At 58.0% G+C, this 225,491-nt stretch carries 218 protein-coding genes, 3 tRNA genes and 9 pseudogenes (2 of these 230 cut by a window edge); 122 read left to right on the top strand and 108 right to left on the bottom strand.

Features of this window, described 5'->3' with window-relative positions:
* The 3 genes from AC0V60_RS02005 to AC0V60_RS02015 all read left to right on the top strand — a co-directional run.
* Positions 1–153, top strand: partial view of a helix-turn-helix transcriptional regulator gene (locus AC0V60_RS02005; RefSeq protein WP_486176882.1) — the 3' portion only. It extends 60 nt beyond the left edge of the window; 153 of the gene's 213 nt are visible here — the last part of the coding sequence; its start codon lies beyond the left edge, outside the window; its stop codon occupies positions 151–153.
* Positions 143–799 carry a hypothetical protein gene (locus AC0V60_RS02010; RefSeq protein ID WP_486176883.1) on the top strand — a complete coding sequence of 219 codons (657 nt, stop codon included), beginning with the start codon at positions 143–145 and terminating at the stop codon, positions 797–799. The genes AC0V60_RS02005 and AC0V60_RS02010 overlap by 11 nt, the downstream gene beginning before the upstream one ends.
* Positions 800–892: 93 nt before the next feature.
* On the top strand, positions 893–1,435 hold the full coding sequence (locus tag AC0V60_RS02015) for a DUF5655 domain-containing protein (RefSeq protein WP_486176884.1): 543 nt from the start codon (positions 893–895) through the stop codon (positions 1,433–1,435).
* Positions 1,436–1,512: 77 nt separating this feature from the next.
* On the opposite strand, the gene glnA is transcribed toward AC0V60_RS02015, so the two are convergent.
* From glnA to AC0V60_RS02040, 5 genes are all read right to left on the bottom strand, one after another.
* Positions 1,513–2,922, bottom strand: a complete 1,410-nt coding sequence (gene glnA / locus AC0V60_RS02020) for a type I glutamate--ammonia ligase (RefSeq protein ID WP_486176885.1) — start codon at positions 2,920–2,922, stop codon at positions 1,513–1,515.
* 87 nt (positions 2,923–3,009) lie between these two features.
* Positions 3,010–3,348: a P-II family nitrogen regulator gene (locus AC0V60_RS02025; protein WP_486176886.1), complete on the bottom strand. Its 339-nt coding sequence runs from the start codon at positions 3,346–3,348 to the stop codon at positions 3,010–3,012.
* Between the two features lie 221 nt (positions 3,349–3,569).
* A complete protein-coding gene (gene argC, locus AC0V60_RS02030; protein WP_486176887.1) occupies positions 3,570–4,499 on the bottom strand; it encodes an N-acetyl-gamma-glutamyl-phosphate reductase in 930 nt (309 codons plus the stop codon).
* A 75-nt stretch (positions 4,500–4,574) separates the two neighbouring features.
* A complete protein-coding gene (locus tag AC0V60_RS02035; protein WP_486176888.1) occupies positions 4,575–4,931 on the bottom strand; it encodes a hypothetical protein in 357 nt (118 codons plus the stop codon).
* Positions 4,932–4,998: 67 nt separating this feature from the next.
* A complete protein-coding gene (locus tag AC0V60_RS02040) occupies positions 4,999–6,384 on the bottom strand; it encodes a leucyl aminopeptidase family protein (protein WP_486176889.1) in 1,386 nt (461 codons plus the stop codon).
* An 80-nt stretch (positions 6,385–6,464) separates the two neighbouring features.
* Between AC0V60_RS02040 and map the strand changes: the two genes are divergently transcribed.
* Complete coding sequence (map, locus tag AC0V60_RS02045) at positions 6,465–7,292, top strand: type I methionyl aminopeptidase (RefSeq protein ID WP_486176890.1); 828 nt, start codon at positions 6,465–6,467, stop codon at positions 7,290–7,292.
* Here the strand turns inward: map and AC0V60_RS02050 are convergent.
* Positions 7,289–7,939, bottom strand: a complete 651-nt coding sequence (locus tag AC0V60_RS02050) for a heme exporter protein CcmB (RefSeq protein ID WP_486176891.1) — start codon at positions 7,937–7,939, stop codon at positions 7,289–7,291. The two genes, map and AC0V60_RS02050, sit on opposite strands and share 4 nt — an antisense overlap.
* Positions 7,936–8,568, bottom strand: a complete 633-nt coding sequence (ccmA, locus tag AC0V60_RS02055) for a heme ABC exporter ATP-binding protein CcmA (protein ID WP_486176892.1) — start codon at positions 8,566–8,568, stop codon at positions 7,936–7,938. Before ccmA ends, AC0V60_RS02050 begins: the two co-directional genes overlap by 4 nt.
* A 60-nt stretch (positions 8,569–8,628) precedes the next feature.
* Here ccmA and AC0V60_RS02060 point away from each other — a divergent pair, with 60 nt between their 5' ends.
* Positions 8,629–8,940 carry a 4a-hydroxytetrahydrobiopterin dehydratase gene (locus AC0V60_RS02060; RefSeq protein ID WP_486176893.1) on the top strand — a complete coding sequence of 104 codons (312 nt, stop codon included), beginning with the start codon at positions 8,629–8,631 and terminating at the stop codon, positions 8,938–8,940.
* 231 nt (positions 8,941–9,171) lie between these two features.
* Positions 9,172–9,585 (top strand): response regulator, encoded by a 414-nt coding sequence (locus tag AC0V60_RS02065; RefSeq protein WP_486176894.1) that lies wholly within the window; start codon positions 9,172–9,174, stop codon positions 9,583–9,585.
* Between the two features lie 20 nt (positions 9,586–9,605).
* Here the strand turns inward: AC0V60_RS02065 and AC0V60_RS02070 are convergent, their stop codons facing one another.
* The 4 genes from AC0V60_RS02070 to AC0V60_RS02085 all read right to left on the bottom strand — a co-directional run bounded on the left by AC0V60_RS02070 (position 9,606) and on the right by AC0V60_RS02085 (position 13,786).
* Positions 9,606–10,439 (bottom strand): SDR family oxidoreductase, encoded by an 834-nt coding sequence (locus AC0V60_RS02070; RefSeq protein ID WP_486176895.1) that lies wholly within the window; start codon positions 10,437–10,439, stop codon positions 9,606–9,608.
* Positions 10,440–10,526: 87 nt separating this feature from the next.
* Positions 10,527–12,617 (bottom strand): S9 family peptidase, encoded by a 2,091-nt coding sequence (locus AC0V60_RS02075; protein WP_486176896.1) that lies wholly within the window; start codon positions 12,615–12,617, stop codon positions 10,527–10,529.
* A 138-nt stretch (positions 12,618–12,755) separates the two neighbouring features.
* Entirely contained in the window at positions 12,756–13,172 is a 417-nt protein-coding gene (locus AC0V60_RS02080) for a TonB family protein (RefSeq protein WP_486176897.1), read from the bottom strand.
* Positions 13,169–13,786, bottom strand: a complete 618-nt coding sequence (locus tag AC0V60_RS02085) for a DNA-3-methyladenine glycosylase family protein (protein WP_486176898.1) — start codon at positions 13,784–13,786, stop codon at positions 13,169–13,171. Before AC0V60_RS02085 ends, AC0V60_RS02080 begins: the two co-directional genes overlap by 4 nt.
* A 122-nt stretch (positions 13,787–13,908) precedes the next feature.
* Here AC0V60_RS02085 and AC0V60_RS02090 point away from each other — a divergent pair, with 122 nt between their 5' ends.
* The 29 genes from AC0V60_RS02090 to AC0V60_RS02230 all read left to right on the top strand — a co-directional run bounded on the left by AC0V60_RS02090 (position 13,909) and on the right by AC0V60_RS02230 (position 45,375).
* On the top strand, positions 13,909–14,223 hold the full coding sequence (locus AC0V60_RS02090; RefSeq protein ID WP_486176899.1) for a 2Fe-2S iron-sulfur cluster-binding protein: 315 nt from the start codon (positions 13,909–13,911) through the stop codon (positions 14,221–14,223).
* Positions 14,224–14,428: 205 nt separating this feature from the next.
* Positions 14,429–15,439, top strand: coding sequence for a cysteine synthase A (locus AC0V60_RS02095; protein ID WP_486176900.1), 1,011 nt, complete (start codon positions 14,429–14,431; stop codon positions 15,437–15,439).
* 94 nt (positions 15,440–15,533) lie between these two features.
* Positions 15,534–15,935 (top strand): hypothetical protein, encoded by a 402-nt coding sequence (locus tag AC0V60_RS02100; protein ID WP_486176901.1) that lies wholly within the window; start codon positions 15,534–15,536, stop codon positions 15,933–15,935.
* Positions 15,916–16,773, top strand: a complete 858-nt coding sequence (locus AC0V60_RS02105; RefSeq protein ID WP_486176902.1) for a hypothetical protein — start codon at positions 15,916–15,918, stop codon at positions 16,771–16,773. Before AC0V60_RS02100 ends, AC0V60_RS02105 begins: the two co-directional genes overlap by 20 nt.
* Before the next feature lie 457 nt (positions 16,774–17,230).
* Positions 17,231–17,731 (top strand): division/cell wall cluster transcriptional repressor MraZ, encoded by a 501-nt coding sequence (locus tag AC0V60_RS02110; RefSeq protein WP_486176903.1) that lies wholly within the window; start codon positions 17,231–17,233, stop codon positions 17,729–17,731.
* Positions 17,728–18,669: a 16S rRNA (cytosine(1402)-N(4))-methyltransferase RsmH gene (gene rsmH / locus AC0V60_RS02115; RefSeq protein ID WP_486176904.1), complete on the top strand. Its 942-nt coding sequence runs from the start codon at positions 17,728–17,730 to the stop codon at positions 18,667–18,669. Before AC0V60_RS02110 ends, rsmH begins: the two co-directional genes overlap by 4 nt.
* The gene (locus AC0V60_RS02120) at positions 18,666–19,229 is read left to right on the top strand and encodes a hypothetical protein (protein WP_486176905.1); all 564 of its coding nucleotides are present in this window, start codon (positions 18,666–18,668) and stop codon (positions 19,227–19,229) included. The genes rsmH and AC0V60_RS02120 overlap by 4 nt, the downstream gene beginning before the upstream one ends.
* Entirely contained in the window at positions 19,226–21,082 is a 1,857-nt protein-coding gene (locus AC0V60_RS02125; protein WP_486176906.1) for a peptidoglycan D,D-transpeptidase FtsI family protein, read from the top strand. Before AC0V60_RS02120 ends, AC0V60_RS02125 begins: the two co-directional genes overlap by 4 nt.
* Entirely contained in the window at positions 21,082–22,569 is a 1,488-nt protein-coding gene (locus tag AC0V60_RS02130) for a UDP-N-acetylmuramoyl-L-alanyl-D-glutamate--2,6-diaminopimelate ligase (protein ID WP_486176907.1), read from the top strand. The genes AC0V60_RS02125 and AC0V60_RS02130 overlap by 1 nt, the downstream gene beginning before the upstream one ends.
* On the top strand, positions 22,566–24,050 hold the full coding sequence (locus AC0V60_RS02135) for a UDP-N-acetylmuramoyl-tripeptide--D-alanyl-D-alanine ligase (RefSeq protein ID WP_486176908.1): 1,485 nt from the start codon (positions 22,566–22,568) through the stop codon (positions 24,048–24,050). Before AC0V60_RS02130 ends, AC0V60_RS02135 begins: the two co-directional genes overlap by 4 nt.
* A gap of 21 nt (positions 24,051–24,071) precedes the next feature.
* Positions 24,072–25,142: a phospho-N-acetylmuramoyl-pentapeptide-transferase gene (gene mraY, locus AC0V60_RS02140; RefSeq protein WP_486176909.1), complete on the top strand. Its 1,071-nt coding sequence runs from the start codon at positions 24,072–24,074 to the stop codon at positions 25,140–25,142.
* An 11-nt stretch (positions 25,143–25,153) separates the two neighbouring features.
* Positions 25,154–26,563, top strand: a complete 1,410-nt coding sequence (murD, locus tag AC0V60_RS02145) for a UDP-N-acetylmuramoyl-L-alanine--D-glutamate ligase (RefSeq protein WP_486176910.1) — start codon at positions 25,154–25,156, stop codon at positions 26,561–26,563.
* The gene (locus AC0V60_RS02150) at positions 26,560–27,801 is read left to right on the top strand and encodes an FtsW/RodA/SpoVE family cell cycle protein (RefSeq protein ID WP_486176911.1); all 1,242 of its coding nucleotides are present in this window, start codon (positions 26,560–26,562) and stop codon (positions 27,799–27,801) included. Before murD ends, AC0V60_RS02150 begins: the two co-directional genes overlap by 4 nt.
* The gene (murG, locus tag AC0V60_RS02155) at positions 27,798–29,018 is read left to right on the top strand and encodes an undecaprenyldiphospho-muramoylpentapeptide beta-N-acetylglucosaminyltransferase (RefSeq protein WP_486176912.1); all 1,221 of its coding nucleotides are present in this window, start codon (positions 27,798–27,800) and stop codon (positions 29,016–29,018) included. Before AC0V60_RS02150 ends, murG begins: the two co-directional genes overlap by 4 nt.
* Entirely contained in the window at positions 29,015–30,451 is a 1,437-nt protein-coding gene (gene murC, locus AC0V60_RS02160) for a UDP-N-acetylmuramate--L-alanine ligase (protein ID WP_486176913.1), read from the top strand. Before murG ends, murC begins: the two co-directional genes overlap by 4 nt.
* 8 nt (positions 30,452–30,459) lie before the next feature.
* Positions 30,460–31,443, top strand: coding sequence for a UDP-N-acetylmuramate dehydrogenase (gene murB, locus AC0V60_RS02165; protein ID WP_486176914.1), 984 nt, complete (start codon positions 30,460–30,462; stop codon positions 31,441–31,443).
* Positions 31,440–32,426, top strand: coding sequence for a D-alanine--D-alanine ligase (locus tag AC0V60_RS02170; protein ID WP_486176915.1), 987 nt, complete (start codon positions 31,440–31,442; stop codon positions 32,424–32,426). The genes murB and AC0V60_RS02170 overlap by 4 nt, the downstream gene beginning before the upstream one ends.
* Positions 32,419–33,321 carry a cell division protein FtsQ/DivIB gene (locus AC0V60_RS02175; protein ID WP_486176916.1) on the top strand — a complete coding sequence of 301 codons (903 nt, stop codon included), beginning with the start codon at positions 32,419–32,421 and terminating at the stop codon, positions 33,319–33,321. The genes AC0V60_RS02170 and AC0V60_RS02175 overlap by 8 nt, the downstream gene beginning before the upstream one ends.
* A gap of 12 nt (positions 33,322–33,333) precedes the next feature.
* Positions 33,334–34,683, top strand: a complete 1,350-nt coding sequence (ftsA, locus tag AC0V60_RS02180; protein WP_486176917.1) for a cell division protein FtsA — start codon at positions 33,334–33,336, stop codon at positions 34,681–34,683.
* A gap of 181 nt (positions 34,684–34,864) precedes the next feature.
* Positions 34,865–36,709 carry a cell division protein FtsZ gene (gene ftsZ / locus AC0V60_RS02185; protein ID WP_486176918.1) on the top strand — a complete coding sequence of 615 codons (1,845 nt, stop codon included), beginning with the start codon at positions 34,865–34,867 and terminating at the stop codon, positions 36,707–36,709.
* 92 nt (positions 36,710–36,801) lie between these two features.
* Positions 36,802–37,110, top strand: coding sequence for a hypothetical protein (locus AC0V60_RS02190; protein WP_486176919.1), 309 nt, complete (start codon positions 36,802–36,804; stop codon positions 37,108–37,110).
* 52 nt (positions 37,111–37,162) lie between these two features.
* Positions 37,163–38,446: an SPOR domain-containing protein gene (locus AC0V60_RS02195; RefSeq protein WP_486176920.1), complete on the top strand. Its 1,284-nt coding sequence runs from the start codon at positions 37,163–37,165 to the stop codon at positions 38,444–38,446.
* 196 nt (positions 38,447–38,642) lie between these two features.
* The gene (locus AC0V60_RS02200) at positions 38,643–39,149 is read left to right on the top strand and encodes a type III secretion system chaperone family protein (RefSeq protein ID WP_486176921.1); all 507 of its coding nucleotides are present in this window, start codon (positions 38,643–38,645) and stop codon (positions 39,147–39,149) included.
* Positions 39,150–39,205: 56 nt separating this feature from the next.
* Complete coding sequence (locus tag AC0V60_RS02205; RefSeq protein WP_486176922.1) at positions 39,206–40,018, top strand: pyrroline-5-carboxylate reductase family protein; 813 nt, start codon at positions 39,206–39,208, stop codon at positions 40,016–40,018.
* A gap of 147 nt (positions 40,019–40,165) precedes the next feature.
* The gene (locus AC0V60_RS02210; RefSeq protein WP_486176923.1) at positions 40,166–40,897 is read left to right on the top strand and encodes a Bax inhibitor-1/YccA family protein; all 732 of its coding nucleotides are present in this window, start codon (positions 40,166–40,168) and stop codon (positions 40,895–40,897) included.
* A 214-nt stretch (positions 40,898–41,111) separates the two neighbouring features.
* Entirely contained in the window at positions 41,112–42,059 is a 948-nt protein-coding gene (locus AC0V60_RS02215; protein ID WP_486176924.1) for a hypothetical protein, read from the top strand.
* A 205-nt stretch (positions 42,060–42,264) separates the two neighbouring features.
* Positions 42,265–43,323 carry a GTPase ObgE gene (obgE, locus tag AC0V60_RS02220; RefSeq protein ID WP_486176925.1) on the top strand — a complete coding sequence of 353 codons (1,059 nt, stop codon included), beginning with the start codon at positions 42,265–42,267 and terminating at the stop codon, positions 43,321–43,323.
* Positions 43,308–44,450 carry a glutamate 5-kinase gene (gene proB / locus AC0V60_RS02225; RefSeq protein WP_486176926.1) on the top strand — a complete coding sequence of 381 codons (1,143 nt, stop codon included), beginning with the start codon at positions 43,308–43,310 and terminating at the stop codon, positions 44,448–44,450. The genes obgE and proB overlap by 16 nt, the downstream gene beginning before the upstream one ends.
* Before the next feature lie 10 nt (positions 44,451–44,460).
* Positions 44,461–45,375, top strand: a complete 915-nt coding sequence (locus AC0V60_RS02230) for an NAD-dependent epimerase/dehydratase family protein (RefSeq protein ID WP_486176927.1) — start codon at positions 44,461–44,463, stop codon at positions 45,373–45,375.
* Between the two features lie 25 nt (positions 45,376–45,400).
* On the opposite strand, the gene AC0V60_RS02235 is transcribed toward AC0V60_RS02230, so the two are convergent.
* From AC0V60_RS02235 to AC0V60_RS02275, 9 genes are all read right to left on the bottom strand, one after another.
* Positions 45,401–46,183 carry a phosphoadenylyl-sulfate reductase gene (locus AC0V60_RS02235; protein ID WP_486176928.1) on the bottom strand — a complete coding sequence of 261 codons (783 nt, stop codon included), beginning with the start codon at positions 46,181–46,183 and terminating at the stop codon, positions 45,401–45,403.
* 1 nt (position 46,184) lies between these two features.
* Positions 46,185–46,640 carry a DUF934 domain-containing protein gene (locus AC0V60_RS02240; protein ID WP_486176929.1) on the bottom strand — a complete coding sequence of 152 codons (456 nt, stop codon included), beginning with the start codon at positions 46,638–46,640 and terminating at the stop codon, positions 46,185–46,187.
* The gene (locus AC0V60_RS02245) at positions 46,633–48,264 is read right to left on the bottom strand and encodes a nitrite/sulfite reductase (RefSeq protein WP_486176930.1); all 1,632 of its coding nucleotides are present in this window, start codon (positions 48,262–48,264) and stop codon (positions 46,633–46,635) included. Before AC0V60_RS02245 ends, AC0V60_RS02240 begins: the two co-directional genes overlap by 8 nt.
* Positions 48,265–48,532: 268 nt before the next feature.
* Positions 48,533–48,832 (bottom strand): DUF2849 domain-containing protein, encoded by a 300-nt coding sequence (locus tag AC0V60_RS02250; protein WP_486176931.1) that lies wholly within the window; start codon positions 48,830–48,832, stop codon positions 48,533–48,535.
* Positions 48,833–48,846: 14 nt separating this feature from the next.
* Positions 48,847–49,602 (bottom strand): uroporphyrinogen-III C-methyltransferase, encoded by a 756-nt coding sequence (gene cobA / locus AC0V60_RS02255; protein ID WP_486176932.1) that lies wholly within the window; start codon positions 49,600–49,602, stop codon positions 48,847–48,849.
* Positions 49,603–49,713: 111 nt separating this feature from the next.
* Positions 49,714–50,772, bottom strand: coding sequence for a mechanosensitive ion channel family protein (locus tag AC0V60_RS02260; RefSeq protein ID WP_486176933.1), 1,059 nt, complete (start codon positions 50,770–50,772; stop codon positions 49,714–49,716).
* Positions 50,772–51,989, bottom strand: coding sequence for a cystathionine beta-lyase (gene metC / locus AC0V60_RS02265; RefSeq protein WP_486176934.1), 1,218 nt, complete (start codon positions 51,987–51,989; stop codon positions 50,772–50,774). The genes AC0V60_RS02260 and metC overlap by 1 nt, the downstream gene beginning before the upstream one ends.
* On the bottom strand, positions 51,986–52,837 hold the full coding sequence (locus AC0V60_RS02270) for a sulfurtransferase (protein ID WP_486176935.1): 852 nt from the start codon (positions 52,835–52,837) through the stop codon (positions 51,986–51,988). The genes metC and AC0V60_RS02270 overlap by 4 nt, the downstream gene beginning before the upstream one ends.
* A 64-nt stretch (positions 52,838–52,901) precedes the next feature.
* Entirely contained in the window at positions 52,902–54,191 is a 1,290-nt protein-coding gene (locus tag AC0V60_RS02275; RefSeq protein ID WP_486176936.1) for an LPXTG cell wall anchor domain-containing protein, read from the bottom strand.
* 405 nt (positions 54,192–54,596) lie between these two features.
* Between AC0V60_RS02275 and queF the strand changes: the two genes are divergently transcribed.
* Positions 54,597–55,070, top strand: a complete 474-nt coding sequence (gene queF / locus AC0V60_RS02280; protein ID WP_486176937.1) for a preQ(1) synthase — start codon at positions 54,597–54,599, stop codon at positions 55,068–55,070.
* Between the two features lie 20 nt (positions 55,071–55,090).
* Here the strand turns inward: queF and AC0V60_RS02285 are convergent, their stop codons facing one another.
* Together AC0V60_RS02285 and rnd are read right to left on the bottom strand one after the other, a co-directional pair.
* Positions 55,091–55,987, bottom strand: a complete 897-nt coding sequence (locus tag AC0V60_RS02285) for a LysR substrate-binding domain-containing protein (RefSeq protein WP_486176938.1) — start codon at positions 55,985–55,987, stop codon at positions 55,091–55,093.
* On the bottom strand, positions 55,984–57,252 hold the full coding sequence (gene rnd / locus AC0V60_RS02290; RefSeq protein WP_486176939.1) for a ribonuclease D: 1,269 nt from the start codon (positions 57,250–57,252) through the stop codon (positions 55,984–55,986). Before rnd ends, AC0V60_RS02285 begins: the two co-directional genes overlap by 4 nt.
* Positions 57,253–57,445: 193 nt before the next feature.
* On the opposite strand from rnd, the gene aspS reads away from it, so the two are divergent.
* Positions 57,446–59,236, top strand: coding sequence for an aspartate--tRNA ligase (aspS, locus tag AC0V60_RS02295; RefSeq protein WP_486176940.1), 1,791 nt, complete (start codon positions 57,446–57,448; stop codon positions 59,234–59,236).
* Between the two features lie 178 nt (positions 59,237–59,414).
* Here the strand turns inward: aspS and AC0V60_RS02300 are convergent, their stop codons facing one another.
* On the bottom strand, positions 59,415–59,849 hold the full coding sequence (locus AC0V60_RS02300) for a PA2169 family four-helix-bundle protein (RefSeq protein ID WP_486176941.1): 435 nt from the start codon (positions 59,847–59,849) through the stop codon (positions 59,415–59,417).
* A 142-nt stretch (positions 59,850–59,991) separates the two neighbouring features.
* Positions 59,992–61,002, bottom strand: a complete 1,011-nt coding sequence (locus tag AC0V60_RS02305) for a histone deacetylase family protein (protein WP_486176942.1) — start codon at positions 61,000–61,002, stop codon at positions 59,992–59,994.
* 45 nt (positions 61,003–61,047) lie between these two features.
* On the opposite strand from AC0V60_RS02305, the gene AC0V60_RS02310 reads away from it, so the two are divergent.
* From AC0V60_RS02310 to AC0V60_RS02340, 7 genes are all read left to right on the top strand, one after another.
* Complete coding sequence (locus AC0V60_RS02310; protein WP_486176943.1) at positions 61,048–61,830, top strand: hypothetical protein; 783 nt, start codon at positions 61,048–61,050, stop codon at positions 61,828–61,830.
* A 97-nt stretch (positions 61,831–61,927) separates the two neighbouring features.
* The gene (locus AC0V60_RS02315) at positions 61,928–62,164 is read left to right on the top strand and encodes an acyl carrier protein (RefSeq protein ID WP_486176944.1); all 237 of its coding nucleotides are present in this window, start codon (positions 61,928–61,930) and stop codon (positions 62,162–62,164) included.
* 157 nt (positions 62,165–62,321) lie between these two features.
* The gene (gene fabF, locus AC0V60_RS02320; protein WP_486176945.1) at positions 62,322–63,581 is read left to right on the top strand and encodes a beta-ketoacyl-ACP synthase II; all 1,260 of its coding nucleotides are present in this window, start codon (positions 62,322–62,324) and stop codon (positions 63,579–63,581) included.
* Between the two features lie 4 nt (positions 63,582–63,585).
* Positions 63,586–64,554, top strand: coding sequence for an endolytic transglycosylase MltG (gene mltG, locus AC0V60_RS02325; RefSeq protein WP_486176946.1), 969 nt, complete (start codon positions 63,586–63,588; stop codon positions 64,552–64,554).
* A gap of 6 nt (positions 64,555–64,560) precedes the next feature.
* The gene (locus AC0V60_RS02330) at positions 64,561–65,082 is read left to right on the top strand and encodes a 2'-5' RNA ligase family protein (protein WP_486176947.1); all 522 of its coding nucleotides are present in this window, start codon (positions 64,561–64,563) and stop codon (positions 65,080–65,082) included.
* 30 nt (positions 65,083–65,112) lie between these two features.
* The gene (locus AC0V60_RS02335) at positions 65,113–65,808 is read left to right on the top strand and encodes a cyclic nucleotide-binding domain-containing protein (RefSeq protein ID WP_486176948.1); all 696 of its coding nucleotides are present in this window, start codon (positions 65,113–65,115) and stop codon (positions 65,806–65,808) included.
* Between the two features lie 85 nt (positions 65,809–65,893).
* Positions 65,894–65,970: transfer RNA gene (locus AC0V60_RS02340), tRNA-Met, on the top strand.
* 631 nt (positions 65,971–66,601) lie between these two features.
* Here the strand turns inward: AC0V60_RS02340 and AC0V60_RS02345 are convergent.
* The 14 genes from AC0V60_RS02345 to AC0V60_RS02410 all read right to left on the bottom strand — a co-directional run bounded on the left by AC0V60_RS02345 (position 66,602) and on the right by AC0V60_RS02410 (position 81,670).
* Positions 66,602–66,874: an NTP transferase domain-containing protein gene (locus tag AC0V60_RS02345; protein ID WP_486179413.1), complete on the bottom strand. Its 273-nt coding sequence runs from the start codon at positions 66,872–66,874 to the stop codon at positions 66,602–66,604.
* Positions 66,763–66,996: a molybdenum cofactor guanylyltransferase gene (gene mobA, locus AC0V60_RS02350; protein WP_486176949.1), complete on the bottom strand. Its 234-nt coding sequence runs from the start codon at positions 66,994–66,996 to the stop codon at positions 66,763–66,765. Before mobA (AC0V60_RS02350) ends, AC0V60_RS02345 begins: the two co-directional genes overlap by 112 nt.
* A 37-nt stretch (positions 66,997–67,033) precedes the next feature.
* Complete coding sequence (gene cobA / locus AC0V60_RS02355; protein ID WP_486176950.1) at positions 67,034–67,837, bottom strand: uroporphyrinogen-III C-methyltransferase; 804 nt, start codon at positions 67,835–67,837, stop codon at positions 67,034–67,036.
* Complete coding sequence (locus AC0V60_RS02360; protein WP_486176951.1) at positions 67,834–70,407, bottom strand: nitrate reductase; 2,574 nt, start codon at positions 70,405–70,407, stop codon at positions 67,834–67,836. Before AC0V60_RS02360 ends, cobA (AC0V60_RS02355) begins: the two co-directional genes overlap by 4 nt.
* Before the next feature lie 10 nt (positions 70,408–70,417).
* The gene (gene nirD / locus AC0V60_RS02365; protein WP_486176952.1) at positions 70,418–70,762 is read right to left on the bottom strand and encodes a nitrite reductase small subunit NirD; all 345 of its coding nucleotides are present in this window, start codon (positions 70,760–70,762) and stop codon (positions 70,418–70,420) included.
* A complete protein-coding gene (gene nirB / locus AC0V60_RS02370; RefSeq protein WP_486176953.1) occupies positions 70,759–73,278 on the bottom strand; it encodes a nitrite reductase large subunit NirB in 2,520 nt (839 codons plus the stop codon). The genes nirD and nirB overlap by 4 nt, the downstream gene beginning before the upstream one ends.
* Positions 73,279–73,317: 39 nt before the next feature.
* Positions 73,318–74,529, bottom strand: a complete 1,212-nt coding sequence (locus AC0V60_RS02375) for an alginate export family protein (RefSeq protein ID WP_486176954.1) — start codon at positions 74,527–74,529, stop codon at positions 73,318–73,320.
* 160 nt (positions 74,530–74,689) lie between these two features.
* Complete coding sequence (locus AC0V60_RS02380) at positions 74,690–75,907, bottom strand: nitrate ABC transporter ATP-binding protein (RefSeq protein WP_486176955.1); 1,218 nt, start codon at positions 75,905–75,907, stop codon at positions 74,690–74,692.
* Complete coding sequence (locus tag AC0V60_RS02385) at positions 75,825–76,376, bottom strand: ABC transporter ATP-binding protein (RefSeq protein WP_486176956.1); 552 nt, start codon at positions 76,374–76,376, stop codon at positions 75,825–75,827. Before AC0V60_RS02385 ends, AC0V60_RS02380 begins: the two co-directional genes overlap by 83 nt.
* A gap of 11 nt (positions 76,377–76,387) precedes the next feature.
* A complete protein-coding gene (locus AC0V60_RS02390; protein WP_486176957.1) occupies positions 76,388–77,452 on the bottom strand; it encodes an ABC transporter permease in 1,065 nt (354 codons plus the stop codon).
* Positions 77,453–77,474: 22 nt separating this feature from the next.
* Entirely contained in the window at positions 77,475–78,905 is a 1,431-nt protein-coding gene (locus tag AC0V60_RS02395) for a CmpA/NrtA family ABC transporter substrate-binding protein (protein ID WP_486176958.1), read from the bottom strand.
* Positions 78,906–79,113: 208 nt separating this feature from the next.
* Positions 79,114–80,322, bottom strand: coding sequence for an ABC transporter substrate-binding protein (locus AC0V60_RS02400; RefSeq protein WP_486176959.1), 1,209 nt, complete (start codon positions 80,320–80,322; stop codon positions 79,114–79,116).
* Complete coding sequence (locus AC0V60_RS02405; RefSeq protein ID WP_486176960.1) at positions 80,319–80,900, bottom strand: ANTAR domain-containing response regulator; 582 nt, start codon at positions 80,898–80,900, stop codon at positions 80,319–80,321. Before AC0V60_RS02405 ends, AC0V60_RS02400 begins: the two co-directional genes overlap by 4 nt.
* 170 nt (positions 80,901–81,070) lie before the next feature.
* Positions 81,071–81,670 carry a DUF6118 family protein gene (locus AC0V60_RS02410; protein ID WP_486176961.1) on the bottom strand — a complete coding sequence of 200 codons (600 nt, stop codon included), beginning with the start codon at positions 81,668–81,670 and terminating at the stop codon, positions 81,071–81,073.
* A gap of 69 nt (positions 81,671–81,739) precedes the next feature.
* Between AC0V60_RS02410 and AC0V60_RS02415 the strand changes: the two genes are divergently transcribed.
* From AC0V60_RS02415 to AC0V60_RS02470, 12 genes are all read left to right on the top strand, one after another.
* The gene (locus tag AC0V60_RS02415) at positions 81,740–81,922 is read left to right on the top strand and encodes an imm11 family protein (RefSeq protein WP_486179414.1); all 183 of its coding nucleotides are present in this window, start codon (positions 81,740–81,742) and stop codon (positions 81,920–81,922) included.
* A gap of 697 nt (positions 81,923–82,619) precedes the next feature.
* On the top strand, positions 82,620–83,834 hold the full coding sequence (locus AC0V60_RS02420) for a class I SAM-dependent methyltransferase (protein WP_486176962.1): 1,215 nt from the start codon (positions 82,620–82,622) through the stop codon (positions 83,832–83,834).
* Complete coding sequence (locus AC0V60_RS02425; protein ID WP_486176963.1) at positions 83,831–84,190, top strand: hypothetical protein; 360 nt, start codon at positions 83,831–83,833, stop codon at positions 84,188–84,190. The genes AC0V60_RS02420 and AC0V60_RS02425 overlap by 4 nt, the downstream gene beginning before the upstream one ends.
* A 55-nt stretch (positions 84,191–84,245) precedes the next feature.
* On the top strand, positions 84,246–84,479 hold the full coding sequence (locus tag AC0V60_RS02430) for a hypothetical protein (RefSeq protein WP_486176964.1): 234 nt from the start codon (positions 84,246–84,248) through the stop codon (positions 84,477–84,479).
* Positions 84,400–85,407 carry a nitrilase-related carbon-nitrogen hydrolase gene (locus AC0V60_RS02435; protein ID WP_486176965.1) on the top strand — a complete coding sequence of 336 codons (1,008 nt, stop codon included), beginning with the start codon at positions 84,400–84,402 and terminating at the stop codon, positions 85,405–85,407. The genes AC0V60_RS02430 and AC0V60_RS02435 overlap by 80 nt, the downstream gene beginning before the upstream one ends.
* On the top strand, positions 85,401–86,102 hold the full coding sequence (locus AC0V60_RS02440) for a chromophore lyase CpcT/CpeT (RefSeq protein ID WP_486176966.1): 702 nt from the start codon (positions 85,401–85,403) through the stop codon (positions 86,100–86,102). The genes AC0V60_RS02435 and AC0V60_RS02440 overlap by 7 nt, the downstream gene beginning before the upstream one ends.
* A 20-nt stretch (positions 86,103–86,122) precedes the next feature.
* A complete protein-coding gene (locus tag AC0V60_RS02445; protein WP_486176967.1) occupies positions 86,123–86,440 on the top strand; it encodes a DUF1330 domain-containing protein in 318 nt (105 codons plus the stop codon).
* Positions 86,433–86,927 carry a VOC family protein gene (locus AC0V60_RS02450; RefSeq protein ID WP_486176968.1) on the top strand — a complete coding sequence of 165 codons (495 nt, stop codon included), beginning with the start codon at positions 86,433–86,435 and terminating at the stop codon, positions 86,925–86,927. Before AC0V60_RS02445 ends, AC0V60_RS02450 begins: the two co-directional genes overlap by 8 nt.
* 2 nt (positions 86,928–86,929) lie before the next feature.
* Positions 86,930–88,012 (top strand): NADP-dependent oxidoreductase, encoded by a 1,083-nt coding sequence (locus AC0V60_RS02455; RefSeq protein WP_486176969.1) that lies wholly within the window; start codon positions 86,930–86,932, stop codon positions 88,010–88,012.
* On the top strand, positions 88,009–88,464 hold the full coding sequence (locus tag AC0V60_RS02460) for a VOC family protein (protein ID WP_486176970.1): 456 nt from the start codon (positions 88,009–88,011) through the stop codon (positions 88,462–88,464). The genes AC0V60_RS02455 and AC0V60_RS02460 overlap by 4 nt, the downstream gene beginning before the upstream one ends.
* Entirely contained in the window at positions 88,461–89,795 is a 1,335-nt protein-coding gene (locus tag AC0V60_RS02465) for an MFS transporter (protein ID WP_486176971.1), read from the top strand. Before AC0V60_RS02460 ends, AC0V60_RS02465 begins: the two co-directional genes overlap by 4 nt.
* Positions 89,792–90,589, top strand: a complete 798-nt coding sequence (locus AC0V60_RS02470) for an alpha/beta fold hydrolase (protein ID WP_486176972.1) — start codon at positions 89,792–89,794, stop codon at positions 90,587–90,589. The genes AC0V60_RS02465 and AC0V60_RS02470 overlap by 4 nt, the downstream gene beginning before the upstream one ends.
* Here the strand turns inward: AC0V60_RS02470 and AC0V60_RS02475 are convergent.
* The 7 genes and pseudogenes from AC0V60_RS02475 to AC0V60_RS02505 form a co-directional block, all read right to left on the bottom strand.
* Positions 90,586–91,779 (bottom strand): CaiB/BaiF CoA transferase family protein, encoded by a 1,194-nt coding sequence (locus AC0V60_RS02475; RefSeq protein ID WP_486176973.1) that lies wholly within the window; start codon positions 91,777–91,779, stop codon positions 90,586–90,588. The genes AC0V60_RS02470 and AC0V60_RS02475 overlap by 4 nt on opposite strands.
* Entirely contained in the window at positions 91,776–92,696 is a 921-nt protein-coding gene (locus AC0V60_RS02480) for a hydroxymethylglutaryl-CoA lyase (RefSeq protein ID WP_486176974.1), read from the bottom strand. The genes AC0V60_RS02475 and AC0V60_RS02480 overlap by 4 nt, the downstream gene beginning before the upstream one ends.
* A complete protein-coding gene (gene leuD / locus AC0V60_RS02485; RefSeq protein WP_486176975.1) occupies positions 92,693–93,301 on the bottom strand; it encodes a 3-isopropylmalate dehydratase small subunit in 609 nt (202 codons plus the stop codon). The genes AC0V60_RS02480 and leuD overlap by 4 nt, the downstream gene beginning before the upstream one ends.
* Positions 93,302–93,476: 175 nt before the next feature.
* Positions 93,477–94,851 (bottom strand): annotated as a pseudogene (locus AC0V60_RS02490) (3-isopropylmalate dehydratase large subunit).
* Positions 94,852–94,868: 17 nt separating this feature from the next.
* Entirely contained in the window at positions 94,869–95,426 is a 558-nt protein-coding gene (locus AC0V60_RS02495) for a DUF3598 domain-containing protein (protein WP_486176976.1), read from the bottom strand.
* Positions 95,427–95,429: 3 nt separating this feature from the next.
* Positions 95,430–95,654, bottom strand: a complete 225-nt coding sequence (locus AC0V60_RS02500; protein WP_486176977.1) for a hypothetical protein — start codon at positions 95,652–95,654, stop codon at positions 95,430–95,432.
* Positions 95,651–96,784 carry an alpha/beta fold hydrolase gene (locus tag AC0V60_RS02505; RefSeq protein ID WP_486176978.1) on the bottom strand — a complete coding sequence of 378 codons (1,134 nt, stop codon included), beginning with the start codon at positions 96,782–96,784 and terminating at the stop codon, positions 95,651–95,653. Before AC0V60_RS02505 ends, AC0V60_RS02500 begins: the two co-directional genes overlap by 4 nt.
* 90 nt (positions 96,785–96,874) lie before the next feature.
* On the opposite strand from AC0V60_RS02505, the gene AC0V60_RS02510 reads away from it, so the two are divergent.
* From AC0V60_RS02510 to AC0V60_RS02540, 7 genes are all read left to right on the top strand, one after another.
* The gene (locus AC0V60_RS02510) at positions 96,875–97,561 is read left to right on the top strand and encodes an isochorismatase family protein (protein ID WP_486176979.1); all 687 of its coding nucleotides are present in this window, start codon (positions 96,875–96,877) and stop codon (positions 97,559–97,561) included.
* Between the two features lie 102 nt (positions 97,562–97,663).
* Positions 97,664–98,281 (top strand): polysaccharide deacetylase family protein, encoded by a 618-nt coding sequence (locus tag AC0V60_RS02515; RefSeq protein ID WP_486176980.1) that lies wholly within the window; start codon positions 97,664–97,666, stop codon positions 98,279–98,281.
* Entirely contained in the window at positions 98,241–98,549 is a 309-nt protein-coding gene (locus AC0V60_RS02520; protein WP_486176981.1) for a hypothetical protein, read from the top strand. Before AC0V60_RS02515 ends, AC0V60_RS02520 begins: the two co-directional genes overlap by 41 nt.
* On the top strand, positions 98,546–99,475 hold the full coding sequence (locus AC0V60_RS02525; protein ID WP_486176982.1) for a polysaccharide deacetylase family protein: 930 nt from the start codon (positions 98,546–98,548) through the stop codon (positions 99,473–99,475). The genes AC0V60_RS02520 and AC0V60_RS02525 overlap by 4 nt, the downstream gene beginning before the upstream one ends.
* Positions 99,472–100,887: an aldehyde dehydrogenase family protein gene (locus AC0V60_RS02530; protein ID WP_486176983.1), complete on the top strand. Its 1,416-nt coding sequence runs from the start codon at positions 99,472–99,474 to the stop codon at positions 100,885–100,887. Before AC0V60_RS02525 ends, AC0V60_RS02530 begins: the two co-directional genes overlap by 4 nt.
* Positions 100,887–101,345 (top strand): hypothetical protein, encoded by a 459-nt coding sequence (locus AC0V60_RS02535; RefSeq protein ID WP_486176984.1) that lies wholly within the window; start codon positions 100,887–100,889, stop codon positions 101,343–101,345. The genes AC0V60_RS02530 and AC0V60_RS02535 overlap by 1 nt, the downstream gene beginning before the upstream one ends.
* Entirely contained in the window at positions 101,342–101,839 is a 498-nt protein-coding gene (locus AC0V60_RS02540; protein WP_486176985.1) for a DUF1330 domain-containing protein, read from the top strand. Before AC0V60_RS02535 ends, AC0V60_RS02540 begins: the two co-directional genes overlap by 4 nt.
* Position 101,840: 1 nt before the next feature.
* Here the strand turns inward: AC0V60_RS02540 and AC0V60_RS02545 are convergent, their stop codons facing one another.
* The 7 genes from AC0V60_RS02545 to AC0V60_RS02575 form a co-directional block, all read right to left on the bottom strand.
* Positions 101,841–102,563, bottom strand: a complete 723-nt coding sequence (locus AC0V60_RS02545) for a hypothetical protein (protein ID WP_486176986.1) — start codon at positions 102,561–102,563, stop codon at positions 101,841–101,843.
* A complete protein-coding gene (locus AC0V60_RS02550) occupies positions 102,563–103,624 on the bottom strand; it encodes a nitrilase-related carbon-nitrogen hydrolase (protein WP_486176987.1) in 1,062 nt (353 codons plus the stop codon). The genes AC0V60_RS02545 and AC0V60_RS02550 overlap by 1 nt, the downstream gene beginning before the upstream one ends.
* 123 nt (positions 103,625–103,747) lie before the next feature.
* Positions 103,748–105,091: an FAD-binding oxidoreductase gene (locus AC0V60_RS02555; protein WP_486176988.1), complete on the bottom strand. Its 1,344-nt coding sequence runs from the start codon at positions 105,089–105,091 to the stop codon at positions 103,748–103,750.
* Positions 105,088–105,315, bottom strand: coding sequence for a hypothetical protein (locus AC0V60_RS02560; RefSeq protein WP_486176989.1), 228 nt, complete (start codon positions 105,313–105,315; stop codon positions 105,088–105,090). The genes AC0V60_RS02555 and AC0V60_RS02560 overlap by 4 nt, the downstream gene beginning before the upstream one ends.
* Positions 105,315–106,616 (bottom strand): MFS transporter, encoded by a 1,302-nt coding sequence (locus tag AC0V60_RS02565; RefSeq protein WP_486176990.1) that lies wholly within the window; start codon positions 106,614–106,616, stop codon positions 105,315–105,317. The genes AC0V60_RS02560 and AC0V60_RS02565 overlap by 1 nt, the downstream gene beginning before the upstream one ends.
* Positions 106,603–107,655, bottom strand: coding sequence for a VOC family protein (locus AC0V60_RS02570; RefSeq protein ID WP_486176991.1), 1,053 nt, complete (start codon positions 107,653–107,655; stop codon positions 106,603–106,605). The genes AC0V60_RS02565 and AC0V60_RS02570 overlap by 14 nt, the downstream gene beginning before the upstream one ends.
* Before the next feature lies 1 nt (position 107,656).
* Positions 107,657–109,939: a TonB-dependent receptor gene (locus AC0V60_RS02575; protein WP_486176992.1), complete on the bottom strand. Its 2,283-nt coding sequence runs from the start codon at positions 109,937–109,939 to the stop codon at positions 107,657–107,659.
* Positions 109,940–110,132: 193 nt separating this feature from the next.
* Between AC0V60_RS02575 and AC0V60_RS02580 the strand changes: the two genes are divergently transcribed.
* Together AC0V60_RS02580 and AC0V60_RS02585 are read left to right on the top strand one after the other, a co-directional pair.
* Positions 110,133–110,810 carry a hypothetical protein gene (locus tag AC0V60_RS02580; protein WP_486176993.1) on the top strand — a complete coding sequence of 226 codons (678 nt, stop codon included), beginning with the start codon at positions 110,133–110,135 and terminating at the stop codon, positions 110,808–110,810.
* A 134-nt stretch (positions 110,811–110,944) separates the two neighbouring features.
* On the top strand, positions 110,945–113,425 hold the full coding sequence (locus tag AC0V60_RS02585; RefSeq protein ID WP_486176994.1) for a TonB-dependent receptor: 2,481 nt from the start codon (positions 110,945–110,947) through the stop codon (positions 113,423–113,425).
* A 91-nt stretch (positions 113,426–113,516) separates the two neighbouring features.
* Here AC0V60_RS02585 and AC0V60_RS02590 read toward each other — a convergent pair whose 3' ends face one another.
* The gene (locus AC0V60_RS02590) at positions 113,517–114,923 is read right to left on the bottom strand and encodes a flavin monoamine oxidase family protein (protein ID WP_486176995.1); all 1,407 of its coding nucleotides are present in this window, start codon (positions 114,921–114,923) and stop codon (positions 113,517–113,519) included.
* Positions 114,924–114,936: 13 nt separating this feature from the next.
* Positions 114,937–115,881, bottom strand: coding sequence for a DUF1838 family protein (locus tag AC0V60_RS02595; RefSeq protein WP_486176996.1), 945 nt, complete (start codon positions 115,879–115,881; stop codon positions 114,937–114,939).
* A 149-nt stretch (positions 115,882–116,030) separates the two neighbouring features.
* On the opposite strand from AC0V60_RS02595, the gene AC0V60_RS02600 reads away from it, so the two are divergent.
* Genes AC0V60_RS02600 through AC0V60_RS02620 form a run of 5 tightly spaced genes read left to right on the top strand, consistent with a single transcriptional unit; the run spans position 116,031 to position 120,972 of the window.
* On the top strand, positions 116,031–116,843 hold the full coding sequence (locus AC0V60_RS02600) for an HpcH/HpaI aldolase/citrate lyase family protein (protein WP_486176997.1): 813 nt from the start codon (positions 116,031–116,033) through the stop codon (positions 116,841–116,843).
* A gap of 15 nt (positions 116,844–116,858) precedes the next feature.
* Positions 116,859–117,368 (top strand): MaoC family dehydratase, encoded by a 510-nt coding sequence (locus AC0V60_RS02605; protein ID WP_486155703.1) that lies wholly within the window; start codon positions 116,859–116,861, stop codon positions 117,366–117,368.
* Positions 117,369–117,413: 45 nt separating this feature from the next.
* Positions 117,414–118,601 carry an acyl-CoA dehydrogenase family protein gene (locus AC0V60_RS02610; RefSeq protein WP_486176998.1) on the top strand — a complete coding sequence of 396 codons (1,188 nt, stop codon included), beginning with the start codon at positions 117,414–117,416 and terminating at the stop codon, positions 118,599–118,601.
* 14 nt (positions 118,602–118,615) lie between these two features.
* Positions 118,616–119,836, top strand: a complete 1,221-nt coding sequence (locus AC0V60_RS02615; protein ID WP_486176999.1) for a CaiB/BaiF CoA transferase family protein — start codon at positions 118,616–118,618, stop codon at positions 119,834–119,836.
* Positions 119,837–119,868: 32 nt separating this feature from the next.
* Complete coding sequence (locus AC0V60_RS02620) at positions 119,869–120,972, top strand: CaiB/BaiF CoA transferase family protein (RefSeq protein WP_486177000.1); 1,104 nt, start codon at positions 119,869–119,871, stop codon at positions 120,970–120,972.
* 5 nt (positions 120,973–120,977) lie between these two features.
* On the opposite strand, the gene AC0V60_RS02625 is transcribed toward AC0V60_RS02620, so the two are convergent.
* Positions 120,978–121,733 (bottom strand): GntR family transcriptional regulator, encoded by a 756-nt coding sequence (locus tag AC0V60_RS02625; protein ID WP_486177001.1) that lies wholly within the window; start codon positions 121,731–121,733, stop codon positions 120,978–120,980.
* Positions 121,734–121,774: 41 nt separating this feature from the next.
* On the opposite strand from AC0V60_RS02625, the gene AC0V60_RS02630 reads away from it, so the two are divergent.
* The 11 genes from AC0V60_RS02630 (at position 121,775) to AC0V60_RS02680 (ending at position 131,672) form a co-directional block, all read left to right on the top strand.
* Positions 121,775–123,001, top strand: a complete 1,227-nt coding sequence (locus AC0V60_RS02630; protein ID WP_486177002.1) for an MmgE/PrpD family protein — start codon at positions 121,775–121,777, stop codon at positions 122,999–123,001.
* A complete protein-coding gene (locus AC0V60_RS02635) occupies positions 122,998–124,284 on the top strand; it encodes an MmgE/PrpD family protein (RefSeq protein ID WP_486177003.1) in 1,287 nt (428 codons plus the stop codon). The genes AC0V60_RS02630 and AC0V60_RS02635 overlap by 4 nt, the downstream gene beginning before the upstream one ends.
* Positions 124,281–125,648, top strand: a complete 1,368-nt coding sequence (locus AC0V60_RS02640) for a phenylacetate--CoA ligase family protein (protein WP_486177004.1) — start codon at positions 124,281–124,283, stop codon at positions 125,646–125,648. Before AC0V60_RS02635 ends, AC0V60_RS02640 begins: the two co-directional genes overlap by 4 nt.
* A 126-nt stretch (positions 125,649–125,774) precedes the next feature.
* The gene (locus tag AC0V60_RS02645) at positions 125,775–126,944 is read left to right on the top strand and encodes an amidase (RefSeq protein ID WP_486177005.1); all 1,170 of its coding nucleotides are present in this window, start codon (positions 125,775–125,777) and stop codon (positions 126,942–126,944) included.
* Positions 126,941–127,249: an REDY-like protein HapK gene (locus AC0V60_RS02650; protein WP_486177006.1), complete on the top strand. Its 309-nt coding sequence runs from the start codon at positions 126,941–126,943 to the stop codon at positions 127,247–127,249. Before AC0V60_RS02645 ends, AC0V60_RS02650 begins: the two co-directional genes overlap by 4 nt.
* A 2-nt stretch (positions 127,250–127,251) precedes the next feature.
* On the top strand, positions 127,252–128,052 hold the full coding sequence (locus AC0V60_RS02655; protein WP_486177007.1) for an SDR family NAD(P)-dependent oxidoreductase: 801 nt from the start codon (positions 127,252–127,254) through the stop codon (positions 128,050–128,052).
* Positions 128,052–128,921, top strand: a complete 870-nt coding sequence (locus AC0V60_RS02660) for a polysaccharide deacetylase family protein (protein WP_486177008.1) — start codon at positions 128,052–128,054, stop codon at positions 128,919–128,921. The genes AC0V60_RS02655 and AC0V60_RS02660 overlap by 1 nt, the downstream gene beginning before the upstream one ends.
* Positions 128,918–129,694: an enoyl-CoA hydratase/isomerase family protein gene (locus tag AC0V60_RS02665; RefSeq protein WP_486177009.1), complete on the top strand. Its 777-nt coding sequence runs from the start codon at positions 128,918–128,920 to the stop codon at positions 129,692–129,694. The genes AC0V60_RS02660 and AC0V60_RS02665 overlap by 4 nt, the downstream gene beginning before the upstream one ends.
* A complete protein-coding gene (locus AC0V60_RS02670; RefSeq protein WP_486177010.1) occupies positions 129,691–130,590 on the top strand; it encodes a VOC family protein in 900 nt (299 codons plus the stop codon). Before AC0V60_RS02665 ends, AC0V60_RS02670 begins: the two co-directional genes overlap by 4 nt.
* A complete protein-coding gene (locus AC0V60_RS02675; RefSeq protein WP_486177011.1) occupies positions 130,591–131,370 on the top strand; it encodes a hypothetical protein in 780 nt (259 codons plus the stop codon).
* Complete coding sequence (locus AC0V60_RS02680; protein WP_486177012.1) at positions 131,367–131,672, top strand: YciI family protein; 306 nt, start codon at positions 131,367–131,369, stop codon at positions 131,670–131,672. Before AC0V60_RS02675 ends, AC0V60_RS02680 begins: the two co-directional genes overlap by 4 nt.
* On the opposite strand, the gene AC0V60_RS02685 is transcribed toward AC0V60_RS02680, so the two are convergent.
* The 4 genes from AC0V60_RS02685 to AC0V60_RS02700 are packed head-to-tail and all read right to left on the bottom strand — an operon-like array spanning position 131,669 to position 135,565.
* The gene (locus AC0V60_RS02685; RefSeq protein ID WP_486177013.1) at positions 131,669–132,268 is read right to left on the bottom strand and encodes a carboxymuconolactone decarboxylase family protein; all 600 of its coding nucleotides are present in this window, start codon (positions 132,266–132,268) and stop codon (positions 131,669–131,671) included. The two genes, AC0V60_RS02680 and AC0V60_RS02685, sit on opposite strands and share 4 nt — an antisense overlap.
* Complete coding sequence (locus AC0V60_RS02690) at positions 132,265–133,242, bottom strand: quinone oxidoreductase family protein (protein WP_486177014.1); 978 nt, start codon at positions 133,240–133,242, stop codon at positions 132,265–132,267. The genes AC0V60_RS02685 and AC0V60_RS02690 overlap by 4 nt, the downstream gene beginning before the upstream one ends.
* Positions 133,243–133,245: 3 nt before the next feature.
* Complete coding sequence (locus AC0V60_RS02695; RefSeq protein ID WP_486177015.1) at positions 133,246–134,055, bottom strand: hypothetical protein; 810 nt, start codon at positions 134,053–134,055, stop codon at positions 133,246–133,248.
* On the bottom strand, positions 134,027–135,565 hold the full coding sequence (locus tag AC0V60_RS02700) for a sodium:solute symporter family transporter (RefSeq protein WP_486177016.1): 1,539 nt from the start codon (positions 135,563–135,565) through the stop codon (positions 134,027–134,029). The genes AC0V60_RS02695 and AC0V60_RS02700 overlap by 29 nt, the downstream gene beginning before the upstream one ends.
* On the opposite strand from AC0V60_RS02700, the gene AC0V60_RS02705 reads away from it, so the two are divergent.
* Genes AC0V60_RS02705 through galK form a run of 6 tightly spaced genes read left to right on the top strand, consistent with a single transcriptional unit; the run spans position 135,528 to position 141,949 of the window.
* Positions 135,528–136,043: a hypothetical protein gene (locus AC0V60_RS02705; RefSeq protein ID WP_486177017.1), complete on the top strand. Its 516-nt coding sequence runs from the start codon at positions 135,528–135,530 to the stop codon at positions 136,041–136,043. The two genes, AC0V60_RS02700 and AC0V60_RS02705, sit on opposite strands and share 38 nt — an antisense overlap.
* 30 nt (positions 136,044–136,073) lie before the next feature.
* Positions 136,074–136,562: a hypothetical protein gene (locus AC0V60_RS02710; RefSeq protein ID WP_486177018.1), complete on the top strand. Its 489-nt coding sequence runs from the start codon at positions 136,074–136,076 to the stop codon at positions 136,560–136,562.
* Positions 136,556–138,340: an alpha-galactosidase gene (locus AC0V60_RS02715; protein ID WP_486177019.1), complete on the top strand. Its 1,785-nt coding sequence runs from the start codon at positions 136,556–136,558 to the stop codon at positions 138,338–138,340. Before AC0V60_RS02710 ends, AC0V60_RS02715 begins: the two co-directional genes overlap by 7 nt.
* The gene (gene glpD / locus AC0V60_RS02720) at positions 138,340–139,827 is read left to right on the top strand and encodes a glycerol-3-phosphate dehydrogenase (RefSeq protein WP_486177020.1); all 1,488 of its coding nucleotides are present in this window, start codon (positions 138,340–138,342) and stop codon (positions 139,825–139,827) included. Before AC0V60_RS02715 ends, glpD begins: the two co-directional genes overlap by 1 nt.
* On the top strand, positions 139,827–140,921 hold the full coding sequence (locus AC0V60_RS02725; protein ID WP_486177021.1) for a galactose-1-phosphate uridylyltransferase: 1,095 nt from the start codon (positions 139,827–139,829) through the stop codon (positions 140,919–140,921). Before glpD ends, AC0V60_RS02725 begins: the two co-directional genes overlap by 1 nt.
* On the top strand, positions 140,918–141,949 hold the full coding sequence (gene galK, locus AC0V60_RS02730; protein WP_486177022.1) for a galactokinase: 1,032 nt from the start codon (positions 140,918–140,920) through the stop codon (positions 141,947–141,949). The genes AC0V60_RS02725 and galK overlap by 4 nt, the downstream gene beginning before the upstream one ends.
* On the opposite strand, the gene AC0V60_RS02735 is transcribed toward galK, so the two are convergent.
* The 3 genes from AC0V60_RS02735 to AC0V60_RS02745 are packed head-to-tail and all read right to left on the bottom strand — an operon-like array spanning position 141,946 to position 144,535.
* Positions 141,946–142,743, bottom strand: coding sequence for an SDR family NAD(P)-dependent oxidoreductase (locus AC0V60_RS02735; protein ID WP_486177023.1), 798 nt, complete (start codon positions 142,741–142,743; stop codon positions 141,946–141,948). The two genes, galK and AC0V60_RS02735, sit on opposite strands and share 4 nt — an antisense overlap.
* 33 nt (positions 142,744–142,776) lie before the next feature.
* Positions 142,777–143,706, bottom strand: a complete 930-nt coding sequence (locus AC0V60_RS02740; protein WP_486177024.1) for a hypothetical protein — start codon at positions 143,704–143,706, stop codon at positions 142,777–142,779.
* Between the two features lie 19 nt (positions 143,707–143,725).
* A complete protein-coding gene (locus tag AC0V60_RS02745; protein ID WP_486177025.1) occupies positions 143,726–144,535 on the bottom strand; it encodes a CmcJ/NvfI family oxidoreductase in 810 nt (269 codons plus the stop codon).
* Positions 144,536–144,653: 118 nt separating this feature from the next.
* Here AC0V60_RS02745 and AC0V60_RS02750 point away from each other — a divergent pair.
* Positions 144,654–145,555: pseudogene (locus AC0V60_RS02750) on the top strand (LysR family transcriptional regulator).
* 1 nt (position 145,556) lies between these two features.
* On the opposite strand, the gene mobA (AC0V60_RS02755) reads toward AC0V60_RS02750, so the two are convergent.
* Positions 145,557–146,174 carry a molybdenum cofactor guanylyltransferase gene (gene mobA, locus AC0V60_RS02755; protein WP_486177026.1) on the bottom strand — a complete coding sequence of 206 codons (618 nt, stop codon included), beginning with the start codon at positions 146,172–146,174 and terminating at the stop codon, positions 145,557–145,559.
* A gap of 88 nt (positions 146,175–146,262) precedes the next feature.
* Between mobA (AC0V60_RS02755) and AC0V60_RS02760 the strand changes: the two genes are divergently transcribed.
* The 3 genes from AC0V60_RS02760 to AC0V60_RS02770 all read left to right on the top strand — a co-directional run bounded on the left by AC0V60_RS02760 (position 146,263) and on the right by AC0V60_RS02770 (position 150,911).
* Positions 146,263–147,495, top strand: coding sequence for a saccharopine dehydrogenase family protein (locus AC0V60_RS02760; protein ID WP_486177027.1), 1,233 nt, complete (start codon positions 146,263–146,265; stop codon positions 147,493–147,495).
* 130 nt (positions 147,496–147,625) lie between these two features.
* Positions 147,626–149,482 carry a DUF1800 domain-containing protein gene (locus tag AC0V60_RS02765; RefSeq protein WP_486177028.1) on the top strand — a complete coding sequence of 619 codons (1,857 nt, stop codon included), beginning with the start codon at positions 147,626–147,628 and terminating at the stop codon, positions 149,480–149,482.
* Positions 149,483–149,495: 13 nt separating this feature from the next.
* A complete protein-coding gene (locus AC0V60_RS02770) occupies positions 149,496–150,911 on the top strand; it encodes a DUF1501 domain-containing protein (RefSeq protein WP_486177029.1) in 1,416 nt (471 codons plus the stop codon).
* A gap of 238 nt (positions 150,912–151,149) precedes the next feature.
* Here AC0V60_RS02770 and AC0V60_RS02775 read toward each other — a convergent pair whose 3' ends face one another.
* The gene (locus tag AC0V60_RS02775) at positions 151,150–151,845 is read right to left on the bottom strand and encodes a Crp/Fnr family transcriptional regulator (RefSeq protein WP_486177030.1); all 696 of its coding nucleotides are present in this window, start codon (positions 151,843–151,845) and stop codon (positions 151,150–151,152) included.
* 89 nt (positions 151,846–151,934) lie between these two features.
* Here AC0V60_RS02775 and AC0V60_RS02780 point away from each other — a divergent pair, with 89 nt between their 5' ends.
* From AC0V60_RS02780 to AC0V60_RS02790, 3 genes are read left to right on the top strand one after another with little or no spacing between them, the layout of a single operon-like run.
* Positions 151,935–152,639 carry a hypothetical protein gene (locus tag AC0V60_RS02780; protein ID WP_486177031.1) on the top strand — a complete coding sequence of 235 codons (705 nt, stop codon included), beginning with the start codon at positions 151,935–151,937 and terminating at the stop codon, positions 152,637–152,639.
* Complete coding sequence (locus AC0V60_RS02785) at positions 152,632–153,591, top strand: hypothetical protein (protein ID WP_486177032.1); 960 nt, start codon at positions 152,632–152,634, stop codon at positions 153,589–153,591. The genes AC0V60_RS02780 and AC0V60_RS02785 overlap by 8 nt, the downstream gene beginning before the upstream one ends.
* Complete coding sequence (locus tag AC0V60_RS02790) at positions 153,575–155,221, top strand: Dyp-type peroxidase (protein ID WP_486177033.1); 1,647 nt, start codon at positions 153,575–153,577, stop codon at positions 155,219–155,221. The genes AC0V60_RS02785 and AC0V60_RS02790 overlap by 17 nt, the downstream gene beginning before the upstream one ends.
* Before the next feature lie 7 nt (positions 155,222–155,228).
* Here the strand turns inward: AC0V60_RS02790 and AC0V60_RS02795 are convergent, their stop codons facing one another.
* The 3 genes from AC0V60_RS02795 to AC0V60_RS02805 all read right to left on the bottom strand — a co-directional run bounded on the left by AC0V60_RS02795 (position 155,229) and on the right by AC0V60_RS02805 (position 159,991).
* A complete protein-coding gene (locus tag AC0V60_RS02795) occupies positions 155,229–156,530 on the bottom strand; it encodes a cytochrome P450 (RefSeq protein WP_486177034.1) in 1,302 nt (433 codons plus the stop codon).
* A 42-nt stretch (positions 156,531–156,572) separates the two neighbouring features.
* Positions 156,573–159,662 carry an AAA family ATPase gene (locus AC0V60_RS02800; RefSeq protein WP_486177035.1) on the bottom strand — a complete coding sequence of 1,030 codons (3,090 nt, stop codon included), beginning with the start codon at positions 159,660–159,662 and terminating at the stop codon, positions 156,573–156,575.
* 253 nt (positions 159,663–159,915) lie between these two features.
* Positions 159,916–159,991: transfer RNA gene (locus tag AC0V60_RS02805), tRNA-Thr, on the bottom strand.
* 210 nt (positions 159,992–160,201) lie between these two features.
* Here AC0V60_RS02805 and AC0V60_RS02810 point away from each other — a divergent pair.
* Complete coding sequence (locus AC0V60_RS02810; protein ID WP_486177036.1) at positions 160,202–160,612, top strand: TM2 domain-containing protein; 411 nt, start codon at positions 160,202–160,204, stop codon at positions 160,610–160,612.
* Positions 160,613–160,724: 112 nt separating this feature from the next.
* On the opposite strand, the gene AC0V60_RS02815 is transcribed toward AC0V60_RS02810, so the two are convergent.
* Together AC0V60_RS02815 and AC0V60_RS02820 are read right to left on the bottom strand one after the other, a co-directional pair.
* Positions 160,725–161,627, bottom strand: coding sequence for a hypothetical protein (locus AC0V60_RS02815; RefSeq protein ID WP_486177037.1), 903 nt, complete (start codon positions 161,625–161,627; stop codon positions 160,725–160,727).
* A pseudogene (locus AC0V60_RS02820) lies at positions 161,624–162,996 on the bottom strand (replication-associated recombination protein A). Before AC0V60_RS02820 ends, AC0V60_RS02815 begins: the two are co-directional and overlap by 4 nt.
* A gap of 115 nt (positions 162,997–163,111) precedes the next feature.
* On the opposite strand from AC0V60_RS02820, the gene AC0V60_RS02825 reads away from it, so the two are divergent.
* Entirely contained in the window at positions 163,112–163,786 is a 675-nt protein-coding gene (locus tag AC0V60_RS02825; RefSeq protein ID WP_486177038.1) for a PadR family transcriptional regulator, read from the top strand.
* 91 nt (positions 163,787–163,877) lie between these two features.
* Here AC0V60_RS02825 and AC0V60_RS02830 read toward each other — a convergent pair whose 3' ends face one another.
* Complete coding sequence (locus AC0V60_RS02830; protein WP_486177039.1) at positions 163,878–165,092, bottom strand: glycosyltransferase family 4 protein; 1,215 nt, start codon at positions 165,090–165,092, stop codon at positions 163,878–163,880.
* 150 nt (positions 165,093–165,242) lie between these two features.
* Here AC0V60_RS02830 and AC0V60_RS02835 point away from each other — a divergent pair, with 150 nt between their 5' ends.
* From AC0V60_RS02835 to AC0V60_RS02845, 3 genes are all read left to right on the top strand, one after another.
* Positions 165,243–166,421, top strand: coding sequence for a phosphoserine transaminase (locus AC0V60_RS02835; protein ID WP_486177040.1), 1,179 nt, complete (start codon positions 165,243–165,245; stop codon positions 166,419–166,421).
* 118 nt (positions 166,422–166,539) lie between these two features.
* Entirely contained in the window at positions 166,540–168,123 is a 1,584-nt protein-coding gene (gene serA, locus AC0V60_RS02840) for a phosphoglycerate dehydrogenase (protein ID WP_486177041.1), read from the top strand.
* A gap of 137 nt (positions 168,124–168,260) precedes the next feature.
* Entirely contained in the window at positions 168,261–169,403 is a 1,143-nt protein-coding gene (locus tag AC0V60_RS02845; RefSeq protein WP_486177042.1) for an ATP phosphoribosyltransferase regulatory subunit, read from the top strand.
* Here AC0V60_RS02845 and AC0V60_RS02850 read toward each other — a convergent pair.
* Positions 169,400–170,491: an alpha/beta hydrolase gene (locus tag AC0V60_RS02850; protein WP_486177043.1), complete on the bottom strand. Its 1,092-nt coding sequence runs from the start codon at positions 170,489–170,491 to the stop codon at positions 169,400–169,402. The genes AC0V60_RS02845 and AC0V60_RS02850 overlap by 4 nt on opposite strands.
* A gap of 347 nt (positions 170,492–170,838) precedes the next feature.
* Between AC0V60_RS02850 and AC0V60_RS02855 the strand changes: the two genes are divergently transcribed.
* The 3 genes from AC0V60_RS02855 to AC0V60_RS02865 all read left to right on the top strand — a co-directional run bounded on the left by AC0V60_RS02855 (position 170,839) and on the right by AC0V60_RS02865 (position 174,574).
* Positions 170,839–172,440 (top strand): hypothetical protein, encoded by a 1,602-nt coding sequence (locus tag AC0V60_RS02855; protein WP_486177044.1) that lies wholly within the window; start codon positions 170,839–170,841, stop codon positions 172,438–172,440.
* A 103-nt stretch (positions 172,441–172,543) separates the two neighbouring features.
* The gene (locus tag AC0V60_RS02860) at positions 172,544–173,833 is read left to right on the top strand and encodes an adenylosuccinate synthase (protein WP_486177045.1); all 1,290 of its coding nucleotides are present in this window, start codon (positions 172,544–172,546) and stop codon (positions 173,831–173,833) included.
* A 129-nt stretch (positions 173,834–173,962) separates the two neighbouring features.
* Positions 173,963–174,574, top strand: coding sequence for a L,D-transpeptidase family protein (locus AC0V60_RS02865; RefSeq protein ID WP_486177046.1), 612 nt, complete (start codon positions 173,963–173,965; stop codon positions 174,572–174,574).
* Here AC0V60_RS02865 and AC0V60_RS02870 read toward each other — a convergent pair.
* Both AC0V60_RS02870 and AC0V60_RS02875 read right to left on the bottom strand, forming a co-directional pair.
* The gene (locus tag AC0V60_RS02870) at positions 174,571–174,957 is read right to left on the bottom strand and encodes a DUF6768 family protein (RefSeq protein ID WP_486177047.1); all 387 of its coding nucleotides are present in this window, start codon (positions 174,955–174,957) and stop codon (positions 174,571–174,573) included. The genes AC0V60_RS02865 and AC0V60_RS02870 overlap by 4 nt on opposite strands.
* A gap of 30 nt (positions 174,958–174,987) precedes the next feature.
* Positions 174,988–175,551, bottom strand: coding sequence for an RNA polymerase sigma factor (locus tag AC0V60_RS02875; protein ID WP_486177048.1), 564 nt, complete (start codon positions 175,549–175,551; stop codon positions 174,988–174,990).
* 140 nt (positions 175,552–175,691) lie between these two features.
* Here AC0V60_RS02875 and AC0V60_RS02880 point away from each other — a divergent pair, with 140 nt between their 5' ends.
* Positions 175,692–176,684, top strand: coding sequence for a MarR family transcriptional regulator (locus AC0V60_RS02880; protein ID WP_486177049.1), 993 nt, complete (start codon positions 175,692–175,694; stop codon positions 176,682–176,684).
* A 159-nt stretch (positions 176,685–176,843) separates the two neighbouring features.
* On the opposite strand, the gene AC0V60_RS02885 is transcribed toward AC0V60_RS02880, so the two are convergent.
* From AC0V60_RS02885 to argH, 4 genes are read right to left on the bottom strand one after another with little or no spacing between them, the layout of a single operon-like run.
* Entirely contained in the window at positions 176,844–177,677 is an 834-nt protein-coding gene (locus AC0V60_RS02885) for a precorrin-2 dehydrogenase/sirohydrochlorin ferrochelatase family protein (protein WP_486177050.1), read from the bottom strand.
* Positions 177,678–177,686: 9 nt separating this feature from the next.
* Entirely contained in the window at positions 177,687–178,946 is a 1,260-nt protein-coding gene (gene lysA, locus AC0V60_RS02890; RefSeq protein WP_486177051.1) for a diaminopimelate decarboxylase, read from the bottom strand.
* A 26-nt stretch (positions 178,947–178,972) separates the two neighbouring features.
* Positions 178,973–179,227, bottom strand: a complete 255-nt coding sequence (locus AC0V60_RS02895; protein ID WP_486177052.1) for a hypothetical protein — start codon at positions 179,225–179,227, stop codon at positions 178,973–178,975.
* Positions 179,224–180,603, bottom strand: a complete 1,380-nt coding sequence (argH, locus tag AC0V60_RS02900) for an argininosuccinate lyase (RefSeq protein WP_486179415.1) — start codon at positions 180,601–180,603, stop codon at positions 179,224–179,226. Before argH ends, AC0V60_RS02895 begins: the two co-directional genes overlap by 4 nt.
* Before the next feature lie 34 nt (positions 180,604–180,637).
* On the opposite strand from argH, the gene AC0V60_RS02905 reads away from it, so the two are divergent.
* Positions 180,638–181,255, top strand: coding sequence for a TlpA family protein disulfide reductase (locus AC0V60_RS02905; RefSeq protein WP_486177053.1), 618 nt, complete (start codon positions 180,638–180,640; stop codon positions 181,253–181,255).
* Between the two features lie 78 nt (positions 181,256–181,333).
* Here the strand turns inward: AC0V60_RS02905 and AC0V60_RS02910 are convergent.
* From AC0V60_RS02910 to AC0V60_RS02940, 7 genes and pseudogenes are all read right to left on the bottom strand, one after another.
* Positions 181,334–181,409 (bottom strand) — tRNA-Val (locus AC0V60_RS02910).
* A gap of 91 nt (positions 181,410–181,500) precedes the next feature.
* Positions 181,501–183,697, bottom strand: a pseudogene (locus AC0V60_RS02915) (S46 family peptidase).
* Between the two features lie 138 nt (positions 183,698–183,835).
* Positions 183,836–184,879: an alkaline phosphatase PhoX gene (locus AC0V60_RS02920; RefSeq protein WP_486177054.1), complete on the bottom strand. Its 1,044-nt coding sequence runs from the start codon at positions 184,877–184,879 to the stop codon at positions 183,836–183,838.
* Positions 184,861–185,208: an alkaline phosphatase PhoX gene (locus tag AC0V60_RS02925; RefSeq protein WP_486177055.1), complete on the bottom strand. Its 348-nt coding sequence runs from the start codon at positions 185,206–185,208 to the stop codon at positions 184,861–184,863. Before AC0V60_RS02925 ends, AC0V60_RS02920 begins: the two co-directional genes overlap by 19 nt.
* A gap of 85 nt (positions 185,209–185,293) precedes the next feature.
* Positions 185,294–185,896: a DUF3299 domain-containing protein gene (locus tag AC0V60_RS02930; protein ID WP_486177056.1), complete on the bottom strand. Its 603-nt coding sequence runs from the start codon at positions 185,894–185,896 to the stop codon at positions 185,294–185,296.
* Between the two features lie 20 nt (positions 185,897–185,916).
* Positions 185,917–187,227 carry an ABC transporter permease gene (locus AC0V60_RS02935; RefSeq protein ID WP_486177057.1) on the bottom strand — a complete coding sequence of 437 codons (1,311 nt, stop codon included), beginning with the start codon at positions 187,225–187,227 and terminating at the stop codon, positions 185,917–185,919.
* Entirely contained in the window at positions 187,224–188,000 is a 777-nt protein-coding gene (locus tag AC0V60_RS02940; RefSeq protein ID WP_486177058.1) for an ABC transporter ATP-binding protein, read from the bottom strand. The genes AC0V60_RS02935 and AC0V60_RS02940 overlap by 4 nt, the downstream gene beginning before the upstream one ends.
* A gap of 101 nt (positions 188,001–188,101) precedes the next feature.
* Between AC0V60_RS02940 and AC0V60_RS02945 the strand changes: the two genes are divergently transcribed.
* Both AC0V60_RS02945 and AC0V60_RS02950 read left to right on the top strand, forming a co-directional pair.
* On the top strand, positions 188,102–188,458 hold the full coding sequence (locus tag AC0V60_RS02945; RefSeq protein WP_486177059.1) for a MerC domain-containing protein: 357 nt from the start codon (positions 188,102–188,104) through the stop codon (positions 188,456–188,458).
* Complete coding sequence (locus AC0V60_RS02950; protein WP_486177060.1) at positions 188,455–189,459, top strand: asparaginase; 1,005 nt, start codon at positions 188,455–188,457, stop codon at positions 189,457–189,459. Before AC0V60_RS02945 ends, AC0V60_RS02950 begins: the two co-directional genes overlap by 4 nt.
* A gap of 160 nt (positions 189,460–189,619) precedes the next feature.
* Here the strand turns inward: AC0V60_RS02950 and AC0V60_RS02955 are convergent, their stop codons facing one another.
* From AC0V60_RS02955 to AC0V60_RS02975, 5 genes and pseudogenes are all read right to left on the bottom strand, one after another.
* The gene (locus tag AC0V60_RS02955) at positions 189,620–190,732 is read right to left on the bottom strand and encodes a zinc-binding dehydrogenase (protein WP_486177061.1); all 1,113 of its coding nucleotides are present in this window, start codon (positions 190,730–190,732) and stop codon (positions 189,620–189,622) included.
* A gap of 21 nt (positions 190,733–190,753) precedes the next feature.
* Complete coding sequence (locus AC0V60_RS02960; RefSeq protein WP_486177062.1) at positions 190,754–191,143, bottom strand: hypothetical protein; 390 nt, start codon at positions 191,141–191,143, stop codon at positions 190,754–190,756.
* Positions 191,144–191,145: 2 nt separating this feature from the next.
* The gene (gene truA / locus AC0V60_RS02965) at positions 191,146–191,910 is read right to left on the bottom strand and encodes a tRNA pseudouridine(38-40) synthase TruA (RefSeq protein WP_486177063.1); all 765 of its coding nucleotides are present in this window, start codon (positions 191,908–191,910) and stop codon (positions 191,146–191,148) included.
* Positions 191,907–192,371 carry a methionyl-tRNA formyltransferase gene (locus AC0V60_RS02970; protein WP_486179416.1) on the bottom strand — a complete coding sequence of 155 codons (465 nt, stop codon included), beginning with the start codon at positions 192,369–192,371 and terminating at the stop codon, positions 191,907–191,909. The genes truA and AC0V60_RS02970 overlap by 4 nt, the downstream gene beginning before the upstream one ends.
* A 33-nt stretch (positions 192,372–192,404) precedes the next feature.
* A pseudogene (locus AC0V60_RS02975) lies at positions 192,405–192,877 on the bottom strand (methionyl-tRNA formyltransferase); the annotation flags it as partial.
* A gap of 53 nt (positions 192,878–192,930) precedes the next feature.
* On the opposite strand from AC0V60_RS02975, the gene recR reads away from it, so the two are divergent.
* The 3 genes and pseudogenes from recR to AC0V60_RS02990 all read left to right on the top strand — a co-directional run bounded on the left by recR (position 192,931) and on the right by AC0V60_RS02990 (position 196,083).
* Positions 192,931–193,527, top strand: a complete 597-nt coding sequence (gene recR, locus AC0V60_RS02980) for a recombination mediator RecR (RefSeq protein WP_486177064.1) — start codon at positions 192,931–192,933, stop codon at positions 193,525–193,527.
* A 251-nt stretch (positions 193,528–193,778) separates the two neighbouring features.
* On the top strand, positions 193,779–194,339 hold the full coding sequence (gene def / locus AC0V60_RS02985; RefSeq protein WP_486177065.1) for a peptide deformylase: 561 nt from the start codon (positions 193,779–193,781) through the stop codon (positions 194,337–194,339).
* Positions 194,340–194,614: 275 nt separating this feature from the next.
* Positions 194,615–196,083: pseudogene (locus tag AC0V60_RS02990) on the top strand (DNA recombination protein RmuC).
* A gap of 241 nt (positions 196,084–196,324) precedes the next feature.
* Here the strand turns inward: AC0V60_RS02990 and AC0V60_RS02995 are convergent.
* The 7 genes and pseudogenes from AC0V60_RS02995 to AC0V60_RS03025 form a co-directional block, all read right to left on the bottom strand.
* Positions 196,325–197,114 (bottom strand): annotated as a pseudogene (locus tag AC0V60_RS02995) (TrmH family RNA methyltransferase).
* 12 nt (positions 197,115–197,126) lie between these two features.
* Positions 197,127–197,405 carry an HPr family phosphocarrier protein gene (locus AC0V60_RS03000; RefSeq protein WP_486177066.1) on the bottom strand — a complete coding sequence of 93 codons (279 nt, stop codon included), beginning with the start codon at positions 197,403–197,405 and terminating at the stop codon, positions 197,127–197,129.
* Positions 197,406–197,414: 9 nt separating this feature from the next.
* Positions 197,415–197,873 (bottom strand): PTS sugar transporter subunit IIA, encoded by a 459-nt coding sequence (locus AC0V60_RS03005; RefSeq protein ID WP_486177067.1) that lies wholly within the window; start codon positions 197,871–197,873, stop codon positions 197,415–197,417.
* A 125-nt stretch (positions 197,874–197,998) separates the two neighbouring features.
* Positions 197,999–198,939: pseudogene (gene rapZ / locus AC0V60_RS03010) on the bottom strand (RNase adapter RapZ).
* 23 nt (positions 198,940–198,962) lie between these two features.
* A complete protein-coding gene (locus tag AC0V60_RS03015; protein WP_486177068.1) occupies positions 198,963–199,397 on the bottom strand; it encodes an HPr kinase/phosphorylase in 435 nt (144 codons plus the stop codon).
* A gap of 39 nt (positions 199,398–199,436) precedes the next feature.
* On the bottom strand, positions 199,437–201,053 hold the full coding sequence (locus AC0V60_RS03020; protein ID WP_486177069.1) for an ATP-binding protein: 1,617 nt from the start codon (positions 201,051–201,053) through the stop codon (positions 199,437–199,439).
* Complete coding sequence (locus AC0V60_RS03025; RefSeq protein WP_486177070.1) at positions 201,022–201,837, bottom strand: response regulator; 816 nt, start codon at positions 201,835–201,837, stop codon at positions 201,022–201,024. Before AC0V60_RS03025 ends, AC0V60_RS03020 begins: the two co-directional genes overlap by 32 nt.
* Before the next feature lie 431 nt (positions 201,838–202,268).
* On the opposite strand from AC0V60_RS03025, the gene AC0V60_RS03030 reads away from it, so the two are divergent.
* The 3 genes from AC0V60_RS03030 (at position 202,269) to AC0V60_RS03040 (ending at position 205,022) form a co-directional block, all read left to right on the top strand.
* Positions 202,269–203,897 carry a phosphoenolpyruvate carboxykinase gene (locus tag AC0V60_RS03030; RefSeq protein ID WP_486177071.1) on the top strand — a complete coding sequence of 543 codons (1,629 nt, stop codon included), beginning with the start codon at positions 202,269–202,271 and terminating at the stop codon, positions 203,895–203,897.
* A 181-nt stretch (positions 203,898–204,078) separates the two neighbouring features.
* Complete coding sequence (locus AC0V60_RS03035; protein WP_486177072.1) at positions 204,079–204,441, top strand: hypothetical protein; 363 nt, start codon at positions 204,079–204,081, stop codon at positions 204,439–204,441.
* A 29-nt stretch (positions 204,442–204,470) separates the two neighbouring features.
* A complete protein-coding gene (locus tag AC0V60_RS03040) occupies positions 204,471–205,022 on the top strand; it encodes a DUF937 domain-containing protein (RefSeq protein WP_486177073.1) in 552 nt (183 codons plus the stop codon).
* 85 nt (positions 205,023–205,107) lie between these two features.
* On the opposite strand, the gene AC0V60_RS03045 is transcribed toward AC0V60_RS03040, so the two are convergent.
* Complete coding sequence (locus AC0V60_RS03045) at positions 205,108–205,476, bottom strand: DUF3597 domain-containing protein (protein WP_486177074.1); 369 nt, start codon at positions 205,474–205,476, stop codon at positions 205,108–205,110.
* Positions 205,477–205,573: 97 nt separating this feature from the next.
* Here AC0V60_RS03045 and AC0V60_RS03050 point away from each other — a divergent pair, with 97 nt between their 5' ends.
* Entirely contained in the window at positions 205,574–205,786 is a 213-nt protein-coding gene (locus AC0V60_RS03050; RefSeq protein WP_486177075.1) for a hypothetical protein, read from the top strand.
* A 22-nt stretch (positions 205,787–205,808) separates the two neighbouring features.
* Here the strand turns inward: AC0V60_RS03050 and AC0V60_RS03055 are convergent, their stop codons facing one another.
* Complete coding sequence (locus AC0V60_RS03055) at positions 205,809–206,495, bottom strand: energy transducer TonB (protein ID WP_486177076.1); 687 nt, start codon at positions 206,493–206,495, stop codon at positions 205,809–205,811.
* A 172-nt stretch (positions 206,496–206,667) separates the two neighbouring features.
* Positions 206,668–207,324 carry an alpha/beta hydrolase gene (locus AC0V60_RS03060; RefSeq protein WP_486177077.1) on the bottom strand — a complete coding sequence of 219 codons (657 nt, stop codon included), beginning with the start codon at positions 207,322–207,324 and terminating at the stop codon, positions 206,668–206,670.
* Positions 207,325–207,524: 200 nt separating this feature from the next.
* Here AC0V60_RS03060 and AC0V60_RS03065 point away from each other — a divergent pair, with 200 nt between their 5' ends.
* The 3 genes from AC0V60_RS03065 (at position 207,525) to AC0V60_RS03075 (ending at position 209,991) form a co-directional block, all read left to right on the top strand.
* Positions 207,525–208,448: a cysteine desulfurase family protein gene (locus AC0V60_RS03065; protein WP_486179417.1), complete on the top strand. Its 924-nt coding sequence runs from the start codon at positions 207,525–207,527 to the stop codon at positions 208,446–208,448.
* Positions 208,449–208,564: 116 nt separating this feature from the next.
* A complete protein-coding gene (locus AC0V60_RS03070; RefSeq protein ID WP_486177078.1) occupies positions 208,565–209,665 on the top strand; it encodes a cysteine desulfurase family protein in 1,101 nt (366 codons plus the stop codon).
* The gene (locus AC0V60_RS03075; protein WP_486177079.1) at positions 209,656–209,991 is read left to right on the top strand and encodes a 2Fe-2S iron-sulfur cluster-binding protein; all 336 of its coding nucleotides are present in this window, start codon (positions 209,656–209,658) and stop codon (positions 209,989–209,991) included. The genes AC0V60_RS03070 and AC0V60_RS03075 overlap by 10 nt, the downstream gene beginning before the upstream one ends.
* A gap of 121 nt (positions 209,992–210,112) precedes the next feature.
* Here the strand turns inward: AC0V60_RS03075 and AC0V60_RS03080 are convergent, their stop codons facing one another.
* The gene (locus tag AC0V60_RS03080; protein WP_486177080.1) at positions 210,113–210,661 is read right to left on the bottom strand and encodes a type 1 glutamine amidotransferase domain-containing protein; all 549 of its coding nucleotides are present in this window, start codon (positions 210,659–210,661) and stop codon (positions 210,113–210,115) included.
* 303 nt (positions 210,662–210,964) lie between these two features.
* Here AC0V60_RS03080 and AC0V60_RS03085 point away from each other — a divergent pair, with 303 nt between their 5' ends.
* Positions 210,965–211,072 (top strand): enoyl-CoA hydratase, encoded by a 108-nt coding sequence (locus AC0V60_RS03085; RefSeq protein ID WP_486177081.1) that lies wholly within the window; start codon positions 210,965–210,967, stop codon positions 211,070–211,072.
* Between the two features lie 43 nt (positions 211,073–211,115).
* Positions 211,116–211,223, top strand: a complete 108-nt coding sequence (locus tag AC0V60_RS03090; RefSeq protein WP_486177082.1) for an enoyl-CoA hydratase — start codon at positions 211,116–211,118, stop codon at positions 211,221–211,223.
* A gap of 359 nt (positions 211,224–211,582) precedes the next feature.
* Here AC0V60_RS03090 and AC0V60_RS03095 read toward each other — a convergent pair whose 3' ends face one another.
* On the bottom strand, positions 211,583–212,524 hold the full coding sequence (locus tag AC0V60_RS03095) for a DUF4349 domain-containing protein (protein WP_486177083.1): 942 nt from the start codon (positions 212,522–212,524) through the stop codon (positions 211,583–211,585).
* 209 nt (positions 212,525–212,733) lie between these two features.
* On the opposite strand from AC0V60_RS03095, the gene parC reads away from it, so the two are divergent.
* A complete protein-coding gene (gene parC, locus AC0V60_RS03100; RefSeq protein WP_486177084.1) occupies positions 212,734–215,025 on the top strand; it encodes a DNA topoisomerase IV subunit A in 2,292 nt (763 codons plus the stop codon).
* 126 nt (positions 215,026–215,151) lie between these two features.
* On the opposite strand, the pseudogene AC0V60_RS03105 reads toward parC, so the two are convergent.
* From AC0V60_RS03105 to AC0V60_RS03125, 5 genes and pseudogenes are all read right to left on the bottom strand, one after another.
* A pseudogene (locus AC0V60_RS03105) lies at positions 215,152–216,325 on the bottom strand (CCA tRNA nucleotidyltransferase).
* Positions 216,326–216,404: 79 nt separating this feature from the next.
* On the bottom strand, positions 216,405–216,995 hold the full coding sequence (locus tag AC0V60_RS03110; protein WP_486177085.1) for a CoA pyrophosphatase: 591 nt from the start codon (positions 216,993–216,995) through the stop codon (positions 216,405–216,407).
* 2 nt (positions 216,996–216,997) lie between these two features.
* Positions 216,998–217,546 carry a DUF1285 domain-containing protein gene (locus tag AC0V60_RS03115; protein ID WP_486177086.1) on the bottom strand — a complete coding sequence of 183 codons (549 nt, stop codon included), beginning with the start codon at positions 217,544–217,546 and terminating at the stop codon, positions 216,998–217,000.
* Positions 217,547–217,612: 66 nt separating this feature from the next.
* Positions 217,613–218,152 carry a GNAT family N-acetyltransferase gene (locus AC0V60_RS03120; RefSeq protein ID WP_486177087.1) on the bottom strand — a complete coding sequence of 180 codons (540 nt, stop codon included), beginning with the start codon at positions 218,150–218,152 and terminating at the stop codon, positions 217,613–217,615.
* A gap of 52 nt (positions 218,153–218,204) precedes the next feature.
* Positions 218,205–219,347 carry a PQQ-dependent sugar dehydrogenase gene (locus AC0V60_RS03125; protein ID WP_486177088.1) on the bottom strand — a complete coding sequence of 381 codons (1,143 nt, stop codon included), beginning with the start codon at positions 219,345–219,347 and terminating at the stop codon, positions 218,205–218,207.
* Here AC0V60_RS03125 and AC0V60_RS03130 point away from each other — a divergent pair.
* A complete protein-coding gene (locus tag AC0V60_RS03130; RefSeq protein WP_486177089.1) occupies positions 219,346–219,969 on the top strand; it encodes a ribonuclease HII in 624 nt (207 codons plus the stop codon). The two genes, AC0V60_RS03125 and AC0V60_RS03130, sit on opposite strands and share 2 nt — an antisense overlap.
* A 27-nt stretch (positions 219,970–219,996) precedes the next feature.
* Positions 219,997–220,920 (top strand): calcium/sodium antiporter, encoded by a 924-nt coding sequence (locus tag AC0V60_RS03135; RefSeq protein WP_486177090.1) that lies wholly within the window; start codon positions 219,997–219,999, stop codon positions 220,918–220,920.
* An 82-nt stretch (positions 220,921–221,002) separates the two neighbouring features.
* On the opposite strand, the gene AC0V60_RS03140 is transcribed toward AC0V60_RS03135, so the two are convergent.
* Positions 221,003–222,145: a DNA methyltransferase gene (locus AC0V60_RS03140; protein ID WP_486177091.1), complete on the bottom strand. Its 1,143-nt coding sequence runs from the start codon at positions 222,143–222,145 to the stop codon at positions 221,003–221,005.
* Between the two features lie 239 nt (positions 222,146–222,384).
* Positions 222,385–224,970, bottom strand: a complete 2,586-nt coding sequence (locus AC0V60_RS03145) for an HWE histidine kinase domain-containing protein (RefSeq protein WP_486177092.1) — start codon at positions 224,968–224,970, stop codon at positions 222,385–222,387.
* Between the two features lie 336 nt (positions 224,971–225,306).
* Between AC0V60_RS03145 and folP the strand changes: the two genes are divergently transcribed.
* Positions 225,307–225,491 carry the beginning of a dihydropteroate synthase gene (gene folP / locus AC0V60_RS03150; RefSeq protein ID WP_486177093.1) on the top strand. The gene runs 955 nt beyond the window's last position, so the window shows 185 of its 1,140 coding nt (coding positions 1–185); its start codon is at positions 225,307–225,309; the stop codon falls past the right edge of the window.

Raw genomic sequence — 225,491 nt, forward strand, 5'->3', positions numbered from 1 at the left:
CGCCGGCTGGGTGTTTCGCGTCAAACGATCAACGCCGTTGAAACCGACAAATACGACCCCTCATTGCCGCTTGCCCTTCGTATGGCAAAGCTGTTCGGCGTTTGTGTGCCCGATCTGTTTGTTGATCATTGGGAGCCGAGTGATGATGAGTGAAGCCAAAGACGCGCCGAAAAAGAGCACGCTTAAGAAGATCATCTTACCGGCCGGGGTGGGGGCAGTCACCGGCTTTGCGGTCGTTTTTGGCGTAACGCGGTTTAGCGATGATATCAGCGAGACGGGCCTTTCCACTTCCGCCGAAATCGCGGTTCTAATTGGCGCACTTTACCTAATGTTCGCACTATTCGTAGGGGCAGGGACGCTTAGTCCCAATGCTGGTGCTAAACTCCTCAACGTCGAAGATGCCGATGAACTCAAAGAACAGCGCTCACTGCTACTCTTATCTAGCTATGCGATGGGCCTTTGGGGGCTTGCGCTGGTCGTTTTGTCGTTGAGCGGCGCAGGTGCGCCAATCCCATCCGGCGTAGCATTGCTCATTGCTGGCGCGTTTTATGCGCTTGGGCTGGTGTTTGCGATACGCTCATATGCTTTTTCTGATGAGCTTATGATGGCGGTCAATCGCGAGGCGGCCGTTTGGTCTTATGGTCTTGTTTTCGCCCTGCTTGGCGGGTGGAGTGCCATTGCTCACGCAGGCTATGTGCAAGGACCGGGGCCTTTGGATGTGCTTAGCGCGTTCTATGCCATGGTGCTGCTTGCGGCATTCATTGCTGCGGGCCGGCGCGGAATGCTAAATGTTCGATAGCAACACGCACTCTGACGTCCCACCGCATGCCGGTCGCCCCGCTTGCAAGTTGTTGGCGCTCCTCTAGTCTCATACGCTTACGGGAGGCGCACAATGACGAGCGTAGACAAACAATTGGAAACCATGCTGGCCAATCTGCCTGAGAAGACGGGTAAGTCGCTTAACGATTGGCTTGATCTAATTGCGAGGGAAGGGCCCGAAAAACACGGCCAGATCGTGGCATTCCTGAAAGGAGATCACGGTGTCACTCACGGTTTCGCCAATTTGATCGCGGCAAAGGCGCTCGAAGGTGATGCGCCTCAAGATTTCGTGGCTGAGCAATATTCTGGCGCGAAGCGAGGTCTAATGCCAATCCACGATGCTTTGGTAGATTATGCGAAGAGCCTAGGGGACGATGTCGAGATAGCGCCTAAGAAAGCGAGCGTTAGCCTGCGCCGGAAAAAGCAGTTCGCGCTGATCACACCGGCGACCAAATCCCGTGTTGATTTGGGCCTTGCGCTGAAGGGGGATGAACCGGGCGGACGACTTGAGACGTACAACGCAATGTGCTCGCACCGTGTCCGGCTTGAGAGCTTGGATGACCTTGATGCAGAGGTACGCGGCTGGATTGCAGAGGCATATGAGCGCGCTGGTTGAATACCCGCGCCACCCGAAAGAAAAAAAGCCGCCCGGATTTCTCCGAGCGGCCTTTTTTGTGCGAACTGCCGAAGCGGTTATGAGCTGTAGTACATGTCGTACTCAACTGGGCATGGGGTTGTTTCCATGCGCATAACTTCTTCCCACTTAAGCTCTGCATAGGCTTCAATCTGGTCTTTCGAGAAGACGTCGCCTTTGAGAAGGAAGTCGTGATCGGCTTCAAGAGCCTCAAGCGCCTCGCGAAGCGAACCGCACACTGTTGGAACTTGTGCAAGCTCAGCAGGCGGAAGGTCGTAGAGGTTCTTGTCCATCGCATCGCCCGGGTGGATCTTGTTTTCGATCCCGTCGAGGCCCGCCATCAGCAATGCTGAGAAGGCAAGGTATGGGTTGGCAAGAGCATCCGGGAAACGGAACTCAACACGTTTGGCTTTCTCGCCAGCACCGTAAGGAATACGGCACGATGCCGAACGGTTGCGCGCAGAGTAAGCGAGAAGCACTGGCGCTTCAAAACCCGGGACCAGACGCTTGTAGCTGTTGGTGGTTGGGTTGGTGAAAGCGTTCAATGCCTTCGCGTGCTTGATCACGCCGCCGATGTAATAAAGGCAGGTTTCGGAAAGGCCCGCATACTCATCGCCAGCAAATGTTGGCTTGCCGTCTTTCCAGATCGACATGTGGCTGTGCATGCCTGAACCGTTATCGTCTTTGATCGGCTTTGGCATGAAGGTCGCGGTTTTGCCGTAAGCGTGCGCAACTTGCTGCGTCACATATTTGTACACCTGTACGTGGTCAGCTGATTTGGTCAGCGTCTCATAAGTTATGCCAAGCTCGTGCTGAGCGGCGGCCACTTCGTGGTGGTGCTTGTCCATGGAAAGGCCGATTTCCTGCATGGTCGAAACCATTTCGGCACGGATGTCCATAGCGCTGTCAACGGGTGCCACTGGGAAGTAGCCGCCGGTTGCGCGTGGGCGGTGGCCCATATTGCCCATGTCGTATTCTTTGCCGGTGTTGGTTGGCAGCTCCACATCGTCGATTGCAAAGCCTGAACCTGCATAACCGTCCTCAAAACGCACATCGTCGAACATGAAGAACTCTGGCTCTGGACCCACATAGATGGTGTCACCGATGCCGGTTGATTTAAGATAAGCCTCGGCGCGGGTCGCGGTTGAGCGCGGGTCGCGGTTGTAAAGCTGACCATCGTTAGGCTCAACGATGTTGCAGAAGATACTGATCATCGGGGTCGCGCTGAACGGGTCAACATAGACCGCGTCGAGATCGGGCTTAAGGATCATGTCAGACTCGTTGATGTCTTTCCAACCTGCGATGGAAGACCCATCGAACATAAGGCCATCTTCAAGAGCATCTTCGTCCATGACGACTGCCGACATGGAAAGGTGCTGCCACTTACCCTTTGGGTCGGTGAAGCGAAGATCAACCCATTCGATCTCCTCGTCTTTGATACGTTTTACGATGTCTTTAGCGCTCGCCATTTTCGCATACTCCAGCATTTGTAGTTATTGTTGTGAGAGGTGCGCCGTCCCCCATTGGCGTTAGGCGCAGGTGATTTGGGTTAGTTCTTAAATCGCGTCATCATTGGTCTCGCCAGTGCGGATGCGCAGGGCGGTTGCAATATCGCTGACGAAAATCTTGCCATCGCCGATCCGGCCCGTTTGCGCAGCCGCTGCAACAGCCTCGACCACACGCTCTGCCTGATCATCGGCGACAACGACTTCAAGTTTCACTTTAGGAAGGAAATCGACGACATATTCCGCGCCGCGGTAAAGCTCAGTGTGACCCTTCTGACGGCCAAAGCCGCGTGCCTCAGTGACGGTAATGCCTGAGACGCCAATTTCATGGAGCGCCTCTTTCACCTCGTCGAGCTTAAAGGGTTTGATGATCGCTTCGATCTTTTTCACGTAAGAAGTTCCGTTCTCGCCTGTCGGTGTGCTTATCCATACATGATCAAGAATCATGCCAAGGGCTTGTCACACTTCGGTAGCCGATCCTACGGCCTGCGCAAGGATCATTCCATAGAGCTTCGTTAAACGCAGCATCTTACCAAAGGGCGCACTGTGTGCCCAATGGAAAGGCTGCCATGCCCATAAAACAGGCAGGTGGGTTAAGCGGTTATACGCGGTTAAAGTCGCAGGCCGTTGGTTTCAGGCAGGCCGCACATGATGTTTAGATTTTGAACCGCCGCGCCGCTCGCGCCCTTGGCGAGATTATCAAGCCGGGCAAGCAGTCGCACTTGAGAGCCATCACCGCTCGATGTGACAATCAACTCCATTCCTTCCCAGCTTTGCTCCCCGTCTAACAGCAGCAGTTCAGATGGATTGTCTCCGAACGCTGCAACCGTCATGAGCGGACTGCCAGAATATGTTGCTGATAAATGCTCATGCAACGCTCTTGCCTCAACAGCGTCGGCCATCGCAGCAAGGTTTAGCGGCACATCTATCATCATGCCGCGGTGAGCATTGACAACTGATGGCGAAAAAACGGGTGGATGAGCAAGGTGGGCGTACCGTTGCATTTCAGGCAAATGTTTGTGGGCAAGGTCAAGACCATATGTGCGAAATGCGATGTTGCCCTCGGTCTGGAATCGCTCAATCATGCCATTGCCGCCGCCCGAATATCCGCTGACGGCATTAACGGTATAAGGCCAATCGGCCGGTAGCAGCCCCTCATCGGTAAGCGGAGCAACCAGCGCCAAAAACCCCGAAGGATAGCACCCCGGATTGCTGACGAACTGGGCATTCGCGATCTTGCCGTGTCCAATCAGCTCAGGAAAGCCATACGTCCATCCATCGGCCACCCGGTGCGCAGACGATGCATCAATGATCCGTGTGTCCGATCCTTCCGCCAGTTTGACCGCCTCACGCGCGGCATCATCGGGCAAGCAAAGAATCGCGACATCCGCCTCTTGCAGAGCCTCTCGGCGCGATGACACATCCTTGCGGGCAGCATCGTCGAGAACGATGAGTTCGAACTCATCGCGTCCCGCCAAACGGTCGCGAATTTCTAGGCCGGTGGTTCCGGCGGCTCCATCAATGAAGATGCGGTATGTCATAGCGGACGTGCGCTTAGGCCTCTTGGGCCGCGCATGCAATGGAGAGTGCAAGCGGGCGTGCAATCTGCAGCTGTTTTAGCTGGCAGTGAGGGCGCTTGCCTTCATATAGCCGCTTGGCCCCTCCGGCCCGAGGCAGCCCCAAATCCAGTCGCCAGAGATGTCGATCACTTCGACCTTTGTGCCTGCCTCGAAACGGGTCACAACCGGGCTATCGTCGCGTGTGGTCTCCATCACATCAACGCCTGTCTCGCCCACGGTCCAGATATGCGGGATAACATAATGGGCAGCCAAATGGGTCCCCGCCAATGCGATATGCGCCAAGTCTCCGCGCAAGGGCAAGGTTCCAGGCGCAGGTCGCTTGACCGGGCCTTTTAGACCCAGATCGCCGCTCGGCACGGTATACCTATTTTCGTGGCGGGTCTCACCGCTCATTCAAAATCGCTCTCATTGAAGCCCCGATTGACGAAGCGCTTAGACACACAGACGCTTTGGAGCAAGTTTAGCTCCCAAAGCGCTCTTTGAGCATGTGCCATGAAGCGCGCAGGCCGTAAGCGGTGCCGCCCTTTGAACGGCCCGGTTTGGGGAAGGGACGCCATGCGAAAGTGTCGAAGTGCACCCAATCGAGACCCTCTTCGACAAATCGGTCGAGGAACAGCCCTGCCACGCTTGCGCCTGCGTAAGGGTTCGAATGCGCATTCACCAAATCGGCAATGTCGGAGTTCAAATACTCGCGGTACGCATCGGGCAAGGGCAAGCGCCAAGGTTCATCATCGACCTTGCGGCCTGCTTTGATAAGGCTGTCTGCGGTCTCATCGCGCCGCGCCATCATAGCGGCATAATCCGGGCCAAGCGCCACTCTGGCCGCTCCCGTCAACGTCGCAAAGTCGATCACAAGCTCTGGCTCTTCCTCCGATGCGCGCGTCAAAGCATCGCCAAGGATCAGGCGTCCTTCGGCATCGGTGTTGTGGATCTCGACCGTCAGCCCCTTGCGGCTGGGGAGCACGTCTCCTGGCCGGAATGCAGGACCCGAAATCGCATTTTCAACCGCAGGCACCAGCAGGTGAAGCCGCACTTTGAGGTCTGCACCCATCACGAGCCCTGCAAGAGCAATCGCATGCGCTGCGCCGCCCATGTCTTTTTTCATCAGCCGCATACCGGCAGCCGGCTTGATATCAAGCCCGCCGGAATCGAAACACACGCCCTTGCCGATGATCGCCAAAACCGGCGCATCCTTGTCGCCCCATTCAAGGTGTATTATGCGCGGATCATGCTTGCGAGCCGCCGCGCGGCCCACGGCGTGCACCATGGGATAGCCTTGCTCAAGCTCGTCACCGCGCGTTACCTTGAGGTCTGCGCCGTGCTCTTTGGCCAGCTTCTTGATCTCGGCCTCAAGCGCGGCTGGCCCCATGTCTTCAGCGGGAGTGTTGACCAGATCGCGCACCAGCATCTCAGCAGCGGACTCAGCGATATATCCGGGCAAGCGACCCACTTGCTCAGTCAGCAGAATGCGGGGGCCGGCCGCGTTGTCATCGGTCTTGTAACGAGTGAAGCGGTAATGCGCAGTAAGCCAGCCAAAGGCAGCGGCTCCCGGCTGCGCGCCCACCAAACGGTAAGTGCCCTCTGGAAGCTTGCTTGCCAAAGCGGCGAGGCAATAGCTTCCCAAATTCTCAAGGTCGGCAACACCGCCAACTGCGAAAAACCCTTCGCCATCAGGAACAATTCCGACACTGCCCGCTCCGCCTTCGAATTTCTGTCCCGAAAGACTCGCCCTTTGACCAGTCGTGAGACCCTTGGCAAAATCATCAAATCCCGCCTTGGTGGTTAGGTGGATGGGGGTCGCGTCTTGCCCGCGGTCGGGCTGGATCAGATCATTGATGTCAGTCATATTTCTCTATTGGTGTTGCCGGTGGCGCTTGTCACGCGCTTTTGCTCGCAATTGCGCAGAGGCAGCGCTATATTAGCGCAATGACTGAATACCAACTCGTGACAAGCAGCGACACCGTCTATCGGGACGGAACGATCAAACTTCACAATGAGGAAGGCTTTGAAGGCATGCGCGCCGCTGGCCGTCTTGCTGCGACCATCCTTGATGAAGTCGCCGATATGGTGGAGCCGGGGATCACTACGGCCAGCATTGATGACCGTGTGCGCGAGATGACTTTGGATGCAGGCGCTGTGCCTGCGACGTTGGGGTATCGCGGTTATGCGCACTCGTGCTGTATTTCGATCAATCATGTGATTTGTCACGGCATTCCGGGCTCTAAAGTTCTCAAAGAGGGCGATATTTTGAACGTGGATGTCACCCCGCTGCTTGACGGCTGGCACGGTGATACTTCGCGTATGTTCTTCGCTGGCGAACCTTCGATTAAGGCCAAGCGGCTGGTCGATGTGACCTATGAATGCCTGATGCTGGGCATTGAGGCAGCGGGTAAGCCGGGCGCGCGGTTAGGCGATATTGGTGCAGCGATTGAAGCGCATGCAAAACAGTTTCGCTACGGTGTGGTCCGCGAATTTTGCGGGCACGGCCTTGGCCGCCTGTTCCATGACGCGCCAGAGGTTGTTCACGCTGCAAAAGCGGGCACCGGGCCAGAACTGAAACCCGGCATGTTCTTCACCATCGAACCGATGATCAACCTTGGCAAACCGTGGGCAAAGGTGCTGGGCGACGGCTGGACCGCTGTCACCCGCGACAAGAGCTTGTCCGCTCAGTTCGAGCACTCCTTGGCGATCACCGAAGAGGGCACTGAGATTTTCACCAAGAGCCCGACGGGTCGGGATAAGCCGCCTTATTAGACCTCCCGAGCAGCCTTAATCGCAGCGCCTGCGGCAAATGGCGCCATCGCCACCAAGCCCAAACTAATCGCCGCGACAAACCCCAAGCTTGCGCCGTCCTGCCTTGCCAAAGCGCCTGCTCCGAAAATTAGGATCGGGAGGGCCAGTGGCACCAACAATAATCCCGATAACGCAGCACCTGCTCGCAAACTTGCGGTGAGGGCCGCTATCATCAGGCCAATCGCGGCCAACCCCGGTGTCCCTGCGAGGAGCCCCAGCAGCAGCAAGTGCAATGTCGGCCCGTCGATCGCGAGCAGGGCCGCCGCAGGTAATGTCGCCAGGATAAGCGGCGGGCCAAAGCTTAGCCAATGTGCGATCAGTCGCACCGCCATCATCATTTCCTCGGTCATCCCCCGCAGTCGCAGTTGGTCGAAGAAACCCAGTTCAATATCGCTCGCCACCAACTTCTCCAACGGCAAGATCGCGGCGAGCAGAGCGGCGATCCAAACAACCCCTCCCCCGGTGCGTGAGAGGATGTTGACGTCAGGCCCCACAGCAAACGGGTAGAGCATCGCGACCGCGATGAAGAACATCACAGGCAGGCTCGCCCCACCTCCAGCGAAGGGGAAGAACTTCGCCAGATCGCGCTTGAGGAGCGAGCCGATCATGCTTCATCCTCCAATGCGGGCTCCAATGCGGGTGTGGGCATGAAATCACCCAACTCCAGCGTTCGAAGCCCGCCGATATCAAGGGTTTGGTGCGAGGCAATCAAGGCAAGCCCGCCGTTTTGTATATGGGCTTCAATGAGCCGAGTCACCGTTCCAATCGCGCTTACATCAAGGCCCGACAATGGCTCATCCAAGAGCCAGATCGGAACGCCGCGTCCCATTAATGCAGCGAGGCCTGCACGCTTTCTTTGGCCTGTTGAAAGGTAGCGCACAGGCACCTCAAGCAGGCCGCGCAGTCCCAGAGCGTTTTGCGCGCGCTCAGGATCGGCGCATCCATCAACCGCATTCCAAAACCTAAGAGCTGTTCCCAAAGGTTGATCAAGATCAAGGGCGGGACGCTCATCAAGCAGGCCAAGATCTCCCTCGCGCTTAACTTCGCCTGCAAATGGCGATGTCAGGCCAGCGAGGCACCGCATCAATGTGGTCTTGCCTGTACCATTAGCGCCCGTGATATGGAGCGCCTCACCGCTGCGCATTTGCAAGCTGAACTTGCGAAACAGCAATCTGTCGCCGCGCCGGCAGGCAAGGTTCGAGGCGGTCAAGGAAGAAGAGGGCAGTTGCGCTTGCATCAAAGCCAGCGTTAGGCAAAAGCTTAGGCACTCACAACATCATACAAAGGTTCCTCCCCGATGGCGCATGTTCCTGAACTGTCTTCAGACGAAGTATCGCAGCTCCTTCTGGATCACCCCAAATGGGAGCTGGTCCGCGATGGGAAGGCCATTCAGCGCAATCTTCAATTCAACGACTTCAATGAAGCCTGGGGGTTCATGAACCGCGTCGCTCTTATCGCTGAAACCCATGATCATCATCCAGAATGGTTCAATGTATACGCGAAGGTCGAGATCACTTTGACCACACATGACGCCGGTTCAAGCGGCGGCGGGCTATCCATTCGCGACGCCAAAATGGCAGCCGCAATTGATCGGATTTGCGACACATAGGAGAGCATGGCCCGCTAAGCAGCGATAAATAGCGGCGCTCAGTCTGCCTGCTCGCCGACCTTCCTTGACCCGCAATAAAACAACAAAATCGGATATTTCTGAGAATTGTCAACGCGGTCCTGCGCATTCTTACGTATTGATGGCCGACCAATTCGGACGGATTTAACCCCCGGATCGGACAGGTATTTGCGCCAAGGATCTTAATCGGCCTGGTAACGTGAGGAAGGCAATGTGAGGAAGAGCAGCGAACTTGAAGGCTTGTCAGTCTTGATCGTTGAAGATCAGATGATGGTGGCGTTGGGGCTCAAGAAAACTTTCACCGGGGCCGGTGCGCACGACGTCACAATCGCTAGCTCGATTGAGGATGCATGGGATGCAGTCTCAAGCAATCGCTTTGATTTTGCATTGCTCGATATTCGGTTGCCCGACGGTTTGTCCTTCCCGCTTGCGATCGACCTCTATTCAAAGGGAATGCCTGTGGCGATGCACTCGGCTCATGCAGAAATCTATCATTCCGCGCGCCTTCCAGGCATTGTCTTTTGCCCGAAACCGGCGACGGCATCAGAGATCATCCACACAGCGCTCAAAGCTATTCATGTAACGAGCTATGCACCGGTGGCGCATCTACAAGAGACGCTGCATTAGCGGCGCCGGAACAGTGTGAGCTAATTGCCGCCCAGAAGGCTTGCACCATCGCGCTGCTGTTTGCGCACGCGGCCCGGTAACCAGCGCTTTGCGAAATTGAGCTTTTTGGCTGTCTTGCCCACCAGATAATGCAAATCATCGCCGTGAACGGCATCCCAGACGGTTTTGGCCACTTCCACAACAGGAGTGATCTCAAGCCCTGCTTCGAGCACGCGGGTGCGCACTTGCTCGTTTTCGCCGCGGTGGCCGGTGCCATCCAAAAGCGGGGTTTCGATAAAACTGGGGCAGATGGAAGAAACCTTGATCCCGTGTTCAGCCCATTCTGCATCCAGACTTTCAGCGATCCCGCGCACGGCGAATTTGGTGGCGGAATAAACGCTCATACCCGTGCCGCCGGTAATGCCAGCTGCGCTTGCGGTGTTGACCAAAGCAGAGCCTGGCGCGGTTTTGACAAGGTGCGGATAAGCCGCCTGTGCGCCGTACAAAACCCCGCGCAAATTTATGTCGAGACACGCGTCGATTTCATCTTTTTCAAGCTCGGCTAAGGGGCCGCCAGTGCCAATCCCGGCATTGTTGAACATGACGTCTATCCGGCCGCCTGCCGCGCTCGAGGCGGCCTCCAGCGCCGCATCCCACGCAGCGCGGTCACGCACATCCAGGGTGTGAGCGTATTTCGCATCACTGGCGATCAGGCCAAGCGTCTCTTCGAGCCCCGCCACGTTAACGTCGGTGACAGTTACAAACCATCCACGCTCGGCAAAGTAGAGCGCAGCAGCGCGGCCGATGCCCGATGCACCGCCGGTGATGAAAATATGGCGTTTTGCACCTGACGCCGAAGGTGATCCAGAATTCACGTTTTCTCTCTCCCCAAAAGAAATCGCCCCGAGGGTTAGCTCGGGGCGATCTGTTTGTCAGCAGCTTAACGCAAAAGACGCGGGACATTATCCGCCAAGCGCGTCCTGAAGGCCGTTTACGTGCTGTGCGCCTTCGACGATCTCTGCGGTTGACGGGGCAAGCACATCGCCAAGCGGCTCTGAGCGCCCGCCGATGCACTCGGACAGGAAGTTTTCCGCGACCGCAAAGAAAGAGATTGAGTTGGTGGGTTTGGCAAAACCGTGGCCTTCATCAGGGTACAGCACATAGGTCACAGGAATGCCCGCTTCTTTCATCGCGCCCACAATCTGATCGCTTTCTGCCTGCTTTACGCGCGGATCATTCGCGCCTTGAGCAATCAGCAACGGCTTGGTGATCTGATCCGCTTTGTAAAGCGGGCTTGCCGCTTTCAGCAGTGCCAAGCCTTCCTCGGTGTTGGGATCGCCCATGCGGGTGTGGAACATCTTCACAAGCGGCGCCCAGTACGGCGGAATTGTCTCAAGCAATGTTTCCAGATTTGATGGGCCCACGATGTCGACCCCGCAGGCAAATTTGTCAGGCGTGAACGTCAGGCCCGCCAGTGTTGCATAACCGCCGTAAGAGCCGCCCATGATCGCGACTTTCTCTGGCACAGCAACGCCTTCCTTGATCGCCCAATCGGTCGCATCAATGAGGTCGTTGTGCATCTTGAGGCCCCATTCAAGATTGCCTGCATTGAGGAAGTCTTTGCCAAATCCGGTCGAGCCGCGAAAGTTCACAGACAGCACGCCGTAGCCGCGATTAGCCAGCATTTGGTGGAGCGAGTTGAACCCGTAATTGTCGCGCGCCCAAGGGCCGCCATGGACGAGGAGGACCATCGGCACCGCCTCATCGGGTTTGCCATCGCCATCGCTGTCACTGCCCGGTGGCAAGGTCAGATACGAGGGCAGGGTAAGCCCGTCGCGGCTGGTAATCTCGCGGGTATGCATGGGCTGCAAAGGCGCATCTTCAAGTTCTGGCCGTGTGGTGTAGAACGGGGCGAGCATTTCCGCATCGCGATCATAGATATAGGTCGCTGTGGGAGCGGTCAGCGGGTCGTTCCATACGATCCAAGTCCGGTCATCATCGGTGCGGCTGGAGATGCCGTAATCGCCCTCCAGCTGAGTGCCGAGCCAATCGAGCGCCGCGCCCAGATCATCATCAATCGCGGTCCATTTGTTTTGTAGATAATTGACCGAATAGGCCTCAACCACGCCGGTTTTGGGGTCGCGAATGGTCCCGCCAAGATCGGCTTTATCATCCTGTGCAATAAGCGTCTTTTCGCCCGTCGCGGTGTCTTGCGCATAAAGAGCTGCTGTGTTGCGGCCGCGGCTGTCGATCCAATAGAGGATTGACCCATCGGTGGTGTAGCCAGCAGGCGAGGTCGTCAGCGAATCTTCCATTTGGGTCGTCTCAAACGGCTCGGCCGCGACCTCATTGTTTGCAACATTAAAGTAGTCCGTGCCGCCTTCCGCATTCTGGCGCATCGCCATGCGCAATGTCAGCGTGTCATCGGCCATAAAGCCCGCATAGCCATTGTTCTCATAAACAAGGGTCAGCTCGCCCGTGCTGATGTCGAGCATATGAACATCATGGAACTGCGGGTTCCGGTTGTTAACGCCGAGCAGGACCTTGTCCTTGATCGTTTCAGATGCACCCACGACCTGAATGCGGGTGTTCTCAAACGGTGTCAGTGTCTTCTCTTCGAGTGTGTCCAAGTCGATCTGATAAAGGAGGAAGTTTTCATCCCCGCCTTTGTCCTGAACGTACATGATGCTCTTGCCGTCCGGGGCCCAGAAATACTGACGGATCGGGCGGTCGGTTGAACTGGTGATGACTGTGCCAGCGTTGGGCGTCTCGCGCGGAGCGACATAGATGTTGAGGACGCCGTCTTTGGGAGCAAGCCAGCTGAGCATCGACCCATCCGGGCTGATCTGACCGCCCGCGCGCGTCGGGTTCCCAAACAGCGCATCGCGCGGGATTAAAGGCGTGGCTTCTGCGGTGGTTGTCATATGTGTTCCATCATGTGCGGCTTGTCCATCGGCGCTTGGCGCGCTCGCAGTGGTTATAGCCGGAAGTGTAAGCAGAGCCGCCGCCGCCGTAGTGGCCAACAGTTTTGCCGATTTCGAGAGTGCAGACATGATAAGCCCTCCATCAAGTTTCAAGATTTTCGCAAATGGTCCCCCAAATGGACCCCAGTTGTAATGCGGAGGATGCTACACGCGAAGGGGGTGGGGGCAAGTGCGCTTGGTCGAACGCGGTGGGCGGTTTGTCGGGCCTTAGGGGGACCGGGTTTCCACGCCCGGTTGCGGCTCACCGAGGGTCAGGGTGAATTCCTGGGTCCATTGGCCAAGCGTGGGTTCACCATTTGGATTGGTCGCTGGGGCGAAGCGGGCATAGCGCTCTGTCCCGCGGCAGGCCCATTGGTCGATGATCTTGCTGCCGCTTGTGCGTTCGATTTGGCATTGAACCGCGCGGCCTTGGCTTGTCACGAGCACGTTGATTTTCGCGGCCCCGGAGACATCTTGCCGAAGTATGGGGATCGGATAGTTCTCGGTGATTTTCTGACCAAACTGCTCCGCATTCACAAGGGTCGCCTCAGGCAATTCAGCGCGTTCCAAATGCGACAAAGAAGGCAGCTCTTCCGGCACATTGGCGCAAAGCAGAGCAACCACAGGGATAAGCGCCAGCCTCATAGCGCCGGATTGGCGTAATAGTGCCAGGTGAACAGCGCCACGCTTGATCGGTGCGGGGCCCAGCGCTCGCCGAGTTCGCGGCATTCTTTTTCCTTGGGGCGCTCGTCCAACCCTAAAAGCCGCTTCACGCCCTCTTGCACAGCAAGGTCACCGGCTGGCCAAATGTCAGTGCGCCCTTCTGCAAACATCAGATAAATCTCAGCAGACCACCGTCCGATCCCTTTAACCAAGGTAAGCTCCGCAATCGCCTCTTCATCGCCACTTGGAAGCGCGTCAAAATCGACAGCGCCCGCCTCAACCAGTTCGCTCAGGCTGCGGGCATAGCCCTGTTTCTGGCGCGAGAGGCCGCAGGCACGCAGCGTGTCGAAATCGCGTTCTAGTAAGCAAGACGTTGTAAAATCCTCCCCCAATTCCGCCTCAAGCTTGCCCCACATCGAAGCGGCGGCGGCAACGGACACCTGCTGGCCCACGATAGTGCGCAGCATCGTTTTGTACCCGCGCGCCCGAACGCGCGGTTCGGGATAGCCAATACGCGCAAGCTCTTCTGCAACCACCGCATCTTTTGCGGCAACCGCGTCCAGCTCAGCTTGCAAAATTTGCGCAGTCAGTCCCACTCTCACATCCTCTAGCTTGCGTTCCGCACCTTGCGTTTGGAAAGGGAAACTCTTAGCTGAACCCCGACAAGAACCAAGAGCGCATTCTTGCGCCCAAAGCCACGAATAAGGACAACCAACCCATGCCAAAGCTCATCGTCACCAACCGCGACGGCGAAACAAGCGAGATCGAAGTTGAAGACGGCCTCACCGTAATGGAAGCGGTGCGCGACAATGGCTTTGACGAATTGCTGGCGCTGTGCGGTGGGTGCTGTTCGTGCGCGACGTGCCATGTCTATGTCGATGAGGCCGCCGGCGAAGTTGCTGAAATGAGCGAAGATGAAGACGATCTTTTGGAAAGCTCAGACCACCGCAAGGAAACCTCGCGCCTCTCTTGCCAGATCGCATTTACGCCGGTCCTTGACGGTATGAAAATCACCATCGCGCCTGAAGATTGATTGCGCTTTTGACTGTGCTCGCATCCGCGCGCACTTCTGGGTGCAGTTTTTCCGCCCGGCCTAGCGCCCATGTTGCGGGCCTCTGCGGGCGGGCGCCAAATTTCTCTGGCGCCCTTCCGGCGGGTGACCAGCCGAAAGCCCATGTTCAGCAGTCAAAAACCAATCTTCATTGCGGGCCAGCGCGGCTGCGCCTATTTCGGCTTCCATGAACATCACTCAACCTATCGGCGACACGCTTTCGCTCATTGGCAACACTCCGCTCGTGCGTCTCAAAGGGGCCAGCGATGCGGCAGGCTGTGACATTTGGGGCAAATGCGAATTTGCCAACCCCGGCTCCAGCGTCAAAGACCGCGCCGCGCTCTACATGATCCGCGATGCCGAGGCGCGCGGCGACTTGAAACCCGGCGGCACAGTGATCGAAGGGACGGCGGGCAACACCGGCATTGGCATTGCTCTGGTCGCTAACGCACTGGGCTATAAAACAATTATTGTCATGCCTGACAATCAATCGAAAGAGAAAATGGACACACTGCGCGCTTTGGGCGCTCAGCTCGTCCTTGTCCCGCCGACAAAATACGCCGACCAAAACCACTTCCAACACGTCTCGCGCCGCATGGCTGAGGAAACCGAGGGGGCGGTTTGGGCAGGGCAGTTCGACAATGTCGCCAACCGCCGCGCGCATATTGAGACCACAGCCCCTGAACTCTGGGAACAAACAGGCGGCACAATTACCGGTTTCACCTGCGCTGCGGGAACGGGCGGGACGATTGCTGGCGTTGGCATGGGGCTCAAGGAGAAAAACCCCGACATCCGTATCGCTTTAACCGATCCGCATGGCGCGGCGCTCTACAGCTATTTTGCGCATGGAGAGCTCAAATCCGAAGGCTCTTCAGTGGCAGAGGGCATTGGGCAAGGGCGCATTACCGCAAATCTTGAAGGCGCGAGCGTCGATACGCAGTTCCGCATTTCAGATGAGGAAGGCCTCAAATGGGTCAAGCAAATGCTTCGCGAAGAGGGTCTATGCCTGGGGCTATCGAGCGGAATCAACGTGGCAGGGGCAATTGCGCTTGGCCAGCAATTGGTCGCCGAAGGTCAAACAAACCCTCAGGTTGCAACCATCCTGTGCGATACAGGATTTCGCTATCTTTCGACCCTCTACAACGCGAAGTGGCTGTCTGAAAAAGGTCTGCCCGTGTTTGATTGGTTGGAGCAATAGCCAGCTTTTGACGGGCAATGCGCTAGCTTTGCGCGGCGGGCTGAGCTCCATCGCAATCGACAGGCGGTGCATTGAACGCTAGACTGACAAGGCTATGAAATCTGGAAAACTCCAAGCCCATATTGATCCAGCGAGCGGCGATGCAGACGCGGCCCCTGAGGCTGCCCCTCTCGGCGGCTCCAAGGCGGAGGCTACGCAGCGCCTGCAAATCGGGCTGTTTGGTTTGGGCTCCATGGTGCTTCTAATCGGGCTTGCCACCATCATCGGCAATCAGGCGGATCTGACACAGGAAAGCTCCGTCCCAGAAGCCGCGCCAACCACCGAACCTTCCGACACCGCCCCCCAGCGCGATCCACTGGCCGATGCAGGGATTGTCCCTGATATTCCCGCTGAACCAGAGCCAGAGGCAACCGAGGGCATTGTCGAAGATATGCTGCTTGAGGATGTCGTGACGGAAGAGGGGGCGACTTCTGACAATGGTGCGTCTGAAGAATAAAACCATCATCGCGCTTGTTTTCGGCCTGCTGGTTACTGCTTGCGGGGTCGAGCCGGACCGCAGCGACACCGATCGAGCCAACCCTGACAGGTCGTTTGCGAAACTTGGTCTCATGACCAGCCTTCCGCTCTATTGGCCGCTTGGCGCCGATATAGGGGAGTTTGCGTCGGGCGAGGCCCAGGTGCCTTGGCAAAGAGAGGCGCTGGAAGAGGCATATACAGTTGTGCCGTTAGACACTTTGTCGCCGATTGCCGCGATAGATCCGGAGGCAGAGCCGCTTGACCCGCTAACGGGCCTAGACCGGTTGGCAGTGATCCAGCCGCGCGTTCTGACCCCTGCTGACAATGTTGCGCTCGATAATTGGGTGCGGGCCGGGGGGCATTTGCTGCTGGTGCTCGATCCTGCTTTGATGGGGCATTACCCCTTGCCTTTGGGAGACCCGCGCAGGCCTGTCCAAGCTGCGCTTATCCCGCCGGTGGTGCAGCGATGGGGGTTGGAGCTGCAATTCGACGAAACGCAGAAAACGCTCCGAGAGGTGGTGATCGCTGAGAGCGCGCTGCCGGTGACGCTGTCAGGCACCTGGCGGGAAACCGCGGGAGGCGCAGCGGATTGCCGCATATCGGGCGAAGGCGTCTTGGCGAGTTGCTCGATTGGCAAAGGGCAGGTTGCCCTTTTTGCAGATGCGCAGGTCTTTCAGGGCGGGCATTTGCGTGAACACCACTCTCATGACGCCGGACACGGTCCCGGGCACGAAGAGGGCCAAAACAAAAGCGCCGAAGCGACCGAAAGAAACGCTGCAATACAAACACTTGTAAAATTTGCTTTCGAGAATGGGTGAGCTCTGCGTATAGCAGGGAAACCGCGGGATAACCGCTCATCCGACGCCAAAACCATGGGGAATCGACGGTATAAGGGCCGAAAATTCGAGTGAAAATGCGGGAATTGAGGGGAATATACGGTCTCATGATAGATTTTTCCTCGATTATGGTCCATTAAAATATATTATTAATCAATTGCTTACCATTTAATCCCGTGAAATCCCTAGAAAAGCCCTTCCCAGAGGCTTTCTTCCCCGATATGTCTGGGTTCCATCAAACATGCCGAAATGTCCTGCGTCGCCGATTGCGGTGGCGTGTTGCTTCCGTCCGCGCGGTGGCGGCGATGGGTAAGTCGTGACTGATCGGTGTGTTTGTGCGGCGCTGCGTGACAGCAAGCGTGACTTAGGGCGTGACCAAAGGCGTGACTGGGGGCTGGGTGGCTTTCTTCACGTGACATAGAGGGAGAGGGACAAGGCCGTGGCAAGCCTGCACAGATATAACGGACAAGCCTATTCGCCAGCCGGCGATAAGGGTCGTTATGTCCTGCCGCCTGCCTTCCGTAAGGCGGTGAAGGAGAGCTCCGGCGGCTCCAAGACGCTGTGTCTTGCGGTCCATGATCGCTACAATTGCCTTGTTGGCTTTGGTCTTAGCCGCGTCGATGAATTCGACGAGCAGCTCGAAAAAGAAGAGAGCCGCGCCATTGCCATGAACAACACCGACTTCGATCCAGACGCCCGCGCTGGACAGCTCTATGGCTTTGAGCAAGTGCCGTTTGATGACAGCGGGCGCTTTGTCATGCCCGAGCAATTCCGCGATCTCGATCTGGCGGGTGATGGGCTGTATTTCCACGGCTCGGGCAAGTTCTTCATGATCTGGAAGCCTGAAGAGCTTGAGCAGATGGGCAATGATTTTCGCGGCGCGAAGGCTGCGTGCAAATCGCAAATGGCCAAAGTCGCTGCGAAAGGGGGTAAGAAATGACCGCTCCCCACATCCCGGTACTGCTTGACGAAGTCGTTGCAGCAATTGCGCCTGCGCAAGGCATGTCGATCATCGATGCGACCTTTGGCGCGGGCGGCTATTCGCGTGCACTGCTTGAAAAGGGCGCGCGCGTTTACGGCTTTGACCGCGACCCCAATGCGATCCGCGACGGCGCAGCGTTGGTAAGCCAATTCGGCGGCAGGCTCTCCCTGCACCCCGAACGCTTTTCTCAAATGCGCGAGGAAATGGAGCGCATTGGCGTGCCTCAAGTCGATGCCGTGGTCATGGACATCGGCGTGTCCTCCATGCAGCTTGATCAGCGGGAGCGCGGCTTTGCCTTTAGCAGCGACGGACCGCTCGATATGCGCATGAGCCAAGACGGTGAAAGCGCAGCCGACTTCCTTAATCATGCAGATGAAGGTGCAATAGCTGACGTCCTCTACCAGTATGGAGAAGAGCGTCAGTCGCGCCGCGTTGCCAGAGCAATTGTGGCTGCCCGCCCGCTTGAGACGACGGGTGAACTCGCCCGCATCGTCCGGCGCGCGCTGGGCCACAAGCCGCACGATAAGAAAGACCCTGCAACCCGCAGTTTCCAAGCGGTTCGCATCCATGTGAACGATGAACTGGGCGAACTTCGTGCAGGGCTCCAAGCGGCGGAATTGCTCCTCAAGGAAGGCGGCGCTCTGGCTGTGGTCAGTTTTCACAGTCTCGAAGACCGTCTGGTCAAACGCTTCTTCAAAGAGGCATCGGGCGCAGGCAAAGCCGTCTCGCGCCATCTTCCCGGAGAAGTTCCCGGTCCCGCGCCGACCTTTACGCAGGTCTCCAAAGCCATTCGTCCAGGCGAAGCTGAGATCTCCCGCAACCCGCGTGCTCGCTCGTCAATTCTCCGTTACGGCACGCGCACTTCTGCTCCCGCTCACGAAAGGACAGCGCAATGATCCCGGTTGGCTCGCGCATTCGTCAAATCGGCTGGGCAGCGGCGCTTGCTGCCTGCATCGTAGCCTTTGCGCTGCTTAGCCTACAGGTGCAGACCGTGAAAAGCGAAGTGCTGCTTGCGGAACGCGAAATCATTTCGCTCGAGCGCGATGTGCTCATGCTCGAAACCGAATTTCAAACGCGCGCTAGCCAGCGTCAGCTCGCAGAGTGGAATACCATCGAGCTTGGGCTTAAAGCGCCGCGCGCCGACCAATATCTTGATAGCAACCGCCAGCTTGCTCAATTGGGTCAAGATGTCTCGCCGAACGCACCTGCGCCTATTCGCGTGGCCCGCGCCGAGCTTGATGTTGAAGATATGGGGGCGGCGAATATGGTTTCTCCTGTAACAGGAACTCCGGTGACGCTCGCCTCTGCCAATACCGGCGAAGATGCAGGTGCCTTGTTCGCTGATGCTTTTGGCGAATTTCTGACCGAGGCCTCGCCCATCGCGGCGGCGAACGCGCAAAATCCGTCGGCGCCCGAAGTGCAGACCGCGGCCTTGCTGAATGAGGTACGCGAATGAGCTCGTTTGCCCTTCCAGGAGGGGCCCAAGCAGCGGGTCTGGGGGCTGGACTGCGCGGGTCTACACTTGAGGGACCTACGCTCAAGGGGGCCGCACTTGAAGGAAGCGCGCAAAGGGTCACTCCTCGCGGTGCAACCGCCCTTCCGCCCGGACGTGTTTACGCAAGCTATCGCCGCTCGCACTTTCTTGTGACAGCCCGCTCCAGGTTGTTGCTGTTGGTGGGGTGTTTCGTGCTGGTCGCAGCAATCGCTTTGCTGCGCGTGGGTTATCTCGGCCTTGTGGGGTCTGCTCCTTCGCAGCCAAGCCTTACCGAGGCGCTATTGCCCCCGCGGGGCGAAATTACAGATCGCAACGGCACTCCCTTAGCCCGCAATTTTCCTGCCTACGCTTTATGGTTCAACCCAAAGGCGATGGGCGATGACGGCGCGCCTCTGGTGAAGGACCCGGCCGAAGTCGCAGCGCAGCTCAAGGCCATCTTCCCCGATATGGATGCCGCTCGCACGATCCGCGTTTTGTCCTCAAAGCGAGGCGGATATGTGCTGCGCCGGATCCTCCCTGAGGACGCGAACCGCGTGATGGAACTGGGTGAGATCGCTCTTGAAGTCCCGCGCGAATTTGACCGCCACTATCCGCAAGGGGCTCTGGGTTCGCACATTCTGGGCTTCGTCCGCGAGAATGATAAGGGCCAGAATGAGGGCGCTTTCGGGATGGAGCAGGTGCTAGACAAGCGCCTTTCCTCCGCTGAACTGCGCGGTGAACCTGTGCCGCTTTCCATTGACCTGCGCGTACAGGGCGCGCTTGAGGACGAGCTTGGCAAGGGCATGCTGGCCACCGATGCCAAGGGCGCAGCGGGTATTGTGCTTGATGTGGATACAGGCGAGGTTCTGGCGATGGCGTCATTGCCCGCGTTTGACCCCAATCTGTCAGATGCGCACCGTAGTCCTCATATCTACAACCGCGTGACCAACGGCGTTTATGAGCTGGGCTCGACCTTTAAACCGATCACTATTGCTGCGGCGATTGACGGCGGGGTTGTGCGCAATCTGCGTAAGGAATGGAGTGCGAGCAATGTGGAGATTGCTGGGCGCAAAATCCGCGACCTTCACCCCAAGGGCGCGACGCTCAATGTACCGGAAAGCCTCGTCTATTCTTCAAACACAGTCACAGCGCGCGTTGCCGATGCGCTGGGCGAGGAAACCATGCGCAAGGTCATGCTCGATCTTAAAATGAATGAGCGTCCGCAAATTGAACTCCAAGCCAAGGGGCGACCGCTGTGGCCTGAAGAATTGCCCAATGGCAAATGGTCGCGCCTCACCAATATGACGGTCAGCTATGGGCACGGCATCGCAGTGACACCGCTGCATTTGGCCAATGCATATGCCGCGATGGTCAATGGCGGAATCTGGCGTCCGGCGACTTTGCGCAAAATCGAAGCTGGCGAAGCGCCCAAGGGCAACCGCGTGTTCAAGGCCTCGACCTCTTCGCGCATGCGCCAGATGTTGCGGATGATCGCGCTGTACGGCACGGGCCGGAATGCCGATGCGCCGGGTTACCGTGTTGGCGGTAAGACGGGTTCAGCCGAAAAAGCAGGGCGGGGCGGGTATCGCCAGACCTCGCTGATCACTTCCTTCGCCGCTGCCTTTCCGATGGACCGCCCGCGCTATGTGGTGGTGACTGTTCTGGACGAACCGCGCGGCACGATTGCGGCGAGCGCTCAGCGGACCGCGGCTTTCAATGCAGCGCCCATCGTGAAGAGGCTGGTGCCCCGGATTGGTCCGATGCTGGGCGTTCGGCCTGACGCGAACCGCGACGTCGATATCTCCGACCTTCGCTACCTGGTGAAGGGGCGCTGATGAGGTTGAGGGCACTTCTTAAGCAGGCGGCGCTTTATCATGAAGCCGGTGCGGAGATTTCCGTCACCGGCTTTGCCATTGATCATCGCAAAGTCGCGCCGGGCACTGTGTTCGGCGCGTTTTGCGGTGCAAAATTTAACGCCGAAGACTTCATTCCGGCTGCCGTCGAAGCGGGCGCAGTGGCAGTTATAGCATCGCCCGAGGCCAAGGTCGAAGGCGCGCTCCATATCGCCAGCGATGAGCCGCGGCAGACTTTTGCGCAGATGGCGGCGGGCTTCTTTTCGCCTGTGCCCGAAACCGTTGTCGCTGTGACAGGGACCAATGGCAAAACCAGTGTCTCAGAGATGACCCGCCAAATCTGGCGCATGTGCGGCGAGCGCGCGGCCAGCATCGGCACTTTGGGTGTGACCACACCTGACGGCAGTGTCTCAACTGGGCTCACCACGCCCGATATCGTGACGTTCCTATCCAATATGAGCGGCCTTGCACGCGAAGGCGTCACGCACGTCGCATATGAAGCCTCTAGCCACGGTCTTTCGCAATTCCGCAATGAGGGCCTGCGGGTCAAGGCAGGGGCTTTCACGAATTTAAGCCGTGATCATCTCGATTATCATGGCACGATGGAAAACTATTTTGCGGCTAAGATGCGGCTGTTTGCGGAAGTCGTCGAAGAGGGCGGCCATGCGGTGATCTGGATTGGCTCTGATAACAGCGAATGGGCGGTAAGTGCTGTTCAAAGCGCAAAGGAGCGGGGCCTGAAGGTCGCGGCAGTCGGCGAGAACGGCGATTTTCTCCGCCTTATCAGCCGGGAGACGACGCAGCTTGGACAAGTGCTTGAAATCGAGCACGGCGGTGAGAGCCGCTCGGTCAAACTCCCGCTGATCGGTGCCTATCAGGCAGCAAACGCCCTTGTCTCAGCAGGCCTTGCCATGGTGAGCGGCGCGGATCCGGCTCAGGTCTTTGACGCCGTTTCGCGCCTTCAACCGGTGCGCGGACGTTTGGAGCGGGCTTGCATCACAGCCTCTGGTGCGCCTGCCTATGTCGACTATGCACATACGCCCGATGCGCTTGAAGCAGCGATTGCAGCGCTTCGGCCGCATGTTGGCGCACAAGGCCGTTTGATCACCGTATTTGGAGCAGGCGGCGACCGCGACACTGGCAAGCGTGCGCCAATGGGCGAAGTGGCCGCGAAGAATGCTGACGTCGTCATTGTGACCGACGACAATCCGCGCGGTGAGACCCCTGCGGATATTCGCAGCGAAGTGCTTGCGGGCGCGGGAGGGGCGAGCCATGTGCGCGCTATCGCTGACCGGCGCGAGGCCATTGCTGAGGCGATTGCCGAAGCGGGCGCAAATGACATTATTCTCATCGCTGGAAAAGGCCATGAGCAAGGACAGATTATCGGGTCTGGAGAGACAATGCGAGTTTTGCCGTTCGACGATGTGGAAGTGGCGCGTGAATGCGCGGCAGCGGAGGTTTCGGCATGAGCGCGCGTCATGCACTACACCATGCTCTTTTGCGCCAATGGCCCGCCGATCCGCGTGATGGGTTGCCAGTGGCGCTTTGGGATGCTGCTTCAATTGAGGCGGCGACAGGCGGCAAGGCTAGCCATCAATTCCAAGCATCGGGTGTTGAGATGGACAGCCGAGATGTGCGTCCCGGTGATCTTTTCATCGCGCTCAAAGGCGAGGCGATGGACGGGCACAAGTTCATCCCCGCAGCCTTCACCAAGGGCGCAGCCGCAGCGATTGTGGACCGGCCCGTCGATTATCCGCATGTGCTCGTGGAAGACACGACCGAGGCGCTTCATGCGCTGGCTCATGCAGCGCGTGATCGCGGCGAGGCGGTGCGCATTGGCGTCACAGGTTCGGTCGGAAAAACCGGCGTCAAAGAAGCGATTTTCGCATCGCTCGAGCGCTCCAGCAGAGGCGCAGCCCACCGGTCGGTGCGCAGCTATAACAACCATGTCGGCGTACCGCTGAGCCTTGCGCGGATGCCCGCACGCTCCAAATACGGGGTGTTCGAAATGGGCATGAACCACACAGGCGAGATTGCACCTTTGTCGGCCCATGTTCGCCCGCATGTGGCGCTGATCACGACGATTGCGCCTGCTCACATTGAAAACTTGGGCTCGATGGAGGCGATTGCTGATGAGAAAAGCCAAATTTTCTCAGGGCTGATGCCCGGCGGCACCGCGATTATTCCAGCGGATAGCGATTATACCGAACGCATGGTCGCCAATGCGAAGGGGATGGGCGTTGATGCCGTGACCTTTGGCCGCAGCGCTACCGCCGATGTGCGCCTCATTGATGCAATCCCGAGCCCCAATGGCGGCTCGCTCGTCACAGCTCAGTTTGGCTCAGGCGAGAAGGCCAAGCGCGTTTGTTTTACAATCGCAGAACCTGGCGAACACTGGGTGTCTAACGCGCTCGGCGTGATCGCAGCTGTACGGGCGGCAGGAGGCGACTTGGGCGCATCGGGTCTTGCGCTGGGCGAGATGGGCGGGCTCAAAGGGCGCGGCGCGCGGCACAATATCGACGTGCCCGGCGGCACCGCGCTCTTGATTGATGAAAGTTATAACGCGAACCCTGCTTCCATGCGCGCAACGCTCAAAGCGCTCGGTCAAACGCATGCGCTTCGCCGGGTCGCCGTTCTGGCGACAATGGGGGAACTGGGAGAGTTTTTTGACCGTTTCCATGAGCAGTTGGCTGACCCTGTTATGGAAGCACAGGTCGACCATGCCATTCTGATTGGCGAGGGAATGAATAAGCTGGCGACCGAACTAGGGAGAAGACGCGCCAATTCGCTTGGTTTTGTTCCAAATTTCGCCCATTGCGCCGACACAAATGAAGCCATCACCATGCTTGGTGAATTCGGCCTCACGAATGGTGATGTTGTATTGGTCAAAGGATCAAACTTCATGGGCCTTGGCAAACTTGTCACACACTACACAAATAAGACCCTGTAAAACGGGGCAAGAGGGACTTTAATGCTCTATTGGATCGCAGAATGGTTGGGATTTGAGGGTTTTCTGAACCTCATCCGATATCAGACCTTCCGCTCAGGCGCGGCGCTGATGACGGCGCTGATCCTTGGCATGATCATAGGCCCCAAAATGATCAATATGCTGCGTGTCCGTCAGGGTAAGGGCCAGCCAATCCGCGAAGACGGTCCGCAAAGCCATCTTGCCAAGCGCGGTACGCCGACCATGGGCGGTTTGCTGATCCTTGTCTCGCTCTCGGTTTCGCTGCTCTTGTGGATGGACCTCAGCAATCCGTTTGTTTGGGCCTGCCTTGCGGTGACTTTGGGCTTTGGCGTGATTGGCTTTGTCGATGACTATGACAAGGTCACAAAGAACAGCCACGCAGGGCTTTCGGGGCGTGTCCGACTGCTGTTGGAATTCGCTGTAGCCGGCATTGCGAGTTATATCATCGTGAGCCAGATCAATACCAATCTCTACATTCCTTTTTTCTCCGACGTCGAAATTCCTCTGGGACCAGCGTATTACGTGTTTGCCGCCTTCGTAATGGTGGGCGCGGGCAATGCGGTTAACCTTACCGATGGGCTCGATGGGCTTGCGATCATGCCTGTAATCATTGCCAGCGGCACCTTTGCGATCATCGCCTATCTTGTGGGGCGTCCTGATTTCAGCGAATATCTCGGCATCCCTCACGTTGCCGGCGCTGGTGAACTCGCCATATTCTGCGCAGCAATCATGGGAGGGGGGCTTGCCTTTCTCTGGTTCAACGCGCCGCCTGCGGCAGTGTTTATGGGCGACACGGGAAGCCTTGCACTTGGCGGGGCATTGGGAGCGATTGCGGTCGCCTCCCACCACGAGGTTGTGCTCGCCATTGTGGGCGGCCTGTTCGTGCTCGAAGCGGTCTCAGTGATCGTTCAGGTGTTCTGGTTCAAACGCACTGGCAAGCGGGTGTTCCGCATGGCCCCAATCCACCACCATTTTGAACAACTCGGCTGGTCGGAAAGCAAGGTTGTGATCCGTTTCTGGATCATCGCAATTGTGCTCGCGCTGATCGGTCTTTCCACTCTCAAGCTAAGGTAGCGGCCTCCAAAGTGATTACGTCTACAGCCTTCGCCAACAAGCGCTACGCGGTCCTCGGGCTCGCGCGTTCGGGTGCGGCTGCGGCGGAGGCTTTGCTTGCAAGCGGGGCGAAGGTCGCGGTGTGGGACCGGCAGGACGTTGCGCGTGCGCCGTTCGAGGGACGCTGCGAGATTGCTGACCCGCTAGAAATAGATTTGGCCGGGCTTGATGGGCTTGTGGTCTCGCCCGGAGTGCCGCTTAACACCCATCCAATCACCGCGCATGCTGCCAAATTTGGCGTGCCAGTGATCGGCGATATCGAACTGTTTGCGCTTGCCCGCCCTGAGCTGCCGCCTCACCGCATTGTTGGTGTGACCGGCACCAATGGCAAATCAACGACCGTTGCTCTCACCCATCACATTCTTTCCATGGCCGGGCTGCCTGCATTGCTCGGCGGAAATATTGGCGAGCCTATCATGGGGCAGGAACCTCTTGAGCCGAATGAGACCGGTAGCGGGGTCTATGTCCTCGAATTGTCGAGCTATCAGATTGACCTCACCCTGCGCCTCGATTGCGAAGTAGCGGCGCTCACCAACATCACGCCCGATCACCTCGACCGCTATGACGGTTTTGCCGCCTATGCCGCATCGAAAGCACGGTTGTTCGAGATGCAAAGCGCGGGCGGTTTAGCCGTGTTCGGCTCGCTTAAAGAGCCTGCCGATGCGATAATGGAGCGCGAGCGTAATCGCCGCCCTGAGGGCCGCGCTGTCACAGCCGATATGGAAGCCATCGCTGACCTTCAGCACGAATGGCCAAGCCTACAAGGGCCCCACAATCTCGAGAATGCTGCCATGGCTGTTGCTATCGCAGAGGAGCTTGGCGTCACCAAAGCGCAGTGGCGGCACGCCCTTAAACGCTTCCGTAGCCTCCCGCACCGGATGGAGTTTGTGTGCGAGGAACACGGCGTGACCTTTGTGAACGACAGCAAGGCCACCAACACCGCCTCTTCTGCGCCTGCACTTGCAGCTTACCCGCCAAACGCAAGCATTCGCAGCGGCGCGCGGCGGGTTCATTGGATCGTGGGCGGATTGGCCAAAGAGGACGGTCTTGGTGCCTGCGAAGAGATGCTTCCCAACATTGCGGCAGCATACACAATTGGCGAGGCGGGCCCTCGCTTTGCCGAATTGCTCCAGGGCAAGGTTCCGCAGGTCGAGCCTTGCGAACTGGTGTGCGAAGCGGTTGCCCGCGCGCGTGATGCCGCTGAGCCTGGTGATGTGGTCCTATTCTCGCCTGCTTGTGCCAGTTTCGATCAATTTCGCGATTATGAAAACCGGGGCGACCATTTCCGCAAACTGGTGGGCGTTATTGCTGAAAAAGGGGACTGCGAACCTGCCGCCTTCCCCAACACCGATGAAGATTACATCAAGGGAGAGATAGCGTGAGCCTCTCTTACAACACGTCTGGTAGACCCTCCGTTAGGGGCGATGCGCGCTTCCATGCGCCTGTTGCAGTGCAGCGCGGTTTTGCTGACCGTGTGCTTATTTGGTGGCGCGAAATGGACAAGTGGCTGCTTGGCCTTGTTGTCCTTCTTATGGCGCTTGGCACGGTTGCTGTGGCAGCGGCATCGCCTGCGGGCGGCAAGCAATATGGCGTAGACGAATTCGCCTTTTTGCAGCGACACATCGTCTTTCAAGTCATGGGCCTTGGCGTCATGATTGGAGCCTCGTTCCTAAAGCGGGAAGACGCTCGCAGAGCTGGCATTCTTCTTGCCGTGGTCATGGTTTTCTTACTCCTTCTCGTGCCTTTGATCGGGGTGGAGAAAAACGGTGCGCGGCGCTGGCTTAATGTCGGCATGTCCTTGCAGCCTTCTGAGTTTTTGAAACCCGGATTTGCGATCCTGCTGGCATGGGTGCTTTCGTGGCGCATGCGCGATGAGCGCTTGCCAGTGGTCGCCTATGCGACGCTTGCGATGGCATTGGTCGCGGCGCTTCTGATGCTCCAACCCAACCTTGGTGCTACCATCTTGTTTGGCGGCGTATGGTTTGTGCTTGTGGTCCTCTCGGGCGTGTCGCTCGCCCGGATCGGGGCGTTGATGGGAACGATTATCGCAGGCCTGACGGCGGCCTATTTCCTTTATGACAATGCGCGTTACCGGATCGACAGCTTCCTCGGCGGGGGCACGGCCTATGACCAGGTGTATCTCGCCGAACGCACCCTGACCTCGGGCGGTTGGACCGGCAGCGGGTTGTGGCTGGGCACGCGCAAGATGCAATTGCCTGAGGCGCATACCGATTACATCTTTTCCGTCATTGGCGAAGAGTTTGGTTTGTTCGCCTGTGCGGTTATCCTTTTGCTCTATGTTGCGATCATCACCCGCGCTCTTGTCCGGCTGGTGAACGAGGAAAACCTCTTCGCTTTGCTCGCCGCTGCTGGCCTTGCCACATTGATCGGGGGGCAAGCCTTCATCAACATGGCGGTCAATCTGCAATTGTTCCCATCCAAAGGCATGACCTTGCCGCTGGTAAGTTACGGGGGATCATCGACGCTGGCGATTTGCCTAACCTTCGGACTGCTCTTAGCGATTACGCGTCGTAATCCTTTTCTGGAGCGGGAGAAGCCGGGCATCAAAGACCTGCTTGGGCGTTCTGGGAAATTGAGCAATCCTAAGGTGCAACAATGAGCAGCGAGACACCAACCGGGGCGAGCCGCCATTTCGTTTTGGCCGCCGGGGGCACTGGGGGACATTTGATCCCCGCCTTTGCCTTAGCAGACGAACTGCACGCGCGCGGTCACCATACGGCGTTAATCACTGATGAGCGCGGCGCAAATATTCCCGGTAAGCCTGAGTTTTTAACGGCCCATGTGCTGCCTGCGGGACGCTTTGGTAAGAACCCGCTGAAATGGGTGAGCGGCATTCGCGCCGTACTTGAAGGGCGCAATATGGCGCTGCGCTTGTTTGAGACCATCCAGCCTTCCGCCATCGTTGGCTTCGGCGGCTATCCGGCTTTTCCAGCACTGCTCGCCGCTAATGCTGCAAAACTGCCAAGCGCTGTGCATGAACAAAACGCGGTATTGGGCCGCGTGAACCGCCTGCTTGCCCGCAGCGTGGATGCGATTGCGACCTCTTATCCGCAAGTGGAACGGCTTAAGGCGAAATACTCGGGTAAGGTCCATCTGGTCGGCAACCCGGTGCGCGAAGAGGTCTTGGCGCTTAGGGATGAGGATTTTCCGGCACTAACCGACGAGGGCCTTCTTCGAGTTTTGGTCACGGGCGGATCGCAAGGGGCAAGCGTCCTTTCCGACGTGGTTCCCGATGGTCTCGCGATGTTGCCCCCGGCGCTTCGCTCGCGCCTGCAAGTGACGCAGCAATGCCGTCCTGAAGATTTGGACAGAGTGCGTGAGCGTTATACCAATCACGATATTCCCGCAGAGCTGGGCACGTACTTTGAGGATATGCATGAGCGGCTTGCAGACACGCATTTGTTTATCGGGCGCGCGGGCGCATCGACCATTGCAGAGCTAACGGCGGTGGGCCGTCCTGCGATTTTGATCCCGTTGCCAATTGCAACAGATGATCATCAGGCTGTAAACACGGCGGAAATCGTGAAAGCAGGCGGGGCGCGGATGATCCGGCAGGATGCTTTCACGCCTAAGGAACTGGCCAAGCAGATACAGGCGCTCGCGCAGAACCCGTCGAGCCTATCCAACGCAGCGCATGGCGCGTGGAATTGTGGCAGGCCCAAGGCTGCCAAGGAACTTGCGGACCTTGTCGAAAGCATGGGCGGCATCGACCTGATGGATGTGATCCGCGTGGGGGAAAGCGCACCTAAAGCAGCCGCCGATCAAACCAAGCCGCAAGCCGCCAACTGTGAGAGCAATGAGGATGCTGCTGCATGAAAGGTGTCGGCACCGATATTGGCACAATCCACTTCGTCGGCATCGGCGGGATTGGCATGTCCGGTATCGCAGAGGTGATGCACAATCTGGGCTATAGCGTCCAAGGCAGCGACCTTGCCGAGGGACCAAGCGTTGAGCGCCTTCGAGGGCGCGGCATCACAGTGCATATCGGACACGCCAAACAAAATGTAGAAGGCGCAGCAGTGGTTGTGACGTCCACCGCCGTTCGCCGCACGAACCCTGAGGTGGCTCACGCATTGGAAAACCGCATCCCCGTGGTACGCCGCGCTGAAATGCTGGCCGAACTGATGCGGCTCAAATCCACCGTCGCGGTGGCGGGCACCCACGGCAAAACGACCACGACTTCGATGATCGCAAGCCTGCTGGACAAGGGCCAAGTAGACCCCACCGTCATCAATGGCGGAATTATCGAGCAATATGGCTCCAATGCTCGGCTCGGTGATAGCGACTGGATGGTGGTTGAGGCCGATGAGAGCGATGGCAGTTTCCTGAGGCTCGACGGCACCATTGCGGTCGTCACCAATATCGACCCTGAGCACCTTGACCATTATGGCGATTTTGACGGGGTCAAACGCGCTTTTGTCGAGTTCATTCACAACGTCCCCTTCTATGGCGCTGCGATCCTCTGCGTGGATCACCCAGAGGTTCAGGCGGTCATTGGCGAAGTGCGCGACCGCAAGGTTGTGACCTATGGCTTTTCGCTTCAGGCCGACATTTGCGGGGTCAATGTGCACCCCTCTGATGGCGGCAACACCTTCGATGTGATCGTGCGCCAGCGCGGAGAAGAAGACCGCCGGATTGAAGGCGTGCACCTGCCTATGCCTGGGCGTCACAATGTGCAGAACGCTTTGGCCGCGATTGCGGTGGCGATTGAGATGGGATGCGCTGACGAGGTTATCCGCGAAGGCTTCGGCTCTTTCGGAGGCGTGCGCCGCCGGTTCACCAAAGTGGGCAGCATTGACGTCGAAGGCGGCTCGGTCAGCGTGATCGACGACTACGCTCACCACCCGGTTGAGATCAAAGCCGTCCTCGAAGCGGCGCGCGAAGCCGTTGCGTCAAATGATAATGGAGGCCGCGTCATCGCCGTCGCACAGCCCCACCGTTACACGCGTCTGCGGGATCTGATGGATGATTTCCAAAGCTGCTTTAACGAGGCAGATACGGTCTTTGTCACTCCTGTCTATGAAGCGGGCGAGGACCCGATAAGGGGCGTTGATGCAGAGGCGCTTGCCGCAGGACTCAGGTCACGCGGGCACCGCTCGGCGCAAACGACCGCCAGCCAAAGCGACCTTGCAGCAACACTTGCGACACAAATCGTACCTGGAGACATCATCGTATGCCTTGGCGCCGGGGATATCACTAAGTGGGCCGCTACCCTTGCGCCAGCTGTTTCAGCGATAAGCAAGACATGAGCTCCCAGATGAATAGCAACCAGCCCCATATCCAACCCGGCGATTGGAATGACAGGGACGATGGCCGCGCGCCGACTTGCACGGTCGAGGGAAGTGCGGGCGCGCCCATTCCTATCGAAAGCGTGCGGGGTAAAATTACGCCGGACGCGCCGCTGGCCAAACATGTCTGGTTCAAGAGCGGGGGCCATGCCGATTGGCTGTTTGAGCCAGCGGACTTGGACGACCTGAAAACCTTTCTCCAAGCGCTCGACCCGAGCGTCCCGGTAATGCCTTTGGGTGTGGGCTCCAATATGATCATCCGTGACGGCGGAGTGCCGGGCGTGGTGATTAAACTTGGCGTGCCCTTTGCTGAGGTCAAAGTGACCGGTGAGACTACGATTGAAGCGGGCGCTTTTGCTCCTGTTAGTGTGGTCGCACGCCGCGCGGCGAAGGCTGGCATTGATGGCCTGCGATTCTTTATCGGTATTCCCGGATCGGTGGGCGGCGTCACAAAGATGAACGGCGGATGTTATGGCCGCGAGACCTGCGATGTGCTGACCTCCTGCGATGTGATCCTGCCCGGCGGTGAGTTCGTGACGCTCACCAATGCGGACCTGGGTTATTCCTATCGCCACTCGGCCCTGCCCGAAGGCGCGGTGGTCGTCGCGGTGCGCTTTGAAGGCTTTCCCGGTGACGCAGATGAGATCAAGGCCGACATGGCGCGCATCTCCAACGCTCGCAAAGAGAGCCAGCCCATCGGTTCGATGACCGGTGGCTCGACTTTCAAAAACCCTGAGGGGCATTCGAGCTGGAAACTGATTGATGATGCTGGCCTTCGCGGCTTCACCCACGGCGGGGCACAGGTCAGCGAAAAGCACTGCAATTTCCTCATAAACACAGGCACCGCCACCTCGACCGAAATCGAGGAACTGGGCGAGCTGGTGCGCGAGAAAGTCTACGCCAATTCAGACATTCAACTGGAGTGGGAAATCCGCCGGGTGGGGCGGGTATGACGCCCCCCGCAAACCCCCTTCACATCGTCGTCCTTATGGGCGGCTGGGCGAATGAGCGGGAGGTCTCTCTCATGTCAGGCGCAGGGATTGCCGATGCGCTTGAGATGAATGGGCACCGCGTCACGCAAATCGACATGGACCGCGATGTGGCGGCCAAGATCGCTGCGGCCAATCCCGACGTTGTGTTCAACGCGCTCCACGGCGTTCCGGGTGAAGATGGGAGCGTCCAAGGGATGCTCGACCTTATGGGGATTGCTTACACCCACTCTGGCCTCGCGACCTCTGTCATCGCCATCGACAAGCAGCTGACCAAGCAGGCGCTCACCCCGCATGGCATCCCGATGCCGGGCGGTCGGATTGTGCCTTGCGAGGAGCTTTACGAGCGCGATCCCTTGCCGCGCCCTTACGTGCTCAAGCCCGTCAATGAAGGGTCGTCAGTGGGCGTTGCGATCATCACTGAGGACTCCAACGTCGGCAATCCGATTGCACGCGATGCGAAAGGCCCTTGGCAGGAGTTTTCAGAACTGCTCGCCGAACCCTTCATCAAGGGCCGCGAACTTACCACCGCTGTCATCGACGGGCCGGCGGGGCCACGCGCGCTCGGCGTCACGGAACTGATCGTCGATAATGGGTTCTACGACTACGAAAACAAATACACCGAGGGGCGCACGCAGCATGTGTGCCCTGCCAAAATCCCGGCTGAGATCGCAGCACTCTGCGAAGAATACGCCGTTAAGGCGCATCAAATTCTGGGCTGCCACGGCACCAGCCGCACGGACTATCGCTGGGATGAGGAATTGGGCGAAGAGGGCGTGTTCGTCCTCGAAACCAACACGCAGCCGGGCATGACCCCGCTAAGCCTCGTCCCTGAACAGGCGCGCCACGCGGACATTGGCTATGCCGAACTGGTTGAACTGATCGTGATGGAAGCGATCAGAGTGCATCAAGACAAGATCAAACGAGTGGAGGGCGCAAATGGCTAGAATTACGCGTTCAGGCACCAAGGGCGTCCGCCGCGCTGCCAAATCACAAAGCCGTGCGGCCACCGCGCGCCGCGCGAAGGCGAAGACTGGCGGTGTTCTCGACACAATCATGGGCTGGCTGCCGTTCACCGAAGAGCAGTGGAGTACGATCTGGCTCACTCTCATCATCGGCGGCGCTGTCGGTATCGCCTTCGTGATCGCCAACCTTGCCGGTGTTCCCGCCATGGCTAAGGCTCAGGTCGCAGTGCTCGCGTCGGATGCCGGGTTTGAGGTGAAACACGTCCGCGTCACCGGCACGTCGCGCATGGATGAACAGCAAATCTATGCCCGTGCTCTTGCGCAAAAAGACCGGCCAATGCCCGCGGTGGAGCTTGAGGCGCTGCGCGAGGAATTGCGCGAGCTTCCATGGGTCAAAGACGCGCGTATCTCGGTACAACTGCCCTCAACGCTCGTCATCGACATTGTTGAACGCACTCCTCACGCAGTGCTTGAAAAGCCCGACCGCATGATGCTGATTGACGCAGAAGGCGTCGAATTGGAACCGGTTGCCAGGGACAAAATCGGCGACGAAATGATCATCTCTGGTCCGGGTTCAAACATGCAGGTTGCACCGCTTGAGGCCTTGCTGGCCTCTGCGCCTGCCTTGGGTCCCCAAGTCGAAGCTGCTGAATGGGTCGGAAATCGCCGCTGGAACATTTCGTTCAAAAGCGGACAAGTGCTCGCCCTTCCAGAAGGCGCAGAGCCTTCCGCCACAGCTCTGGTCAAATTTGCACGCATGGATGGACAAAACCGATTGATCGGAGGGCAAGTCGCAACATTCGATATGCGCAGCCCCCCTCGCATTTACATGCGTGTGCCTGGCCGCGCCGACGCAGTTGAAATGACGGGGTCGTAAATAGGAAAAACAATGGCTCGCACTAAATCCGCTCCCAAACCCGCTCCTTCGAAAGCGCGCGCCGCACAGGCCAGATTGGCTAAAGTCTTTGGCGCAGTCAATGTGGGCTCATTCCGCATTTCGGCGATGATCATGGGCGAGACCGAGACGGGCGATCTTGTGGTTCTGGGCTCTGGTCACAGAGCAAGCAACGGCGTCAAGCGCGGTTATGTCACCGATATGAAGGCTGCGACATATGCCATTCGCGATGCGGTGGAGCGTGCGGAGAAGAACGCGGGCACCAATGTACAAAGCGTTTGGATCGCGTGCGCAGGTGCCGGGCTCAAAAGCACGATTTCCAAGGTCGAGATTGATATTGGCGGACGCAGGATTGAGGAAGAGGACATCGAACACCTCCTTCTTGAAGCGCGCGATATGATCCACCCTGATGGACGCAGCGTCCTTCACGCAATACCAGCGCATTACACTTTGGACGGCGCGCACGGGGTCGCAAACCCGCGCGGCCTTCATGCCGAACGCTTAGGCGTCGATATCCATGTAATGCTCGCGGACGGGGCGCCCGTGCGCAATCTTATGGAGGCGGTGCAAAACGCTCATCTTGAGGTCGAAGCCGTCGTCGCGGCGCCGCTCGCCTCGGGTTATTCCTGTCTGACCGATGAGGAACGCGATCTGGGAGTGGCTTTGGTCGAGATCGGCTCTGATGTGACCAATGTATCGGTGTTTGCGGCGGGAATGCTGCTTGGCCTCAAGTCCATTCCTCTGGGTTCCGGCGATATCACAGACGCCGTTGCGAGCGCTTTTGGCATCCGGCGTTTCCAAGCAGAGCGGCTCAAATGTGTATCGGGTTCAGCCATCGCTAGCCCAAGCGATCACCGCGAGATGATCCCCGTCCATGGCCCCAATGAGACAGAGGGTGTTGCTGGCACTTCGAATGCGCGCGGGGCCGATGACAAAAACCGGATAGCGCGCGCTGACCTCATATCGGTCATCACCCAGAGCCAATCGCAACTGATGGGAGAGATCGGCACGGCGCTCAAAGAATTGGGCTTTGCCGGTGTTCGCGGCGGTCAAGTTGTTCTCACAGGTGGCGGGGCAGAGCTCGCCGGGCTTGCCGACTTTGCACAAAGCGCGCTAGCGATGCCCGTGCGGATTGGCCGGGCACCGGCACTCACCGGTATGCCAGAGGCGCACGCGACGCCAGGCTTCTCAGGGCTTGCAGGACTGTGCCTCTATGCCGCTGTTGATCCGGTGGATATTCGCGCTGTCGGAAGCCGTTATGCTGAAGCGCACAATTTCGGCGGATCGGTTAGCCTGTTCACAGGCGTGTCGAGGTTGTGGCGGGCGCTAAAGGAAAACTTCTAAATTTAACCAAAATTACAATTGCTTGGTCGAAAAACGCATGCAAATCCAGCGCGCTATGGTTAAATACACTCTGTGGATAAGGAAGTGTTAAGTATAACAGACACATGATGAATGTGTCACAGAAGTCATACCTTAGGGCACGCGTGCATACTTAGCCCTAAAGGTCTGGAGGATTAAGGCCATGAGCATCAATATCGGACCAGCTGCAACTGACGATCTCCGCCCCCGTATAACGGTTGTCGGGATTGGCGGCGCTGGCGGCAATGCGATCACCAATATGATTGAGTCCGAGATCGAGGGCGTAGAGTTTATCGCCGCGAATACGGACGCGCAGGCGCTGAATTCCTCGCCTGCCGAAACTCGCATTCAGCTAGGCCCGGATATCACCGGCGGCCTTGGTGCAGGTGCGCGGCCCGAAGTGGGCAAAGCGGCTGCAGAAGAGACCGTTGAGCAGATCGAAGAGGCACTTGAAGGCGTCAACATGGTCTTCATAGCCGCTGGCATGGGTGGAGGCACCGGTACGGGCGCAGCGCCTGTGATCGCGGAGGCTGCGCGGCGCAAAGGTGTTCTCACCGTCGGCGTTGTGACCAAACCATTCCTGTTCGAAGGCACGCGCCGTATGCGCGCGGCCGAAGCGGGGATTGCTGAACTTCAGGAGCATGTCGACACTCTGATCGTGATCCCGAACCAGAACCTGTTCCTTGTCGCCAAGCCTGAGACGACCTTCAAACAGGCCTTCCAGCTGGCCGACGAAGTGCTCCAGCAAGGCGTACGCTCGATCACTGATCTGATCGTCAATCCGGGCCTTATCAACCTCGATTTTGCGGATATCCGCGCCGTGATGAGCGAGATGGGCAAGGCGATGATGGGTACAGGTGAGGGCGAGGGTGAAAACCGCGCGCTCAACGCTGCTGAACAGGCGATCGCAAACCCGCTTCTTGATGGCGTGTCCATGCAAGGTGCGCGCGGCGTGATCATCTCGATCATCGGCGGCGAAGACATGACGCTGATGGAGCTCGATGAAGCGGCCAACTACATCCGCGATCTGGTGGACGAGGACGCCAACATCATCTGGGGCAGCGCGTTTAATCCCGATATGGATAACAAAATTCGTATCTCCGTGGTTGCGACCGGCATAGAACAGATCGCTGGAGCTGAAGCACCGCGCGCTGCGCCGCAAAGCTTTGCAACATCGCGCACGCCGAAGCGGCCAGTGCTCGACCTTGCCGCGCAAACAGAGACGCAGCAGGAAGCCAAAGCCGAAGAGACGATAAGTGAGCCGGAACCCGAGGCTGATGCGCTCGGGGCTGCGCCCCGGATCCCGGTAATTCCGAATTCCGTTAATGATTCCCCCGAGGGCGAAGTGGAGGCGGGCGAGGCGGAGCCTGAAGCTGACACGGCCACGGACCTCATTGCCAAGAAAGGTCCAGCAGAGCCCTTCGATCTCTCCGGCATGCAGGCTGGCGACGACATGGGCGACGGGGACGATGATGTTGACGAGATCATTGACCCTCTCGCAGGGCTTCGCGGTGCAGACGATGATGATGCAGGTCATGGAGAAGAGGCGCTAGATCTCGGGGCTGAGTTCCAAGAAAGCGCTGCGGACGAATCGACCTCTGTGCAATGGGCTGCCGCGCAAGATGCCTCGACACATGACGGCGATGGCGATCTGCTGGCTGATGCTGATCGTTTGGCTGAGCGTAATGAGCAGGTTGAATCGCGCGGCGGATCTGGTTCTGACAGTAGCGCTGCTTCAGGCGGCGAATCTTCCGGCGATCCTGGCGATGGTTCTGACCGCAGCGGCTCTGCATCTGGTGGCTCAGCATCTGGCGGTTCTGCATCTGGTGGCAGTGCATCTGGCGGTTCTGCATCCGGCGGAGGGGCCACCCTGTTTGAGCGAATGGCCAATCTGTCTCGTTCTTCCGCAGGCGCTGATGATGAGGACGGCGAGGAGGACGAGGACGGCGATGATGATGCACCAGCGCTATCGATTCCCCGTTTCCTTGGACGTCAAAACAACCAATAACCGATTGCAAATAACATTGCCCGGTTCACCTCTCGGGCAGTGCCATTTGTCTTAAACGATGGGCCCTTGATGAATTGGGGGCTTTTCGCGGGTTGGTTAATGCTGTTACCTTCTGGTCTGTGAAACCTATTTATCTCGCTGCTTTTGGAAGCGCTCTTGCCGCTGGCTGTGCCATCTTTGGGGCGTCAGCGCTTCAGGCGCAGCAATCAACCGCCCGTGAGGTGGTGCAGCCTCTCCCCTCTCAGCAGGTGCAGCGTCTGAACCGCGCTTTGCTTGAATTGGCGCGCCGTCCGCGCAGCACTGCCGCGCTCCTTGAAGCAGGAGATGCCTCTGTTGCGGTTGACGATCTTGATGCAGCCATTGGCTTTTACGCGAGCGCAGCCGAGGCGTTCGCCCAATGACCCGCGCATCAAATTGGGCCTGGCAAGGGTGTATTTGCGCTCAGGCCGCCCCGTGGAAGCGCTCCCTTTGCTGGACGAGGCGCAAAACGCGGGCGCTGTACAGCGCGATGTGCTTGGTCCGCGCGCTTTGGCATTCGATCTGCTGGGAGATCAAGAAGCCGCTCAAGAGGTCTATGCATCTGCGATTGATCTATCACCTCAAGATGATGAGCTTCGTAGGCGCCTTGCGATCAGTCAGGCAATTTCAGGAGACGCGGGAGGGTTTCAGGAGACACTCGCTCCCTTGCTCGAAGCGCGAGATGTGGCTGCGTTTCGGGCGCGTGCATTCGGCTTGGCAATTCTGGGGGAACAAGAGCGGGCTGAGGGGATAGTCAATTCGGTTATGCCCCCCGATCTTGCAGCGCGTATCAATCCCTATCTTGCCTATATGCCGCGCCTCACCCCGGCTCAGCAGGCGGCTGCCGCGAACTTGGGCATTTTCCCAAAGGCGGCCGATATCGGACGCGAAGACCCGCGCATTGCTCGATTTGTTGCGGAGAGCGAGAGTGGTGCACTGCTTGAACCTCAAGGTGAACCTTTAGGGTCCCCGGCAAGGCCAGATACAGCGGCTGTAGTGGAAGGGGTTGCAAGCTCGTCAAGCATACCATCACCCGATCCTGAACCGGCCATGGTCGAAAGCGATGGGAGCCCAGGTCTTCCGCGTATCGCCATAAGAGAGGTTGAGACTTCTCTCCGGCCTGCAACGCGGCAGATTGAAGGTAGCACTCAGCCGGAACCTGCACCTGTTGCCCCTGGACCTGTTGCCCCTGCACCTGTCGCCCCTGCCGCAGTTGTGCCCGCCGCTATCGCAGATGCTCCTGTTGTTTCTGACCCAGTCCCAGCCCCAGAGCCTGTCCCAGATCCAGGCCCTGTCCCAGCCGATGTTCCCGCCAGTGTGGCGGATGCATTTGCTGATTTCGGCATAGCCGATACATCCCAGACCCAGCGGCAGGCCGATGCTGTTGATATCGCCGCAATCGAAGTACCACGTGAGGTCGTGCCTGCAGCTGAGGTAGCGCAGCCAGAGCATCCGCGCCGGGTCTGGGTGCAACTTGCAACGGGCCGGGATGTGCAGGCGCTCAAGTTTGATTGGCGGCGGTTTTCACGCAAAGCGGCCGATTTGCTTGGTGAATATGAGCCTCATGTTACCCCTTGGGGCAGGGCCAATCGCTTGCTTGCCGGGCCGATTGAAAACAACAACGAGGCGCGGCGTCTGATAAATGCCTTAGGTGAGAAGGGGATCGAAACCTTCGCCTATACAAGCCCTGAAGGCACTGAGATCAAAGAGCTTAAGTAGGTTTTTACATTCTTCCCCGGCTTTCTGTGCACAGGGTTTGAACAAGCCAAGAGACTTCTCCCCAAGACTTGGGGCTGCGGCGGATTGCCAAACGGCAAGATCAAGGTGCATCTCAGAAGCCGATGCAAAAGAGCCCAAAATCCCGGATCACTTTGGTCCAGATCTTACCTGCGAGCGATAGCACGCGAGGTGAAGCATGAGACCGCGCGAGCAGGAATACCCTTCCGACGATGATGCAGCGCCGATCGAGATGCTCGCTGCGCTGTTTGAAGCGCGCGGTTGGAGCAGCGAGATTGTCTCTGACGACGAGCTGGTAGGCGAGGTTCAGGGGAGCTGGACGAAGTACCAGCTGCGTGCGATCTGGCGCGCTCAGGACAATGTGCTTCAGTTCCTGTGTCTTCCAGATATTCGGGTAACGTCGGAAAAGAAGCCAAGCGCATATGAGCTTTTGAGCCTCGTGAATGAGCAGGTGTGGCTGGGTCATTTTGATATTTGGTCACAAGGCGATGTTTTGATTTACCGGCACGGTGCGCTTTTGGGGGATGATGGAATGCTCTCGATTACGCAGGCTCAGGCACTGGTCGAGAACGCGATTGACGAGTGCGACCGGTTCTACCCCGCGTTCCAATTCGTGCTGTGGGGAGACAAATCCCCGCGCGCCGCACTTGACGCTGCTATGGTTGACGCAGCAGGCGAGGCGTAACCATCGGCGGTGAAGCGATTGGCAGACTGTGAAGGGCATAGGCTTGGGTGGATTCAATGGCGCAGATCAAAAAACTTCTCATCATCGGCTGCGGCAATATGGCCGGGGCCATGCTGGCCGGCTGGTTTGCCGCTGGTTTTGAACGGTCGCGGTTCTCGATCCTAAGCAAATCGCTTGAGGAAGCCCCTGAAGGTGTCCCTCTTTACCGTGACGTGTCAGAGGCCATTGCAGTCGGTGACCATGATGCAGTGATGCTCGGTTTCAAACCCCAGCAACTCGGCGAGCGTTCGCCGGAAATTCAGGCGCTTACCGGGGAAGGTGTGGCGGTTTACTCCTTGCTCGCGGGGATCACCTTGGAGCAGCTTAAAGGAGCATATCCGGACGCCTCATCGCACATACGCGTGATGCCAAACCTTGCGAGCCGGGTGAACAAGTCTCCGATCATTCTTGCACAGGACGGGATGGACGAAGGTGAGCGCGAGGGTGCTCACGCGTTTTTCGATCCGCTCGGCACGGCGCTGTGGCTTGAGGATGAAGTAAAATTTGATCTTGTGACGGCGCTTGCCGGATCGGGGCCGGGCTTTGTCTACCGCTTTATTGATGCCTTGGCCGAAGCTGCGACCACTCTCGGCCTTGAAAAGACGCAGGCGACCGCGCTGGCTTTGACGATGGTTGAGGGCGCTTCTGCGCTTGCCGCGCGGTCAGAGGTGTCACCGGGAAAGCTGGCGGATCAAGTTGCAAGCCCGGGAGGCATGACCCGACAGGGTTTGAACGTACTCGATGCGGAAAAAGCACTCGTTGAGCTTCTCACCAAAACGCTCGATGCGACGGCCAAACGCGGCTCTGAGCTGTCTGCGAGTGTTGGTTGAAACGCTTCGTTAATTATATTTCGCTCTTATATGAATGACATTCGTCGAAACTCAACCGGTTTTGCTTGAAAACCGCGCGCAAAATGCCAATATTGGCCACATACGGCACGTATTCTCGTGTCATCATTGGAGACAAAGGGATCCAAAATGTCTGATTGGAAAGAGTCGCAACAATTTGGTTCTGTGCCCCGCGCGGGCGGAGATGTCGCCGGACGTGAGACCTATGATGAAGGTCTGCGTTCCTACATGCTTTCGATTTACAACTATATGGGTTCAGCGGTTCTGCTGACAGGCATTGTCGCAGCGGGCGCTGCGGCAACCGGTCTTGCATATGTTTTTGCAAACGGTCCGCTTATGTGGATCGTTGCTCTTGCACCGCTTGGATTTATCCTTGCGATGAATTTTGGCCTTCACAAAATGAGCCAAGGCACGCTCCAGATTGTGTTTTGGTCATTTGCAACCGTGATGGGTCTGTCCATGTCGACGATCTTCCTCATCTACACCGGCGAGTCTATCGCAGTGACTTTCTTCGCGACCGCCGCGGCCTTCGCAGGACTTTCGCTCTTCGGCTATACGACAAAGAAAGACCTGTCGGGCATGGGTTCGTTCCTGATTATGGGCGTAATCGGCCTGATCGTGGCTAGCATCGCCAACATGTTCATCGGCTCTGGCCCGCTTGCATTCGTGATCAGCGGCCTTGGCGTTCTGATTTTCGCAGGCCTCACCGCTTACGACACACAGCGCCTCAAGAACGATTATCAGTACCTGCGCGGGACTGATTTCATGGGCAAAGCTGTGATCATGGGTGCGGTTAGCCTGTATCTCGACTTTGTGAATATGTTCATGTTTCTGCTGAATTTTCTCGGTAGCCGCGAATAGTTAGCCTGCCTGTAGCAAGGCTCTGTCAGAACTACGAAAAGTCCGGGGCCTTACGAAAAGGTCTCGGACTTTTTCTTTTGTCAGGTGACATTCATGTCACCGGCAAGACAAAGCGAGCTTTGTGTAAGGTGCCTTTCACCAGACGCCATTGCACATCAAGCGTGTTCATATCATGGTGCAGCCCCGCAGGTTTGAGCGGGCAAGGGATAATAAAATGACAAGAGATCGCGGCAATTCAAAGATGTTTGCAAAACCAGATGCGCCTTTGAAAAGTACCCCAATTAAGATTGTGGGAGCAGCTCTTGCGGTCTCACTTGTTTCTGCATGTGCAACGCCTGCCCCGCCGCCGCCTCCACCGCCGCCGCCGCCACCAGCAGCCGAGCGCATCCCTTTCAGACCGCTGCCTCCGGGCGGGGCCTCCTATGTGATGACCATGCCGGGCAAGGATGCGAGCGGACAAAGGGAGACGATCAACACCGGAAGATCAGAGGATGAGGATATTTGGCACTTCCGCTCTGCTTGGAATGTTGCAGCGCTCAATTGCACGGCGGCTCAGTATCAGCCAATCCTGACCGGCTACAGCGCCTATATCAAAAAGCATGCGCGCGCGCTTAAGAAGGTGAATGACCGGATTGACCGGACGTATCGCCAGGAAAACGGCGGACGGCGTGCTGGTATCCTCGCGCGCGAGGCGCATATGACCTCGGTTTATAACTATTTCGCACTTCCACCTGCACGCGCTGGGTTCTGCCGCGCGGCGCTGGATGTCTCGAACCGCTATTTAGCAGCCCCTCCAAGCGATCCTTCAGTGTTTGCAAAAGCAAATTTTGCCGGACTTCGAACGCCATTCGAAACCTTCTTTAGCGACTATGAACGCTACCAGCGCGAGTCTGCGCAGTGGGACGCACAATATGGTGAGCGCTATGGAGCCTCGCAGCCGGGCTGGGTCGCAGTGCAGGAAGCGCAGGCCAACGGTATGGAAGTGCCAAGTGCCCAGAGTAACCCATCTTCGACCTTGGCCACGCCGACAACGGCTGCGGGGGCAGTCACGGATCAGCAAACCGGCGCTGATGTTCCGGTGGTGCCCGTTCAAGAGAATGTCGTCTCTCAGCCTGTGACTCAGCCGGTCACAAGTGACAGCGAAAGGGCTGGCTCAAGCTGACGCTGCGCTTGCGGTTGTTATGCGGGAGCTTTAGAGGCGACCAGACGTCCAACGCCAGACGGTTACATCGGTGACCGCGAGTGTGCCAAGACGTTTTTGGGCGTGCGCCCGCAGCCGAGCCTTAGGCCTTAATTGATTTGGGCAAAGGGGAAGGCGAGGAAAGCCTAAGGGGGCGAGGTCCCCGCCGGCGCTTAAGGCTAAAAAAATGCACTTTCTGGATCAAGCCAAAATCTATCTTCAATCGGGTGCCGGCGGCCCCGGTGCGGTTTCGTTCCGGCGCGAGAAATACATCGAATATGGCGGCCCCGATGGCGGCAATGGCGGCAAGGGCGGCGACATCGTGCTCGAAGCCGTTCAAGGTCTCAACACGCTCATCGACTTTCGCTATTCGCAGCACTTCAAAGCCAAGCGCGGCGCGCACGGACAGGGCAAAGACAAAACTGGGGCAAGCGCCAAGGACCTTGTGATCCAAGTGCCTGTGGGTACGCAGGTACTGTCTGAGGATAAAGAGGAAGTACTTGCCGACTTCACAGAAGTGGGGCAGCGCGAGGTCTTCCTTGAGGGCGGCATGGGCGGACGCGGGAATGCCTCTTACAAAAGCTCCACCAACCGCGCGCCAAGGCAGCACCAACCGGGTGAACCATCCGAAGAAATGTGGGTGTGGCTGCGCCTTAAATTGCTCGCCGATGTGGGGCTTTTGGGCCTTCCCAATGCGGGCAAATCGACTTTCATCAATGCGGTTTCGAATGCTCAGGCCAAAGTCGGACACTATGCCTTTACGACCCTCATCCCCAAACTTGGGGTTGTGCGTCACCGGCAGCGCGAGTTTGTGCTCGCCGACATTCCGGGCCTGATCGAGGGTGCAGCGGATGGCGCTGGCATTGGCGACCGGTTTCTGGGCCATATTGAGCGCTGCCGTGTGCTGATCCATTTGATCGACATTGCAGGCGATGATCCCGCACAGGCCATGGGCGTCGTGCGCGATGAGCTTGCCGCTTATGGCGCGGGCCTTGAGGATAAGCCGCAGCTGATTGCATTGAACAAGCTCGATTTGGCCGATGCGGAATTGGCCGAGGCGTTTTCTAAGGAGTTAGTCGAAGCGGGCGCGGACAAGGTCTTTACTGTGTCCGGTGCAAGCGGCGAGGGTATCGAGCAATTGCTCGACGCTGTGCTTTCCTATCTGCCTGACCGGACCTCTACTGAGACCAAGACGGTTGAGGTTGAAGACGAAGCTGAGGGCGAAGGCGAATGGTCGCCGATCTAAAGCCCATGGCGGTTACAAGCCTTAAGGATATTGCCGAGGCGCGGCGCATCGTTGTCAAAGTTGGCAGCGCGCTGCTTGTCCGCGATGGCGAGCCTGATACTGCGCTTATCCGCTCGCTTGCAAAAGACCTGGCGACCCTTCGCGAGAATGGTGCTCAGATAATTGTTGTCAGCTCCGGGGCGATTGCGCTGGGTGCCTCGCGTCTTGGCTTGCCCAAAGGCGGGCGGGCGAGCCTTTCTGATGCGCAGGCCGCAGCCTCTGTTGGCCAGGTGGCTCTTGCGCAGCTGTGGGCGGATGTTCTGGGTGCTCACGATATTGTGGCCGCCCAAATGTTGGTCACACTGGACGATCTTGAGGATCGCCGCCGTTACCTCAATGCTGCTGCGACGCTCGACCGCTTGCTTGAGGCGGGCGCGATGCCAGTGGTCAATGAAAACGACAGCGTTGCGACCGAGGAAATCCGTTTTGGTGACAATGACCGGCTTGCCGCGCGCGTGGCGCAGGCGGGCAATGCCGATGCGGTGCTGCTCTTGTCCGATGTAGACGGCCTTTATGACAAGCCGCCAAGCGAAGAGGGCGCGGCGCTGATTGAGCGGGTGGAGGGCGTGACGCCTGAAGTCATCGCAATGGCGACGGGCGAAAGCTCATCGGGCATGGGGTCAGGCGGAATGCTATCCAAGCTTCAAGCCGCCCGTATTGCAGAGCGCGCAGGGATCGCGCTTGCTATCATTAACGGCACGCAAAGCTCCGCGATCACTAAGGCGGTCGAGGCTGGTCGGGGCACGATCTTTCTGCCGGTGCGAAGCGACAATGCGCGCAAAAGCTGGCTTGGCGGGAGGCTAGCGCTCGAAGGCGTGCTGAGCGTGGACGAAGGCTGTGTGAGCGCGCTTCTGGCCGGGGCGAGCCTGCTTGCTGCGGGCCTTACCGAGGTCGAAGGCGAGTTTGCGCGCGGCGCTCTGGTGTCTTTGCACGGTCCCAAGGGGGAACGGCTGGGACAGGGCCTCGTCGAATATTCAAGCGAGGAATGCCGCGCGATCCTTGGCCTGTCTGGCGGAGAACAAGAGGCAAAGCTCGGTTATGCCCCGCGCGCAGCCGTCGTGCACCGCGATCATATGGTGCATGAATGAGACCTAAGGCATGACGAGAATTGCGATCACGGGAGCCACCGGCTTTGTGGGTAAGGCAACGCTTGATGCGGCCTTGCACAAGGCGATCAAGGTGCGCGCATTGACACGGCAGGCCTCGGTCCCGCGCGAAGGCGTTGAGTGGGTTTCCGGCACTCTCGACAACACCGCGTCCTTGGACGAGTTGGTGCAAGGCTGTGATGCGGTAATCCATATTGCGGGGCTCACAAACACGCCCAATCCGGGCCGGTTCGAGGCGGCCAATGTCACCGGGACCGCCAATATGATTGCGGCGGTGAAGGCAGCCGGGATAGAACGCTTCGTATTCGTATCCTCGCTTTCGGCGCGCGAACCGGACCTATCGGCTTACGGCGCATCCAAGGCGCGCGCAGAGAAGCTCGTGGAAGACAGCGGCCTTAACTGGACCATCGTGCGTCCTCCAGGCGTCTATGGCCCGGGCGACAAGGATTACCTCGACCTTTTTAAAGCGGCCAAATTAGGCATTGTTCCCGTGCCGCCAGAAGGAGCAAGCTCGCTTATCCATGTCGAGGATTTGGCGCGGTTATTGTTGGCGCTTGTGCCGCTTAACCCCAAAACCAAGGGCCAAATGTACGAGCCATGGGACGACAATGCTTATGGCTATACGCATAAGGATCTCGCCAAGATGATCGGCGAGGCGGTGGGCAATCCCAATGCGATTGCCGCGCCGCTCCCGCCTCAAATCATGCAATGGGGCGCAAAGCTCGACGGGTTGATCCGCGGCGGAAAAGCCAAGCTAACCGAGGATAGGGTTGGCTATATGCTCCATAAGGATTGGGTAAGCGACCTGCGCCGCGCGCCGCCGATTTCGATCTGGCAAGCGGTATGGGACGGCGAGGCTGGCCTCAAAATGACCGCCGAATGGTACAAGGACAAGGGCTGGCTCTGACGCGCTTGGGCCTACCGCGATTGGCCTACAGAAACGGTTCCTCGCCCGGCTTATGGATGCCGCATTCGGTTTTGTCCCAGCCTTTCCACCGGCCTGAACGCGGGTCTTCGCCCGGAGCCACCTTGTGGGTGCAAGGCTCACAGCCAATGCTCGGGAAACCGCGCGCGACCAGCGGGTGGCGGGGAAGGCCGTGTTCCTCGAGATATGCGGCGATGTCTTCAGCCGACCAGTCGATCAGCGGGTTAATTTTTAAACGGCCTGCCGCATCCGAAGTGTCCACTTCGAAGCGGGGCAAATTGGCCCGTGTGGCCGATTGAAAACTCTTGCGGCCAGTGAAGCTTGCATCAAAGCGGTCGAGCGCCTTCTCCAGCGGCTTTACTTTGCGAATTTCGCAGCAACCATCGGGATCATAAGACCAGCGCAGGCCCGTTTCGTCTTTCTTCGCCAAGTCCGCCTCGTCAGGCGTCAGGATTTGCAGATTGGTAAGGCCGAGCCGCTCAACCACCGCATCGCGGTATTCGATTGTCTCGGCAAAATGCTTGCCGGTATCGAGGAAGATTACGGGAATATTGCGATCAACTTCGGCCAAGAGATGAAGCAGAACAATGCTTTCTGCACCAAAACTAGAGACGGTCGCGACATCGCCTGCAAGCGATCCCTCGATCACGGCTTTAAGCATTTCCCGCGTCGAAGAGCCACGGAACATACGGTTAAGGCGCACAGCGTCATGCTCGGTGAAACGCGGTGACACATCGAGGGTGTCGACTTTGCGTTCTTCCATTGCAGCGGGGGACTCTGGCTTGGTCATGTCAACCTCCGTGCCGGATTTGTGGAATTGTCCGGCGGCCATCTCCGGTGGCCTGATATACGTTTTCCCACGTCGCAAAGGCGCGAGTCGCGTCTTCCTCGTTGAGAGGCTTTTGCGGGGCAAAGGCGTCAAAGCCGCAGCGGCGCATGTGGCTGAGTTGGTCAATGCCCACATCGCCCACCGCGCGCAGTTCTCCGGTGAAACCCGCTTCGCGCAAGATGCGGGCAGAGGAATATCCGCGCCCGTCGCCAAACGCGGGGAAGTTGACCTCGATCAGAGCCAAACGGCCGAGGAAGGGCAGCAGCACGCGCGCATCATCGCCCGGTTCGATCCGGACAGCGGTGGCATTCGTTTGGTCGCAGCATGCATCGACTTTGACAGCTGCGTGGTCGACGACTTCGTCATCGCGAAAGCGGAATTGCACTTCGTCGGGGGACGTGCCGAGTGGATTATCCATAAAGCGCCTCCTTGAACGGAGCCATGCCGATACGGCGATAGGTGTCGAGGAAACGCTCGCCTTCTTCGCGGTTGGCGAGATAGACATCGGTGACGGTGTCGACCGCTTCGATCACGCCGTCTTCGGTAAAGCCGGGGCCGGTGATTTTGGCGAGGCTGGTGTCCTCCGCCTCAGATCCGCCGAGCGAAAGTTGGTAGTTCTCAAGGCCCTTTTTATCGACACCAAGGATGCCGATGTGGCCTGCGTGGTGGTGCCCGCAGGCGTTAATGCAGCCGGAGATTTTAAGCTTCAATTCGCCCAGTTTCTCGGTTTTACCAGAGGCATCGAAACGCTCTGAGATGCGCTGTGCAAGCGGGATCGAACGCGCATTGGCGAGTGCGCAATAATCGAGGCCTGGGCATGCGATCATGTCCTCAATTGTGTCGAGGTTAGGCGCGCCGAGATCAGCGGTCTCAAGCGCAGTCCAGAGCGCGTGTAAATCGCCAATCTTCACATGCGGCAGCACGACATTTTGCGTGTGCATGATACGCAATTCGTCAAAGCTGTACTGCTTGGCGAGCTTGGCCATCAGGCGCATTTGGTCGCCGGTTGCATCGCCGGGGATGCCGCCAACGGGCTTCAGCGAAATCACCGCTGAGACATAGCTATCGTGCTTGTGACGATTGGTGTTGCGGTCCACCCAAAGGGCAAAGTCAGGATCGGAGCGATCCACCTGCTTGGACCCTTCTTCAAACGCAGGATCAGCAAAGAACGGCTTGATCCGCTCCAATTCCTCACGCGGCGGCTCAACGCCTTGTTCGAGCATATGCGCGAACTCGTCTTCGACCTGGCGAACATACTCGTCGCGGCCCAGCTCATGGACGAGAATCTTGATGCGCGCCTTGTACTTATTGTCGCGGCGGCCATAGCGGTTGTAGACGCGAAGGCACGCCTCGGCATAGGTGATCAACTGATCGAGCGGCACAAAGTTGCGGATCATGGGCGCGATCATGGGAGTGCGGCCCATGCCGCCGCCTGCAAAAAAGCGCGCGCCGATTTCGCCATCATCGTTCTTGACAATCTGCACGCCGATATCGTGCAGGCGCATCGCAGCACGGTCTTTCTCGGACGCAATCACGCAAATTTTGAACTTGCGCGGCAGGTAGGTGAACTCCGGGTGGAAGCTCGACCATTGGCGCATCAGCTCAGCATAAGGACGCGGGTCGACCAGCTCGTCATGGCTCGCGCCTGCGAAGTGGTCGGACGAGATATTGCGGATGCAATTGCCCGAGGTTTGGATGGCATGCATTTCGACCTTGGCAAGGTCTGCCAAAATGTCGGCTGTGTCTTCCAGTTTGATCCAATTGTACTGGAGGTTCTGCCGCGTGGTGAAGTGACCATATCCGCGGTCATATTTGTCCGCGATATCGCCCAGCACCGTCATCTGCTCGCTGTTGAGCGTGCCATAGGGAATGGCCACACGCAGCATATAGGCGTGAAGTTGCAGATAGAGCCCGTTCATCAAGCGCAGCGGCTTGAACTCGTCTTCTGAGAGCGAACCTTCAAGGCGGCGGCGGGCCTGATCGCGGAATTCTTCGACACGGGCATCGACCATCGCTTGGTCATATTGGTCATACTTATACATTAAGGCATGTCCTCAAGGTTAAATCTCGCCGAGACGGAGCCAAAAGGCCTTGGTTTTGAGGCGTGAGGAGTGAGCGATGCCACAGCATCGTGATTGACGAACAACGCTGAAATCGGGGCCTTTTGGCCCGCCGCCAAAGCGGTCAAACTCTCAAGCAAACTGGAGGGCGTCGCCGCTCTTGTCCGGGCAACCAGCCCGGCCCGCGTGCCGCTCCTTCCCAGAGTACTTGAGAGTTTGATCTCGGTGATATTAAACCTTGAGGACATGCCTATATTACCCAATCAATCGCTTCGGGGTCTTTGGGTTTGAGCGTCAAATCCTGACGCACGGTGGGTCCAAGGGCGCGGATGCGGTCCTTGATGTGGGCAGGGCGCACGCTGCCGTCGTCCTCGCGGCTCGCCTCAATCACGTATGGCACGTTGACGCGAAGGGCCGCCTCCTCGGCAGCGAGCACTTGCTCAGCCCGTTCGCTAGCGTCCACAGCATCATCAACATGGCGCGACCAGCCTTCGCCTGTCCACCAGATCACATCGCCTGTCTTCAGGTCATTTCCAGTGAGAACTTTCATTGAAGTGCCTTTGTTCATTGGTGCGTTTCCACGGCGATCTGCGCGAGATACCCATCCTCGCGCGCAGTCACATCGCCGATGACGATGAGCGCAGGGGATATGATCTTGTGGCTTTTTACAAGGTCCGGAAGCTCCGCCAAAGGCCCGCGCACAACGCGCATATCGGCGCGTGCGGCATTTTCGACCACAGCGACGGGCACATCAGGCGTAAGGCCGTCCGCCATCAGCTTTTCAGCGATCTGGGCCGAGGTTTTGACGCCCATGTAGATCACGAGAGTTCGGCCCTTTCCTGCAAGCCCGGACCAGTCCTGATCCGACAAACCTTTGCATTGGCCTGCGACAAAACTGACAATGCTAGCATGATCGCGGTGGGTGAGGGGGATTTGGGTTGCCGCTGCCATTCCATTGGCAGCCGAGATACCCGGCACGATTTCGACTTTCATACCGTGCGCTTTTGCAAGTTCGGCCTCTTCCCCGCCGCGGCCAAAGATCAGCGGATCGCCGCCTTTCAGCCGCACGACATCGTGACCTTGCTGGGCCAGACGGACAAGCAGCAGGTTGATATCGTCTTGCGGCATAGTGTGGCGCGCACGTTTTTTTGCGACCGAGATAAGCCGCGCATCATCGCGTGCCATGGCCATGATCTCAGAGCTCACCAGCCCGTCGTGCACAATCACTTCGGCGGCCTCGATCAGCCGCGCTGCGCGAAGCGTCAGGAGGTCGGGGTTGCCCGGTCCTGCGCCCACAAGATATATAGTGCCGGTATCCATGAAGCCCAAATGGCGAGCGCGCGGCTATCAATCCAGTGAGAATGGATTGGGGGAAGCGAAGGAAAGCTTTTGCGGCCGCATTGGCAGCGGCGTGAAACTTTATCCGGCAGCTTAATTATCGCCGTTCATAAGCTCCACGAGGGTGTCCAATTGCTTGGAAGGGCGCAGATGCAGATCGCGCTGAGGATAAGGGATTTCGATATCGTTTTCTTTGAACAACTTCCAGATGCGCATGTACACGTCTGACCGGATGTTCGCGATGCCGCCTTCGGGATCCTGAATCCAGAAACGCAATTCAAAATTCACCGAATTGTCGCCAAATTCCATAACATTGACGCGCGGCTTAGGAATGCTGCTCACCCGGTCAACATCTTCAGCCGCTTTGTAAAGAAGCTCGGTGACAAGCTCCAAATCGCTGTCGTAAGAAACACCAACCGGAGCCTTAACCCGCACATCTTTTGAGCTGTAGGACCAGTTTACCACCTGGTTGGTCATGAGCAGCTCATTGGGGATCAAATACTCGGTTTGATCGCGGGTGATGACGGAAATCGCGCGAATGCCGATCTTGCGGATTTGCCCTACCGCCTCGCTGCCAGACTGATCGGTCACCGAAATCACATCGCCAGGCTTTATCGACTTATCGAGCAATAAGAGAATGCCCGAGATGAGGTTACCGAAGGTTTTTTGCAGACCAAAACCAATCGCCAGACCAAACGCACCGCCGAAAATTGCCAGAGCGGTTAAGTCGATGCCGATGAGGTCGATTGTGACGAAAAAGGCCACCGTCCAGATAATGATTGTTGCAAGCTTCTCAGCCAGCAATTTCTGACTGCCATCAAATGCGGAGACGCGCCCGATTAGGTTGCGCACGAGCCTTGTGATGGTCCATGCTGCGGTAAGGACAAGTCCGATTGTGGCGAACAAAAACACCACATCAAACAGCGAAACACGCACGTCGCCGACCACAAGCGCCCAGTCGTCGAGCGTGTTGATCACCGCGCCAAGGGTGTCGCTTTGTGCGGCCAAACCTTCCTTTGCGCCTTCGGCAACGCTGACGACTTCCTCTTCCGCAGTCACTTCTTCGGCGAGGTCCCATGCCTGGCTTGGCGCGGCTTCCCCATTGGAAGCAGTCTCTTCGGCTGCGGGTGTTTGGGGCGTGGTTGCTGTCATTAATTGTCCAATGTTCCAAGTCCCTGCGCCAGATCGGCGATCAGGTCTTGCGGGTCTTCAAGGCCGATGGATAGGCGAACTGCTGGCCTATTACCACCCGGCGCGCCATCTTGTGCGATCCCTTTCATCACAGCTCTGTGTTTGCCGGGATAGATCGGCAAAACAAGGCTTTCAAACCCGCCCCAGCTGTAACCGATGCCGAACAGGTCAAGCGCGTCTGCAAGCTTGCCGCTCGCCTCTGGATCATCGGTTTTCAAAGCGAAGCTGAAGAGCCCGCATCCTCCGGTAAAATCGCGGCTCCAAAGCTCATGACCCGGCGCGCCGGGGAGTAAAGGGCACAAAACTTGCTCGACTTGAGGTTGCCGGTGCAGCCATTCAGCGATTGCAAGAGCGCTTGCGGTGCCTTGCTCAAGGCGCACTTTCATTGTGCGAAGCCCGCGCGCAGCCAATGCGGCGTCGTCGGGGGAGACGACTTGGCCAAGCTCATGCGAGGTGCGCCGCAGCGCCTTATACCAGCGCTCACCTGCGCTCGCCGATCCCATTATGAGGTCAGAGTGTCCGCCCACGTGCTTGGACAGACTCTGCATCACGATATCACAGCCATGCGTCAAAGCGGCAAACCCAAGCGCGCTCGCCCAAGTGTTGTCGATCAGGGTGACGGCCTTCGCCGCGCGCGCTATTGCAGCCAGCGCAGGCACATCGCACACCTCCATGGTGAGCGAGCCGGGGCTTTCAAACCACACGGCGCGCGGGGATGTTTCTTCCACCAACGCGGCAAATCCATCCACATCGAGAGGATCAAAGAAGCTGTGCGTGATCCCCATTCGTTCGAGCAGGCCCATGGCCATACTGCGGGTGGGGTCATAGGCATTGTCGCTCATCAGCAAGTGATCGCCGGGGCGGAGGACCGCTAATAAGCAGCCCGCGATGGCAGCGACACCGCTGGGGTAAAGCACGGTGCCAAATGCACCCGGTTCAATCTGGGTTAGCGCCTCGGCGAGCGCCCACTGCGTCGGCGCGCCGCGCCGCCCGTAAAAAAATTGGCCATCGGTCTGCGCGCCGCCAGCTGCCTTTCGCTGCGCTTCGTTTTCGTAAAGGTGGGTCGAGGCGCGCCAAACGGGCGGGTTCACCACTCGGCCCGTCCATTCAGGACGCCTTCCAGCATGGGTTAGCCGTGTGCTTTTGCCCAGCGGGCTTTCGTCGTCAGAAGTGCTCATAGCGGACCTTGCTGTTTGGGAGTGATTGGATCGGCTTCCCACTCCTGCCAGCTTCCATCGTAAAGCATAACATCATGTTTGCCAGCCAGATGCGCTGCAAAAAATAGAACACAGGCCGTGATCCCGCTCCCGCAGGTGGTCACCAATGGCCGCTTCCAATCCGCACCGGATGCTTCAAACAATTCGCGCAGTTCTTCGGGGGTTTTGTAAGAGCCATCTTCGCCGAATACTTTCGTGAAGGGCAAGTTTAGTGAGGAGGGGATACGTCCGTTTTGACCGCCGTGAACCGGATCAATGCCAGTGCCAAATACGCGCTCAGCGGCTCTCGCATCCACTATTTGGGTGCCGCCTGATTGGCAGTTCGCAATCATATCGGCTTTGGCTGCTATTCTTGTGGGTGTGCGCACGATAGGAGGTTCGCTCGGCTGGATCTGCGCGGCGCCAAGCTGCAAAGGTCGATCCTCGCGTCTCCACTTTGCAAGTCCGCCGTCCAAGACTGCCACATCGGCGATCCCGCACTCGTACAAAGCGAACCACGCACGGGCCGACGTCTTCACCGCGCTATCATCGTAAAGAACAATCGTGGTTCCTTGTGATGCCCCTAACTTAGCGAGCCGAGCTGCCACTTGACCCGGTGAGGGGAGCGCTGCTGGAACGCTTGAGGATGTGTCAGTCAAACTTGCCAGATCAAGAAAGCGCGCCCCCGGAATATGACCTGCTGCAAATTCTGCACGCGCGTCACGCTTCGCGCCCGGCAGATGGTGCGAGGCATCAAGAATGAGCACATCAGGCTCATTGGCCGCCGCATCAATCTGACCAGCCAGCCATTGGGTCGATACCAGGCTCACAGTTTCTCCAGTCATACTTCGGTTGTGCTAGCGGCGCTGGACGCGCTAGCCAAGCACGATTGGGTCAAGTTTGTTTGATGAGCTGTGCGCGCAAAGGGGTCAGCGAACCGGGAGGGCCCTGAAAAATCAGCGGGTGCACTCTGGTCACACTCGATGAGCTTGGCGTTCCCAAAACAAATGAGCGTTTTATGGCGTGCTGATTGGCTGTTCCGACCCGGAAATGCATGAGCGGAATAACCACCGGCTTCCCATTTTGCCTGATGGTGGATACTTCGCCAATGGGCAGCTGCAATGTGCCGGTTACCCTTCGGCTTTGTCCCGGCGCAATCCGCTCAATCGACGCGATGTTTTGCGTTTTGTCGATGGGGGCAATGCCATTTGCACCCTCTTTTACAGATGCCAGTTCACCGGCAATGTTCACATCCTTAACCGGATTATCCGACCGGTTGGAAACCTCCAGAGTGAATTCAACCGACATACGCATAAAGCTGCGGGTTGCACCGACAATATCGAGCGAAAGATCAAGCTTCAGTGGCTGCGCAGCGGCTGTCGCCGCAGAGGGGACCGGCGGCGTCCAATCTGGCTTTTCTGCCGCCGTGCTGGTTTGAACGGGCGCGCGTGCAGGTGCCGCGTCGGGCTCAGTTGCTGTTTCAGGCTCAGGCTGAGTGTCACGCGCGGGTTCACCTGGCGTCTCCTTTGCGTGCGCGAGCGGCGATGAAGCTGCGCTGGTATCGCTAGCAGCGCTTTTAGCGCTCGCTTCCTCTTTCATCGACGCGCGAACTCCGGCGGTCAGAACTGTGGCAGTGCCAGCAAGAATGCTTTCCGCTTCCCGCTTGCGCTTCAAATACACCCAGCCAAGGATTGCTGCGAGAAGTGCCATCAGGCCAAGCAGAGCTGCCACAGTCGAGGATTGCGCGCTCAATCTGTCGAGAAGGGAGCTGCTGTTTTGCGGCGCAGACTGGGGCTGGCCTTGTTTAGGTGCTCCATTGGCGTCCGCAGCGGCGCTGCCCTGCGCCTCATCATCGACACTGTACCATCCGTCAGCGCTGCGAGTGACCTTGTCTTCCAAGGGCTCATCCAGAGCATCAAATCCGGGACCAGCGGGTCCATCAAAGACGATTTCCGCACCGTCTGCCTCGGCATTGCGCACCGCTGGCGCAGGAGTTGGCGCAGAAGTTGGCGCAGGAGTTGGCGCAGAGGATGGTGCAGAGGTTCGCGCAGCCGGGCGCGGGCTTTGGCGTGCGCCCGGCTGAGATGGCGCGGGTGAGCGAGAGGTTGCTGTGGCCGCCGTTGTGGGTGAAGGTGTGGGAGAGGGGGGAAGTGGGAGAAGGTTCGGCGTCTTGCCCTTGATCAATGACCCTTGGTGCGATTGGCACGCCCACGCGTTCATCATCTGGCCCTTGCGGCGCAGGCGTTGGGGTTGGCGACGCGGAGGGAAGCGAAAATGTCTCAGCCGACTGATCTTGCGCTGCCATCACGGGAGACGCAGCCAATGCGCATAGCGCAATCAGGCAAGCGCTGTTCTCAAGCGCTGTGCGCTGGCGGGCCTTCATGCCTTGTTGCGAGTGCATATTATCGTCCGGACGCATCATACTACGATCTTCTGCTTTAAAGCTGCTCCATTCGACCTGACTGCGAGCTTAAGCATACCCCGTCGCTCTTTGCCCATTTCAGCACGTGGGCCCTGCACATAAGCCGCATTGCGGCACGGTCCAGATAGCGGCTTGCAAGTCGCTGCCTTTCGCGGCAACAGCGCGGCATGGATACCACACCTGAAAATACATCCGGCGCTCCTGCATATCTGGGCAAACAGACGCGGCTGCCTGACTCTCCGGACGATGCGGTGCTCGACTATGTCCCCAACCCGCGTGCGGGCACGATGTATCTGGTGCGCTTTGTGTCGCCAGAATTCACCTCGCTTTGCCCGGTCACGAACCAGCCCGACTTTGCGCATTTGGTGATTGATTATGCGCCGGGTGAAACGATTGTAGAATCGAAAAGCCTCAAGCTGTTCCTCGGCTCTTTCCGCAATCACAACGGCTTTCATGAAGATGTGACCGTCGGAATTGGCCAGCGGCTGGCTGAAGAGATGAAACCCAAATGGCTGCGGATTGGCGGATATTGGTATCCGCGCGGCGGCATTCCGATTGATGTGTTCTGGCAGACAGGCACACCGCCAGAGGGTCTATGGCTGCCAGATCAAGGGGTTGCCCCATATCGCGGGCGCGGCTGACTTTTGAGGCAGGTCCGCGTTTAACCCGCGCGCAGTTCGTCAGCGAGCATTTTGAAATCCGCCTTGCGCGGGGAATTTTTGCGCCAGACAAGCGCAATCTCTCGTTTCGCCATACCGCTTTCCATAGGGCGGGCGACGACCTCAGTGCCGCTTAGTATTCCCGCATCCAGCGCCATTTCAGGCAGCAGCGTCAGCCCCAGATCATTGTCGACCATCTGAACCAGCGTGTGCAGCGATGTGCCAATCATCCCGGCGCTTGCCCGAAGTTCCGAACGGTTGCAGGCGGCCAGCGAATGATTGCGCAGGCAGTGGCCGTCCTCAAGCAAAAGCAGACTGCCGTGGTCGAGCAAATCCGGGTCAACGCTGGCGGGCGGCATGCGCGGATCGTCTTTCGGAAAAGCGACATAGAGCTGGTCATCGGAGATTTTCGCGCTCTCTACCTCGCCTGTATCAAACGGCAGCGCCAAGAGAACACAATCAACCCTGCCATGTTGCAGAGATTCAATCGCATCCTGGCTGACTTCTTCGCGCAGCATCAGTTGAAGGTCCGGACGCTCTTTTTTGAGGCGCGGCAAAATCCGGGGGATCATAAACGGCGCGATCGTTGGGATCACCGACATGCGCAATTGCCCCGAAAGCGGTTTGCCTGCCGCCTGAACCAGATCGGCAAGCTCTTCTGCCTCGCGAAGGATTTTCCCTGCCTTTTCGAAAACCTGCTCGCCAAGAGAGGTGAATCGCACGACCCGGCGCGATCGCTCCACCAAAGTGACGCCCAAGAGCGATTCCAGCTCGCGTATCCCCGCTGAAAGCGTAGACTGCGAGACAAAGCTTGCATCTGCTGCCCGGCCAAAATGCCCGGCTTCATGAAGAGCGACCAGATATTGCAGCTGTTTGATGGTTGGAAGGTAGGTGCTCATGAGGGCGCTTCTTCAGCCGCCAGAGCGCCGTCTGGATCCGAAGCGTCTTCTGCCGCTGCGTCCCCTTCCGCATCCAGGGCTTCTTCCATGCTCGCTTGCATTTCGTCGATATGGGTCATCACAAGCTTGGTGTTCTTCACAGCAAACGCCAACCTGCCTTCGACCAATTCGAGCGCGTCTTTGCCGAAGACATCATAGCGCCAGCCTTGAAGGACTTTAAGATCGCGCACACCGGCGGCCAATGCCTCCATCTCGTCCGCACGGGTCAATAAGCGGGCAGCCACGTCGATCTCACGTGCACGAATTTTCAATAGTAATTTCAAGAGGTCAGCTACAAGAGCGCCCTCTTTGCCAAGCGGAGCGCCGCGTTTCATCTTTTCGGGCATTTCCGATTTTGGCAGGGGCTCGGCCTCAGCAATAACCTTCATCAATCGCTTGCCAATATCATTATCGCGCCAAGCACTCGAAAGTCCGCGCACTTTAGCAAGGTCACTTTGTTTCTTCGGCGGATGCGAGGCGATATCTGCCAGTGTTTCATCGCGCATGATGCGCCCGCGCGGGATATTCTTATGCTGCGCCTCGCCTTCGCGCCATCCGGCGAGATCTTTGAGGCGCCCCAATACCTGAGGATTGCGGCCCGGTTGGCGAATTTTCTTCCATGAGGTGCCGGGGTCGGTGATGTAATTGGAGGCGTCAGCGAGCTTTTCCATCTCCGCATCAAGCCAATTGCCGCGGCCCGTTTTGATGAGCTTTTTGAGGATCTTGGGGAAGATCTTCGACAAATGAGTCACATCGCCAATCGCATATTCGATCTGGCGTTCGGTCAAAGGTCTGCGGCTCCAATCGGTAAAGCGCGCGCCTTTGTCGATCTGTATACCCAGCCAATGATCGACGAGGTTGGCATAGCCGATCTGTTCAGATTGGCTGATTGCCATCATGGCGATCTGTGTATCGAATACCGGCTGAGGTGTTTTGCCGGTCAGATTGACGATGATCTCGACGTCCTGCCCGCCTGCGTGGAAGACTTTGAGCACTTCCTCATTGTTTGTCAGCAGATCGAGCAGCGGGGAGAGGTCTATGCCATCTGCCAAGGGGTCGACTGCCGCTGCCTCTTCGGTGTTGGCGATTTGCACCAGACACAGTTCAGGCCAATAGGTGTTTTCGCGCATGAATTCGGTGTCGACGGCGACGAATTCGCTTTGAGAGAGGCGCGCACAAAGGTCTGCAAGAGCGTCAGAAGTTGTGATGAGTTCGTGTATTTGCATTTGCATCTTTTCTTGTGTTTTGAGCGGAGTGCCGCTCTCGGCCCCAAACGGAGCCAGTCATCAAAGGTCTCACGCGACTTGACAAAGCGTGTGCCTTCCCCTGTTAGCGCGCCCATATCACAGCGTTTGTTGCGCGCTGTTTCAATAGCATTGCGCCCTTAGCGCCATACACGCAAATAGGACAAGAAATTAGATGCACGCCTATCGTACTCACAATTGCGCACAGCTTTCTGCTCAAGACGTTGGCGAAACCGTTCGTCTTTCGGGCTGGGTCCACCGCAAACGCGACTTTGGCGGCGTGCTGTTCGTCGATTTGCGCGATCACTTCGGGATTACGCAGATTGTGGCTGATGAAGATTCGCCCGCGCTTGCCGTGCTCGACAAGCTGCGCGCTGAATCGGTGGTGACGATTGATGGTGAAGTGAAGGCGCGTTCGGCTGACACTGTGAACCCCAAGCTTGCGACGGGTGAGATTGAAGTGTTTGCGCGCGCGATCAAGGTGCAATCGGCTGCGGAAGAACTGCCGCTTCCGGTGGCCGATGAGCTTGAGTACCCAGAGCACATTCGCCTGAAGTACCGCTTTCTCGACCTTCGCCGCGAAACCATGCACCGCAATATCATGCTGCGCTCACAGGTGATCACATCGCTGCGTAAACGTATGACGGATCAGGGCTTTACTGAGTTCCAAACTCCCATTCTGACGGCCTCCTCACCAGAGGGCGCGCGTGACTTTCTCGTGCCAAGCCGGATGCATCCCAACAACTTCTACGCGCTTCCTCAAGCGCCGCAGATGTTCAAGCAAATGCTTATGGTGTCGGGCTTTGACCGGTACTTCCAAATCGCGCCATGCTTCCGCGATGAAGACCTTCGCGCTGACCGGTCACTCGAATTCTACCAGCTCGATTTCGAAATGAGCTTTGTGACGCAGGAAGATGTGTTCCAAGCGTTGGAGCCTGTGCTTGCTGGCACTTTCGAGGAATTTTCAGGCGGCTTCAGCGTGACCCCATCAGGTGAGTTCCCGCGGATCCCATATGCCGAAGCGATGGCGAAATACGGCACGGATAAGCCTGACCTTCGTAACCCCCTAATCATTTCGGATGTCACCAGTCACTTTGAAAAATCGGGTTTTGGTCTGTTTGAAAAGATTGTCGGCGGCGGCGGCGTTGTGCGCGTGGTGCCTGCGCCAAACACGGCTGACAAAAGCCGCAAGTTCTTTGATGATATGAACAATTGGGCGCGCAGCGAAGGGTTCGCTGGCCTTGGCTATGTCACCCGCAAGGGCGGCGAATTTGGCGGTCCCATCGCCAAAAACCATGGGCCAGAGCGTATGGAAGAGCTTTACAACGAGCTTGGCCTTGGTCCGGATGATGGCCTGTTCTTTGCCGCTGGTAAGGAAAAGGACGCTGCCAAACTCGCAGGCGCAGCGCGAACGCAGGTCGGCGAGCAATTGGAGCTTATTGAGCAAAATTGCTTCAAATTCTGCTGGATCGTTGATTTCCCGATGTTTGAATATGACGATGAGGCGAAGAAAATCGACTTCTCGCACAACCCATTTTCCATGCCGCAAGGCGAGATGCAAGCATTGGAGACGATGGACCCGCTCGACATCAAGGCGTGGCAATATGACATCGTCTGCAACGGCTATGAGCTGTCATCGGGTGCCATTCGGAACCACCGCCCGGACATCATGTACAAGGCGTTTGAGCTTGCTGGTTACGACAATGCCGCCGTCGACGAAGAGTTCGGCGGTATGATCGAGGCGTTCAAACTGGGCGCACCGCCACACGGCGGGTCTGCACCGGGTATCGACCGCATCGTGATGCTGCTCGCGGGCGAAGAAGCCATCCGCGAGGTTATCGCATTCCCGATGAACCAAAGGGGTGAAGACCTGATGATGGGCGCGCCATCCAAGGCAACCCCTGCGCAATTGCGCGAGCTCGCTTTGCGGGTGATCGAGCAGCCCAAAAAAGAAGGTGGCCAATAAAAAGGCGCGCGATCCCAGATAGGGAACCACGCGCCAAGGTTTATTGGAGATTATCGTTTGAAATGGCGGGCGGAGCGCCTCTCAACTTGCGCTAGTCAGGCTGCGCGGCAGCGATCCTATGCCAAGGAGTGCACTCAACGCTCGTATCGCAATTCCCCAATTGCGATTCATTCCCGGTTTAAGCGTATTGCTTTTCGAGCATATCGCTCAAGCGTTCGCCCTGTGCGATTTCGTTGTACGCGTCCTGGATCAACGAGCGTGATGCTGCGTCAAAATTCTTGTCTTCCAGCGCTTCGCGGAACTGTTCGGCGATATAATCTTCGCCCTCTTCCACGCGTTTCGCGGCCGCTTCATCGCCATCCGAGAAGGCGTCGCTGATGCTGGTGAACAGTTGGTGCGCTTCGCCGCTCATGCTTGTCGAGGTAATGCGTTCTTCGCCCTGGTTCTCAAGCAAGCTGTTCAGCTTGCTGAGTGTCTGTTGACGCGAGGTGAGACGGCGATCGAGCGCGGTCCTCAGCGCGGGGCTCTCGGCTTTCTGCATGGCTGATTTGTAGCCTTCTACCGAGTCAAAAGTTGTCTGTGTAAGCGATTGGATTGTTTCAATGTTATTCATGGGTCTCCTTGAGAGAGTTGGTGTGGCTCGGCACGGGCACCTCATGTGCCGTGCTTCCACCTCTCTTATGGATTGGGAGGGGTGATCGTTCCATCACCTCGCTCAAGCGTTCGTTAGCTGCGATGGTTCGTGGTGGGCTGGTCTAGCCTTTTAGCCCCTCAAGGAAAGCGTCCACATTGCTTCCTAAAGCCTCGATATTATAGCCGCCTTCCATCACCGTTACAGCAGGCAAGGCGAGTGCTGAAATGCGCTCGCCAATCCGTCGCATATCGCCTGTTGTAAGCTTCAAATGCGAGATGGGGTCGGCCTCGTAAGTGTCTGCGCCATAGCTAATGACGAGAAACTTCGCTCCGAAGCCCGCGATCCGTTCAAGCGCGCGGTCCAAGGCCGGGCCGTAGCTTTCCCATGTGGTGCCTCGGGGCAAGGGCTGATTGAAGGTTGCACCTTCACCGGCCCCTTCGCCCACCTCGTCGGCGTGACCCCAGAAAAAGGGGTAGTCCATTTTGGGATCAGCGTGGATCGAGGCGAAGAGCACATCGCTGCGATCATAGAAGATGTCCTGAGTGCCATTGCCGTGGTGGTAATCCACGTCGAGGATCGCGGCGGGGCCAAGATTTTGATCGACAGCGGCCTGTGCAACAATGGCGGCGTTGTTAAGGAAGCAGTAGCCTCCGAAGTAGTCGCGGCCCGCATGGTGTCCGGGTGGCCGGCATAAAGCGAAGGCCTGGGCTTTGCCCTTTGCCGCATCATCAAAGGCGCTCAGAGCCGTTTGCGCGCCCCAATAGGCGGCCTCCCAGGTGCCGCAGGCTATCGGTGTGGCGGCGTCGAAACCGTAAGCCCCAAGCTTGCCGTCAATTCGTGTGAGATCGAGTTTCCGGCGGCGAACGACAGGAAATGTATAACCGATCGCATCACCCTCGCGCCCCGCTGCGAGCCAATCGGCGTGCGCATTTCGCAGAAATTCGGTGTAATCGGCATCGTGTACGGCAAGAATGGGCTCCATCCCGTGGTCTTTTGGAGCCTCAACTGGCCCGAGGACACTGAGCATTGAGGCAACCCGCGCGGGGCTTTCGGCAAAATCCATCCATTCGCCATTGTTAAGCTCGCGCACCGGGGCATGGAGGATCTGTTGATCGGAAAAGAAGCGCTTCATGGTTAGAGCAGTAACAACTATGCATAGGCAACCGAAAGAGAAATTATGACCCTGAGCCGCCGATCCTTTGTCGCTACAAGCCTCATCGCCGCAATAGCTTCGCCTATGGTGCTGGGGTGTTCAGCCATGGCCGATGATGGGCCGCCGAAGACCCGGCTCTATGTGATGGGGGTCATCCACTCGAATCACCGGGCAAGCGAAACCTATTCGCTGGACGTGCTTGAGGCCGCGATCCGCAAAGCTGCGCCCGATGTGATCATCGCCGAAATTCCTCCTGACCGCATTGGGAAAGCGATCTCAAGCTTTCGCGAAACCGGCGAGGTGGATGAGCCGCGCACGCAGGTGTTTCCCGAATATACCGACGTTGTTTTCCCGCTCAGCCGCGAACTGGGCTTCGAAATCCGTGCTGGCGCGGGCTGGACGCGTAAGATTGCTCGTGACCGGGCAGAGGCATTGGACCGTATCCAAAATGACCCCTCAAGAGCCGGTGAATGGGCTCAGCACCGCGCGGCAATTCGGGAATATGTCCGCAAGCTAGCAGGACGCGGGGATGACCCTGAGTTCATTCACACGCCCCGGTTCGATGCACTGGTTCGGGACTCGCGCGAGCCTTATCAGAAGTATTTTGACGCAGACTTGGGCGCTGGCGGATGGACGCAGATAAATCGCGCCCACACTGATCTGATTAATGCCGAGCTTGATAAGGTCAGCGGGCAAGGGCTTACGGCGCTTGTTACCTTCGGAAATGCCCACAAATACAAGATATTGGAAAGCGTTGAGGGCCGCGATGATATTGAGCTTGCCGACACACAGGCGCTCTTCCGCTAATATTGCAAGACAGATTACATCTTGACTTGCGCTCATTACAACCGACCTCTAGGGGCAATTGAGAAGTTTCAAACCCCACAGTTTAAGAGGGATACACATGAGCGATACTGCAACCCGCGTGCAGAAAATTGTCGTCGAACATCTCGGCGTCGAAGGTGACAAAGTTACTCAGGAAGCGAGCTTCATTGATGATCTGGGCGCAGACAGCCTTGATATCGTCGAGCTGGTAATGGCTTTCGAAGAAGAGTTTGGTGTGGAAATTCCCGATGATGCGGCTGAAAAGATCGCAACCGTCGGCGATGCGACCAAGTTCATCGAAGAAACACAAGCCTAATTTATTCGAGGCTAAGCCCTAGGGCTTATCGCCTTCAGTGCGTCCATTTCTCGGACGTCTGACCGACAGGCCCGGGCCCTTTCACAAGGGCCGCCGGGCCTGTAGTGTATTGGGATTAAACGGATCTGCTCCCTCAATTGGAATTATGGAGAGTTGAATGCGCCGTGTTGTTGTCACCGGTCTGGGTCTAGTCACACCGCTTGGTGGAGATGTGGAGACCTCATGGACTAACCTTATCGCTGGCGAAAGCGGGGCTGGCCCGATTACGAGCTTTGATCCTGAGGGGCAGAAATGCACCATCGCTTGCGAGGTAAAGGGCAAGGACCACCCATGGGGCTTTGACGCGGACAAACGCGTTGATGGCAAGACCCAGCGTCAGGTCGATCCCTTTATCGTTTACGGCATTGATGCAGCAGGTCAGGCCTTGGAGGATGCTGGTCTCACCGAACTTAGTGACGAACAAAAAGAACGCGTTGGCTGTTCTATTGGTGCCGGCATTGGCGGTCTTCCGGGAATTGAGAAGGAAAGCGTCAATCTGCATGAGCGCGGTCCCGGCCGGGTTTCCCCGCACTTTGTGCACGGGCGCCTCATCAATCTGGTTACCGGGCAAGTGCAGATCAAATACGGGTTTATGGGCCCCAACCACGCGGTTGTGACGGCGTGCTCGACCGGCGCGCACTCCATCGGTGATGCCGCGCGCATGATTGCGATGGATGATGCCGATATCATGCTGGCAGGCGGCGCAGAGAGCACGGTAAACCCCTTGGGCATCGCTGGCTTTGCACAGGCGCGCGCATTGAACACCAGTTTTAACGACCGCCCGACCGAGGCGAGTCGCCCTTATGACAAAGACCGTGAGGGGTTTGTGATGGGTGAAGGCGCAGGCGTACTCGTGCTTGAAGAATACGAGCATGCCAAAGCGCGCGGCGCGAAAATCTACGCCGAAGTCACAGGCTATGGCCTCTCTGGCGACGCCTACCACGTCACCGCCCCCCATCCCGAAGGCAAGGGCGCAGAGCTAGCGATGAAGATGGCGCTTAAGAAGGCTGGTCTTGGTCCGGGTGATATCGACTATGTGAACGCCCATGGCACATCGACCATGGCAGACACTATCGAACTCGCAGCGGTGAAGCGCGTGCTTGGTGATGGGCTTAGCGGGGCTTCGATGAGTTCCACCAAAAGCGCCATCGGCCACCTCCTAGGCGGCGCTGGCGCGGTTGAGGCGGTGTTCTGCATTCTGGCGATGCGCGACCAGATCGTGCCGCCAACGCTCAATCTTCATAATCCAGACGAGGGCACTGAAGGCATCGACCTTGTGCCTTTGAAGGCGAAGAAACGCGAAGTTAAAGCGGTGCTCAACAACAGCTTTGGCTTTGGCGGAACCAACGCCTCTATCGTCATGCAGAAGGTCGATTAAGCGTATGCGCAAGCTCGGCATCATCGTCGGGCTGGGTCTTGCGGCGTTTGTCGCAGGAGCTGTTATGCTCGTGAGCTTCATGGGGGAGGCCAAGATTGAGGCGCGAACGCCTTTCCTCATCCCGGCTGGCTCTTCCTTGGCGTCTGCGGCCCAAAACCTTGAGACGGCAGGGCACATCACGTCTGCCGACGGTTTCCTGCTCCACGCGCGCATTTTCGGATCATCTGACCCCATTCAAGCAGGCGAGTTTGAGCTCAAACCCGATATGACCCAAGGCGATATCCTCGCCATGTTCCAATCGGGCGACGTTATCCGCCGCTTTATCACCATCCCCGAAGGCATGCCGAGCATTTTGGTATGGGAGCGGGTGATGGCCGAAGAGTTGCTGACAGGCGAGGTTGATGTGCCTCTTGAAGGCTCAATCCTGCCAGACACTTATTCCTATGAACGCGGCCAGTCGCGCGCGAGCCTGATCGAGCAGATGCAGGGCGCGATGGACCTTTTTCTCGCCGAGGCTTGGGCTAAGCGCAGCGAGAACGCAGCGGTGGATACCATCAGGGATGCTCTCATCCTTGCAAGCGTTGTGGAAAAAGAGGTCGGCACTGCTGCCGAACGCGGCACTGTCGCTGGCCTCTATTCTAACAGAGTGCGCGCAGGCATGCTTCTGCAAGCTGATCCCACTATCATCTACCCCATCACCAAGGGTAAACCGCTTGGCCGCCGCATTCGCCAGTCTGAAATCGCTGCGGTGAACGGCTATAACACCTACACGCGCGTTGGATTGCCGGTCGGGCCGATCACCAATCCCGGGCGCGAAACCATTACTGCGGTTCTAAGCCCAGAGGATCACAATTACCTCTTCATGGTGGCAGATGGCACCGGGGGACACGAGTTTAACGAGACGCTGAATGGTCATAACGAGGCTGTTGGGCGCTGGTTTGAACTTCGCAGGCAGCGCGGCGAAATGGACTGACGCGCCGTGGGCCGACCGTTCATTGTGACCGCTGCATTGCCGCCCGATATTCAGAGGTGGGCAGATGCACTGCGCTGCGAACATTACCCGGCGACGCGCAATCACCTTCACGCCCACGTGACCATGTTTCATTCCTTTGCCCCCTCGCTGTTCGAAGAGCTGAAGGATTTCCTACCTCAAGTCGCGCGTGAATTTGCGCCGCCGGAAGGATATGTCTCAGGCATCATGGATCTGGGCAAGGGCACCGCTATAGCGCTGCAAAGCGGGCCGCTGCTTGCCTTGCGCGACCTCATCGCGGAACATTTCCACGGAAGCCTTACCGCCCAAGACCTTTACGAGCCGCGCCCTCATATCACGGTCCAAAACAAGGTCACAAAATCCGAGGCCCGCGCTCTCCAAGCGGCTCTTGCTCCGTCAATAGAAGAGCGTCATTTCATGTTCCCAGCGCTCGAACTGCACCTTTATCAAGACGGCCCGTGGCAACATATCAAAACATGTGCCTTTCGTGGGCGCGAGCGTTTGGTGTAAGGGGTTTGGAATGGATCGCTGGGCCGGTTTATGTGGTTCAGCGAGATTAGGGGAATTACTATCGAACTGAATGCAGCCATTGGCCTGATCGCTGGGATCGCTTTGATCCTTGCCGTGATCCCTCACCAGGTACGCGATATGCGGCTGCTTCTCCTCATCAGCGGTGCCGGCGGTGTGCTCTATTTCGTACTTCATGGCGCGCTGGGCGGGGGTTTCGTGATCGCCCTTTTGTTCTTGGCCGTAAACGCTGCGAGGCTGTTCCAAATGTGGAGCCGTGCGCGGGCCGGTTCGATGACGCGGGAGGAACAAGAACTCTTTGATCACGTCATGCGGATCGAGGACCCTGCCAAACAAAACCGTCTGCGTGACCTTATGCAATGGCACGACGTCGATGTTGGCCACGTTTTGATTGAGCAAAACCAGATTGATCCGCCGCTTATCTACATCGCCACTGGCCGCGCCTCGATTATGCGCGATGGGCAGCTTGTAAACGAATGCGGTGCAGGCGAATTTGTAGGCGAGATCAGCCACATTTCGGGCGAGGGCGCAAGCGCGACTGTGACTGTTGTTTTGCCGATGCGCATGGCGCAGCTTGACCGCGATGCTTTGGCACAGCTCACGCAAAGCCTGCCGGAAATTGGGCGCGCGGTGGACAGCGCGTTTAACCGCAGTTTGGCGGTCAAAGTTATCCGGATGAACGAGGCGGTCGAACGAGCACAAAACTAAGGTTGACCAAGGCAAGCGCCCGCCCTAAGTGGCGCGCTCGCTCAACGTGCAGTTTGATGCGGTGCGGCCCTGAGAGGCTGTGTGTGGCGGAGTAGCTCAGGTGGTTAGAGCAGCGGAATCATAATCCGCGTGTCGGGGGTTCAAGTCCCTCCTCCGCTACCATTCAATCCCTTTATATAATTGATATATATATATATATGGATAAACATGGGGATCTGAAAAATCGATACCGCAGATGATCCCACATTTTATATGGGTTTTGATGGGTAGGGATAGGCGGCACAGGGAAGCGTGCTCTTAACTTTTGACGCTGGCAAGGTATCGACGGCATTAGTCACCTAAGGCGTCCTAACCGCGCTCCTTTCGCGCTAAAGCGCTCGAATTATTCGTTAAACACCATATTTACCGGCGAAAACCGGGGCGAGGTTTTCTCTGCTTGGATTTCGTCTCGCATAGTATTGCCCGTACCGCTTGACGTGCAGAGCCTTCTGTAAGCCCCGCGGCAAGATTCTATGAAGTGCGGCGAAATACCAGCGCCCTCGATCGTCAGCTTCCAATCGCGGAACAGAAGGGAGGTTGCGTCCACTTCTGGGGGTGAAAGCGGACATCTATTTGGCAATTTTTGCCAGGTCCTCTTTAGTATTGATATTGAAGAATGGATCCTGCCTCGTTGCATCCAAGGGAAGTTCTTTCACAGTCGCCGAACAATGCTCAGCCCAGGCGTGTGCGGAACGCGGCCCAGACTCAACGAGGGCTTCAAGTTGGCCAGCCAATTCAACTGGCCAATACCCAATTAGCGGATGCCAGCGACCTGCACTGGAACAAATTGATGTTCCGTGACCCCAGCCAATTGTGCGAGCGTATTGGTCGGCAGAAACGGTACGTCGATAGTGCAGGTTGCTACGTGATAGAAACCGGATGCGCCTGCCCAGACCATTGCGGCATGCACGCCCGCTAACGGGCCGATTTCATCCAGGCTGTCAGCAATGATCGGCATGTCAAGCTTAGCATAGGGCCAACAGTGTTTCCATTGATTACGATTGGACCAGAAGTCTGATCTCGCAATCGATTGATCACAGCATCTATCAATCGCTCGCCGTTAAGATTGGCCAGGCCCTTGGGTGAGCCAAACCGCCGCGCTGACCCACCAGCCGAGATGCGCACGGGAATATCGACAAGCTTTGTCATTGAATGATTGTGCAGGTCAGCGGGTGCAGCGCAAGTACTAAGCCAAACTGTCAGTCAATTCTGCAATTGCTTGGGCGCGGGCTGGTGCACGTTCTGCGCTGCATCGCATAGCCTCTCCGATCAGGATGATCGCCGGGCCATCGCCCAGCGCTGATGTTGCCGCGATGGGCAGCATATCGAGCCGCGTGTGAAATTCACTTGCGCTCGGCAGGCTGACGTTTTCGATAAGCACCACGGGCGTATCGGGCGCTATTCCTGCATTCATAAGACCGCTGGATATGTGCGGAGCGGCGGCCTTGCCCATGTAAACCGCAATAGTTGCCTGCGGGTCAGCAAGGGCTGCCCAATCGAGATCAGGAACAGCACCGTTCTTTGTATGCGCGGTCACGAATGTGAGCCGGCGGGCGAGCCCGCGTGTGGTGAGGGACGTGGCAAGCGATGCTGCCGCTGCGCTCGCGGTAGTAACACCGGCGCAGACTTGGATCGGTATGCCCGCATCATGGCAGGCGTCAATTTCTTCATTGGCTCTGCCAAAGATGGATGGATCGCCGCCTTTTAACCGGACCACGCGTTTGCCGGACAAGGCCGCTTTGACGATGTAATCGCAGATCATGGGTTGTGGGACAGAATGCCTGCCAGAGCGCTTACCAACCGAGTGCTGCGGTATCTGATTTGGGATGAGAGCGCGTATCCCGTCACTCACCAGAGCATCGTAAAAAACGACATCTGCGTGTTGCAGCAGACGCTCTGCCTTACGCGTCAGCAGTTCTGGGTCGCCTGGCCCGGCCCCGACCAGCCAGACGCTTCCTTCGGGAAAGTCAGTCATGGTCATATTGCTCATTGCGCAGCTTCCTTGATTGCGAGCTGGACCTGTCCCAGCATGCGGGCAAGTTCCGGGCGGCATGAACCACAATTGGTGCCAGCATTCGTGCAGCTGCCAATGTCCGAGACACTGCGCGCGCCGTCATCAATCGCGGCCAGGATATGTTGCTCACCTATGCCGTGACACACGCAAACAATCGGTCCTGTCGGCGGAAGTGGTTTGGCTGGCCGTGCAGCCAACAGTTCTACCAGCGCACCGTCGCTTTGGCCCAATTGTGCGGCGACCCAGTCCCGCTCGGGCAGCTCGCCGGAACGCGTGAGATACACAGCGGCCAGTAATCGGCCATCCCTGTCACATGCCGCAACACGCCGCATGCCGCGGGCCATGTCAGACACTTCTGAGCGTTCTCCGGCTGGCAATAAACCCTCCAGATCAATTGATCCGGTGCCCGCCAATTCAGTGAGATAGCCGCCTTTAACGGCGCTGGTGGTCCAGTATTCACACTCTGGCGCAGCCGCATCTTTGCTAACGAGAAATGCCCGCCATTCAGGTTCGAATAAAGCGAGCGTTGCCGGCGTATCCTTAAACCCCGGTTGGCTGGAGTATGGATCGCATTCTGGCTTCGCAAGATAACCAGTCCGTCCCGCAGCCGAAAAGATATCCGTCCAATGCATCGGTGTGAAGATCGAGCCGGGTGTCTGCGCGTCCGTGATCTGAACACGGAAAAGTGACACGCCATTAGGCGTTTTGACTTTAGCCAATCCTTTATCCGTCAGCGCAAATTTCTGGGCATCCTCGGGGTGAACTTCGACCAGCGGTTCACGGCGATGAAGGGAGAGCGTCGGGCTAAGCGCAGTGCGCGTCATTGTATGCCATTGATCGCGGTAGCGCCCTGTGTTGAGCCGGAGCGGGAAATCAGGGTCGATCTGGCGCGGTACAGGTGGGCTAACGGCAAGCAGCTGGGCCTTGCCGCTGGGTGTGGAATAGCGCGAGCTGAACGGGTGCTTACCGCCCCATCGGAAAGGCTCCATCGCATCGTATTTCGTATTGGAACACTGCGCCCATGCCGTGAGATCCAGCTTGCGGCTGTGCTGCCTGGCGAGGGCGGTCATGGCCGCATATTCGCGGAAAACATCGGCATTGGTCGGGAAATCGAATGCGACTGCGTGACCCATCGCGCTCGCCACATCGCATATGATCTGCCAATCGGCGCGCGCCTCACCCGGCGGCGCGAAGAGGGCGCGCTGACGGCTCACCATCCGCTCTGAATTGGTCACAGTGCCATCTTTCTCGCCCCACGCGAGAGCTGGCAGATTGATATCTGCAAGCCGGCCCGTATCCGTATCGGCCATCACATCGGATACGACCACCGTCGGACATTTCGCCAACGCCTCTCGCACACGGCCAGCATTGGGCATGGAAACCGCCGGATTGGTGGCCATGACCCAGATGAACTTCACATCACCGCGATGCACTGCCTCAAACAAGTCGACTGCCTTCAGGCCCGGGCCACTGCATAATTGATCAGTCTGCCAAAACTCGGCGACACCGCCGCGCTCAGGGGCCGAAAAGCCAAGATGGCATGCCAGCATATTGGCGAGCCCGCCCACTTCACGTCCGCCCATCGCATTGGGCTGTCCCGTTATGCTGAACGGTCCCATGCCAGGCGCGTTGATCCGCCCAGTGGCAAGGTGGAGATTGATAATCGCATTGCCTTTATCCGTCCCGCAAACGGATTGATTGGCGCCCTGACTGAACAGGGTAATCATGCGCGGATGCGCGGCAATGAGATCAACCAGTTGTGCGAATAATGCGGGGTCAATCCCTGGGTCGCATGCCAGATCGTCCCAAAAATTGCCGGGCGTTTCGCACGTTTGCTTAAGCGCCGCTTGGTCGATCAGTCCGCGATCATGCAGCGCCGCTAGCAGACCATTAAATAATGCAATATCGCCATCTGGAGCAACGGGTACATGCAGGTCAGCCCGTTCAGCGGTCTCGGTGCGGCGCGGGTCTATAACAACCAGCTTTGTCCCGCGCTCGTCCCTCGCTTTCTCCAACCTCTGCCAGATGACGGGGTGACACCATGCGGTATTCGACCCGACCAGTAGGACCAGATCCGCCGCATCCAGATCGTCATACGTGCAAGGAACCACGTCCTCACCAAAGGCGCGGTTATGCGCAGCGACCGCGCTGGCCATGCAAAGCCGGGAATTGGTGTCGATATTAGCGCTACCAACAAATCCCTTCATCAGCTTGTTAGCGACGTAATAGTCTTCGGTGAGCAATTGCCCAGAGACATAGAACGCGACGCTGTCGGGGCCGTGTTCGTCAATGCAGGCCTGCATACGAGCGGCGACTTCGGCGGTTGCCGTGTCCCAAGAGGCGCGCTCACCATTGATCATGGGGTGCAATAAGCGCCCGTCCAGCCCGACCGTTTCGCCCAGATGCGTGCCCTTTGAGCACAGCGAACCGCGATTGGCGGGGTGCGCCTTGTCGCCTTCTATCGTGACCGACCGTTCCCCTGTCACCTTGGCGCGGATGCCGCATCCGACACCGCAATAGGCACATGTGGTTTTGATCGCTCCCATCGGCTGTAACTCAGGCCCCTTGCCGAGCCATAATCGCCGCCCGGTCGAGCCAAATCAGCTCGTCCTCAACCTTCAGCGGAATGGTTGGTGTACAGCCTTCATCATCCCCAAGCGCCTCGCCCGATTTGAGCGAAATGCGCCAATTGTGAAGCGGGCACGAAACGCTGTCGCCATGGACAATGCCTTGGCTGAGCGGACCGCCTTTATGCGGACAGGAATTGACGAGCGCGTAAAAATCGCCGCCGATGGTGTGGAAGACCGCAATTTCTGGCCCGCCATCAACCGGAACAGTGCCAGCCATGCCGGGCTCGATAGCGCTGCTGGCACAAACGCTTACCCAATCTGGCGCGCTCATTCTGCTGGCTCCACTTGCTTGATCGCGCCATCGGTGGGCGGGCCTGCGCTGATAGAACCAACATGGCTGTGCAGGTCAGCGCGATCACCAGAGGCACGCTGCGCCCAAGGATCATCTTGGCTAAAGCTTTGCGAATAGCGGAAACGTTTGGCCAGTGCGGGAACCGTCGCAGAATCGTCAAATAGCTGCGATTTCACCCATTCCAGACCTTTGCGCTCCACCCAAGGCGCCGTGCGTTCCAGATACCAAGCATCTTCTCGGTAAAGCTGGATAAAGGCAGCGGAGAACTCCAGCGCTTCCTCTTCGGTTTCGACACGTCCGATCAGGTCGGTGACGCGCACTTTGATCCCGCCATTGCCGCCAATATGGATTTCGTAGCCAGAATCGACGCAGATCACGCCAAAGTCTTTGATCGTCGCCTCGGCGCAATTGCGCGGGCAGCCAGAGACAGCCATCTTGAACTTATGCGGCATCCAACTGCCCCAGCTCATCTGTTCCAGCTTGATACCAAGCCCGGTGGAATGCTGCGTTCCAAAGCGGCACCATTCGGACCCTACGCAGGTTTTTACCGTGCGAAGCGACTTGCCGTAAGCGTGGCCTGACACCATGCCAGCGGCATTGAGATCCGCCCAAACGGCAGGCAGGTCTTCCTTCTTGATGCCAAAGATGTCGAGCCGCTGACCTCCGGTGACTTTCACCATGCGGGCATTGTATTTCTCGGTCACGTCAGCGATCGCGCGCAGCTCTCGCGGATTGGTGACACCGCCCCACATGCGCGGGACAACCGAATAGGTGCCGTCCTTTTGAATATTGGCGTGCAGGCGCTCATTGACGAAACGGCTTTTCTGATCGTCAATATACTCGCCCGGCCATGCGCACAGCAGATAGTAATTGAGCGCTGGGCGGCATTTGGAGCAGCCATCTGGCGTCGACCAATGCAGTTCCTGCATGACTTCTGGGATAGACTTAAATGCACGCTCGACAATGGATTGTCTCACATGGTCATGACCAAACGAAGTACAGCCGCACATCGTGTTGGCGCTTTCCTCAACCTCGTCACCCAATGTCAGTGCCAGCAGACTCTCGACCAGATCGGTGCACGACCCGCAGCTGGCAGACGCCTTGCAGGTGGAGCGCACCGCATCGACGCTGTTCGCGCCATCATTGATACATCCGACGACCTGAGCTTTTGATACGCCGTTGCAGCCGCAGATTTCTGCGTCGTCGGACAATGCTGCAACGGCGGCTTCAGGGTCCAGCGATGCTCCGCCTGATGCAAACGCCTGACCAAAGATCAGCGCCTCGCGGATATCGGAGACATCTTCCTCTTTCTTGAGGAGATCAAAATACCAATTGCCATCTTGCGTATCACCGTAAAGGACGGCGCCGATAACCTTGTTGTCCTTGACGACAACACGTTTGTAAATCCCGCGAGAGGCATCGCGCATCACGATGTCTTCGCAGTCTTCACCGCCAGAAAAGTCACCTGCCGAGAACAGGTCAACGCCTGAGACTTTGAGCTTGGTGGAGGTAACGGAACCCTCATAACCCTTTGGCTGCTCAGCCAGTCCGGCCGCCAGCGAACGGCACATATCCCAAAGCGGCGCGACGAGGCCGTAACAGGCGCCGCGATGCTGAACGCATTCGCCCACGGCGAGCACATTGGGGTCCGATGTGACCATATGGTCATCGACCACAATGCCGCGCTCGACGTCGATCCCAGATGCCTTTGCCAGGGTTCCATTGGGACGGATGCCAACCGCCATAACGACCAGATCAGCCTCAATCTCACTGCCGTCTTTGAGTTTGACGCCAGCGACCTTGCCATCCGCTTCGACGATTTCACCTGTGTCAGCGCCGGTAAGGATGGTCATGCCCCGGCCTTCCAGCTCGGACTTGAGCAAGAAACCTGCCGCTTCATCTAGCTGCCGCTCCATGAGCGTCGGCATCAGGTGCAAAACGGTCACTTCCATGCCGCGCAATGAGAGCCCGTGCGCCGCCTCTAGGCCCAGCAGACCTCCGCCGATCACGACGGCTTTGGTGCTGGTTTTGGCGGCGGCCAGCATTGTCTCAACATCATCAAGATCGCGGAAAGTGACGACACCGTCCAAATCCTTGCCCGGCACTGGAATGACAAAAGGATCGGAGCCGGTGGCGATCAACAGCTTGTCAAAACTCTCGATCACTCCGCCGCGCGATACGACTTGCTGCGCCTCCCGGTTGATATGGACCACGGGATCGCCTGCAATCAGCTTGATCGCGTTTTCAGCGTACCATTCTTCGGTGTTGATGACGATTTCATCAAAAGTCTTCTCGCCAGCCAGAACCGGAGAGAGCATGATGCGATTGTAGTTGACCCGAGGCTCTGCGCCGAAGATCGTAATGGCATAGCGATCCGGGCACGCGGCAAGGATTTCCTCCACCGCGCGGCAGCCCGCCATACCATTGCCGATCACGACCAGACGTTCGCGGCCTTCCAAACCTGCGCCGCTTTCAAAGCTTGTTTGCGCGTTCACTTTGCTCTCTCCGTTTGCTTGATTGCGTGTGAATGAGGATCAAAAACTGATGCCGGCCTGCAGCGTGAAGCGGTCGGTATCGACGGCGAAGCTATCGGCGTTGTAGCTGCCATATTTGGCAAGGATGCCGAACGGCCCGGCTTTGAAACTCACGACCGCATCAAATTCCGTACCGTAGTCGATACCGCCAAAATCGCTGTCGAACTCGTGATAGGTCACGGCCGCTGTGAAAGTGGTGAGCCCTGGGATGGTGAACTTCTTGGCCAGGCGCACATTGCTATCGCGCAGGCCCGTGGCAGGCGTCACAAGAAACAGGTCCGCAAAGCCGTTAAACTTGTGCGCGGTGGCCAGCGGGGTTTGGAACGCGGCGATCCCATTATCACTGCCAAGCTCTTCATATTGCAGGCGCAGGGTAAAGCCTGCGAATTGTGCGCTCGCTTCGCCGACGAGGTATCCCGCATCATAAGCGATAGGATTTCCGCCGATGTCCGACTGTGTTGCTGCTCCTGCGCGAAGACCGATTTTGAGCGGGCCAGCCGGAATACTCGTGGAGACCACGCCGCCAAAGGTCTGGCTGGAGAACGCCAGCCGCGTGTCGTAATCAATGGTGTAGGAATATGCGGTTGCCTTCGCCACGCCGAGGTCAAGATTTCCGTTCAGGAAAACGAAGTCGCCGTCAAAATTGCTGTTCGGGCTTTCGCTGCCAAAGATCGTGTTTTGTTGAATGGCATAGGTTGCATCGAGCGAAACCGGGCCGAATTTCGCGGTCCCGCGCACGGCATCGAACGTCTGCTCATTCTGACGCCAGCCGACATTACCGACAAAGCGCGCATCCCCAAGGATGATCCGCTGGCGACCGGCGGTGACGCCGAAATTGTCGCCCTTATAGGCCACTTGCAGCCTGTTTAGGTCGAAACTGTCCGGGTCCGCGATGACTGGAAATGGCTCAATCCCATTACCCGGGATCGTATCGTTGTAATTGTCATCGAGCGCGACTGTCCCCTCCGCTTCGGCGAGGAAAGAGAACCCTCCACTGGCAATCTGAGCGCCTGCCCGTGCGCGAACGGTGACTGAACTTGCGTTGTCTGGAAAAGTTGGTTGATCGGCCGTTTCAATCCGAAACCGCACATCGAGGATCGGATCAAGCGTCACGCCCTCACCAATCTCGATGGGATCTCCAGCATTAGCCAAGGCTGGAGCGGCGAACATTGTTGACGTGAGCAGTGCAGCGATTCCTAGAGTCTTACGCATGAATACCTTCCTTTAGTGGTTCGGACGCGAGCGTCCCTTGCTTAAGAGTTGGAAGGCGAGCGCCTCTGCCCGCGAAGCACGACCCGGTTAGGAGCCGCAAATTTAGACAGGACTGTATGGAACAGCGCCATTGCTATCCCGCCCTGCAAATGGGTTGTGATCAGGCCACTTTTGCAGCCGGACCGTGATCATATTCAGCGAGGAAATGCAGCACTTCCTGCCGGTATTGATAGAATTTGGGATGCTCGAGCAGTGCCTTGCGATCACGTGGCCGAGGCAAATCTACGTCGAGTATCTTTCCAATTGTGGCGCGCGGGCCATTGGTCATCATCACGACCTTGTCGGCGAGCAAAATCGCCTCATCGACATCATGCGTAACCATGATTGCCGTCACCTTGGTCCTGTTCCAGACATCCACCAGCACATCCTGCAAGTCCCAGCGCGTGAGACTGTCTAGCATGCCAAACGGCTCATCAAGCAAGAGCAGGCGCGGCGACAAAGCAAATGCGCGGGCAATGCCGACCCGTTGACGCATGCCGTTCGACATTTCCGCCGCCATTTTGTCCATTGCGTCGCCCAAACCTACCCGTTCGAGGTAATATTCGACGATATCGCGTCGTTCCGACTTTTCAGTATGCGGGTAGACGCGCTCGACGCCAAGCTCGACATTCTGACGTGCGGTCAGCCATGGCATCAGGCTGGGCGCCTGAAACACCACGGCCTTGTCCGGCCCGGCGGCGCTAATCTCACGGTTGTCCAGCACAATGCCGCCGCCAGTAATTTCATTCAGGCCTGCCGCCATCGTGAGCACGGTCGATTTACCGCAACCCGAATGGCCAATCAGCGAGATGAATTCGCCTCTATCCATCAACAGGTTGAAGTTCTCGACCACTTTGAGCGGCCCCTTCGGTGTCGGATAGACCTTGTCGAGCTTGTAAAACTCCAGATAGCGTTTTTCGACGGGACTGAATGCCGCCTCGCGGTACGCTTGCGGTGGCGGCGCGAGATCCAGTGGAGTTACATTTGGCAAGTCAATGCTGGTCTCGCCGGCCGCGCCTGCATCTGAGTTCAACGCGCTTAGATAGCCGACAATTTCCTTGCGCAGCGATTGATATTGCAGGTCATCATTGACCGCTTCACGCTCGCGTGGCCGCGCCACATCAACATCGAACATCTTGCCGATCTTTGCCGCTGGAGCAGGCGTTAGGACTGCGATGCGATCTGCTAGCAGCAGCGCCTCGTCCACGTCATTAGTGACCAGAACAATCGTCCGCCCTTCTTCCTTGCGGATACGCTCAATTTCGTCCTGAAGCTTCGCGCGGGTCAGCGCATCGAGCGCAGAGAGCGGCTCGTCCAGCAAGAGAATTTCCGGTTCCATAGCGAGCGCTCTGCGCTACCGCCACACGTTGACGCATGCCGCCGGAAAGCTGGGCAGGTTTGCGATCCATCGCGTGATCAAGCCCGACCAGCTCGACTTTCTGCTTAATCAGAGCCTCACGATCCGCCTTGCTGCGATCCTTATGCACCGCTTCTACAGCCAGGGCGACGTTCTGTTTGACTGACAGCCAAGGGAACAGAGAATAGGACTGAAACACCAGCCCGCGTTCTCGGTCAGGGCCATTGATCGGTTTGCCGCGCAGCGTGATTGATCCACCATCAGGCTCAATCAGACCCGCGACGCTGGAAATCAACGTGGTTTTGCCGGCGCCCGAGAAGCCCAGAATGGCGATGAACTCCCCTTCACGGACATCCAGGTCGATGCCGGCAAGGACATCAGTCGTTTCACCGTTCTTACCCTTGTAAGACTTGGTCACCCCGGTGAGAGAAAGAAATGCAGTATCGCTCATCACAATTCCTCTCAGACTGTACGGTTCTTGGAAACGAGTGATTGCAGGCTCATCATTGTCCGGTCGAGCATGAAGCCAATGAGGCCAATTACGACCACTGCGAACATGATCCGCGCAAGGCTTTGCGAGCTTCCGTTTTGGAATTCATCCCAGACGAATTTCCCAAGACCGGGATTCTGCGCCAGCATTTCGGCGGCGATCAGAACCATCCAGCCAACACCCAGCGACAACCGCATTCCGGTGAAGATGTAGGGTAGGGACGCTGGCAAAACGAGCCGCGTGAGCTTTGCAAACCAGCCAAGCCGCAGCACTTTACCTACATTGAGTAAGTCTTTGTCGATCGAGCTCGTGCCAACGGCTGTGTTGATGAGTGTTGGCCAGAGCGAACACAGCATCACCACGAGCGCCGAGATAACAAAGGCTTTGGGTAAAAGCGGGTCTGCGCTCGTGATCATCGCTGAGATCACCATTGTCACAATCGGCAGCCACGCGAGCGGGCTCACCGGCTTCATGATCTGAATGAGCGGGTTGATCGCCGCGTTAAAACGCGTCGAAAGCCCGGCCAACAGACCAATCGGTACTGCAAAGACCGTCGCCAGGACAAAGCCCAAGGCAACCGTTTGCAGCGAAGTCACAATCTGATCGAGGAAGGTGGGCGGACCTGCATATTCAAAGTCGCGCACTGCGCCTGAATTTCCGGCAGCAATAGCGGCTTCATTGCGCGCATCCTGATCGGAATAGAACTGAGCCTCTGCATCTTTGGCAGCTGAGTACTCATCATAAAGTGCAATGCCTTGCTCACCCACCTCCACTGGACCTGGCAATGTACCAAGCGAGGTGTCTACTTGCGGTGCCAACACAGCCCACAGTGCCAGAAACCCGAAGATCCCGATTGTTGGCCAGAGCAGGGATTTGACAAAATCAGCGACCTTCGCCGCAATTGGATTGGGGCTTGCCGCAGCCTCTGCGTTTTTCTCAGCGGCATCTGACGCTGCGCTAGATGTCGTTGAGCTGTCGGCTGGCGGGGTTACTTCTGATCCCGCTGCCGCCTCTCCGTCTACATATGCAGTTGCCATTTGGCTTCTCCAATCGCTCTGATTATTTGCTCGACACGCCAGAGGCGGTGACGGTTTGGCCTTGCTTCAGACCGATCGAAAATTTGGCAAGGTAGTCATTCGGCTTTTTGCCATCATAGGTGATGCCATCGATGAAACCTTCTTGTTCACCCTTGAAGCCATCTGTTTCCGGCACGCTTGCAGCGGGGATCACGCCATCGTCGACCAGCTTGTTGGCAGCGGCGAGATAGAGGTCTGGGCGATAGACTGACTCAGCGGTTTCGAAATACCAGTCGTCGCTCTTGTCCTGAGAGATCTGCCCCCAGCGACGCATTTGAGTGAGGTACCAAATGGCGTCCGAGTAATAGGGGTAACCCGCGAACTTTTCGAAGAAGATGTTGAACCCTTCGGCCTCACGTGTGTCGCCCGGCTCGAATGTAAACACACCTGTCATTGATGCAGCGATCACTTCCGCATCAGCGCCAACATAATTTGGGCGAGACAGGATCTCGACGGCCTCTTTGCGATTGGCACCGCCATCGGCATCAAGCCATTGCTGCGCCTTGATAATCGCGCGCAGCATTGCTGCTGTCGTTGCCGGATATTGCTCGGCAAAATCCTCGCGCAGGCCAAAGACTTTCTCGGGGTTGTCATTCCAGATCTGATCATCAGTGATAACCGGCACACCGATCTTCTTAAATACGGCCGCTTGGTTCCATGGCTCGCCGACGCAATACCCTTCGATTGTGCCAGCTTCGAGCGTTGCCGGCATTTGCGGCGGCGGGGTAACGGACAGTTTGACGTCCGCATCAATCACACCTTGCACATCGCCATCGGCATAATATCCTGGCTTCAATCCGCCCGCAGCCAACCAATAGCGAAGCTCGTAATTGTGTGTGCTGACCGGGAAGACCATTCCCATGTTGAACGGCTTGCCCTGCTCCTCAAAAGCAGCGACCACTGGCTTAAGGTGTTCAGCAGAGATCGGGTGCTGCGGCTTGCCATCTGCGCGCTTGGGCAGATCAGCCTTAATCATGTCCCACACCCTGTTCGACAGCGTGATGGCGTTGCCATTGAGATCGAGGCTAAGCGGTGCGATCAAATCCGCCTTTGTGCCATAGCCGATGGTTGCCGCCAGCGGTTGACCGGCCAGCATGTGCGCGCCGTCAAGTTGTCCGCCAATCACTCCATCAAGCAGAACTTTCCAGTTTGCCTGCGGTTCAAGCGTAACATTGAGTCCTTCTTCAGCAAAAAACCCTTTTTCTTTGGCAATGGCGAGAGGGGCCATGTCGGTGAGTTTGATGAATCCAAATTTCAGATTGGGTTTTTCAATCTCTCCATCGAGTGCGGCGGCGGTTACATTCTCTCCTGTCCCCTCGCTTGGCGAACCACCACAGCCCGCCAAAGCGACGCTGGCCAAAACAGCTGCTAAAACCCCACGTCGGTTAAACTTGAACCCCGCCATCACCGCCATTGCTCGTTCCCTTTAATGATGCGGACAACGCAAAAAAGCCGCCACGAACAGACTGGAAAGCCTGAATTCGGGCGGCACCGTTGCCACGCATGTTGAAATAAGAATTACGAGGTTTTCTGTAAGCTTCACATCATTGGAAGCTCGCCTCGACCACGAATCAAGTACTGCACATTGCCATCAAAGGTAAAGCGTTTTTTGCAGTGCAGCATCACTTTTGCCCAGCAATATACGCTTCAATCTTATCTGGATCAAAACTTTCTCCGTCAAAAAAGCTATTATTTGTCAGTGTAATAGACCCTTGCTGTGCGGTCGTCGCAAGGGGTGAGGTTACGCTTCCTTCAACCTTGGAACTGGCCCCGGGCAAAGAGTCTCCGGTTCCCTTTTGCGCTTCGCGATAAACATTTGGCCTGAAAACCCGGGCAGCCGCCGCAGCGTCTTCGGCGCTGTATTTCAGCCCGTCCCATCGGACCATTTGCGTGTAAAGCCATTCTGCCTGGCTAACCCAGGGAAAGTTCGCTGCCTCGCGGTGCTGGAACATAAAATCAGGATACTGAGTGGGCTCCCCGCCTTGTCGCAGAACCAATCGATCAGAAATGGCCCTCAGGACCAAATCGGACGGCGAATCACAATATTCAGGGCGTGAGAGAATAGCGGCGTTTGTTTGCCAGTTGGCCGGGTCGACAAAATGCGCGCCTGCCTGCCGCATGGCCCGGATCAGAGCTTTCACCTCTTCGCGTTTTTCATCGAGATGATCGGCGCGCATCGCGAGCACTTTTTCAACGCCGCGGCGCCAGATTTGCGCCGTCGCCAAGACGATCTGGCCCGCGCCGCGATCGACTGCAATGCTGTTCCAAGGCTCGCCCACGCAGGATCCGTCGATCTCACCAGCTTCTAGCGCATCTGCACTGAACGGCGGCGCCACGGTCACAATCTCCACCTCTTCATCAGGGGCAATGTCGCAAGCAGCCAGCCAGTATCGCAGCATGTAATTATGGCTCGAATAGCGATGTACGACGCCGAAGCGCAGCTTTTTACCCGCCGCTTTGGCTTTGATCGCTTCGGTCTTGAGCTTCGCGCCAACTTCCTTCGGGTCGCCAAGTGAACCACCGCTTCCAATCGCCTCTGCAAGCCCGTTCGAGAGCGTAATAGCATTGCCGTTTAGGCCAAGCACGAATGGCGCTGCGAGCTGCTGAGCTGGCCGGCCGCGCCCCAGCGTCGTTGCGATCGCCAATGGCGCCAGCATATGGGCGGCATCGGTATGCCCATACAGCAATCGATCCAGCACAGTCGCCCACGACATGTCGCGCACGAACGTGAGCTCGAGCCCTTGCTCCTGCGCAAACCCATGTTCATGGGCCAGAATTGGGAGGCACGCATCGACCAGCGGCAGGAAACCAATGGAAAGGCGCTGTGTCATGGGGTGTCCTTCATCATTTCATGCGCCGTGACGAGCGCGTCCGCAATCTCGACAATTCGCCGGTTGGAAGACATGGCTTTACGCCTCAGTTCGCGGTAGGCATCAGGCTCGCTCACCCCTTTGCTATCCATCAAAATACGCTTCGCTTTGTCCACGGTTTCGCGTTCTGCCAACTTGCCTTTTGCTTCCGCTAGATCCGCTTCGAGCCTCGCAAAAGCATTAAAGCGCCGCATGGTCAGATCGAGGAGCGGGCGGATGCGGTTGGCAGCGAGACCATCAACCACATAGGCAGAGACGCCTGCATCAATTGATGCAGCGATGGAAACGTCGTCGCTCTCATCAACAAACATGGCGATCGGTCGGTCCAGAGCCCGGCTAACCGCGAAGTATTCCTCGAGCATATCGCGTGAAGGGTTGCCTAGATCCATAAGTACAACGTCCGGCGCAATCTGCGCGATCCGGGAGAGCAAACCTTCGCGAGAGGTGACGGTAAAAATCTCGCACTGGTCGAGCGTCGCCAAACCTTCCTCAATTATGGTGGCGCGCGCAGCGCTTTCGTCGACAATAGCGATCCGCATTGACCTATTGTGCAACGCAGCAAGGGTATTGTGCAAGTGCTAATTGCAGGCTCGTAACGCACTCTTTGGGAATGGTGACGGCACGCTTATTCGCCATTTCAGCTAATGTCTGCAATTGGGTCGTTATCAGAATGGCAAGAAAGATGTCTGCAAAGCGTAAAGCGGACGCATTAAGGCGAAATTTCTATTGAGCAACTGACCGATCGTTCCTTCTTGCGCGCCTTCTCCTTGCAACGATCCAGCACCCCTCGGTTCGCGTTCAGTGTGCTGTGCGTCACCATCAACTCCTCCCATGCTTCGGGATTTTGTGTTCGGATAAGCCGCATTCCCGCCTCAACAATGGTCGGCTCTCCAACAGCCTTGCGGGCCATCCATTCTGGCCAATGCCAGCTTCCAGGCATAGCGCGCGCATTGGTGCCGGGCAGGATCGACCAAAGCAGCATACCGGCAAGGACGCCCAGGCCTCCAAAGCGCCAGGCTTGCCGCTTCTGCTCGGCCTCGGTGCGGACACGCCCGACAATCGCAGCGAGCCGACCGGTTGCATTGTCGAGGTCTTTGCGTCCCTGCCGGAAAAGGTGGCTGCTGTCGCGCAGCATGTCGAGTGAGGCACGCTTGATCTGAACGGCAATGGCTTCGGGCGTCAGCTCGAAAGCAGGCTTGTTGCCGATTGTGCTCAAAGTCTTTGAGACCTGCGCCAGCTGATCGGCCATTTGGCCGAGCGTTGGCTTTGGAACGTGTGTAATCGTATCGATAGTATCGACAAAGAGCATACCACATACATTCAGAAACGCGGAGGGCTGTGATACCACCCAGATAGGGTTAGCGACGCAGATCTTCCGCTGGGTTACGACCGAAGCGTAACGCCGAAAATCGTCTTCAGTAACGAGCGCGTTGGGAGTGCGCATTTTTGGCGTGACCCAAATTTGCTGCGCCAATACCTTTTTTGCTCTGCTGTCGCCGGCAACGCCCTACTCTTTGAAGCATCTACAGGTCTCGGGCTGCCCGAGATGGAGAGCGTGTAATGGCGTTCAACGGCTCCACCAACAATTTAGAACGCCCACAAGGCCTTCGCATTCTTCACTTGAGTATCGTCAGCGCCATCAGGTTCGGTTCCCTATCAGGGAATTTTCGGGTCATTATTGTCCCTAATCGGTCCCACATTCGTGCCCACGTTTTGACGTGGTTTCGGACAAATCAGGGCGACCGAGTGCGAACTTTTTATCCGATAAATAATCCATTTTACAGTATACTTAGGGACGCTCTGAAATCGCCTGAGACGAAAGTTAAAGTCCCTCGTCCGCTACCAGATTTCCAGTATTGGGAGGGCTTGCGGGTGTTCGCATGGGACCGGAGTTTTCTTTGACAATCAATGGCTACCACGACTGAAGTGCTGCCGCGCCGGTTCGTTTCTGTCCGAAAGTGTCTGCGTGTGTTCGCCTGAAGCCGGGGTCCATGTCGGTGAACTTTGTCGGTACTTGAGGGCGGAAAGCGGAGTTACTCACAAATGCGACGGTCTTCTCGCAGCGAAGGCAAATGGTGGTTTTCGGTCTCCAAACGCATAATCCACTCGGCTGACATTGCATATTGAAGTTGAGTGGGCCGGGTTTATGCAACGGGTATGTCGGCGTCTTTGTTTTTTGCGCTGGATGACCAAGGTTAGCGATTGACATACAACCCCCTCAAGGGCAAATTTGTCCGGACAACTTTTGAGGTAGACGAATGGCTTCCGATCTCCCCCCGCCGTACACCGCGTTGACGCGCCATCCTATGATGCCGCGCACCAACCATGATGAGGCGGCCCGGTTCAACTTCCTGACCCATTTCAATCGGTATCTTTCCGGCGAGGTCGGAGCTGGCAATAAGCTTGCTTATGAGAAAGAGGTACTGCCTGCCTTCCGCGCCGAGCACGGCCGCGATCCCGAGCATCGCTATGAAATCCGCGGTGGCATGATTGAGAACGACTGGCACCGCATGTGGTCGGCATTGAAGCGCAATTCTATGGAGATGCGCCAGCATAATGGGCGCCAAGCGGTGCTTCGCCAACTTGATGAGCTTGATGCAATGGTGGCTCAGTTTAACGAGCACTCCGGACTGCTCGAACTCGATCCATCGGTGGGGCAGCCGCACTATCAAACGGCGGTAGACATCCACTGTCAGCCGGGCGGCTACCACACCGAAGAACGGCCCGGTGATGTGACGGTTGGCGCGAACTACGACATTGGCCTTTTCGCAACGACCGGCGGCGCGCTCGGCGGGCTTAACGATGGCGGCGGGCAGGCTGTGGTCGAATGGGCGAAGAAAGAGCGGCCCGATTGGCAGCCCAAACGCATTCTCGATATCGGCTGCACCGTAGGTCACAACGCTTTGCCGATTGCGCAAGCTTATCCTGATGCTGAGGTGATCGCGATTGATACCGCAGGCGCTTCGCTTCGTTATGGTGCAGCGCGCGCGGCGGCGATGGGGGTCACAAATATCAAGTTCGTGCAGGCTTCGGGCGAGGACCTCTCGCGCTGGGCTGATGGCGAGTTTGACTGGGTGCAGACCACCATGTTCCTGCACGAGCTGTCATCCAAAGCGATGCCCAAACTGCTGGCGGAGGCCAACCGCGTTCTCGCCCCAGGCGGGCTCGTCCTGCATATTGAGCAGCCGCAATACTCGGATGAAATGCCTTTGTTTGAACAGTTTATGCGCGATTGGGATGCGTTCAATAACAACGAGCCATTTTGGTCGGCGATGCATGGTCAGGACTTAAAACAAGTTATGGCCGATGCGGGCTTTGCCCGTGAAAACCAGTTTGTCGCAGGGGTGAGAGCCGTGGTTGACCCCGAAATTTTCCCGCCGTCCCCTGATGAAGGTGAAGAAGATTTTGGCCGCGCGGCGATCTGGAACGCTTACGGCGCCTGGAAGCCGATGGCTCAGGAGGCCGCTGCATGAGTGACCCTATCGACTGGGTCTCGCTCTCCGGCAAACGGGCCAAGGGCAAGCGGCCCGAATATTTTGAGGATCCAGCGCTTGATCGCCTATATTCGACCGTTTTTGCCCTCGCCGCAGAAGTTTCTGCCTTGCGCGAGCGGCAGGACACGGTGGAGCGCCTGCTCGACCAGAACGGCGTTGTAAGGCGCGAGGACATCGAGAATTACGAGCCTGATCGCGAAGCGGGCGAGCAACGCGGGCTTCAAACCCGCGCCTATGTTTCGCGGATCATGCGCGGGTTTCAGCAGCATGTCGAAGCGATGGAAGCACAAGACCCGCCCATCATGGACGTGGTGGAGAGACTATCGCGCGAATAGGCTGAGTGACTGAATGCGGGGGCAGGGAGGCTCTTGCAGTTTGAGGGGAGGGGACATGGCCGCTAGCAACACCGACGGATTGAACCGCCGCGCTCTGCTGGGAGCAGGCGCAGGCGTCGCGGCGGCGACGGCCATTGATTGGGCCGCTTTCGCCTCGCCCGCTGTAGCAGCGACTGGCAAACCGGGTGATCCGGTGCAAATGCGCTCAGATGGCAGCTACGCCGCTGCGCCGCTCAAAAAAGATCTCGATCTCGGTCGCCGTCGCGCAAACCCGCGTGGTGCCGGTTGAGCTTGGCAATATTGCTCAGACCCGCCGCGCCAATGTTCAACATATGTGCGACGTTATCGACATCGCGAACGGCTTCTCAGGCTCGAAGGACCTAATCGCGTTCCACGAGTTTCCGATCACCGGCTATCGCCACGTCTGGGACCTCAATGACGCGCGCAAGATCGCAATCGAGCTGCCCGGTGAAGAGAGCGAGATGCTCAGCGCAAAGGCGCGCGAATATGGCTGCTACATTAGCTTTGGTTCCTACGTGCGCGACCCTGATTGGCCAACGCGGCTTTTGTCGATCACCACAATCCTAAATGACAAGGGCGAGATCATCGCCAAGGACTGGAAAGCTCGTAATCTCAAAGGGTTCTTTCCTGGCGGGCGCGAGCTCTTTACCACCACAATCTATGACGTGCTCGACGAATATGTTGAGCGCTATGGCTGGGATGCGGTGATACCAGTGATCCAAACCCCGCTTGGCAATTTCTACACCAGTTCGTCGCAATTGGAGCCCGAACTGTTTCGGGCAGCGGCGATGAAGGGTGCAGAGATCATGCTTCGCACCGCGACCGGCAATTACAACGAAACCGATATCCGCGCGGTCTCGATGTACAACCGTGTCTATTCAACCATCGCGAACAATTCGGCCTCGCCTGAAAACAAATATTACCTCGCCGATTCCAACCCTGGATACGCCGGAATGGTGGGGCCTGATGGCGAGTTTATTGAGCGTTCTGAGACCGATGATGAAACGCTGATCTATGGCCGCATTCCGATTGGAAGTTTCCGCGCGCGCCACCGCCAGCCGATTGTGCATAGCGAACTCGTGATGCCGATTTTTGAGCAATATCGCAGTCCTTATGGGCCCAATTTGCTTGAAGATTATCAGCCAACCGACACGCGAGATGCGGGCCGGTATTTGCGGGCGAAAACGCGGTGGTAGGGCGCTGGATTGCTCTTTTCGCGGCAGCCGCGCTCCCGCAGGCTGCTCTGGCTGAGCCTGTAGAGGCCGTGCCGGACCGGGCAGCTAAGGTGGAGGTTCGCGACCTTATTGCCAAGATCATGGGCAATTACGCCACTCCGCTCGAGAATACACAGACCACAATTATTGATCGCCGATTTGGCGGTTTTGAGATGGAAGATCAGCCCGGCATCTGGTTCTACAGCCAGTTGAACACAGGCGCCGATCAAAAGCTCTATCGTCAACGCCTGCATCAGATGCTCGTTTCCGAAGATCGCAGTGCGATCACACAGGTAAGCTTCGTGTTTAAAGAGCCTGAGCGCTTTGTCGATGTCTGGAGAAATCCAGAAATCGTGCACAAGATCACGATGGAAGACCTTGAGCCAGCTCTGCCTGACGGTTGCGCTCAAAATTGGTATCAGGACGGCGAGGACATTTGGCGCGGTAAGGTCGATCCTGAGACCTGCATGATTGTCTCCCAGCGCCGCAAAGCCAATATCCGCATTGGTGCAGACGGCTACTATGGTCAAGGCATCTACGCGGCGTCAGAGCGCGGATTTGATGAAGAGATGAACCCGATCTGGGGCTCGAAACCGGGCGAATACATCATCCATGAGCGCTGCAAGTCCGAATACTGCGCAGATGAAGCCGAAGCTCTCGCCGCGCGACCAAAATAGCTTAAAGGTAAGGAAATCAAATGCCAGCCTATATGATTGTCACCGCCAAAATCGCCGACCGCGATGCGTTTATCTCAGGCTACGGCGCTGCCGCTGGCGCTCTGGTTGCAAAGTTCGGTGGTCGCTACATTTTGCGCGGGCCGGGTGCGGAATTGCTCGAGGGCGATTTCGGCGGGGGCGCGTCAATGGTGATCTCCGAATGGCCTGACAAAGAGGCAGCCAAAGCGTTCTGGAATAGTCCTGAATATTGCGAGGCTAAAAAACTGCGCGAAGGGATCGCTGATTGTCAGGTTCTGCTGATTGAGGCCCCGAGCATTGCGGAGGTGCTAGGTGGCTGAGGGAGCTGGTATCGACGTCATCAAGCGCACCACCGTCATGGTGCGCGATGCAGAAAAAGCGGCGCAGTGGTACGAGAGTGTACTCGGCATGACCCGCTGGATGGATACGCCTTTCACGCTTTCCGGCAATCAATTGGCATCGGGCAAGAAAGGCGATCAAACGCGGCTCATAATCATGCAGGCCGAGCATGATGAGATAGGGATGATTGGCCTTCTTCAATGGGTCGACCCGGCGCGCGGTGATATTCCCGCCAAGCTGCCGGCTGAGATACCTTTTGGAACGCCGATCTTCGTAGTTGCCTCCAAGGATACCAAATCCACCGTCGAGCGCGCCCGCGCCGCAGGATCGCGTATTCACGCAGAGCCTTTGGAATGGACCGTGACGGGTGCTGATGGCCGCCGGAAAGACATGATGGGGGCAAGCTTCTGGGATTTGGATGGCAATTTCTTCGAGGTCAATCAGGTACTTCGGGTCCACGAGGGGTGAGCTTGCCCAACGCCCTCTCGGCATTTGAGGTGCATCTGGCGCAAGGGTTTAGCGAGGATGTAAACTACCAATGGCGCGTCGCGCGCAGGCCTGATGGCAATGTGAGGCCCGGCGATTTCGAGTGGCATACGGAACCCATACCGGAGCCTGGCGATGGCGAGGTGCTCCTGCGAACACACTACCTCGGTCTCGCTCCGGTGATGCGCATGTACATGGCGGGTACGGCTCGCACGGGCGACGCTACTCTAAACATCGGCGATGTGATCCATGGACGCGGAGTTGCCCAAATTGTGAAGTCGCGCCACCCCGATTGGCGCGAGGGTGAAATGGTGCAAGGGCAAATGGGCTGGCAAACCTACAAAGTCAGCCGCATGACCGCCCAAGAGAAGTTCTTCCGGATGCCAAACAACGGGCTTCCGGCAGCGCTTGGAGCAGGAGTGCTTGGCATGACTGGCCTTTCTGCGCACGCCGGGCTCTTCGCTTGCGGTGACCCAAAAGAGAGCGATCGCATGGTCCTGTCAGGAGCTGCGGGCGGAGTGGGCTCCATGGTCAGCCAAATGGCGGCCAACGTGGTGGGCTGCGAAGTGGTCGGCATTGCTGGCGGCGAAGAGAAGTGCGCCTTTATCCGCGAGCACGGATGCAGCGCATCAATTGACTACAAGTCGGACGATATCGAGGCGATGCTCGACGAATTGCGCCCCGATGGCATCGACCTCTACTTCGACAATGTCGGCGGGGAGACGCTGGAAGCCTGTCTTGAGCGCCTCAAGATGCACGCGCGCGTGGTCTTGTGCGGCTCGATCAGCGAGTACACGCGCGAGGAACCGTTTAAGCTTTCCAACTACACACGGCTGAGAGCAACCGACAGCGCCATGCGCGGCTTCTTCGTCTACAACCACCTGGACCGCTGGGAGGAGGTGATGGAGGACATCGCAGGCTGGATTTCCGATGGGCGCCTTAAACCTGTCCAAGATATCGAAGAGGGCTTTGCGGCCATGCCTCGCGCCCTCGCAAACCTATATTACGGCGCCAATGTCGGCGTGCAATGCTGCTCAGTGCGTGGAGAACCCGAAGAATGGCTGTGAGTGATGAAGCCCCCGTCCGCTTTCAAAGAGCGAACTTTATCGTGGCCGACTTGGACCGGGCACTGACCTTTTACGAGGGCGTTTTGGGGTTCGAGATCGAATATCGCCTGGGCGACAACCCGAACAGCTACTCGCGGCCCGTGTTCGACATTCCGGATGCAGCCGAGCTTGGTTTCGTCACGCTCAATTTGCCGGGACAGCGCCGGGTGATGGCGCTTACCGAGATCGGCAAAGTTGCGCTGGACCCCGCCCCGCACCCTCGTCGAAGCGCGATTGTGCTGGAGACCCATGACCCCGACGCGGTGATGGCTGGCGCGCGCGAACTTGGCCTTATCGTCTATGAGGAAGAGGTGCTTAAGACCCCTGATGGCAGGGTCGGGCGCGAGATCGGAATTGCCGATTTCGATGACAATCTGATCGTCATCTACAACTTCCCGGTGGATCAGCAATGAGCTCTGAAAGTAACCTTGAGCCAAAGGCTTACCCCAGTGCAGTCGCGGGCTGGGCGCTCGTGGTTCTGCTCACGCTCGCCTATATCTTCAGCTTCGTAGACCGCTATATTCTCGGGCTTTTGATCGAGCCGATTAAGGCCGAGTTCGGTCTGTCGGACCGGGCAATCGGTTGGCTTTTGTCGGCCTTCACATGGGTTTACGGCTTTGTCGGCATATTCATGGGCTGGCTGATCGACCTGGGACGGCGGACCTGGATTGTCGCTATCGGTATGGCGCTATGGTCGGCGGCGACTGTTGCGACCGGCATGGCCAAGAGCTTCGTCCAACTCTTCACCGCGCGCATGGGTGTGGGGGTGGGCGAAGCAACGTTGAGCCCCGCGACTTTCTCCATGATCGGCGACAGCTTCCCACCTGAAAAACGCGGCAAACCCATCGCTTTCTACTCCAGCGCTCTGCCTATCGGGGCTGGCCTTGCCTCGCTCTTGTCGGGCGCGGTGATCGCTTGGACCGCGGCGAGCGGCAACCAGAGCCTGCCGCTCTTCGGAGAGCTTGAACCCTGGCGCTTCACGCTGATCGTGGTTGGTCTGCCGGGGCTCCTGTTCGCAGCGCTCTTCTTGTTCGTCCGGGAGCCTGCTCGAAGGCCTGCTCAAACCAGCGATGAAGTGATCGGCGGCAATGGGATCGGCGATGCGTTCAAATATATCTGGAACAATTTCGCGCTCTATTTTGGCTTCGTGATGGTCGTATGCTGCATGACCGCCATCGCTTATAGTCAGGGTTTTTTGGCTCCGGTGTTTGAGCGCACATGGGGTTGGTCGCCGCAGACTTATGCGACCGTCAACGGCATCTCGCTGCTTATCATTGGCCCGCTCAATATGATGTTGATGGGCACGATCTCTGACAAGTGGACCTCCAAGGGCGTGCCGGATGCGGCGCTGAGGCTTATGTATATCGGCTTCTTCATTATGGTGCCGACAGCTGCGCTTCCGATGTTTATGCCCAACGCCTGGGCCGCGTTCGCAGTGCTTTGCGTGAACACCATAGGGATTGGCATTGTCTCGGCCATTGGCGTCACCGCGCTTTTGGTCATCACACCTGCCCAAGTGCGTGGTCAGATCGTCGCGCTCTATTATCTCGCGATCAGCTGGTTCGGGTCGCTCGGGCCTATCGTCGTGGGCGAGCTGTCTAGCCAGGTGTTTGGCGAAGATGATCTGCGGTTTGCCGTTGCCGCCGTGCCGTTCATTTTTGCGCTTATCCCGCTCGCGATGATGCCGATGACGCGGCGGCGCTACCTTGCACAGGTGCAGCGCATTGAGGGCAGCGGTTCGTGAATGCGATAACCAAGGGGTATTCCAACGGCCCGTTCGGTCAGGTGCATTGGCGAGAGTGCGGAGAGGCGGGGTCAGAGCCGGAACTCCTTTGCCTACATCCTGCCCCCTTTAGCGGCCTCGCCTTCACCACCATCATGCCGCATCTCGCGCAAGACCGCCGCGTGATCGCGCCAGACTTTCCGGGGCATGGCGGGTCTGATCCCCACCGCCTCGACGCGAGTGTTGAGGACTATGCGAAGGCCATGGAGAGCATCATCGCAGACCTCTCGCCAGAGCGCCCGGTTGATCTGCTCGGCTTCCACGCCGGCTGCCTGGTCGCTTGCGAATTGGCGCTCAGCGGTGCCACCAGAGTGCGCAAAATCATCCTCATCGACGTGCCCGCCTTCGATGCCGAGATCAGAGCCTCCCAGCTCGCTGAAAGCACCAAGCCTCCCGGTTTCACCCCCGACCTCTCCAGCCTCGCGGCCGCTTGGGAGCGGGGCATCACGCGCCGGGTCGAGAGCCAAGGCATGGAGCGCAGTTTCGCAATGTTCGTCGAGCATTTGCGCCATGGGGAGGCGATGAACGCTGGCTTCCACGCTGGCTTCACCTACCCGCTCGAAGAGCGCCTTGCAACGGTCCAGCATCCCACCACCATCATCGCCACCCAGTCGATGCTGCTCGAGGCCACTCGCCGCGCCGCCTCGTTGATCCCGGGCGCTACGCTCATCGAACGGCTTGACATCAAACGGGCCGTACTTGATGAAGCCGCTGGCACTATCGCGCCTGAGGTTCTGGCAGCCCTCGATAGCTAGGTTTCGCCGACCGAACCTGCCCCTATCAACGCCTCAATTCGCGTCTTATCATAGCCAAGTGCCTGCAACACCTCGCGCGTATCAGCGCCTGCTTGCGGCAGTTGCTGCGGAGCGCCAATCCGCTGCCCGTCCATCTCCAGCGGGATGGTGGGAAGGCGAACCTGTGTCCCATCATCCAGCGTCACATCTTCGAGCCCGCCCTCGTTGAGGTGCGGGTCGTCGAACATATCTTCGGGCTTGCCAATGGGCGCGAAGGGCAGGCCAGAGCCATCGAGCTTCGCGATCACTTCTGCGGCTGTCATCGTACCGATCAAAGCGCGAATTTGCGGGATGATTTCGTCGCGCGCCATCACGCGCGCATTGTTCTCGCGCCACGCCTCGTTGGCCCATAGGTCATCGAGGCCGAACAGCTTGCAGAACTTCTCCCACAGCGCGTCGGTGACAACGCCGATAAACACCGGTTCATCGCGGGTCTCGAACACGTCATAGACCGCCCATGCCGATACGCGCGCGGGCATGGGAGCAGCAGGCGTGCCGGTCACCGCATATTGCGCCATGTGCTGTCCGACGAGGTAGATCGTTGTCTCGAACAGGCTCGCGGTGATCTTCTGACCCTTGCCGGTGCGATGGCGTTCTTCAAGCGCGGCCAGGATACCGATCACGCCGAACATCCCTCCGGTGACGTCAATGACGCTAGCGCCGGCGCGCGTCGGCTTGCCCGGTTGCCCGGTCATATAGGCGAGCCCGCCCATCATCTGCGCGACCTCATCCAAGGCCGTGCGCTTTTCATAGGGGCCGGGGAGGAAGCCTTTTTCCGAGGCATAGATCAGCCCCGGATTGCCCTTTGAGCAGCTTTCATAATCGAGCCCTAGGCGGTCGAGCGCGCCGGGACGGAAGTTCTCAACCAGCACATCTGCGCCTGCGATCAGGTCCTTCGCGACGCCGAGGCCTTCGGGGTCTTTGAGGTTGAGGCAGATTGACTGCTTGCCCCTATTGTACATCGGGAAATAGCCGGAGCCTGACCCCAGCAAACGCCGCGTGCGGTCGCCGCCGATGGGTTCAATGCGCACGATCTGCGCGCCAAGCCCTGCAAGAATGTGACCCACCGTCGGCCCCATCACCATGTGAGTGAATTCGACCACTTTGATGCCGGCAAGTGGGGTCGGACCAGAAGGTTCAGAAACGCTCATGCTACGATCCTTTGCTTGTAGTCCAGCATCGGCCCTGCGTCCGGCGTGAAGCCATAGAGCGGTTCGCCGGGAAGAGCCTCTTCGACGATGTTGCGCACTTGCAGCAGTTTCTCAAGATCAATCCCGGTCTTGCAGCCCATCGAATTGAGCATCAGCACAAGGTCTTCGGTGACCAGATTGCCGCTTGCGCCGGGGGCAAAGGGACATCCGCCAAGCCCGCCAAGCGAGGCATCGAAGGTGGTTATCCCTTCCTCGAGCCCCGCGACCACATTGGCGAGCCCAAGCCCGCGCGTGTTGTGGAGGTGGAGGGTGGTGAGCATGTCATCGCCCACGGCTGCCTTGACCTTGCGGGTAAGGCGGCGGACTTGCGCGGGGTCGGCGTATCCGGTGGTGTCGGATAGGCTGAATTCTCGAGCGCCTGCCTCAGCGGCTTTCTCGGCGAGGCGGACGACTTGGCCCTCGCTCACCGCGCCCTCCATGGTGCAGCCAAAGGCGGTGGAGAGGCCGACTGCGAAGTGTATGCCCGCGTCCTTGGCAATGCTCGCTGCCTTGGCGATCTCCTCGAGCATGGCCGGGTGGTCTTTGCGCACGTTCTTGATCGAGTGCGTTTCGCTCATCGAGAAGGGGATGCTCATGCCGTCAACGCCCGCTGCTGCTGCGAGCTCTGCACCCTTTGCGTTGGGGACGAGGGTAACGACCGTCAGCCCATTTATGCCCTTGGCAAAGGCTACCAATTCGGCGGTGTCGGCCATTTGCGGCAGGAGCTTCGGCGGCACAAAGCTCCCTACTTCGATCTCACGCACGCCAGCAGCCGCTTCGGCGACGATCCACGCCTTCTTGGCCTCCAGCGGCATCACCCGGTCAATCGACTGCAAACCATCGCGCGGTCCCACTTCGGAGATGAGGATATCGGTCATTGTGAGTGCTCCAAATAAACCCACGGCCGCAAAAGCCTGTCGCCTGCGAGCCAGTTTTGAATGACGCCAGACTGTTTGAGGGTGAGATCAATGGCATCATGCCCGTGTGCGAGCATTTGCTTTGCTTCCGGTTCGATTTCAAAGGAGTGCGCTGCGCTGGCGCTGCTCACCGTTTGGCCTTCAAGGTCGATGCTTACCTCCGCGCCTGCCAGCGTTTCAATTACGCTGCGTGGAAGCGTGATCGGCAGGATGAAATTGCGGATGCAATTGCTCTGAAAGATCGGAGCAAAGCTTTCAGCGATGATCGCGCGGATACCCCATTCCGCGAGCGCCCAGACCGCGTGCTCGCGGCTTGATCCGCAGCCAAAATTTGCGCCTGCGACAAGCAGTTTTGCATCGCGATATTTCGGCTGGTTGAGGACAAACTCCGGGTTTTCTGCCCGCGTGTCAGCATCAGTGTAGCGCCACGGCGCAAACATCCCATCCGCCAATCCATCGCGGCCAGTCGAGCGCATTTCGCGGCTGGGTATGATGGTGTCAGTGTCGACATTATCGCGCAGCAAGGGCGCGGCGGTGGCGGTAAAGGGCTGGGGAAAGGCGGTCATACTCGCACTCCCTCTCTTCCATCGTCATCCTGAACTTGTTTCAGGATCCATCGCGAGAACGAACGCTGTTTTCTGGCATTGCTTGGCGACTGTGCGCCCAAAGCCTTAAAGGCCTGAGCAGGTCTGTGACATGGACCCTGAAACAAGTTCAGGGTGACGAAGAGAGGGGCAAGCATCACGCCTCCTCCATCGCAAACGCGCGCGGGTCGGCAATCGCGCCTGCAATCGCGCTTGCCGCTACCGTTTCGGGTGAGGCGATGTGGGTCCGGATGCCAGGGCCCTGGCGGCCTCCGAAATTTCGGTTGGTGCTGCTGATAACGCGTGATCCCTCAGGAAAGCCCTCGCCGCCAGCGTAGAAGCACAAGGAGCACCCGCTCATCCGCCATTCAAACCCGGCAGCCTCGAAAATCTTGTCGAGGCCTTCTGCCTCGGCCTGTCGTTTGACCGCGAGAGAGCCGGGCACGACGAGGGCTTTCTTGATCGAAGGCGCGATCCTGCGGCCGCGCACGATAGAGGCAGCGAGGCGAAGGTCGGATATGCGCGAATTGGTGCAACTGCCGATGAAGGCGGCGTCCAGAGATGTGCCTGCAAGGGTCTGGCCCGCAGGTAGCCCCATATATTCGTGTGCGCGCCTCGGTCCTATGGGAACTCTGCCATCCACGGCGACCGCGTGTTCGGGGCTTGTGCCCCAACTCACCATGGGGGCGATTTGAGCCGCGTCGATGGTAATTTCGCGGTCAAAGTTTGCACCCTTGTCGCTTACCAGCCGCGCCCAATACGGATCATCGAAGTTGCCCGGTGCAAAGGGACGCCCCGCAAGATACTCAAATGTCTTGCTATCTGGCGCAATAATGCCGGTCATGGCGCTAAACTCAGTCGCCATGTTGCACAGCGTCATGCGTGCTTCCATGTCGAGCGCCTCGATCGCTCGCCCAGCAAATTCAAGCACATGGCCGGCGCCTCCGCCTGCGCCATGCTGAGCGATCAGCGTCAGGATCATGTCCTTGGCCGTCACGCCAAAGGACAGCTCACCTTCAAAGCGCACGCGCATGGTCTTGGGCCGTTCCAGTCGCAAGGTGCCTGTCACCATCGCGTGTTCAGCTTCCGAGGAGCCTATGCCCCAGTGCAAGCGCGCCGAACGCGCCTTGGGTGCAAGTGTGGCTATCGGGCGCGACCAGAGTGAGGCCGGGCAGGACAATGCCTTGCTCAGGCGAGATCACATGGACGATGCCTTGGTCGCGGTCATTGACATCGAACAGCTTAATACCGGCCTCGCGGCACGCGGCTCTGGTCTCAGTGATAAAGCCGCTGCCTCCCGGCATCAGCGTGCCGTCGCCGCGTCCGGGCCGCGTATCGACGATATGGTCCATCACCGCAAAGACGCGCGCAGGATCAAGAACTTTGCGCTCCATCTCAGCCATGCGGTTGAGAGCCGCTGCCCCGGTGCGCTCGTGCAAAAACACCCGGTCGATGGCGATCAGGGACGAGCCACCACCGCTGCTTGCAACGGCATGCTGATCCCAGATTTTATCGAACAGGGTGTTAGCCATAAGCGCTCAGGTGCAGATTATCCGCCGAACCCTGGGCCACCGCCAAATTCGACCATTTCGCCTTTTTCGGCGGCCGCTTCCATCTCGGCGTCGATAGCGTTCCAGTCTTTGGTCACAAATTTCTCCTGAATGGCGGTGCGGGTTTCCAGCATGCCATTGCGAATCCAATGCCATGTCCGGCAGCGGTTCTGGCCGTCATCAGAGATCTGGATTTGCTCGTAAAGATAAAGCGATGGGTCGCCCGTCCGCTGCCAGTAGAGCATCATCGTGCGGTTGTATTTATCGAGCGGAACCTCGGCGGCCCAACCCTGGATCAGATCATTGTCCCACCAGATGCGGCCATCGCGATACTCTGCAGGAAAGTCGCGAATTTCGGTCTTTCCATCGGGCCAGCGATAGTGATTGGTTTGGTGGTACGGCACATCGTCCTTGCCGGTCATACGGCACAAAAGGCGGCTCGCATGTTGGTCCACCATTTCATCCTTCGCGTTGAAATAGGTGTAGGCGCCGTCCCAAACACCCTCGTGGCGGGCGAGCAGAGGCATGCGTTCAGCAAATTCAGCGTAGGTTGTCATCGTCTAGTCTCCCTTGAGAGTAAGAAGTGTTTCGTGCCAGCTTTGTGCGGCATCGCCTGCCCTGATGCGGGCAATTGCGCGGGCGTGTAATTGATGTGGATCAAGCGCTTGCGGGTCGAGCGGGATCGCGTGAGTTGCGCTTGCCTCATACCAAGGCTCGAAGAAGGCTTGCGCCCGCGCCGCTGCCCAGGCGCGCTGAAGGTGCCCGCCAAAGCGGCCGGGCGTCATATCGGGATAGAGCTTTGCGGGGTCGCCTGGGGGGGCTCCGGCCAGACGATTTGGCTCGCGCCTAGGGCTGCCGCGGCCACTCTTATTGCGACGCCAATGTCTTTAAACTCGTCCGATTGCCCGTGTCCCGGCACATCAATAGCAATTTCACCGGGGGCGGGCTTTGCCATCTCAGCAGCGGGTGGGTGGAGCACAAGTTTTCCGCTGCGCTCGCCCTTCCAATGGATCAGCCCGCCATCAATCGAAAGCCAGCCTTCATTGGCATCCTCTGCAAGCTCTGGGGCAGGGGAGCTGTCCGAATGTGCAAGCAGAAACGCCAGCGATTCTGCTTGATGGTCAGCAGGCGCCGCGACTTTCTTCGCGGCCCACCCTCGCGGCATCTCTCCCAAGCGGTCGATATGTTCTTGCAGTGGATCGCCATCATAGGCGGTGATCAGGCAGGGCGGCACATGTGCCCCCGCATCCGGAATATCGCGCGGCGCTCTCAGAACAGCGCCGTATCCTGCGCGGTAGTGGTTCCCGGCATCGAGCATCTCAGAGACCGCCTGATTGACGCGGGCCACATCGGCATGAGCGACCGACAACCGGGCTTCCTGACGCGTGTCGAACCACGGAAAGACCCAGCTTTGTTCCAGCATCCGGTTCCACAGCCATGTGAGATGCTCGCCGTAAGCGCTGGGATGAAATTCGGGGAGATAGCTTTCGCCGAAGATGCGCATCTCCTCCGCGTTCCAGATCGCATAGCCGCCGACCGCAAGGCATTCGAAACGCTCGGGGTGCCGCTTTAGCGCGGTGACAAGAATTAGGCCGCCCGAGTGAAAGCCATATGCGGGGCAGCTTTCGACCCCGAGCGCATCGAGAACTTCGCACAGTGCATCGGCAAAGTCATTGATATCAGGCTCGCCAGGCCCAGAAACGGAAAGCGGATCGCTTTGACCAAATCCTGGGGTATCAGGCGCTATGCAGGTAAAGTGCGCGCTCCATTTGCGCATCAACGCCTCATACTCCGCAGAGGAGCGAGGGCTTTGATGCACCATCAGCAGAACCGGCCCACTCCCACTGCGCCGATAATGCACGCGCCGCCCCGTAGCCGGGATTGTCAGCATGTGGCGGGTGATGGTGCTCTTCACTGCTTCCTCAAATTTGTCCGGACAAATTCCACTCGACAAGCTTCTTAGGGCGATTATTGTTCCCGTCAAACAGAATCGAAAGGGGCCTCAATGAGCGAGCTTATTGGCACGAAAATGATCGAAGAGGGCAAGACCGCGCGCGAACTGTTTGAGGCGGTGATGGCCAATCCAGCGCGCAAGAAGTTCGGCTTTGGCGAGAAACTAGCAATCTTGAATGTGGATGTGCAGCAAGCCTACACGCGCACTGATTTGTTCAAAACCGCTTATGAGACCGACCCCAATCAGATCGACTATATCAACCAAGTCAGCGGCTTGGCGCGCGCCAAGGGCATGCCGGTGATCTGGAGCCGGGTAGCGTATAAGGAGGACGCCGCCGATGCGGGCGTCTGGGGGACACGCACCGATACTGAGGACTCCTTGCAGAACATCAAATACGGCTCCGAACGCCACAAGTTTGATCCTCGCTGTGAGATTGATCCTGACGATCTGCAATTTACCAAGCGCATGCCGAGCGTGTTTTTTGAGACCCAGCTCGCGAGTTATTTGACCTTTCACAGGGTGGATACGGTGGTGGTGACGGGCGGCTCGACCAGCGGATGTGTTCGGGCAACGGCGGTGGATGCGCTGTCCTATGGCTATCGCACTATCGTCCCGATTGAGACCTGCGCGGACAAGCATGAGAGCTATCACTTCGCAAACCTCACCGACCTTCAATTGAAGTACGCTGATGTCGAGCCGGTGCGGGCAGTGATCGACTGGCTGGAGGCGCGAGCATGACTTTCCGTCGTTGCGAGGAGCGAAGCGACGCGGCAATCCAGAGCGGTTTCGCGCTTTGCTCTGGATTGCTTCGCTACGCTCGCAATGACGAGGGGAGAGGCAATGATTGAAGGCGCACCCGATCCCGGACTCTACGATTATCACCCCTACAAAGCCCGCCCGAAACTGGCCTGGCCTGAGGGAAAAACCTGCGCTGTATGGATTGCGCCCAATCTCGAATATTACGAGATTGACCCGCCCGCGAACCCGCAGCGCAAACCTTGGCCCAAGGCGCATCCAGACGTCGTTGGCTATTCCTACCGCGACCACTCCAACCGCGTGAGCCACTGGCGCATGGCCGATGTGATGAGCCGCCATGGTTTTCCCGGCTCGGTCAGCCTCTCGGTCGCGCTTTGCGATCACCACCCCGAAGTCGTCGCCGACGGGGCGGCGCGCGGGTGGGAGTTTTTCAGCCACGGTATTTACAACACGCGCTATTCCTACGGCATGTCCGAGGCGCAGGAGCGGGCGATCATCGAAGACTCGATCTCGCTCGGTCGAGGGGGCGACCGGTCAGCGAATACGCGGCTGGCTCGCCCCCGCATTAACCCACACGCCGCGCACGCTCGACCTCTTGGCGGAGTACGATTTCACCTACACCTGCGACCTCTATCACGACGATCAGGTTCAAGAGGTGAAAGTGGCCTCTGGCAAGCTTGCCTCGATTCCCTACAGCCTTGAGGTGAACGACCACTACGGTTTCAATGTCTACGGCATGTCGGGCCGCGAATATGCCGATTGCCTGATCCGCCAGTTTGAGCGGCTCGCCGAAGAGGGCGAGCGCACGGGCTCTGGCACAGTGATGTGTATTCCCTTGCACGCCTATCTCATCGGCCAGCCTCACCGCATCGGCCCGTTTGAAGAGGCGCTTGCTCACATCGCCGCGGACCCAAGGTGTTGGAAGGCTAGGGCAGGGGAAATAGTCGACCATTGGAGAGCAGCCCAATGACACTCCCCGACAACTACACCACTTATCCTCACCGCCGCGAGGGTTATGACCACCAGTTCTACGAGTGGTCGAACATGCACGAGCGCGCGCCCGTCCAATGGCCCGAGTGGAAATCGGTCGCGGTTTGGCTTTGCGTGAACCTTGAGTGGTTCCCGATAACGCCTGAGGACAAACCCTTCCGCGCGCCGGGGCATATGGTCACGCCCTATCCCGACTATCGCCATTACACCGTGCGCGATTACGGCAACCGAGTGGGCGTATGGCGCATGCTGGAGGCGTTTAAGGCGGAAGGCGTACGAGCGAGTTTTGCGGTCAATGCTGCGGTGGCAGAGCGCTATCCCGAGCTGATCGAAGCGGTGCTGGAAGGTGACCATGAGATCATCGCTCACTCCACCGATATGAACGGCACGATCACTTCGGACCTCCCAGAGGACGAGGAGCGTGCTTTGATTACCGACAGCCTTGCCCGGTTGGAAGCAGCGTGCGGCGTGAAGCCCAAGGGGTGGCACTCGATTGCTCGCTCGCAAAGCTGGCGAACGGCCGATATCCTCGCTGAATATGGCCTCCAATACACCTGCGATTGGGTCAACGATGAGTTGCCCTATCGCTTCAAAAACGGCCTTATCAACCTGCCTTTGAACACCGAGCTTTCCGACCGCATGATTATCGCGGCGCAGCAGCATTCCGCTGAAGGCTGGGCGCAGATGATGCGCGATAGCTTCGATTGGCTCGCCGCTGAGGCCAAGGGCACGGCTTACACCAAGGGAGGGGGCCGGATGCTGCCGGTCCACCTTACGCCCTATATCATCGGTCAGCCCTACCGGATCAGCGCGCTTGAGGAACTGCTCGCAGACCTCACCGGCCGCGCCGAGGCTTGGATTGCTTGCGGAGAAGACATCGTCGCCGAATGGGACACACAACAATGAAGGCTCTAAACCCGCGCACTGGCGAGGCTGACTACGAATTTGCAGCAAGTTCGCGCGAGGCAATCGCCGCCGAGGCCGCCCGCCTGAGGCAAGCGCAACCTGCATGGGAAGCGCTGGGCCCTGAGGGGCGCGCCAAGGTGATGCTCACATTCGCCGATGCAGTGGACGCTGCTGCTCCGCGCATTGCAGAGGCGCTCGCCATCGACACAGGCCGCCATGCGGTTTCGTGGATCGAGGTCGATGGGCTCTCGCGCAGTATCCGCCGCTGGGCTGAGCGTGGGCCGGCGCTGATCGCGGGATTGGATCGCGAAGGGAAACCGTCGGCCACACCGGGGTTTGAGATCACTTCCGACTACTCCGCCTATCCGCTGTTCGGCGCGATTGCTCCGTGGAATTTCCCGGTGATCCTCACCCATATCGACGCGGTGCCTGCCCTGATGGCGGGATGCGCGGCGCTGGTGAAACCGTCCGAAGTCACCCCGCGCTTTGCAGAGCCCTTGCGCGAGGTGCTCGCGGCGGTGCCCGAACTGCCGCTCGCCTATGTAATGGGCGGGGCTGAGGTGGGACAGGCACTGATCGAAGAGGTGGACTATGTCTGCTTTACAGGCTCAACCGCGACGGGCCGCAAGGTTGCCGAGGCGGCTGCGCGCCAGCTGATCCCAGCCAATTTGGAGCTTGGCGGGAAAGACCCGATGATCATCACCGCCAGCGCTGACCCTGAGTGGGCCGCGCAGGTCGCCTTGCGCAGTTCGATTGTCGCCACCGGACAGGCTTGCCAATCCATCGAACGGATCTTCGTTGCGCGTGAGATTGCCGAGCCGTTCCTCGCCGCCTTGGTGAGTGCAGCAGAGAAGGTCGAAATCACCCACCCTGACCCCAAGCAAGGCCATATCGGCCCCTTCATCTTCCCCGACCAAGCCGGTAAAGTGCAGGCGCAGATCGACGATGCGGTGGCGAAAGGCGCGCGGGTTCTTTCGGGCGGCAAAGTCGAGCATTTGGGCGGCGGCAATTACCTGCGCCCCACCATCCTTGCCGATGTCACCCCCGATATGGCGGTGATGAGCGACGAGACGTTCGGCCCTGTGCTCCCGGTCATAATTTGCGAGACGCTGGATGAGGCTATCGCCCACGCCAATGACACCGCCTACGGCCTCGCTGCCGCTGTGCTCGCAGGGTCGTTGGAAGAAGCCGCGCAAGTCGGCGCGCATCTCGAGGCGGGCGCGATCAGCCTTCAGGACGGCGCGCTGACCAGCATGGTCTCGGATGCAACCAACCACTCGCGCAAAGCCTCTGGCCTTGGCCCTAGCCGCATGGGCGATGAGGGTCTCCTGAGGTTCCTCCGCCGCAGAGCCATGATCGCGCAGACCGGCCAAGCGCTCCCGATTGACGCTTACCGCGAAGGGCAAGGCTGATGGGCAACCGCGCGCAATTGGAAACCACCATGCCTGCCATGCTCCTCCACGATGGATATTGGGACGGTTGGTATCGCGACTTTGATTTAGGCGGCCAATTGCTCGACGAACGCCGCGTCAAAACGCATTGCGAATTTCCGGACAATGGCGAGTGGCACTATATCCAGCACAATTGGATCAGCTGGGCCGATGGACGCAAAGCTACGTACGAATTCGGCGGCACGCTCGATGGTCAACGGCTGATTTGGGACACCGACCGCTTTTCGGGCTACGGCTGGCAGACCCATGAGCACACGATCATGCTGAGGCTTGACCGGTTGGATGTGCCGGGTGCGTGTTATGTGGAAATGATAGGCCTCTTCCCCGGAGCGCAGACCCGCGCGCGCACTTGGCAGTGGTTCAAGGACGATGAGCCGTGGAAGCGGACATTGTGCGATGAGAAGAGGATTGAGGGATGAGGAATTTGGCCGTTGTTGCAGGGGCCGCGCTGTTGTTGGCGTCGCCTGCGCTGGCTCAGGAAACCGAGCGTGCTGGACCACCACCCCAAGCGACCTGCGACCAACCCGTCGTGATGGTCGTCACCGGCCTCACCCTCGACCGCGCACGCATGGGCCAATACGCCCGCGCTATCGCTGAGAGCAAAATCTATGAGGAACTGGGCGGATATTATCTCAATATCCCGCGCACTTTGGAGATATTTGAAGGCACTGAGGACACACGCCATACGACGCTAAACGTGCGCTTCCCCTGCATCGAAAACGCCCGCGCTTTTTGGTACAGCAAGACCTATCAGGAAACGATCCTGCCGCTGCGCCAGAACCCGAGCGCAGGCGATTACAGCGTCCGGGTTTATCCAGAGGCACCGCTTCGCGAAGATATGGTCGGCAAAGTCGGCAACAACACCTTTATCGCCGAATTTCCAGCGGACGGGATAGAGCAAATCGAACGCTAACTCAGCGCTCTAATTCAACCAATTCATACCGGTTCATCATATAGCCGTCGATGGAGCCGTAAACGAGGATCGAGTCCTCATCGGCCGTCGCCCACATATCGAAATCGGGGTGCCGCGTACCGCCCATGCCTTCTTCGCTGTCATCGACATAACGGTAGTGGCGGCATTGGAATGTGCCCGCTTCGACCGTCTTTTCCTCGAGGCCCACATATTCCATCGTCATTTCGAGACAGGCGATTTGCGGAGCCGTCGCGCCTCTGTGATCGGGGGAGGGGAGGTAGAATTTGAGCCGCCGTTTGTGCGGGCCCTTCGAGACGTCCATGAGCCGAGTGGTGAAGCCATCACCGACAACTGGGTGCGTGCCGAAAGCGTCAAACTCGCCTGCTGTGCGGGTCTCTGAGTTGCGACCAATGCCGGGGCCGTAGCTCTCGCACAGGATCTGGTCGGAGGCCTGGTCATATCGCATCCAGCCTGAGCCCAAAAACTCATCGCCCAAGGTCAAATGCACGAGCAAATTCTGTGGCTTGCGATCTGGCCCAATGTGGCAGGTGATATTGCGCAGGACCGTGGGATCAGGCTCCTCAATTTCGCACTGAGCGCTCATAATGACCGAACCATCCGCGTGGTGCGAGAAGTTGAACCACTCGCGCCCGCGCTCCTTCCCCTCCATACCCGGCTTCATCGAGGAATAGCGGATTTTCCCTCGGACGTTTCTGTGTCTCATCAAATAATGCCAGCCTTACCCAATCGCTCGATCACCTCGGCTTGAGCGCGGCGGAAATAGTCGCGGTCGGGGATGGCGGGAGTGCCACCTTCGCTCATCCCATTGGGGCCGCGAAAGGGCTGTGCGGCTGCGGCATAGGCTTCGGCGAAGAGAGCAGGGCGTTGCCGGGCAAGGTAGTTGGTCATTGCCGGGGTGCAGCGGGCCTCGCGAAGAGCGCTAAGGTCGACGGTGGAGAAGGCGGTGAAGGTTTCCCCATCGCCAGATTGCGCCACGACGCGGCCTTTCCAATCGACCACCTGGCTGTTCCCCTCCGCGCTCGAAAGCGGCATCGCGGTCCCTGAAATCCCAGCGGTGTTGGAAGAGACGACATAGGCAAGGTTCTCAAACGCGCGTGCCTGTTTGGCGATGTCTTTATTGGTGGCGATGGGGGACCCGACTTCGCTGGAGGAATGGCAGAACACCTCTGCGCCGCGTAAGGCAAGTGCCCGCGCGATCTCAGGATAGAGGATTTCTTCCGATGCAATCGCGGCAAGGTTTCCGATCTCGGTTTTGGCGACCGGGAAGACCCCTTCAAGTCCATATTTGTCGAGATATGCGTCCCACACATCGTGGGGGCTGGGGGCGAACATTGACAGAAGGCGGCGGTATCGTAGCACCACATCACCCGAAGGCGCGACGATGAAACAGGTCTGAAAATAGAAGCCGGGGAAGGCCTCATCGGTCTCATAGGCGTTACCCGCAAGGAACATGCCCAAGCGCTGCGCCACACCGCCGAGCGCTTCATACTCGGGGCCATCCGCTGCCCAGCCCACCCGCGCGGCGAAGTCCTCGATGGAGATGCGTCCCGGATAGGAGGTGAAGAGATATTCGGGCAGCACCGCCAGCTTTACGGGCTTTCCCGAATATTGCGCGACAAAGATCGAGCTGGTGCGGATTTGCCCTTCGATTGCGGCAATATGCTCGAGCATTGCCGCCCGGGCCGCGTCCGCATCCGGCAAACGCTCAAGCGAGCGCGCGGTCAGCTGCATCGCCATGGCTGAATAGGTTGAGGTGTCGCTCATAGTTTCGCCTTTTGGCTTTCCCCTGTTTTCCTGGCCCCTTGCAGCTGCAATCGGAGCTGCGCTTGCCATCGCAGCCAGAAGACCACTTGCCAATGCCCGCCTGCGATCAAGCTCTAGTGGCACTTACAACCCAAGTGATCCCGGGTTCATCAGCCCCTTTGGATCAAGCTCTGCCTTCGCCGCCTTGAGCAGCCGATCCGCACGCGGATGAAGATGATCGCGGTAGCGATAGGTCCGCCCGATCTGGAAGTGCGCGGCGTCGTGATCAAAGAAAATATCGACAATCGCCGATTTGAGTTTTTGTGTTAGCGTCCAAGCATCAGCGTTCGCCTTGTGCTTGGGCAGTTTCTTGAGGTGCGCGGCCTCGATCGTGTCCTCAATCACCGGATTACGCGCATCGGGCCAGTAGAGGCACGGCTCGATAATCATGCCAGCCCCGCCGACCGCTGCGACGAGAGTGCCGTAGTGGACACCGAGCCGCGCCATCTCTTCGCAATGCTTTGCAAACAGCGCCTCGAATGCAGCAAAGCAGGCAGCAGATTTGCCGTGTGAGACGAGCCCGTGGATCGGGGCCCAGCGCTCGCCTTCGGGGCCGAGGACGGAGTTCAGCGGCCCAAATGGATTGGCGCGAATGATCTTGGGGATGGTGTTCTCAACCTCGCGCCCGCCCTGCTGCTGGACGATTTGGCGCGCGATCTCAACATCTGCATCGGCGGCGGCTTGAATGCGCCCTTCGGCAAGCACATGGAGCGAGAAATTGGCATCTTTGAGAAAATCGCGCCCTGCTGCGACGACCTTTGCGCCCTCTTTGAGCGCTTTCATAACGCCGCCCCCAGTCGAGGCCTGCTTCTTCATCATGCCGACGAGTTGCTTGGCGTCGCTGGTGAGGCTGTCGCGTTTCATGCGGATGGCGTTAAGGTAGGGGTCAAAGCCGAAACATTCGGTCGCAATACCCTGCCGTTCGATAGCGCTGGCGGCGGCGAACCACCCTTTCGCATCGTCAAAGGCGAAGCTGGCGTAGGCGTGGAAGTCGGTCTCTGGAATGAGCCTCAGCGTGACCGTCGCTTTGATACCCAAAGCCCCGGTGTCGCCCAGGAAAAGCCCGGTGAGGTCCGGGCCATAGGGCCGCGTGTGCTTCTTGCCGGTGTTGAGCAGGGTTCCGTCCGCAAGCACGACCTCAAGCGAATTGCAGCTTTGCACCGCTGAGCCATGCCGCCCGGTGCCCCAGAAGATGCCATTCTGGCTCATCCCGCCGCCAATGGTCGCCTTAAGCCCCGACAGCGTGCCCCACATGGGCGTGCGTAAATGGCGCTCGGCGAGGTGTTCTTTAATAGCGGCCCATGTGCAACCCGCCTCGACCGTCACGGTCATTGAGACCTCGTCGACTTCGAGCACGCGGTTCATTTGAGCGAGGTCGAAAAGGACTGCACCCGCTTGGCCCTGGGTATAGCCACCGGTGTAGCTCATCCCCCGCCGCGCGGGGCAACGGGGTGACCTGCATCGGTGGCGGCCTGCACGGCTTTTGAGAGTTGATTTTTGTCCTTGGGCCGCACGATCGCGGCAAGGTCCGCTCCGCGATCGTATATGTCGTAGGCGTAGAAATCGAGGCTCGCCGGGTCATCAAGAACCTCAGCGCCGGTTGCTTTGAGATCGGCAACGAGGCTGTTGGAAGTGGAGGCTAGGGTGGCCATCAGGCAGGCTCCAATTCAGGGGAAGGGGAGGGTGCAGGAGTGCCCGATTCGGGCAGCGCTTCCGGGTATTTGCCAAGGAACAGCAGCAATGCGCCGCCAATGACAAAGGCGAAAAGTGCGAGTTGCAGGATCGGGTCATAGCTCCCGGTCGTGTCGCGTACATAGGCGTAAATGATCGGTGATAATGCGCTGAACAGGCCAAAGGGCATGTAGAGCATGCCGTAGATTTTGCCGTAATGCGCCATGCCGAAATAGCGGCCCGTGAGATAGGCGATAAGATCGCTTTCCGCGCCTGCTGCGAAGCCAAGCAAAAACCCTGCGAGCCCTGCCATCGCAAAGGTGACGTCACCGCTGAGCAGGATGAAGCACGAGATTGCAGGCAAGCACAGCAGCGGGAAGGCGACGAACCCTTGCCAGAAGCGGTCGAGCAAGGCTCCAGTGGCGATCCTGCCTGTCAGGATACCGATGCCAAGGATGCCCATAACGCTTGCCGCGTCCCCTTGGCTGATGCCACGGTCGCCGAGCATGGTTGGCATATTGATAAACGCCCCGCCAAACGCGGTCGCAATGATCGCGATGGAGAGCCAGATCAGCCAGAAGCGGTAGTCTTTGAGCGCGGTCTTGAGCTCGACCCCGGTGAGGTTGCCGCTCGCGCTTTCGATGGCTTTGGGGCGCTCTTCGGGGCGCGGTTCGCGGAAGAGGAAGAAGGCGGCAGGCAGGGCGATCAGCAGCGGGAGCAAGGCGACAATGCCGAACATTGATCGCCAACCTTGGGTCTCAATCGCCCAAACAGCGAGCCTCGGGACCACGATGGCAGCAAGGCTTGTGCCGAGAAGAAGAATACCGAGCGCAAGGCCGCGATGTTTGAAGAACCACAGATTGACCGCGCGGCTCCAAGTGACCGGGGTTGAGCCAATCCCGACAAGTCCCACCAGCACCCAGAGCGCATAATAGGTATAAAGCGTCGAGGTCGCCGCAGCGGTTGGTGTCAAGCTGATCGCGCCGAAGGAAAGGCCAAAGGCGACCAGCGACCAGAGAGCCACTTTGCGCACGCCGTGGGTGTCCGCGAGTGATCCGAAGAAGGGGGCAAGCAGGCTTGCGATCACGCCAAAAATGGTGATCGGGAAGAGGATTTGCGTGCGGCTCCACCCAAATTCTTCGATCATAGGGTCAACAGTAAAGCCGATGACGTTGAAGGGGATGGGTGAGGCACCGCAGGCAACGCCGAGCACGCCTGCAATGAGGATGGTCCACCCTTTGGAAAACTCGCCTCGGTCAGCGGCTGGGTCACTCGCCTGCACTATAGAACTCCGTCAGATTTCCGTCTGGATCGCGCACTGCGAAAAGGTCGACTGTGCCAACGCCAGCGATGACAACATCCTGCGCTTCGCGCGCAAAGGCAATGCCCTTTGCTTCGAGTGCGGCTTTGTAGGCTGCAAAGTCGCGCACCGGATAACGCACCGAGATAATGCCGAGATTAGGGAGCGAGGCCTTGGCCGAATGGTCGTGGCCGGTGAAGCCGGTGATCTGCATCACTTCGACCCGCCCCGTTTCTCCGGGCAATTCAGGCTGGAGCGCAGCGGCGGCTCGCACGATCTGGGGCGTGTAATTGAGCGGAATGCTGAAATTTGAGAAGGCGGGTTCGGTCGGCTCGCGGTCGCTATCGAACAGCATATCGAAGCCGAGCATCTCGCGGTAGAAATCGCGTGCGAGCGGCCGGTCGCGGACCATGCGCATGGAGTTGAACGCCTGGCTGATTCTGCCGACTGGGAAGGCGGTGAAGTCGGGTGTGATCCGTTCATACACCGCAACATGAATTCCGTGCGGACCTGTTAGCACCACATTGCGAAGGTCCGATGCGCCGAATTGAAAGCGGATGGGAGGGCTTTCTGCCCACCACCCTAGTTCCAGTGCTTGATCATAAAGCGCAGGCACATTGTCGCTTCTGACCATGATAGAGTAGATCCCGCCCGTGTCCCAAGCCCGTGCGGCGGGGCGGATGGGTTCTTGCTCGGTGCCTGAAATTCGAATGAAGCGTATGCAGCCGGTGTCGGCCTCAGGCGCGCACCAAAGTTCAAACGCGCCGGACGCCTCTTCGGCGAGTTGCCAATAAGCAAGCTCACTCTTGTCCATCTCCCCCGACTGGACCAGCCGCCACCCGCCAGCATGGCGGAAAAGCCGGGTCGCGGGCTCAAATTCGGATACCGAAACAACCTTCTCGCTCCATGGCGCGACACCCGCCTCAGCAGCGGTCCCTGCAAATGCAGGAACCGCCGCTGAAAGGAGTATGCCGAACCCTGCAAGCAGAGTTCGGCATCTGGAGAGGAGGTTCAATCCCATTTTAGTCGAAGGTGAAGCCCACATCCACGCCGACGGTCAGGGGCGGAGCGGCAAACACCTGGTTTTGGCCAGTCGGTGCATTGAAAGTGTTGGCCCGGAAATACTCACGGTCGGTGAGGTTTTTGCCCCAGACCGTCACGCGCCAGCGATCAGTGCGATACCCTATCCGTGCATTAAGCCGGAAGCCAGGTTCCTGTTCGGTTCCTGGTACGTTTGCGACCAGACCGAATGTGTCATCTTCCCATGCGCCATCGCCGCCGAGAAAAACCTCACCGTTCCCGACAGGTATTTCGTAGTTAAACCCGACCAGCGCTTTGAAATCTGGAGCGTTCTTAAGGTCAAGGCCAAGAGCACAATCAATGATGCCCTGATCGGTCGCCGGAGTTCCCGCCGCGCAGGCTGGCCCCAAACCGGTCACAGCGCCTGTTGCTGGATCTATCGAACTCGCGGTCAAGAGGCCTGCTTGGTCCACGTTGAGCTCTTCATACTCAGCATCGAGAAAGCTTGCGTTGCCGTAGATTGTGAGGCCATCGACGGGTTCGATCTGGGCTTCAACTTCGACGCCTTGAATGCCCGCTTCACCTGCGTTGATCCGGGTGAAGCCGCCTGTTGGCAGCGTGCCGCTGATCTGGAGATCCTGATAGTCGTTGTAGAAATAGGTCGCGTTGAAGGTCACACGGCCGTCCCAGAATTTTGTGCGGATCCCGCCTTCGATGCTGTCGAGTTCTTCCTCGTCCACGGCCCGGAAACAGGCGAACGGGCTAAAGCAATCAGGCGAGAAGCCAGGAGACTTGAAGCCTGTCGCATAGGACGCATAGAACAAGATGTCGTCGGTTAAGGAATAGTCGACCTTGGCCGTCCAGGTGACGTTATCTGTATCCGCTTCGCCGGTGATGTTGGAACCAAATCCTGCAAGCGGACCGCCCGCATTACCGACAAATTCGCGGTCTTCAGTGGTCCAACGCAAGCCCCCTGTCAGCGTGAGCGCATCGGTTATGTCAAAGGTCGCCTGACTGAACAGTGAGAAGCTCTCGGTTTCCACATCGTTCTCAAACGGGAAGACGAAGATATAGTCGAGATCGACCGTCTCATTGTAATAGAAGGCACCGGCGGTGAAATTGAACGGACCGTCAAAATCGGTGTTCACGAGCACTTCTTGGCTAAATTGATCTTGGTCGGTTTGCTGGAAAAACGGGAAGCTGATGAAGCTCGACAAATCGTCCTGCAAGGCCCGCAATGCGGTGATCGAGGTGACTGTAAAGGTGTCATATTCACCTGTCAGCTGGAGCGAGGCCCCAAAGGCTTCGACTTCGCTGTCGAAGTTTGTGACACATCCAATCGGCTGGAAGTTGACCGGTGTTGCCGCTGAGCAGGTGACGCCAGCGGCTGGTTCGACGGTGAAAATATCCTGATCAACGTCTGTGGTGATGGCTGGATTGGTGCTGCTGTCGGCTAGCGAGCTTGGCACCGGATCGCTTTCATCGCGAGTGTAATCGAAAATTGCGAGCACGCTCCAATTTTCATTCATCTCGCCGTAAAGGCTACCGCGAAAAGCGAAGACTTGCTCGTCGCCAGCTTCGGTTCCTGCTTGAGCGGCAAAATCACCATTGGGGTTGAGAGTGTGGAAGCCGTCGCGTTCTTTGTAGAGCCCAGTAAGGCGCACTGCGAGCGAGTCGGCAAGACCCAGGTTCACGGTGCCGCGCCCTTGGATCCGGTCGAAATTGCCTACGCCGAAGTCAGCTGAAACCGAGTTTTCGCCGAGCTGCGGGCGAACCGAAGTAAACTTGATCGCGCCGCCATTGGTGTTGCGGCCATAAAGCGTTCCTTGGGGGCCGCGTAAGACTTCGACCTGCTCTATGTCTAATAAATCGACCAGCGAGCCCACGGTCCGCCCCAGATATACATTATCAATGTAAATGCCGACAGCAGGGTCGATTGCACCGCGCGATTCGTCCTCGCCAACACCTCTGAAGAAGATGCGCGCTGATGAGGACGTACCCGTTCCAGTTGTGATAACCACACCGGGGATCTGCGAAGTCAGATCGTTCGCATCAGCGATCTGCCGAGCTTCGAGTTGAGCGCCGTTCAGAGCGGACACTGAAGCGGGAACGTCTTGAAGGTTCTCTGCCCTGCGCTGCGCGGTGACGACGATGACATTGTCGTCTTCTAATGAAGCTTCTTCGCTGTCTGCATCTTGGGCGAGGGCCCCCGATGGAATGGCAGCTATAGCAATGGCTGAGGTAAAGCTGGCGAGTACAAGCTTGTATGAATTGCGCGAAATCATCCTATGTATTCCTCCCTTAGATGGAGTGCTGACGGCAGGCGGCAGATGTTATTTCCCGCCCTTCTGATGCAAAGTTGTCCGGACAACCTCTTGCTTGTCAAGAAGGGAAGTGCAATTTGTCCGGACAAATTGTTAGATTCGATCTTAAGCTGCGCCTTTGAGGCAACAGTTTTGCGAATGAGGAAATGTGCCGATGCCTGATTTTGCCTATCCGACTCTTGTTTATGCGCACCTGCTGCTGTTTGTTTTATGGCTGGGTGCGGATGTGGGTGTGTTTGTGCTGGGTCAGCATTTCCGCAGGCGCGCGGATTACACCCTCGATCAGCGGATTGCGCTGCTTAAGCTGCTGGTGGAGATCGACATGGTGCCGCGCAGCGCCTGGGCCTTGATGGTCCCATTGTCGCTAAGCGTCGTGGACTTGGGCAATTGGTGGGATGTTCCTGCGCCGCTCTTGTGGGGAGCTTGGGCTGTGGGTCTCTTCTGGCTGTGGTTAGTGTGGGATTCGCACCGCCACGACCAAACCCCGCGGGCCGCTCGTAACCGCAGTATCGAAGGGTGGCTGCGCTGGATTGTTGGCGGCTTTTACCTTTGGCTTGGCGGGCAAAGCTTGTGGTTTGATGCACCGCTTGATCCCGATTGGCTGGCTCTCAAAGCGTTCATGTTCGGTCTCATCTTTGTGGCAGCTATCATGATTGATGTGACCTTCAAGCCTGTGGGTGCGCAGCTTACCGCCGTGATCGAACAAGGATCAAGCGACGAAACCGAAATCCCGCTCCGCCGCACTATGGACCGGACACGGATATGGGTTTGGGCGGTCTACATCTTGCTGCTCATCACAGCCTTTTTGGGCAACGCCAAGCCGATGCTCTGACGCCGCACCATAGCAAGCAATGCACATCTTTTTGAAAATTTGTCTGGACAAATTTGCGCGGCTGGGCAGAAATAGCGGCCTGGGACGACGTATGCGGCGCAACGGGAACTGGCCGCATCAAAGGGAGGGATACTATGAGAACGCTCATTCGCAGCGCATTGCTCGCGGCTACTGTTATGACTCCAGGCGCATTGCTTGCGCAGGATGAAGGGACCACTCCCGACGCCGAGGTAACCGAAGAACAAGACGGCAATGTGATCATCGTCACTGCGCGTAAGACGGAAGAGAGCATTCAAGAAGTTCCGATTGCCATCACTGCTTTCACCTCTGAGGACCTGTTCGAACAGGGCATCCAGAACATCGAAGACCTCTCTCGCCGCACGCCGGGGTTCGTTTTTGACACACCATTTGGACGGCAGTTTGATCGTCCGATTATCCGCGGTCAGGCCAATATCCTAGGCGATTCCGGGGTGTCGGTCTTCATCGACAATGTGAACGTCACCCAGTCAATCAGAAGCCTAAACTTTGGCGACATCGACACGATTGAGATCATTAAGGGACCTCAAAGCGCGCTCTTTGGCCGGAACACCTACTCTGGTGCGATCAACATCACCACGCGCCAGCCGACCAATGATTTTGGCGGCGAGTTAAGTGTCGAAGTGGGCGAGGATGACCTGTACGAAATCCTCGGCAATATACGCGGTCCAATCATTGAGGACAAAGTCTTCTTCTCGATCGCTGCGCGTTTCTACGATTTCCAGAGCGAGTTCGACATTCCAACCAATGCAAACCCTTCGGTTGGCAATGAATCGTCAGTCAGCATCGGAGGAACGCTGGAAATCCGTCCAACCCCAACCTGGACCAGCAAGATCCGCGTCGCTTATAATGAAGACGACGACGGCCATTTCCCCATCGGGCTGCTGGGGTTTGAGGACCTCAACGTCAATGTACCGGGCGGGATAGACCTTGGCGGCGTTCAGCCGTTCTTCCAGGGCGTCGTGCCGACCATGGCTCCAAACCCAAGCGGTGCGCCGCAGATCCCGGATGTGATCGGAGCTGGCGGCGGTCTTGAGCGGGAAGAGTTGTTTGTCTCTTTAAACAATGAGTTTGAGCTCGGCGAATACACGCTTGTTTCGACCGTGGGATACACGCGCGAGCGGTTCCGCGATCTGCTCGACAGCGATGGCCAACCTGAGAGTTTTGGTATTGCGCGGATTTTTGGTCCGTTCCCAGCGGGCCCGGTGGCGGTTGGAGTGGGGCTAATCCCATTTGATTTCACCACCAACGACGATGATTTGCAGCAGACCTATGTTGCAGAAGTGCGGCTCGACTCTCCGCAGGACCGCGCGTTTCGTTGGCGCGTTGGCGGCTACTATTTCCGCAATGAGCAGGACGATGATGTCTTGCTCGATGCCTTCACGCCTGAACGCGAAGCAGCGCTTCTCGCGAACGAAGCGGCGGCTTTGCAGGAAGTTGCGGCCGCGTTCGGCGGCTTCTTTGGGTTCAACGCGGCCGGTCCGCTTGATCTTGGACCAACTGATCCGGAGGAGTTGATCGTTGAGAACTTCTCTGCCTTTGGGTCGGTTGCATTTGATTTGTCCGACCAGCTGACCGCGACGGCTGAGCTGAGATACGCGGACGAAAACTTGCGCCTGCGCGTGTTTGATCGTGCAAACGGCGGCCTTGCAACGCTTGGGGACGGCAGTCCTTTCGACGTTAGCGAATCCTTCGGTGCGTTGACGCCGCGCTTCATCGTTGATTACGATATTACGCCGGACAATCTGCTCTACGCCAGCGCTTCCCGCGGCACGAAGCCAGGCGGTTTTAACGGCGCACAAGGGTTTGAGTTCGGTTTTGGCACGTTTGATGAGGAATCGGTGTGGCAGTTTGAGCTTGGCTCGAAGAACATCTTTATGGATGGTCAATGGGTCTTCAACGCCGCTGCCTTCTATTCCGCATTGGAGGACTATCAGCTGACGCAGAACCTCGCGGCTCTTGGTGCCAACAGTACGACGGGTTCGGTCACAGCCAACCTTGGTGATGTCGACATTTTCGGCCTCGAGTTTGATACAGTGTTCTCTCCCGACAGCCTTCCCGGCTTCTCGGTTGGCGGCACCTATGCCTGGACCGACACCAATTTCACCTCGGGCGAAGAGGCGACGCAAGGGTTGGTGTTTGGTGACGATTCCCTGATTGGTCAGGAATTGCCCCGCCAGGCGCGTCATCAGGCATCGTTCTTTGCCGACTATGAAGCGCAGTTCAGCGACAACTTTTCCACGCTCTTCTCGATAAATGGCAATTATCTCTCAAGCCGTTTTGCGCAGGTGCAGAACCTCGCCGAAAGTGGCAGTTCCTTTGAGCTCGATGCGCGGGTCACCTTCAACTTTGGCGACCATGTGAGCCTCGCGGTCTATGGTAAGAACCTGACCAATGAAGATGCGCCGCTCGGTGTGCTTCGCTTCATTGATCCGTCGAATGGAAACGGCAGCTTTGCGGTCAATGGAATTGTTATTCAGAATGCATTCGAGCTTGCCGGGGCAGGCCAGTCGCGCGGCTTCCAGTACAACAACCGTCTGAGCCGCCGGTTCGGCGCGATCCTGAGGATCCAATACTGACTGGGAATTTGGGGCGCTCTCTGGGCGCTGGCCCGGAAAGCCAAACCCGTTGAAAATGGGGCTGCAGGCGAGAGTTTGCGGCCCCTTTTTCTTAAGCGGTGAGCTCTACCACGCGCATGGCTGTGCGTTCGCCGCTTTCGAGCGCACCTTCCATGCCGCTGCTTTCGATCGCGAGATGTTCGCCGGCGAAGTGAAGGCGCGAGCCCTGCCATTGCGCGGTCGCTGCAAGATCGGCTGCCATGCCGGTGCCGATGTGATGATAGACACCGCGCGCATAGGGTGATCTTTGCCAGCTGAAGAATTGCAGCACTTCAAGCTGTCCGCGTGCCGAGGGCCGGATGCGTTCTATGCGCTCGACTATGGCCTTGGCAGCGATATCCTCTCGCATTCGATCCAGTCTGTCCGCCCCGCCACCTGTGGTCCACAATTTGAGCATCGGCGGATTGGAACCGAGGACAAAGACACGTCCTATCAGCGGATCATCGCTCCAAATGGTGTCAGGATACTCATCTTCCTGCCAAAACGCGCTCTTCGCCGAAATGTAGGCAAAGCTTGCTTTGGTGTAGGGAAGGTCGGCGACCATCCGTGCGGCAGGCACAGGCAATTGAGCGCGAAGGGAAAGATGACGCATGGCGGCAAAAGGTACGGTGCAGATCACATGACGCGCCTGAACTGCGCCTCGTGCAGTCTTGAGGGTTATGGCCCCTCTCTCTTCGAGAAGGGCGACGACAGGATGCCTTAACCGAATGTCGGATTGCAGGTTGGCAGCCATCGCTGCGGGCAAGCGCTGCGCGCCGTCATCGAAGGTCGAAACCGGTCCTGCACCAGCGCGGAAAATTGCGAAGCTTCGCGCAAGATGAAGCTGTGACATCGAGCTTAGCGAATTGCCATTGAAGTTTGCTTCGATGAGGCGAAGCGCCTCTGGGCTGGCCCCGGCTTGTGCAAGGGCCATTTTGACAGAGATGTCCGATTGGGGCTCGGCGGTGAGCCAATCGGTTGGCCTTTCAAACCGCGTTAGCCCGCTTGTAAACTTGCGCAAGAGCCGCGCAGGTTCAGCGGTAAACGCCGGGTTGACCAAAGAAGTCTCCCCTTGTGCGGTCCACCCTTCCGCTGTGTAGCGTTTGCCATCAATCCAATAGAGATTGCCCGGCTTGTGCACCTGCCCGTCGCCTGCGCCGCTGTCACTGGAAAGGCCAACGCCAAGCTTGCCTGCAATTGCGTGCAGCCGCTTGTAACTTGCGCCGACCTGGATACCGCCGGCCTCGGGCTTTCCGGGTAAGTCATCGAGAGTGTGGAGCCGCCCGCCAACTCGGTTTTCGGCTTCCAGAATAACGGTCCTGAGCCCCGCCTCCTCACAAATACGCGCCGCGTTCAGTCCCGCAATTCCAGCACCGATAATCGCGACGTCAACCTGTGTCTGGCCCCATGCGGGACGCGGAGCTGCCCCAGCGATGATGGAAGCGCTGGAGCCAGCCAGAAAGGCACGCCGAGTGGGCATTATGCCCACCGGTTTAGTGACCTGAGTGCTCGGAAGCCTTTTCCCCATCCGCTGCCGCTGCCGCTGACCGCGCCTGATCGGTCAGAAGCTTGAATTTGGTCCAAGTGGTCTCGTTCGGCCGCGTGTCATCTTTCGGCGGGGCCTGCTCATAGATCGGATAATTCTCGCGAATCTCGTTCTTGAGCACATCGGGCAGCTCCTCAAAGCCGCCGGGGAGTTTTTGTCCCATTGCGTTGAAAACCATCTGTCCCGGACGCCCGCCCATTTCCATCCAAGGAGCCCATGGCGAAATGCGCACCCAACTGATCATCGGATAGGCGGTTGGTTTTGATGCATCATAAAGATCGCTTTTCAGCGCCGCGAAGTCGAAGATTTCCATCGCGTGATACATATTGCCGACAAACTGCTGATATTCGCCAGCAAGCGGGTTGGGGTAAAACAGCGGCACTTCAAACGGCATAAAGACGTATGGCCCACTTTCCCTCAGGGTAGAGAGCCGAAACGGTGATCCGTCAGCGCCGCGCGGAAAGTTGGGTCGACCGTTCACCGGATCATTGTGGATTTGCATCACATTCACGGTCTTGCCGGTGTAAGGATTTTCCCAAGTGTCAGCGACTTCGCCGGTCTCTGGATCGAGCATCAGCATTATCTCGCGGCTGATCATACGCCAACCAGTCCCACGCTCGGGGTCGGTGATTTCTACACAGCGGCGAATATTCATGCCTTCGCCTTTAAAAAGGAGCTTGTCGCGTTCCCCCGGCGTGCGGCCATAAATATTGCCTGACCAGTGATAAACCGCTGGTTCGTCTTCAGAAACACCGCACTGCAAACGCTTGGAAATCTCGACAGCGTCTTCGGGGACTGAAGGATCGAGAGTTTGTGCCTGCGACACCCCGGTTGCTAGAAGAGAGCCGGTGGCCAGAGCGGCGGCAACAATAAGGGACTTGATTGGCTTCATTCGATCTCTCCGATTTTTTTTACGCCTTGGCCGAATTTGTCCGGACATTTGAGCATTTCGGTCTTGACTTTATATTTGTCCGGACAAATTGTGAAGTCTGAGTTTTGGCCGGTACACGGCTTTCGAGACAGGATGATCGACTAGCCTTTATGTTCGCAGCTGCCAGCCTTTTGTTTGTTCCCGGATCGCGCCCTGATCGCTTTGATAAAGCGAAAGTGGCTGGTGCCGGGCTTACTGTGATTGATCTTGAGGACGCTGTTGCTGCCGGTGACAAGGCGACTGCGCGAGAGGCGGCTCTTGCGCATGTTTCAAAGATGCCAGAGGGTTGGGGCATTCGCATCAACGCTGTCACCACTCTGGCGGGCGTGCGCGATCTTGCGGCCATGGGTGAGGCCGAAGTGCTACCATCTGTTCTCATGGTGCCGATGGTTGAGACGGCGGCTGAGCTTGATGTCGTCGCTGGCGTCTTGGGTGATCGTTGCCCTGATCTGGTGCCGCTTGTTGAAACCCCGCGCGGCCTTCGCCACGCGCTCGAAATAGTCAGTCACGCTAAGGTATCGGCGCTTATGCTTGGCGGGGCTGACTTTTCGAGCGAGCTTGGCGTTGAACTCGCATGGGACCCGCTTTTGGGTGCGCGCCATGCGATGGTTTTGGCCTGCGCGGAAGCGGGTAAGCCAGCAATCGACGTGCCTTACATTCACCTTGATGATGAAGAGGGCTTTGCTGCCGAATGCGAACGCGCCGCCGCGCTTGGTTTCCTGTGTAAGGCTGTGATCCACCCGCGTCAGGTTCCGCACGCCAACGCCGCTTTCGCGCCCAGTGATGCAGAAATCGCCGAGGCCCGCGAGGCGCTTGAGGCCTATAAAGCAGGCGGCGAACGCGCGATCCGGTTCAAGGGCAAAATGCTCGAAGCGCCGTTTGTAAAGAAATACAAGGCCGTGCTCGCACGCGCTGGAAGCTAGAGGAGACGCATCCAAATGCGTGATGGAGTTATTGAAGTTGCACCGGGTCGGTTCCGCGAAGTGCAAGGACGCTATTTCGAGGATTTCGTCGAGGGCCATGTCTATGAACATCGCCCCGGGCGCACGATCACCGATGCGGACAATGTGTGGTTCACCCTTCTCACCATGAACACGCACCCAGCGCACTTTGATTACGAGCTTTCCAAGGACACCGAATTTGGCAAGCCGCTCGTGGTTAGCCCATTCACGATCGCGCTTATGACGGGCATGAGCGTTTCCGATACCAGCGGAAAAGCGATTGCCAATCTCGGCTGGGACGAGGTGCGCATGACCAAGCCTTTGTTTGTGGGCGATACGCTCTATTGTGAGAGCGAAGTCTTGGAAAAACGCGAGAGCAAGAGCCGTCCGGAGCAAGGCATCGTAACTTTCAAGACCATCGCCAAAAACCAGCATGGCGAAATGGTCAGCCACTATAAGCGCACCGTCCTTGTCTGGCGGCGTGGGCATGGCGGGCTCGACGAATAACCTCCTCTTAAATCACATGAAATTCACGCCTAAGGGATAAGCATTATGGCAACCGCAGCAGTTCTCGACGATCAGATCAGGACGATCTCACCTGAAGACGAGCAGGCGTTTATGGACACCATCGACAGGTGGCTTGAACGCGACGTTATTCCTGTGATTAAAGAGCACGACCACGGCGATATCTGGCCAGAGAAATTGGTGCATCAGATGGCCGAGATGGGCCTGTTTGGCGCGACGATTGGTGAGGAATATGGCGGCCTTGGCCTGCCAGCGACGACCTATGCCAAGATTGTGATGCGCATCTCCAGCTATTGGATGGCGATCACCGGCATTTTTAACTCGCACCTCATCATGGCAGCGGCCGTTGAGCGGTTTGGCACGCCTGAGCAAAAAATGCGCTGGCTTCCCAAGCTTGCGAGCGGTGAGCTTCGCGGCGGGCTTGCATTGACCGAGCCTAATGCGGGCACCGACCTGCAAGCGATCCGCACCGTTGCGACGAAGAACGAGAACGGTGATTACGTTCTCAACGGCACCAAGACGTGGATTTCCAACGCGCTTAACGGTGATTGCTTTGCCATGCTGGTGAAGACCGATCCCGATGCTGACCCGCGCTATAAGGGCATGAGCCTGTTTATCGCTGACAAGCGTGAGGGTCTTTCTACGGGTAAGAAGTTCGACAAACTCGGCTACAAGTCCATCGACAGCGCTGAGCTCATCATGGAAGATTGTGTCATTCCCGCTGACCAGCTTATCGGCGGCGTGGAGGGGCAAGGCTTCTTCCAAGCTACCGGCGGTCTAGAACTTGGCCGCATCAACGTCGCCGCGCGCGGTGTGGGCCTTGCCGAAGGCTCGCTGCGCCTTGCGACCGAATATGCACAGCAACGCGAGACTATGGGAAAACCCATCGCCCAGCATCAGGCGATCCAGTTGAAGCTTGGCGAAATGGTAACCAAAGCGCGCGCCGCGCGGCTTCTCACACTGGATGCCTCGGTTGCTTATGACAAGGGCGAGCGCTGCGACAAAGAGGCAGGTATTGCGAAATACTACGCCTCTGAAGCAGCGGTCGAAAACAGCCAGGAGGCTATGCGGATTTACGGCGGATACTCCTACTCCAAAGAGTACGATATTGAGCGTTATTACCGCGACTCCATGCTGATGTGCATCGGCGAGGGCACCAATGAAATGCAGCGGATGATCATCGCAAAGCAGCACCTCAAAGAAAACCAGATCTAAGGCTCGCCGCAAACGTGACCCATCTTCCTCTAAAAGGCTACCGTATCATCAGCGCCGAACAATACGGTGCCGGGCCTTATGGCACGATGTTCCTCGCGCAAATGGGCGCTGAGGTCATCAAGATTGAGCCTCCGGGGAAGATTGGCGAAGACGGCAAGAGGCGCGGCGGCGGTGACACGGCGCGGATGGTGGGGCCGCATTATTTGCGCCCAGGTGAGAGCACCTATTTCAACGCGTTCAACCTCAACAAACGTTCGCTCACCCTCGATCTGAACAGCGATGAGGGGCAGACGATCCTGCACAAGCTGGCCGCGACGTGCCATGTCGTCGCCAACAATATGCGCGGCGATTTGCCTGCGCGGTTGGGGCTGGATTACGCGTCCCTTAAAGACACCAACCCCGCGCTCGTGTGTGCGCATTTGTCCGCCTATGGCCGCGACAATGAACGCGCGAAATGGCCGGGTTATGACTACCTCATGCAGGCCGAGGCAGGCTATTGCGCGGTGACGGGAGAGCCGGGCGGCGATCCTCAGCGCATGGGGCTTTCCATGGTCGATTTCATTACGGGCACGATCTTTTGCATCGGGCTTTTGGGCGCGCTGTTGGACGCTGAACGCACGGGTAAGGGCCGCGATGTGGACACTGATTTGCTCTCCGCTGCGGTGCATCAGACGAGCTATCCGGCGCTGTGGTATATGAACCATCAGGACGAGACCGAGCGCACCCCGCGCGGCGCTCATCCGACTGCCACCCCCAGCCAGATGTTCAAAGCCAAGGACGGCTGGATGTTTGTGATGTGCCAGCTGCCCAAGTTCTGGGACGTGCTGACTACGAAGCTGGGCCGAGAAGATTTGCGCGAAGACCCGCGCTTTACGACCAATCCTGACCGTTTGGCCAATCGCGATGCGCTCACCGCAGTGCTCGATCAAGAGTTCGGCAAAGAGCCTATGGCGCACTGGCAGGAGCTGCTCGGCGGCTTTATGCCGGTTGCACCCGTGCACACATTGGGCGACGCGCTCGACAATCCTTGGCTTGAAACTATCGGCATGCGCGACACCGTTGAGCACCCGGACAATCCGGAGCTTAATGTGCTAGCCAATCCGCTGAAATTTGATGGCGAGCGCCTGCCGAACCGTGCGGCACCCTTTCTGGGTGCAGACAGCGATGCGCTTCTTGAAGAGCTTGGCTATGATGAGGCCGCGATTAGTGATTTGCGCAAAAGCGGCGTGATTTAAGTCACCACAAGGTTAGGGGAATTCGAGAGGTTATGGGAAAGCTTTCCGGCATTCGTGTTGTCGATCTTTCGCAATTTTTGCCGGGACCCATGATGAGCGTCATGATGGCCGATCAAGGTGCAGACGTTATCAAAGTCGAGCCCGCCAACGGCGACCCGGCGCGCGGCCAAGCCCCCTTCGACACCTACGGCGGCGAAGAGCACTCGGTGTGGTTTGCGAACCTCAACCGGGGCAAGGAAAGCGTTGTCCTCGATCTCAAATCCGAAGATGGCAAAGCGGCATTGCGAGAATTGATCGAGACCGCTGACGTCTTTGTCGAAGGCTTCCGTCCCGGCGTGATGAAGCGCCTCGGCTTCGACTATGACAGCGTCAAAGCGATCAAATCCGACATCGTCTATTGCTCTATCTCCGCTTTCGGGCAGGACGGCGCGCTCGCCCATCATCCTGCCCACGATATGGCGGTGCAGGCGCTCGCAGGCTTCCTCGCAGTCAACGATGGCCCCGATGGAACGCCGGTTGTGCCAGGGGCTCCCAGCGCTGACCTCGCCGCAGGCCTCACCGCATTGTCAGCCGTGCTGATGGCGCTGATCGGGCGCGGCCGGACGGGCGAGGGCGCTTATATCGACTGCGCGATGTTTGACAGCTTAGTCCCGTGGTGCGCGCACACTGCTGGCAGCGCGATTGCGGGCGGCGCGAGCCCTGTATCGCAATCCCAGCGCTCGCTTGGCGGGGCTGGGTTCTATCAGATTTATACGACCTCTGACGGCAAGCACGTTGCGCTTGGCGGGCGTGAGATAAAGTTTGCGAAAAATCTTCTGGCTGCGCTGGGCCGCCTGGACCTGCTACCTCTTGCTGAGGCGCCTGCAGGCGAGCAGGGCGAGCTTATCGCTTTCTTGCGCGAAACCTTTGCCAACAAGACCCGCGATGAGTGGTCGGAGTGGTTCGCCGACGCTAACAATGTGGGGGACGTCGCCTTCTCCCCAGTTCTCGACTTTCGTGAAGCCTTCGACGAACCGCACATCGCCGAACGCGGGCTTATCGTGGAAGCCGAAGGCGGCGGCAAACACATAGCCCCGGCGATCCGTTTCGCGGGCGAGGAATGGACCCCCGGTGCGCCCCCGGAGCTCAAAAGATGACGGCGTCAGCTATCCAGGTCGATGTGCATCGCGTAGACGAAGCGGTCCCCGGGATGGTGGCTGACCGAGATTTCGTAGACCTTGCCAGCCGGGTCGAGATAACACCGGATGATCCGCAGCACGGGCGAGCTTTGCTCTATGCCCAAGGCCTGGGAGGTTTCGGCGTCGGCGGCGGCCGCTTGGATGTCCTGGGTGACACGGCCAATGGTGACGCCGGCCAATTGCTCGATCTGGCTGAACAAAGTTCCAGCCGAGAGGTCGAGCTCATCGACGGCACCTCCGAGGCTTTCGTGAAAGTACGCATCTGTGACTGCAATGGGCGGCGCATCGGTGGTTTGCCTGCGCGTGCCGCGAAAGCTGCGCCAACTGCCCTTGGTGTCCTCGCCGATTTGCTCGGCGACTTCAGCGGGAAGTGCGCCTCCAGAGGTTTCTTCGTATACAACCTCGCTATTGCGGGCATATTGAAGAAGCTCGCCGACGTTCGACAATGGTTGGTGAAGTGCACCGCCGCGTGCGGCGGCACGTTGCACCGTGGTGCCGGACCCGCGCCTTCTCGCAATCAGGTCTTCGGCTTCCAAACGCTTCAAGGCCTCGCGAACCGTGAAGCGGCTTACATCATATTCCCGGCACAGCGCGGTTTCGGTCGGGAAGGGCTTGCCGTTTTCAAAGCGTCCACCAAGGATCGCTTCGCGCAATTCGCCAGCCACCCGCATGTAGCGCGGCGTTTTCTTAGATTTCAATGGCGCGGCGGCGTCAGCCAACTCAAACTCCAATTTGTACTACTAAAGCGGAGAACCGCTGTATGAGCGAACCGCTGCTCTCGCAACTCTCTCAACACCTAGCGTGTAGCGTGGGCGAAAGCGAGAAGTCACGTGCACGAATGCACTTGCTTGATTGGCTGGCCTGCGTTGCAGGGGCAAGACAGTCGCACGCGGCAAAGTCTGCGAGAGAACTTTTCGTGTCTGGCTGGGAGCGGGCGAGCTATCTTGGCAATGTGCTTGAGATGGATGATGTTCATCGCACTGCGCTGCTTCATCCCGGGCCTGTTGTATGGCCTGCGGCGATGAGCCAATCTGATGCTTCGATGGACGAGCGGCTCGAATCTGGCGTTCGCGGATATCAGGCCATGATCGCGGTCGGTTCGGCGCTCGATGCGCATCATTATGCGCATTGGCATCCCACTGCCACGGCTGGCGTGTTTGGGGCAGCGGCTGTTTCAGGTTCACTGCTCGGTCTGAGTGGGGTCAACATGACCCATGCGCTGGGCAATGCAGGCTCGGTTGCAGGCGGGCTTTGGCATATGCGGCACGATGATGTGCTGACCAAGCAGTGGCACGTTTATCACGCGATGCGCACCGGGATTGATGCCGCGCGTCATGCCGATGCTGGGGTGACCGGTCCGGCAGCGTTGCTAGAGGGCCCGCAAGGGCTCTTTGCTGCTATGACCGAGGAAGCGGGCGCGCTTGCGGGTGATCCCAAGGGGTGGCTGATCCACGAGGTGAGCTTCAAGCCTTTTGCCGCCTGTCGTCATGCGCACCCGGCAATTGATGCAGCGCTTGAGCTTCGCGCGGTTGGCAAGCTTACCGCGCCATTTACGGTCGAGACCTACCGCGACGCCTTGACCTTTTGCGATCGGCCCGAACCTAACACAGAATTGGAGGCCAAGTTCTCCTTGCAGCACGCTGTGGCGGTTGTGGCGGACGGAAGGGACGCCAAGCCAGAGGACTTTACCGAAACGGCGATTGCCGAGCTTGCCGATTTGCGGGCGCAGGTTTCGTTGGCCGAAGACCCCGAGATCACGGCGAGCTACCCTGCGCATTTCGGAGCGCGGGTGAATGGTTTTGAGCTGACCGACACACTTGGCGATCCGGAGCGGCCCGTCTCCAAAGGTCACATCATGGACAAGATGCACACGCTTGGTCAGTGGGGTGGTCTTGCGGAAGCGGAGGCAGACCGGGCGACCCAATTGGCTCTCCAAGGCGATGACGCCCAAGCCATTGATGCGATGCTGCTGGAGTGGCTGTCATGAGCCCGACCAAGCAAATCCTCGCCTTTGCCGGGGCTGAGCATTCGCTGTCAGAGGGCGTACGCCATGACGCAATCCGCTTGCTCGGCGATACACTCGCCATCGGAGCCGCAGCGGTGGCCGCGCCGGGGGAAGCAGCTATCCTGCAAACCGCGCGCACGTTTGGTTCAGGTGAGGATGCCAGACTTCTCGGCACATCAGAACGGCTCCCCGCCGCCTCTGCCGCCTTCGTCAACGGCTACCGCGTGCACTGTCTTGAGTGGGACGCCGTCCACGAACCTGCGGTCGTCCACGCGATGAGCGTTGTGACAGCAGCCCTTGGAGCAGCGATTGACCGGCGCGGAGGATGCGACCGGGAAGAGGCGCTGGTGGCACTCTCTATCGGCGTTGATGTTGCCTCAGGCCTTGGCCTTTGTGCCGATAGCGCAATGCGTTTCTTTCGCCCAGGCATTTGCGGCGTGATGGGAGCAGCGCTTGCAGTGGCGCGCATTGACGGCGCACCGCTCGATGATGCGCTCGGCCTTGCGTATTCGAGCGCGGCTGGCACGATGCAGGCCCATGTTGAGGGCAGCGAAACATTGCCGTTTCAAATCGCCAACGCCGCGCGCGCTGCGGTCGCGGCGAGCGATCTTGCGAAGGCTGGTTTTGGTGCTCCCAGAGACCCGCTCGAAGGGCCATTTGGGTATCTCCAACTGTTCGAGACAGGCGACCTTTCCCGCTACACCGACGGTCTCGGCTCCGTCTGGAGGATCGCGGAGGTCAGCACAAAGCCGTTCCCCTCGGGCCGCGCAAGCCATGCGGCTCTTGGCAAACTCGCCGAACTGGCGCTCAACCCTGCCGAGTTGGCTGGGATTAAACTTGCCTGCCCTCCGCTTATTCGCCGCCTTGTCGACCGCGCCTATTCGCCTGATATGTCGCCAGCATGGGCGCGGCTGTGCATGCCCTATTTGAGCGCTCTGATGCTCACAGATGGCCGCATTGATCCGCGCCGCTTTACGCCGTCGGACATTGCTGACCCGGGGCTTGCCGCAATCGCTGCGAAAGTGCGCCTCACCGATGATGGCAACACCGACGGCAACGCGCTCTTCCCGCAAAGCCTGACCTTGACCAAAACCGATGGGAGCAGCGTCACTCACCCGGTTGAGCACACCCTCGGCAGTCCCGAAAACCCGCTTTCGCCCAAGCAAACCCAAGCCAAGCTGAACCTCGCACGCGAGCTGGCACCCACCGACGCCGACCCTCGCATTTTCGACGACCCTCTTGCCTATTTTACGGATCCCCAATGACCTTTCCCACCTACTTTGAAGCGCTCGATCATAAGCAAATGCTCACCGATTATCCGGTCGGAGAGGAGTTTGTCTCCCGCTACAAATCCATGAGCCGCGATGAGTTGTTCGCGGTCCAGGACGCGCAGTTCAAACGGCTGATGGTCAAGGGGTGGCAGGTGCCGTTCTACCAACGACTTTGGGGCGCAAAGGGCATTGAACCGGGCGACATCACAGGCCTTGCAGACATCACCAAGCTGCCCGTTTACGACAAGTCCGACCTGATGGCCTCGATTGCCGAGCACCCCCCATATGGCGACTTTCACGGGATGGGAGACCCCGCCACACGCGAACCTGTTGTCTTCCACACCACCAGCGGCACCACAGGCAAACCTCAGGTTTTGATGTTCGGACCTAAAGGCCGGGAAGTCGGCAACCTTCTTGTCGGGCGCATGTACCGTTGGATGGGGCTTGAGAGCGACGATGTGGTCCATTCAGTCTATGGCCACGGCATGATAAATGGTGGTCATTACATCCGCGAGGCCGTCACCAAATTCACCAATTCGATCTTCCTGTCGGCTGGCACAGGCATCGAAACCCGCAGCGCCAATCAGGTGCAATTGATGGCCGATTTTGGCGTTACGGCGGTGGTCGGTTTCGTCGATTACGTGCGCAAGCTGGCCGGCACAGCAGAGGACCTAGGCCTGTTCGACAAGATCGACATTCGCATGATTATCGGGCATCTTGGCACCGAAGACCGGCAAGCCACCGAAGACGCTTGGCACGGCGCGAAAGCCTATGACTGGTACGGGGTCGGCGACACCGGCTCTATCGCAGGCGAAGGCCCGGAGCGCGACGGCATGTATGTGTGGGAAGATGCGCAATATCTCGAACTGCTCGATATCGACAGCGGCGCTCCGGTCGCGCATGGTGAGACCGGAGATATGGTGGTCACGTGTCTCTATAAAGACGACATTGCGCCCTGCATCCGCTTCAACACCCACGACATCACCCATGAACTCGGCGGACGCGGCGAGATTGCCTTCAAGCGTATTGCCGGCTTCCGCGGGCGCAGCGACAATATGGTCAAGCTGCGCGGAATCAATGTCTTCCCCCATGCAATTGGCGCGATCATTGAGAACCGGCCCGACCTCACCGGCGAATATGTCTGTCATTTGAGCCGCGATGCGAGCGGGCGCGACGGAATGCGGGTGACGCTTGAGAGCAATGGCGGGACAGACGCAGGCGCGCTTGCCGAGACGCTGAAACAAGGGCTTGGCGTTGAGGTCGAGGTGCAGCTTTGTGAGCCCGGCGGTACGGCGGCGGTGACAGAGATCGACAAGCGCCAAAAACCGCTGCGCCTGATCGACGAGCGAGGGGTTTGATGGACTCGCATCTTTCTTCTACTCCCCTCCCGCTTGCGGGAGGGGTTGGGGTGGGCCCACCCCGCTGCGACTAGCGAGCAAGCTCGCAAGTCTCACTGCCCCTCCCGCAGGCGGGAAGGGAGACACATGATCGACCGCTACAACGCCTTTCTCTACCGCGATGAGGCCGCCTCTGGCGGGGAAGGCGCGCTCGCTGGCCTCACCGTTGGCGTAAAGGCGAATATCGCGGTCAAAGGCATGCCGTTCCACGCGGGGATCGGCGCGTGGGAAGATCGGGTTGCCGAGGCTGATGCCGAGGTCGTGAGGCGACTTCGCGCAGAAGGTGCAATCATCTCCGGCATTCTCAACATGGAAGAAGGTGCGCTTGGTGCAAAAACCGACAATCCCCACTTTGGTCCTGTCCAAAACCCGCACCGTGAAGGCTATTCCCCCGGCGGCTCATCGGGCGGCAGCGGGGCTGCGGTAGCTGGGGGTCTTTGCGACGTGGCGCTTGGCACCGACACCATGGGCTCGGTTCGTATTCCCGCAGCGCATTGCGGGGTTTACGGGTTTAAGCCTGCGACTGAAGCGGTGAGCCAGGATGGGCTAATCCCCGCAGACCCGAACCTTGATGCGATTGGTCCCTTGGCGCGCGACCTCGATTCGCTTGAACGCGCCGCACGGGTTATCAGCGACTTTGGCGAGGGAGAGGTTTCAGGCGAAGGCGCGATGCTGACCGACCACGGCGTCAATGTGCACGCCGACGTGGTCATGGCATTCACAAGCACACTGGGAACCTTGGATACCAAGCCATCGCCCGTTGCGCTTTCACACAAACAAAGCCGCATCCGTTTTGCCGGGTTTATCGAGACATCGAAATTCATGGCGGAGGATTTGGAGGGTGTTGCGGTCACCGACCACCTCGCCAAGCTCCTCACCTACGGCCCGCGCCGCACCCACGAGGATTGGGAAGAGGATCAGGCGATTTTGGCGTCTGTCCGAGTGGCAGTGCGCAGCATCATCGAGGCGCACGGGTTCCTCATCATGCCCACCGTCCCCAATCCCGCTTTTCCGCACGCCGAACCCGAACCCGCCGCACAGGCCGACTTCACCTGTCTTGCCAATATCGCTGGCCTACCTGCGATCAGCATCCCTGCAGGCTGGACAGGGGACGGCCTGCCCATCGGCGTTCAAATCGTCGGCGCGGCTGGCGCAGAGGCAAGCCTGTTCCGCCTTGCACGACATATTGATACCAAACTTAGCGCCTATCGCGCCCCGAAATCTATTAGGCCGCAATCTATGGGAGAGACTTCATGAGAATTATCGTACCCTTTAACTTGAAGCCCGGCACCGATGTTGCCGAATACGAAGAATGGGCCAAAACCAAGGACGTGCCGACCGCAAGCGCGCTTCCCTCGGTCAACAGTTTCACCATCCACAAGGCGACAGGCCTCTTCGGAGATCCCGATACACCGCCGCCCTATGCCTATTTCGAAATTCTCGACATCACCGATATGGACGCCTTTATCGCGGATGTGTCGGACCCTGAGTTTCAGGCCAAAGCCGCGCCATTTCAGGACTATGCCGATGCGCCGCAGTTTGTCTTGACTGAGGATCTGTAATCGTGGGAAAGTTTACCGGCAAAACCGTCGTCGTCACCGGCTCGGGCAAGCAGAAGGGGCTGGGGCAGGGCATCTTACAGGCCTTCGCCGATGAAGGTGCGAATTGCGTCGTCTCAGACCTTGCGATTGATAGCGAGGCTGAGGCAGTTGCTGAGGAGCTTCGCGGGCGCGGGGCCGAGGTTGCGACTTTTGCTTGTGATGTCTCGAAGGTGGATCAATGCGCGAAGCTGGTTCAGCAGACGCTTGAGGCGTTTGGCGGCGTTGATGTGTTCGTGAACAACGCTGGGATCGGCTTTAAGATGAAGCCGCTGCTCGAAGTTGATACTGTTAGCGAATGGGATCAAGTGCTTAGCGTCAATCTTTCAGGTGCATTCTATTCCACACAGGCGGCGGCCCGTGCCATGGTGGAAAAAGGGCAAGGCGGGCGCATTATCAACATCGCCAGCCAAGCGGCCAAGACAGGCTTTCCGCATCTGCCCGCTTACGTGTCATCCAAGCACGGCATGGTGGGCCTTACACGGGCCTCGGCCGTCGAGCTTGGTGCGCACGGGATCACAGTCAACGCGGTGTGCCCGAACCACGTCACAACGGGCCTCGGCGCAAAACAAAATGAGTATTTCTCTAAGCTCTTGGGCTTTGAAACGGTCGAGGCCTACCGTGCCAATATGAGCGCCAAGAACCCTATGGGCCGGCCCGGCCTGCCAAGTGATACCGCTGCTGCGTGTCTATGGCTTGCCAGCGATGAGGCGTTTTATGTCACCGGAGAAGCGCTGAACGTCAGCGGCGGTGAGGAGATGCACTGATGCCTTTAGTCGAAGAACGCATGGATTGGCCGGAGGGGGCAAAGCTTGCCCTTAGCGTTGTCGTGAACGTCGAAGAAGGCTCCGAAATGACCATCGCGCGCGGTGATCGCGGGATGGAGCCAGTGGATGAGCTCGGCGTCTTCGTAAAATCGAAGATGCGCAATTACTCCAATGAATCCAACTATCTCTACGGCATCAAGGCGGGCGCGCCTCGGATCGTCAAACTGCTCAAGCGCTATGACATCATGGCAAGTTGGACCGTGGCGGCACTGTCCCTTGAAAATCACCCTGAGATTGCTGAGGCTATCGTTGAGCTTGGCCATGAACCGGTGAGCCACGGCTGGCGCTGGGTGCATCAGTTCAAGATGGATGAGAACCAAGAGCGCGAATTTATCCAAAAGGCTGTGACGAGCATCGAGAAAACCTGCGGGGTGCGGCCCTATGGCTGGCTTTCGCGCTATTTGCTGACGGATAACACGCGCAGGCTGCTCCAAGAGGAGGGCTTCACCTATCATATGGACGATTACTCCGGTGACGTACCCTTCTGGGACCGCGACACGACTGGCAAGCCGATGTGCATCGTCCCCTATCAGCTTGATAACAACGATATGAAGATGTGGACCGATCCCGCGCTTACCCCGCACCAATGGCTTGATTATGCGAAGGCCAATTTCGATCAGGCGTATCGCGAGGGCGAGGAGGGCAATCCGAAGATGATGAGCCTTGGGCTGCATTTGCGTATCATCGGTCGTCCGGGACGGATCTGGGCGCTGGAAGAGTTTTTCAAGCACGTCCGCGCGCACGAAGGCGTCTGGGTGACAACGCGTAAAAGCATCGCTGACCACTTTATGTCGGGGAATCCCGCGTGAGCCCCAATACCGACAATCTGCGCTTAGAAATTGACGGGCCGGTCGCCAATCTGCTGATAGACCGAGCGGATAAGCGCAATGCGTTCAATATGGCCATGTGGGAGGCGATGCCTGCTCTGCTTGCCAAGGCGAGCGAGACCGAGGGCGTGCGGGTGCTGTTGCTGCGTTCGGCCAAGCCCGGTGGTGCGTTTTGCGCAGGCGCAGACATCTCTGAATTGCTGGCGAACAAGGACGATGCCGACTGGCGCGCGCGCAATCAGGCGGCGATCAACCGGGTGCAGTATGAGCTGGCGCGGCTTCCCTTGCCGACGGTTGCCGTGGTCGAAGGGGACTGCATCGGCGGCGGATGCGGACTGGCTTTGGCCTGCGATCTTCGCGTTGCGGCAAATGCGAGGGCGCGTTTCGGGATTACGCCTGCCAAGCTTGGCCTCGTATACCCCTTGCATGATGTAAAGCTGCTCACCGATCTGGTCGGGCCGGGGCACGCAAAGCGGATGCTCTATACCGGGATGCTGCTTGATGCCGAAGAGGCGAGGCGTATTGGCCTGATCGAAGAGATTACCGATACGCCAGAGACGGTGATCGACGCGCTGCTAACTGCAAGCCCGCATTCGATCCGCGAGACCAAGGGCTTTGTCCGAAGGGTTCTGGACGGTCAGACTGCTGACGATGCGGACACGCTACGGATTTTCGGCGAGGCCTTCACTGGCTCCGATTTCCTTGAGGGCACCACCGCCTTTGTCGAGAAGCGCAAACCGGAATTTGGCAAATGAGCATCGCGCACGGGACAATCCTTGGCGGCCTTTCGACCGTTCCCGATCTCGAAGCGGCCTTGCGAGGCTATGGCGATTGCCTTGGGCTCGAATTGGTGGAGAAGGGCGCACTGCCCGGTGATCTTGCAGCAAGCTGGGGGTGCGAGGGCAACGCTGGATCATCGTATGCTGTGCTGCGGCCCAAAAGCGGCGAACCCTGCTGGTTCCGGCTCGTCGAACAAAAGGACCACCCCGAATTTCTCCCCACGCGCAGCTTCGGCTGGGCAGCGTTTGAATGCACCGTCGAAGACGTCTGGCATTGGCCTGAAGTTGTCGAAGAAGCGGGTTTCACCATCGTCGGCCCGCCGAAAAAGCTCGAGAACATTGAGCCTGCCTTCATCCCAATGCAGGTGCTGGGTTCGGGCTGCGAGATGGTCTATTTGAACCAGGTCTTGAACGATATGCCGGGGACTGATCTGCCGCGCGCGAACTCTGCAGTGGACCGGATTTTCATCGTCGTTCTCGCCACCCCCGACCGCAATGCGAGCGTCCAATGGTATAGCGACAAGGTAGGGCTCACGCGCGGCGCGGATTACACTTTGCCCTATTCGATGATCAACAATGCCTTTCACCTTCCCGCCGACACGCAGACCACCATCACCATGGTCCAGCACGGGCGCATGCCAATCGTTGAGGTCGATGACTATCCGGATGAGACCACGATAAGGCCTCGCCATCCTGGCCATCTGCCACCCGGAAATGCTCTGGTGACGCTAGCGGTGAGCAACCTTGATGCTTGCGATGTCGAGTGGATTACTCCGCCTGCCACTCGCGAAGGCGCGCTTTATGAGGGACGCCGGACAGCGACCACGATTGGGGCAGGCGGTGAGATGTTGGAATTGGTTGAGGTTGGCTGAATGATAGTCCGCTCGATCATGACGCTAATCGCGGCTTTTGCCCTTGGCGCGATTCCGGTGAATGCCGAGGCGCTTCTTACCCCAAGTGAGGTCGTTGAACGCGGACTTACAGCGCATGGGGGCGACACCTTTATCGACCCTCAGACCCTCCAACTTACAGGCACCGCCACCTTCTTCGACCCCGCCACCGGAACAGTCCGCTCCACAGCTGACAACTACCGTATGTGGCGCGAGTTTGAACGTGGGCGCACTGTCGCTCACGGCGCGGACGGCAAGGTGCGGATTGTCGCCAAGAGCAGCGAACGCACGCTGTTCGAGGTCGGCTATGATGGCGAGACCACCTGGACGCAGAACGGCATCATGCCCAAACCCCAAGCCGACGCCTACTGGGCCAACAATTTCGGCTTTGGCATCATCCGTTCAGCGCTCGACGAAGGCTTTACGCTCAGCTTTGCACCTCCGCGCAACCTTCAGGGGCACGAGATCACTCTAGTGCGTATCACCGACCCCGGCGGCCAAGAAACCCTCTTTGGATTTGACGCCGAAAGCAGCTTTATCCGCTACATGGCGTTCGACAGCCCGCGCGGGTTTCACGAACGCATTTATGATGACTTTGTGCGTCTGCCCGAAAGCGGCTGGGTACAGGCGCGGTCGGTCTCGCTCTTGTACGACGGCGTAATGAGCAATAGGGTTCTTTGGGAAACAGTCACCATCGGCGAGCCGATCGAGCCATCGGTATTCGAGCCGCCCCAGGTGTTGCCGCAGGAGAGCCCGCAATGACTTTGTTCGCGTTTCTATGCCGGGACGGCGTCAATGGCGAGAGCCTGCGCGAGCGGCTTTTGGCTGACCACCTTGCCCATGTCGAGACCGTGATGGATAAGATTGCAGTGGCAGGGCCTCTTAAGGAGGACGGCAAGACCATCGGTTCGCTGCTTATCATCAAGGCTGAAACCGAAGCCGAAGCGCGCCAAACCTTTGAAGCTGATCCCTACTTTGCCGCTGGCGTCTGGGATGAGGTCGAGGTCGACCACTTTCTTGGCGTCGCAGGCGATTGGGTCGGCGGAGCGGCCTGGAAGAACTAACTGTGTTTGTGCCGGCCGGGCTCCCACACATCTTCTGAATACGTCTCGGTCGCAAAGCCCAAAGGCTTATCCTCAAGTTCGGTCGCAAGCGTATCGTTCCAACGGTTGAGAAAGCCAAACAGACCGATAACGCCCATAATCTCCATGATCTGCTGCTTTGAGAAGTGCTTCTCCAGGGCGCGGAAATGACCGTCGCTCGCGGCATTAGGCTGCGTTCCGGCGGCAAGCGCGAGGTCCAAGGCCGCCCGTTCTGCTTCCGAAAATGCAGGGTCGCTCGCGTATTCCCAAACTCGCGCGACCTTCTCCTGATCCGCGCCTGCCATCTCCACTGCGCCGTGAGCGGTGTGCGCTTGGCAATAGCGGCATCCCGCAGCGCCGCTGGTGATTGTCGCAATCAGGCGTTTCAGGACCGGGTCCAAGGCGCCGGGCTTATAGATCACCTGCACCAGTCGCTCCATCGCTTCGAGCAACTCGGGCCAATGCGCCATCGTCAGCACATCGTTGGGCGCAAACCCCATGATCTCTTGCGCATAGGTCAGCGCTTCACGGGTCTTGGGCGGCAAGTCCTCGACCGCCATCGGCGCAATCCGGCTCATGGCAGGAGAACGGTCGAGCCGGTGGTCTTGCCCGCTTGAAGGTCGCGGTGAGCCTGTGCTGCGTCGGTCAAAGCGTAGGTCTGTCCGATGGTCACCGACAAAGCGCCCTTGTCAAACAAGTCCCACACCCGCGCAGCCCCTGCGGCGCGCTCTACGGGATCTTCGTAATAGTGAAACAGCATGGGGCGCGTGTTGAAAAGCGAGCCTTTGAGCGCCAGCACGCCGACATCAACCTCGCCCACCGGCGCATCGGCATTGCCATAATTGATGATGAGCCCGCGCTGACCCGTGGCATCGAGCGAGGTCTCCCAAGTCGAGCGGCCGATCCCGTCGAAAGTGACGCGAACGCCCTTGCCGCCGGTGATTTCGCGGGTTCGGGCGGCGGTGTCCTCTTGCCTATAAAAGATCACGTGGTCAGCCCCCGCCGCGCGGGCAGCTTCGGCCTTCGCCTCGGTTGAAACCGTACCGATGACCTCTGCGCCAATGTGGTGGAGCCATTGCACAAGGAGGAGGCCGGTCGCCCCGGCGGCTGCGTGAACGAGCACGGGCCATCCGGCTTCGACCTTTCCGCATCGCTCGACGAGGAATTCGGTGGTGCAGGCTTTCAGGATCGCCGCTGCCGCCGTCTGGTCGTCGATAAAATCGGGGAGGCGGAAAAGGTGTTCAGCGCCGATATTTCGGTGGGTCGCGTAGGCACCTAGGAGCGGGCCAAAGGTCGCCACCCGGTCGCCCTCCTTGAAGCCCTCAACGCCTTCACCCACGGCGACGATCTGGCCCGCAGCTTCCAGCCCCATTCCGCTTGGCAAGGGAGCAGGATAGATGCCGCGCCGGTGATAGGTGTCGATATAATTGAGGCCGACCGCGCCGTGCTCAATGGTGACTTCACCCGGAGCAGGGGCAGGGTGGTCTTCGGTCACCCATTCGATGACTTCAGGGCCTCCGGTTTCCTTAAAGAATGCGCGTGTTGATTGCATGGCTTAGCTTTCCTCTCGGCTGCAACTGGCTTGGACCCAGCGCAGGTTTACGCCGATCAAATTGGCATCTGGCGCGGCCCAGGAATAACTTTCTGCGCGCACCGGATCGTCTTTGTGAATGTAGAGCACGAGCGAGGGCTTGTTCCGGCTGCCCTTTGCCCAGGTCACATTGCGCACGCGGATGGTAACATCGGGCGCAATGCCATCGCCAGCGACCGCCACGCGCCCGCCCTGGTCGAAGATTTTGAGTGTATTGGCAAAGGTCCAGTCGGCATCGCCATTGGGCTTTCCAGCGAACTTTTTGACCGAGACCCAGCACGACATTGCGCGCGCTTTGCGAAGCTCGCTCGCACCGATTTGCCAGCCACCTTCTTCGCGGGCTGAGAGGCCGGGAATGGGGGCGGCGGACCAGTTTCCATTGGCAGCGCCGAAGGCATCAATCATGCGCCATTGGTGATTTTCATCAACTTCGATCCCAACCCAGTCGGCCTCTTCGCGTCCTTCTTCCTCGGCGAAGTAGGCATCTTCGGTGTTCGTCCAGATCCCAGCGGGAAGTGTGTCATCGGCCATGGACGGCGTGGCCAGCATTGCGGCCCCGGCTGCAATAAATTTTAAGAGCGTTTGCATAGGCGTAAACATACCCGCCTCTTTGCCGATTGAAAAGAGTTGTCCGGACAAATGCTTCGCCCAAGCGGTGCCGCGCGCCAATAGCTTGAGCTGATAGCCCATAGCCCCGCCAATTCGGTAAGCTGCGTCAATCCGGCTTATCGCGGGACGGTGAAGATCAGGCCTCGCGTGCCTTCGCAAAGCCAACGAACCGCGCCTTATTTCCAAACACAAAGCGGTTGGTGAAAAGCGACACGGCGATGGATGAGAAAAGCACGAAGACCATTACATCAATATAGTGCAGCCAATCGAGCCCAAGGTAGCGGTAGTAGGTCATGCCGCCCCACATCTCTTGATCGGTGTAGAGGAAGAAGGTGTGGAAGGCGTAGATGCCAACGCCGTAAACCAGCCCTGCAACCGCGGCCCGTGCATCCATATTGCGGAACAAAAGCGCTGCTGCGAAGGCTGAGAGGATCGGCATTGAAAGAAGGCCGTTCAATTGCTGGAGCAGGTCAATGATGCTTTCAGCTGTTGCGTAGATAGGCACGAGCAGAACCGACACCACCATTGCGCCGATACCAACCTTGCGGTTGAGCTTGATCACATCGACATCCTTGTTGATGAACTTGCGGTGGAAGTCGACCGACCACAAGGTGATGGTCGCGTTCATAACGGCTGAATAGGTGGTCAGCACGGCTGCTGCGATCATTGCGGCGAACAGGCCGCTCATCCAACCGGGCAGGACTTGGTCAACGAGCAATCCGTAAGCCTTATCGCCCACTCCGCCGAACAATTCGTAAGCGACAACCCCTGGGATCACGACAATTGGCGGCACGATGAGCACGCGCACGATCGCCGCAGCCATAATGCCCTTCTGGGCCTCTTTGACGTTTGGCGCAGCGAGCGCTTTTTGCGTGATGTTTTGATTGGTGGACCAATAGAATATCTGGATGAAGATCATGCCGGTGAACAGGGTGTGGAACGGGATTTGGGAATCGTTATCGCCGACCATCGACATGCGCTCAGCAGGCACGCCTGAAAAGTCGAAGCCAATCGCTTGAAGCGCCAAGAACACCACAATGAGCGCCAGGCCAAGAATGCCGATGCCGCTGTAAGTGTCGAGCACCGCCACGGCGCGAAGGCCGCCCAATATAGCGTAAGCCGCGCCAACAACCGCGAAAATTGAAGCGATGATGAGCAGACTGAAGTCCTGTGCGTCCACCACGCCCGCATCGGTGATTACTACTTCTTGCACGCCAAACCCGAACAGCGATTGAATGAAGAGCGAGCCGGAATAGATCACCGCTGGCAGATAGATGAAGACGTTTCCGGCCAGAAACAGTCCGGAAATGACGGTGCGAATGCTGCCGCCATTGTATTTCTTTTCGAGCAGCTCCGTGACGGTGGTGCACTTCTCGCGGTAGTAAATTGGCACAAACACAAAGGCGAGCAGCATCAGCCCGATGAACCCTGCGATCTCCCACCAAGCCAGCAGAAACATCTGCGCCCCGTTCATGCCCACCAGTTGGTCGGTTGAAAGATTGGTCAGAGTGATCGCGCCTGCGACAAAAAACCAGCTGAGGCCCCCGCCTGCCAGAAAGATTTCCTTATCCGCCGACGCGTTGCTCGCGGCCTGCGCAGCGGAAACTTTCGCCCATGTGAAATAGGCAAGGGCTACCATGAGCCCAAAGAACACGGCGATCTGTAAAACGTCCATTGCGGCTTTCTCCCTGGCGGCCCGCACAGCTTTTCTGTTGTGCTGGATGCGGCCGCACTCTTTCAACTTGCAAGCAGCTCAGCAAGCCCCGGTTTTCCGCTTTTGGGCAATTGGGGTTCATGCCCCGTGTTTGTCCCAAGAAAAAGCGGCGGGTACCGCTGGTAATGGAGCGAGCATCCACACGCGTGTACTCAAACACCTGGTTTTGGAGGCGGGAGAAACCGCAAGTGTTTTCAACGAGGATGTTGAGACCTTCAATGAACGCTTGGAACTGGCCGGTCAGCGCATCGCTAACCGGGAGGCCGACCTGAGTTCTGCGTCCACCCCGGCGTTCTTCTCTTCCCACAGGCCTCCGCGTTTTGACCTGAAACTTTCGCTGGAAACACCGAAAAATTGGGGCGCACCCAAAACACCACTTTCGCCCGTGCCAAATTTCAAGCAAGTTGCGCATGCCAGCAAGCATCGAACACCAAACTGAGTTCGGCTGCGGTCCTTATGGATAGGTTGAATGGGTGAAGATGCGAAATCAAAGCAGCGGCATAAAGAAGGCCTCAGCCCTTGTGATGCTCAAATTTCGGCGATGGAGAAAGAGCACGGGGACCTTAAGCTCGATTTATCGGCGCAAAGTTGCGTGAGCGTGGACGAAGGGATCGTGACACTTAGCGGCGGCGGTGTGCGCATCGTTGTTGAGGCGCAGAATCAAGAACGCCCCAAGGTTCTGTACTGCGGGCCTGACTTGGGCGCGTTTGACCCTGCGCAGCTCAAAACCATGGCGGCATGGCAATACGTTGATGGCACCGCATCTCAAGAACGGGCGCTGACCTTGTCAAATGAGCTTGGGACGGGAACGCTGTCCCCTCCGGGGCTTGTCGCCAGCCGTGGCGGTGCGGATTGGGCACTTGATCTGAGGGTGGAGACCGTCCGGGTTCTGGATCAGGGGGCGTGCAAATACGCTGTATCGACCCAAATGCGAGGGTCGCAGCGGCCTACATGCTGACCCTCGACCAAGACACAGGCGTTCTCACCTCCAGCACCGAGATTGAGAACCTTGGGGCAGAGGCGCTCACCGTCGATTGGTGCGCGGGATTGTGCCTGCCGCTTGACCCGCGCTTGTCCGAGATCATGTCGTTTTCTGGCCGCTGGTCGGGCGAATTTCAAACCGAACACATTGGCGCTTTTCAAGGCAGCTTTGTGCGTGAAAACCGGGCGGGGCGAACCAGCCATGAGTGCTTTCCGGGCCTGATCCTAACCGAAGCATCGGCTAATGAAACGCGCGGGCTCGCCTGCGGATTTCACCTCGCTTGGAGCGGCAATCACCGCTCACAGGTAGACCGCTTGCCCGATGGACGCTCGCTTATTCAAATGGGTGAGCTTTTGTGGCCGGGCGAAGTGCAGCTTGGCACAGGTGAGAGCTATCGCACGCCAGACCTGCTCAGCGTTTGGTCGAATGCGGGTGTGGGCGCGGTATCGCGCGCTTTTCATTCGCATTTGACAAGCAGCATCCTCGACGCCCGCACCCGCGCAAAGCCGCGGCCTGTGCACTTTAATACCTGGGAAGCGGTCTATTTCTTCCATCAGGAAGACCGGCTGATCGAGCTTGCCGAAATGGCCGCATCTGTTGGCGCTGAACGCTTTGTGCTCGACGATGGCTGGTTTGGCTCGCGGCGCAGCGACGCAAGCGGGCTGGGCGATTGGTGGGTGTCGCCTGAGGTCTATCCGCAAGGGCTTCATTCTATCGTGAACAAGGTGCGCGGGCTCGGCATGGAGTTTGGCCTTTGGTTTGAACCCGAAATGGTCAATCCCGACAGCGATCTGTACCGCGCGCATCCCGATTGGGTGCTGGGCGCAAAAGGCTTGGACCAGATAGCGTTTCGCAATCAGTTCACTCTTAATGTGAGCAAGCCTGAGGTTGCAGACTATCTTTATGAGAAGATCGCGATGCTCGTGAGCGAGTACAAAATCGACTATATCAAATGGGATATGAACCGCGATTGCCACCATCCCGGTGGTAGCGATGGTCGCGCGGCGATGAGCAAGCAGACGCTTGCCGTCTATGCGCTTATCGACCGGCTTCGAGCAGCCTTCCCAAGCCTTGAAATCGAAAGCTGTGCTTCAGGCGGCGCGCGCACCGATTTTGCGATTTTGCGGCGCACAGACCGGCTATGGACATCGGACAACAATGACGCGCGCGACCGGCAGCACATCCAGAAAGGCGCATCCTATTTCTTCCCTTTGAGCGTGCTGGGCAGCCATGTTGGCCCTAAGAAATGCCATATCACCGGACGCCGCTTTTCGATGGAATTCCGGGTGGCGAGCGCTATCTTCGGGCATATGGGGCTTGAGCTTGACCTAGGCCTTGAACGCGAAGCGGACCGCGCGGTTCTCGCAAAAGGCATCGCGGTTTATAAGCAGCACCGCGAGCTTCTTCACACAGGACAATTCCACCGGGTGCAAAGCGCGCCGCACGCAAACATCGTCGGCGTGGTCTCAAAGGCGCGCGATGAGGCTTTGTTCAGCTATGCTTTGCTCAGCTCAAAGCCTCGCACCGCGCCTGATCGCCTGTTCTTCACCGGGCTTAATCGGGCCAGGAATTACCGCCTGCGCATCGTTTGGCCGATCACTGATCCTTCGATTAAGTCACCCTCGATCGTAAGTGAGGCGGATTTGCTAGGAGAGGGCTGTGTTTTTGCGGGCGCTGCGTTAATGGAGTTCGGCATGCAAACACCGCCCGTTCACCCTGACAGCGCGGTCATCTATCACCTTCACGAGGTCTAATGCCTGACAATTCTCCATATGATCTGCTGATTATCGGCGGAGGCATCAATGGCGCCGGGATCGCCCGCGATGCGGCGGGGAGGGGCCTCAATGTCCTGTTGGTGGAGAAGGATGACCTCGCCTCGCACACATCGAGCGCGTCGACCAAGCTGATCCATGGCGGGCTTCGTTATCTGGAGCATATGGAATTTCGCCTCGTTCGCGAAAGCCTGATTGAGCGTGAGCGGATTTTGAAGATTGCGCCGCATATTGTGTGGCCGATGCGGTTTGTGCTGCCTCACGACAAGGGACTGCGCCCCAAGTGGATGCTGCGCTTGGGGCTGTTCCTCTACGACAATCTGGGTGGGCGCAAATTGCTGCCTCCGACAAAGACGGTGAGCCTTCGCGAAGGCGGGCATGCAGCGGCGCTGGAAGACCGTCTGACGAGCGGGTTTGAATATTCGGATTGCTGGGTTGAGGACGCGCGGCTCGTTGTGCTCAATTGCATGGATGCAGCAGAGCGCGGGGCGGTCATTCGCACGCGGACTGAGTGTACGGGGCTTGCCAGTGAAGGCGGCATCTGGACCGCGACCCTCAAAACCGAAACGGGCGAGGAGGCTGTGCAGGCCAAAACGGTTGTCAACGCGGCGGGCCCATGGGTGGACGCTGTGCTAGGTAAGGCCAATAACGGCAAGGTGCAGCAAAATGTGCGGATGGTGCAGGGAAGCCATTTGATCTTCCCCAAGCTGTTTGACCATGATGAGGCGTATATCTTCCAGAACAAGGATGACCGCATCATCTTCGCGATACCCTATGAGCGCGACTATACGCTGGTGGGTACAACCGATGTATTGTGGGAAAAAGACCCTGCGAAGGTGGCGATTTCAGATGCGGAGAAGCAGTATATTTGCGATGCCGCAAACGAATATCTGCGCACCGATGTGTCTCCCGATCAGGCGGTCTGGGACTATTCCGGCGTGCGCCCGCTTTATGACGATCACTCTTCGGACAACTCGACGGTGACGCGCGATTATGTGTTCGATCTGGAGCAGCGCGGCGGCGCGCAGATTCTCTCGATCTTTGGCGGTAAGATCACAACCTATCGCAAGCTTGCCGAGCATGCTCTTGAAAAGCTTGAAGTTGGCGGCGAGGGTTGGACTGCTGATAAGGCGCTGCCGGGAGGGGATTTTGATCCTTTGGGCTTTGACCAATTGGTTGAGGGTTTTGCGCGGGAATACCCTTGGGCGGACAAGGCGATGCTGCGACGCTTCGCCCGTGCTTACGGCACGCGCACGCGCAAACTTCTCGGCGGTGTGACCAGTGCCAATGGCCTTGGCGAGCATTTGGGCGGGGATCTTTATGCACGAGAGCTTGAATATCTTTGCGATGCAGAATTCGTGACCGGCGCGGATGATGCTTTGTGGCGCCGCAGTAAGCTTGGCCTGCATCTGGATGAGGCGGCAAAGGCGAAGGTTGCGGGCTGGTTCGCAGCGCGAGAGACTGCGTGATGGCCAAAGCCAGTGCTCTAACGCGCACGGTTGGCAGCGCGCCCGTATACTGCCGAGAGCACCAAAAGGCAGATGGCCGGATGCTGCGGCTTTATGGTCGCGCGCCCCACGATTTGGCCCCTGCTAGCGAAAGCGCAGACGAAATCGCGCCCGAAATCTCTCTGGGCGGGGAGGTCCGTTATCACCCGCTTCGTAGCGAATGGAACGTCTATGCCGCGCACCGCCAGAACCGTACATTCAAACCTTCCGCAGCGGATGATCCGCTCGCGCCAACGCTGCCGGGCGGGGTCGAAACCGAGATACCGTTTGGCGATTTCGAGCTGGCGATTTTCGAGAACAAATTTGCCGCTTTCCACCATTCTGCCTCTGATGCCGCAGACCTAGCGGGGATATCATCTGAGCCGGCCAAGGGTGCGTGCGATGTCGTGGTCTATGCGCCGGACGCCAGCGGGAGCCTCCACACTATCGGGCAGGATCGGCGCGAGGTTCTAATTGCTGCGCTGATTGATCGTTATCAGGCGCTGTTTGCGGCGGGATGCAATTATGTGCTGCCGTTTGAAAATCGCGGAGACGAAGTGGGCGTCACGCTCCACCATCCGCACGGGCAGATTTATGGCTTTGAGCGCACGCCCGTCATACAGCAGCGCGCGGTTGATGCCTTTGCTGGCGGGTATGATCTGAGCGCGGAGATTGCGCTGGCAATGCCGGACTACGGGCTGGGTGAGAAGGGCGGGATCGCCGCCTTTGTGCCGCGTTTTGCGCGCTTTCCCTATGAGGTGTGGCTTGCCCCCAAGATGCGCCGCGAAGGCCCTTGGGATTGCACCGATGAGGAACTTGGCGCTCTGGCCTATTGGCTGGGCGAAATGACGCGGCGCTATGACGTGTTGTTTGAGCAGCCAGCGGCAACCATGATGGCGTTTCATGCCGCACCGCGCGGCGGGTCAGACGGCTATCACTTCACCGTGCAGTTTTACCCGCTTTTGCGTGCCAAAGGCCGGGTGAAATACCTCGCATCGGTGGAGCAACACACAGGGACTTTCACCGTCGATGTGATGCCCGAAAGCGCTGCGGACGCTTTGCGGAGCACCGCATGACCGGTCATGGGAGCGCTCCAGGCCGTGTGAACCTTATCGGCGAACATATTGATTACAATGGAGGAACGGTCCTGCCAGCAGCGTTGGCGGTGGGCGTCACGGTTGAGCTGGAACCGCGCTCTGATACCAGCATCCACATAACCGCAGACCAATATGATGCGCCCGCCGAGCGCAAACTTGGCGAAGACGCGCGCGGCGATTGGTCGGACCCCAGTGTCGGCGCTTTGCGCGAAGCCAAGGCGCTCGGGCTGATCAAAGGCGGGGCAAACCTCTCCATCATGTCAGACATTCCCCAAGGCGCAGGGCTATCTTCTTCCGCTGCGCTCACGGTTGCGATCCTCAAAGCTGCGCGTGATGCGGCCGGGATGAGCAAACCTTCAGATGCTGACCTGGCAGTCGCCGCGCGCCGGGTTGAAAATGAATATCTCGGTGTCCCCTGCGGCATTATGGATCAATTTGCAGTGGCAATCGCAAAGCCCGGTATGGCGATGGCGCTGGATACCGAAAAGCTCGAATATGAGCTTGTGGACCTGCCGCAAGACCACACCTTTGTGGTCATTCACTCCGGCGTCTCGCGTAAGCTCACCGATGGGCGGTACAAAGAGCGCAAGATTGAGTGCGACCGCGCAAAAGCTTTCTTTGCAGCGGACGATTTGTGTGCAATCGAGCCTCAGGAAATTGCAGGCTCGCAATTGGAAGAACCGATGCGCAAACGCGCGCTGCACTGCGCAACCGAACACCGCAGGGTTCTTGCAACCTTGGACGCACTGAAAGCGGGTGATCTGGAAACGGTCGGCGCGATGATGAACGAAAGTCATGCCTCAATGCGCGATGACTTCGAAATGTCGATCAAACCCATCGACGCGCTTGTCACATCCGCCGTCACATTAGGCGCGCTCGGTGCCCGGCTGACCGGCGGCGGCTTTGGCGGCTGCATCGTGGCTCTGGTCGCCAATGACGCGAAAGAAGAGTGGCAATCCTCCCTTCTTTCACGCCATCCCCAGGCGCACTTTATCTGCGAGGCTTAGGCGAGGAAGTCCTCGATCACGCGGATCAGCGCGCCATTCTTGGCCGTATCCAAAGCGTCCGGGTGAGGCTGCGCAAAGGTCTTGCGGTCGTTGTCGTAATACCGGCCAGTGGCGTCTGCGAACTCATCACTCGTGGCCGCGCGCCTCAAAATATCGGCGCCGATGGCAAGGTCATGACCTTGCTGGCCATATGCTTCCTTGACCATCTTGCTGCCCAGGAAAGACGCTGGGTTCACTGCAACAACAACCGGGCCATCGGGGCCAAGCCGGCGCGCCAGTTCTGCTGACCACATGGTGATCGCAAGCTTGCTTTGCGCATAGGCATCGCTGTCCGAAAACGGTTCCTTGGCAAGAAATGCGCCGAAATTGACGGGAGCTTGCGCAGCTGAGGAGAGGTTCACCACTCTTGCGGTGTTGTCCATGATCGCGAGTAAGGATTGGGTGAGCTGATAGGGCGCAATTGAATTCACAACAAAGCGCGCGTCATAGCCATCCTCGGTGAGCGGCTCAGACATTTTGAACACGCCCGCATTGTTGATGAGCACATCGAGTGATTGAAAATCGGCCTTGATCGCCTCGCCTAGGTCCTCAACCTCGGAGAGGAGCGACAAATCAGCGCGGTAAGTCGTCACTTCACCTGCGCCCGCCACGCCCGCCACGGCCTTGGCAGTTGCGGCAAGTTTATCTGCGCTGCGGCCGTGGAGGAGCAAGGTGTGCCCATCAGCGGCGAGCATTTTGGCGGTTTCAAATCCGATGCCGTCGGTAGCTCCGGTGATTGCGATAGTCTTGGTCATATTCTGTGGTCCCTTTAGTTGAGGGTGAAATGGTTAGAATGGGGCTGAGCCGTCTGAGGGGATGGTGGGCACGCTCCAACGCTTCTGCGCCGATACCGGCTGGACATTGCCCCCGTGCTGATACGGGATCTGGCCATGCTCCCCGTAGAGCCAGAGCACAAAGTTGTGCCGCTCGCCCTTCTTGATGAGTTTGGAGGCATGCATCGCGCTGCCGTGGTGGATGAGCGCCACGCCCGGCTCAAACGTCAGATCGGCCATTTGCTTTGTGAAAGGGTCCATAAAGCGCACCGCTGACCCCTCATAGTCCTCGCCGGGGAGGTTGAGGTTGATGTTCAAGGTGACGCTCGAGGCATCGGTATGCGCGCGAAGATCCTTGTCGCCGCCCTCCTGCCATTGGATCGAAAAACCAAAGGTCTGGCTGTCATAGCCATAGACATCGGGGAACAGCAGCCGTGCTATGGGACGCATAAAATGGTCCATCAGGTCGCGGTAGAACGCTTGGAATGTGGGCGCTGCCAAGTACCCTTCCGAGCGCGGGTCAAGCATGCCGCCCCCTTTGTTGAGGACAATACCGTAAGGCGGGCGCATGGGTATGCCTGCATCGGCCACGCGCGCCATATACTCGCGCAGCTCGCCCAGTTTTTCCGGGTTGAAGAACTGCGCTTTGTAGACGCCGGGGAAGACCTCTTCAAACAGGTCAGCAACAGCAAGCTCCTTGCTGGGATCGTCCCATGCTGCCTCGACCGCCTTCAAAAGCTCAGGCGAATAGAGCGAGCGGTCAAGGGTGATGCCGTTGTGGCCATTTTCGGCCTCCCACTGAGCCCAAGCGTCCTCAAAGGTGCGCTTATTGGTGTTCCAAAAGTGGTGTACGCTAGGGGCGCGTGCGAGCATTTCTTCGCGGCTGGGGCGAAGGACAGTGCGGGCCTTTTCAAGCGCGCTATCTAGTTTCGTGGCTGTAGACATATCGTGTGCCTTTCATTTCTCAGGAATAACGCACAAGTGTGCGGCTCTCGATGCTTTTGCGGGGGGCGGTGGCTTGCGCATCGCCGGGTAGGTCGAGCGCGCTGTGAGCAAGCTGCGGGCGGCCCTGGTTGTCGTAGATATTGAACACGGCAATCTCGTCCGGCGTCATGGCGGATTGATAGAACCACTCGTGGTCGTCATTCGCCGCAACGCCCAGAATCTGGCCAAAGCGGTCGGGGTAGACGAGGCCAATATCCATCCAGTCACCCGGCTTCACCGATGAGGGGCGGATGAAGCCAAGGGGCGATGTAGTGATCACCCGTTCTACCGGACGCCACACATTCACAAAGCCATATCCGGCCGTATGAAACTCTTCTGTGCGGGCCTCACCCACAAGGTCGATGAGACGTTCTTCAGCGCCAGCTTGGCTGTAGTCATTGTGAACATTGCGCGCTGGACGGCGGGGGGCGGCGGGGTCGTCGATCCGAACCGTGTGGTCAAAAACAATGACCTCTTTGGCGCCGATTTCTATGGTGAGGAGTTCTTGGAGCTCTGCATCATAGACCTCGCGCCATGCGTCATCGCGTTCAAAGTCTTGCACCACCGAAGGCCGTTTCAAAAAAGCGAGCCCGTCGCGGGCAAACTCGGGCTGAAACGCGGAAGAACGCACGTCAGAGACCTTTACCGGCGTTTTCGCCAGCTCTGGCGAAACCAGATTGCCGATGATCCCGTCAACATCGAACTCGAAGTTCTGAGGCTCGGTTTTTTTCACGTGATAGTTCACGCTTGCATCAATCATCGCTTGGCTAATGGTGGCCGGGCTTTGCATCGTGTGTCTCCAATTCAGCTGCGAGTTCCGCTCGTCGCTGTTATGGGCTTAATATAATGCTCTTGTGGTGATATAAATGGGCTAGAATTATAATCAGTTTTTAGATATTCTATATAATATGGACACCGATGCTCTGCGTCTCTTTGTGATCGCCGCTGACCTTCTCAACATCAGTGCAGCTGGTCGCCAATTGGGTTTAGCCCCTGCTGTGGCGGGCGCACGGCTTGCGAAATTGGAGCGGGAGGTGGGCGCAGATCTGCTTCACCGCTCGACACGCAAGGTGTCTGTGTCGCTGGAGGGTGAGGAGTTTTTGCCCTTCGCCAAAGAGATCCTTGCACAAGAGGATGCAGGCCTCGCGGCATTGGGTAAGGGAAGCGCCGAGGTTTCAGGCACCTTGCGCTTTGCTTGTTCCAGCACCTTTGCGCAAGAATACATCGTGCCGCTGCTGCCAGAGTTTCTGGCGGCCTATCCCAAGATCGACCTTGATCTGCGTTTGTCAGACGCCCGCATTGATCTCATTGAGGGGGGTATGACCTCGCGCTGCGCAATCTCGCGATTGAAGACAGCTCGCTGATGGGCCGCAAGCTTGCCGATGATACGCGGGTGCTGTGTGCATCGCCTGCGTATTTGAAACAGCGCGGAACGCCCCAAACGCCAGAGGATTTGGGGGACCACCGCCTGATCGCCTTTGGCAATGAGGCGCGTTCTTTGACCGCTACGGGGGAAAGGCAGTGCGAGTTTCCGCCTGCTTTTGCACGCGGTATAATCAAATGCGATGATGGGACAAGCATGCGGCTTGCAACACTGGAAGGGGTGGGCATTTCGATGAACTCGCTGTGGAGCGTGCATGAAGAGCTGCGCGATGGCAGTCTCATTCGCGTCCTTCCCGATTATGAGGTGAAGGATGGGTCGGCCGTGTGGCTAGTCTACCCCAAATCCAATGTACTAACCGCCAAAGTGCGCACCATGATCGACTTTCTGACCGAACGCGTCGGCTCGCCGCCTGTTTGGGAGCGCTGAATTACACTTGGGTGAGCCCGCTCAGCATCTCCTCAGCCTTTTCCATGTCGCCGGGTGTGTTGATGTTCCAGAACGGGTCCAATCCCCCGGCGCCCTGACCGAAACTGACAAGGCAAGCATCGCACTGCTCGGCCCAGCCATGCGCGGACCTTTTGCCAGAGCGCAAATAGGTATCCAGACCAGCCTGCTGATCAACATGCCAGAACCCGTTTACAGGGTGCCAATGATCCTCGCTTGCGGCGATTGCTGGCGGGCTATTGGCGGTCAGTTTCTCGGCGAAGTCGCAAGGCACAAACGGCAGATCGACTGCGATTGTGATGACGGTATCGAACCCGCATTGCCGGGCCCATATCAGGGCCGCAAAAATCCCGGCGAGAGGTCCAGCGCCGGTCCAATGTTCATCTGGGATGAGGGGCACGCTGTACTGCGAAAACATATCGGCCTGTCCGGTGTTGATCGCAATCGGAGCGCAGGTCTGCGCACGAAGCCTTGCCAGAATATGCTCAGCCAAAGGCTTGCCAGCCAATTGGGCGTGGGCCTTGTCGCTGCCAAAGCGCTCGGACGTACCGCCAGCGAGGATACACACTGGAATATTGGGGATACCGTGTCTTGCAGCCATCGTCACCTCGTAACTCCGGTGCGCTCTCTTGCATAGGGCGGCTCTTTCAAACAAGGTCTCGCGCGCCGGCTGATGCAAGAGGACCGTTATGCACTCCCCCCAATATGACTTTGTAATTTTTGGCGCGACCAGTTTTGTGGGCGCTATCACAGCGCGTTACGTTTTGAGCGAATATGGCGCATCGGGCAGCTACCGCTGGGCCATTGCGGGTCGATCTGAGGCGAAGCTGGCGAAGCTCAAAGAGGAGCTTGGCGAAGCGGCGAAGGACTTGGATGTTGTGATCGCCGATGCGGCGGACCAGGAGGCGCTTACGGCGATGTGCAAGCGGTCCCGCTTGGTGATTTCGACCGTCGGACCTTACGCCTTGTACGGCGATACGCTGGTTAAAGTGTGCGCGCAGACGGGCACACATTACTGCGATCTGACAGGCGAGACGCAGTGGATCGCAGCGATGCAAGAGGCCAATGAGGCGGCGGCAAAACAGAGCGGCGCCTTGATAGTCCACTCATGCGGTTTCGATTCTATTCCTTCTGACATGGGCGTGCATTACCTTCAGGAGCAAGTCGAAGCCGAGTTTGGCACGGCAACCCCGCAAATCGAGATGGGCGTCGAGGCGGCCAAAGGCGGCTTTAGCGGCGGGACGATCGCTAGCCTGATCAACGTATTAAAAGAGGCACAGGCCGATCCATCGCTGCAAAAGAGGCTTGCCGATCACTATCTGCTGTGCCCGCAAGATCACGGATACACAGCCCCCCAGGAAGAGCGCGTCCGCTACTATTCCAAAGCATTAGGCAGTTGGTGTGCCCCGTTCGTTATGGCCGGTATCAACACCCGTAATGTGCACCGCTCCAATGCGCTGCAACACAGCCGGTACGGCAGCGATTTCCGCTACAGTGAATACACCATGACGGGTGATGGAGTGAAAGGCAGCCTCGCCTCGCTTGCGATGACGGCAGGCATGGGCGGCTTCATGGGATTGTTATACTTTGGTCCAACGCGCGCCTTGGCGGAGAAGTTTCTGCTTCCAAAGCCGGGTGAGGGGCCTTCGCCCGAAGCGCAGGAAAGCGGTTTCTACAAGCTTTTGTTCGCAGCAACTTTGCCCAGCGGAGAGGTGCGCCGCGCCCGCGTTACGGGGGACAGGGATCCGGGCTATGGCTCAACCGCAAAAATGCTCACGCAGGCCGGTCTGAGCATTCTGGATGTTGCAGGCAAAGGCGAATGCGAAGGGGGCTTTTGGACACCGGCGTCTTTGATGGGAGCGACTTTGCGCGAACGGCTCATCAAATATGCCGGTTTGACGTTCGATTCTGTTCATTCTTGATAGGCAAACCGGCTTACACGGCTAACCGCCGCATATGGCCAACCTCCGGTCTCGCACTGATTTGACTAACGCATGATGGATGCGCACACTTTCTCTTGCGCGGGTCATGGTGCACAGAGGGAGAAGTGATTTGACCGATCACGCTGGCTTACAGCTGCAAGAATGGTCTGACCTCGAAAACGAGGTAGAAACAAACCCATCGGGTGAATTTGAAAATCAAGCTAAAGAACGTCCGAACAATAGAACTGCGCTCGCCGCTGTCTCGACGCTTGCTCTGGCGACCGCTGCGTGCGGGGGCGGCGGCGGTTCGGGGAGCGGTGGAGCCGCGGCGCCGCCTACGGGAGGGGGAACACCTGCTCCCACGATTTTAACCCCGGCCAGCGATCAGGAAGCGGCGCGTTTCGCATTGCGCGCTGGTTTGTCGGTTTCGGTGGGAGATATCACCGAGATGCGTTCAGAAGGGTATGAACGCTGGCTTGATAACGAGATCAACCAGTCCATCGAACGCACCGCGCAGCAATTCCTGACCGACACTGGGTTTGAGGATATCAACGCGGACCAGTGGTTCTTCCGAAATGATCCTGGCGATTATATGATCTGGAACCAGCTTCTCTCAGGCCGCAATTCGGTGCGCAAGCGGGTGGCGCTGGCGCTGAGTGAATTTTTCGTTGTCTCGATGAACAACATCCAGTTCTGGCCGAGCACTTCGATAGGAGCCTATTGGGATATACTGAAAGCAGAGGCCTTTGGGAATTTCCGCGATGTTTTGGAACAGGTCACGCTGAATGCGGCGATGGGCGTGTTTCTCAATACGCTTGGCAATCAGAAAGCCGATCCTGCCTCTGGCCGGGTTCCTGATGAGAATTTTGGCCGCGAGGTTATGCAGCTGTTCTCGATTGGCCTGTTCGAACTCAACACTGACGGCACAGAGCGGCTCGATGGATCGGGCAATCCGATAGAGACCTATGACAATGACGATGTGACCGGCATCGCGAAGGTCTTTACAGGATACAATTACAGCTACGAAGGCGAGATCTCTGTCCAGTCACCTCCTGACAGGCCCAATCTGGAAATCCCTGAAGCGCGGCTTTTGCGCAATCCGATGACCGCTGACAATGAGCTTCATATCCCCAACCGGGGGGATCAACACTCGCTGGAAGAAAAGAGCTTTCTGGGCGTGACCATCGCCCAAGGGACAGGAGCTGAGGAATCTCTGCAAATCGCAATGGACACGCTGTTTGAACACCCCAATGTGGGGCCGTTTTTTGGCAAGCAGATGATCCAGCGATTGGTCACAAGCAATCCGTCGCCTGCCTATGTGCAGCGGGTGGCAGAAACCTTCAACGACAATGGATCGGGCGTTCGCGGTGACCTTCGCGCGGTGTTCAAGGCAATCCTTCTCGACGAAGAGGCTCTTTCGCAAGACACCCTCGCAGACCCCGCGTTTGGCAAATTGCGTGAGCCTATTCTGCGCTTTGCCCAGTGGGGCCGCACGTTCGGGGCTCAATCGGAGACGTCCGCGTGGTTGATGCGTGATTTATCGGATCGCTCACGGTTTCTGAGCCAATCGCCTTTGCGCTCCCCTTCGGTGTTCAACTTCTTCAGGCCAGGGTTCATCCCCGCAAACAGCCAGGCCGGCGAACGCGATTTGGTCGCACCGGAATTTCAGCTGGTGAACGAGACAACCGCTGCTTCATATGTGAATTTCATGGAGCGTTCGATCGACGGCACAGGCTTCTGGATGTCCGATGTAAAGGCGGCCTACACCGATGAGATCGCAGTCGCAGACGACGTAAACGCGCTCCTTGACCGGCTGAACTTATTGCTCACGGCAGGACAGCTTTCAGAGGAAACGCAAACGACGATTGCCGATGCGTTGGGCACTGAAACGATCACGGCCGACAGCAGCGAAGAGGACAAGCTTGCAAGGGTGCATCAAGCGGTGCTGCTTGTGATGGTGTCCAACGACTATTTGGTCCAGCGGTAAGGGAGGGCGAGACATGTTTAACATTGGCAAAGCAAATGAAATTTCGCGCCGCACCTTTATGCACCGCACAAGCCAGCTCGCGGTCATGGGCGCAGCATCTGGCTATGCGATGGGGCTTGCAGGCTTAAGCGATGCGGCGGCCTTCGACAACTCTGGCGGGTATAAGGCGCTTGTGTGTGTCTTTCTGCTTGGCGGCAATGATCACGCAAACACTCTGATTCCGTTCGATGCGGCGAACTACAATCGCTACGCTCAGATCAGAGATGCGATTGCGATTGGGCGAGACGGGCTTGCAGGACAGGTGCTTAATCCGCTGCAAGAGCAGACGCTGACCGATGATATGCGGTTGGCGCTTGCCCCCACAATGCCGCGTTTGAAAGCGCGCTTTGATCAAGGCGTGATGGCGCCTTTGCTCAATGTGGGACCGCTCATCGCTCCCATTACCCGCCAGCAGTTCGACAGCGATGACATCGCCCGTTTCCCGCGGCCGGCAAAGCTGTTTTCCCACAATGACCAGCAATCGACCTGGCAATCGGGTTCGCCCGAGGGTTCGGTTTCAGGTTGGGGCGGGCGGATTGGCGATCTGGCGGCAAGCAGCAACACAAATTCCATGTTCACTGCGATCAATGCGACCGGAAATGCAGTGTTCTTGTCGGGCGACCAGATCCAGCCGTACGGCATATCCAACAACGGCGCGATAACTGTCCGGGCTCTTGATCGCAGGCTTTACGGGTCACAAGCGGCAAGTGAGGCCTTAAGAACGCTCCTCACCGCAGGAAATGGCCATGTGTTCGGCAATGACTATGCCATGGCGAACGCGCGCTCGATCGAATTTTCGGGCTTCATCGACGATGCCGTCACCAATGTCAGTCTCAACACAGATTTTGGCGAAGGCAGCCTTGCAAGCCAGCTTGAGATCGTTGCGCAATTGATTGCCGCGCGTCAATCGCTGGGCGTCACGCGTCAGGTCTTTCTGGTCGCGACCGGCGGGTTTGATAATCACGATGGGCTGATAGGCACGCATGAGGGCCTGCTTTCAGGCGTCGATAGCGCGCTTGATGCATTTTACCGGGCGATGGAGGAGGTGGGCGCTGCCGATCAGGTGACGGCTTTCACCGCCTCTGACTTTGGGCGCACGCTGGTATCGAATGGCGATGGTTCGGATCACGGATGGGGCGGGCACCACCTTATCCTTGGCGGCGCGGTGAATGGCGGCCAATTCTACGGGACCGCTCCGACAATCTCGGTCGAAGACGATAATCAAGTGGGACGCGGACGGCTTTTGCCGACCACTTCGGTTGATGAGTACTCGGCGACCTTGGCGCGTTGGCTTGGCGTTGAACCGGGCGAAATTCCTATCATCTCGCCCAATATTGGCAATTTCAATTCGCCTGATCTTGGCTTTATGCGCCTTGGCGGTGATGCGTAATTAATTCGTCGAAACAGAGGGTTATTTGGTTGCAGCCCTCGTTTTCAGGCGATGCCGACCATAGAAAAATCACTTAGGTGACTTTTTACACATCTCCGCTTCGGACCTATGCCTATCACACTAGACATGGGCCAAGAGTTCCTGGCCCAAGCGACCCGAAGCCTTAGCTCCCCGATTTTCGGGGAGCTTTTTTTGGGCCACTTACATTCCAGATTACTGGCTTGATAGGCAGCTTCGCTCAAACCTCTTCGCATTGATCCATGAGCCCGTTGATATCGGGAATAACCAGGCTTCTGCCTTGTTTTTTCAGAAGTCCAAGGCTCGTCAGCTCGCTGATCGCGCGGGTGATCGTCTCGCGCTGTCCTCCCACTGTTGCTGCCCATTCGGCATGGGTTGGCGGATTGCGAAGCACGATTTCATCGGCGTCGCTGCCTTGCGCCATGGCAGTGCGGATGAGCTCGGTGTAGAACCGCATTTTCACAGAGCTTGCGGTTGTTTCATAAATCCTGTCGGACAGATCGCGGATCCGGCCAGAAAGATCGCGCAAAAGCGCACTCGTCACGCTTGGCACATTCAACATAATCTCGCGAAAGGCTGGACCGCTGATGCGGCCCATAACCACCTCTGACAAGGCAACGATATTGACCGAACGCGGCTGCCCGTCAAACACGGCAAGCTCGCCCACATACGAAAACGCTGGCAATCGGCGATAGCTGATCTCGCGCCCCGCCAGCGAAAACCGGTTTGCCAATGCCTGCCCTTCGAGCAGCAAAAACACGTCGGTATCGCGCGCCTCGTGGGCAATAATGGTCTCCCCGCGTTCGAATCGCACAACCGAGATCTTAGCGACTACAGTTTGCAGTTCTTCATCGCTCAGTTCTTCGAATATGTTAAATCTGCGCAGTTTATCTTCAAGATTATTGTCTGCGTTCATTGTTGAGCCCCTCATTCCTTGGCCGATCCCTTGCCATAGGCCTGTCATCTATGGAAAGATGCAGGTGGGTGTTAAAAGAGGGGGGCTAAGTGTCCAATGTTGCTGGAAAAGCCTATGGGATGATCGTGATCACCCCATTGGCAAAGCGTTTGGGGTGGGCCAACAAATGGGTGTTCCGGTTCGGGCGCAGCTTCCCCGGAATTTTGGCCGGATTGATCGGTCTTAAATTCATTCACTTTGCGCGCTGGGTGATCATTCCAAAAGATGCATGGCCCACACTTTGTGAAGATATCGAGAAGCTTGACCGGGACACCATGCTGTTTCTGTCGAATTTTAACGGGACGTGGGACCAATATATTGATGCATTTTCAGATGGCATTCCGACAGGGCTCGACCTTTTCTGGTACAAAAACGCACGCTATCCCGGCTCTGTCCCGATAACGCCCTTCAAAAGCTACATCCGCGCCAATCAAATCAATTGCGATTTCTACTACAATGCGACGCCCGGTGCTGCTTACCGCGATGTGGTCTCGGCATTGCGCGTCCGGACCGCGCTGATTGAGCTGGAGGAGCTTTACAATGATCCGGGCACTGCGCCGGAAGAATTCGCGCGCGCCTATCGCACCAAGCTCAAGCGCATCCAGAACGATCTGACCACGCAAGGCTTCTCGCCTGTTGCCTCAACCTCGACCGATCAGGCCGAAGAGCACCGCCAGCAGTTCAACGCTCTCCAGAACAAGTTCAACGAGGCTTGGCAAAAAGAGTTCACAAGCCCGGAGGATAACAATGCCTAGTATTGATGGCGGATATTATTTCCTCACCGTTTTGGCGCCGGTAAGACGTGCGTGGACGGTTGGCGAAGAAGAGGGGCGTGCAGCGCCTATTATCGAACTGCGCAAGACGCTCGCTCAATTGCCCACCGCTATGCAAACCCCGCATAGCCACAACAGCGGCGAGATCAGCGCTTTCTCAAAATCGACCCGGACCCATTTTGCCCGTTTCGCTGTGATCGACCGGCTGGGGTATAATGGCTATGAGGCGGCTGACCCGGTGCTGGATACCGTCGGCTTTGCCAAGGCCAGCGTCGCGCGCACCGAGCTTGAAAGCCCCTACCTCCTGTTCGCTGCCGAATTTGATGCGCCAAGCGGGTCGCGCAATTACGATCTTGCGGTGTATTTACGCGAATTGTGGGATGTGATGGAGGAGGATCTGGTTGAGATTTTCTCCAACTGTGCCGCCTTTGACAGGGATGAGATCACAACCGCTGCTGACTTTATCGACTACATCAAACGGTGCGAGATTGAGACGACGATGCCGTTCAATTTCTATTGGTCTGAGCCGCCAAAGAACCTTCCAACTCTCACCTTTAAAGGCCTCGGGATTGGCGGGGTTTTGACAGGCGCTTTGATGGCGGCATTCTTTGGTTTTCTGTTCAGCCTGTTCGTTGGATGGTGGGCTATCATCCCCGGCGTTGTCGCCTTTTTCGGCGGGCTTATCGGCTTTGTTGCCCATAGGCTCAAAACCTACGGCGACAGACCGTTTCCATCACCGCCTGATGCCGACCTTATTTCAGTCCTCAAGGGGCTGCATCTTCAAAGCACATTTGGGAAGTTCGTGATCGAAAACCAAGGGGGCGAGGCAGCCCAGCTCCACGAAGCGTTCGGCGCGTATCTTGAACACAACAAGCCCAAAAATCAGAACCCCGCCATCCAGCAGGGGAGGTGTACCGATGACCAAAGTAGGTAGTGACGAGCGCATCGCGCTCAGGCTTGCGGATATCCAGGGTAACATCCTGACCGCTTACGGCAAACAGGGTTTTCCCAAGGGCCGCGCGATCTTTTTGCATGTGAAAGATGGTCAAAAGGGCCGCGCGTTTCTTGAGAAATTCTACGACCGGGTGACAACGGCGGTGCGCTGGAAAAGCGACAATCCTTATGCACCCAGCACCGACATAGAGCCGCCCGAGCGCCCTCCTGTGACATTGAATTTTGCATTCACATTCAACGGTCTGGCAGCGCTCGGTGTGCCGATCAAAACGCTCTCCATGATGCCTGCGGAATTCCTTCAGGGTATGCGGGCAAGAGCGCCCATCTTGGGCGACACCTCGCCGCGGGGCGCGCTCGACAATTGGGACGATATTTGGAAGTCGGAGGATCTGGCAGGAGGTAAGGAGGCTGTGCACATCATGGCGCTCCTCAATTCCAGAATGAACCCGGTTACGGGCAACCCGGTGCCAGAAATGGATGAGCTTACCGAGCTTATCCGAAGCGAATGCAACGCCAAGGGCGGTGTGCGCATCCTTCAAGGGCACGGAGTTGGCGCGCGGAACTATCAGGACATGAGTGCGCGCCTGATGCAGGACCCTGAGACGGGGCAATATAAGCCGGTCCCGCTTGAGCATTTTGGCTATGTCGACGGGATCAGCGATCCGGTCTTCGAGGGCCAGTTCCCGCTGGCCGATGAGGAGGTTCGAAAAGTCGGAAATGGCAAATTCACCGGTGTTCTGAAAACGCAGGAAGCGGTTGAAGACAAAGACAATTGGGAGCCTCTTGCAGCAGGCGAATTCCTGCTGGGATACGCAGACGAGGCCAAGGAAATGCCGCCAGCCGCGCGGCCAAACCTGTTCAGCACCAACGGAACTTTCATGGCTTACCGTAAGCTTGAAGAGAAGGTGGAGTTGTTCGAGGAATATATCGACACAACCGTGCCTGAATTTGCGCGCGTTTACGGGATTGCGGACCATGACGAGGCGCGTGCGACACTGTTTGCGAAGTTTTCAGGGCGCTGGCAGGACGGCGTGCCTTTGGTTCTTGCGCCCACTTACGCTGATTGGATCGCTTTCAATGAGCGGTATCAGGATGATGTGACGAAGCGGGCAAAGCTGTCGCGCTTTATCTATGCCGGTGATGAGCACGGAGCAGCCTGTCCGGCAAGCTCGCACATTCGCCGGGTCCACCCGCGCGATATGTTGGGGCCGACCGATGGCGGGGGCACGATGCTCGTCAACCGACGGCGCATATTGCGCCGGGGCCTGCCCTATGACGCATCCAATGACGCAGGTGAGCGCGAGCGGGGCATTATCATGCTGATCTGTTGTTCAAGCCTTGAGCGGCAGTTTGAATTCGTCCAGCAGCAGTGGATCAATTACGGCATGGATTCCAACGCAGGCAACGACACATGCCCGCTGCTGGGTGTTCGGCCCGTGGATGATCTCAAATTTGTGATCCCGAAGGACCCGGAAAGCGATGACGAGGGCGCGCCTTACATCGCATCAAAGATGCCGCAATTCGTGGAGACAAAGGGCGGGGCGTATTTCTTTGTGCCCAGCATGACCGCTTTGAGGATGATTGCGATTGGCGTGATTGATCCGACGTAATATCAGCTTAATCGTAAAGCACCCACAGGCTTTCAGGGAAGGGACCAAAGGTGGTCATTTTTCCGTCCTTGCCCGGTGCGCGGCGCACGTTGTCACGTTCCAACAAGGCTTTGAACGTCTGTGTGATCTGCGCATAGGCAAGCGGCGCACCGATGCACCAGTGGAGCCCAAAGCCCATCAGCATGTAATCGGTTTGATCGCGGCCGGGGTCGAAGGTATCGGGGTTTTTGACCCGGCGCGGATCGTGCATTGCTGACTGGGTCGCAACAAGAATTTTGGTGCCCTTTTTGATCAGCTTCTCGCGCCGCGTGCCCGCTGCAATCACCACATCCTCGCCCGCCACACGAAACGGTCCGGGGTTGAGCGGCCAGAACCGCATGGCTTCAAAAAGACAGCGCTTAAGAAGGTCATCATCGCCTGCACACGCCGCCTCGCGCGCTTGGCGCATCCAGTCGGATTTGCTCAGCAAAAGGTCGAGCATATGCCCTGATGCCATCGTGTTGGTGGGCACAAAGCCCGCCACCATCCCGATCACAATGGCGCGGATAATGCTGTCAGGCATTGCGGCTGGGTCTTCTTTTTGCCGCTGGACAAGCCGCGCGACAATGGTGTCGCCTGCGGGACCTGCCTGCGCCCGGTCAATCGCCTCATCCACAATAGGACGCACAAGCGCCGCGGCGGCAAAGGCGGCCTCTTCGAGTGCTGGATCATCACCGGGATTGCCGAACATGTAGCTGCTCATCGCGATGGTCCAGCGCGCGAAGCCCTCTTTGTCTTCGATGCGAAGACCGTAATATTCCTCGCAAATCCGAATAGGCACTAAAGTCAAAAGCCCGCGAACGGCGTCAATGCGTCCCTCACCCTCGTTCAAGACACGATGCGCCTCTTGATAAGCAAGCGGGCCGATAATTTTTTCATTGTCCCCACGCGGGAAGACCCGCACCGTTTCTGCGTGCAATCCCTGATACGCGGGACCATCCTCCATGCCGAGGACGAAATTGGGCCCGGCGTTCAGCGCCTTGATCTTGTCGCCAAACGGAACGGAGACGGCCTTGTCGTTTTGAAGCGCCTCTGCAACATCGTCATAGCGGGTGATGACAGCCCAATTGCCGATCTTCAAAATGGGCACATAGCGGCGAAGAAACGCCATGATCTTGTAAGGGTTGCGGACCAAGCGTTCAACAAGGTGCGCGGTGAAACCATCGGATTGTAGCAGTGTCGGGTCAAACCCATTGTCTTTGTGATTGTCAGCCTTTGCAGCAGACCCTGCTTGCCGTTTAACGCGCCCGAACGTGGCCACATTGCCCATAATGATCCCCCCAAATCTCCGCAAATTCATGCGGCTGCACATTTATGCAGTAAGCATATTCGAAAACTCGTGTTTTTCCCAGAGCGTGCTGATTAGTTTTTCAGAAAGGGCAGCGCTTTGTTCATCGGCCCACTGCTTGGACAACTTGGCAGCTGCAAGTGCATCAGATGGTCTATGTTGCTTATGCTCAAGAACAGCTTTGAGCCCGTAGTATTCAGCCATCATATGGTTCATGCTATATTTGTGCCCGGTCTCAATCGCCCATTCATTGGCAACATGCGCTTTTTCAAGATCGCCTTGCGCTAACCAGGCGAGCCCCTCCCAATGTTTATAGGTCGGCTGATAGACGATGCTGCCTGTCTGGCGGTATCCCTCAATGGCTTGGTGGAGTTGCTGGGCACCATCGGTTGCGCCTTGCAGCGCGCGAGAATGCGCCAGATGCACCTGTTCTGTTAAAAGAAAATAGTAAAGTTCATACTCTTGGCACAGAGCGATGCATTCCTCGAGATCGTCTTCAAGTCCATCGAAATCGCCGAGCATTTGCCGGCAGTAATTGCGGCCCACCAGGGCAAAAGCGCGTGTGTAAGGCTGTTTGATCTTGGCAGCACGCTCGCATGCTGCCTCGAAAAGTTCCTGCCCGCGCTGGGTCTTCCCGAGATATATCTGCCCCCACGAGGCATAGATTTGCATCGCCGCGAGCAGGTCATCCGCCACAAATTCGCGCGCAAATCCGGCACCGGTTCGCTGAAGCAGGTCAATTCCCGCCTCCAGATCATCAGCGCATTGCTGATAATCCCCAAGCGGGAAACTTGCGATCCCGCGGCTGCGATATCCGATCAGGCGCCACGCATCGTCATCAAAGGTCCGGGCGAGGCGGAGCATCTCATCGCCGCGCTCCTGCGTGGCTTGAATTCGGCTGAGTTGCAGGTCGTAGGCTTGCAGACCGTGCATAGAGGCCAGCAATTTTGCGCGATCTCCGCAATTTTCCGCAAGGGATTTGGCCCGCTCAAATATTTCGCCGGTTTCAGGATTGGCATGGCCCACCTGAGACAACAACACTTTGCCCAGCGCCAACAGCAGATCGAGTTCAAGCCTGGAACGCTCGCTCGGATCACCGACCTGATTGATAAGCTCGCGGCCCCGGCGCAGCCTTGCCTCTGCCTCCTTCATAGCAAAGGCCGAGAGCGCATCTTGCCCTGCCAGTGTCCAATAATGGACCGCGCGTGCGGGTAGATCAGCTTCGAACGCATATTGCGCCCAGCGTTCAGCATCTATCGGCGCGCTCTCATTATCATCCTGCTCGAGCGCTTCGAGAATCCGCGCATTGTATTCACGGCGCTCGCCTCTGACGAGCGTGGAGTAGGCGATTTCCTGGATGAGAACATGGCGGAATTGGTACTGTTCCGCGTCCTCTGACAGGAGGACCGTGAGCCCGGAGCCGAGCAAAGTTGCGCAACCCCGCTCAATCAAGGGGGCAAGGTCTGGCGCTACTTTTGCAAGGTCATCTCTTGAAAATTCGCGCCCGACAACAGAGGCGATTTGGGCAATGCGCTTGGCCTCTCCAAGTTGGTCGAGCCGTGCGAGAAGCGAATCTTGCAGTGTTTCAGGCAATGCGAATGTGGATTGCAACTCAAACCCATCGGCGATTTCATCTTTGATATGCGCCTCGGATTCGAGGATGGTCTTGGTCAATTCCTCCACGAACAGAGCAATGCCGCCTGCGCGCTCGGTGATCGCATCGACCATGGAGGAGGAGGCCTGCGCACCCAGCACTTGATTGATCAACGCCCGCGTTTCTGATGCTGAAAGCGGGGGCAGATCAAGGGTGGGTATCGTTTTCGCCGCATCCCAGCTGTCATATATATCCGGCCGGCTTGTGATAATCACCATCACCCGGCCAAGATCAGCGCTTGCAAGCTTTTGCTCGACCAGATCACGGGTACTGGGATCAGCCCAGTGCATATCTTCCAGAAGAACAACTACAGGTTGATTTTCGGCCAGCAGATCAATTTGGCGAACGATCGTGTGAATTGTTGCCGTGCGAAGCTGGTTCGAAGTCATCGCCAGAGCTTCGTCGGGTGCCTCGCTTTCAAGGCCGATCAATTGGCAGATCAGATACCGGTCGAGCGCGCTTGTGTCGGGCGCGAGGCGTGTATCCAAAATTTCAGCGGACGGCGCTGGGTTTTGACCCTCCGCGCCTGCAATGCTTCTGAACCGGGTTATGAAAGGCCTAAGCGCTGCTTGTCTTGTGTGCGGCGCGCAAAAGCACGGGATGAACGTGAGGTTTGCATGGTCGAGCGAATTGATGAAATCGGCGACCACCCGCGATTTTCCGACACCGGCCTCGCCCACGACCATGCAGGTCTGGCCATTGCCCTTTAACGTCTCATCCCATTTTCTTTGGAGCTGCGATGTTTGCGTCTCGCGGCCAATAAGCGATGATCCTGCACCGCTTCGCAAGGCCCGAAAACGGTCACGCTCGCTGCGCGCCACAACGCCAAACGCATGCACATCCTCGGCAAATCCCTTGGCCTCGATAACGCCCAGATCATCCAGTTCAAACAAACCGCCCACAAGCCGGCGGGTGGCCTCTGAGATCACGCATTGATTTGCGCCCGCATGGGATTGCAAGCGGGCAGCAAGGCTCGTGACCCTGCCAGCAGCGCTGTTGCCCGTGTCTCCATCCTCAATGCGTCCAACGATGCTTGTGCCGGTCGCAATGCCGACCCTGGCCGCGGCCTTCTCGCCAGTGGGCAGGGTGATTTTTGAGACCACTTCGATCAGTGCAAGACCAGACAGGATCGCGCATTCGGCGGCATCCTCGCGGGCCACGGGATACCCGAAATATATAATACCCCCATCACCCACATGCGCGCCAACGAACGCGTCAAATGGGCGCACTGCCTCCGACGCGACTTCGTGAAAATTGGCGATTGCCTCTCGGAAATCCTCAGGTTCAACGCTGGTCGAAAGCTCGGTTGATCCCACGAGATCATAGAAAAGAACGGTCAGTTGGCGGCGCTCTGTCTCTGGTTTTGCGATGGCTTGGGGCGCGGCTGCAAGCTTTGTCCCGCAATTGCTGCAGAACTTATGCCCCTTCAGGCGTTCATTTTGGCATTCTGCGCAACCCATCTCCCTTGAATAACCAGCAATGCCTCGGTTCAAAAGCGCTTTTTCGAAAACAATTGCATATGCGGCTCGCAGCGGATGTATCTGAAATTCAACCGCGCTTGAAATAGAGCTTTTTCGACCGATCCAGAGATGCGACCGTGAAGCTTATGCGAGACCAGTTTGGGGCCAGTTTGGGACCAAGTTGGGTATGGCTGCGTTTGTTCCTCAGCGGCGGTGTCGGGACACGCGTGACTGATCAAACTCAAGCGGAAAATGGTGCCGGCTGCACGATTCGAACGCGCGGCCTGATGATTACAAATCAACTGCTCTACCAACTGAGCTAAGCCGGCCCATTTTGTAACGCGAATATGCCAGCGATTCACTGTCATCATGCGCGAGAAGGCCCGCTAGCCGCAAAGCCCCCTCCTGTCCACCCACTTTTGCGTTGAATTGGCAGAACGCTGTTTGCCATTCATCGAAGAGGCGCTTCAATTGGGTTCCGGCTGCTTGTCATTCTGGACGCTACGATACATCGTAAGCCCAACTCTGGGACTGGGCCAATGAACGACCAAACGCACAAACAAATCGTATTTGAACAAAATGAAAAGTCGAAAGGGACCGCCTATCTCCTTTGGCTTTTGTTCGGCTGGCTGGGTGTGCACCGCTTTTATGCTGGCAAGACAGGCTCTGGACTTGCGCAATTGCTCCTGTCGCTTTCCGTCGTTGGTTTTGTGGTCACATTTTTCTGGTGGCTGATTGATGCGTTTTTGATCCCTGAGATGATCAATGAACACAATCTCAAGACGATTGATATGATCTATGGGACCGAGCCGCCCAAGTCCGGGCCGCAAGAAGCACCGCGCGAGCTGCTCAGCGAAACAGATAGCCGGCGCCAAGCGATGCTCGATGATCTGAAGCAGACCGGCTACCGCAAAGAGCGCCGCGATCCGCTTTCGAAGCTGTATCGGTAAGCCAAACCTAGATCGGGCGCGCAAGCGCTCGCAAGGGTGACCACCCGTCCGCAGCGGGGGCAGCTTGTCTGCCCGTCTAGCGAGGAGGTGCCCGCGGATGCGGGTGCCCAAACTAAAACGCCCCGAACGTCCAGCCCTCTGTCCACGCGATCTCTGCGGTGAGCGCTCGCGGTTCCCAGCGTCTTTCCTCGCTCGCAGCCTTGCGCAGCCATGCGGCGGTGAGGAGCGCATCGGACGAGTGGTCGTCGATCTCGCCTACTTCATCCACTGGCGGGCAGCCAAGCGCCTCAAGCGCTGCGTTGAGGTCGGCGTACGTCAGCAATTTGGTGCGCGATCCGCTTTTTGCCGCCGCCTCACGCGAGGCGAGGCCGGTGTAAATTTCGCACAGCATAGAGCCGCCTTTGTGCACCCGCTTCTCGGGAACCTTGTCCATCGGCCACACCGGCAAATGTCCGCGCAATTGGTGCAGCATACGCATGCCAGTGAGCGAACTTTTGCCCACTTGCGCTGCGCCCACGAGGTTGAAATTGCTCACCGGACGGCATTTCTGGCGCCACTGCGCAATCTCGGCTTCGCGAAATCGTCCCTGCTTGCTGATGGCATCGGGGAGGTGGAAGTGCTCGCCTTCATCGTTCTTGCCGTGGCGGAAATATTTGCGCGCATCAGGGTGAGTGACAAAGCTGTTTGCGCCCAAATGCGGCTCGGCATCGCAGACCGCGTCGATCATCGCCCAGAGTTTCTTGGCGTGGCTGGGGCTGCGGTCCCAACCGGGGAAGAACGCGCCGCAATCGTTGAAGGGCAGCGAGATCCCCAGATCAATTCCCACAAGCGTGTTGACCGGCAGATCATCGCGCAAGATTTCCAATACGTCTTGCCGCGAAAATCCGCCTTTTGGGGGCTCGACCAGCACCGGCGCTTCACCGGCCTTGGTCGCCAGCGCTAAGGCAATGCCCTTGTGGCGATTACCCTTGGCACCTGACCAATCAATGGCGAGGAAGTGATCCCATTCCCTCATGCGTCTTTGCGTCCTACCGCTTCGCTATTTGAGGACGAGCGCTCCTCGCGAAGCCTGTTCCAATAGTCGATGCGCTCTTTCACCTTGCGTTCAAAGCCGCGCTCCACCGGTTCGTAGAAGGTTTGCGGAGGCAGTTCGTCCGGCCAATAATTGTCGCCGGAAAAGCCGTCTTCCGCCTCGTGATCGTAGGAATACCCTTTACCGTATCCAATATCTTTCATCAGCGCGGTCGGCGCGTTGAGGATATTGGCAGGCGGCATCAAGCTTCCCGTCTCGCGTGCAGCTTTGAAGGCAGATTTTTGCGCGGCATAGGCAGCGTTCGATTTGGGAGCGGTGGCGCAGTAGAGGCAGGCTTGCACAATGGCGAGTTCGCCTTCGGGGCTGCCCAGGAATTGGTAGGCGTCTTTTGCAGCGAGGCACTGCGTGAGCGCCCCCGGGTCAGCGAGGCCAATATCTTCGCTCGCAAAACGCACTAGACGGCGCAGCACATAGAGCGGCTCTTCCCCAGCGGTCAGCATACGCGCCATGTAATAGAGCGAGGCCTGCGGATCGGACCCGCGCAGCGCTTTGTGCAGCGCGCTGATCAAATTGTAATGCCCGTCGCGGTCTTTGTCATAGACGGCGACGCGGCGTTGGAGGAAGGTGCTGAGAGCTTTAGGATCAAGCGCATCGGGAAGCTTGGCATTATAGAGCGTTTCTGCCTGCCCCAGAAGAAAGCGCCCGTCGCCGTCTGCGCTTGCGATCAAAGCGGCGCGTGCGTCATCGGTGAGGGGGAGGGGCCTTCCAAGCCTTCCGCTCTGGTAAGCAGCGCGCCCAAGGCCTCATGCCCCAAACGCTCAAGGATGAGCACCTGCGCGCGGCTTAGAAGCGCAGCGTTCAATGCAAAGCTGGGGTTTTCTGTGGTCGCGCCCACCAATGTGACGGTCCCGCGTTCCACGAATGGCAGAAACCCATCTTGCTGCGCGCGGTTGAAGCGGTGGATTTCGTCCACGAACAGCAGTGTCTTCTGGCCAGCGCTCGCCATCTTGTCTGCTTCGGCAAAGGCTTTCTTGAGGTCAGCGACACCTGAAAACACAGCGCTTATCGACTGGAACCGCATGCCAACACTGGCAGCGAGCAATCTCGCAATGCTGGTTTTGCCGGTGCCAGGCGGTCCCCAAAGGATCATGCTCGCAAGCTTGCCCGCCGCCACCATTCGTCCAATCGCGCCCTCAGGGCCGGTAAGGTGTTCCTGTCCGATAACCTCGGCAAGCATGCGCGGGCGCAGACGGTCGGCAAGAGGGGCATCGCCGTGCACGCTCTTATCCGGCTCCGCGCCAGTCTCGCCAGCAACACCTTGCGGCAGGTCGTCTTCAAACAAATCAGCCATTCGCAGACCCGCATAAGGCGTTCGTCGGGAAATGCCACTTTGATAGCGGGTCCTTCTTGAAGTGATAGATCAAAGATATATCTTAAGTCATGTAAGAAATATCTGGAGAAGAGAAATGTCTTGGAACTCTGAGCGCGGCGGCTGGGAAAAGTTTGGTCCTATGCTCGCGATGATGGCGGCATCTGCGACCGCCGATTGGCAAAATGGGGAGCGCCGTGCGCGCCGCGAATCCAATCGTCAGGCCAATCGACGAGCCAAAGAAAGCGCGAATGATTGGCATGATGGTCCCAAACGCCGCCAGCGCCGGGGCCGGATGTTCGGCACGGGCGAACTGCGTCTCGCATTGCTGGCACTGATCGCACGCGAACCGCGTCACGGATATGAGCTTATCCGCGCTATCGAAGATATGACCGGCGGCAGCTATGCGCCGTCACCGGGCGCCGTATACCCGACGCTGCAAATGCTCGAAGAAGAGGGCATGATTAAGCCTGCAAAGGCCAAGGCCAGCGGTGAAGATGGCGGCAGTAAGAAGCCTTTCAAAGCCACTAAGCATGGCAAGGCGGAGCTGGAAAGCCGCGCGGATGAAGTCGCCGATTTGATGGAGCGCCTTGGCGAACACGGCGAGCGGACCGAGAAGATCAAGGAGAAATCACCCGATCTTTTCCGCGCGATGAGCAATCTTGGCACGGTCCTCAAAAACCGGGCGAAAGCGGGTAAGCTCAATCAGACCGTCATGAATGAAATCGTCGATATCATTGATGAGGTCGCCAAGCGTATTGAGCGCATGTGATCCGGCGATGTTGCTGAAGCCATTTGCCGGCCTGCCGCCCGTGCTGTTTGTCTTCGCACGGCGTCAGGAGGCGAGGGGCGCGCTCAGATAATTACGCCTTTGCAAGGGCTACGGCCTCTGCCTCCTGCAGCGCGCGGCGCTCCTCGACAAGCCTGATGTAGGTGTCGGCGACAATGCTGTTGATTGCCTCCCAGCTGTATTCAAGGCTGCGTTTTTCGCCCGCGGCCCCGTGGGCAAGGCGCAAAGCTTCATCTGTGCAATAGGGCGCGATCGCTTCGGCCAATGATTCGCTGCACGGCGTTTGTGAACCTTTTTTGCCTATGAGCGGGACAAGCCGTCCGGTCTGTCCATCGGTGACAAGGCTGGAGGCACCGGTTGCGCCTGCCGCCACAACGGGGAGCCCTGAGGCCATGGCTTCCAATGTCACATTGCCAAAGGTTTCGGTGACGCTGGGGTTGAAGAAAATGTCACCGCTTGCAAGCGCCTGGCCAAGGTCTGCGCCTGTTTTGAACCCTGCAAATATGCCTCCGGGAAGCGCGCCTTCGAACCATTCGCGCGCGGGGCCATCGCCGATCACAAGGACTTTGTGGGGCACTTGGCGTTTGCGCAAATTGATGATGGTATCGGCAAAAACGTCGAGCCCTTTTTCCATCACAAGCCGGCCAAGGTAGACAATCGCCACGTCATCGTCCGCGAGTCCGATAGAGCGCCGCCATTCCATATCGCGTTTCTCAGATGCAAACACCGTGCGGTCGACGCCGCGCGTCCACAAGCTGATATCGTTGTGCATTCCCATCGCCAGAAGCTCGTCAATCATGCTTTGCGAAGGGGCCACAAGAGCATCGCAGCTGTTGTAGAACCGCTTGAGCATTCTGATGATAAACGGCTCAAGGAAAGCCAGATTATAATAGCGCGGGTAGGTCTCAAACCTTGTGTGGACAGAAGATATCACCGGAATATCGTATTCCTGCGCCCACCTAAGCGCGGCGTGGCCTGCCGGGTCCGGCGAGGCGATGTGCACGATGTTGGGCTCAAACCTTACCAGATCGCGTTTGACTTTGCTCCCCAGCCACAGCGGCAATCGGTATTCCCCGCGCCCTTTCACAGGCATTCGCACATTGGGCACATGGATAAGATCGCCCGTGGGGGCAAAGTCTGGCTCGGTCACAGTCGGCGCATAGGCGCGCACCTTCGCACCCTTGCCAAGCAAGGTTGCCACCAGGCGATTAAGCGCCTGATTCGCCCCGTCGCGGGTGTAATTGTAGTTGCCGCTGAAAAGGGCAATTCGGAGATCAGAAGGTTGCATGGGAAACTTTATGTAAGCGATTCATCGGCGCGTTACCACATTCCACCATTTGCGCACTAATGTTCATTGACTTGTTTTGCGGTGTCTCTAAATGCAGCTCCGGGCCACGCGGTCCCAACGCCGCGCGAGCTCTCTGTAAGGAGAGAATACATGACTGACTACGCACGTGGGCTCTTGCACGAGCCGCCGCTCAAACCTGAGCGTCCACAATTTTCCTCCGGTCCTACGGTTAAATTCCTAGGCTGGTCCCTCGACAAACTGAAAACAGATTCGCTCGGTCGCTCGCACCGTTCAGCGCTTGCCAAAGGCCGCCTGAAATATGCGATTGATCTGACGCGCGAACTGCTTGGCGTGCCGGATGATTACCTCATCGGCATCATGCCAGCATCCGACACGGGCGCTTTGGAAGCGGCCATGTGGAATATGCTTGATCCTGCGCGCCCGGCATCGGTCGCTGCGTGGGAAAGCTTTGGCAATGTCTGGATTCAGGATGCTGTAAAGCAGCTCAAACTGCCAAACCTGCAAACGCTTACCGCCGATTATGGTGAGATCCCCGATCTTGCCACCATTCCGCAGGACAATGACGTTGTCTTCACCTGGAACGGCACCACATCAGGCGCAATGATCCCTGACACCGATTGGTTGGAGCCGGGCCGTAAGGGCATCACGATTAATGATGCGACCTCTGCCATCTTCGCGATGGAAATGGATTGGGCCAAGCTCGATGCCACAACCTTCTCTTGGCAGAAGGTTATGGGTTCAGAGGCTCAGCACGGCATGCTCATCCTCTCGCCCAAGGCGGTTGAGCGGATTGAGGGCTATGACCCTGATTGGCCGCTGCCTAAACTCTTCCGCTTGAAAAAAGGTGACAAGATCAACAAGGGCATCTTCGAAGGTGCGACGATCAACACGCCGTCACTGCTGGCGACTGAGGATTATATCGCGGCGCTGGAGTGGGCGAAGTCCATCGGCGGGCGCGAGGCTCTGTTTGAACGGGCGAACACCAACGCTGACATCGTCAAGAACTGGATCGAAGCCAAACCGTGGCTGAAAAACATGGTCGCAGACCCTGCCAAGCGCACCAATACCGGCGTTTGTATGCAATTCACTGGTGATTGGTACGAGGGTCTGTCTGCTGAAGATCAGGCAGCGGTGCCCAAGAAAATCGTCAAGATGCTCGAGGAGCGTCACGTTGGCTATGATTTTAATGGCTACCGTGATGCACCTCCCAGCCTGCGGATCTGGTGCGGCGGCACGCTTGAAGCAGAAGACATCTCGCGTCTGCTGCCATGGATCGAGTGGGCTTTTGAGGCCGTCAAGAACGGTTGAATGCTCCCGGCACCGTCATCCTGAACTCGTTTCAGGATAACCCTTCATTCTAGGCGCTCAGCCGCCAGTGTTATGCTGAAACAAGTTCAGCATGACGATGATTTGATTGGATTTTCCAATGACAAAACCCAAAGTACTTATTTCCGACAAGATGGACCCGAACGCAGCCCGCATTTTTGAAGAGCGCGGCTGTGACGTGGACGTGATCACGGGCGAGAGCCCCGACGAGCTGAAAGCGCGCATTGGCGAATATCACGGCCTTGCGATCCGTTCTTCAACTACGGTGACCAAGGAAATCCTTGATGCTGCAACCAATCTCAAAGTGATTGGCCGCGCAGGGATCGGCGTTGACAATGTTGATATCCCGTATGCTTCTGGCCGGGGCGTCGTCGTGATGAACACGCCTTTTGGCAACTCGATCACCACGGCTGAGCACGCGATTGCGATGATGATGGCGCTTGCCCGTCAAATTCCGGCAGCAAACACTGGTACGCAGGCGGGCACATGGCCCAAGAAGGACTTCATGGGCGTTGAGGTCACCGGCAAGACCTTTGGCCTGATCGGCGCTGGCAATATCGGTTCGATCGCCGCCAGCCGTGCACAAGGTCTCAAGATGAAAGTGATCGCATATGATCCCTTCCTCACCGAAGACCGCGCGGTTGAACTCGGCATTGAGAAGGTCGATCTCGATACGCTTTTGCAACGGGCTGATTTCGTGTCACTTCACACCCCGCTCACCGATGAGACCCGCAACATCCTCAGCCGTGAACGCCTCGAAGGCGCGCGTCCTGGTATCCGCATCATCAACTGTGCACGCGGCGGCCTCATCGACGAGGCGGCTCTTAAAGACTGCCTCGAAAGCGGCCATGTTGCTGGCGCTGCGCTGGACGTTTTTGCGCAAGAACCGGCGAAGGAAAACCCGCTGTTCGGTGCGCCAAACTTCATTTGTACGCCTCACCTCGGGGCCTCGACCACCGAGGCGCAGGTCAATGTTGCGCTGCAAGTGGCAGAGCAGCTTAGCGACTACCTCGTCAATGGCGGCGTCACCAATGCGCTCAACATGCCTTCTCTCAGCGCCGAGGAAGCGCCCAAGCTCAAGCCTTACATGGCTCTTGCCGAGAAGCTGGGGTCGCTCGTAGGGCAGCTCGCCCACGGCAATCTGACCAAGATCAGTATCGAACGCGAAGGGGCAGCCGCGGAGCTGAATGGCAAACCGATCACCGGCGCGGTTCTCGCAGGCTTCATGCGCCGCTATTCCGATACGGTGAACATGGTCAATGCGCCATACCTTGCCAAAGAGCGCGGGCTCGAAGTCAGCGAAATCCGCCAGAACCGTGACGGCGCGTTTAACACACTCATCCGCGTTTCGGTTGAGACCGACCAGGGCACGCGTTCGGTTGCAGGCACGCTGTTCGGCAATGAAGCGCCGCGTCTGGTCGAGATTTTCGGGATCGGTATCGAGGCAGAACTGAGCGGCCACATGCTCTATGTCGTCAATGACGATAAGCCGGGCTTCATCGGCCGGATCGGTTCGCTTCTGGGAGATCATGGCATTAACATCGGCACCTTTAACCTTGGCAGGCGCGATGCTGGCGATGAAGCGGTGCTGCTGCTCAGCCTTGATGAGGCGCTCGCGCCGCAACTCGTTGCAGAGGCCGAAGGCCTTGAAGGCGTGAAGCTGGTCAAGGGTCTATCCTTCTAACCAAGCCACTGAACCGTTCGTGCTGAGCCCTTCGGCGGGCTCAGGGGAGCCTTGTCGAAGGGCCGCACTTCTTTTAGCAGGCGCAATTGTCGGGCAGGCGCTTCGACAGGCTCAGCACGAACGGAAATTTTGAACCAGTGACCAAAAACACAGACCTCCTGCCCGAAGGCCTCGAAGATCACCTGCCGCAAAGCGCTGGGCAGATTACCACTGCGATGCGTGCCTGTTTGGATGCGCTGGATGCTCATGGGTATGACCGGGTTCGCCCGCCTTTGCTGGAGTTTCAAAGCTCGCTTGCCAGCCGGATGGAGGGTGTTCGAACGCGCAAAATGTTCCGGATGATTGACCCGGTAAGCCTGCGCACACTCGCCCTTCGCAGTGACATCACCCCGCAAATCGGACGCATCGCTGCGACCAGCATGAAAGACGCCCCGCGCCCGCTGCGGCTTGCCTATTGCGGTGATACAGCGCTGATCAAGGCGAGCCAGCTCAACCCCGCGCGCGGGCGGCTGCAATTGGGCGCAGAGCTGATCGGGGCAGACACCGCAGAGGCAGCAGCCGAGAGCGTTCTGACCGCAATCGCCGCGCTTCAGGCCGCTGGCATTTCCGGCATTTCGGTCGACTTTACGATGCCCGATTTGGTTACGACTTTGGCGCAGGGCGATGCTTCCCTTGATGCCGAGACCACTGATGCCATTCGGCGTGAACTTGATACCAAGGATGCAGGCGGTCTGAAGGCCGTTGGCGGAGAAGCGTTTCTCCCGCTTCTTTATGCAGCAGGCCCGGTTGATAAGGCGCTGGATGCCTTGCGCGAATTTGATCGGGAGGGCGCGTTGACCTCCCGTCTTGAAGGGCTTGCCGCGATTGCCGAGCGCGCCGGCACGCACGCGCGCATCACGCTTGATCCGACAGAGCGGCACGGGTTTGAATACCAAAGCTGGTTTGGCTTTACCTTATATGCCGAAGGGCCTGGTGAAGCATCGGGTGGAGCATCGGGTCGAGCATCGGGCGGAGCTATTGGACGGGGCGGGACGTACCAAATTGGCGGCACCGATGAACCTGCCTGTGGCTTTACGCTGTATCTGAATGCGCTTGCGCAAATCGCGCCTCAGCCTGAGCCTGCGCGTATGGTCTTCCTTCCCTTTGGCTATGACCCGGCGATTGCCGCGCGTCTGCGCCAAGACGGATGGCGCACCAAAGCGCAGCTGAGTGAAAGTGATGATCCTGAAGCGCTGGGCTGCACCGATATCCTTGAAATCGGGAAGCCGGCGCCTCTTTAAGGCTGCGCAAACACGGATTTCAGAAACACATCGACCGCCTCGGTTTGAGCAGCGCCGGAGGGCGTGCCCATTTCCCTCTTCATCCGGCTGTGATCAGTGCCGGGGACCGCGGCCGCCTCTGCACTGGCACCTTGCGCATTCAGAGCATTGGCAAGAGCCTGCGACTGCTGAGTGCTTGCACCGCGCTCGGCCACATGCAGGACGAGCCAATTGGGCGCATCCTGGCCTCCCACATGCGTCAAGGGGGAAAGGGCCGCTTGTCGTTGGGGGTCAACTCCAAACGCCTGATTATAGATTTGCCAGCGCCTTGGATCGGCTGCGTCCATAGACGCCGCCACATCATATCCCGCACCATCCAGCAAAATGACGCCTTTAACTGCGGTGAACGCATCGCCTGCATATTGCGGGTCAGTGCCAACAAGGGCCGCAAGGTGCGCGCCCGCGCTGTGCCCCATCAAGACAACACGTTTCGGATCAATGCCAAGTGCGCTGGCTTGGCCAACAAGCGCCTGAAGCGCTGCGCCGATATCGGAGGCTTGTTCCTCGACGGTCGCGTTTGGCACCAGACGATAGCCTGTTGAGGCAAATATATAGTCTGATGCGGTGAAATGGGCCGGTTTTGACTGAACAGAACGGCTGTCTCCCATCGTCCAGCCGCCTCCGTGCACGAACAGGATTACAGGCAGGTCATCCACGGCGTGCGCCGGGGCATAGATGTCGATCTTTTGCCGCGGATGCTCACCAAAGATGACAGAGCCGGTTGTGCGAGCAGGGGGTTGATAGGCGGTTTGAGAGCCTTCGCGGCCTTTCCTCTGATTGCCGCGCCGTTCGTCTACCCTTGCGCGCAATTGCTCAGCGCATTTATCCGAAAGCTCGCTGAACCGTTCGCGCAGGCATTCGCGCGTCTGGCTTCGATCCCGGCTACCGCGATCATCGGAACAAAGTTTGCGCACTTCTTGGCGACATTCGCGCGGCAGGCGATTTTGCTGCTCAGCCAGAATCGGGACTGAGGCGAAACCTGCGATCAGTCCTGCGGCCACAATGCGCCCCATAAGCTTAGATCGGCTCGATGCGAAAACGTCAGGCATGATGTGCTCCTTAAGTGGGGGAATAGGGCAGTGGGTGCGAACCGAAACGGGGGTGAGCCAGTTGTAGCGCGTCTTTGCGCAAATGCAGGTCGCAAATTGTATCAGATTGCAAGGCTGTGTCGCATTATCCATGCTCTCGGCCCATCAAACCAGCAGCGCGGCGATCAAGCTGTCATTCAGTCACAAACTTAGATATACCGTTTGTCTTTGGTAATAGTTTTGCGTGCACGGTGGAATTTATGGTCACTCTTCGAGCATCCCTGATGGCTTCATTGGCGATAATTGCTGTTTCTGCAAATCCCGCTCATGCTGCCGTTGATGAATATTCGATAGAGCCCTCTCAGCGCATGCAGATCAATCTTGATGTCTGTTCGCTTGAAAGCCAGCTGGCGGTGCGGGGGGATAGCGGCACGGACCTTGATTTCGAAGTGACCGCGCCGGGAGGCGAGAACCTGTATTCTGACGATGGCATTGACGATTATATCAGCCTTGTTCTCCAGAACGACAGCGGTGAGTGCGTGCAATTTGCGCTTTCCGTGTCCAATCTGGGTGATCAAAAGAACGATTTTACTGTGATGCTCGAACCGGTTGTATCCAGCACAACGCGCGTGAAGAAATACCTTGTTCAGGGCAACACCACCGAGAAATATGAATTCAAAGCCTGCGGTACGGCTGCAAGAGTAAGCGCGCGCGGCGATGGTGATACCGACCTCGACTTCGTCATCCGCAATTCGGACGGCGGGATCGTTCATGAGGATGATGGCACCACCGATACGATGGTGGCCGAGCTCGCAGGGCTGCTGGCCGATTGCGAGACCTTCGAACTTGAAGTCACCAATTTGGGCAGCATTTACAACGCAATGATGCTTGTGGTGAAGCCTGAGGGGGCTGATCCTGCTGAGTTCGCAGGAACCGCACCCACCACAAGTTTGGCGTCAACGTCTGCGACGACTGATGCTGGCGATAGCCCGCGCACTGTGGCAGCGGAGGAAAGCGGGCCGGGTCAATACACTGCGGCTGCCAAGACCCAGCTTGTGGTCGATCTTCCCGTGTGCGGCGTGCGCCGTCTTGAAGTGCGCGGGAATGGCGCAAGCGATCTGGACTTCGCCGTTTTTGATGCGGGCGGGGATGAAGTGCATGTGGATGCGGATCTTTCTGATGTGACGTTCAAAACGCTCGAGCCCAGCGGCGATTGCGAGACCTACAACCTCACCGTCAATAATATCGGCCATACGGACAATGCGTTTGAAATCGCTCTGATTGATCCGGCAACACGCATCGGCGATATTGGCGAAGGCGAATATTGGATTGATGCCGGTTCATTGACCAAGGTCGCGCTTCAGGTCTGCGCGCCCACCTATATCCGCGCGGCTGGAGGCGGGGGCACGGACCTTGATTTTGACGTAACCGATGCCTCGGGAACGTCGGTCCACTCCAACAACGACCTTACCGACAAAACACAATTCGCCATCGACCCACAGGGCAAATGCAAGGACTACCAAATCAGCGTCAGCAATCTTGGTGAAGACAAGAATATGCTGACGATCAATTTTGCGAATGACGGCTCTGACGGCGACCCCAGGAAACGCGCGGGGCCGCTTGTCGCAGGCCCGGTGGGACCGACTTCTGGTATCGCGCGCCCCGGCGACGTGGCAGGTTTTCGCAAAGGGATGGGGGGCGAGAATGCTGACCCGAACCGCAATATTTCGCTTTTGAACAACACAGGCGAGGCGCTGACCAGCCTGTATTGGTCCAATTCGGCGACCATGGGCTGGGGCGATAATAAACTTGGCGATGCAGCCTTGGCCCGCAATCAGCAGTGGAACATCGAAGTGACCGATGGCTCGAACGCTTGCCTCTTTGATTTCCGCGCGATCACCGCGAGCGAGCGCGAGATTGAGGTGGGGCAAGTGAATGTGTGCGATCAAAGCGCGGTTGCCTTCGAATAAAGGCGGCATTGGACGCGACTGCGCGCTTGCCCTTGCGGCGCTGAGCGCTTAGTGCCGCGCGCGAAAAAGACCGAATTTCCCACTAAAGAAAGCTTGAAAGTTCATGGCCAACGTCACCGTGATTGGCGCCCAGTGGGGCGATGAGGGCAAAGGCAAAATCGTCGATTGGCTTGCAAGCCGAGCGGATGCCGTTGTGCGCTTTCAGGGTGGGCATAACGCTGGCCACACGCTGGTCATTGATGGCGAAGTTTATAAACTTTCGCTGCTTCCCTCCGGCATCGTTTCAGGCACGATGAGTATGATCGGAAACGGGGTTGTGTTGGACCCATGGGCGCTTCGCGATGAGATTGCAAAGCTTGAAAGCCAGGGGGTTGAGATCACCGCTGACAACCTTGCGGTGGCTGACAATTGCCCGCTGATCTTGCCGCTTCACCGAGACCTTGATGGCTTGCGCGAAACGGCTGCGGGTCAGGGCAAGATTGGCACCACCGGACGCGGCATTGGCCCTGCTTATGAAGACAAGGTGGGAAGGCGCGCGATCCGCGTATGTGACCTGGCGCATCTTGATGCTCTTGAGCCGCAACTGGACCGCCTTTGCGCCCACCACGACGCGCTTCGTGCTGGCTTTGATCAGCCGCCCGTTGACCGGGCAGCACTGTTGGAGGAATTGCGCGAGGTTGCGCCATTTGTGCTTCGCTTTGCACAGCCGGTTTGGAAGCGCCTCAAAAAGGTCCGCAAGGCAGGCGCGAAGATCCTGTTCGAAGGCGCGCAAGGGGTGCTTCTTGATGTGGATCACGGCACCTATCCCTTCGTCACCAGCTCCAACACCGTTAGCGGCACAGCGGCGAGCGGAAGCGGGCTTGGTCCCAATTCAACCGGCTTCGTGCTCGGCATCGTTAAAGCCTACACCACGCGCGTGGGCAGCGGACCTTTCCCCACTGAGCTTGGTGATGAAATCGGGCAGGGCATTGGCGAGCGCGGCCATGAGTTTGGCACAGTCACAGGGCGTCAGCGGCGCGTGGGGTGGTTTGATGCCGTTCTCGTGCGGCAAACCTGCTCGGTATCGGGTGTGACCGGCATTGCGCTTACCAAGATCGACGTGCTCGACGGGCTGGAGACGGTCAAGATTTGCACCGGCTATCGCTTGCACGGCAATGTCTACGACTACTTGCCAAGCCACGCCGCCGATCAGGCCGCGGTTGAACCCATTTATGAAGAGATGGAAGGCTGGAGCGAAAGCACCGTTGGTGCGCGCTCCTATGCCGATCTGCCTGCCAATGCGATCAAATATATTCAGCGCGTTCAAGAGCTGATCGAGTGCCCTGTGGCGCTTGTCTCAACCAGCCCTGAGCGCGACGATACGATCCTCATGCGCGATCCATTTGAGGACTAGGCTTGGAGACTAGGCCTAAGGACTAACTTGAGGGCGGGCAAACCTCACAAGTAAAAGAGTCCTTAGCTGGGACATGCGCTAACGACCCCAATTGCGGCGTTCTTCGATGCAGCATACACTGCTCGCATCATGAAACGGATACTCGCTCTCTTTTTGACCTTGCTGTTGGCCTCGTGCGCCGGTTCTGACCGAAGCGGAGCGGCAGGCTCTGCTGCCAGAGCTGACGATCCCGGCGCGCGCGGCTATGAAACCACCACGCCGCGCGCCTCGGGCCGTTCCGCATCACGGTCAATCCCCCGCTCAAACCGGTCCTCTTATGGTCCAATCGCCGACTATCTGATCGTCGACAAGTCAGAACGGCTTTTGGTCGCCTATGAAGATGGCAAGCCCATTCGCGCCTATCGCGGGCTTCAGTTTGGCGATGCGCCGATGGGACACAAACGCTTTCAGGGTGATGAGCGGACACCAGAAGGCGTCTACCGCATTGATTGGCGTAACCCGCAAAGTTCCTATCATCTCTCGCTGCGCATCTCTTATCCCAACCAAAACGACCGCGCATTCGCCTCGCAATATGGGCGCTCGCCGGGCGGAGATATCTTCATCCATGGACAGCCCAATGGCTTGCAACGAGGACGCATGCCCGGGGATTGGACCGATGGGTGCATCGCGCTCTCCAATGAAGAGATCGCAGAACTCTGGCGCATTGTGCCTGATGGCACACCCATCGAAATCCGGCCCTAATCCTCGCGCGTTCTTTCTTCAGACAAAAGCGCAACCTGCACCTGCAAGCGTTTAATTTCGCGCAAGATTGTCAGCATATTCATACGCGCAAACATCCATTCCTTGGCAAAACCCATAAGCACGATGAGTGTCAGCCCGCCAATCGCCCACAGAGCATGCACAAGGGGATTTTCGGTTGAGTGCGCCACCTGATAGAGCACGAACAAAAGCACCATTCCCAGCGCAAAGGTAAAGCCAAAAATCAGCTTGGCCCATCCGCCCATTGGTCCCTGCCAGCTATCGCCAATCTGCTGGAACATCCCGCGATCACCTTCCAGCTTGGTCAAGAACGCATAATCGTCCTCGTCTAATGCCTCAGTGATCTTGTCATCTATATCGGCCATGGTTTTCTCCTTTTAGAAACGGTCGTCGGGTTAAGGGGTCAGTATGCGTTTGAGCTGTTGCCGGGCGTGGAAAATACGGCTTTTGGCGGTGCCGTGCGGAATGCCTTGGACCTCGGCGATTTCGCGCAATGTGAGCCCTTCGACAAAGTGCAGATGTGCCGCCACGCGGTGCTCTGGCGTCAGCCTTTCAAAGGCTTGAGCGATGGCAGCGCGCTCACTTACACTTTCCGCAGCAGCGCTCTGCGCTTCGCTATGATGCTGCTCTAAAGCGCTGCGTTCGCGCAAGGTTTTGCGAATGTGATCGGACCCGCGCCGATGCAGAACAGCAAAGGCATATGCACGAAACCGCCTCGGGTCTTTGAGCCGCGAAAGGCCTTTGAAAATTGCCAGCCAGCACTCCTGCGCCAAATCGAGCGCCGCCTCATCGCTCATCCCATAACGTCGCGCGGCGCGGGCCAGTTTGGGGGCCCAGCGACGGTACAACCGCTCCACAGCGCGCCGCTCGCCCGCCTTCGCCATCATGACCAGCCATTCGTCATACAGCGCGGCGGCGGTTGCCGAGTCGTTCTGGGGAGAAGGAGGGGCGGTTTTCATTACTGGAGTAGTCGCCTGGAACTGCCAATTTGTTCAAACTTTGTCTGAAAAAACTGGTGCATAGCGAGTAATCTTGACTTGATCACTATTTGTTCTAATCTTGTTCCACTCCAACTTGACGCCAATAGGGGGGCTAGTCGATGTTCTGTTCTGACGAAACTACCGAAGACTTTTCTTATGATTGCGCGCACGACGCCTCGGGCTTGCCCGCGCGCGTTGCGATTTACGCCGACCGGGCCAGCATGCGCAGTGAGATTGAGGAGGATTTGTCCGGTGCGGGGTTTCGCGCGATTGAGGCGGGCGCGCTGACTGATCTGCTTGATGGGCCGATAAGGCTGCTGGGTGATGTGGTGATGGTGGACTGCCCGCAGGTGGAGCCTGCAACGCTCGCAGCGCTCATGCGGCTTGATATGCGCATCGCGCGGGCAGGGGCGCATCTGATTGTCACAACGTCGCTGGAGGCGTTGGAAAGCGTGTTCAGCGCGCTTGATCAATCGCACCCGCAAATCCTGGTTGGGCCAAGCCGCGCCGAACGCTTGGTGGCGGTGGGAAGAACACTTTCGCAGATCGGCAATTCGCGGGTGCGCGAAATGACTGAAGAAGACCGGCTAAGCCTGCTGTATCTCTCGCGTCAGGTGGATGCGATTGCGCATGAACTTGACAAGCTGTCGGGGCCTCATGGGCAGTCAGCGTCTGCGGCTGCATTGCAAGGTGCGGCGGACCGGGCCGCTGAATTGACCGTTCTGTCCAATGCGCCTGTGGGCGAGGATTGCATCGGTTATGCGCTTCCGGACCCAAAAACGGTGCGCGGATTGATTGCAAGACGCCAAGCAAGGGCCAAGTATTTCGAAGGAGAGCTGTTTGCTGATCCTGCGTGGGATATGCTCCTCGACCTGACCGCTGCCGAGGCGGAGAAACAGCGGGTTTCGGTGACGAGCCTGTGTATTGCCGCCATGGTTCCTGCCACCACTGCGCTGCGCTGGATCAAACAGCTTGTCGATAGCGGCGTGTTTGAACGCAGGGCCGACCCCAGCGACAAGCGGCGCGCGTTTATTGCGCTTACCGATCAATCGCGTCAGGCGATGGCGCGCTATTTCGCCCAAGTTGAAACGCCGTTGCAGCAGGCTGCTTGAGGCGGGGTGACCTGATTAAAGTACACATTAAGCCTTCCCTCGGTGCGAGCCCAATCCATCCCCAACCTGCGGGCTCGCACCAAACCTTTTGATACAGCTCGGCTAATGGCCTGATACTTACGGCTTACGGCTTACGACTTATGGCTCACGACTTATGGCTTAAAGCTGGGGCGAACGAAGCGTTACGGTCAGCCCCTGATGTTTGTCCTCGATTGCGGCAAGGGGACAATCGCCCGTCCGGCATTTTGCACTGTTCTCGCAACTTATCCGAACCGCATCGGCGCGTGCCCGGGCAAGGATGTTGGGAGAGATATCCGGATCAGCGCACACCGCATCAGCCTCGCCCAGCAGCCGGGCCTGCCTCAAGGTGAGGTCTTCGGGGTCATTGCTGATGAGAGTGAAAGTGACCTTTTGCGCAGCTGCCGCCTTAGCATCGCCCTCCAGCCATGTGCCGACGTTCCTCGCCGAGGCATCGTCCAATGGATCAAGAGCTCCGCCTTGACCCAGCGCATCATCCAGCGCGCGCCGCCTCATGGAGGCATCTGGAAATGCCTTTCGCAAAGAAGGCCGCGCTGCATAGAGCGCTTTGGCGAGATCCCCGAGGCTTTGCGGCAAAAGCCGCTCCAATCTCAGGCGCACATGTTTGGCGAGCCCCGCCGATGCGCCGCCGGTGCCAACCGCCACAAGAACAGGGTTGCGGTCAAGAATGCTGGGCGTTGTAAAATCACAAAGCTCCGGGCGGTCAACCACATTCACGATCATCCCTGCACAGCGCAGATTGATCGCGGCCACCTCGCACGCCTTCGCGTCTTCAAAAGCGACAAACGCGATCCGCACACCTTCATCAATAGCGCGCTGCTGGTCTTCTTCGATGATCCCGCCAGCGCGCTCGACCAATCGCCGCTTGGGCTCTGCCGCCGCTCCGTCTCCCAGAACAAGCACGCGCTGCCCCTCAATGTTGTGAAACAGGGGGAGGCTTTGAAGCTCGCTCATATCAGGGGTTCACGCGAGCCAATCTGGGACGCGCTCTGCGTCCATGATTGAGCCTGCATCAATGCGGTCGGCGACAACGGCAAACTTGTCCCCGTCCACCAATACCTCAGCGACGAACCCGCGCGAATTGTAGGAGGAGGCCATGGTCGCGCCGTATGCGCCAGCTGTCCGGAACACCGCTAGATCGCCTGCTTCAAGCTTGTCGCACAGCCGCCCCATCGCGAAAGTGTCGCCAGTCTCACAAATGGGGCCGACGATGTTGGCGGTCATATCCGTGCCGGCCGGCTCCACTGCGGTGAAATCGTGATAGGCGCCGTAAAGGGCTGGGCGGGCAAGGTCATTCATCGCCGCATCGACAATGACAAACGGGTCTTTGATCCCGCGTTTCACCCGAATGACGCGGGTTAAAAGCACGCCCGCATTTCCCGCAATAACGCGGCCCGGTTCAAAGATGAGCTTCACGCCCCAATCCTTGGTCAATCGGGCGACCATTGCGCCATATTCGGCCGGGCTGGGTAACACCTCGCCCTGTTTGTAAGGCACGCCAAGTCCGCCGCCCAGATCGACATGGGTGATCGTATGGCCTGCCCCGCGCAGGGATTTGATGAGTTCGCCAAGCTTCGCAAATGCGTTTTCCAGCGGGGTCAGATCTCCCAGCTGGCTGCCGATATGCACCGCCACCCCTCGAAGCTCTACGCCTTGTTCGCCTGCAAGCTTGCCAAATATCTGGCCCGCCTCGCTGATCGGTACGCCGAATTTATTGTCGGCCTTGCCCGTTGAAATCTTGTCATGCGTGCCCGCATCCACGTCCGGGTTGATCCGAAGCGTGCAGCGCGCCTCCATCCCAAGTTCGCGTGCCACCTCGGCAAGCTCAAGGCCTTCTTCTTCGCTCTCGATGTTGAATTGGCCAATACCCGCCTCAAGTCCGGCCATGAGCTCAGCGCGCGTCTTGCCTACGCCGGAAAACACAATGTCCTCAGGAGCAATCCCTGCCGCCAAGGCCCGGCGCATTTCGCCCACCGACACCACATCTGCGCCGTATCCCTGACGCTGCAACACTTTGAGCACTGCCAAATTCGGATTGGCCTTCACCGCGAAGGCAATCAGCTTGTCGGGCACACCGCCCAATGCCTCGCGAAACACCTTTGCATGGCGCTCCAATGTGGCACGCGAATAGACATAGACGGGCGTGCCGACTTCCTCAGCAATCTGAGGCAGGGCGACGTTTTCGGCGTGCATAACGCCGTCTTGAATTGCGAAATGGTCCATGGGTCCGTCAGACTTTCAGGGGGTTGTCAGCTTCCGTCAGGGGGAAGGTCGAAAGGATCATCTTCGCGCTCTTCTGAGCGGCGACGAAGTTCTACGCTGCGCTCAGGCGCGGCTAGGGTGGGAAGCTCAAGCAATTGCTCAGCATCGGGCCGTTCGGCCTCGCCATATGGCGTGGGCGGCAAGTCATTGCCCGCAAGCGGCTCGAGCGGAGCGCGCGCACCGCAAGCGGCAAGCGCTATACACAGGCCGATTATGACGGCAGGTTTAGACAGCTTGATCATGATGCCTCCATCCCGAGCGCACCGCGCGCCCGCTTGATTTGCACACGTACCTGTTCCGGCGCGGTTCCGCCATAGCTTGATCGTGCCGCGACCGAGGCATCGACGCTAAGCGCACTGAATACGCTTTCCTCGATCCGTTCATCAATCGCTTGGAGGTCAGCCAGCGGCAGCGCGTCCAAAGAAACACCGCGCGTCTCCGCAAGCTTTACCGCCGCGCCGGTGATATGGTGCGCCTCGCGAAAAGGAATGTCAGCTTCGGTCACGAGCCAATCGGCAAGATCGGTTGCGGTCGCATAGCCAAGTTCTGCTGCCTCGCGCATGCGGCCTGCGTGGAACGTGCTGTCTGCGACCATTCCGGTCATCGCGGCGATGCAAAGGTCGAGCAAACTTGCTGCTTCAAACACGGGCGGTTTGTCGTTTTGCATATCCTTCGAATAGGCGAGCGGCAGGCCCTTCATCGCAATCATCAGCGAGGTCACACAGCCCACAATCCGTCCCGCGTGGCCGCGCACCAATTCGGCCGCATCGGGGTTCTTTTTCTGGGGCATGATCGAGCTGCCGGTGGACAGCGTGTCGGGCATGCGCACAAAGCCATAGGGCTGGCTCGCCCAGATGATCAGCTCTTCGGCGAGCCGCGAGAGGTGCAGCGAGCACTGGCTTGCCGCCATGAGGTAATCGAGCGCAAAGTCGCGGTCGGACACGGCATCAAGGCTGTTGTGGGTCGGGCCGTCAAACCCAAGCGCGCTTGCCGTCATTTCGCGGTCAATGGGAAAGCCTGTGCCGGCCAAGGCCGCGCTTCCCAAGGGGCACAATGCAAGGCGGCGGCGCGCATCGGCAAAGCGGTCGCGGTCGCGGCTGATCATCTCGTAATAGGCCATAAGGTGGTGGCCGAGTGTCACGGGCTGCGCGGTTTGAAGGTGGGTGAAGCCGGGCATGATAGATGCCGCATTTTCATCCGCGCGGGTGACAAGCGCCACTTGCAGTGCCTTGAGACCCGCATCTGCCCGGTCAATCGCATCGCGCACCCACAGCTTGAAATCGGTCGCAACCTGATCATTGCGGCTGCGGGCGGTGTGGAGGCGCCCGGCCACTGTCCCCACGATCTCGGCGAGCCGCGCCTCGGTTGTCATGTGAATGTCTTCAAGGTCCCAGTCCTCGGGCACCCCATTGGCTTCGTATTCAGCCGCCACTTTATCGAGGCCATCGGCGATGGTCGCGGCGTCTTCACCGGTCACAATGTCCTGCGCGGCGAGCATCGCGACATGGGCCTTTGACGCGGCGATATCCTGCCGCCAAAGCGCCTTGTCGAAGGGAATAGAAGCATTGATTTCGCGCATAATCGCGCTAGGTCCATCAGCGAAACGCCCGCCCCACATCGCGTTTGATTGGGAGTTATCTTTGGAGTTGCTCATGGTCCGCTCAATTGCCTGTTTAAGTCTTGCTGCACTTGCTCTTGCAGGGTGCGATAGTGGTGCGGGGACGCCTTCGCAAGAAAGCGCTGCTTCACAAGAGACAAATGGCGCTCCGCCGCCTCCACCGCAACTGCCGGGGCAGCTTGTACGCGCCTTTGCCGGGACCGAACTGCCAGAGCTGCAATTCAGCGATCCAGATGGCAAGACGCTCAACCTTGGCGAACTGGATCAGCCGGTTCTGGTGAACCTATGGGCGACGTGGTGCGTGCCGTGTGTGGTCGAAATGCCTGCGCTTGACCGGCTCGCCGCCGAGATGGAGGGCGAGGTCAAAGTGCTCACTATCAGCCAAGACAATCGCGGGGCAGATGTTGTGGTGCCCTTCTTCGCGAGCCGCGATTTTCAATATCTGGAACAGTGGCTTGATCCGCAAAACGATCTGGCCGTCCAGTTCTCGGATGGGGGATTGCTGCCAGTGACGGTCTTGTTTGATGCAGAAGGCAAGGAGCTTTTGCGTGTTGCTGGCGGATACGAATGGGACAGCGAGGAGGCTATTGCTCAAGTGCGCGAGGCGCTGGATCAGGGTGAAGCGTTGCATCAGAGGGAGTGCGGCGCTTAACTGAGGGGCACCGCTCTCTTACGGCCGCGAGTAATCTGGCCGAAATCATGCCCCGCATGATTTTGCGTTACAGATTACTGGTGGGCGATGACAGGCTCGAACTGCCGACCCTCTCGGTGTAAACGAGATGCTCTACCAACTGAGCTAATCGCCCCAACCAGTGTTCTGTAATCAGCGTTTCAGCTGATCAGAGCGCGCCCACTACGTCGCAACCGCGCTCTGGTCAAGCCTATAAAGTGGACCTGTTAACGAACCACATCCATTTCCTCGATAAGGTTCTGCGCACCGTCGATTTTCTCCATCACCCACAGCATGTAACGCGAGATCGACATGGATCGAACGCGTGGTGCGCGGGTCAAAGTCCCAGTCTGAGTTGACACTCTCAAACGTGCCATCGAACAGGAGGCCCACCAGTTCGCCCTGCGCGTTCAATGTGGCTGAGCCGCTGTTACCGCCTGTCACGTCGAGATCGGACATGAAATTGACGGGAACAGACCCGATTGAGGCCAGATCATAGCCGCCGTAATCCTTGGCAGCGATTGCGTCCAATTGGCTTTGCGGCGAATTAAAGGGCTCCTCGCCTGTGTCTTTTTGAGTGATCCCTTCAAGCGTGGTGAAGGGCATATAGGCCATGCCGTCGAAGGGTGATCCGCCCATGACATTGCCGAAAGTGATCCGCAAAGTGGAGTTCGCATCGGGGTAGGGCAGGCCGCCTTCCTCGCGCTGCCATGCGGTGATTGCTTCCATGTATTGGGGCCGCAAAGCAAGCGCGCGTCCACTGCGTTCTTCTGAGGCGTCCTCAAGGCCGCGTTCGTATTCATACAGCGCCACTGCGAGTTTGATAAAGGGGTCTTCGCTTGCCTCAAACGCGGCGGCATCGGCGTCCATCATGGCGAGACGGGTTTCACCATCATCCAGCATGGTGCCTTCGTAAAGCGGCGCGATAAGAGGCAGGATATCTCCCGCCTTTGTCTCTTCGGTGATACCCAAAGCATCGTCGAACACGGCCACTCGTTCTTCGGCTGGCTGTGCAAGATACCCGCCTAGGAACAGTTCCCACTCAGCCCTGTCAACGCTCGCATCATAGCGCCGGTCGAGAGCTTGCAGGCCTTGGCGGAAGAAGCGCATGTCGCGTTCCTGATAGCCGGGTTCGCGCTCGGCGTTGGGAAGCTCGCGTTCCTTTGAAAGACGGTAGAGGCGCTGCGCTGCGGAGAGCAGGGCGGGGCGGGTTGCGTTATTGTACCAGAAATTGGTGCGGGCCGCTGTGGCGCTTTCTTTCGACAATTCGGTGAGCGCATCAATCGCGGGCGCATAATCTGCGCGCGCTTCATCGGCTGCGATCCATTCGGCAAGGCCAGCTTCGCGCTCCTTACGGCGGTCCACAAGGCCGACGCGGCGCGCTCCGTCGATTTGGCCGCGCAGGTTCTTCTCAAAATTGTTGAGGCCCGCAAGGCGGCTTTCATACTTGACCCGCGCGTCTGAACCCTCAGGCGCTGCCTCTTCGATGGTGGTGATCCAATCGGTGAGGAGGCCCTGAAATGTGGGGTAAGTCCAGCCAAAGGTGTTTTCGACCTCAGCAAGCAGCGTGTAGCGATTGGTCGAACCCGGATAGCCAGCGACCATCACAAAATCGCCGTCGTCAAGTCCGCCATTCTCAGCGCTGGCCGCGTTCACTTTCAGGTGATGCTCCGGCGCGTAAGGCACATTGTCTTCGCTAAAGTCCGCAGCAGACCCGTCGGGCGCAACATAGGCGCGGTAAAAGGCGAAGTCGCCTGTGTGACGCGGCCACTGCCAATTGTCGATATCGCCGCCATATTTGCCGATGCTGTCAGCGGGCGCGTAAACGAGGCGCACATCGCGCACTTCGAGGCGCTTGATCAGCGTGTATTCCGCCCCGCCGTAAAAGCTTGCGACAAGGCAGCGAAAACCGGGTTCAGATTCGCACTCAGCAGTGATGTCTTTGCGGCGCTGTTCGATCGCTGCGTAGCGGTCTGTTGGTGACATTTCGAGCGTACCCTCACGCACGCTGTCTGTCACATCAGTCAGTTCGGTGGTCACATAGATGCGGCTACCGGGGGCGGCTGGGAGCTCATCGCTTTTGGTGCCCGCAAGAAAGCCGTTTTCGAGGTAGTTGTTCTCAGCCGTCGAGTTGAACTGCACCGACCCGCGCGCGCAGTGGTGGTTGGTGACAACAAGTCCTTGTGGCGACACAAAACTTGCCGAACATCCGCCGAGGGAGACCACCGCGCCCATGGGAAAACCGGTGAGGTCGGTCAGCGTATCGGGATCAAGCTCGAGCCCTGCTTCTTCGAGCTGGTCAGCAATGTCGGGCAGCTGTCCAGGGGTGAACATGCCTTCTTTGGCAGAGGCGGGAGCGGCTGCGAATGGGGCAAGCGCGCTGCCTACGAGAAGCGCTGCGGCGAAAAGTCTGGTGGCTTTCATGAAGTTTCCTCGCGTGGAAATTAAATTGCTCTCTAACGTGCTAAGCGCAAACAAGCGCGGTTGCAATCCGAGCGCGGTTGACTGTTCTCTTTGGTTAAAGTGCAGCTTTAGGCGAGAGCCTAGGAAATACGATTTCGCTTAAGCGGCCCAAGGCCCTGTTACCGCGAGCGTCCGTGTGGGCGCATAGGCGTTCACGAACATTGTCTTGCCGTCAGGGGAGAAACATGCGCCCGCAGGCTCTGTCTGCATTGTCAGGCGGGCGAGTGTGTAAGGGCGTCCATCAGGCGTGATCCCGCGCAGGTGGTTGTCGACCACCTCGGTGTATTGGTCTTCGCACACCACCAGATGGCCATTCGGCGCAACGCACAGATTATCGCCGTAATTGAACTGGTCTTCGCTTTCGCTTTCGAAGAACAATTCGAACTGGTCAGGCGCGCCGCCTTTACCTGGTATAAGACGGAAAATCTGCCCCAGTTTCTTCGCCCCGCCGCTGGTGGAGCACAGATACATCTCACCGTCACCCATATGCAGGCCTTCGCCGCGCGCAATCACGGCCGCACCCGCCGCGCTTGCACGGGTGCGAAGATCATCCTTAGGCGATTCCACATCATCAAGGTCGATCCAGCGCACAGCGAAACGTGTGCCTAAAGGCATGGTGGCTGCATCCCAATTGCGGGTGTCCGCCGGGCCATTGTCGATGACCATCGCCTGCAGCTTTCCACCTTCGGACAGCTTGCCGGGAACATTGGGGATGAAGCGGTAGAAAACCGAATCGTTCTTGTCCTCGCTTTGGTAGACATAGCCCGTTTCAGGGTCCACGCATGCCGCCTCGTGGTTGAAGCGGCCCATGGCTTTCAAGGGGACCGGGTCCACAAGACCTGCGGCATCGCCGGGAACCTCAAAGGTCCAACCGTGGTTGACTGCAAGGCCGTCACCATAACGCTGACCGGGGCCGGTGGGCGCTTCTTCACAGGTCAGCCACGAGCCCCAAGGCGTCACCCCGCCAGAGCAATTGCGGATCGTCCCGCCCAGCGTGCGAAATTGGCGTTTGACCGCGAGCGTTTCAGCATCGAGCACGATATTGGTGGTGCCGCCGGGAACGATCTTGTCGTTCCATGTGCCGTACCCCTTGGCGATTTCGCCGCCTGCATCATCAATCGGGATCAGCTCATGATTGCGCACCAGAGCAATCTCTCCCTCCCATCTGCTCCAACGCCAATATCAAGGCATCCCATGCCGTCCGCTTTGTTAGGAACCGTGCCGCCGTCATCCATCGCATCGCCAAGGCTGGATAGCACGCGGTAGGAAAACCCTTCCGGCAGATCGAGCATGCCATTGGGGTCTTTGACCAAAGCGCCATAGCCTGAAAATCCGGAGGTCGGACCCGTGCCTGCCGAGGCGAGTGATGCGCCTCTGGTTGAACATCCACTTGCCACGAGAGCGGCAAACGCGCTGCTGGTGGCGGCAAGGAATTGGCGGCGATTGCTGTTGTTGATCAGCGTGTTTTTCATGGTGTTGTTCATCCCCGAGTTACGCGCGCTATATGAGCGCGGATGACTACATTTGCACGACAATTTGCGAGAATTTCCAGGCCGCCTACGCAGGCCGTGAATCCCACAGGCGGTAGAACACCCCGCTTTCGTCATAGCCCGTCAGTTCAAGCACCCCGCTCACGGTGATCACATTGCTCCGATCGGTATCAAACGGCGTGCTGGCCATGACCTCGATGAATTGCATGGGGGCTGCGTGAAAGTGAAACGGGCAACCGGGCGGATAGCCCAGCAACACGAAGCGCTTCTGCTGCGAGCCCACTTGCAGCGGGTCCATCCAGCCTGACACTTTTATGCGTTTGCCCTCAAGCTGGCGCTGTTCGCGGGTGAAGAGCGGGTAAGAGATAAGATAGCCGTTTTTGTCCGTGCGCGTGACTTCTTTGGCTGCCTCGAGAAGCGACCACGAAGTGCCGCCAGGCGGTGTGGCGGCCGGCTTCCAGATGTCCTTGATATCCGCGCCTTCCTTTGGATCAGGCGCGCCGGTTTGCGCGCGGGCGTCGCTAAAGACTAAGCTGCGCTTTGCAATACTCTTGCCGCTATTCTCTGGCGCGCTGGAGGTGTGGGCGTAAATTTGCACGCCAATCAGACCAACCGCCGCCAATGCAGCAAGGCGCCATGTGAGCGTTTTGAGCTTCCCCGGACTTTTCATTCTCAATGTCTCGCCAATTTTCAATGCCTTGCCAATATGCGTGCAGGATCGAGTTTATAAACGGCCAGCGCCGGGATCAAGGCAGCGAGCGCGCCGATGGCGATGACTGCCAGGATGAGCAGCGCTTCTGACGATACCGGTGCCCATGCGGTCAGGCCAAGATCCGCAAGGGTTGCAAACTGGCTTTTGGCAACCGCGATAAGAGCGTGAGCGCCAATCCAACCCGCGCCTGCGCCAATAGCAGCCGTGATCACCCCTTCCAGAATGACCGTTGCGCAGACCTGAACGGGGGAGGCTCCCATAACCCGAAGCAGCGCAAGATCACCCTCGCGGCTGCGCGCCATATTAAGAAGGGCTACAAATATGGCGAGCCCTCCTGTGAACGCGAGCATCCATGCAAAGATGCGGATGCCGTCAAGGCTAGCGCCTAGCAATTCAAGAAGCCTAGCCGTTTCAACCGCTGGAACCGCTGCTTGCAGTTCGGTTTGGCGATTGATCATGGCAGGCACCCGGATCGCGGCGGAAGCATTGCGATAGGTGACAAGAATGGCAGTGAGGTCGGGCGCGAGGCCTGATTTCGGGCCGGATTTGAGGCTCGACTTAGGGCCGGGAGCTTGCATGTTCTCGGCCTTGGGCTCGCCTGAATGATCGTGGCCTTCATGCGCCCCGCGCGCTTCCTCAAGGTGATCATGCGCGATGCCGTGAACGTCCCACACGCTTTCAACCGAGGTCAGGATCAGGCGGTCGGCGGCAGTGCCGCTTGGCGCGAGAATGCCAACGGTTTCAAACGGAGCGTGATCGTGGCCCTGAGCATCTCCGTCGCCATCCCCATCCCCGTCTGTGCTTGCAAAGCCGTGATTGCCGATGAATTCCTGACCAAGAGTAGCGCCCGTCGCCTCTGCGACAGATGACCCGATGACCACCTGCATCGCGCCGCCCGGCTTGCCCCCTTGTGCAAGCTCTAGCCCGTAAAGCTCGTAAAAGCTTTCATCCGTGCCCACGATCCGGAAACCGCGAAAATTGTCGCCAAGCGCCAGCGGAACCGCGCGCGCGATGGCGGGGTTTGTCCGCAGGCTCTGAAGGTTGGACGCCGGGATATTGCCGGTCGGCTCATCGACGTGAAAAATGCTGGATAGGATGAGCTGCAAGGGCGATCCCTTTGCGCCCACCACAAGGTCCACCCCGGCACCGTCACGCTCAAAACGCTCGCGCGCTTGCTCACCAAACTGCAAGAGCAAAACAAGCATAGCCACCGAAATCGCTAGCAAAAGCACGTTCAATGCGGCGGTGAGCGGGCGATCGCGCAAATAGGCAAAGGCGAGTGAGATCATAGCGCCACCTTGCCTTTTGAAACCTTGCCTTTTGAAAGGTGCAAAGTCCGATTGAATTGAGAAGTCAGGCGGGCATCATGGGTGGCAATCAAAAGACCCGCGCCTGCGTCCTTGGCCGCGTCAATCAGCAGCCTTGCCACTTTCTCAGTATTGGCGGCGTCCAGCGCAGAGGTCGGCTCATCCGCGATCAAGAGCTTTGGCGAGGTCACGAGCGCGCGCGCAATGGCCGCCCTTTGCGCCTCACCCTGGCTCAGTTCATGCGGGCGAGCATCAGCGCGGTGCACAATCCCCAATTGGTCAAGGATAGCCTCAACCCGCTTCGCATCTGTTGCGCCGCAGGAGAGTTTTTGCGCAAGCAGCAAGTTGCCCTTCACATTGAGAGCAGAAACCAGCCGCAGAGTTTGAAAGACAACGCCCATATGACGCCTGCGAACCGCGTCGTTCACAGCCTCGCCGCCCAAGGTGACGCTGCCCCTGTCCGCAGTTTGCAAGGCGCAGATGATGTTGAGAAGGCTCGATTTACCGCAGCCCGATGGACCAAGCAGAAGCGCGTGTTCGCCTTCCTCAAGGGTAAAGCTTGCACCGTCCAGAATTGCTCCCGCCGCCGCAACGCTTCTGGATGTGCTGGCATTTGAGCCGCCATAGGAGAGGCAGATATTGTCTACAGCCAAGCGCATGAGGCAAGAGGTACAGGCCCGGTGATGCAGGGTCAAAGGCATAGTGTGTAGCGCGCCCGCCGATGAGTGATCCCAATTGAACGCTTGGGCTGGCAATTCTTTGCGCCTTGCTTCAAGGGGAGCGCCATTGGCGATTGACGCTGCGGTTTATGGCTCATAGAGACGCATCGTCTTTCACTTGGATGATACAACATATCATGGAGCTTACAGTCAAGAGCGACCGCGCCGCTACTGCGCTTAGCGCCCTGTGCATCGTGCACTGCCTTGCCATCCCTGTGTTGGCGAGCGTGTTGCCATTTTTGACGGTGGTGGCCGAGGCGGAATGGATCCATTGGCTGTTTGCAGGGCTCGCTATCGTGATTTCAGCGAGCGTGCCTGTGCGCGATGTGACCGCACGAAATGTGCAGTTCTTGGTGCCAGCCGGGCTTGGTATTGCATTTTTGATCGGCGGCCTTTTTGCAGACACTTTGGGCACGGATGAGACGATCTTGACCGTGATCGGCGGCGTTCTGCTGGCCTTTGCTCATATCCGCCGCGTGGTGCAGGAGCGTTGAGCGAGCAATTGGGCGGGCGGGCTCCAAGGCTCCTTGTACTTGGCACTGGCGGCACGATTGCCGGAAACGCGGCGAGCGCAACCGGCGCGTCCTATGCGGCGGGCGAGGTAAGGCTAGAGGCTATGCTGGGCGATATCGCCGGGCTTGGCCTTGGGGCTGATCTCATTGCCAAACCCATCGCACAAATCGGTTCGCAGGATATGGGCTGGCCGGTGTGGAACGCGCTTTATCGTGAGATTGTCACTGCTCAAGACGACCCTGCGATTGACGGCATTCTCATCACTCATGGGACCGATACAGCCGAAGAGACCGCCTACCTGCTCGACCTGACACTTGCGGCGGAAAAGCCAGTGGTTTTGGTCGGCGCGATGCGTCCTGCTGGCGCTGTTGGGGCCGATGGGATGCGCAATTTCGCCAATGCGGTGCGGGTGGCCAGCGACCCCGATGCCGGGGGACGCGGGCCGCTGCTGGTGATGGGCGACACCGTGTTTGCCGCCAAGGATGTGCGCAAAAGCGCAACCTCGGCAATAGACGCGTTCAAAGGCTATCCAAGGGGCCCGGTTGCTCGGGTGACGCCCTCGAGCCTCGATTGGTTTGGCGGGGCGACCCGCGTGGGTGAGCCTGCGCGTTATGCTTGGCCAGACGCATTGCCCAGAGTGGCGATCTTGACTGCTGGTGCTGGAATGGATGCAAAGCCGGTTGAGGCGCTTCTCAGCATTGGGTGCAAGGGCATTGTGCTTGCCGGAATGGGGCAGGGCAATGCGCCGCGCTGTGTGCTGGATGCGCTTGGGCAGGCAATCAAAAGCGGCGTGCCCGTGGTTCGCTCAGCCCGCGTTGATGAGGGGCTGGTGGACCGCAATGTTGAGGTCGATGACGGGGCCTATGGCTTTGTTGCGGGCCGGGCGCTTGGGCCTGCAAAGGCGAGGGTTTTGCTGATGGTGCTGATTGCCAACGGCATCACCGATGCGGGCGCTATTCAGGCGGCGTTTGATCGGGGATGATCGTGCCAAACTGCCCACCCCGCTGCGACGAAGCCTCACCCCAAAACGAGTTTGGGCTTCGGCAAGTCTACTCCCCTCCCGCAAGCGGGAGGGGCAATGAAGCTTAGCGAGCCGCTAGGCGAGCTTAGCTGCAATGGGGTGGGCTTGCTAGAGCGCTACCTCAACCCCAAGGTGTGACGAGATATTTCTCACCTGTTTTCATCTGGCGATAGTCGAGGATCGCTTCTTTCGTGAGCATGCCCTCAAGGTCGACTTTCGCCTTGTAGTTCGACGCAAATGTCGTGCCGAGATTTTGCTGCACACGGGTGCGCATCCGCACAACCGTCTCCATTCCAGCCTTCGCAAGGAACGGCGTCAGGAGCCAACCGGCGACACACCATTGCAGGCCATAAGACGGAGTCAAAATGGTCGGGTTCTGGAGGTCCAGACGGCCATATTGATACATCTTCTTGTCTTGGTTCGAGCCATAGCGTGAGAATTCGCTCATCTGCGAGCTTGCAACCTGCTCCATCGCTTTGAGCACATAGTCAGTGCTTTGACCCCCGCCAATCGGATCAAAGCCGAGGAATGCACCCGTCTGTGTGATCGCGGCGCGCAATTGCTTCATGTAATCGTCGTCCGATGAGTTCACGACGTGCGCCGCGCCTTGCGATTTGAGGAGGTCAACGTGTTCCTGACGGCGCACGATGTTGACGAGTTTCATGCCGTCTTCCTGGCAGATTTTGTTGAGCATTTGGCCTAGGTTCGACGCAGCGGCCAAGTGGATGATCGCATCGTGGCCTTCCATCTTAGCGGTTTCAACAAAGCCCAGCGCGGTCATGGGGTTCACAAAGCTGGACGCGCCCGCTTCGCTCGAATGATCACCCAATGGCAGGCACATCATCGCATCGGCAATGGCGTATTGGCTGAACGCATGGCCTGGTACGCATGCGACGCGCGCGCCCATAAGGGCTTTGGCCATATCGCTGTCACCGGTGGCGACAACCGTGCCAGCACCTTCGTTACCGGCTTCGAGGCGCTGACCATGACGGCCGCGCTGACCCGAAAGGAAAGGCTCAGGCATGTCAGCGACGACTTTGCCGCTTGAGTATTCGGCGTTTTCAAAGTCAGCCGCGCTCGTCAGAATGGCAAGGTCCGATGGGTTGATTGGGGCTGCCTCCATCTTGACCAGAACCTGATTGCCCTTGGGCTCCGGGAAGGTTTCTTCGCTGACCTCCAGTGTGAGTTTGCCTTCTGCTGAAAGCGTCGTGAATAGCTGTTTGCCGGTGGTCATGAATTTCTCTCCAATATTGAATTATTCGGTTGGGGTAGCGGCGGGACGTTCTCTGGGTGACAACTCAAGCAGTGTCGCCATGACCGCCCATATCGCTAGCGTGGGTTGCAGTTTGGGAACTTTTGTCAGTGAGAACCACTCCTCAGCCAAGTCAGGCAAGAGGTAGATCGAAAGCGCGGTGACTATCACGCTGAATAAGGTGTACTCGCTAAGCGCGATGGACTGGATCATCATCACCACCAGCGCGCTGATCGCGAGCAAAGCCACGAAGTCGAAAATCGGGAGATTTTCCCCGCCGACAAGGACAAAACCAAGCACGGCGCCAAACACGATATTGAGGGCATTCAGACCAGCGCGGTAATCGCCGTCTTTCATCTTTGATGCGGTTGGTATCTTGTACCAATTCGACATTCTCACAGACCCTCATCCGGATAAATTGCTTCCACAAAGTAGAGCCCTTGTGGCGGCGCGTTAAGTCCTAATTTGGCTCTGTCTTTTGCCGCTAGGGCATGGCCGATTTGTGCCTCGTCCCATGTCCCTTGGCCGACCAGTTTTAGGCATCCGACCATGGATCGAACCTGATGATGGAGGAAGCTGCGGGCGTCGGCATAGATTCGAATTTCATTATCTTCTCGCTCCACATCGAGGCGGTCCAGCGTCTTCACCGGGTCTTTCGACTGGCATTGAACGGAGCGGAAGGTGGTGAAGTCATGACGCCCGACCAGCGACTGCGCAGCCCGGTGCATCGCCTCGTGGTCGAGCGGCTGTGCGACATGCCAAACCTGGTTCTTGGCAAAGGTCAGCGGCGCACGCCGATTGCAGATGCGGTAGACATATCGCCGCTCCACACAGCTAAAGCGCGCGTGCCAATCATCGGGCACAATCTGGCAATCGAGAATGGCGATAGGGTCCGGGCGAAGATGCGCATTGATCGCCTCGGACAGGCGGAACGGGTCGATGTCTTTCTCAAGATCAACGTGGGAGCGCATCCCCAAAGCATGAACGCCAGCATCGGTGCGCCCGGCGCTGTGCAGCACCGCGTCCTCACCCGTTATCCGGTGAAGCGCATCCTCGACCGACTGCTGAACCGAAGGCCCATGCTTTTGCCGCTGGAGCCCGTGGAAAGGCGTCCCGTCGAATTCGATGGTGAGGGCGTATCTGGTTTTTGGGCGGGTCACTTAAGCACGGTCCCCGCCGCAATCGGCCTTCCGCGCAAAAAGTCCTCGCGGTTCATCGCGGGTTTGCCTGCGCGCTGGAGCTTGAGCGGACGGATCGCGCCTTCGCCGCAAGCGATGGTGAATTGATCGTCAAGTACTTCGCCTGATTGTGAGCTCCCGCGCAGGCGGGAGCCTCCATCGGATGGCAGGAGGTCCCCGCCTTCGCGAGGACTCTCAATCTCCTCAGCCAGAAGCAGCTTCACCCGCTCATCTCCCCCATCGTTTTGTAATTCAAACCACGCGCCGGGGAAGGGCGCTAATCCTGCCACATGGCGCACCAATTCATGCGCAGGCCGCGACCAGTCAATCCGTGCCTCGGCCTTGTCGATCTTGGCTGCATGGGTGGTGAGGGCATCATCTTGGGCGATAGGCGGATAGGCCTCAAGGTCAGCCAAAACCTCCACCATCACACTCGCGCCCATTTCCCCAAGTTCACCGAACAGCTCGCCCGTTGTCTTGGCCCCAATCGGCGTCCTCACGATATGCCGCATGGGCCCAGTATCGAGCCCCGCTTCCATCTGCATGATGGTCACGCCCGTCTCTTCATCCCCCGCCATAATCGCGCGGTGAATAGGCGCGGCCCCCTCCAGCGCGGCAGGATCGAGGCGTGGATATTAAGACAGCCATGCGCTGGCGCATCGAGCACGGCCTGGGGTAAGATCAGCCCATATGCGGCCACCACGGCAATATCAGCCTCTAACGCCGCAAACTCAGCTTTAGCCTCCTCGCCGCGCAAAGATTTGGGATGACGCACCTCAAACCCCATCTCCTCCGCCTTCGCCTGAACAGGGGAAGGGCGCAGCTTTTTACCACGGCCCGAACGGCTAGGCGGCTGGGTGTAGACGCAGGCGATTTCGTGGCCCGCCTCGTGCAGGGCCGCCAAGGCAGGCACCGCAAAATCGGGCGTTCCCATAAAAACTATGCGCATAAGGGGCACTCGAAACCTTTGTGAATTGAACCAAGCGCCCTATCTCTCCCCACATGGCATCGCAAGAGATCGAAGCTTTATCCAGCGCATTGGCGCGTTTGCCGGGTCTGGGCCCGCGCAGCGCGCGGCGGGCTGTGCTGTGGTTGGTCAAGAACCGCGAGCGCGCTTTGCCGGACTTGCTCGAGGCACTCGACGCGATTTCGCAAACGCTGGTCGAGTGCGAAACCTGCGGCAATGTCGATACCGTGAACCCCTGCGGCATCTGCGCTGACCCGCGCCGCGATGCGAAATCGCTGTGTGTGGTCGAGGATGTGGCGGACGTTTGGGCACTGGACCGCGCGCGATTGTTCCAAGGGCGCTACCATGTGCTGGGCGGAAAGCTCTCAGCCCTCGACGGCATCGGCCCCGAAGACCTCAACATCGCCTCGCTCATAGAGCGCGTGTCGGAAGGCGAGGTGGATGAAGTGGTCCTCGCCATGAACGCCAACCTCGAAGGGCAAACCACCGCCCACTACCTCGCCGAGCGGCTGGAGGAGCACAAAGTGCGCATCACGCAGCTCGCACACGGCCTTCCAGTGGGCGGGGAGCTCGATTACCTCGACGAAGGCACTTTGGCACAGGCGCTGCGGGCGAGAAGGCCTGTGGGTTAGGCGGCCTGTGGGATAGGCCCACCCCATTGCAGCTAAGCTCACCTGCGGTTCACTAAGCTTCATTGCCCCTCCCGCTTGCGGGAGGGGAGTAACCGAGCGCCAAACAACCCCCTCCCGCCTGCGCGAGGGGCAGTGAGACTTGCCAGCTTGCTGGCCTAGTCGCAGCGGGGTGGGCATCCCACGAAACCCCCGATCACCCTGATCGAAGTGTTCCGCTTGCAGAACCTACCCAGCCGCCCTAAATCGAGCTCATGGCTATCCGCGAAATCATCGAAGTGCCGGACCCCCGGCTCAAACAAGTCTCTGTGCCCGTCGAACCCCATGAGTTTGGCGACGAGCTTAAACAGCTCGCCGACGACATGCTCGAGACCATGTACGACGCCCCCGGCATTGGCCTTGCCGCCATCCAGATCGCCATCCCCAAGCGCTTGCTCGTCATCGACCTGCAAGAACCCGATGAGGACGCAGAGCCTGAGGTTGACGAGGACGGCAACGAGCATCTGCCCATCAAAAAAGCCCCGCGCGTTTTCGTAAACCCGGTGATTACGCCCGAGCCGCAAGAAATGAGCACCTTCCAGGAAGGCTGCCTGTCTTTGCCAGAGGTTTTCGCCGATGTGGACCGTCCCGCGTCCTGTATGGTCGAGTACCAAGACCTCGATGGCGATCACCACAAAGAGCACATGACCGGCATGTGGGCGACAGTGATCCAGCACGAGATGGATCACCTCGAAGGCATCGTCTTCATCGACCACCTCTCGCGCCTCAAGCGCAATATGATGCTGAAGAAGCTCAAAAAACTGCGCGCTGCGTAGTTTGCTTTGCGAAGGCGCATCCGCGCCTTCATCCTCGCTAGACGGGCAGGCAAGCTGCCCCCGCTGCGGGTGCACGGTCGTGCTTGCGACGCTTCGCGCCGTTCTTGCGCTTCCCTCTCCCTCTTCGTCATCCCGGACTTGATCCGGGATCCATTTATCGGTTCGGATCAGTTTTCAGAAGTGCACGGATTTCGCTTGCAACTGTCCCCGACACTATTCAGGGGATATCCAACAAAGCGCTAGTGTTCCGTTTATGTTCCATGCTATAAGCAGGCATGGAAAATGCGATTCTTCTTATCATCACTTTGGTCATTGGCTTGGCGCTTGGCGGCGGGGCGGGGTGGTTCTTTGCCTCGCGGCCTATCGCCGATTTGCGCGAAAGGCTTACCGCGAGCGAGGGGCAATCGCGCGGACTTGAGGCGGGCCTTGGCGAGGCTAACGCAAAGCTTGCTGCCGCTGAGGTGAGGGCGGCGCAGGCCGCGACCTTTGAGCAAGAGCGCAATGATGAACGCACCAAACGCATGGCCTTGTCAGAGCGGTTGACGCAGATCGAAACCACTGCGTCCGAACGCGAAAAAGCGCATGAGGAGCAAAAGCGTGCGCTGGTTGATGCACGCACCGCCATGCTTTCAGAGTTTAAGGCGACCGGCGCAGAAGTTCTCAAGGCGAACCAAGACGACTTCCTGAAACGCGCCGAACAACGCTTCCGCCAGTCGGAAGAGGCGGGCGAGGCTAAGATCAAGGCGCTGCTTAATCCGGTGGGCGAAAAGCTTGCCAATTACGAAAAGCAGGTGAGCGAGCTAGAGGCCAAGCGCACCGATGCGTTCGGCCAGCTCCACGGCCTCATCCAATCCATGCGTGAGGGCCAAGAAGAAGTCCGGCGCGAGGCACAGCGTCTGGGCAATTCGCTCACCAACGCGCCCAAAGCGCGCGGGCGCTGGGGGAGCGAGCCTTGCAAAACCTGCTCGAGCAATGCGGGCTGGCGGAGCACACCGATTTTCAGATGGAGCAGTCCATCGACACCGAGGAGGGCCGCCTTCGCCCCGATGCGATTGTGCGTATTCCCGGCGGCAAAATGCTGGTGATCGACAGTAAGGTTTCGTTGAATGCCTACCAAGAAGCGTTTGAGGCCGAAACCGACGAGGCGCGTGATGCGGCGCTGGCGAACCACGTGCGCTCGATGCGCGGTCATGTGAGCACTCTGGGGGCTAAGAGTTACCAGTCGCAATTCGAAGAATCGCCCGATTATGTGGTGATGTTTGTGCCGGGTGAGCACTTTGTAGCCGCCGCCCTCGAAGCCGACCCGGACCTTTGGAACTTCGCCTTCGACAAGCGCGTGCTTCTCGCAACGCCGACCAATTTGGTAGCGATCGCACGCACGGTCGCGCAGGTTTGGCGGCAAGACGGCCTTGCCCAAGAGGCTCAGGAAATCGGGCGAATGGGCGCAGAACTTTACACCCGCCTCGAAACCGCAGCCTCGCATCTCAAGCGGGTTGGCGGAGGCCTCGAAACAGCGGTCAACAATTACAACAAATTCGTCGGCAGCTTTGAACGCAACGTCCTCTCCTCCGGCAAGCGTCTCGCAGAAAAAGGCGTCGAAATCGGCAAGCGCGAGATCGAGGAAGTGCCGCTGGTGGAAAACACCCCGCGCTACAATGCGGCAGATGCCGCCGGTGTTAGCGACGAAAGCGAAGCGGCGAGCGCATTGCCTGCTCTTGATGGCGAGCTTGAAGCGGGCGAATAGCCGGGGTTAAAATGGGGCTCGAACCGGCCTCAAATACGGTCAGTTTCCTACCCCCGGCCTATGGGGTAAGGCTTTTGTCAGCCCAAATCCGAAAGCCCCGCTCATAAGGAAATCCGGTACCGCCCTGTTTCTAACTGTCCCTTATTCTCCAACATGAAAATTGAGGGAATACAATAGGTAAGCGGGTATTCAGTAGGGATTTAAGGCACAGCGGTGTTCCTTAAGTCCAACAAGGCGCTGCTCAAACGGCCTCGAGCACCTCATACGCCAAAACCGCCCCCGCAACGGCCGCATTGAGCGAATCCGCGCGGCCTTTCATTGGCATGGTGACGCGAAGGTCGCATTCGGCTTCGTAAGCTTCGGGAAGGCCCTGAGATTCGTTGCCCACGAGAATGAAACAAGGAGATTGATACGCAGCACCGCGGTAAGGCACCGCATCGCGCAAACTCGCCGCCACCAGCTGGCCCGCGCCCGAACGCAGCCAAGGCACAAACTCATCCCACCGCGCCCGCGCCAGCCCTTGGGTGAACACCGCGCCCATGCTCGCCCGAACAGCTTCGGCGCTGAACGGGTCAGCGCAATCGTCGATAAGGATGAGCCCGCCAGCGCCCACCGCATCGCCTGTGCGCAGCATGGTGCCAAGGTTGCCCGGATCGCGCAGGTCTTGCGCCGCCAGCCAGATGTTGGAGGCGCCCCGGTCTAGACCAGAAAGTGAGGTATCGAATTCATCAAACACGCCAACAACGCTTTGCGCATTGGACTTGCCCGTGATCTTCGACAGGATGTCAGGGGGTGATAATCACCTCGCCGCCTGCGGCTTCGATCTCGTTTTCGAGCCGCTCGATAAGCGGATGGGTATCGCGCCCCTCGGCCATCACAAGAGTGGTAGGAACAAATCCGCTGGAGCGTGCGTCCTCGAGCAGCCGCAGCCCCTCAACCAGAAATTGCCCGGCGCGTTTGCGCAGCTTTTCGCGCAGCGAGCGCAGATATTTAACCGCCGGATTGGAGAAACCAGAGATATGCTTGCGCATTACGGGGCTAACTCAGTCTTCGCCAAAGCCGTCTTCAACGAGCGCCACCAGCTCGGCAAGGACGGTATCAGCGCCCGTACCATCCACGATAAGCTCAATATCGCTGCCCTTAGCAGCGCCCAGCATCATCAGGCCGAGAATAGATCCGCCCGCCGCCTCGTTGCCGTCCTTGGCAACCTTGACCATCGCCCCTTCAGGCAATGCCGCAACAGCGCCGACAAATTTCGCGCTCGCCCGGGCATGAAGCCCGCGTTGGTTTACGATGGTGACGGTCTGTCGAAGCTCCCCCATTGCCCCGGCCTAACTCCCGCCGCTGGCAGCGCGAGCAGGCTTGGACTGGGTTCGGCCTTCTGGTCCCGCATCTGCGCCCAGAAGTTCGCTGGCGATAGTGATGTAATTGCGGCCTGCGATCTGACCTGCCTCAACGGCCTCGACAACGCTCAAATTCTTGCGCGCTCCGGCCAGACGGATGAGCATGGGCAGGTTGATGCCAGCGATCACCTCAACCCGGCCAGCATCCAGCAGGCTGATCGCCAAATTCGATGGAGTGCCGCCAAACAAATCGGTGAGAATTATGACGCCGCGCCCCATATCGACGTTACCGATCGCTGCGGCAATGTCATTGCGGCGCTGTTCCATATCGTCATTGGGGCCGATGCAAACGGTTTCGACAGCAGACTGCTCGCCGACAACGTGTTCCATTGCTTCGACAAAGTGGTCGGCCAAGCGACCATGCGTTACGAGGATCAAGCCGATCATTCTTCGAAATTCGTCCGTTCGTACCAAGGCGTGTTTCGTTTGTACCAAGGCGTGTTTGCTAAACCCAGCCGGGGCCTAACACCAACCTGAGGCCATGATGCAAGTCCTTAATGCAATCCTTGGCACTAATTTTCATAGGTGCCCTCAAGCGTATCAGCCACCCGTGACTTTAAATTGCGATGCTGAACTGTGGGTGAAAAGCCAGCCTCGCGCAAGGCTGCGGCCATGCTTTGGGCGGTGAAAACCGAGCGATGTCTCCCCCGGTACAGCCAAAAGCGATATGGACATAGGCTTTGCCTTGCGCCTGATATCTGGGCAAAACCGTGAGCAGCAGCGATTTTATTTGCCCGAAAACCTCGCCAAATGCCGGGTCTGTTTTGATGTGGGAGCCGACCTCCGGATCGAGCCCTGTTTTCTCGCGCAGTCCATCAACCCAGTGCGGATTGTCGAGGAAACGCATGTCAAACACGAGATCGGCAAGCGGGGGCATGCCGCGGGCAAAACCGAAACTGGAAACCGTGATGCTGGGCTCGGCCTGATGCTCTTTGCTGAAAAGTTCGCGAACGCGCGATTGGAGATCGTGGGCGGTTTGTTCGCTGGTGTCGATCACCACTTCAGCCCAGCGCCGCAGCGGATCAAGCAGCTCGCGTTCTGCGGCGATGGCGTCTTGTACGGTGCGTTCCTGAGCCATCGGGTGCCTGCGCCGGGTTTCGTTATAGCGCCGCTCAAGCTCGCTCGTTTTGCAGTCGATGAACATAAAGGTGAGCGCCAGATCGCTGCGCTGCGCCATCTGCTTAATCAGAGCGATGATTTCACCGGGTACAAATCCGCGTGTTCTGGAATCGAAACCAATTGCCAGCGGTGCGCGGGTTCCTTGATCGCTGGAGGCGCTGTGCTCATTCGGCTCTCCGATCAGACGTTCGAGCATGCGGATGGGAAAATTATCAATGGTCTCCCATCCCAAATCTTCAAGCACATCAAGCGCGGTCGATTTACCAGCCCCGGCGAGGCCGGTCACCAAGAGCAATTGTTGGCTCTGATCAGAGGAGATGGGAATGGCGGCCATGCGTGCTTACCTCTTTCGCCTTGTCAAAATCGGAGCCCGTGTTTCGACAGAGCCATTTCTGCTCTGAGTGCCGGGGTTATTGAGCCGGGATGGAACGGTATGCAAGGCACTTCTAGCCCGAGAAGCGACCTTTGCGGTATAGCCTCAGGCAGTCGTTCGTCCTGCGCACCGAGGGATAAGATGAGAGATAGGGGGCGGGGCGGGGATAAAGGAAAGCTGAAAAGCCCGACCCCTCGCAGTTCCAAGAGACCCTCGATATTGGGCGGCGGGCTTGCGAGCAGATGGCTGGTTGCCCGCGTCAAACGGACCGCATCATCGCCGATCAGCAACGCGCCCCGGTCGATCAGGGCGAGGGCGAGCGAGGATTTGCCGCTACCCGGCGGCCCTTCGAAGGCTAGCGCTAACTCGCCGATGGCGACCACGCTTGCGTTGAACACTGTACCGGCGTTTTCAGTCAACCTGTCCCTCACTCATGCATGCCATCACATCACATCACATTACTCAGCCAGCGGGAGCTGCAACTTCAAGCAAGCGCCCTCAGCGCCGCCCGGCCTGCCTTGGGCGATGAGCGATCCCTCGTGAGCCTCTGCAATAGCCCGGGCAATGGCAAGCCCGAGGCCGGAGTGATTACCAAAGTCTTCACTGTCAGGCCGCACGGAATGGAAACGCTGAAAAACCTTTTCGCGCGCTTCTTCTGGAATGCCGGGACCAGCATCGCAAACGGTGATCGTCACACAGTTTCCATCATTGTCGATCATGACCTCGATCGGTGCATCAGCAGGAGAGAACGAGACCGCATTGTCGAGCAGGTTTTCTATGACCCGCTCAAGCCTCGCGCCAACGCCCAAAACCTCAGCCTTGAACCCGCGTGTTTCAAGTTCAATCCTGTGATCGTGATTTTCAGAGCGGTTTTCACGGCTTCCAATGATGGCATTGATGAGATCGGTCATATCAATGCGTTCAAGTGTCGCCCGGCTCATCTCCGCATCAATCCGGCTGGCATCGGAGATTTCGCTGACCAGCCGGTCTATGCGCCGAACGTCATGGGTGGCGATCTGTTCAAGCTCGCGCCTGGTGTCCGCGTCTTTGACCATGGGCAGCGATTCAACCGCGCTTCGCAGAGAGGCCAGCGGGTTCTTGATTTCGTGCGCCACGTCCGCGGCAAAACTATCGACTGCATCAATTCTCTGGCGCAGGGCACGGGTCATATCAGATACCGAGCGGGCAAGCTGTCCGATTTCGTCCTTGCGTTCCGGCAGGCGGGGCACTTCGACATCGCGCTCGCGCCCCAAGCGCACTCTTTGTGTTGATCCTGCGAGCAATTGGAGCGGCGAGACTATGGTTCGGGCCAAATATAGCGAAAGTGCTGCAGATGCGCCGAGGACCAACAGAACGGCAGTGATCAAAGCTGTACGGGCCGCGCGAACGCTTTCTGTGATATCGGAGGCATTGCGAACGGTCAGAAGGGTTGCGCCTCTGAGCCCCACGGGAGCTGCCGCGGTAATGACCGGGGTGCCATCAAGCCAGCGGTATAGGCGGATCTGGCTAAGCCCCTTCTCGCGCGCTTCGACAAGCTCAGGCCAAGCGTCCGCCGTCTGGCCCTCGGGCTCAAGAAAGTCGGGCACAGCCTCAGCGCTCACAATCGCATCCACGGTCCGGTCGAGCCAGCGCGCGAGTTCCTGTTCCCACGTGTCGTTGGTGATGTTGTGCAGCTCAAAAGCCGGATCCGCGAGGGCAAAGCTGTCTGCCCATAATCGCCCTTCGGCATCGAACATCCGCATGCGCATGCCTTGTTCAAGGCCAATTTGAACGAGCAGCGCCTCTTGCCGCTCCTTGGTTGCTCCTGCCAATGCCTCGGCGGTGATTTGCGCTTCGATCCGGGCGAGCTTGAAACGTTCATCAATCAGCTGAGTGCGATAGGTGTCGAGGTAAAACAGTCCTCCGGAAAGCAGCGCGAGCGGAAGGATGTTCACCACCAGGATGCGCCCGGTGAGAGAAAAGCGCGTAAAAAAGCTGGGCCTTTCAGCGGCGTGCCCAACCGGCTGAAGAGACGGTTCGGCTGCGTCTGTGTTATTGGCGCTGTTAGCCATCGGTGTAGCTGTAACCTGCGCCATAAAGGGTATCAATTGCGCCGAAGGTCGGGTCAACCTGGCGGAATTTGCGGCGCATGCGTTTGATGTGGCTGTCGACGGTGCGGTCGTCGACGAAGACATCATCGGGATAGGCTGCGTCCATCAATTGATTGCGGCTTTTGATGACGCCGGGCCGCGCGGCGAGCGCTTCTAGGATCAGAAATTCGGTTACGGTCAGGCTCACAGGCCGATCGTCCCATTTTACGTGGTGGCGCGCGGGGTCCATGTACAGGCGGCCGCTGTTGATCCCCGCCGGTATCGTCTCGTGTGCTGGCGCATTGGCCCCAAACGCTCTTTCCGGCTCAGCGCGGCGCAAAATCGCTCTGATCCGCGCGGTCAGGAGCCGCAGGCTGAAGGGTTTCGCGATGTAATCATCCGCGCCAAGTTCAAGGCCCACCTCTTCGTCGGCCTCGTCGTCTTTGCTGGTCAGGAAAATGACGGGGAGGGCAGAATGCGCGCGTACCCGGCGCAGCAATTCAAGTCCGTCCATCTTCGGCATCTTAATGTCGAAAACGGCCAGATCCGGCGGGTTTTCAATGAGCGCCTTTAGAGCGGTCTCGCCATCAGAATAGAGCCGCGTCACGAACCCCTCGGCCTGAAGGGCGATGGATACAGTGGTCAGGATGTTACGGTCATCGTCAACCAGAGCGATCTCTACGGCCTCATCGGATGTATCACTTCCTTCGGCGGATTGCTCATTGTCCTGCAACTCGCCGTTCACCGTTCCGCCAGTTACCGTGTCGCCAGTTACCGTATCACCTGTCATTGTGGGCCGTCCTCATGCGCGCGTCATGGTCAGACTAGCGGCAAGATCGGTGGGAAACAATCTTACCGGTATACGCTCAACACCTAGGGCGAAGAATTTTGTGCGAAGGCAATAACGCCGACGCTCGGCAGGAGCCAGGTAAGTGAGGCTTATATTTGCGCGGTTTGGTGCAGGTGCGAGATAAATGTGTAAGCGAATGCTGCGATGCGGCGATAACCGAGGAGGGTTTGACGCCGCTTTATGTGGGCGATATGCGACTAGCTGCCTCTTGGGATCAGGTGATTTCGTGCGAATCGAAAGCGTCTTTATGCGCGGTCGCCGCTCTTTCTTTGGTCCCTGAATGCATACGTATGCGCACATTCGCAAAGCGCGCTTGGGCAAACTTGCAAAGCGCGCCTGCGCGAACCGAAGACGTCTTAGGAGAATACACGTTGACCCCCGCCGCAACCCCTCTAGCTCAGTCGCTATCTTCACATGGTATTGAAACGGCTGCCACTATCCATCCAAACCTTGGCACCTCTGCTTTGGTTGAGGCCGCTGTTGCCGCAGGCGAAGGTAAGCTTTCCAAACATGGAGCGTTGGTGGTGAAGACGGGCGCGAAAACGGGGCGCAGCGCGAAAGACAAGTTTATCGTGCGCGACGAAACGACCGAGGACACCGTGTGGTGGGGCAAGGTCAATGCCAGCATGACGCCTGAACACTTTGCCAACCTCAAGGAAGATTTCCTCACAGCGGTTACGGGCAAAGACACGCTTTATGTCGCAGACCTGTTCGGCGGCTCTCAGCCAGAGCACCGTGTGAATGTGCGCGTCATTAACGAGCTTGCCTGGCACAACCTTTTCATCCGCACGATGCTGGTGCGTCCCACGGCCGAAGAACTGGGTGACATTGCACCTGAGTACACCATCATTGACCTCCCGACCTTTAAGGCAGACCCCGAGCGCCACGGCACCAATTCGGAAACCGTGATCGCGGTGAACCTAACTGAGAAACTTATCCTGATCGGCGGCACACGTTACGCAGGCGAGATGAAGAAGTCAGTTTTCGGTATCCTCAACTACCTGCTTCCCACCAAAGGCGTCATGCCGATGCACTGTTCGGCCAATATCAGCGCTGATGGCAAGACGGCGGTGTTCTTTGGCCTCTCGGGCACAGGCAAGACGACGCTTTCCGCAGATGCCTCGCGTACGCTCATCGGTGATGACGAGCACGGCTGGTCAGACACAGCAGTCTTCAACTTTGAGGGCGGCTGCTATGCGAAGATGATCCGCCTCAGCGAAGAAGCAGAGCCGGAGATCTACGCCACCACCAAAATGTTCGGCACAGTGCTTGAGAACGTCGTGATGGACGAGCAAACTCGCGAGCTTGATCTCGACGACAACACGCTCGCCGAAAACACGCGCGGGGCGTACCCCATTCACTTTATTCCGAACACGAGCGAGAAGAACCTCGGTCCTGCGCCGAGTAATGTGGTGATGCTCACCGCTGATGCGTTTGGCGTTTTGCCTCCGATTGCCCGTCTGACCCCTGACCAGGCGATGTATCACTTCCTCTCAGGCTACACCGCGAAAGTTGCTGGTACAGAGATCGGTGTGACCGAGCCGGAGGCCACCTTCTCGACCTGTTTCGGCGCCCCATTCATGCCGCGTCACCCAAGCGTTTACGGCAATCTTCTAAAAGAGCGTATCGCCAAGGGCGGCGTTCAGTGCTGGCTGCTGAATACTGGCTGGACCGGCGGCAAATACGGTGTCGGTAACCGAATGCCGATCAAGGCGACGCGTGCACTTCTGAACGCTGCGCTTGATGGCAATCTTGAAGGTGTTGAATTTCGCAAGGATGCAAACTTCGGGTTCGACGTGCCTGTGCATGTGCCCGTGCTCGCCGAGGCTGGGATTGACCAGACAATCCTCGATCCGCGCAGCACCTGGGATGACAAAGCGGGCTACGATGCGGCGGCTGAGAAACTCGTACGTCTCTTCATCGACAACTTTGCTGAGTTCGAAGCGCACGTAGACGAGGGTGTACGCCAAGCCGCGCCCGCAGGTGCAGTCGCTGCCTAAAGCAAAATCCTAATTCCGAGCTGGAGAGGGAAGCCTCGCATGGCGCGCCCGTTACATGAAGGTGTAACATGGTGCATCATGCGGGGCTTTTGCTTTTATTGCACCTATGTTTGAGAGCCGCTTTAGGGCAATATCATTTCGCGGCCCGTGATGGGCGACGATTCGAAATTGGAGAGAAATCATGAGTATGCTCGACGGAATATTGCAACAGGTTGCCGGTTCGCCCGATACTGTGGCAAGCCTTGCTGATAAGGTTGGCCTTGATCCTGGCATGGTCGAAAAAGCAGTCGCCGCTCTTGGTGCAGCACAGCCTCAGGATGGCGACACCGTCCAGCTCGCTGCGCAGAAAACGGACCTTGATGCGGGCCAGCTGTCTCAGATCGTCACTCAGCTTGGCGGCGAAGATGCGCTCAACGACCTGGCAGGAAAAATCGGCGGGGACTCAAAGCTCTCTGGCATCATGAGCATGCTCGACCGAGACGGTGACGGCAATCCGCTCGACGATATCGCAGGCATGGCCAGCAGTTTCTTCGGCAAGAAGTAATACGCACAGACTAAGCTAGGAGAGAAGCTATGAGCTTAGCGGCAATGCTGCAACAATCAGGTGCGATTTCATCAATGGCGCGCGAGCTTGGAATTGATGAGGGTACAGCCAAGACGGCGGCAGGCGCGCTTTTGCCGGCGATCGTGGCTGGCATGGGGCGCAGCGCTACAGGCGGCAACTCAACCCCTGATCCTCTGGGCGGCCTTGGCGGTCTCGCAGGCGCTCTTCTGGGCGGCGGCAATTCTCAAGGTGCGGGCGGCGGATTGGGCGGAATGATTGGCGGAGGGCTGCTTGATGCGGTGCTCGGCTCCAGTCCAACGCCGACCCAGCCAGGCAATGATATCCTCGGCAATATTTTCGGCACGAAAGACGTCAGCCGCTCGGTTGCCGGCGAAGTTGCCGGGGTCACTGGCCTTGATGAGGGGCTTCTTAAAAAGATGCTCCCGATCCTCGCGATGGCGGTCGCTGGTTATATGGCGAAACAGGCTGGTTCGAGCGGTGGCCAAGGTGGCGGTAATCAGGGCGGCGGCGCTCTAGGCGGCATCCTTGGTTCTATCGTTGGCGGAATGATGCAGCGTTAAACACAGTAAACGGACAAACAAAAACGCCGCGTGGGCCGTTGGGCGCACGCGGCGTTTTTTTGCGGCTTCAACTTAGCCTGGTTTATCAGCCCTTGAGGTGCGGCGGGACAATACCGCCCGCTGACGCCATTTGATTGAGCACAGCTTTGTGAAGCGCAATGTTGTCTTCTGCGCTGCCAGAATAATCGGTGTTACCCATCTCAGCTGCGAGCGCCTTGCGGTTGTCATAACTCGGGTCAATCCGGACCAGCTTCATCAGATCAACAATCGAATTCTGCCAGTTGAGCTTATCAGAGCCCGGAATAGCAGCAATGCGTCGCTCGACCTCTTCGGTGCTGATCGCAGCGCGCTTTTCCTCGGCGGGTGCTGCTGCAGGAGCCGGCGCGGCCGCTTTCGTCTCTTCCGCTTCGTCCGAGCCGAAAATTGCATTTGAAATCGAACTGAAAATTCCCATTCTTGCCTCCTTGGATGGTAGCGCGCGAAACTAGCGGTCATGTGGGTGCATGGCCAGCCCATTTACAAGGGGCGAGCCAAAGTCATATGGGGACCTGATGACAGACCTGATCTTTTCGATCGTGATGCTTGCCGCGTTCCTGCTTTTGGCGGGCGCATATGTGTATTGGAAGCGCACTGGCGAGGTGAAACAGCCAGCTCTTATGGTGATCTTGGCCATGATTGCGATTGGCAATGTGCTGATTTGGACCATCCCGACAGCTGATGGGACCTCACCAGCCGAACAAATCGGTGCAGCCGAGGCGCAATAGCGCCCCGGCCAAAAAGCGGCGATCAATCAGGGATTTGCCAATTAACGCTACTGGAATAACTGCCTGCGGCAGCAGCCCCCCGCGCGTCCTTTGCCGGGTCAAATTTGGCACGCTCCTGCAACAATTGGCACGTCGCTTTGTCGAGGACATCGTGCCCAGTGGAGCCTGTGATCGTGCAAGAGCTGACGCGGCCTCTTTCATCAATGCCAAGGGTAAAGCGCGCCGTGCCGGTCAGCTCGCGCCTGATCCAGGAGCTGCGATAGTCATTTGTCGTGATCCAGCCTCCCGGATTGCCCCTTGGTGAGGCTTTCACCGGATCAGCTAAGGGGGCGGGGTTTACGTCCGGAAAGCCTGCGCCGAGCGGTCCAAGCTCGCCGCCCCAATCATCATTCAAGCCGCTTCCAAAGGTGATGGGAGCGTCTCCAGCCAGGTTGACATCGGGTGATGGCATTGGCCGCGGTGCTGGATTGTCGAGCGGGCTTTGGACTGGGTTGGTCTCTGGAGTTTTCGGGGTCACGTCGGGTGGAGGTACGGGGTCGACTTCGGGCTTTACGGGCACAAAAACACCCGTTGGATTTGGCTTTGGAATGGGGATCGTCCCATTCACAGCCAGCCCGATTACAAGAATTGCACCGAAGCTGGCAGGGACGCCCAATGCGCCAAAAGCGGCGAGGGGGTTAGGGCGCCTTGCGGTAGTCGCATAGGTCATGAATTCTCTCCTCACATGATTAGCGATGGAGAGAAGGTCTCACGAGTTTTTGCGAATGACAAGCAATATCGAGTTGCAAACGGCGACCCATCGCAAAGCGCAACCCGTTGCTAAATAGAACTAATCTGCGAATATATTGGGCGGCTGACTGAGTGTAAGCCGCCCAATTCTATCACTTAATTGGACAATCCGGCGAGAGGCGGAAATTGAGATAATTGTCCACGCTGCCCATCATGTCTTCCATTTCGTTCTCGAAAAAATGGTTGGCGCGCGGGATTTCGTCGTGGTGGATGGTGATGTGTTTTTGCGTGCGCAGCTTGTCGACAAGCTTCTGCACAGCGCTTGGCTGGACTACAGTGTCGGCGGCGCCTTGAACGAAAATCCCGCTGGCTGGGCAGGGCGCAAGGAATGAAAAATCATACATGTTGGCAGGCGGTGCAACAGAGATGAACCCGCGCACCTCGGGGCGGCGCATCAGCAATTGCATGCCGATAAGGGCACCGAATGAGTAGCCTGCGACCCATGTTTGCTGCGCCTCGGGGTGGATGGACTGCACCCAATCGAGCGCGGAGGCGGCATCGGACAGTTCGCCAACGCCATTGTCGAAGGAACCTTGCGAGCGTCCCACGCCGCGAAAGTTGAAGCGAAGCGTTGCAAAGCCGCGGTCTGTGAAAGTCTTATAAAGACGCTGAACGATCCGGTCGTTCATGGTCCCGCCGCCTTCGGGGTGAGGATGGAGGATCATGGCGACAGGCGCGCGCGGGCGTGGTGGGGGCGAAAAACGACCTTCGAGACGGCCCTCTGGGCCGGGAAAGATGACGGATGGCATCAAATACCCTTTATGAAATGAGTTGCGCTGAAAACTATGGCGTAACACCGGCTGGTGCCAGCGGTTGAGGGCTCTATATAAGCATTTGTACAAGAGTGCAATTTTTTAAGAATCGATCGCAATAAGGCTCAACTTTGACCAACCGAGTGTATCTCGACCACGCCGCGACCACGCCGCTGCGCCCAGAGGCTAGGCTAGCTATGGAGGAGGGTTTTGCGCTCTGGGCAAACCCATCAAGCCCGCACGGCGAGGGGCGCAAGGCCAAGAACGCGCTTGAGGATGCAAGGGCGCGGATCAAGGCGGCGTGCAAATGGGACCACGAAGTGATTTTCACCAGCGGGGCGAGCGAGGCGCTGTGGATTGCGCTCAATCGTTCGAAGGCTTCGCGGCGAGTTGTCAGCGCGGTAGAGCACGACGCGGTTTTTCGGGCAGCGCCAGATGCTGAGATTTCGTCCGATGAGAGCGTGTTTGACCCCGAAACGCTTTTGGCTGTGCAGCACGTCAATTCAGAAACCGGCGTGATCAATCCGGTCTCCCAAATGCGCGAGGCGATAGAGCCCACCGGTGCGCGGCTGCTTGCCGATTGCGCGCAATCTGCCGGTAAGCTCGGCCTGCCAGATGCTGATATGGCCGTCGTGTCTGCGCACAAACTTGGCGGACCGATTGGCATCGGGGCGCTTCTGGTGCGTGATTATGCGCCGCTTGAGCCTATGGGAGGGCACGAGCGCGGCTATCGTCAAGGTACAGAGAATATGCCGGCAGCGATGGGATTTGCTGCTGCGCTTGAGGCGGGCGATTGGGCGACCACGGCGGCTGAACGAGCGGGCTTTGCAGGCGAGCTTGGCGATGAATTGCTGACCTTTGGCGAGCAGACCGATTATATCTTTGCGCTTTCGCATCCGAGCATGAGTGCGCAGGCTCTCCTGATCCGCTTGGATGCAATGGGGATTGCGGTATCAGCGGGGAGCGCGTGTTCTTCGGGTACGCTTAAGAAAAGCCGTGTGCTTGATGCCTTTGACGTCAGCGACGAAGTGGCCGCGCGCACCATTCGGGTGAGCCTTGGCTGGAACACCACCACAGCGGAGTTAGACCGCTTCTTGGAGGCTTGGCGTAGCCTCAAGTGACCCACCCGTCATCCTGAACTCGTTTCAGGATAACCCTATAAACTACGCGCCAAGCTTCGATGGTTATCCTGAAACGAGTTCAGGATGACGTTGAATTGCGTTAGAGGGTGCGAGCAATGATTTATCTCGACAACCAAGCCACCACGCCGTTGGCCCCAGAAGCGCGTGATGCGATGATCCGTTATCTTGATGGCCCGGACGGCACGGGTTTCGGTAATCCGCATTCGCCTCACCGCATGGGCCGTCAGGCAGCCGCTGCAATCGAAGCGGCGCGTGACAAGGTTGCGGCGCTCTTCCCGCCCGGCGGCAAAGTGATCTTCACCAGCGGCGCAACCGAAGCGCTCAACCTCGCCATTCGCGGGACGCATGGGATCGACGGGAAAGGCGGAAAGGGCAGCGCTGTCTTCTCGGCAATCGAGCACTCAGCCGTTGGCGACACCGCGCGAGGTGCAGGGCTCTCCAAAATGCTGGAGGTGGACGGCGACGGGTTTTGCGATCCTGCTCAGGACATTGGGAAAAACGCGCGTCTGATCGCGGTGATGCAGGTCAACAATGAGATCGGCACTATCCAGCCGACCCTCGATTGGCACCGCCGCGCAAAGGCTGAAAACGCCCTGTTTCTGGTCGATGCGGTGCAAGCATACGGGAAAATTGCTGTCGCTGGCGCTGATATGCTCGCGGTATCAGCGCATAAGCTCAACGGACCCAAAGGCGTCGGCGCGCTTTGGGTGCGCGACGGGGTGGAACTTGAGCAGGTGCAAACGGGCGGCGGGCAGGAACACGGCCTTCGTTCCGGCACACTCTCGCCTGCGCTTGTCGCTGGGTTCGGTGCAGCAGCGGCGCTTGCCAATGAACGCATGAATGAGGACGCGGCGCACGTCGAAGCCCTATGGCACCGCGCGCGCGAGCACTTTGACGGCTGGACGCTCAATGGCAGCGATAAGGCCCGGTGGTATGGCAATATTAACATCCGTCGCGACGGGCTCGATGTGGCCCGCCTTATGTCAGATTGCCGCAATATCATGTTCTCCGCCGGAAGCGCGTGTGCCAGCGGTTCGGGCAGGCCCAGCCATGTGCTCAAAGCGATTGGGCTAAGCGATGCAGAGGCGAAAAGCTCTATTCGTTTGGGCTGGGGGCGTTACACGAGCAAGGATGATATAGATGAAGCGGCCAAAGCCATTTTGGCGGCCCAAAAGGAGCAGGAATTGTGGGGCTGAAAGTCACCTTTATTGATCCCAAGGGCGCCCGCGCGGAATGCGAGGGCGAGGTGGGGGACAATCTGCTCAAGCTTGGTCAAGGCGCTGGCCTGCCCCTTGAAGGAACGTGCGAAGGGCAGATGGCCTGCTCAACCTGCCATGTGATCGTCGCAGCCGAATGGTTTGAGAAGCTGGCCGAGGCGTCCGAAGAAGAAGAGGACATGCTCGATTTCGCAGCTGGGGCTAGGCGGACGTCGCGATTGTCGTGTCAGATTGATCTTACCGCCGAGATGGACGGCCTCACCGTAAGCGTGCCGGGCGAGAGCCATGATGCACGAGGATTGTAGGGCCGAAACGGGCAAGGGCCCCAAACCAAAGTCCTAAACAAAAATTCAAAAAAACCCGGCCGCATTGTACAAACGCGGCTGGGTTTTCGATGTCAGCAGGCCAAAACGCGGCCCGGTGTAGTTAGGCGTTTTCCAGGACTTCCTCGCTGGAAATGGCAACCGCGTCCATCAACGCTTCGGTGAAGGCGGGAATATCGTCCGGATTGCGGCTAGTGATAATATTGCCATCCACTGCCACTTTGCGGTCCACCACATCACCGCCTGCATTGGCAAGGTCGGTGCGCACGGAAGGCCAGCCGGTCACAACTTTTTCTTCGACGATATCCGCTTCAATCAGCAGCCACGGTGCGTGACAAATCGCAGCAATCGGCTTGTCTGCGTCGTCGAACGCTTTGATGAGGTCAATGACCGTTTCATTCATCCGCAGGATATCAGGGTTCATTTGCCCGCCGGGCAAAAGGAGGCCATCAAACTCATCGACATCCACCTCATCGACTGCCTTATCGACCGCAACACTGCTGCCCCAGTCGCCATCTTCCCAGCCCTTGATCTCGCCTGTTTCCAAACTTGCGATGACCGTTTGCGCTCCTGCTTCTTCAAGCAGCTGCTTGGGTTGTTCCAGTTCTGACTGTTCAAATCCATTGGTTGCAATGATGAGAATGTTTTTCATAGCTCGGTGTCTCCTTAATCGTTGGTCCACCTTACTTATGGGTGAGGTTTATGGTCGTTCCATATTCGCCGATTGCGCATGGCGGCACCGAGATATCCAGTGCACCATAAATGAGCCTTTACCTGCGATCCCATTTCTTGGGAAAATGAACCAATGTTCAGGATTGCCCTCTGTGCCGCATTCTTAGAATAGGCACGAAAACCCCAGAATTCCGCCGTTTTTCAAGTTTGGCACAGGGTCTGCAAAGTAGTTGGCATACAGCGGAGGCACTCTTCGCAACCACGAAAACACTGGAGACCAACAATGACCAACACAATGAATTCTTTCGCCGCAGCCGCTCTTTCAATCATCGTTTCAATCAGCCTGCTCGCTTACGCAATCGTGCCAGCAAGCCCAGCGATGTTCGCCTAATTCACCTCTCAACCCCAAGACTCATTTCAAAGGAATTTCAACCATGACACTTTCACAAGACAACTTCTTTGCAGCAGCTCTCTCGGTCCTCGTGTCGGCCAGCCTGTTTGCTTATGCCATCATCCCCGCCAGCCCGCTCGGCCTAGTCTAAGCGCTGCCGGGGCCCGGCAGCCACCCAGATCCCCGAAGATCAGCCCCCAAAGATCAATCCTGCCAGACCGGAGACCCTAAAATGCCCCGCAACAACTCCCTTTTCGCCGCCGCCCTATCGGTCCTCTCAACCGCCGCAGTTTTTGCCTCAGCCATTGCCTTGAGCAACCCCAGCATCCTCGCTTAGGCGGTCTGCGCTTTCCCCCGCCTAGTCCCTCCCGCGTCCAGTCCCTCCCGCGCCCAGTCCCTCCCGCGTCCAGTCCCTCCGCGCGCAATTCCCCATGCGCCAGTCCCCAAGGGCGCACCGGCTTCTCTCCCCTAAGAGCCGGCGCGCCCTTTTTCGCGAATGACGCACTCACCTTAAGTAGATTGCTCTTTTGTTTCATCGAGCGGTGGGTTTCCGGCCGCCTTCTTCGCCTTAGTCTTGACCCAACGCCAAGATTTAAACACGCCAAACCCGGCAAGGCCAATCGGCAAAAGAACGGTGAAAGCCATCATCAAAAAGGCGATGACACTACCCAAAATAGAGCCGAGTGAGTTCCATGCATCGCGAATAGGTTCGCTAAAGCTGCCAGAGGCGCGGCTGCCGGATTCGTAACTGATCGTCATCTGGCTGAATGCAACACGTCCGCGCATCTCATTGAGCCAGCTTTGCGCTTGGTCAATTTCCTGGTTCACCTGAGCCACGCCGCGTTCAGCCTCGACCAGTTCGGCCACTGTGCCGCTGCGATTGCGAAGAATGTCCATCAGGCGATCACGCAGCACTGTGCGAGCGCGCAATTTGGCTTGCGTATCGACAATTTGTTTGGAGAGGTCTTCGCCGGTTATGGATGATGAGACGAGCGTACCGTCAACTGACCCCGAACTGGCCTCGAGTTCCTTTGAAAACTTGCGTGCGATGTCTGCTGCCACTGCAATTTGGAGATTGCCGTAAGCATAGTCGCCGTCCGAGTCCGTCTGATCCATCGAGATAATGCGACATTGCGATGGCCCACGTGCTTCGCAAAGGTCTGCATGGCGCTCCTGCAAAGGCTTGATCCCGTCCGCAGGCAGGCGAAAACCGAGTGCATAGCGGTAGGCAATTTGGGGTGCTGCTACTGTGTCACCGGGTTGCGTGGAGCTCTCAGTCGAGGAAGCGTCGCCCTCAAGTGAAGCTTCATCCTCGCGTGCCTCCATCGAGGCCCGCATCGGCGCCTCTGCGAGATCGGCGGTGGCCACGCCCTCGGCTTCCATATCGCTGGCCTGGCTGCACGCCGTCAGAGCGAAAGCGAGCGCTCCCAATGAAATAAATGACTTACGCATATGACTCTCCCTTCAAGGAATTCCGGTTTTGAAGAACAGGGTATCCTTAGCCGTCGCCTTATTCTTGCCACATTCTCACCATGGTTCAAGGCTGCGCGAGATTTATGTAATAGGCGGACTAGGTCTAGCGGCGACGATCGGCCGGCAAGGATCCTTTCTCTGTGGAAACTGCTCTCCCCGTGGACGCTGCGCCTTGCTAAGCGTGGGCCATGGCTGACCCCACAACTCAAGACGACACCGATCCATTCGACGCAATTGTCGATGCGCCTTTTGATGCCGCATTGTCGGAGCGCTACCTTGTTTATGCGCTTTCGACGATCACTGCGCGTTCGCTTCCGGACCTGCGCGACGGATTGAAGCCTGTGCACAGGCGCCTGCTTTGGACCATGCGCCAACTAAAACTTTCGCCCGACAGCACGTATAAGAAATCCGCCCGCGTCGTGGGTGAGGTGATTGGTAAATATCACCCGCACGGCGACACTGCTGCCTATGATGCCATGGTGCGCCTCGCTCAGGATTTCTCGCTGCGCTATCCGCTGGTTCAGGGTCAAGGGAACTTTGGCAATATCGACGGCGATAATGCCGCCGCATACCGGTACACCGAAGCGCGCCTGACCAAGACCGCGATCCAGCTTATGGAAGGGCTGGATGCAGGCACCGTTGACTTCATTCCGACCTATAACGGTGAGGAGGAAGAGCCTGAGCTTATGCCGGGCCTTTTCCCGAACCTTCTTGCGAATGGGGCCAGCGGGATTGCGGTTGGCATGGCGACCAACATTCCCTCGCACAATGCCGCTGAGGTGATTGATGCGACGCTTGAGCTGATCGACAATCCCCATGCCGAGCATGAGCGTTTGATGGAGCTGATGCAGGGGCCGGATTTTGCGACTGGCGGGCAATTGGTGGATAGCGCGCAAGTGATCTCAGAAGCCTATCGGACGGGCCGCGGATCATTCCGTTTGCGCGGTGTGTTTAACGCGCCCGAGGCCGAGAATACCGAGGACCAAGCAGCGGGCATTGAGCGGCTGGGCGGCGGGCAATGGCAGCTTGTCATCACCGAAATTCCGTATCAGGTGCAAAAGGGCAAGCTGATTGAACAGATCGCTCAGGCGATTGCCGATAAGAAGTTGCCGATCCTCGACGATGTACGCGACGAATCCGATGAGAGCATTCGCATTGTGCTCGTACCGCGCACCCGCAACGTTGATCCCGACCTTTTGAAAGAGAGTATTTTCAAGCTCACCGATATGGAGACCCGCTTTGGTCTCAATATGAACGTGCTGGATGCGACCCGTACACCGATGGTGATGGGGCTGAAAGAGCTGCTTCAGAACTGGACTGCGGCGCAGATCGAAATCCTGCAGCGCCGGACCCAGCACCGCCTTGACCAAATCGCTCGGCGATTGGAGCTGGTTGAAGGCTATATCACCGCATTCCTCAACCTTGACCGGGTGATCGAGATCATCCGTTATGAGGATGAGCCAAAGCAAGTGATGATGGCTGAGTTTGGCCTCACCGATCGTCAGGCTGAAGCCATCCTCAACATGCGCTTGCGGAGCCTTCGCAAGCTTGAAGAGATGGAACTGCGCACGGAGAAGGATACTCTTCTCAAAGAACAAGATGAGCTGAACAAGCTTCTCGAAAGCCCGGCGCGCCAACGCACGAGGCTTAAGAAAGACCTGCGCGCTATCCGCAAGGATTATGCCGAGGACACAGCCCTTGGTGCACGCCGCACGCGGATTGAAGAAGCCGCGCCTGCGGTTGAATTCTCGATGGACGCCATGATTGAGAAAGAGCCCGTGACGGTGATCTTGTCGCAGAAAGGCTGGATCAGAGGCGCGAAGGGTCACGTGGATTTGGCTCAGGAATTCAAATATAAAGAAGGCGATGCGCTTGCCTTTATCCTTCACGCGCAGACCACCGATAAGATCTTGATCGCAGGGTCCGACGGGCGGTTCTACACGCTTGGCTGTGACAAACTTCCCGGCGCGCGCGGTTTTGGTGAGCCGGTGCGCAATATGATCGACTTGCCTGCTGAAACCAGCATAGCCACAATGCTCGTGCACAAGCCCGAAGGCCGTCTGCTGCTTGCCTCTTCCAATGGCAAAGGCTTTATCGCTGAGACGAAAGAGCTGATCGCGGAGACCAAAAAGGGCAAGCAGGTGGTGAACCTCAAAGGCACCGCCAAGCTGAGGGTCATCCGCGAAATCCCCCAGGGCCACGATCATGTCGCGGCAGTGGGCGACAATCGCAAGCTGATCGTCTTCAACATGGAAGAAATGCCCGTGATGGCGCGCGGGCAAGGCGTGATGCTCCAGCGCTACCGCGACGGCGGGCTTTCTGATGCGACCACCTTCACGCTTGAAGAAGGGCTTAGCTGGCAAATGGGCGGTTCGGGTGACCGGACTCGCACTGAAAACGACATTTGGCAGTGGAAGGTGGCTCGCGGTGCTGCTGGCCGCATGCCGCCGCAGGGCTTTCCGAAGAACAACCGGTTCTAGGCCTGCCCACCCCCAACGATGCGTGGGAATCGCAATAAGAACTTGAGAATACCCCTCCCGCAAGCGGGAGGGGAGCGAGACTTGCGAGCTTGCTCGTTAGTCGCAGCGGGGTGGGCCTTCGCAGGCCTAAGTGGACAGAACTTCCGTCAAGATCGCCTCTACCCGCGCCTCATCAGGAAACCCTTCCGCGACCCATTGACGTTCAACCGTCTGCAAGACCCGCGCAACCTCTGGCCCTGCAGCCACTCCGCGTGCGACAATTGCGCCGCCTTTGAGCGGAAAAGTGGGCGGCTCCCAAGTGGCTAGTGCCTGTGCATCAGCACCAAGCAGGAGCAGCCGGTCCACGGCAAAGGGCACGGTGATCGTATAGCCAAGCGCCCGCGGGTTCTCAGCATCGCTCGCCAATCGCTCAGACGCAGAAACGAGCCGCGCACGCTGAGCCTTGGAAAGACGCAACCGAGCGGCCACCCCTTCGGCGATATCGGGCGAGGGGGAGAAGCGCGGCCAAGCGGCGAACCGCATCAGCCGGGATATTTTGCGCGACTTCATGGAAGATGAGCGTGCGCAGCGCCTTCACATGCGGCTTGCAAGTCTCAGGCAGCACAACGCCCAGAACGCCGCGATCAAACATGCGCTCCACCGCCGCACCGGGAGCGGGTAGGGCGAGGAGGCGCAGGATTTCATCGGCCACCCGTTCGCGGCTCAGCCCTTTGAGAGTGGCGGCAAGCTCAGCGCAGGCCTTTTCCGCTTTATCATCCAGCTCAGCGCCAAAGCGGGCCTGAAACCGGTAATAGCGAAGGATGCGCAAATGGTCCTCAGCGATACGTTCGCGGGCGTCCCCGATAAAGCGCACACGGCGCGCCTCAAGGTCGGCAAGGCCGCCGAAGTAGTCTGAAATCTCTAGGCTTTCAGGATGAGCATAGAGCGCGTTGATGGTGAAATCGCGGCGCGCTGCATCGTCCTTCCATTCGGTTGCAAAGGCGACCGTTGCGCGCCTGCCATCGGTGGCGACATCCAGGCGAAGCGTTGTGATCTCGGCCGTTCCATCGTCAAGGATCGCGGTGACTGTACCGTGATCAATCCCGGTTGGGACAGTGCGTATCCCTGCCGCAGCGCATCGGTCGATGACCGTGTCCGGCGTCAGCGTGGTGGCGCAGTCAATGTCGTGCACCTCAGCGCCGAGCAATGTGTCGCGCACTGCGCCGCCCACCCAGCGGATATTGTCCGCCCCCAATGTCTGGGCAAGCAGTTTGAGGCCGTCGCGGCGGGGCCAATCAGCGTTTGCAAGTGTAGGTTTCACGGTAGATAGAGCGCTAAACAGAATTGCGCTGTTGGAGCAAGTTTAGACTATTTCGAGCGGGTCCAATCAGTGAGCCCAATCAGCGCGTCCATTCAATACGGCGCGAAAGGTTGGCAATGATCGCAGCGGTCACGCCCCAAATTCGAAATCCTTCGTAATCCATCTCAAGATAACCGCGCATTTGCCCTTTCCAGAACACCTCCTGCCTGTTCCACGCGGCAGGGTCGAGCAGGAGAGAGAGCGGGGGTTCAAACCAGGCCTCAACCTCGCCGGGGTTGGGCATGAGGGGCAGGTCTGGCGGCACAACAGCAACCACCGGGGTCACATCAAAGCCGGTGCCGGTTGTGTAGAGGTCGCTGGTGCCGATCACGCGCACTTGGTCGCGGGGGAGGGCCAGCTCCTCCTCTGCCTCGCGCAGGGCTGCCGCCACTGGGTCTTCTCCCGGCTCGCACTTGCCGCCCGGAAACGCGACTTGGCCGGGATGATCGCGCATATCGCGAGGGCGCTGGGTCAGAATGACACCGGGCTCTGGGCGGTCAGTGACCGCGATCAACACCGCCGCAGCGGTCTTGCGATCACCGCTAGCCAGATTGGCATCGGTCAAGAGGTCGCAGATGGTCTGCGCATGGCCCTGATCGTAAAGCCGGCTGAGTTTTTGGAAGAGGTCCACCCTCAGCCTTGAAGCGAAAAGAGCGCGCCTTGGCTAGAGACGATCCAATCATCTCCCCCGGTTTCCAGCGCGATTTCAGCAAGCTGGGCGTAAGTGGAACGATTGAGCCGTGCCTCAAGCCCGCGCCGGACATGCAAATAAATCGCGGGAGTGTCGTGATCGCCTGCAATGCGCAATTGGTTGTCAGGGCCAGCAACAACCAGATCATCAGTGCTCAGGCGAAATGCGAGATCACCGCTTTTGGCCACGCAGTCCACCGCAATGAAGGCCGCATCATCGACCTCGATTGTGAGCTTTTCAAACGGCGTCACCAACCAATGCTGACCCGCATCATCGCGAGTGAGAAGCCCTGAGAAGGCGCGGACCATTGCAGGGCGGCGTATGGGGCCGCCTTCGTGATACCAAGTCCCATCGCCCGCGATACGCATAAAACTATCACCCAGCTTTTGGGGCTGCCAGCTCTCGACCGGGGGCAGTTTGCGCGCCTCAACCTGGGCTGCAATTTCGGCAAGGCTGAGCTCAGCCAAATAAGGAGGCGGTTGGTAAGGCATGTTGGATGGCTCGATGGCAGAGTGTGGGGGCGTAGGAAAGTGCATTTGCGCACTAATGGGCAAATCTTAGGGGTTTAGGCCGCTCCAAGGTCCAAGCATTCCCTCCTTGGGCATATGAGGGATCGCGGCACCGCGTGCCAAAAGCCGCTCCTTTTCATAAGGGCCAGGGCACTTCCAACCTCCTGTTGATCCCGCGTTAAAGCCCCAGCGCCCGTAATACTCTTCATCACCGATAAGCACTTGCGGGAACACCGGAGAGCCACCGGTTGCCATGCGGGCCTCCGCATCGAGCATTGCCATCATGAGCCCCACGCCAAAACCTTCGCCCTGGCGTTCCGGCACCACAGCCACCGGTCCAACCATCACCAGAGGTACGCGCGCGCCGTCTTTGGATTGGAGGCCCACAGGATAGCACTGGATCGTACCCACCAGCATTTCGTCTGCGTCAAGCGCTGCAAAGGACAATGCCTCCAGCCACTCCATCCCGGCGCGAATGCGGTAAGCGGTGCGTGCGTGGCGATCATCACCGAACACACGGTCGAGCAATTCCTCGATCATGGCAGACGGAACCGCGGAAAGCGGGACGAGAGTGGCGGTATCGGACATGGGGCGCGGGCGCTAAGGCCTTTGCGAGCTTTTGCCAAGCTTACAATGCGGCCTATTGGGAGAGACGCAAGACGCTGCCTTCATCCGTCGCTACCCAAATGCTGCCATCTGCCGCCGTATCAATCGAGCGCACGCGGCCCTCAATCGGGTAACGCGCCGCCTCTGTTGCGTTCTCACCGTCGATTTCGACGCGGACAATTGCGCGGCTGGAAAGGCCAGCGATCAGAGCATCGCCCTGCCAATCTTTGAACATGTCGCCGGAATAAAACTGCATATCCCCCGGCGCGATTACAGGGGTCCACCAGATTGCAGGCTTGGCAAAACCATCGTCTTCGGAGTGATCTGCGATCGGGTCGCCATTGTAATGCTCGCCGAAAGAGCGGGTAGGCCAGCCATAGTTGGAGGCCCTTTGCACCAGGTTCAGCTCGTCGCCGCCAGCAGGGCCATGCTCCACATCCCAAAGCCGCCCTTGGGCATCCCAATCCATGCCCAGAATATTGCGGTGACCGTATGACCAGATTTGCGCTGTCACGCCGCCTTTCTCCGCAAATGGATTGCCGTCTGCTGGCGTCCCGTCAAGATTGAGGCGAACAATTGTGCCGATGGTGTTTGCATTGTCTTGTGCAGGAGCCATTTTTTGGCGGTCACCGCTGGCGATATACATGTGGCTTTCGTCTGGGGAAAAAGTGATGCGGTGCGAATAATGGCCGCGGCCTGACACCTTGGGCGCTTGGCGCCAGATGACCTCGAGCCCTTCAACCGCGCAAGCCTCCATCGAGGCGCAGGCGAGCGTCCCTTTGCCCACGACTGCGCCTCTGACTTTGCTATCTTCGCCGAACTCCGCCCAGCTGAGATAGATTGTGCGGCCATCGACATCTGAGCCTGCCTCGCTTGGCAGGAAGGCAATATCGCCAAAGCCGCCTTGCCCACCAAAGGCCACATCAGGCGCTCCCGCGACTATTGCGGTTGTGCCGGTGGCGGTGTCCATTACTTTCAGCACACCTTCTTTCTCGGTCACGAAAAGCATATCGGTCCCAGGGGCAAATTCGATCGCCCATGGCTTTTCAAATTCGCCCATTTGAGCGACGGTCAAACCGGCGCTTGCCAAACTTTCCCCGGCTTCTGCGGTTGCGCAGCTTGCGAGTGCGAGCGCGGGGAGGAAGGATAGGGAGGTCGTTTTCGAAAGAGTGTTCATGACTGAGGGAACTCCTGAACTAAAAATTGGTGCCGGCTCCATTATCATAGGGGTCGATGAAGCTGGACGAGGACCTTTAGCAGGACCAGTCGTGGCCGCTGCTGTGGTGTTGTCAGATCAGATACCGGCCGGCGTCACAGATTCCAAGAAATTATCCGCCGCACGCCGGGGTAAATTCGACAAAGAGCTTCGTGCAAACTGCCGCTGGGCTGTTTCAGTGGTTGGCCCAGAGGAGATCGACGCGATCAACATCTTCCAAGCGACCATGGAGGCGATGACGCGCTGTGTGCGCGATTTGGTGGCCAGCCTCAATGCAGAACCAGAGATCGTCCTTATTGATGGAAATCAAACGCCCCGCAATCGGTCGAGCCAATGGCGCTGGAATGCGCGCGCGATAGTGGGCGGTGATGGCAAAGAAGCAGCCATTAGCGCTGCATCCATCATCGCAAAGGAATGGCGCGACAGACTGATGATTGATGCCGCCAAAGCTCACCCCCAATATGGTTGGGAGCGCAATAAAGGATATGGGACGAGGGAGCATATGGAAGCATTGCAGGAGCACGGGCCCACGCTTTTGCACCGCCAGAGTTTTGCGCCCGTCGCGCAGGCGCGCTTGCTTTAAGCGCGCAAGGCTTTAGGCGCGTGTTCCATGTTGCAGGCAATCCTCTTAAGTCTGGCGGGCCTTGTCGGCCTTGCTATTGGCGGTGAACTCCTTGTGCGCGGAGCGGTTGGAATTGCTCAGAAACTTGGCGTCTCCACGCTCTTTACAGGCCTCGTGATTGTCGGTTTTGCGACCTCGATGCCGGAGATGGTGGCGAGCGTTCAGGCAAGCCTTGCAGGTTCTCCGCAGATTGCATGGGGCAATATCGTCGGGTCGAACCTTGCCAACACTTTGCTTATCCTCGGTGTTTCAGCCTTGGTTGCGCCAATCGTGCTTTCACAAAGCGGTAGACGCGATGCCCTCATCGCGCTTGCGGCTACGCTTATGCTTTGGGGCCTTGTCCTTTCAGGATACGGTGCACGCTGGATTGGGTTTGCGCTGCTGCTTGCGATCGTTGTCTATATCGTTTGGAGCTACCGCAATCCAAGCGCTTCTGCGGATGAGGAGGAAAGTGACGGAAGAGCGCAAAGCGGAGCCGTTGCCGGCGTTTTGTTTGCGGTGGGCCTCGCGATCTTGGTGGCGGGAGGCGATGCGTTGGTGACTGGAGCAATCGAACTGGCAACCATCTTTAACGTGCCCGAAACAGTGATCGGCTTGACGGTCGTTGCTGTGGGAACAAGCCTGCCCGAGCTCGCAGCATCAATCGCAGCCGCTTTGCGGGGAAAATCAGCATTGGCGCTTGGCAATGTTGTGGGATCAAACATCTACAACATTCTGCTTATCGGCGGGGCCACCATGAGTATCGCGCCATTTGCGCTTCCCGCCGAACTTGGAGGTCTGCAAATGGCCTTGCTGACAGCAAGCGCCGCCGCACTGCTTGCCCTTTTGTGGCTTGCCAAGCGCATTGGCCGCGCGCTGGGCGGTGTTCTCCTCGCAGCCTTCGTAGCAAACGTCGTGCTGGTGTTCGCGTAGGGTGTGCTTGCGTCATGCGTTTTCGTTGGTTCTGATCAGCTAGAAAACAGCTCTAGCTTCTGGTCCGATGCTCTTGGGAGGATCAGTCTTCGTTAGCCAGCCTGTAAAGCTCGCGCGCAGCGTCAACCGGCTTTGTCTCGCCGCCGTTCTCATAATACCAAAAGGTCCATCCATTGCAGCTTGGCGCGCCTTGAAGCTCTTTACCAAGGCCATGGATTGATCCGACCTGGCCTTTGCAATCCAGCGAGCCATCCGCACGCACGGTCGCAAACCAACGGCGCTTTTTGTCGAAAATCTGTGATCCAGGCGGAATAAGGCCGCTTTCCACCACTGCGCCAAATGCGACGCGCGGGGCGCTCTTTTTGGATTGCATCGTGGTCAGCGCGCTTTCATCCAAGGGTAGCTCCTTTTCGATACGCCTGTAAGCGGCGCTGCGATAGGTGGCCTCACGCTCGCAGCCGATCCATTCACGGCCGAGACGCTTGGCAACGGCGCCTGTGGTCCCGGTGCCAAAAAACGGGTCTAGAACAACATCACCGCGCTCGGTCGTTGCAAGGAGCACGCGGTAAAGGAGGCTTTCAGGCTTCTGCGTGGGGTGAACCTTGGAGCCGTTCTCTTTCAACCGCTCATTGCCTGAACAAATCGGCAGCACCCAGTCAGAGCGCATTTGCAGCTCATCATTCAGTGTCTTCATCGCGCGGTAGTTGAATTGATAGCGCGCCTTTTCTCCCTGACTTGCCCAGATCAAAGTCTCATGGGCATTGGTAAAGCGGGTGCCTTTGAAATTGGGCATTGGGTTGGTTTTGCGCCAGACAACATCGTTGAGAATCCAAAAACCGATGTCCTGAAGGATCGCGCCGACGCGAAAGATATTGTGGTAGGAGCCGATCACCCAGAGCGAGCCATCAGGCTTAAGAACACGTCTCGCCTCTAGCATCCAAGCTTTTGTAAATTCGTCATAAGCGCGGAAGCTGTCAAATTGGTCCCAATGGTCTGTGACCGCGTCAACTTCTGACCCATCGGGCCGATTAAGATCGCCGCCGAGCTGCAAGTTGTAGGGAGGGTCAGCAAAGATGCAATCGACCGAATTGTCTGGCAAAGAGCACATCGCCTCGATGCAGTCACCGCCGAGGATTTGGCCCAATGGAAGGAGCGCGCGCACGTCACCCACGGCGGCTTTGGCGCCTCGTTTGGTCCGCTGTTTTGTTGTTTCAATCACGCCCATAATTTGCCCCAGAAGTAGGTCCTGCCAAAGTTATCCACAGGGGATGAGTCCCTTTGGACCCTGCGTCAAGCGCTTAGTTTCTGGGCTCTTATGGTTAATGCTTAGTAAACACCCGTAAGGGTCATGCGGAACAAAACAGGCCCACACTAGATGTTGAGTCCTCACCCTTGTCACGGACTCCAGATGCGGGGGGTGTTGCATCGAGGACTCAGCGAACCGCTTTGCGGCGAGGTGCGCCTTCACTGGCCAGCCAGAATACTTTCCAAAGCCTTCGACAAGGTCCCCTCGTCGATTGGCTTTGTTAAAAGAGGGATGCGGGAGAGGTTGTTCGGCACGTCGATTTTGGACCCGTAACCGGTCACAAACACAAACGGGATGCCGCGCTGGTCAAGCGCGTGCGCCACATCGAACACAACCTTGCCCCGCAGGTTCATGTCCAGAACGCCGAAATCAAAATCATTGTTCTCCAATAATCCCAATGCTGCCTCAATTGTGCCAGCATCTTTCACCGTCTCAGCGCCAAGCCTGCGCACGCTGGCAATCATATCCATAGCAAGGACGATGTTGTCTTCGAGTACCAGAGCATGTTTGCCGGTCGCCGCCTTTTTGAAGGGCTGCTCTTTCACTTTCGGAAGCGGCACAGATTCCTCAGACATTTCAACCAGATTGCTTGGCGGCAGGGTGAAGTTGAATTGCAACCCGCCCGGGTCAAATATCAATTCAGCGGTCCCATCGAATTCATAAGGAATGGCCCGCTCGATAAGTGATCGACCAAATCCGTGACGATTGGGGACATTGACAGTAGGGCCGCCAAGCTCGCGCCAGGCAAATAGGAGGCCCTCTGTCTTATCAACCGACCAGCGCGCCTGTACCAGACCGTCTTTGGTACTCAGAGCGCCATATTTCACAGCGTTGCTAATCACTTCGTGAAAGACGAGCGCGATCATCGGCGCAACGTCCGCGCGAAGGCCCACCACTGGCCCTGCTAGAACGGCCTGCGACATCTCTTCTTGAAGGTATGGCTCAAGCTCGGTTTTCAAAATGCTGCGTATTGATACCCCGCGCATGGAATCCGACACAGCAAGGTCGTGCGCTGCGGCTAGCGCGGAGATCCTTTGCTCGAGCGCGTGGGCATAGCTTTCCAGCGAACCAGAAGATTCCTGTGCCTGCCGTGATAACGAACGAATAAGTGCAAGGATGTTCTTCACCCTGTGATTAAGCTCAGCAATCATCAGGTCCTGTTGCCGTTGATGGCTGACTAGGTCTTTGTTTCGTACAGCTTCTTGCCGGTCTGCTTTCTGCGCGATCTGGGCCAAGAGCACCTGGATTTCATTAGCAGAGACCATATCGAAATCTGACCACGGCTCGCACCGGCCAGATTGCTCTTCGAGATAGGCCTCAAATGACCCTCGCGGCGTTATGCGCTCCCCAAGCGGGCCTTCTTCGTATTTCTTCTCCGGCTTGCCTGCCCACTGAACAGTGCAGGCGATTTCATCGCGAAAGAACATCACCTGCAGCGGTGCAGCGGCAGCAGACTGAATGAGCAAACACCCGGCTGTGTCATTCAAGGTTTTGGCCATAGATTTGGGCAAATTGGCGATGAATTTCGATTGGGCAAGGTGTTCGGTTGCCTCAATAAACCCTTCTTCATCAGGGACGAATTCGGAAATCTGGCGAATGATTTTGCTGCCCGGTGTAGAGCCGCTCGTCTGGAGTTTTCCATCTCTCAATATCGCAATACCGTCGCACGGCATTAGCTCGCATAGGCTGGTCGAGATCGTCTCGAAACTGCGCAGCAGATCGGTGGTCGCATCGGTTTCGGCAAGCAGCTTTTGACGTATGCTAGCGGCCCTGTTTCGGGCATCTGATTGCATGAGGCTAAAGCGGTCTTTGATCAACAAGGAGATGATCTGCGCAAACAATTCAGCCGCAATTCGCACATCCGACGAGATCACCCGGTCGCTTCGGTGATGGCATGAAAACATACCCCACAATTCGCCGTCCACCACAATACCGAGGCTCAACGTCGCGCCGACCTTCATGTTCTTGAGATATTCAATGTGAATAGGGGAGACGCCCCTTAAATTGGCGAAAGACAAATCGAGCGGTGGAAGGTCGGGACTTTGCGCAAGGATGGGGATCGGGACTTGATCTACATCACTCAAGATCCTCAGCGGGCAAACGGTTTGCAGCGCTCTTGCCTGTTTGGGAATGTCCCAAGCCGGATATCTCAGGCCAAGAAAGCTTGGTACGCCGGAGGCCAGCGATTCTGCAACAACCTCGCCGCTCCAATCGGCGGCAAAGCGGTAGGCTTTGACCCTGTCGTACCCGGTAAGATCCCGCAAAGCGCCGCAGCAATAATCCAGCAATTCAAGCAGGTTATCAAAGGATGATGCCTGGGCCAGATATTGCCTTGTTTTGTGAATTGGATCACTGAGAACAGACGCTACGCCTTCTGCGAATTTCTCGATCTCGATGATGGCAAGATCGTCCACGTTGCGGTGAACGAACAACTCGCATTCCTGACCGTCAAACTCGGCGCGGCCCACCCGGCTTCGCTGATTGGTGGCGATATTGATGGCAAGCGTATTGCCAATTGCGTGAATGGTGTCCCTGTTTAATAAGATATCGACCCTTTCGCCCAAGACATTCGTTGGAAGGTCGGGGAAGAATTCGATCAGGTTCGCAGCGACATATTTGATTTGCGTCAGATGAATATCGCACGCAATCAGCGTTCCAAATGGTTGAATTACGGAAGGGATATGTATGGGTTCCCGGTCGCAGTTGTTTAAGTCGATCTGTTCATTGCTCGAAAGCCATTTCATGAATTCAATCCTTCGCCGCACCTTTTTACGGCAGTCAGAAGAAAGAGGTTTAATCTATTCTTCATGGAAAGTCGCACGCGAATAGTGAAGCCTGATCTTAGTTCCTCAACATTCATTCGGCGATTACACATTGCGTTGAATAATAATTTTCCGACATCATTACGCAAGAAAGGGCCGCTTCAATACTGTCTTACATTCCCCCTAGCGGTTAGCGACCGTCAATGGGATCTTGTTCGCACCATTTTGGCGCTTCTTTATGCTGATGATGAAAGGAGAGGTTTTCGGCACTTGGACAGTGTGCCATGTATGCCAGATCAACTTTGATTTTGAGCGGATATGACAGCTAAGATTTATCTCCAACCCGTCGGCTTATCCTTAAGCCCGCAATCTGAAAGCACTGGCGATGGGCCGGGGGCGGTTCGCTTGGCTGGGACCATGACATACGCCAGCCGTTTCGCCTTGATGGTCCGCGAGGAGGGCCGCGTCACGCACCGCCGGCTCTTTGGTGTGAGCGATGCGCC

The sequence above is a fragment of the Erythrobacter sp. S259 genome, assembly GCF_057364965.1.

Excerpts from the sequence above, each read along its gene's own strand:
- AC0V60_RS02865 (WP_486177046.1), top strand. The coding sequence starts at position 173,963 with ATGAAACGGATACTCGCTCTCTTTTTGACCTTGCTGTTGGCCTCGTGC.
- AC0V60_RS02710 (WP_486177018.1), top strand. The coding sequence starts at position 136,074 with ATGGGTGAAGATGCGAAATCAAAGCAGCGGCATAAAGAAGGCCTCAGC.
- AC0V60_RS02855 (WP_486177044.1), top strand. The coding sequence starts at position 170,839 with ATGCAGATCAATCTTGATGTCTGTTCGCTTGAAAGCCAGCTGGCGGTG.
- AC0V60_RS02205 (WP_486176922.1), top strand. The coding sequence starts at position 39,206 with ATGGCGCAGATCAAAAAACTTCTCATCATCGGCTGCGGCAATATGGCC.
- AC0V60_RS03055 (WP_486177076.1), bottom strand. The coding sequence starts at position 206,495 with ATGACCTATGCGACTACCGCAAGGCGCCCTAACCCCCTCGCCGCTTTT.
- argH (WP_486179415.1), bottom strand. The coding sequence starts at position 180,603 with ATGTGGGGCGGGCGTTTCGCTGATGGACCTAGCGCGATTATGCGCGAA.
- AC0V60_RS02060 (WP_486176893.1), top strand. The coding sequence starts at position 8,629 with ATGGCGCATGTTCCTGAACTGTCTTCAGACGAAGTATCGCAGCTCCTT.
- AC0V60_RS03080 (WP_486177080.1), bottom strand. The coding sequence starts at position 210,661 with ATGAAAAACATTCTCATCATTGCAACCAATGGATTTGAACAGTCAGAA.
- AC0V60_RS02545 (WP_486176986.1), bottom strand. The coding sequence starts at position 102,563 with ATGAGACACAGAAACGTCCGAGGGAAAATCCGCTATTCCTCGATGAAG.
- AC0V60_RS02200 (WP_486176921.1), top strand. The coding sequence starts at position 38,643 with ATGAGACCGCGCGAGCAGGAATACCCTTCCGACGATGATGCAGCGCCG.
- galK (WP_486177022.1), top strand. The coding sequence starts at position 140,918 with ATGACCGGTCATGGGAGCGCTCCAGGCCGTGTGAACCTTATCGGCGAA.
- AC0V60_RS02860 (WP_486177045.1), top strand. The coding sequence starts at position 172,544 with ATGGCCAACGTCACCGTGATTGGCGCCCAGTGGGGCGATGAGGGCAAA.
- AC0V60_RS02465 (WP_486176971.1), top strand. The coding sequence starts at position 88,461 with ATGAGCTCTGAAAGTAACCTTGAGCCAAAGGCTTACCCCAGTGCAGTC.
- AC0V60_RS02955 (WP_486177061.1), bottom strand. The coding sequence starts at position 190,732 with ATGACCACCGGCAAACAGCTATTCACGACGCTTTCAGCAGAAGGCAAA.
- glpD (WP_486177020.1), top strand. The coding sequence starts at position 138,340 with ATGCCTGACAATTCTCCATATGATCTGCTGATTATCGGCGGAGGCATC.
- AC0V60_RS02705 (WP_486177017.1), top strand. The coding sequence starts at position 135,528 with ATGAGCCCAAAGAACACGGCGATCTGTAAAACGTCCATTGCGGCTTTC.
- metC (WP_486176934.1), bottom strand. The coding sequence starts at position 51,989 with ATGAGCACTTCTGACGACGAAAGCCCGCTGGGCAAAAGCACACGGCTA.
- AC0V60_RS02930 (WP_486177056.1), bottom strand. The coding sequence starts at position 185,896 with ATGAAAAGTCCGGGGAAGCTCAAAACGCTCACATGGCGCCTTGCTGCA.
- AC0V60_RS02410 (WP_486176961.1), bottom strand. The coding sequence starts at position 81,670 with ATGCTCTTTGTCGATACTATCGATACGATTACACACGTTCCAAAGCCA.
- AC0V60_RS02675 (WP_486177011.1), top strand. The coding sequence starts at position 130,591 with ATGATAGTCCGCTCGATCATGACGCTAATCGCGGCTTTTGCCCTTGGC.
- AC0V60_RS02905 (WP_486177053.1), top strand. The coding sequence starts at position 180,638 with ATGGTCCGCTCAATTGCCTGTTTAAGTCTTGCTGCACTTGCTCTTGCA.
- AC0V60_RS02630 (WP_486177002.1), top strand. The coding sequence starts at position 121,775 with ATGAGCGAACCGCTGCTCTCGCAACTCTCTCAACACCTAGCGTGTAGC.
- proB (WP_486176926.1), top strand. The coding sequence starts at position 43,308 with ATGGTCGCCGATCTAAAGCCCATGGCGGTTACAAGCCTTAAGGATATT.
- murG (WP_486176912.1), top strand. The coding sequence starts at position 27,798 with ATGAGCAGCGAGACACCAACCGGGGCGAGCCGCCATTTCGTTTTGGCC.
- AC0V60_RS02895 (WP_486177052.1), bottom strand. The coding sequence starts at position 179,227 with ATGATCAAGCTGTCTAAACCTGCCGTCATAATCGGCCTGTGTATAGCG.
- AC0V60_RS02525 (WP_486176982.1), top strand. The coding sequence starts at position 98,546 with ATGACACTCCCCGACAACTACACCACTTATCCTCACCGCCGCGAGGGT.
- AC0V60_RS02650 (WP_486177006.1), top strand. The coding sequence starts at position 126,941 with ATGAGAATTATCGTACCCTTTAACTTGAAGCCCGGCACCGATGTTGCC.
- AC0V60_RS03140 (WP_486177091.1), bottom strand. The coding sequence starts at position 222,145 with ATGGGCGTGATTGAAACAACAAAACAGCGGACCAAACGAGGCGCCAAA.
- AC0V60_RS02210 (WP_486176923.1), top strand. The coding sequence starts at position 40,166 with ATGTCTGATTGGAAAGAGTCGCAACAATTTGGTTCTGTGCCCCGCGCG.
- AC0V60_RS02580 (WP_486176993.1), top strand. The coding sequence starts at position 110,133 with ATGCCTGATTTTGCCTATCCGACTCTTGTTTATGCGCACCTGCTGCTG.
- AC0V60_RS02640 (WP_486177004.1), top strand. The coding sequence starts at position 124,281 with ATGACCTTTCCCACCTACTTTGAAGCGCTCGATCATAAGCAAATGCTC.
- AC0V60_RS02760 (WP_486177027.1), top strand. The coding sequence starts at position 146,263 with ATGCACTCCCCCCAATATGACTTTGTAATTTTTGGCGCGACCAGTTTT.
- AC0V60_RS02555 (WP_486176988.1), bottom strand. The coding sequence starts at position 105,091 with ATGAGCTACACCGGTGGCTATACCCAGGGCCAAGCGGGTGCAGTCCTT.
- AC0V60_RS02880 (WP_486177049.1), top strand. The coding sequence starts at position 175,692 with ATGTTCTGTTCTGACGAAACTACCGAAGACTTTTCTTATGATTGCGCG.
- AC0V60_RS02590 (WP_486176995.1), bottom strand. The coding sequence starts at position 114,923 with ATGCCCACTCGGCGTGCCTTTCTGGCTGGCTCCAGCGCTTCCATCATC.
- AC0V60_RS02405 (WP_486176960.1), bottom strand. The coding sequence starts at position 80,900 with ATGCGGATCGCTATTGTCGACGAAAGCGCTGCGCGCGCCACCATAATT.
- AC0V60_RS02595 (WP_486176996.1), bottom strand. The coding sequence starts at position 115,881 with ATGAAGCCAATCAAGTCCCTTATTGTTGCCGCCGCTCTGGCCACCGGC.
- AC0V60_RS02425 (WP_486176963.1), top strand. The coding sequence starts at position 83,831 with ATGAGTGACCCTATCGACTGGGTCTCGCTCTCCGGCAAACGGGCCAAG.
- AC0V60_RS02690 (WP_486177014.1), bottom strand. The coding sequence starts at position 133,242 with ATGCAATCAACACGCGCATTCTTTAAGGAAACCGGAGGCCCTGAAGTC.
- AC0V60_RS02135 (WP_486176908.1), top strand. The coding sequence starts at position 22,566 with ATGAGCGCGCGTCATGCACTACACCATGCTCTTTTGCGCCAATGGCCC.
- def (WP_486177065.1), top strand. The coding sequence starts at position 193,779 with ATGGCTATCCGCGAAATCATCGAAGTGCCGGACCCCCGGCTCAAACAA.
- AC0V60_RS02100 (WP_486176901.1), top strand. The coding sequence starts at position 15,534 with ATGAAATCTGGAAAACTCCAAGCCCATATTGATCCAGCGAGCGGCGAT.
- AC0V60_RS02385 (WP_486176956.1), bottom strand. The coding sequence starts at position 76,376 with ATGAGCGATACTGCATTTCTTTCTCTCACCGGGGTGACCAAGTCTTAC.
- AC0V60_RS02435 (WP_486176965.1), top strand. The coding sequence starts at position 84,400 with ATGGCAGCTACGCCGCTGCGCCGCTCAAAAAAGATCTCGATCTCGGTC.
- AC0V60_RS02795 (WP_486177034.1), bottom strand. The coding sequence starts at position 156,530 with ATGGGCAATGTGGCCACGTTCGGGCGCGTTAAACGGCAAGCAGGGTCT.
- cobA (WP_486176932.1), bottom strand. The coding sequence starts at position 49,602 with ATGGATACCGGCACTATATATCTTGTGGGCGCAGGACCGGGCAACCCC.
- AC0V60_RS02360 (WP_486176951.1), bottom strand. The coding sequence starts at position 70,407 with ATGGGAGCGATCAAAACCACATGTGCCTATTGCGGTGTCGGATGCGGC.
- AC0V60_RS02660 (WP_486177008.1), top strand. The coding sequence starts at position 128,052 with ATGCCTTTAGTCGAAGAACGCATGGATTGGCCGGAGGGGGCAAAGCTT.
- AC0V60_RS02010 (WP_486176883.1), top strand. The coding sequence starts at position 143 with ATGATGAGTGAAGCCAAAGACGCGCCGAAAAAGAGCACGCTTAAGAAG.
- AC0V60_RS02240 (WP_486176929.1), bottom strand. The coding sequence starts at position 46,640 with ATGGATAATCCACTCGGCACGTCCCCCGACGAAGTGCAATTCCGCTTT.
- mobA (WP_486177026.1), bottom strand. The coding sequence starts at position 146,174 with ATGGCTGCAAGACACGGTATCCCCAATATTCCAGTGTGTATCCTCGCT.
- AC0V60_RS02480 (WP_486176974.1), bottom strand. The coding sequence starts at position 92,696 with ATGACCGATATCCTCATCTCCGAAGTGGGACCGCGCGATGGTTTGCAG.
- AC0V60_RS02870 (WP_486177047.1), bottom strand. The coding sequence starts at position 174,957 with ATGGCCGATATAGATGACAAGATCACTGAGGCATTAGACGAGGACGAT.
- AC0V60_RS02610 (WP_486176998.1), top strand. The coding sequence starts at position 117,414 with ATGGCAACCGCAGCAGTTCTCGACGATCAGATCAGGACGATCTCACCT.
- AC0V60_RS02130 (WP_486176907.1), top strand. The coding sequence starts at position 21,082 with ATGAGGTTGAGGGCACTTCTTAAGCAGGCGGCGCTTTATCATGAAGCC.
- AC0V60_RS02790 (WP_486177033.1), top strand. The coding sequence starts at position 153,575 with ATGACCAAAGTAGGTAGTGACGAGCGCATCGCGCTCAGGCTTGCGGAT.
- AC0V60_RS02095 (WP_486176900.1), top strand. The coding sequence starts at position 14,429 with ATGAACATCACTCAACCTATCGGCGACACGCTTTCGCTCATTGGCAAC.
- AC0V60_RS02230 (WP_486176927.1), top strand. The coding sequence starts at position 44,461 with ATGACGAGAATTGCGATCACGGGAGCCACCGGCTTTGTGGGTAAGGCA.
- aspS (WP_486176940.1), top strand. The coding sequence starts at position 57,446 with ATGCACGCCTATCGTACTCACAATTGCGCACAGCTTTCTGCTCAAGAC.
- AC0V60_RS02645 (WP_486177005.1), top strand. The coding sequence starts at position 125,775 with ATGATCGACCGCTACAACGCCTTTCTCTACCGCGATGAGGCCGCCTCT.
- queF (WP_486176937.1), top strand. The coding sequence starts at position 54,597 with ATGGATACCACACCTGAAAATACATCCGGCGCTCCTGCATATCTGGGC.
- AC0V60_RS02685 (WP_486177013.1), bottom strand. The coding sequence starts at position 132,268 with ATGAGCCGGATTGCGCCGATGGCGGTCGAGGACTTGCCGCCCAAGACC.
- AC0V60_RS03070 (WP_486177078.1), top strand. The coding sequence starts at position 208,565 with ATGATTTATCTCGACAACCAAGCCACCACGCCGTTGGCCCCAGAAGCG.
- AC0V60_RS02075 (WP_486176896.1), bottom strand. The coding sequence starts at position 12,617 with ATGTCTGCACTCTCGAAATCGGCAAAACTGTTGGCCACTACGGCGGCG.
- fabF (WP_486176945.1), top strand. The coding sequence starts at position 62,322 with ATGCGCCGTGTTGTTGTCACCGGTCTGGGTCTAGTCACACCGCTTGGT.
- AC0V60_RS02875 (WP_486177048.1), bottom strand. The coding sequence starts at position 175,551 with ATGAAAACCGCCCCTCCTTCTCCCCAGAACGACTCGGCAACCGCCGCC.
- murC (WP_486176913.1), top strand. The coding sequence starts at position 29,015 with ATGAAAGGTGTCGGCACCGATATTGGCACAATCCACTTCGTCGGCATC.
- AC0V60_RS02380 (WP_486176955.1), bottom strand. The coding sequence starts at position 75,907 with ATGGAACCGGAAATTCTCTTGCTGGACGAGCCGCTCTCTGCGCTCGAT.
- AC0V60_RS03065 (WP_486179417.1), top strand. The coding sequence starts at position 207,525 with ATGGAGGAGGGTTTTGCGCTCTGGGCAAACCCATCAAGCCCGCACGGC.
- AC0V60_RS03085 (WP_486177081.1), top strand. The coding sequence starts at position 210,965 with ATGACCAACACAATGAATTCTTTCGCCGCAGCCGCTCTTTCAATCATC.
- rnd (WP_486176939.1), bottom strand. The coding sequence starts at position 57,252 with ATGCAAATACACGAACTCATCACAACTTCTGACGCTCTTGCAGACCTT.
- AC0V60_RS02375 (WP_486176954.1), bottom strand. The coding sequence starts at position 74,529 with ATGCGTAAGACTCTAGGAATCGCTGCACTGCTCACGTCAACAATGTTC.
- AC0V60_RS02585 (WP_486176994.1), top strand. The coding sequence starts at position 110,945 with ATGAGAACGCTCATTCGCAGCGCATTGCTCGCGGCTACTGTTATGACT.
- AC0V60_RS02515 (WP_486176980.1), top strand. The coding sequence starts at position 97,664 with ATGATTGAAGGCGCACCCGATCCCGGACTCTACGATTATCACCCCTAC.
- AC0V60_RS03130 (WP_486177089.1), top strand. The coding sequence starts at position 219,346 with ATGACTGAGGGAACTCCTGAACTAAAAATTGGTGCCGGCTCCATTATC.
- AC0V60_RS02600 (WP_486176997.1), top strand. The coding sequence starts at position 116,031 with ATGTTCGCAGCTGCCAGCCTTTTGTTTGTTCCCGGATCGCGCCCTGAT.
- AC0V60_RS02420 (WP_486176962.1), top strand. The coding sequence starts at position 82,620 with ATGGCTTCCGATCTCCCCCCGCCGTACACCGCGTTGACGCGCCATCCT.
- AC0V60_RS02535 (WP_486176984.1), top strand. The coding sequence starts at position 100,887 with ATGGGCAACCGCGCGCAATTGGAAACCACCATGCCTGCCATGCTCCTC.
- AC0V60_RS03135 (WP_486177090.1), top strand. The coding sequence starts at position 219,997 with ATGTTGCAGGCAATCCTCTTAAGTCTGGCGGGCCTTGTCGGCCTTGCT.
- AC0V60_RS02715 (WP_486177019.1), top strand. The coding sequence starts at position 136,556 with ATGCTGACCCTCGACCAAGACACAGGCGTTCTCACCTCCAGCACCGAG.
- AC0V60_RS02245 (WP_486176930.1), bottom strand. The coding sequence starts at position 48,264 with ATGTATAAGTATGACCAATATGACCAAGCGATGGTCGATGCCCGTGTC.
- AC0V60_RS02315 (WP_486176944.1), top strand. The coding sequence starts at position 61,928 with ATGAGCGATACTGCAACCCGCGTGCAGAAAATTGTCGTCGAACATCTC.
- AC0V60_RS02670 (WP_486177010.1), top strand. The coding sequence starts at position 129,691 with ATGAGCATCGCGCACGGGACAATCCTTGGCGGCCTTTCGACCGTTCCC.
- AC0V60_RS03115 (WP_486177086.1), bottom strand. The coding sequence starts at position 217,546 with ATGCCTTACCAACCGCCTCCTTATTTGGCTGAGCTCAGCCTTGCCGAA.
- AC0V60_RS02285 (WP_486176938.1), bottom strand. The coding sequence starts at position 55,987 with ATGAGCACCTACCTTCCAACCATCAAACAGCTGCAATATCTGGTCGCT.
- AC0V60_RS02050 (WP_486176891.1), bottom strand. The coding sequence starts at position 7,939 with ATGATCGGCTCGCTCCTCAAGCGCGATCTGGCGAAGTTCTTCCCCTTC.
- AC0V60_RS02620 (WP_486177000.1), top strand. The coding sequence starts at position 119,869 with ATGGGAAAGCTTTCCGGCATTCGTGTTGTCGATCTTTCGCAATTTTTG.
- glnA (WP_486176885.1), bottom strand. The coding sequence starts at position 2,922 with ATGGCGAGCGCTAAAGACATCGTAAAACGTATCAAAGACGAGGAGATC.
- AC0V60_RS02560 (WP_486176989.1), bottom strand. The coding sequence starts at position 105,315 with ATGGCCACCCTAGCCTCCACTTCCAACAGCCTCGTTGCCGATCTCAAA.
- AC0V60_RS02570 (WP_486176991.1), bottom strand. The coding sequence starts at position 107,655 with ATGGGATTGAACCTCCTCTCCAGATGCCGAACTCTGCTTGCAGGGTTC.
- AC0V60_RS02745 (WP_486177025.1), bottom strand. The coding sequence starts at position 144,535 with ATGCAAAGCCCGGCCACCATTAGCCAAGCGATGATTGATGCAAGCGTG.
- leuD (WP_486176975.1), bottom strand. The coding sequence starts at position 93,301 with ATGACCGCCTTTCCCCAGCCCTTTACCGCCACCGCCGCGCCCTTGCTG.
- ftsZ (WP_486176918.1), top strand. The coding sequence starts at position 34,865 with ATGAGCATCAATATCGGACCAGCTGCAACTGACGATCTCCGCCCCCGT.
- AC0V60_RS02305 (WP_486176942.1), bottom strand. The coding sequence starts at position 61,002 with ATGAAGCGCTTCTTTTCCGATCAACAGATCCTCCATGCCCCGGTGCGC.
- AC0V60_RS02090 (WP_486176899.1), top strand. The coding sequence starts at position 13,909 with ATGCCAAAGCTCATCGTCACCAACCGCGACGGCGAAACAAGCGAGATC.
- AC0V60_RS02835 (WP_486177040.1), top strand. The coding sequence starts at position 165,243 with ATGACTGACTACGCACGTGGGCTCTTGCACGAGCCGCCGCTCAAACCT.
- AC0V60_RS03145 (WP_486177092.1), bottom strand. The coding sequence starts at position 224,970 with ATGAAATGGCTTTCGAGCAATGAACAGATCGACTTAAACAACTGCGAC.
- mltG (WP_486176946.1), top strand. The coding sequence starts at position 63,586 with ATGCGCAAGCTCGGCATCATCGTCGGGCTGGGTCTTGCGGCGTTTGTC.
- AC0V60_RS03125 (WP_486177088.1), bottom strand. The coding sequence starts at position 219,347 with ATGAACACTCTTTCGAAAACGACCTCCCTATCCTTCCTCCCCGCGCTC.
- AC0V60_RS02105 (WP_486176902.1), top strand. The coding sequence starts at position 15,916 with ATGGTGCGTCTGAAGAATAAAACCATCATCGCGCTTGTTTTCGGCCTG.
- AC0V60_RS02235 (WP_486176928.1), bottom strand. The coding sequence starts at position 46,183 with ATGACCAAGCCAGAGTCCCCCGCTGCAATGGAAGAACGCAAAGTCGAC.
- map (WP_486176890.1), top strand. The coding sequence starts at position 6,465 with ATGACTGAATACCAACTCGTGACAAGCAGCGACACCGTCTATCGGGAC.
- AC0V60_RS02735 (WP_486177023.1), bottom strand. The coding sequence starts at position 142,743 with ATGACCAAGACTATCGCAATCACCGGAGCTACCGACGGCATCGGATTT.
- rsmH (WP_486176904.1), top strand. The coding sequence starts at position 17,728 with ATGACCGCTCCCCACATCCCGGTACTGCTTGACGAAGTCGTTGCAGCA.
- AC0V60_RS02970 (WP_486179416.1), bottom strand. The coding sequence starts at position 192,371 with ATGGGCGCGAGTGTGATGGTGGAGGTTTTGGCTGACCTTGAGGCCTAT.
- AC0V60_RS02475 (WP_486176973.1), bottom strand. The coding sequence starts at position 91,779 with ATGAGCGTTTCTGAACCTTCTGGTCCGACCCCACTTGCCGGCATCAAA.
- AC0V60_RS02170 (WP_486176915.1), top strand. The coding sequence starts at position 31,440 with ATGACGCCCCCCGCAAACCCCCTTCACATCGTCGTCCTTATGGGCGGC.
- ccmA (WP_486176892.1), bottom strand. The coding sequence starts at position 8,568 with ATGCAAGCGCAACTGCCCTCTTCTTCCTTGACCGCCTCGAACCTTGCC.
- AC0V60_RS02850 (WP_486177043.1), bottom strand. The coding sequence starts at position 170,491 with ATGCCTGACGTTTTCGCATCGAGCCGATCTAAGCTTATGGGGCGCATT.
- AC0V60_RS02310 (WP_486176943.1), top strand. The coding sequence starts at position 61,048 with ATGACCCTGAGCCGCCGATCCTTTGTCGCTACAAGCCTCATCGCCGCA.
- AC0V60_RS02445 (WP_486176967.1), top strand. The coding sequence starts at position 86,123 with ATGCCAGCCTATATGATTGTCACCGCCAAAATCGCCGACCGCGATGCG.
- AC0V60_RS02740 (WP_486177024.1), bottom strand. The coding sequence starts at position 143,706 with ATGTCTACAGCCACGAAACTAGATAGCGCGCTTGAAAAGGCCCGCACT.
- AC0V60_RS03035 (WP_486177072.1), top strand. The coding sequence starts at position 204,079 with ATGAGTATGCTCGACGGAATATTGCAACAGGTTGCCGGTTCGCCCGAT.
- AC0V60_RS02830 (WP_486177039.1), bottom strand. The coding sequence starts at position 165,092 with ATGCAACCTTCTGATCTCCGAATTGCCCTTTTCAGCGGCAACTACAAT.
- AC0V60_RS02925 (WP_486177055.1), bottom strand. The coding sequence starts at position 185,208 with ATGAAAAACACGCTGATCAACAACAGCAATCGCCGCCAATTCCTTGCC.
- AC0V60_RS02260 (WP_486176933.1), bottom strand. The coding sequence starts at position 50,772 with ATGACAGCAACCACGCCCCAAACACCCGCAGCCGAAGAGACTGCTTCC.
- AC0V60_RS03120 (WP_486177087.1), bottom strand. The coding sequence starts at position 218,152 with ATGTCCGATACCGCCACTCTCGTCCCGCTTTCCGCGGTTCCGTCTGCC.
- ftsA (WP_486176917.1), top strand. The coding sequence starts at position 33,334 with ATGGCTCGCACTAAATCCGCTCCCAAACCCGCTCCTTCGAAAGCGCGC.
- nirD (WP_486176952.1), bottom strand. The coding sequence starts at position 70,762 with ATGAGCGCGCCAGATTGGGTAAGCGTTTGTGCCAGCAGCGCTATCGAG.
- AC0V60_RS02770 (WP_486177029.1), top strand. The coding sequence starts at position 149,496 with ATGTTTAACATTGGCAAAGCAAATGAAATTTCGCGCCGCACCTTTATG.
- AC0V60_RS03020 (WP_486177069.1), bottom strand. The coding sequence starts at position 201,053 with ATGGCGCAGGTTACAGCTACACCGATGGCTAACAGCGCCAATAACACA.
- AC0V60_RS02725 (WP_486177021.1), top strand. The coding sequence starts at position 139,827 with ATGGCCAAAGCCAGTGCTCTAACGCGCACGGTTGGCAGCGCGCCCGTA.
- AC0V60_RS02785 (WP_486177032.1), top strand. The coding sequence starts at position 152,632 with ATGCCTAGTATTGATGGCGGATATTATTTCCTCACCGTTTTGGCGCCG.
- murB (WP_486176914.1), top strand. The coding sequence starts at position 30,460 with ATGAATAGCAACCAGCCCCATATCCAACCCGGCGATTGGAATGACAGG.
- AC0V60_RS03050 (WP_486177075.1), top strand. The coding sequence starts at position 205,574 with ATGACAGACCTGATCTTTTCGATCGTGATGCTTGCCGCGTTCCTGCTT.
- AC0V60_RS02680 (WP_486177012.1), top strand. The coding sequence starts at position 131,367 with ATGACTTTGTTCGCGTTTCTATGCCGGGACGGCGTCAATGGCGAGAGC.
- AC0V60_RS02510 (WP_486176979.1), top strand. The coding sequence starts at position 96,875 with ATGAGCGAGCTTATTGGCACGAAAATGATCGAAGAGGGCAAGACCGCG.
- AC0V60_RS02540 (WP_486176985.1), top strand. The coding sequence starts at position 101,342 with ATGAGGAATTTGGCCGTTGTTGCAGGGGCCGCGCTGTTGTTGGCGTCG.
- AC0V60_RS02935 (WP_486177057.1), bottom strand. The coding sequence starts at position 187,227 with ATGATCTCACTCGCCTTTGCCTATTTGCGCGATCGCCCGCTCACCGCC.
- obgE (WP_486176925.1), top strand. The coding sequence starts at position 42,265 with ATGCACTTTCTGGATCAAGCCAAAATCTATCTTCAATCGGGTGCCGGC.
- AC0V60_RS03095 (WP_486177083.1), bottom strand. The coding sequence starts at position 212,524 with ATGCGTAAGTCATTTATTTCATTGGGAGCGCTCGCTTTCGCTCTGACG.
- recR (WP_486177064.1), top strand. The coding sequence starts at position 192,931 with ATGGCATCGCAAGAGATCGAAGCTTTATCCAGCGCATTGGCGCGTTTG.
- AC0V60_RS02635 (WP_486177003.1), top strand. The coding sequence starts at position 122,998 with ATGAGCCCGACCAAGCAAATCCTCGCCTTTGCCGGGGCTGAGCATTCG.
- serA (WP_486177041.1), top strand. The coding sequence starts at position 166,540 with ATGACAAAACCCAAAGTACTTATTTCCGACAAGATGGACCCGAACGCA.
- AC0V60_RS03005 (WP_486177067.1), bottom strand. The coding sequence starts at position 197,873 with ATGATCGGCTTGATCCTCGTAACGCATGGTCGCTTGGCCGACCACTTT.
- AC0V60_RS02400 (WP_486176959.1), bottom strand. The coding sequence starts at position 80,322 with ATGACACAGCGCCTTTCCATTGGTTTCCTGCCGCTGGTCGATGCGTGC.
- AC0V60_RS02945 (WP_486177059.1), top strand. The coding sequence starts at position 188,102 with ATGGAGCTTACAGTCAAGAGCGACCGCGCCGCTACTGCGCTTAGCGCC.
- AC0V60_RS02335 (WP_486176948.1), top strand. The coding sequence starts at position 65,113 with ATGTGGTTCAGCGAGATTAGGGGAATTACTATCGAACTGAATGCAGCC.
- AC0V60_RS02395 (WP_486176958.1), bottom strand. The coding sequence starts at position 78,905 with ATGGCGGTGATGGCGGGGTTCAAGTTTAACCGACGTGGGGTTTTAGCA.
- AC0V60_RS02125 (WP_486176906.1), top strand. The coding sequence starts at position 19,226 with ATGAGCTCGTTTGCCCTTCCAGGAGGGGCCCAAGCAGCGGGTCTGGGG.
- AC0V60_RS02810 (WP_486177036.1), top strand. The coding sequence starts at position 160,202 with ATGAACGACCAAACGCACAAACAAATCGTATTTGAACAAAATGAAAAG.
- AC0V60_RS02120 (WP_486176905.1), top strand. The coding sequence starts at position 18,666 with ATGATCCCGGTTGGCTCGCGCATTCGTCAAATCGGCTGGGCAGCGGCG.
- AC0V60_RS02575 (WP_486176992.1), bottom strand. The coding sequence starts at position 109,939 with ATGATTTCGCGCAATTCATACAAGCTTGTACTCGCCAGCTTTACCTCA.
- AC0V60_RS03045 (WP_486177074.1), bottom strand. The coding sequence starts at position 205,476 with ATGGGAATTTTCAGTTCGATTTCAAATGCAATTTTCGGCTCGGACGAA.
- parC (WP_486177084.1), top strand. The coding sequence starts at position 212,734 with ATGGCTGACCCCACAACTCAAGACGACACCGATCCATTCGACGCAATT.
- cobA (WP_486176950.1), bottom strand. The coding sequence starts at position 67,837 with ATGAGCAATATGACCATGACTGACTTTCCCGAAGGAAGCGTCTGGCTG.
- AC0V60_RS02175 (WP_486176916.1), top strand. The coding sequence starts at position 32,419 with ATGGCTAGAATTACGCGTTCAGGCACCAAGGGCGTCCGCCGCGCTGCC.
- AC0V60_RS03040 (WP_486177073.1), top strand. The coding sequence starts at position 204,471 with ATGAGCTTAGCGGCAATGCTGCAACAATCAGGTGCGATTTCATCAATG.
- lysA (WP_486177051.1), bottom strand. The coding sequence starts at position 178,946 with ATGGACCATTTCGCAATTCAAGACGGCGTTATGCACGCCGAAAACGTC.
- AC0V60_RS02885 (WP_486177050.1), bottom strand. The coding sequence starts at position 177,677 with ATGAGCGAGCTTCAAAGCCTCCCCCTGTTTCACAACATTGAGGGGCAG.
- mobA (WP_486176949.1), bottom strand. The coding sequence starts at position 66,996 with ATGACAAAGCTTGTCGATATTCCCGTGCGCATCTCGGCTGGTGGGTCA.
- AC0V60_RS02495 (WP_486176976.1), bottom strand. The coding sequence starts at position 95,426 with ATGACAACCTACGCTGAATTTGCTGAACGCATGCCTCTGCTCGCCCGC.
- argC (WP_486176887.1), bottom strand. The coding sequence starts at position 4,499 with ATGACATACCGCATCTTCATTGATGGAGCCGCCGGAACCACCGGCCTA.
- AC0V60_RS02530 (WP_486176983.1), top strand. The coding sequence starts at position 99,472 with ATGAAGGCTCTAAACCCGCGCACTGGCGAGGCTGACTACGAATTTGCA.
- AC0V60_RS02040 (WP_486176889.1), bottom strand. The coding sequence starts at position 6,384 with ATGACTGACATCAATGATCTGATCCAGCCCGACCGCGGGCAAGACGCG.
- AC0V60_RS03060 (WP_486177077.1), bottom strand. The coding sequence starts at position 207,324 with ATGCCATCCGTCATCTTTCCCGGCCCAGAGGGCCGTCTCGAAGGTCGT.
- AC0V60_RS02815 (WP_486177037.1), bottom strand. The coding sequence starts at position 161,627 with ATGAGGGAATGGGATCACTTCCTCGCCATTGATTGGTCAGGTGCCAAG.
- AC0V60_RS02960 (WP_486177062.1), bottom strand. The coding sequence starts at position 191,143 with ATGTCGAATTGGTACAAGATACCAACCGCATCAAAGATGAAAGACGGC.
- AC0V60_RS02500 (WP_486176977.1), bottom strand. The coding sequence starts at position 95,654 with ATGACGCCCGGCCGCTTTGGCGGGCACCTTCAGCGCGCCTGGGCAGCG.
- AC0V60_RS02605 (WP_486155703.1), top strand. The coding sequence starts at position 116,859 with ATGCGTGATGGAGTTATTGAAGTTGCACCGGGTCGGTTCCGCGAAGTG.
- AC0V60_RS02015 (WP_486176884.1), top strand. The coding sequence starts at position 893 with ATGACGAGCGTAGACAAACAATTGGAAACCATGCTGGCCAATCTGCCT.
- AC0V60_RS02300 (WP_486176941.1), bottom strand. The coding sequence starts at position 59,849 with ATGAATAACATTGAAACAATCCAATCGCTTACACAGACAACTTTTGAC.
- mraY (WP_486176909.1), top strand. The coding sequence starts at position 24,072 with ATGCTCTATTGGATCGCAGAATGGTTGGGATTTGAGGGTTTTCTGAAC.
- AC0V60_RS02775 (WP_486177030.1), bottom strand. The coding sequence starts at position 151,845 with ATGAACGCAGACAATAATCTTGAAGATAAACTGCGCAGATTTAACATA.
- AC0V60_RS03025 (WP_486177070.1), bottom strand. The coding sequence starts at position 201,837 with ATGACAGGTGATACGGTAACTGGCGACACGGTAACTGGCGGAACGGTG.
- AC0V60_RS02550 (WP_486176987.1), bottom strand. The coding sequence starts at position 103,624 with ATGAGCGACACCTCAACCTATTCAGCCATGGCGATGCAGCTGACCGCG.
- AC0V60_RS02825 (WP_486177038.1), top strand. The coding sequence starts at position 163,112 with ATGTCTTGGAACTCTGAGCGCGGCGGCTGGGAAAAGTTTGGTCCTATG.
- AC0V60_RS02430 (WP_486176964.1), top strand. The coding sequence starts at position 84,246 with ATGGCCGCTAGCAACACCGACGGATTGAACCGCCGCGCTCTGCTGGGA.
- AC0V60_RS02080 (WP_486176897.1), bottom strand. The coding sequence starts at position 13,172 with ATGAGGCTGGCGCTTATCCCTGTGGTTGCTCTGCTTTGCGCCAATGTG.
- AC0V60_RS02250 (WP_486176931.1), bottom strand. The coding sequence starts at position 48,832 with ATGAAAGTTCTCACTGGAAATGACCTGAAGACAGGCGATGTGATCTGG.
- AC0V60_RS02390 (WP_486176957.1), bottom strand. The coding sequence starts at position 77,452 with ATGGCAACTGCATATGTAGACGGAGAGGCGGCAGCGGGATCAGAAGTA.
- AC0V60_RS03000 (WP_486177066.1), bottom strand. The coding sequence starts at position 197,405 with ATGGGGGAGCTTCGACAGACCGTCACCATCGTAAACCAACGCGGGCTT.
- AC0V60_RS02215 (WP_486176924.1), top strand. The coding sequence starts at position 41,112 with ATGACAAGAGATCGCGGCAATTCAAAGATGTTTGCAAAACCAGATGCG.
- AC0V60_RS02700 (WP_486177016.1), bottom strand. The coding sequence starts at position 135,565 with ATGGACGTTTTACAGATCGCCGTGTTCTTTGGGCTCATGGTAGCCCTT.
- AC0V60_RS03090 (WP_486177082.1), top strand. The coding sequence starts at position 211,116 with ATGACACTTTCACAAGACAACTTCTTTGCAGCAGCTCTCTCGGTCCTC.
- AC0V60_RS02800 (WP_486177035.1), bottom strand. The coding sequence starts at position 159,662 with ATGGGTTGCGCAGAATGCCAAAATGAACGCCTGAAGGGGCATAAGTTC.
- AC0V60_RS02035 (WP_486176888.1), bottom strand. The coding sequence starts at position 4,931 with ATGAGCGGTGAGACCCGCCACGAAAATAGGTATACCGTGCCGAGCGGC.